Below are 218,662 nucleotides of genomic sequence, written 5' to 3'. Positions count from 1 at the left end.
TGGCAAATACACGCTGTTCGCCGAAGGCTGCCGTGGTCACATCGGCAAGCAGTTGATCAAGCGCTTCAACCTGGACAGCGAGGCCGACGCCCAGCACTACGGCATCGGCCTGAAGGAAATCTGGGAAATCGACCCGGCCAAGCATCAACCCGGCCTGGTGGTGCACACCGCTGGCTGGCCGCTGGACATCATGGGCACCGAGAACACCGGCGGCTCCTTCCTCTATCACCTGGAAAACAACCAGGTGGTGGTCGGCCTGATTATCGACCTGTCCTACAGCAACACCTTCCTGTCGCCGTTCGACGAGTTCCAGCGCCTCAAGCATCACCCGGTGCTCAAGCAGTACCTGGAAGGCGGCAAGCGCGTCAGCTACGGCGCCCGTGCCATCTGCAAGGGCGGCCTGAATTCGTTGCCGAAAATGGTCTTCAAGGGCGGCGCGCTGATCGGTTGCGACCTCGGCACCCTGAACTTCGCCAAGATCAAGGGCAGCCACACCGCCATGAAATCCGGCATGCTCGCCGCCGAGGCCGTGGCCGATCGCTTGTTCGCCGAGTCCGAAGGCGGTGATGAACTGACCGCCTACGTCGACAATTTCAAGAACAGTTGGCTGTACGAAGAACTGTTCGCCAGCCGCAACTTCGGCGCGGCGATCCACAAGTACGGTGCGATCATCGGCGGTGGTTTCAACTGGCTCGACCAGAACCTCTTCGGCGGCAAAATACCGTTCACCCTGCACGACAACAAGCCGGACTATGCCTGCCTCAAGCTGGCCGCCGATTGCAAGAAAATCGACTACCCGAAACCGGACGGCAAGCTCAGCTTCGACAAACTCAGCTCGGTGTTCATCTCCGGTACCAACCATGAAGAAGAACAACCCTGCCACCTGAAGCTGACCGACCCGAGCATCCCGATCGGCAAGAACCTGCCGTTGTACGACGAACCGGCCCAGCGCTACTGCCCGGCTGGCGTGTACGAAGTGGTGACCAAGGAAGACGGCGAGAAGCGCTTCCAGATCAACGCCCAGAACTGTGTGCACTGCAAGACCTGTGACATCAAGGATCCGGCGCAGAACATCACCTGGGTCTCACCGGAAGGTGCCGGTGGGCCGACTTACCCGAACATGTAAACGCGCAAACCGGAGGTCGATACACTCGGCTCTCCGGCAGGCGGTCAGCGCGTCGATGCAGAGGCAGCCTGGCCTGCTGCAACTGCCTTAAGCTTCTCGAACTGCTTAATGACCGCCAAGCTGTCCGCAATGGCTTCCGCGAATTTGGGACGAGAAGCGATACGCAGGACATAGCGTGTCGTCTTGGGATGATCGATCAGCCACCCGTCGCTATGTGCCAGGTAGAGCGGAAAGCACAGCATAAAGTCGGCGCCGGTGGGTTCGGGCCCCACCACATACCCCTCGTCACCCAGTGCATCCTCAAGCATCTGTAGATATTCAATGGCCCGCTTCTTAGCGTCCAGCCCCACCTTGGGCACTCGCTCTTTCAATCCCGCCGGAAAGGGCATGCAGTGATCCCAGTATATCCGCTGATAAATGGCGAACAGCGATTCGGACCAATACATCCATTGATCAACCAACGCGGCTTCGTTGGTACCGTCCGCATAACTGAAACGGCCCTGGCCGTACTTGCGCAACAAGTAATTGATGATGGCGCCGGACTCGGTTAAAGCAAAACCGTCATCCACAATCAACGGCAATGAGCCCATAGGGCTGATTTTGCGAAATGCCGGTTGATGACGGTCATCGTTATAAAAGCTCATTTCGATCAGATTATAGTCAACCCCCAACTCGGCAAGCAGCCAAGTGATGCGAAAGGTCCGTGTGGTGGGCGCGTGGTAAACGTCGAGCATCTTCTGTTCCCCTGCAAATGAATTAAACCGTGCCTGTATCGACTTGGTCACACACCAGCATCAACGTCGACGCCCGATCGAGGAACTTCAGTTCGTCCTCCACCAGAATAGGGTTGATGTCCGGATCATTGAAAATCCTCGACATCTCCTGAACCGCCAGGGCATCCCTCAAATACATTTCGGTGATGACATCGTACTCACTGGTGATCGGTGAAGTACCAGCGTCTTGGGACTGGTTGCTGGGATTAAGTACGGCCTGCAGGGGATAGTTGCGAACATAGCGTTCCAACAGGTGACCGATGTACTTCTGCGCCAGTTTCACATGGCTGCCTTCGTAATGCTCGCGAAACGCCTGCGGGCTGATGCCGTCCTTGCGCTTGAGCATGAAAATGAGCTTGACCATGACATCTCCGGATTGCGTGAGTTAAACGGGCCGTCGAAACCCGCTGAATAGTCACTTAGGGGAAAGAAAGACCGCCGTTGACGCTGATGACGCTTCCCGACACTTGATCGGAATCGCTGCTGGCAAAATACAGCGCGGTCTTGGCGATGTCGGACGGCACATTCATGCCGAAGGGCGTCTGCGCTTCGATTTTTGCAAAGGCCTTGGACAGGACATGGTCCTTGCCATACAGCTGGGCATAGTTATGGATCGGGGTATCCTTGGTAAGAGTCGTGGCAATGCAGTTCACCCGTATACCCTTGCGTGCCAATTCCTTGCCAACTGCCCGGGTGAAGTACATCAGGCCGGCTGCGGCCGTGCCCACCAGTGTCTCGCTGGGTGTCGGCGTGCGTCCGGCATCGGACGTCACGAACACCACCTTCCCGTAACCCTGTTTTGCCATGGGCTGCACCACCGCATGCAGGCAATTCATCCGGGAGATCAACTGCCCGTTGAGCATTCGCGCATACTCTGTGGTTGGCATCTCTTCGAACAGGTCAGGCTTGCCACCACCGGGGGAGCCGCTTACAACCAGGATATCCAGCCGGCCGAAGCGGGCGACGATACGCTCCACCACGGCCACCATGCTTGCGGGGTCGTTCATGTCGCCCGGTTCCCAGGCGACCTGAAGGCCTTCGGCGGTGAGCCGGGTCACCACCGCCGGCGGTTCTTCTCGCGGTCGGCTGTTGACAATGACCTGGGCGCCCTGGCGGGCAAACTCACTGGAAATCGCTTCGCCTAGCGATTGACTGCCACCGATGACCAACGCCACTTTATCTTTGAGCCGCATCATCTTTCCCCTTTGAATAATCAACCAGAACCGCGTGGCCCGACGGAAGCAGCGCCACCGGATATCAGATGGTCCGTGCAATGATTTCCTTCATGATTTCCGAGGTACCGCCATAGATCCTGGCGACGCGCGCATCGACCCATGCCCTGCTCACGCGGTATTCACTCATGAACCCATAACCGCCGTGCAGTTGCAGGAACTCGTCCAACACCTTGTTTTGCAGTTCCGACCCCAGCAATTTCGCCATGGCTGCCATATCTGACGACAAGGTGTCGGCCATGGACAGTGCCAGGCAATGGTCGACGAAAACCCGGAGCATGGTGATTTGCGCCTTGGCTTCCGCGAGCTTGAATCTCGAGTTCTGGAAATCGAACACTGGTTGGTTGAAAACCTTGCGCTCACGGGTGTAAGCAACGGTTTCGTCAAACATGGCCTCAAGGCATGCCGTCGCTCGAATGGCGATAATCAGGCGTTCCCAGGCCAACTGATGACTCAGGTACTTGAAACCTTCATTTTCTTCGCCTAATCGATTGGCGACGGGGACGCTGACCTGGTCGAAGAATAGCTCGGCCGTGTCCTGGCCTCGAAGGCCGATTTTGGCGAGCTTCTTGCCCTTGCTGAAGCCGACCCGATCACTCTCCACGCACAGCAGCGTCAAGCGTTTATCGTTCGGGTCGAGTTTAGTCGCCGTCACGGCGAGATCGGCGTTGATGCCGTTAGTGATGAAGGTCTTGGCACCGTGCACAACATAGTGGTCGCCTTCACGCTTGGCACTGGTACGCATGGCTCGCAGATCGGAACCCATTCCGGGCTCCGACATGGCGATCACTGCAATCAGTTCTCCGCTGGCCATGGGCGGCAACCAACGTTGTTTCTGCTCTTCGGTGCCATACGTCAGCACATAATGAGCAACGATTTCCGAGTGAGTGGTAAATCCCACGGCGGTGGCATTCACCCTGGCCAGTTCTTCGATCATGACGGCCGAATGCCCACGATCACCACCACCGCCGCCATAGATCTCGGGAATGCCCACGCAAAGCAACCCCTCCTGCCCTGCCCGCCGCCATATTTCACGCGGAACCACCCCCTGCTCTTCCCAGGCATCATGGTGAGGTACGATTTCACGTTCGATAAAGCGCCGCACCTGCTCACGGAAAATATGATGGTCGTCGCGAAAGATAGTACGCATGTCAATTACCTGTTGAGTTCGGCTTGTGCTTCAGTCGGGCTTCAGGGGGTGACCTGAATCACCATGGAGCCTTTCAGGTGCTCACCCAGGTTGTTTTTCCCCACGAGCGTGTAAGCCCGTTCGGTTGTCACCGGGTGCTCCGTTCGTTGCCCTGAAAGATGAAGGACATCACCAGGGCAGCACGGCACGCCGAGGCGCAAGGACAGTCGCGTCAACAACCCATGTGGCTCGCACACGGCTGAATAGCGAAAGGCCAATGCTGCCGACGTGGCAATGTTCATGATGATGTCGGGAAGCCCCTGCTCGCGGGCCAGATCGCGATCATGGTGAACCCGCTCGAAGTCATTGCCGACCAACGCACCGGCGACGATAAGTGTTGTGTCGACATTTATCGCCAGCTCGCCGGGCATGTCTGTGTCGGGTGAACGAGTGACGCGATCCGCCGTCGGCGCTCCTTGCAACGGACGGAAGTAGAAACACCGGATCTTCAACTCGCCGAGATTGTTACCATCCTGGTCGAACCACTCGTGGAACTCAGTGGCGAAGTAGCCCGTACCAAGCGGTGTGTCTTTGCGCGATGAGATCGAATCAAGAGAGACGTGGGTAGTGATGAGATCGCCTACATGTGCCAGTCGGAAGGATTTCAGATCGTAGTTGGTCGCCACGATCGCGCTGTAGCCGGCTTCGGTAAACACCCGGCGCAGTGAACGATTGACCCCGTGCTCATGCTGCTGTAACTCGAGCACTGTCCATAGCTGCAGCATGGCAGGCGGTGCGACGGCTGCGCCGTAGCCACGCTCGATGGCTATTTGTGGCTGGGTGAAGAGCGGGTCGGTGATGCCCATGACGTGGCACCAGTTCCGAATTGCCCAGGCGCTAACCGATGTGCTGGCAGTCACCCGGACCGGATTTACGCTGCTCGCCAGTTTCTCAATGATGAGCGTTTCCTCGGTTACATCGTTCATATGGCGTCCGCTTGAGTAAAGAGTCTGAACTGTCGCTGTGCAGCTGAAAATAAACGTCAGATACCCGCCGCTTTCGGTGGGCGAGTGTTTTCCAGCTGATACCAGGTGGTTGCGGTGATCCCCTCCTCGCGCAGCAGGTATTTCTTGACCCTGCCACTTTGAGTACGCGGCAAGCTGGCGCGGAACTCAATGAATCGCGGCACCGCGAATTTCGGCAGGTTTTCGCCCGCCCAACGCCACAGTTCCTCTTCGCTGAGCAACGCCTCGCTGCGCAGCACCAACGTGATCTTCAACTCATCCTCGGAGACTTCCGACTTGATCGCATGAGCGGCCACTTCGGCGATATCCGGGTGAGCAAGGAAGGCTTGCTCTACCTCGAAGCTGGAAATGTTTTCACCGCCCCGACGAAGACAGTCTTTCTTCCGATCCGCGAAGAAGAAGTAACCCTGTTCGTCGAACGAACCCAGGTCGCCAGTGTGGAACCATAGGTTCTCCGTGCAGGCGGCCGTGGCTTGCGGATTGCGCCAATAGCCGGTGAACATGATGTCGGGCTTGTTGGGGCGTACGACCACTTCACCGACCGTACCGGGCGCACATTCATGACCATGCTCATCCAGAATCCGCACGTCGAACGCCTCGCACTTGCGCCCGGAAGCCCCCTCGGGAATGTTCGGATCGTCCACCACGGTGATCGTCAACAAACAGGCTTCCGTCAAGCCGTAGCCCAGCGGCACGACATATTGCAGCCCGAAGAGCTCCTTCCACTGGGCAATCAACGTACCGGTGAGGGGAACCCCGTAGACGGCGCGTAACCGGCCACGGCAGCGCTCCGATACTTCGGTTCGCCCACCTGCCGGAATCAACGTCAACATCACACTCAGCAGCAAGGCGATGCTTGCCCTGCTCTGCTCGATCTGCTCCCAGAAGCGGGATGCGGAAAAACGTGGCGCCACCGCAGCCGTCGAACCGGTGTAGAGCGCACTCAACACCACACCGAACGCCGCCGCACAGTGGAACAAGGGGCACGGGGACCAATGGACATCGTCTTTGTCCAATTTCAGTGAAGACGCGACTTGCGATGCGAAATGACACGCGTAGTTGTGGGTGATCATGCAGCCCTTGGAGGGCCCGGTCGTGCCAGAGGTGTAGACCAGCATCGCCAGGTCGCCGGGTTGACTGCGCGAATCGTTCGCCAAGGGAGCGTCGGCCCGAGCCTCCTCGAACGGCAGCACACGCAAGCGACCTGCGCCTTCGCCTAAGTTGCCCCTGACCAGCAGCGTCGTGGCCTCGGGCAAACCGGTCTCGATCGACAGGATCCGTTGCGCATAATGCTCTTCTGCAACCAGCAGGTTTGCCCCGGCGTCTGCCAGTTGGTGGCGCAGGAACTCGCCCTTCATATCGACGTTGATGGGTACGAACACAGCGTCGAGCTGGTTGACGGCAAACCAGAGGAAGACGAAATCACTGCTGTTGTCCATCAGCACGCACACACGGTCTCCCGGAGCGACGCCCAACGTGCGCAAGCCACCGGCCAGCCGACCGACCTGATGTCGGGTCTGTGCGAAGGTGAATAGCTCACCACTGAAATCCAGGTAGGTCGAATCTGGCCACTGAGTTGCCGCTTGCGCCAGTAGTGCCGGGAGACTGCGTTGCTCGTGGACGCTCCACGCTGTCATGGTTCACACCTCTTTTATTATTGTTTCTCTTGGTCAGGCTGCCGTACCCGGTACAGCCTGGCCTATTCTGAGGCAGCACAATCCGGTGGTTTGTCTGCAGATGAACCTGAGCCAGCTTGTATCTGAGTTTCGTGCAGGAACCGGATCCTGCTCCGTCCCGCGATCAAACGTGAGACGCGCGCGTCCTGAATTTTCGGCGCGCCAGTACGGACCTGACGAGCTGTGGCCGAGGTTGTTCGCTAAACAGGAAGTGCGACAACGCTGGTATCAATACCAACGCTCCCACCATGTTCCAGAGAAACATGAAGGCCAGCAAAATGCCCATGTCTGCCTGGAACTTGATGGGTGACCAGGCCCAGGTCACCGCACCGGCGGCCAGGGTCACCCCGACCAATGCCACGACCTTTCCGGTGAACTGGAGGGCGTGACGATAGGCCTGTTGCAATGACATGCCAGCGCGTTGATGCATCAATTGCACCGAGAGCAGATACAACGAATAGTCCACGCCGATGCCCACGCCCAATGCGATCACCGGCAGCGTGGACACTTTCAGTCCTATCCCGAGGAACACCATCAACGCCTTGGATAGAATCGAGGTCATCACCAGCGGAATCAGCGCGACGAACACCGCGCGCCAACTGCGAAACGCAATGAAGCACAACAGCGCCACGGCGCCATAAACGGCTGCATACATTTTCAGGATCGACTCACGGACCACGATATTGGTGACTGCCTCGATACCCGCCGAGCCGGCGGCGGGTAATATATGCAAGGTTGGCGTGCCGTGATCCCGGGCAAACCGCTCCACCACCGAAAGTACCTGCTCCAGGGTGTCCGACTTGTGATCGGCCAGGTAGGCGATCACCGGTATCAGCGAACAGGCGGTGTCGGCAACCTCAGGGTTGTCCGCCAACGTCCAGTTCACAGCCCCGCCTACCAGCATCGGGTTGCGCGAAATGGTCAGCCACTTGGGGTTGCCTTCATTAAGCCCGGCGATTGTGCGTCTTACGTTGTCGGCCAATGAGGTCGTGCCCAGCACGCCAGGCACCTGCTGCAGCGCCCAGCTCAACCGCTCCACCTCCTTGAGGGTTTCGTACCGCTCGCAACCACCTGCGGGGGTCTTGACCATCACCACGAACTGGTCACCGGACAATCTGAAGTGGTCATTGATATAGCCGACATCCTGGTTATACCGGGAATCGGCCCGCAGCTCCGGCGCACCGGCATCCAGGTCGCCGATCTTCAGATGGGAGGCACCCCACAGCCCTCCCATGGTCAGCAGGATCGCACCGATCACCGTCCACCGCGCCCAGTTGCGCTGCGTCAGGGCCTCAAGCCCGCGCAACAGCAAACCGTCCTGTTTGGCCTCATACTGCAATGAGCGCCGCGCGGCCCGAGCCCCTACGCCCACGTACGACAGCAACACAGGCAGTAGCAACAGGTTGGTAATGATCAGCACCGCCACGCCGATACTGGCCGTCACGGCAAGATCCTTGATGACCGGCACGTCGATGATCATCAGCACCGCGAAACCGACCGCATCGGCCAGCAAGGCAGTCAGCCCCGCCATGAATAAGCGGCGAAAGGTATAGCGGGCGGCTATATACCGGTGCGTGCCCAGTCCGATGTCTTTCATGATGCCGTTCATTTTTTGCGCCGCATGGCTCACGCCGATCGCAAAAATGAGAAACGGTACCAAGATCGAGTAGGGATCCAGCGCATAGCCCAGCGCGCTGACGATACCCAGTTGCCAGACCACCGAGACCGCCGAACACGCCACGACCAGCAGTGTGCTACGCAAGCAATGCGTGTAGGCCAGGATGATCAGGGCAGTGATCAGGGCCGATACCATGAAGAACAGCATGACCAGGTGCAGGCCATCGATCAGGTCACCAGTCAGCTTGGCGAAGCCAACGATGTGGATCTTCACCGGCGGCCCCTGGCCCACGGTTTCATATTTGGCCCGCAGTTCCTCAAGTCGATGACCAAGGACACCGTAATCCAAGGGCGCTCCGGTGTTGGAATCCGTCGCCAGGATAGGCAGGACGATCATGATGGAGCGTTGATCACTCCCCACGAGGTCGCCGACCAGCCCTGCCGAACGGAGGTTGCGCTTGAGTGCCTCGATACTACCTGCTGACCCGTCGTAGTCATCGGGCATTACTGTTCCACCCCGAAACCCCTCCTCCGTAACTTCGGTCCAGCGCACCGAAGCCATCCAGATCGAGCGCATCCACGACCGATCGACTCCGTTGGTCAGGAAAAGGTCATCATTGATCTTCCGGGTGAGCGCCAGGAACTCGGGGTTATAGATATCGCCGCCCGGGTTCTCTACCACCAGGCGTACGGTATTTCCCAGGCTTGCCAGGTTGTCGCGGTTGGCAAAGTAATTCTGGATGTACGGATGGGAAGTAGGTATGACCTTATCGAAATTCGCATTGATACTGACATGGCGTATCTGCCAGGCCAGGCCAGCAGTCACGATGATACACAGCACAATAAACAGCATTCGGTGGTTGAATACGATGCGCTCCAGGAGATTGCCCGTGCGCTTGTCAAAGTCTGCGACATTGCCAATGACCAGCATGTCCTCAGCCGCCGCGTTAGCCGAATTCATAACGTATTCCTATTCTGACTACATGAGGGACTCAATACGCACACCCAGTGCGCCGACCAACGCGACACTGTCCGGCCCGGCCTGCACCACGGAAAAATAGGGCATTGGCTTGAGCAGCCGCTGGAGCTTGAAAGTGGCGCCCTGGGTACGACTGACCAGAACCTCGCCGGCCAGCGTCACCAGTACAATGCGCCCGTCCGACATTTCGGTTCCCCCTGCGATCGCGCCTTGTGCGCCCGTATCGACCGAAGTCCAGGTCCGTCCGTCATCGATGCTTCTCACTGCGCGGCCTCGCATGCCAAAAGCCAACAAGGTGCCGCGACCACCGACGATGCCAAAGTAGCTGCCCTTATAAGGCGTATCCACTGACTTGAAGCGTTGCGCAGCACTGTCCCAATAGCGCACCAGGCCGCGCTCGCCCACCAGCCAGACTTTTTTCTGCGCAACCGTCAGGCCATACAGGTGCAAGCCTTCGGGGTTTTCCGTGAGGGTGTTGATTGGTTGCCACTGCTTACCGCCATCGACGGTGCGCAATGCAAGATTGAAAGGCCCGACAGCGAAACCTTCGTCTTCATTGAGGAAGGCGATATCGAAAAAGGGCTTGGCAGCGCCGTCCGCGATGAAGCGCTCAAGTTCGCTCCTAGTACGCGTAAGGTCGGCATCCGTTGATTTGGCGAGCCGATCGAGTTGCCCACGCAGAATGTCCAGCACCTGGTTTCCGTCAAGCTGGCGCACCCAGGTTCGACCTGCGTCTTCACTGTGCAGAATCACCCCGTCGTGCCCCACCGCCCACACCTTGCGCTCGCCGAAAAAGCGCACGGCAACCAAGTCGGTACTCAACGGCGACGGTGCTTGGGTCCAGTCCTGTCCTCGGTCGTCGGACACTAGGATGTGACCGAACGGACCGACCGCAACCAATGTCCGATCGTTGCCAGCGACCGCCATCAGACGTGAATGGACGATCTTGTCCGATGGCGCAGCCGGCTGTGAAAGCGGGTCTATGAAGGCGCCGGCATTGGCATTCAGGATATATGTGGCCATGGCGCACAAGGCGACCACCCAGCCAGCCCCTCGATGCATGGTGATGTCCTTTTTGATTATGAAAGGGGGATGCGGGGATGCGCCCCCGCATCCTTGGAACATCAGTAGCCACCTGGTCTCAGGATAAAGTTCGTGAGGGTGTCACTGTTGAACTGGCTGCTGCTCAGCGGCTTGTCCATTGACCAGCTCTTGGACACCAATGGGAACACATACAACCGCGTGCTCAGGTCGAATGTCGGAAATGAGCTGCCGCCGATCACGACTTTCTTGACGTAGTCGGGCCAGAGGGGCGCCCACTCCACTTGATAGAGCTTGTCGTTGTGGTCGTAGGTGTCTTGGATGCCGCCGATCCAACTGTCCTCGTCAAAGAAGAAGTCGCGCCTTTTCAAGACGTGGCGCTTGTCTTCTTTCAACGTTGCCTGGACGTGCCAGACGCGATGCAGCTCCCAGCGTACGCACTCAGGATTGGGGTGGTTGGGCATGAACAGCCCTTTGGGCTCGCACTTTTCCGAGGTGGGGTTCATCAGCGAATAGATGTTGTAGGGGATGTACATTTCCTGTTTGCCAACCAGTTTCCAGTCCCAGCGCTCCATTGAGCCACTGAACATGTTCAGCTGATCGTAGAGCTGCGCACCGCCCTGCGCGGCGATCGGCGTATCGGCGGCAAGGTCGGGGGCCAGACGGGTACGACGGGTCGCCGGCTGGTAGGACCAGGATTTGCGTTGTCCATCCAGGTTGTCGATGATCATGGTGGCCTGCCCGGCAATGCGGGTGGGGCCTGAATACTCGGTACGCAACCCCCATTCGCGAGTAGGAACGGGTACATCCGGATCGTAGAGGCCGCTGTCCTCGTACGCGAGCATCTGGTTGGTGATTACCACTTCACCGCTCGGTTTGACGTAGTAACTGGACGTCGCCATGACCCGCGCGGCCCCCAGGTAGGCAGCCTTTTTGTTCCACATTGCTTCAATCCCGTTTTTGGGGACCGGGAACGGGAAGCCACCGCGGCATCCTTTGGATACATCCAAGGTCATGCCATCAGCTTCGATGGCACATCGGCTGGTGTTCTTTGCGCTATTGGCCAGCACGCTCTCGGGATAGCTCACCGAACGTCGGGTCGGGTAGACCGCAATGCGAAACGTCGGGTATTTGCGAAGCATCTCCTGTGTACCCGGTGACAGTTTGTCGGCGTATTCGGCCATGTTCTTGGCATCGATCCAGAACTGCACCTTGTCATCCTTGTACGGGTCGGGGCGAATGCCCGATGCGTAATCGACCTTGGGCGGATTTTCCACGCCTCCCGTGTAGGCCGGAATGGTGCCGGCGGCATTCCCCGCCATTTCCGCTCCCCATGCAGTCAGCGCGGGATTGAAGGGTGCCTGGAAGCTGGCAGCCTGGGCAGCGGTCGCGGTAAAGGCACTCGCAAGCAGCAGAAAAAAAAGCGGTCGTGACCTGTTCATCTCTAACCTCGTTTCTATTGTTTTTATACAACGGACCCAAACTCGGCCAAGCGGCGTTACTCGAAGGTGTTCTTGTAGGTAAATACCAGCCATCCCCTGTCTTGCAGTTGCTGGCCGTTGGAAGCAGAGATAAGACCGTTCGCCCCAGTCTCATGGGTGGCCAGGTAGTCGTTATAGGCGATGCTGAAATCCTGCTGTTGGTTGTAGGTGAAGGTGACACCCATGCTGTAGCTTCCCGCGTGCTCGTTACCGCCGCCCAATACTGCGCTATTGCCTTTTATCCCGGCGTTGTAGCTCGCCTTGGTGGTGATATCCCAACCGGGCCAGACGCCGGTCCAGGTCGGGCTGAATTGCAAGAAGGTCTGCCATGCATCGCGGGTGACACATCCGGTATCCGCTGATCGGCCGTTCTCGCAACGATTGAAGTACTGCTCGCCGGAAGTGACTTTATCCCAGCGGCTATACGCCAGTTCACCGGTCAGGTTGGCGCTGTCCCAGATCGAATTGGGACCCATCGCGTAGATGGCATTGAGCAATACGTGATTACTGTCGCCACGGGCGCCTTCCTTCGCACCGTCAGTGATCGTGCTGTTGAAGGCGGTGTTCTGACGGTGGACGAGTTCCAGTCCGGTGCTGACGCCACCAATGTTTTTCGACAGGCTGATACCCATCAACTTGGCTTTGTCCGGATAAATCGCATGATACTGACGGTTCGCCAGGTCAAGGCTCACCGTCGGCGTACGCTCGGTGAACTCCCGGTAATAGGTCCCGATGGTTCCATCGAACCAGGTAGGTCGCCAGCGCGTGCCCACACCCCAGTCGCCGCCATCGTTGGGCTTTTTCACACCCCCATTGGCCAGGAATAAACCCGGCGCCAGGGAAAAGCGATCAGGCCCCTCAAGAATGAAGTCGGTACCGCCCAGATAGGTGCCGCCCTCCGCGACGCGGGTGGGCTTCCATTCGTAGAAGTATTGCGCAAGGAGGGTGAGCTCCGACGTGAGCTGGAACTTGCCGGAAATCTGTCCGATCGGCAACGCCAACTCCTTGGCGTCAGCACCGGGATTGACCAGTCCCTTGTAACCGTCGCTGGGAGCCTGGGCGTAAGACACACTGTGTGCGGACAGGGCGATCGCTTCACCCCACAGGTCGGCAAGCCGGCCAACCTTGACCGAGCTTTCCACGGGGCCGATCTGGAAGTTGTCAAACACGTAGGCGTCCAGTATCTCGCCGGACAAGCCCTCGCCATAGCGCCGGGTGTAACCCGAATACCGATTGTTTTCGTAACTGCCTCGGTCGGAAAGACCGTCGCCGGTGTTCACGCGGTCGTTGAATGCAAAGTCTTTCCAGGCGGCGCCGCTCAAGCGGAATCCGAATCGGCGTTGGTAACTGAAATCAATTTCGGTTAACAAGTCGAGACGGTTGGTTACCATCTCGCCACGATCGTAGGCGTTATCGCCTTCGTCGGTGTTGGGGCTGCGGGCGATAGACGAATCGCGCCCCTCGGCCCTCCAACCGGCGGCATAGCGCAATGTGTTACCGACTGTCAGCACCATGTCGGGGTTGCCGACATCCAGCTGAATGGCTTGCGCGCCTTCGCAGATACAGAGAAATGCACCGCCCAGGAAGGCTGCATACTGCAATTGAGCCGCTCTGTTGGCGGACCTCTTTTTAATTGCAACCACAGAGGAATCGTTCATCGTCGTCGCACTCTTATTGTTGTTATCAGACTTTAGTTCGCGCCTTCGCCATCACGTCATGGTTCATTGACGCTGGGCCCAGCTTCGCACCATTGCGACGCAGCTATTATCTCGTCCTGCAGCGCACATAGCCTATGGCAGCTAGACCACCTTGCGGCCACTCGCCCGGATCCGGTCGCGTTAACGCTCGTGGAGCTCTACGGCCTGGATGCGCACAGCGGAAGGGGCCTGGCTCATCCGGTCAACCAGTTCCGCGCAACGCCTTGCGTAGTCCCCCATGGCTTTTTCCTTGATTGGTCCATAGCCTCGGATTTCGTCGGCTGCGGCAACCAGTGTCATGGCGGTGCTCAGGTTGGCAGCGGTCAACTGTTCGACTGTGCGTAGCACCAGCGCCTGGTAGTCAACGATCAGTTGTCTTTCCTGGTGACGCTCTCGGGTATAGCCAAAAGGATCCAAAGGGGTTCCGCGAAGGACCTTGCCGTGCCTCAGCAGGCGAAACAATGGGAGCACCCAGGCACCGAACTCACGCTTGCGCGGGCGACCGTTGGCGTCACGCCCCGGCAGCATCGGCGGAGCCAAGTGGAATTTGACTTTGAAATCGCCGGTGAACTGTTCGCGCAGACGCTTCCAGAAAACAGGGTCGGCATGCAGGCGCGCCACCTCGTATTCGTCCTTGTAGGCCATCAGTCGCGACAGGGTACGTGCCACTTGCAGCACCAGCGCCTCGCTGCCGGCAATCCGTTTGGCTGCCACCCGCCGCTCGACGCTACGCACCACTTGCACAAACCGTTCGGCGTAAGCAGCGTTCTGGTAATCGGTCAACAGGCGCACGCGCCGATCCATCAGTTGCGCGAGCTGGCCGCCTGTCTCCAGGTGTACAGTCACGTGCTCCTCGTGCAGGATTTGAGGCGCATGGGCGGCCAGTCGTCCGAGGGCAAACGTACGCAGGTTGCCTTTGACGAAGGTACCGTTCAGAACGATCGCCTTTTCCAACGAACCGACACTGACCGGCAGCAGACCGCGTTGCGCGGCAAACCCCAGCATCAGTAGATTGGTGGCGATGCTATCCCCCGTCAGCGCGGTCGCCAGCTTGCTGGCGGCGATGCACGATAAACCCGAATCATCCCCCAAGGCCATTTCCACCGCCTTGAGCATCCCGGCCTCATCCATCACCAGGTCCCGGTTCGTCTGGAAGGCGCCCGTGGGTGTCACATCGGTATTGGCAATAACATGCGTGACACCGGGGCGAACGGTTTTGAGCACATCCGCACTGCTGGTAACAATCAGGTCGCAACCGAGGATCAAGTCGGTCATGCCGATCCCCAGGCGTGAGGTGAATATCGTGCTGGGGTCCGGACCAATGCGGATGTGGCTGGTTACCGCTCCCCCTTTCTGCGCCATGCCGGTCATGTCGAGAATGGTGCACCCCTTGCCTTCCAGGTGTGCTGCCATGCCTAACAAGGCGCCGACCGTAAGTACCCCGGTACCGCCGATACCGGCCACCAGCATATTGTGACCATATGCATCGATGCCGATGGTAGCCGGCTCCGGTAGCGCATTGATGAATGCGTCGAGCCGTTCATCATCCGATCCGGCCCTACTCGCGATCCGGGCGCCACTGACGGTCACGAACGAAGGGCAAAAGCCTTTGATGCAACTGAAATCCTTGTTGCAGGTCGACTGATCGATGGTGCGCTTGCGTCCCAACTCGGTTTCCAGTGGCTGAATGCTGACGCAATTGGACTGGGTCGAACAGTCGCCACACCCCTCGCAAACCTCCTGGTTGATAAAGACACGTTTGTCTGGATCCGGGTAGAGGCCACGTTTGCGCCGCCGCCGTTTTTCGGTGGCACAGGTCTGTTCGTAGACGATAGCCGAGACCCCTTTGGTCTCCCGCAACCGCCGTTGCAATGCATCGAGTTCGTCACGGTGGTGTACCGTCACACTCGCCGGCAGATTCGCGCCGCGGTACTTTTCCACCTCGTCACTGACCAGCAATACCGGCTTGACCCCTTCGGCGACCAACTGGTTGAGCATGTCGATCGGGCTCAGGTGGGCCTCCACCGGTTGGCCACCGGTCATCGCCACGGCATCGTTGTACAACAACTTGTAGGTCATATTCGCATTGGCGGCCACCGCCGCGCGGATTGCGAGAATGCCGGAATGGGAATAAGTCCCGTCGCCCATGTTCTGGAAGACATGAGGCATTTCCACCAACGGCCCGACCGATACCCATTGCATGCCGTCGCCGCCCATGGGCATCGGTTGCATGGTGTTACGCTCCGGCATGACATAGGCCGCCAGGCCATGACAGCCTACGGCGCTGAGTGCGGTGCTGCCCTGCGGGATACGAGTACTGGTGTTGTGCGGACAACCGGAGCAATAAAACGCCGGCCTGTACTGGCTAGAACCCAGCGTGCGGGCACGCGCCTCGGTCTGCGCCAGCACGGCGCACCGTGAAGTGATAGACGGGTCTTCCATGCCCAACTGCTGCAGCGAAGCCACAAGCGCTTTGCGCACAAGCGCGGCGTTCAGTTCGCCGACCTGGGGCAGCAGTGGCGCACCCTGCCGATCATGTTTGCCGATGATAGTCGGTCGCAGGTGTTCGTCGATGGGGTAGAAATAGCGGGCGATCTGATCTTCCATCAGAGCCCGCTTCTCCTCGACGACCAACAGCAATTCGCTGCCTTTTCCAAACGCAAGCACACCTTCGGGTTCCAGCGGCCAGATCATCGCGGGTTTGTAAAGTCGAATGCCCAGCGCGCGGCAGCGCGCCTCGTCCAATCCCAGGTCGGAAAGCGCCTGGCGCACATCCAGGTAAACCTTGCCGGCAGCGACGATGCCCAGGCGTCGCGCAGGGGCATCGATCATTACCCGGTCCAGTCGATTGGCCCGTACGAACGCCTGTGCAGCCGGCAACCGTCGGTTCACCAGTACATCTTCCTGGACGAGCGGCGTCTGTTTGGGAATCAGGTTCAACCCCTGATCCGGCAGTTCGATATCGGTGGGAAAAATGAATGGGCGCAACGGATCCGGCAGTTCCAGCGAGGCAGATAAATCCAGCGTGTCGGTCACGCATTTGAGCCCCACGTACAGACCGCTGTAGCGTGATAGCGCCCAACCGAAAATCCCGTACTCCAGGATTTCTGCAATGGTCGATGGGTAGAGAACCGGTAAAAACGCGGCCACCAGGGTGTGTTCGGACTGGTGCGCGCTGGCCGAGGATTTGCCGCCATGGTCATCGCCAGCAATCGCCAGGAAACCGCCATGGGTCGCCGCCCCTTCGAGGTTGCCCAACTTGAGCGACTCACAGGCACGGTCTACACCCAAGCCTTTGCCATACCACAGGCCAAAAACACCCTGATATGACGATTTGCCGAACCATTCCAACTCTTGCGTACCGCGGATCGCTGTTGCGGCCAGCTCTTCGTTCAGGCCTGGCTGGAACGTGATGTGGTGTTCGTCCAACAAGCCTTGGGCAGCCCACAGGGCTGCATCGTAGACACCCAATGGAGAGCCGCGATAGCCGGAAATATAACCGGCCGTCTGCAACCCGTGGTACTGGTCTCGCCGGGCCTGATCGATGGGCAGGCGCACAAGCGCCTGGTTCGACGACATGAAGACCCGGCCAGTCTGCCGAATGTATTTGTCGTCAAGAGAAACGGTGGTTTTAGTCATCAGGAATCGGCTCTCTGACCGGCACGAAACGCGAACCTGTCGGTGTGCAGCGAGGTGGATGCGCGAATATGCACACCGCGCTCCTTTCCTGGCACAGGACATCCGCATCCAGGCGCCAAGCACATTGGCGGCGCCCCGTCGGAAGGCGTTCACACGGTTTTTATAAAAGTTATGTCGGCGCCATGGGTGTGTCGCAGATCATCTAAACTGTAATCATCCCGATGCCTGCCAGTAGTCTCACACTGACCTGCAACTTGTTCTGCGCTGAAGTGTTGTTCCAGGCCGGCACGCTTATACCGGCGGGCTCAGGCGTACCACGTAGTCGTTCCATTGCACCTCCTGAGTCTCACCCCAGCCCTCACCGGCCCATTGAGGCGAGGTCCAGCGTGTCAGGCCGCAGTGGCAAAGCGCGTTCTGCCAGCTGTGCCAGGGGTTGCTCGCAAGCACTTCCCCATGGAATTGGTATTGGCCACCATCCTCGGTCGTACACTGAATCATGTGGCGCACCGGACGCAGTTGATCGTCGGCGCGCTGGGTGAGCTTGGAGACGGCGGTGACCTTCAGGGTTTTACCGTGATCGAAGATCCAGGCGTCAGTGACGAGCAGGTCGTCACTCAGCGTATACAGACCTTCCCAGTTGGGATGCCGCTTCGGGTCATCGAACGCACCAATGGTGAAGGAGAAATCCTCAGAAAAAGCGCCGTTCATCCAGGTGTAAGGCGGCAGCAAGTAACCGTCCTCATGGCGCTGCTCGCCCCAGGAGCGATCCCGAATGCTCAAGTTGTCGAACGGATAATCCCTGCCTTGGTACCTGACCGCTCCGCGCGAACGCATCACTTGCTCGAAATGCCGGTTGTTCGAGCGCATCACCGCGGGCTGCACCGCCTCCTGGACCATATCCAGGTTGAAATCGCGGGCAGCGTTCGCATAGCGGATGCGCATTTTTTGCATCGGTCGCTCGAATTCGATTTTCAAGCCATTGGCCGTCTCGATATTGCCCTGCTCATCGAAAATGCTGTCAGGCATATAGACCTGGAAGTCATAGACTTCTGCGGCCAGGTGGTCGCGCTTGTGGCCAAAGTGCGCAAAGATTCCGGCGGTACACAATCCCAGGTGAGGATGCATCCAGATATGGATGAAGCCATGCAGGTTGGATGTCGCCTCGTAGAATCCCCAATACCAGGTTTCCGTAGTGGTGAAGTGTTTATCCTCGAGGGCGCGCCCATGATAGAAATCGTCCTGGTCGGTCGCGGTACCGAAGCCATGGCCGTCGGACATCCAGGCAATTCTTTTCTCAGACATGGCGATCACCTGCCGCGGTATTGGCGTCGACGATCGCGTCGAGGATGCCGATTTCGAATTTGGGGAGATAGAGATTTCCCGCCACGCACAACGCCAGATTGCGCACGCCGGGCATCAACAATGAATTGAGCGAGCCTTGACAGGCGATGGCATTACGCACTTCCTTCCAGACATTGAAATAGCGTGCTGCCCTGGCGTCATAGCTCATGCCGGAACGCTGCTCGTATTGCTCGATGAACCATGGCCAGAGATCGAGCTGTTCGATGAACGGCTTGACGTAGCGCAGGTCCTCGACCGGATCACTGATGTGGCTGAATTCCCAGTCCAGCAGGGCGACCAGTTTGTCGTCCGCCATCAGCATATTATGGAAGCCCACGTCGCCATGGACTCGGCAAGCCGGGCGCCCCTCGAGGTCCGACAGGTGCGATTGCAACCAGGACAATCCACAGGCGATGCCCGGATGGGCATGCCGTTCGCGATCCCGGACGCGTTGACGCAGCTCGTCGATTTCAGCACGCAAGAGGTCGCGAATATCTCGATCCGTCTGAAGTGTTTCGCGGTGCAGCATCACCAGGCTGTCGAGAATACTGTCGGCCCAGCGTTGCCGGGAGGCCGGGTCCATGGGAACCGTCAAGTGTGCTGATTGTCCCGCCACGTAATCCACCAGCATGTAGGCGGTGCCTAGGTTTTCGGCGTTCGCTTGAAGGTGCAGCGGTGTGGGCACGGGCAAGCCCAGCCTCGCGACTTCCCGCAATACTTGAAACTCGTTGACCACGCTTGACCCCGTCGGCAAACCTACGCCGTCCTTGCGCAGCACTTCACGGCGTTCGCCCGTGGCATCGCTCAAGTCCAGGATGAAGGTTTCCTTGGAGTAGCCACCCATCAACTGGCGCATGTCGGTCACTTGCACATCGGTATAACGCGTATTAGCCTTCAAGTCGCGCTGGACAGCCTGGGGCGTGATCTTTTCGTCCTCGCAGGCTTCGGACACTTGTCCATCCCCTCTTCCGCCTTGATAGGTCGCGTTCGTACCGTGGGATATAGCCGGGTCGAAAAGCTCGTGGTAACGAACCAGGAATTCACGCAAGCGACTGGCGATGATGTGCTCTTGGCCGGCGTCCAAGGGGTGACGGGCCAACCCTTCCATGGCCGACGTCAGGGAGGCGCCAATGGACGCCTGCCATTGTTCGTCCCGATGTACGGCCTTGGCGCAGTCCACAGTTCCCGGGTACTCGGACAACTCGCTTGCGAGTTGCCGTTCGAGCACACGGATGGGCAACAAGGCCTCGTCCGAACAGCACCCGCGCGCAAGCTCATAGCCCAGCGCGGTCCCGGCCATGAGTGCTTCGGTCAAGAGGTCGCCGCCCAAGATACCCGACGCCAGCAATTTCTCGACGAATGCCGCGGTCGAGCTGAGTGTCTTGATGGTTATTTCGTCCACGCCAACCCCTCGCAGTACGCTTCAGATGATGTTCGGGCCGAGTCTAATTCGTGCCCTGCTCCCCCTTTGTCTGGGCTGGCAATCGTGCTGATCCCGCTGTGCTCAGGAATCCGGTGAGCAGTGCGGTTGCTCAAACCGGAAGCGAGATTGATCCCTGGATGTACATCAATGGCGATCCCCCGCCCGGCTCGGTTCTACTGAGCCAATACGCATGCATGCGCTTTTAAACACCGATCACCGGCAGGAGAGTGTCATGAAACGTATTGAAATCGCTTTGCCCGCAAGCCTGGATAACCTCAAACTCGTGGAGCGCCCTATCAGGCGTCCCGGCGCCGGAGAAGTGTTGGTGAAAGTTCAGGCCAACTCGCTGAATTTCCATGATGCGCTGGTGGTTCGCGGTATCCTGACGAGCACCGCGGGACGGGTTCCATTGTCTGATGGTGCCGGTGAAGTAGTGGAAACCGGGGCGGATGTCAGTGAGTTCAAGGCCGGCGATCGGGTCACCGGCACATTCTTTGCCAATTGGGCTGAAGGCCCCGCGACCCTGGAGCGGATCGCGCAGATGCGTGGCGAGCACGTTGATGGGTTTGCCAGCGAGTACGTCACGCTACCGGCCAGCCAGTTCACCCATACTCCGGCCTCATTGACCGACACTCAGGCCGCCACGTTGCCCTGCGCGGCGCTGACGGCCTGGCGGGCCTTGAAGGTCGCAGGCCCGGTTCAGCCGGGGGAAACAGTATTGGTCAAGGGCAGCGGCGGTGTTTCGATTTTCGCCTTGCAATTCGCACGACTGCTCGGCGCCCAGGTGATTGTGCTGACATCTTCAGCGGAAAAAGCCGAGAAGCTGCGTCACCTCGGCGCCAGCCACGTCATCAACTACCGTGAAGTCCCTGCCTGGGACAATCTCGTCCGGCAATTGAGCAATGGCGTAGGGGTAGATCATGTCGTGGACGTGGTGGGAGGAGACCTGACGCAGACGCTCAAGGCCATGCGAGTCAACGCTCATCTGTCATTGATCGGTGGTCTCAGTCGCCAGCCAATCCAGTTTCCTACCTTTGCGGCGGTGACCGGCAATATCCGGATGTCGGCCATTACAGTGGGAAGCCGTGAGCACCAGGTGGAAATGATGCGAATAATCGAACAGACCCAACTGCAGCCAGTGCTGGACCGTCACTTCGAGTTGCCGGCGCTGGGGGACGCCTTTCGCTACATGGAAACCCAGCTGCATTTTGGCAAGATCGTCATCACCCGCTAGGCGGTAGGCGCTGTTGCGGCTGCCCTGGCCTGCGAACCGGCGCCCAGGCGCCGAAACAGCCCCGGCTGGCACTAATGCTCAATCGCCTCGACCTCGATATGGTCGCCCGTTTCCCGCGTGGCAAAACATTTCAGTGGTGCGCAACCGAGCCGTACGTTCAAGCATTGCCCGGTGTGCAGATCGAAACGCACGCCGTGCAGAGGGCAGCGAATGCTGCCCTCTGCAATAAGCCCGGAATCCAGGCGGGATCCTGCATGGGTACAGCGGTTCTGCACCGCCAGGACCTGCCCCTGTAATCGGCACAACAGGATCGAGTGACCGCGCACCTCCACTACAACTTTACCGCCTTCTGGCAAGGCACTGCGTGCAACGGTTTTCTCAAAGTCCATCGTTTCACTCTATGAAACTGCTCGGTAGCCAGGCAGTGGTGGTCAGTCGTTGATTTTCAGGCCAAGGCGTTGATCGTAGATTTCGTGGAATCGACGAATCTTCGCTTCCTGGTAGTTGGACAGGGTCATATAGGCCGCGTGGGCGGCAGCCGCCTTGAATCCTCGCTGCACAGCGTTCATGTTGGACATGTCCTGGTCCACGATATGTCCGGTGGTGCCCAGCGCGGGATGGTCTTCAGCTTTTTCACCAAAATCGATCACGATCGGCTCGGGCACAGGCGGTCGTACACCGTCCTTGGGAATGGGCAGCAGCATCCGGTACTCCATCACCGACTTGTCCGGATCGCGCCCATACGGGGTGAACTTGTACCACCATGGCAACCCCTCGCCCCACCAGGGGTGGTAATTGGGGAACATGAAGTATTTGGCCATGTCCAGGAAATAACTGATGGGCTGGGCCGACCAATCCTTGCCGGTGTTGGCCTCCAGACGGATCTGCTGCTGTTCGGCCGCGTAGCGCCGGGCATCTTCGGCAGTAAGCCCGCGCTCCGGCGGCGGCAACGGCAAATCATAGGCACTGCAGTAGAGAACCAGGCCTTCGCGCGGGCTTACCTTATCGCTCAGGTAGCTGTCAGTGGTCATTCCGGGCGTGCACAGGCGACTGATGTAGCCTTTGCCCTGCTCCCATATATCGACTTGGGTCATCGCCGAACCGAACATGGGCATCCCGTCTGCATGGGTTTCCACCACGTGGTAGCCCTCCATGAAGGCCTCCTGGGCGGCTTTCCAGTTGCAATTGACGTGCAGCAGGATCCTCATCGCGGTGTAGCGCTCCCCAATGGGGTAGTCCTTGAAATGGTCAACCAACACGCCCAGGGACGCTTGCAACGGTTCTGCATCAGGGTCCGGGTTGATGAAAACGTTACCGCCCCAGGTGTCGACTCGAACCGGGATCAGGCTGTTGTGATCGGCATCGACATTTGGAAACTCCTGCTCGAACGGCACCCACGCCAGTCGCCCCTCCAAGTCATAGACCCAACCGTGGAAAGGACAACGAAAGTTATCGGCATTTTCTTTCCCCGAACACATCTGACGCCCACGATGGCGGCAACTGTTGTGGAAAGCACGGAACTCATCAGGCTTGGAACGAACAATAATGTAAGAACTGTCGACTATGTCGTAAGTCAGGCGATCACCGACATTGGGAATGTCTTCTTCGCGGCAGGCAATCTGCCATTCTTTCTTCCATATATGTTCGACTTCAAGATCGACATAGGCAGCGTCGAGATACCGGTCATAGGGAATAAGCCGCGGTGGCGGATCATAATGACCGATATCGTGAAGTGGTGTGCGATGCGGTTGTGCGTCGGAAGCAAGAATGTCCTGAAGTGTGGGTGGATCGATCCTGCTGCCCGGCATCGGCTTGCCGTAGTCCTTCCAATGACTGTTCTCTGTTGTCACGTAACACCTCCCTCAAAGGCCGGTACAGGGCTATTACCCTGATCGATTGGTTTAGTGATCTCGATGGCTTGATACGCCTTACATTAGAGGGAGCAGGCAAATCTGCAATGTTCTTCCATCCATGCCGAGGTACAGACAAACCCTTTTGCCCGCACAGATAAGAGCCTTCAACTTCCTCTCCTGCGCCCTGAAAACGGACGCCTTGTGACCGAGCAGACTGACGCCACACAGAACAAGATTATTGCGGGTACGGACAAGTCCCTGTCTGGCGCAGAAATGGCGACGGTATATGCTCGAACTGTTGCTGATCACAAAATGCAAGAACAACCAATCGGCCCTAATAAGAACAAACAAGAGAACTATCTCATGCGCCCGCACATTGCATTATTTGCGTGTTTGATTATTTCATTGACTGGTTGCAAAGATAACACCCAAGTTAAAGCACCCGTGCCGCTCTACCCTTACTATTGCTCTCTTTCCTCCGACGTCAATTGTATGCCGCCCCCCCAAGTAACGATGGCCGATATTTTTCGCTAGGCGCCAAGGCCAGTTTATCGGACACGGCTGCCCGCCCGCGGCTGAAATCAGTCTTCAGGGAAAACGACATTGCTGAACCAATACCTCAAGCATGTGCAGGAGCGTGCGGCTGATCATCTTCCGCACTGCCCTCTGAATGCCGAGCAGACCGCTGCCGCCGAGCTCAAGCATACCCTCCTGGTGTTCGATGCTTTTCACGACGTGGTGAAGGCCAGGGCCGGCAATGCGGCGGCTCACTCCGTTTTACACAGTTGGGCCGATGCGCAGTGGTTCACCCGCTGCGCGCCCATCGCTCGGCAGTACACCCTGGCGGTGCTCAAAGTCTGCAACCACCTGAGTTTCGACCAAATGGCCAACTACCATGCTTCGACCGCCCCTAGCCAGATTGACGCCATCGGTTTGGTGACCGAAGGAGCTCTACACCGTGAGTAGCTTTTTTACGGACGCGGGCCAGGCACTGCGACTCGAGGGAAAAGTCGCGCTGATAATCGGCGGCTCCAGCGGCATCGGCAATGGCATTGCGCGGCGATTTCGCCAACAGGGCGCCACCGTTCATGTCACTGGGACCCGCGCCGATGCACACGCCTACGCCGACGACGGTTCAGCCTTGACTGGCCTGCATTACTCTCAGTTGGACGTCAGCGATGCATCCGCCCTACAAGCCTGGGAACCGGGAATCGAGACCCTGGACATCCTGGTGATGGCCCAGGGCGCCGTGGTCTACCGTCGACAGGAGTTTGAGCCCTCGACCTTCAATCACGTGGTGAATGTCAATTTGCTGAGTGTGATGCAACTGGCCACGCGGTTTTACCCGCTGCTCACGGAACGGCAGGGTTCGATGATCTTCATCGGCTCTATCGGTGCGTTCAAGTCAGTCGTCGGCAACCCCGCCTATGCGGCCTCGAAAGCCGGCCTGCTGGGCCTGACGCGTACCCTGGGCGACGCCTGGGGACGCGAAGGGGTGAGGGTCAATGCCATTGCCCCGGGGATGATCGCCACGAAGATGACCGAGGTTACCACGAGCCATCCCGAGCGCCTGAAAAACGCCCTGGAGACCATCTCGCTTGGGCGTCTCGGCCAACCAGCGGACGTCGCCAACCTGGCACTGTTCCTCGTCTCCCCCCTTGCCAGCTACATCACCGGGCAAACCCTGGTTGTCGATGGTGGGCGCAGCCTCTGATCGGCCCCGGGATGTGCTTTTTCCATTCACTTTAGAGGAGCTGTATCCATGCAAGACTTTTCCAATAAATCCGCACTGGTCACCGGTGCAGGCAGCGGCATCGGTCGAGGTATCGCGCTGGCCTTTGCCCGCGCCGGTGCGCGGGTCGCCGTGTCGGATGTCGACGTCGTCGGCGGCGAGCAAACCGTACGGATGATTCAGGATTTCGGGGGTGCGGGCCATTTCTACCCTTGCGACGTTTCTCGCGCAGGTGACGTAAGTGCCTTGGTCGCAGCCGTGGTGAAGGATGCCGGTTCGCTGGATTTCGCCGTGAACAATGCCGCGGTCGGCATGGAGACGGACGCATTGCCGGACGTACCTGAAGCGGTATTCGACCGGATCATGGCAGTGAATGTAAAAGGTGTGTTCCTGTGCCTTCAGCAGCAAATAAAACAGATGGCCCAACAGGGCCGGGGCGCCATCGTCAACATCGCCTCGGTCAATGCCTACCGCCCGCAAAATCGACAATCCGTCTATACCGCCAGCAAGCATGCCGTGCTGGGGCTGACTCGCAATGCCGCCATTGATGCTGCCTCCATCGGCGTGCGCATCAATGCGATTGCCCCGGGAGCCATTGACACCCCCATGCTTGAGGCGGCTCTGCGCAATGCGCCTGCCGGACGCGACCAGATCATCGACAAGATGAGCCTCGTTGGCCGGCTGGGCCTGCCCGAGGATGTCGCAAAGGCGGCACTGTGGCTGTGTTCGGATGACGCGTCGTTTACCTACGGACATACGCTAGCCGTTGATGGCGGATACCTGGTGCGCTGAGGCGCGACACCTCCTTGCATGGCAAAAGTGCCTCCAGAGGGAGGCACTGGCTTTGTCTGGAAAGAAGGCAGGGCATCATCCTTAGAAGACGTTTTTCCATTCACGCAACGCCGCGAACACCGCCACTTCCTCGTGCAACCGATGTCCCTGGAACGCTTCAGCGGCGCCGACTACGGCGACGTGGCGAGCCCTCAGGAAAGGATTGGTCAGCAGCTCCAGGCCGATAGTGCTTGGCACGGTAGGCTGATCCTGCGCACGAAGGGCCTGGACTTCGTTCCAACGATCTTTCAACAATTGATTATCGGGTTCGACGGCGAGCGCGAAGCGCAGATTGGCTTCAGTGTACTCATGGGCGCAATACACCTGCGTTGTGTGCGGCAACATGGCCAGTCGGTTGAGTGAATGCCACATCTGCTCGGGAGTACCTTCGAAGATCCGCCCACAGCCGCCGGCGAACAAGGTATCACCGCAGAACAGCGCATTCCCCGTGCGGTAGGCGATATGGCCAAGGGTATGACCGCCCACATCAATGACATCGAACGTGGCATCCAGTGCTTCGACATGCACGTGGTCGCCCTGTGTAACCGGACGGTCCACACAATCGATCGCCTCGGCCGCAGGCCCGTAGACTGGCACTGATTGCCACCCCAGGAGGTCAGCCACACCGCCAACATGGTCCTGATGATGGTGCGTGATGAGGATTGCCGCCAACTTGCCTTGCCGGGCTTCGATGGCGGCCCTTACCGGAGCCGCCACCCCGGGGTCGACAACGATGAAGTCAGTCCCCTTGCGCAACAACCAGATGTAATTATCCGCGAATGCGCGAACGCCGAAGATTTCATCCAACATGGTGAAGTACCTGAAAAGTGCTTAATCCTGGAGGGCCTGAAGCAGTTCCGGGATCGCCGTGAAGAGATCGGCTTCCAGCCCGTAGTCCGCGATGGCGAAGATCGGCGCATCCGCGTCCTTGTTGATCGCAACGATCACCTTGCTGTCTTTCATGCCCGCCAAGTGTTGGATGGCGCCGCTGATCCCGCAGGCAATGTAGAGATCGGGGGCGACGATCTTGCCGGTCTGCCCCACCTGCAGGTCATTAGGCGCATAGCCCGAATCCACGGCGGCGCGGCTCGCCCCGAGCGCGGCACCAAGCTTTTCGGCGAGCGGCAGGAGCGTTGACTGAAACTTGTCGGCCGAGCCAAGCGCACGTCCGCCCGACACGATGATCCTGGCCGCCGCGAGTTCAGGCCGATCACTTTTGCTCACTTCCCGGTTCACAAAGCTCGACATGCCGCTATCGGCGACACTGACCACGTTGTCGATCGCGGCATTGCCTCCGCTATCGGCGCCGGCAGCAAAACTGGTTGAACGCACCGTCAGCACCTTGATTGGATCACCGCTCTTGATCGTCGCTATCGCGTTACCGGCATAGATCGGACGCTCGAAAGTGTCCGGCGCAACCACTGCAGTGATCTCGCTGATCTGTGCCACATCCAGTCGGGCGGCTACCCGGGGAGCAATGCTTTTGCCGTTGGACGTCGCCGCAAACAGAATATGGGTATAGTTACCTGCCTGGGCCAATACCTGAGCGGCGGTGTTCTCGGCCAGTTGTTCCGCGAGGTGGGGCGCGTCGGCGAACAACACCTTGCTCACGCCTGCCACCTGCGCCGCATGTTCGGCGACTTGTCTGGCCTGGTGACCGCTCACCAGGATATGCACCTCATCGCTGCATGCCCGAGCAGCGGTGACGGCGTTCAAGGTCAACGCATTGAGGTGGGTATTATCGTGTTCGGCAACAATCAGTGCTGTCATGGTCAGATCACCTTGGCTTCATGCTTCAGTTTGGCGACAAGCGTTGCGACATCCGGGACTTTAACCCCCGCAGGACGCACCGGTGGTTCCGACACTTTCAATGTGCGCAGTCGCGGGGTGATGTCAATGTTCAACTCAGCCGGGGTCAGTATCTGTATGGGCTTCTTCTTGGCCTTCATGATGTTCGGCAAGGTGACGTAACGTGGTTCGTTCAGCCGCAGGTCTGCGGTGATAATGGCTGGCAAAGCCAGGCGCAGTGTTTCCAGCCCACCGTCCACTTCGCGGGTCACCAGTAACTGCTCACCGTCAACTGCCAGTTTGGAGGCGTAGGTCCCCTGAGGCCTGTCCAGCAGCGCGGCAAGCATCTGGCCTGTCTGGTTGCAGTCATCGTCAATCGCCTGCTTGCCGAGGATCACCAGGTCGGGCTGCTCGATATCGACCAGCGCCTTGAGCAACTTGGCCACCGCCAGTGGCTGGAGCTCTTCGCTGCTTTCGATCAGCACGGCCCGATCGGCACCCAGCGCCAGGGCGGTGCGCAAGGTTTCCTGGCTCAACGTGGTGCCGCAGGAAACAGCGATGACTTCACTGGCCTTGCCCTGCTCTTTCAGGCGAACGGCCTCCTCCATGGCAATTTCATCGAATGGGTTTATCGCCATTTTGACGTTGTCCAAGTCCATGCCACTGCCATCGGCCTTTGGCCGGACCTTGATATTGAAATCTACGACGCGCTTGATAGGCACTAGGATCTTCAAGGGTTTCTCCTGTCATTCTTGTTGTCTGGACGCCCTGCCGTTTTTGGTCCGGTCGCCGCTGACAGACATCATGGGGCTCGGTGGGCTCAAGCAAAACGCCCCGGAGCGTACAGGCTCATTCGATTGCGGACGCAGGCAAGGCCACGTCAAGTCGCGAGTTTCGCCAGCCCGTTCTGAACGAGTCTGAGCGCGGAAGCATGATGTCTCTCACCAATTTCCCGCGGCGCCCGCCCGGCACAGGAGCGGGCGTGACTGGCCTCCAGCATCACCGCCAGCTTGTAATTGGCCAAGGCGATGTACCAATCGATCCGGCTGAGGTCGCGTCGGCTGCCTGCTGCATAGTGGTCCAACAGCTGTTGTGCCGTGGGGAAGCCATCCCAGGGTGAGACCTGAATCGTCCCGGCACCGTGCCCAGTTTCATCCGGCCAGGTCGCAACCAGCCAGCCGAGATCCAGCAGCGGGTCGCCCAGGGTCGCCAGCTCCCAGTCGATAACGGCGGCGAGTTCTGAGCAGTCATGACGAAACATCACGTTCGCAAGATGGAAATCACCGTGCAGGACGCCAGGTTCGAAGACCAGCGGCCGTTGGTTTTCCAGAACCCGGCCCAGCTCATCGAGGCCGATGAGCCCCTGGGGCCCCTGCCAGGCGGCGCTGGATGGGCAGGCCTCGAGATGCGCCCGCCAACGCGGCACCTGGCGCTCGAGAAATGTCAGCGGTTTGCCGAAGCCATCAAGACCGACCTGCTCGGGTACAATCTCGCCCAAGGCAAGCAGCGCATCGACCATCGCAAAGCCCATTCTGCGGCGCCAATCGACGTTCTCGGCGTATTCGCGCGGCAGTGGTTTTCCCGAGGGGTTGAACCCTTCGACCGGCTCCATCAAGTAGAAGGCAGAGCCGATCACCACGGTATCACCGCACGAGGCGATCAGCCCCGGATGCGGCACACGGCTGCCAGCCAATGCACCGAGCACCCGGGCCTCACGAAGGATGGTCTTGTCCCCGTCGGGGCGCGGATACAACGGAGGTCGACGCAAGACAAAACTGCGGTTACCGCGTTGAAAGCGCACGATGAGGTTTTGCGTGCCGCCGGCCAACCGTTCGAAGCCCCGCAATGGCCCGCTTTCAAGCCCATGCTCGTCCATCCACGCACTCAGGCGCCGAGGGTGCGCGGCGGCCAGCCAGTCGAAATCTGGCACTGCTTGGCCGGTCATAGCTGCGCCTTGAACTTTTCCCGGGCGGCAGCTTGCGCCGTGGGTCGGTGATAGGCCGGAAACAGCGCTGTACTGGGCGAATAGTCACGCAAAACTTGCTTGGCTACTGTCACTTTGTGCACTTCGGTCGGACCATCGGCCAGGCCCATCTGAAAGGCCCGGTTAACCAAGTTGGCGAACGGCATTTCATTGCTGGCGCCAATCGAGCCGTGGATATGCAGCGCGCGTGCGGCGATGTCATGCAGCACCTTGGGCATGGCCGCTTTGACTGCGCTGATGTCTTTGCGAACCTTCCGGTAGTCCTGGTATTTGTCGATGCGCCAGGCGGTGCGCATGACCAGCAGGCGAAACTGCTCCAGCTCGATCCACGAATCCGCGATGCGTTCCTGGATCATCTGTTTTTCGGCCAGCAGCGAGCCCTGGGTGGTACGCGACAGAGCACGCTCGCACAGCGCGTCCAGAGCCTTGCCGGCCTGGCCGATAACGCGCATGGCATGATGGACACGCCCGCCCCCCAGGCGCACCTGGGCGACCGCAAATGCTTGCCCTACGCCACCGAGGACACTGCTTTCGTCCAACCTTACCTTGTCGAACGAGACGTAGGCATGGGTCTGCTCGCCATCGCCGCAACCGACGTTACGCAGGATACGCACACCCGGCGTGGAGGCCGGCACGATGAACATCGTCGCCCCCTGATAGACCGTGACATCCGGATCGGTGATCGCCATGACGATGTAGAAATCGGCATACCGGGCATTGGATGCGAACCACTTTTCACCTGTCAGGACCCATTGATCGCCGTCGCGCTGTGCAAGCGTCTTGAACTGCTTTGGATCGGCTCCCCCCTGGGGTTCTGTCATGGCAAAGCAGGACACGATGTCATTGGCCAGCAGCGGGGCCAGGTAACGGGACTTCTGCTCGACGGTGCCATAGTGGGCGAGGATTTCACTGTTACCCGAATCGGGCGCCTGCGCACCGAACACGACAGGTGCGAACTCCGAACGCCCCAGGATTTCATTCATCAGGGCCAACTTGACCTGGCCGAAACCCTGACCTCCCAACTCAGGGCCCAAATGGCAGGCCCACAAGCCTCTTGCCTTGACGATACACTGCAGAGGCCGCACCAGCGTCTGGAAGCCTGGTGCATGGATGTCCCAGGGACTGCCCAGCACATGATCGAGTGGCTCGACTTCCTCACTTACGAACTGATCGATCCATTCGAGTTCCAGAGCGAAGTCCGGATCGGTTTCAAAATCCCACGCCATGCTTCGATACTCCTCTACAGGTTGAATGGACCGATCCGTCAAGTCAGGCGCGTCAATACAGCAGAATGGAATGCCGATACCTGTTCACCGGCAATGATCTTGCGTGGCCAATGCGGATCGCCCAGCAGCGCACGCCCGACACCGACCAAGTCGAACTCGCCATTGTCCAGGCGTTGCATCACTCGCTCCAGATTGTCCACCGCACTGATATCGCTCTTACCGTCATACATGCCCTTGTTGATGCCGACACCACCCACGGTCATGGCGCATTTCCCCGTGACTTTCTTCGCCCAGCCAGCGAGATTCAACGTTGATCCCTCATAGGCGGGTTTGTCGAAATAGCGCACGCTGGCGTCGAACACATCCACGCCCGCATCCGCCAGCGGGCCCAGCAGTTCCTCCAGCGCTTGCGGCGTGGTTGCCAAACGCGCCCGAAAGTCCTGCTGCTTCCAATCGGAAAAGCGGAAGAAAATCGGCAGGTCCGGGCCGACTTCCATCCTGATCCGCCGTATGATCTCGACGGCGAACCGGGTCCGCGCGGCGCGGCTGCCTCCCCAGCGATCCTGTCTGCGATTGGTCTTGTCCCAGAGGAAGGTGTCGATCAGATAGCCGTGCGCGCCGTGGATCGCAATGCCGTCGAAACCGGCCAGCATCGCGCCTTTCGCCGAGCGCACGTAGCCGTCGATGACCTGCTCGATCTCGGCTTCGGTCATAGGCAACCCAATTCGGACATCGATCGGAATCTTGTCCTCGGCAAGAGCCGTCAACTGGCCCGGCTCACCCCAGATCCCCGACGGACTGCTGACCGGCGCCTCGGGAAACGGGCCGGTGCCTGGCAAGCGCAGCACGCCCTGGTGCCACAACTGCGGCACGATCTTGCCGCCAGCCGCATGCACTGCCTGAACCACCTCGCCCCATCCCTGCAACACTTTTGCGCCGTGCAGCACCGGAATATTGTCCTCACCAAGCCCGGCATCGCCCAGGGCCGACGGATGATCGACGCCAACGGCTTCGGTGATGATCAGACCGCAACCGCCTTGGGCGCGGCGCGCATAGTAGTCGCGGACCTCGGCGGTCGGGGCCCCACCTGGGCAGAAGCCACGCGTCATGGGGGACATCACGATTCGATTGGGGATCGAACATCCACGTACCTGTAACGGTTGCAAAAGACCTTGATGGTTCATGACGTTATGGATTCCGTTGTTGACAATGGAGCATCTCAAGCCTTCGGCTGGGTTACCGCGCTTCTGGCCAGAAACGCCGTAACCGCCTCTGCATGCTCCGGGGTGGTGTGTGACAACGCTTGCGCGGCAGCCGAACATTCGAGAATGGCCGACAGGCTCGCAGTGCGGCCCTCGCGCAACAGGCGCTTGGTCATCCTGACGGCATGGGGCGCGTTCGACGCGATACGCTTGGCCAGCTCGCGGGTGGTTTCCATCAAAGCCTCAGGCTCGACCACTTGCGATACGAGGCCGCAGGCGAGCGCTTCATAGGCGTTGATCAAATCACCGGTGAAGGCCATTTCGCAGGCCTTGGCAAACCCGACCACTCGTGGCAGCAACCAGGCTCCGCCATCGCCTGGCACGATGCCCAGCTTGACGAAACTCTCGGCAAACCTGGCCTTGGTCGAAGCGATCCGGATGTCGCACATGCACGCCAGGTCGCAGCCGGCACCGATTGCCGGGCCGTTGACAGCCGCCAGCACTGGGATCTCCAGGCGTTCGAACAAAAGTGGCAGGCGTTGTATGCCATTACGGTAGTTGTATCGGGTGCGCACAGCCGATTGATCGACAAGGCCTGCGCCCTGGCGCATGGAGTGGATATTTCCGCCGGTGGAAAATGCCGAACCCGTGCCGGTCAGGATCACCACGCGGGCCGACCAGTCAGCGTCAGCCTCTTCCAAGGCATTGCACAGGGCATCGATCATGTCCGATTCGGAGATCGGATTGCGTTGCTCGGGGCGGTTGAGGGTCAACGTAACGATCCCCTCATCGACCTCACGCAGCAGAATGTCAGTCATCGAATTGTCCATCTGATCGTGTCCCCTAAATGCCTTTCCAGACAGGTTTGCGCTTCTCGGCGAAGGCCGTGGCGCCTTCTTTCGCGTCGTGAGACTTGAAGACCGGCAGGGTAAATTCATCCTGGCGCACGAACAGTTCGGTACTGGGCCAATCCTGGGAGTCCACCAGGACCTGCTTGCTGACTGCCACGGCCATCGGGCCGTTGGCGGCGATCGTCGCCGCCAACTCCAGCGCCGCGCCCATCACCTGCCCTGCCGGCACCACCCGGTTGATCAAGCCGTGGGCCAGCAACGCCTGGGCGCTGACCGATGCGCCGGTCAGCACCATTTCCATCGCGAGCCGATGAGGCAGTTGCCGTGGCAGCCGAACCAGGCCACCGGCGTTGGCCACCAAGCCGCGCTTGACTTCCGGTAACCCGAACTGCGAAACCTCGGAGGCAACGATCAAGTCGCAAGCCAGCGCCAGCTCAAAACCACCGGCCAGAGCCATGCCTTCGACAGCAGCTATCAATGGCTTGCGCACCCTGGCATTGGTCAGCCCCGCGAAACCACGGCCGAAAGGCTTGACGTTTTCCCCCTTGAGGAACGCCTTGAGGTCCATGCCCGCACAGAAAAAGCCGCCCGCACCGGTCAGAATCGAGACCTGGATGTCATGGCGTGCATCGATTTGATCGACCGCCTCGGCGATGGCCTGGGCGACGGCGCCGTTAACCGCATTCCTCGCTTCAGGGCGGTTGATGGTGATTGTTGCAATACCTTCACTTACGTCGAATAGAACGTCTGGCATGGGTTGCCCTCCTCAGCGCGGCGGCATGCGAATCGCACCATCCAGGCGGATGGTTTCACCGTTGAGCATCGGGTTCTCGATGATATGGGCGGCGAGCAAGGCGAACTCGGCGGGCTGCCCCAGCCTGGATGGATGAGGCACGGCGGCGGCCAGTCCCTCTCGGACTTGCGCAGAGACACGTGCCAGGATGGGTGTATCGAAGATGCCTGGGGCGATGGTGCAAACCCGGATCTTGCGGCTTGCCAGGTCCCGGGCGGCAACGATCGTCATGCCGACAATGCCGGCTTTCGCCGAGGCATAGGGGATCTGGCCAATCTGCCCCTCGTAGGCGGCCACGGACGAGGTCAGCACGATGGCGCCTCGTTCACCGTCGGCCTCGTCGTGCCTGGCCATTTCCGCGGCGGCCAGGCGCAGGACGTTGAAGGTCCCGATCAGGTTGACCCGCACCACGGCTTCATATTGCTCCAGCGACCCCGGTTCGCCGTCCTTGTCGACGACGCGCACCGGACCGCCACGACCTGCGCAATGCACCGTGGCACGCAACGGCGCAAGCGCCGACGCGGTCTTGAAGACCTGCAGCATCTGCGCTTCATCGGTGACATCCGCTGGCACGAACGCACAATCGGCCCCCAGTGCCCTGGCCACCGCCTCGCCATCGGAACTCGGCAGGTCGGCGATCACCACCTTGGCCCCCTGCGCCAACAGTTTTTCAGCCGTTGCGCGGCCCAGGCCCGATGCACCGCCAGTCACGACCGCGGCCATTCCTCGAATATTCATCAGCAGTCCTCAGAGTCGTTCGATAATCGTGGTGTTGGCCAGGCCGCCGGCCTCGCACATGGTCTGCAACCCATAGCGGCCGCCTGTCTGCTCCAGGGCGTGCAGCATGGTGGTCATCAGGCGACCACCCGAGGCCCCGAGAGGGTGGCCGAGCGCGATTGCACCGCCTCTGGGATTGACCCTGCGCGGGTCAACCTTGAATTCGCGCAGCCATGCCAGCGGAACACTGGCGAAGGCCTCGTTGACTTCGAAGTGATCGATGTCCTGTGCACGCAAGCCGGCCTTTTCCAAGGCGCGGCGAGTTGAGGTGATCGGCGCCGTCAGCATCATCAACGGGTCATCGCCAATCACATCGAACGACACAAAACGTGCCCGGGGCTTTAGGCCCAGCCGTTGGGCGGTCTGTTCGCTCATCAGCAGCAATGCCGAGGCACCGTCTGCCAGTTGCGATGAGTTGCCAGCGGTCACACTCCAGTTGATCTGCGGATAGCGGCCCCTCACCCCTTCGTCGACGAACGAAGGCTGCAGCGCGGCCAGCCGTTCGAAAGTGGTATCGGCACGGATGGTTTCGTCGAGGCCAAGCAATGTTGCATTGCCCGAGGTGACCGGGATGATTTCTGTATCGAACGCACCGCTGCGTTGGGCCGCCGACGCCCGATGGTGGGACTCCACGGAAAACACGTCGAGTTCTTCCCGGGAAATCCCCCATTTCGCGGCAATGCGCTCGGCAGCAATCCCTTGAGTAGTCAAACCGTCCGGGTAGCGCCCGTAGACCATCGAACCCAGTGGATCCTGATCGATGCGGGCGGAAAACATCGGTACCCGGCTCATCGATTCGACTCCCCCCGCAACGACGATGTCATAAGCTCCAGCGGCGATCCCCTGGGCGGCAAAGTGCACCGCCTGCTGGCTGGAGCCGCAACGCCTGTCGACGACTGTGGCCGGGACCTGCTCGGCCAGCCCCGCCCCCAGCCAGGCAAGGCGTCCAGGCGAACCGGACTGTTCGCCGACCTGGCTGACACAGCCGATGATCACGTCGTCCACTGTGGCCGAGTCCAGCTGATTGCGCGCAACCAGCGTCTTGAACAGCTGCCCGAGCAGATCGGTGGGATGAAGCCCTGTTAACGCTCCTCCAGTCTTGCCACGCCCGGTCGGGGTGCGAATGGCATCGACGATTACCGCTGTCTTGATGGTCATGTCTGGTTTTTTCTTGTTGGTTCAGGAAGTCCAAGTATCTGCCGGGGCCAATCCTGGCGGTTATCTGCTGCTGCACTGGGTATTGCCGCGGCCCCTCAGCAATAAAACCCAAGGCGCCTTCACACCACGGGCTTTGCGTGCCAGGCCGCGGCCAGCATGTGGCGTGCGGCCTGGTCCTTGCGCTGAGCGGCGCTACCACCCAATGCGTCATTGAGCCGCGCGCGCTTGAGAAACAAATGGCAGGGCTGCTCCCAGGTGAAGCCGATGCCACCGTGCAACTGCACCGACTCTTCACTGACACGACGGTAGACAGCACCGGCCAGAAGCCGACAGCTCGCGGCCTGGGTACGCCAGCTCGCAAGCTCGTCATCCCCCTCACAACTCGCATCGACCAATGCACGTGCCACTTCAATGTCCGTGGCAAGGTCCGCACATCGGTGCTTCAACGCTTGGAATGAAGCAATCGAACGCCCGAACTGTGTTCGCGTATGCATGTACGCCAGCGTTTCCCCCAATATTTGCTCGCTGCCGCCGATGGCATCACAGGCCAGGGCCAGATCGAAGTGCGCGGCCGCACGCAACATCGCGTCTTTGGCCGCCGGGCCCTGCAGAATCAATGCGTCGCCCGAAAGCTCCACCTGATCAAAAGAGACTTCGAATACCTGCGCCCGTGTCAGGTCCCAAGACTTGCGCGCCACCAGCGAGATGCCTGGGTGGTCTATCGACACCAGAGCCAGCGCAGGCTGCGCTTGTGCGATGGGAATCAGTAAATGCGTGGCCTGCCCGGCGCCCAGCAATTCGTGCACCGAGCCATTGAGCAAGAGGCTGGCGCCATGTACCGACACGTCGATTGCCATTCGCCCGTTGCCCACTGACAACGCCAGTTTCTGGCCGAAGATGATCTCCTCGATCAGTTCCGAGACCGCAGGGCTCGTGGCTGACTGCGACAGCAACTCCAGGCCGATCGCCGCTGCCATGACGCAGGGCCCGGCCAGCGCGCGCCCCAGTTCGCCATACAACGTGGCCAAGGCGTTAAAAGGTTGCTGCAGCCCGCCATACTGCTCCGGCACGCACAGCCCCAGCCAACCCAGCTCGGCGCTGACTTTCAGCAGGGCCGCCTCGTTAAGCGCTGCCCAGGCCGGATCCTTCAACAACCGATTGCGATCCTGACGTGCGAACAGCACTTTGCGTGCGGCGTCGCTCAAGGCTTCCCGTTCGATTAAATCGTCCACATCCAATCCTCTCTGATCGCGCGATACGTCACGCATACTTTTCCCTGGGCATGCCAAGTACCCGCTCGGAAATGATGTTGCGTTGAATCTCATTGCTGCCCCCGGCAATCGTCCACATGAAGGAGTTCATGTAATCGAACGACCAGTTGCCGGTTTCGTGGCCCCCGCCCAGGGTGAAAGGTTGCTGGTAGAGGGCGGCAAGTTCGCTGCGTTGTCCCAGGGCCGTGAACTCCCTGAGCACCTGGGCGTAGAACAGCTTGACCATCGATGCTGTGCCGCCGACGTCCTTGCCGGCGACGAGGCGGGCCATCATGTTTTTCACCATAGCGCTGAGTGCATCGATCTTGACAAACACATCCACAGCTTCGCGCCGGAATTGGTCATCCTGCACCTGTCCTTCGCCATCAGCGCCCATGGCCTGCAGCAAACGCCAGCGCGAGCGCGAAAGGCGCTCCGACAACTCCAGGATGGTCAGGCCGCGCTCGGAGTTGAGCGTCGTCTGCGCGATGCGCCAGCCCTCGCCTTCCTCGCCCAACCTGTTGGTCACGGGGATACGCACATTGGTCAGGAAGATCTCGGCAAACTCTTCGTCCCCCGTGATCTGCCGGATGGGGCGCACCTCCACTCCCGGCGAACGCATGTCCATCAGCAGGAAGGTGATACCCGCCTGCTTGGGACCGGAAGCATCGGTTCGTACCAGAAGCAGGCAGTAATCGGCGTGCTGGCCCAGGGTCGACCAGACCTTCTGCCCATCGACAACATAGTGATCGCCATCACGCACGGCCCGGGTCTTGAGCGACGCCAGGTCAGAGCCGGCATTGGGCTCGGAAAAGCCCTGGCACCAGATTTCACCGGCCAGAATCGCAGGCAGATGGCGGTGTCTCTGCTCAGGCGTACCCCACTCCATCAGGGTCATGGCCGCGTGGTACAGCGAGATGAAGTACAGGATCAGGCGCGGTGCATCGGCACGGGCCAGCTCTTCGACGATCACGACCTGCTCCGCGAGGCTGCGCCCGCCCCCTTGCCAACCAGCCTGCCAGTGCGACGTCGCCAGGCCGGCCACCACCAGGGACTTCATCCATTGGCGCTGGAACTGCAGGAAGTCATCGCTTTGCACATCTGTCATTCGCTCACGCCAATTAGCGGGAATGTTGTCTTCCAGCCATGCGCGAGTATCAGCGCGTAGTTGCTCCAACTGCCGTGCGTCATCAGTCATGGAATTCTCCAAGCGATTGAAAAGTGGGGTTCAGCGCAGACCCAGGCCCCGGGAGATGATGCCGCGCAGGATTTCGCGGGTACCGCCTCGCAATGAATACGAAGGGGCGTTCATGACGGACTGGGACAGCACCTCGAACAGACGGTTATCCGCCCTGGGACCTGCTCGATCGTGTATGAACAGCGAGCGTGCGATCTCAGGTATCTCTTGCTCCAGTACCGCACCGAGGTCTTTGACGATAGAGGCCTGGAGCTGCGGGTCCTGCCCTTCCTGGAGCATCGAGGTCACGCTCCTGGACAAATGCCGCAGTGTCACGATGTGGCTGGCAAGACGACCGACGGCGAGTGCCTGTGCATCATCCGCAGCCCCGCGTAATGAGCGCACGAGCTCCACCAGCACTCGAAAGGACGACAGGTAGCGTTCCGGCCCGCTGCGTTCGAAGGCCAACTCACTGGTGACCTGGGCCCAACCTTGGCCCTGGGTGCCGATCAGTGCGTCGTCGGCCAAAAAAACGTCCTCGAAGACGACTTCGTTGAAGTGGTGCCGGCCGGCCATGTCCATGATCGGGTTTATCTTGATACCCGGGGTTTTCAGGTCCACCAGCAACTGACTCGTTCCGCTTTGACGATCGGCACGAGCGCCGTCGGTGCGGCAGAACAGCACCATGTAATGCGCCTCATGGGCGTAGGTCGTCCATAGCTTGGTGCCATTGACCCGCCATCCGCCCTCGACCGGTACGGCTCGCGTCTCTACCGCCGCGAGGTCCGAGCCGGAGTTGGGTTCGCTCATCCCAATGCTGGTAAAGCATTCGCCTCGGGCCATGCGTGGCAACAATGTGCGCTTTTGTGCTTCGGTGCCGAACTTGAGCAACAACGGTCCCGTCTGCCGATCGGCGAACCAGTGCGCGGCCACCGGTGCGCCGGCGGCCAATAGTTCCTCAAGCACTACGTAGCGCTCAAACGCCGTGCGCTCATGACCGCCATATATCTTCGGCCACGTCATGCCGATCCAGCCACGGGCGCCGAGTTTTGCACTGAAGTCGGCATCGAACCCACTCCAGGACTCACCTCGTTGCAGGGCCGACCAATGGGCGCCGTGCTCGCTGATGAAGTCGCGCACTTGCTGACGGAGCGACTCGAGCGAATCGCCCCTGTCCAACTCCGTGAAATTGAATTGGGGAGTCATGGTGAGTCTCTCAGAGGGACGAAAGAATGGGCCACAGATCATCGGCGTCGGCGCTGGCCTGAATCAGGTATTGGCCGATCCGACGGTTCCAGTAGGCTTCGCTTGCGCCCTGGTCGCGGCAGGTCCAGAGCAATTTGGTGAAGAAGTGCAGGCGATGCTCGGCTGTGAATCCGATGGCGCCATGAATCTGATGGGCCAATCCGCAGGCAACGCTGGCGGCCTCGCCAGCGCGGGACTTGGCCATCGCAATCGGAATGAGAGACCGGCCATCGACCAGTGCACGCACTACCCGGTCGGCGGCAGCAGCGGCGGCGCAGGTATGACTGGCCAGCAGCGCCAGGTTCTGCTGGATCACCTGGAATTTGCCGATCGGCTTGCCAAACTGGCTACGCTCGCTGGCGTACTGCACCGTCATTTCCAGCACACGCTCCAAGGCCCCTGAAATCAGCAGCACCCGGGTAGCGGCTTCATCGGCGATGTAGGTATCGAGCCCATGCGGCGCCGGTTTCACGGCTGCATCAGACAGGGTGCAATTGACGATCAAACGATCATCAGGGGCTCCGGCGAGATTGAGGCCGATCTCAACCCGCCATGCGCCTTGCGGCAGTTCAATCAGGTACAGCCCGTCAGGTTGCCCACAGGGCACTGCGATCCTTTCGGCGTGGCGCCCCCAGGGTACGTTCGGACACTCACCCGACAATCGCCAGCCGCCAGGTTGTCTGGCCAGTTGCAACGGCTTGGCGTCATGCGTCAGCGCCAGTACCGACACCCCGGAGCCGACTGTGAACCCCGCTTCGCCGAGCCTGAAGTTGGCGAGCATGGTTTCTGCCAACGGCAGCGGCAAGGCAAACCTGCCAGCCAGTTGCAGCAGTCGTAACGACTCTGCAGGGTCCATCCCAAAGCCGCCCGCCTCTTCGCTGAGCAGCGCCATGGGCAGGCCCAGTTCCTCGATGGCCTGCCAGTGCGATGCCAACCATTCGCCCTGTTCGGCCCTGCGTAGATATTCGTCGGTGCACAGGTCTTCGAACAGGCGAGTCACCGAGTGCGATAAAACGTTGTCTGTTTGGTTCATAGTGTCAACTCATCGGCCAGCATGGCGCCCCGTCGCCTCCTTGGCGACGTCGGTCGCACGTTGAAAAAACTGGGAGAGGCTACGGCGGCAAGCGTTCAAGGGACTGTATAGGGCCGGACGGCAACGGCATTGCCCTTGCCCGCACCCACTCTTATCCATCCTCCCGCGGTGACAGGTTGCTAAAACATCACTTCGCGGTTGATCAGGCGCGCAGGGTCCATGGCCGCGCGCATGCGGCGCATGACTTCCTTTTCACCGGAGGACTTCTGCTCCTTCATGAAGGCTTTCTTGAATTGGCCAATGCCATGTTCTGCGGTAATCGCTCCACCAAACCGGGGCAATGCGGCATACACCAACTGTTCGATATGATGGGCGACTTCATGGGTATGGGGGCCGACCGTGATTCCCAAATGAATGTTGTTGTCGCCCAGATGCCCAAACGTGACAAACCTGGCTTCGGGATAGGGCGTACACAACGCTTCACGCACGGCGCTCAGATAGGCTTCGACGCATGGAATTTCCACGCTGACGTCGAACGCGATGAAAGGCGACATCTCACGCACGATGGCTTCAGTACCTTCGCGCACCCGCCAGAAATCCTGACACTGCTTTTCCGAGGCAGCGACCACCGCGTCGACCATCAGCTCGCTGGCCAGGGCCTCTTCGAGAAATTCATTGAAAATCATCCGGTCGGCCGTTTCGTTGTAGCCCAGGCCTTCGATCAATATGTAATAGGGCTGCCCAGGGGCGACTGGCCCCTTGTTCAGCGCATCGGGCGCCACCAACGAGTAGAAATCGCTCCACATCACCTCAAACGCGCTGAGTATGGGCAAGCGACGCGCCCGTGCCAGCAGCGCCACCACCTTGTCGAAGCTGGCGACGGAAACAAAGGCCACGTAATGTGTGGATGGCAACGGCACCAGCTTGACGACTGCGCGACTGACAACGCCGAAGGTGCCCTCAGAGCCGATGAACAGATGCTTGAGATCGTAGCCGGTGTTGTTCTTCAGCAGGCGCCCCAGGCTCGACACCAGCGTGCCATCGGCCAGTACGGCCTCGATCCCCAAGATGTTCTGCCGGGTCATGCCCCAGCGAATGACCCGGTTGCCACCCGCATTGGTCGCGATGGTCCCGCCCAACGTGGCAGTCCCCTTGGAACCCAGGTCGATGGGATAGAAGAGACCTTGCGCCTGCACCGCGTTCTGCAACGCTTCAATGGTGACGCCGGCCTGCACCACCGCTGTTTGGCTCGAGACACAGATGTCTTCGATTTTATTCATGCGCTCAAGCGAAATGACCACATCATCCGGCTCACTGTAGGCACCTCCCGCGACCCCCGTCCTGCCGCCTTGTACGACCATGGGCTGATTGAACCGCGCGCACAGACTGATCACCCTCGCCAGCTGCTCGATGTCGGCGGGGCGAATGATCATGCCGGCCAGGGTGGGCGTCATGCAGAGCGGGTCGCAGGATCGCGATGAGACATCGGTTCCCGTCAACACCCCTGAAGGGCCGGTCACCGCCACAATCTGTTTATAGAGTTCGCTGTCCAGGAGGGGAGATGCTGTCATGTCGTCATCAGCCATGCAGGGTCTGGATGAGCTCGATGGAGTAGCCATCGGGATCTTTGACAAAGGCCAATGCCGGTGCGCCAGGGACCATTATTTTCGGCGCCGTGCTGACCGCGCCACCATGAGCTTCCAATTTTTGGCACATGGCATGGATATCCGGCACGCCGATAGCGAGGTGGCCAAAGCCACTACCATGGGTGTAGTCGTCGGGCTGGTCCCAGTTGTGAGTCAACTCGATCGCCGGACCGCTGGCGAAATCGGTGTATGACAGAAAGACCAGGGAGAAGCGTCCCTGCTCGCTGTCGAAGCGGCTGATCGGTGCCATACCGAGGCCTTCGCAATAGAAATCAAGGGACCTGGTCAGGTCGCGCACCCTGATCATCGAATGCAGCAGACGAGGCTGGGTAGCGTTCGCCCCCCATACCCAAAGGCTGCCATCCACCGTTTTATCCGCCGCCTGAGGCGCTTTAACAGTCGTGCGCTCGTCGCTCATCTGAAACTCCACATAGGTGTCCGGGCAGGACCGCGAAGCGCGGTCGAATGACAGCGAATCTATCAAGCTCCCTTGCCCCGGCTTGTCCATTCCAGCACTGAAAGTACCCTGCACGCTCGCGCAGTCATTCGGATTTCAGGGTGGGTATGGCGTTGTCTTTATCATCAACTGTCGCCTGAGCCGATAAACGTCTACTTTCCAGGCTGACCGCTGCGTATACTCAATTCAATAAACCTGCCGGAGGAAATCACCCATGGGCCTGGACCCAATCAAGGACTATCCGCAAACACAGCAGAACGTAGCCGCGCCACGGCTCTCGATTCGCGAAGAGCAGAAATTGCGGACGCGCGACCGCTTGCTCGATGCCGCATTCGAAGTCTTCAGTGCAGTGGGTTATCGCGCCGCGACCATTGATGAAATCATGAAGCGTGCCGGTGCCAATCGTGCGACCTTCTATCTCCACTTTTCGGACAAGCTTGATATCGCCGCAGGGATTGGGCGCCGGTCCTCCATGGCGGTATCGGATCGGTTCCGTCAGCTGGATAAAATGGTCGAGCCGAGCAAGGCCGATATCCGGGTTTGGCTGGAAAACGACTTGAACCATCGACGCAGCGAAAAGGTAATGGTCGATATCATTCATGAAGCCAGTTCCGCAGACCCACGCTTCGGTCAGGAATACCTGGACTACTTTGTCCGCATCGCCGAGCGGGTCATGGTCAATACGGTCGCACGCTGGCCGGAAGACCAACGGCCGATGGCCAGAATGAAGATCGTCTGCCTGTTCGTCATGCTGCATCGCCTGGAGTTTCACTTACTGTGCCAAGAGCTGGATTTCGGCACTTACGACCCGATCGACGCGCTTGCCAACCTGCTCTGGAATGAGCTGTTCGCCCCCCTCCCCCCACAGTAGTGTGCTGCTACCGGGTGCTACTCCCCGGTCTGTTCTTCAGGCATGCACTGGCCCGTCGAAACCGGGTGCGCCTACAGACAAGTAGCCGCAAGGGCCGGTGATAACGTCAAATCGCCCGGTACCCTGTCACCGCTCCTGCGGGAGCACCCAACGACAAGCAGACTGGAGCACGTTCTCGTGGAGTCGGCAGTTTTCTGCCACTTCCATCGTTCCTCATTGAAACGGAGCTGCTCATGCCAGACAAAACCTATACGACGCTCACACTCCAGCTTGGAGAGCCCCTGGCCCATCTTCGACTCAACCGGCCTGCGCTGTTGAACCGGTTCGACGAAATCGCCCATGTCGAATTCATCCAGGCATTGAATGCGGTCGCGAATGACAAGACAGCCCGTGTCCTCATTCTTTCGGCTGAAGGCAAGGTGTTTTCGGCGGGAGGCGATTTCGATGAGATTATTGCAGCGGCGAACTCAAGCGAGATCCGCAGCAAGATGACTTGGCTGGCCAGGACCCTGTTCAACGCACTGACGGATCTGCCTGTTCCGGTTATCGCCGCCGTCCAGGGTGCAGCGGCAGGCCTGGGCACCACGATCATGAGCCTTTGCGATGTGGTAGTCGCCTCCCGGACGGCCAGGATTTCCGACCCCCACGTGTCCATCGGGCTGGTCGCTGGCGACGGTGGCATCATTGGCTGGACACAGTCGGTAGGTATCAACCGGGCCAAGCGCTATCTGTTGACAGGCGAAGCCATTACCGCTGAACAAGCCTATCAGATGGGATTGGTGACCGATCTGACCGACTCACCCGATGGGGTTTTACCCCGCGCCCGGGAAATCGGCGAACTCATCGCCCATCTCCCCGTGGCTGGCGTTGAAGGCACCAAACGCGCCTTTGCGCGGTTGACTCACGAGAAAGCCAACCTTGTGCTTGAGCTTGGCCTTGCCTATGAAATGGAAAGCATGACCCGCCCGGACGTCCAAAATACCATCAACCAATTGCGGCGCTAACATCTGCGGCTTTCACGACCACAGCACTGCGCGTTGCTCATGAAGGCTGATCAGCACAGATAACGCGGCGACTCACCCTCGACATGTCCCAGAGGTCGGGTCGCGCGCTTACCCTCCGACTGCCGGAATTCACGTGGCGAACAGCCCCAGTAGCTTCTGAACAAGCGGCTGAAGTGAGCGGCGGTCTTGAACCCGTTCATATAGGCGATTTCAGAGATGGTGTAATGGCGAGTATCCAGCGCCAACAGCCATTCGCCTGTTTGCTTCAGCCGCTCCTCCCATAGCAGATCCGAGAATGACGTTCCTTTGAGTTTCAACAGGTGACAGAGATAACGGGGGGAGATGCCGCAGCCACGGGCAACGGCGGACGCGGATATGTCCGGGTTCGCCAGGTGCAGGGAAATGTACGCCAGTATCTCCTCATGTCGCTTCTCACTGATGTGCTTGCGCGCTTCCAATGGCACGCCGGCTCCCTGGACCACGCATTGCGCTTCAGTCAGCAAGGTTTCGATCAGCAAGTCGACCACATGACGCTCCAGCTCCCGACCCTGGCCACTCAGCATGGAGAACAAGGTTGGCATGGCGAGGCGCCATTCGGCGGGCGTGCAAAGCCGGTTCTTCAATGGAATACCGTTGGGAAAGTGACGGTGCACCAGATCAAGCGGGAGCAGGATGGAATAGTACTCCGACAAGGTCATGTCGTTCGCCAGGCTCTCCCAGCGAAATGGCACGTTGCTGCGACTGATTGCAAATTGTCCAGGACCGACCTTCATGGTTACGCCACATTGAGACAGGGAAAACTCCCCTGACTTGACGTAACGGAGCATGACGAGGTTTTCCTTGTTGTCACTGATGTGATTCCAGGATCGCCAGAATGCGTACCGGCGCCGGGACGACAGAAGCGTCACGGGGCAAGGAGAAGTAATACCACGGCGAGCCACCAAGTCGAATTTACGATCACTGGCCAGGCTTTCGATATCGCAATCGTAGTACTCGTACTTGAGCGGTTCGATCCAATTGGCATGTTGCAGGAGGAACGGCTTGGTCCAGGCAAACTCTCGGTCACTTGGAAGGCTATTGGCAGGCAGGCGTTGGGCGGCGACGGCTGATACGGTGTTCATGCATGCGTCCCTCTTTTCTTATTTTTTTGATAGGCGTTGCCAAAGAATCCACGTGACTTGTTATTCGACACGTGTTGTCCAAAATCTAGCGGACATGCCTGGACACGTCAAGTGTCGCCGCAATGCCGAAGCATCGGGCGACAGACGTTCATCGATCTCGGGGAAAAAGGAAGGCGTAAGCCCCAGCGAAGCGCTGTCAGGCCATCGAAAAAGAAGCCGCAGTCAGGTCAGTGCAAGACGCCCCATGGCAACTGCTGTATGTGGCGCATAAGGCAAGCCAAGTGTTGGCTTGCCTCTCCACTCAGGCCGTGACGGCCTCGGATATCAGCTTGGTGTCCCAATAGATCGGCCTGATGCTGCAGATACGACCGTCCTTGAACTGCGTGACCTCGCTGACTGGCATGGACACGGCAACGCCCCGCGCCTTGGAGCGACCTGAAAACTGCAGCAACCCTATCGCATAGCTGTCACCTGCAGTAACGGCAATGACGTTGATCTTCAGTTCATCCCAGTAACTGACCACTTGGCCGAACAAAGACTGTAGTTGGTCGATACCATGATAGACCCCGCCATAGGGCAGTCCCTCTGCTTCGTGGACCACCAGGTCGGCGGCGACCACACGTTCAACCGCAGCCCAATCATTGGTAAAGATCGCGTCGTAGAACGCACGCAGGGTTGAAGCGTTAGCGATATTTTCATCCTGGCTCACAAGTTCATTCCTCTTGCTATTAGTCGTCACGCGGATGTGAATGGCAGCCCACGGGCCGACAGCTGTGCCCGTCAAGACAGCATAAAGGCGGCTTGTCGAACCGCTTGTCCCGGGCCGAATCCGGCCTTGCCCTCTCCTGCATTGATGGGGCCGCCAAAGGTCGGTTGTCAGGCAGACAACAGTTGGCAAGGGACACTCGACGACCTTCGAACAAGCTGCGCCGTGACGCAGCCCATCAAGCGCTGGCGGCCACTCTCGATCCACTTGGGGCCGCCAATGCGCGAGCCATTTCGTTGGCCGCCACATAGCCGAACACCATGGCCGGTCCGATTGTTCCGCCAGCGCCAGGGTAAGCATTGCCGAATGGAGAACCCGAGGCGTTCCCTGCCGCATACAGTCCCGGAATCGGACGCCCTTGGGCGTCCAGAACGCGCGCCCGATCATCCGCTTTCAAGCCACCCTTGGTACCAAGATCTCCCAGGTCGATCGCCACGGCGTAGAACGGTGGCAGCCCGATGTGGCCCAGGCAAGGATTGGGTTTGACCCTGGCGTCACCGAAGGTGCGGTCATAATCGGTGTTGCCGCGACCGAACTCGGGATCCACTCCAGAGCGGGCGTATTCGTTCATACGCTGGACCGTGGACTCGAGCCTGGCCGGCTCCAGGCCGATCTTCACGGCCAACTCAGCGACGGTCGGCGCCTTGTAGATGTAATGGTCCCACTCATCCGGGCCGATACTACGGTCTGGCATGATCGGTGAGGGCATATAACCTCCAGCCGGGAATTTACGCCGGAACGTCGCATCAAAGACCAGCCAGCACGGTGCATTCTTGCCGGTCTTGAGATGGTCCTGAATCATGGCGTTACCGAAACGGTCATAACCACAGGCCTCGTTCACGAACCGGTCCCCCTCGCGATTCACGCAAACGCTATGGGGGCGGCCCACGTCAAAGGTTGCTTGGTGGATCTCGTGGAAATTCGAAACCCCCGGCATGGGCCTGGACATTGTCGGCACCCACCAACCGTTTTCCATGAATTCGACGTCAGCACCGACCTCCAGGCCCGCCAGCAGTAGCTCTCCACGGTTAGCCTCTTCGGGCGTGCTACTCCAGCGCCGATCGCCAGCCACGGTGAAGTATCGGTCGCGCAATGCCTGGTTCCATTCGAATCCGCCCGCGCAAACGACCACCCCCCGAGAGGCACGGATGAGACGAGTGTGCCCTAACCGCTCGACCTCTACTCCACAAACCCTGCCGTCTTCCATCAACAGCTTCTTGACAGCCGCGCCCAGGCGCAACTCGACTCCACGCTTGCGCAGTAGTTCGCGCATCGGTGCGATCAGCGCGCCGCCGAGGCTGAGCAAACGGTCGCGGCGCGTCAACCGCCGCGTACCCCAGTCTTTCCAGTAGCGGCCTACCACACGGGCCAAGGTTGCGATCCAGCCTGGTGCTTTTGCAGCGATGCCGAAAGCTTCATTGAAGTCCATCGTATAGCGATTCAGCAGCTTGAATCGGGTGAACTGCTCACGGATCAAATGGAATTCCTCTTCCAACCTTCGACCGTCGTACATCGGACAAACCAATGAGCGATCCGCGCGAGCGCCGGGGTATTCGGCAAAGTAGTCTGACCAGGGCATCACCTGTAAATCGATGCCGACAGAACGCAGGAAAGCGACCATTTCGGGTCCTTGGTCGACAAAGCTTTCGAGGCGGTCGCGACGAACGTCGCCCTCGATGACGGCATTCAGATAACGCAGGGTCTCTTCACGGCTGTCATCGGTACCCAGGCCATGATTGGGAATCCAGAGCACACCGCCCGAAGTGGCCGACGTGCCGCCGAACTTATGTGCCTTCTCCAGGATCAGCACCGACATCCCCAAGCAGGATGCCCGCAAGGCGGCCGCCATGCCGGCGGCGCCAGAGCCCACTACGACAACATCATACGTTTCATTCATTTGCGCTTCGCGCCCCGTGCTTGCCGATTGAGGACCGTCCGTGCGAAGCACATGCATGAGTCGCTGCCTACAGCGAAACAACGTCATTGCGCCTGCACTGTTTTTACGAGTGTAAGCAGCTTGTCCGCACCGAGATTGTCTGACGCCGAGCTTGAACTTGTATTACGCCGCACGCTGGTGGGAAAACGCTCGCCATTGCGTCTCCTCCATGGCAATACGTCCGCAGGCCCTGTGATACAGGCCCGTATCGCGTGGCGGCAATGCCACGTCCCCCGATCATTGCGCAGGAGTGGAGCATGTCCATCTACACACACGTTGCAATTGGCACCAACAACCTTGAGCAGTCACGTCGTTTCTATGATGCCGTATTGGGCGCACTGGGTCTGAAGCGGCTCGGTGACATGCCCAGTTCATCTTTTTATGGTGCTGAAGTACCTGAACTCATGATCACTGCACCTATCGATGGCAAGCCTGCCAGCGCTGGCAACGGCATCACCATCAGTTTTGCATCGGCCTCCCGCGCCGCCGTCGATGCCTTTCATGCCGCAGCACTTTCAAATGGTGGGACCTGCGCCGGAAAACCTGGCCCGCGCCCCGTCGCGCCGACAGCCTACGGTGCCTATGTACGCGATCCTGATGGAAACAAACTCGCGACCTATTGCTACGCGGCGCAGTGATACGCGCGCACCTTCGAGTGTCCCTGGGCGATGACCGCCCAGGCCTGAACGCCAATAACAGACACAGGGGAACCCATACATGAAAGCCTGGATGCTCAATACCCAGACAGGAACCGCGGACCTGGACCTGACCGACGCAAACATCCCGTCCATCGCAGAAAATGAAGTGCTGGTCCGCATGACTGCTCCAGGGGTAGTGCCCTTTGACAACGCCGTGATCAACGATGAAAACGAAGACAATTTCCCCGCCGCAGTCCTACCGATACAACCCGGCAACCAGGGCGCCGGCAGGGTCGCCAATGAAGGGACCACCGGGTTCAAGAAAGGCGAACGGGTAATGTTCGGCGCTTTCGTCTATGGGTTCATGCGCCCCGGCAGTTGGGCAGAATACGTGGCCGTCGACGCCGCACACCTGACCCGTATTCCGGACAGCGTATCGGATGCCGAAGCCGCCCAGGCCGTGGTGGCTTACCCGACGGCTTATATGGCTCTCAAGGAGGCGGGAATGGCGCCCGGCAAGACCGTACTTGCCACCGGTATCGGCGGTTCGGTGGGCAATGCCGCCTATCAATTGGCAAAGGCCATGGGCGCGAGCAAAGTCTTTTCCTCGACCAGTTCCTCGGAAAAGGCCGCGCGCGCAGCCGAACATGGCTTTGACAATGTCATCGACATGTCGCAGCAGAGCCTGGCTGAAGGCGTCCTGGCAGGTACGGATGGAGAAGGCGTCGACATCGTCATCGATTCGTTGGGTGGGCAAGTCATTGCCGAAGCGATCAAATGCATGAAGCGCTATGGCAAAACCATCACCCTGGGTTTTGCCGCCGGTCGCCAGTCCAAGGTTGCCCTCGCCGACCTGATTCTGGTGCGCGGCAGTATCCAGGGATTCGGCGTGTACACCAGCTCTGCCGCTGAATGGCAGGAAGCCTGGGAAGTTTTCCGTGGGTTCTGCGACGAGGGGAAAATCAAGGTCCTGTTCGACAAGAGCTTCCCTTTCGATCAGGCACCCCAAGCCCTGCGCTACATGGCGACCCAGCGCCCGTTCGGCGCCGTTGCGCTGGCTATCTGAAGCCATGCACCGCTTCGAAAGCGCGGACGGACTTGCCCTGGCGGCGAGCATAGGTGGAAACCCTGCGCATCCTCCCGTCGTCCTGTTGCACGGCGGGGGGCAGACCCGTCACAGCTGGAACAATGTGTTCGACGCGCTGGTAGCGGCCAGGCACTACGTCATCTCACTCGACGCACGGGGACATGGCGAAAGTGATTGGGACCCGCGCGGGGATTACTCATTGGATGCCATGGTCGCGGACTTGCGTGCGATTCTGCACCACATACCGTCCGCGCCGATCCTGGTAGGCGCCTCGATGGGGGGAATGACGGCGCTCGCGGCGGCCGGAGAAGCCAGTACTTCGATCGCTCGGGCTCTGGTGCTGGTGGATGTTACGCCGCGCATCAACGCAGAAGGCGCCAGGCAGATATCCGCGTTCATGCGGGGCAATGCACAAGGCTTCGATAGCCTTGATGCAGCTGCCGAAGCCGTTGCCCATTACTTGCCTCACCGGCCGCGCCAGGCCGACAGTTCTGGCCTTGCGCGCAATTTGCGTAAACGCGGCGACCGCTGGTTCTGGCACTGGGATCCGCTCCTGGTCTCCGGCAACAACCATGCCCAGGCACCCACCCAGGCCCGGCTGGAAGCGGCGACCCGTGCACTGACGATCCCCATGCTGTTGATTCGAGGGGGACAAGAGCAACATCGTCACCGAGGAAGAAGCCAAGCACTTCATCACTCTTGCTCCCGCCGCCGAGTATTTGAATGTGCAAGGCGCCGGGCACATGGTGGTCGGTGACCGCAACGATGCATTCAATTCGGGCATCCTGGATTTCATCAAGCGCGTGCAGCGCAGATGACCATTAATCAAAGCCTAGATGGCGTGGTGGAAAAATGACTTCTGGTCCTCTTCAAGGTTTGAAAGTTGTGGAGTTCGCCGGCATCGGTCCCGGCCCTTTTTGTGCCATGGTGCTCTCCGACATGGGAGCACAAGTCGTGCGCATCGATCGTGACACCGGCACGCCTGGGAACCAGGCGGTGCATGTCGATGGACGCGGGCGTCGCGCCATTTCGGCGAACCTGAAAGACAGCCGCTCGATTTCCTCGTGCCTGGCCATCTGTGACCAGGCCGACATCGTGATCGAAGGTTACCGACCGGGGGTGATGGAACGCCTTGGCCTTGGTCCGCAGGTGATGCTGGCACGCAACCCGCGCCTGGTGTATGGCCGGATGACCGGGTGGGGCCAGTACGGTCCCTATGCGCAACGCGCCGGCCATGACATCAACTACATCGCCATTACCGGCGCGTTGGCGGGTATCGGTACGCAGGACAAGCCTGTTCCTCCGCTGAACCTGGTGGGAGACTATGGTGGCGGGGCCATGATGCTGGCTGCAGGCCTCCTCGCTGCGGTGATGAATGCACGAAGTAGTGGCCAGGGACAAGTGGTGGATGCCTCTATCTCGGACGGGACGTGCTACCTCACGTCTGTTTTCTACAAGCTCCGTGCAATGGGGAGATGGCAGGAGGAGCGCGCCACCAACCTGCTGGATGGCGGAGCACCTTTCTACGACACCTACCGTTGCGCTGACGGGAAGTTCGTCGCGATTGGGGCGATCGAGCCGCAGTTCTATGCGTTGTTGCTTGAGAAGACCGGGCTGCTCGATGCCCTGCCCCAGCCGCAGATGGACCGCGCATCATGGCCCGAAATGAAAGCGGTATTCGAGCATACGTTCGCCAGCAAAACCCGCGACGAATGGGTTGCGATCATGGGCAACGCCGACACTTGTTTCGCCCCGGTGCTCGATGCGGCGGAAGCGGCGCTCGACCCGCATAACGTTGCCCGCGAAGCGTTCATCGAGATAGACGGCGTGCATCAGCCTGCGCCGGCACCGCGCTTCTCACGAACGCCGGGGGCCGTGCAGGGTTCCTTGCGCGGCGAGGCATCGCGTACGACCTTGATCGACTGGGGAGTCGACGTGGGTGATATCGATTACCTGCTGAGCCAGGGAGCATCAGGCACGCACGGTTGATCGCCGATAAGGCCGGCACCTGGTCTGCACATGGACGGGACTGGGTGCCAGTATTGGCTGTTACCGCCCTTGGAACAGCGCCTGGCGCTTTTCCCGAAACGCTGCCACACCTTCGGCGAAATCCTCCGTCGAACCGGCAATGCGCTGGCTGCGACGCTCGGCTACCAGGGCCTCGGTCAGCGAATGATCCAACGCATAGCGCACGCCCTGACGAATGAGCGCGTACGCCTTGGTCGGCCCTGCCGCCAGACGTTGCGCCAGCGCGGCCGACTCGCTGGCGAGCAGTTCGTCATCCACCACTTGATAGATCATTCCCCATGCTTCGGCTTTCTGCGCACTGATGCGCTCGCCCAGCATCATCATCGCTTGGGCTCGCGCACGTCCCATCAACCGCGGCAGCAACCAGGTGCTACCGGCATCGGGAACCAGGCCGATATTGATGAACGCCTGGAGAAAATAGGCCGAACGGCTCGCCAGGACGATGTCCCCGGCCAACGCAAGCGCGCAGCCGGCACCGACCGCTGGCCCGTTGACCACGCTGATGACGGGCACAGGCAGCGCCATCAGTGTTTCCAGAATGGGGTTGTAGAAGTGCTCGACCTTGTAACCCAGGTCACCATTGCCGTCACCCGCCGCCAGGTCGGCCCCCGCTGAAAATGCCCGGCCCATACCGGTCAACACCAATACACGGGCGCTGCCGCGATCCCTGAGGTCATCCAGCGCGTGGACGATATCCTGAAGTGTCTGGGTCCGTAGCGCATTCAAAGCGTCCGGCCGGTTCAGCGTGAGGTTCATCACGCCATTGCTTTCTTCCACGAGAATATCTTGATAAACCTTCATGAGGCTGGCTCCGCGGTCAATCGTTCTTGAAAACACCGGTGATGCGCAGCAATGTCGCGAGTTGCTGATGCTCCTTGGTCAAGGTCACACACATGGTCATCAGCCCCAGTTGTGGCTTGGAGGCGGAGGGGCGAACCATCTCCAGCAACATCGTGCATTGCAAGGGCTCATCGGCGTAGGTCGGCGCCGCCCATTCGATACGGTCTACGCCGGCACCGGCCAGCCCCTGTACCTGTGTGGATTTCCAGAAATCGCCGATCAACTTCTGCAGGAGCATGATGCTCAGCCAACCGCTCGCCGAGGTACGCTCGAACAATGGGTTCGCGCGGGCGCTTTCATCGTCCAGGTGAAAGGGTTGTGGGTCGTATTTCGACGCAAAGGCCAGCATTTCCTCCAGGCTCAACGCATGCGTACCTAGATCGAAGCGATCCCCCACCTTCAGATCCCGAAAACGCAGCTTGCTGTAGTTTTCCATAGGCACCGGTCACCCTCTGATGGGACGAAATTGTGGAAGTTGCAATCCGTCGCGTGCCTCGAAGGTCACTTCAACGGCCATACCGATCTCGACGTCACCGGTTGCCACATCAACGATGTTACTCATCATCACCGGCCCTTCATCCAGTGCCACCAACGCCAGGACATACGGCACTCGATCAGCCACCGACGCATAGGGAGCGACATGCACGACGGTCATGGCCGATACCTGGCCGATACCGCTCGCACGTATCCAGCCAAGGTCAGCGGACCAGCATGCCGAGCACCAGGAACTGACGAACCGAAAAAGATGACCACAGCAGTTACATCGCCGAAGCCTCAACTCGCCAAGCGCCGTGCCCTCCCAGAAGAGCTGGTTAACGGGAGTGACTTCGGGTATCGGTCCGGCAGTCATCGCGAACGCCCCAGGATTAAAGTTGCGTGCTCGTACATCATCCCTCCGTAGCAATGAACGAGCGCCGTGCGGGCGCGATCCAGTTGGTTGGCCCCTGCCTGAGACATGATCTGCCTGACGCCTTCCACCAGTACCGACATGCCCGAGGCCTCACCGGTATGACCGAACGATAACAACCCGCCGTTGGTATTGACTGGCAACGATCCGCCCGGATCCATGGCACCACTGCGCACAAATGCAGCGCTATGCCCATGTGGTGTGAACCCCAGGTTCTCGAGCAGGAGCAGTGGCGTAAACGAAAAAGCGTCGTACAGCATCGCCATGTCCATGTCCGAAGGGCTCAATCCCGCACTGCGGAACGCGCTTGCACCGGTACGGGTAGCCAATGTCTGTACCAGACGCTCGCCGGCCGAACTGATCGAGCCATGACTGTGAGCCTCGCCATAACCAAGCAAATAGGCGGGTTGACGGGCTAACTGCCGCGCCTTTTCATCGGTGGTGACCAGCACTGCCCCGCCTCCATCGCAAGGAACCGAGCAATCCAGGTAGTGGAACGGTGTAGAGATCATGCGCGAGTTCAATACGTCGTCGACGGTTATCGCCCCCTTGGCATGCATGAAAGCACGGGGATTGCGAATGGCCCACTGACGTGCCGAAACCGCGACACGGGCGAGATCCGCCGAAGTAACCCCGCGCTCGGCCATGAAGCGCGAGGCAATCAGGGCGTACAACGCCGGGATAAACGGCCCGTAACCGATCTCGAAATCCGGTTCGCTGATCATCCGGGCCATGACTTCGGCGCCGCCTGCGCCCGGCTTGGTGAACTTGCCCGCACCGATACACAGTACGCAGTCTGCGAGTCCGTCACGGATCGCACTGGCAGCGCGACCGACCATAATGGCAAAACTTGCGCCGCCGGCGTTGAGGGTTTCGGCGAAACCGGGCGTAATCCCCAGTTCTGAGCCGAGCTTCTCGTGGGTGTAGATATCGATCTCGTTGACACCCTGTCCGGACGGCACCGCCAGCAGTCCGTTTACATCGCCGGGACGCAATCCCCACTGCGACAACGCGGCGAAGGCCACTTGACGGTACAGGTTATGGGGGCTGACCTCTGGAAACCGGGTCGGGGGTACCTCATAGCTCGCTGCGATGGCAACACCCGCGACCATGGGCGATCTCCTTACTTGTTGGCAAACCACGCAAGTGGGATAGGGTCAATAGCACTTGGGTAAGCCCAACGCCTTCTCCGCGATAAAGCTGAGCACTATCTGATTGTTGACAGGCGCCACCGTGTTGTTCTGGGCCGCGATATAGAACGGCAGGATATCCTGGCTGACATCCACGCCCGCCCCTCCGAAAGTGGTCATCGCAATTTCCGCCGCCATCTTGAACGCTTCGGAAGAGAGGATCTTCACCATGTTCACGTCCAGCCCGACGGACTCCCCACGGTCATGCTTATCGCAGGCCTGATACATCATCAATCGCGCCGCTTCGACGTAGGTTTTAGCCCGCGCCATAGGGTGCGCGATCGATTGATAGGAACCGATAGGGACACCGAAAGGTGCTCGAACCTTGGCGTACTCCGCGGCGCGCTTGAGTACGTAGTCCGCCTGGCCGACATTCATCGCGGCGACCAACAGGCGCTCTGAATTCAATGAGCTGAACAAGATGCTCAGACCCTTGCCCTCCTCTCCGACCAACGAGTCCGCGGGCAACACAACATTGTCGAAATAGGTCTGGTATTGCTGCTCTGGCAAGTACATGCCGATATTCATGGGTGTGGCAGAGATGCCTGGCAAGGTGGTGTCGACAATGAACACCGAGATACCGTGGGTGCGATCTTCAGAATCCAGCGGCGAAGTCCTGGCAACCAACAGGCAGTGGCTGGACTCGAGGAATGCTGTCTGGTATGTCTTGCCGCCATTCAAGAGGAACGTCCCGTCCGGTTGGCGAATCGCGGTGGTTTTAATCTTGAATGTGTTGGTCCCTGAGTCCGGCTCGGTGATGCCAAAACTGAAGAACTCCTCCCCCGTGGCAGTAGGCGGCAGGTAACGTTCTTTTTGAGCCTGGGTGGCATAGTGCATGATCGGTTCGCGAGACATGAAGTTCGTCACCGCAATCGGCAGTAGCAACGCTTCCCGATGCAGCAGGTCGAGAGCCAGGACGATGTCCTTCAAGGAACCACCCGCCCCCCCGAACTCTTCAGGCAACCCCATCGACAGCAAGCCTGTATCCACCCACATATCCCAGAGCTTTTGCGGAAACTCGTTCTTTCTCCCACATTCCGCCACATAGGCGCGGTCTACCCGCTTGATAATGGCATCGCAAATTTCTCTTACAGCGGCCTGGGACTCGGACATGGAATACCTCTTCAAAATTGAGCGTCAAACACCTTGTAAGCTCCTGATGCTTGTACGGGTTCGCTGATGGCATTTCCGGTAGGCGGAAAAGAGCAGCGACCGTGGGTGTCATGTCCAGGCATGCTCACCGAGCATCAAGTGTCTCGAAACAATGGTGACTGGACTCAGTCTGCGCCCTCAGGTCCATCAGCCGTTGTCCGTGATGGAAATGATTTTTATCTGGACACCAGACTCACGGATGACGGACACCCAGCCTCGGATGCGCGCGTGCATCGGGCGTTCCAACGTGGAAGTTGTCGACGTGACGTTGTGCTTCCGCCTGATCGTTAGGTCAAAGATAGGAGCGTGAAGCCAACGTCGGTCGCGCGACCTTTGAACAACGGCGGTTGGCAACTTGTGATTTGTTTGAGGGATAGTGACAACCTCATTCCCTGTGGGAGTGAGCTTGTCCAGATTCATTAGGTCAGATCAAACGCGAGTGGGCCCCTTTTTCTGCGCCTGGCTTTTCAAGCTGAGAGGGCTCTGGCGGGAAGTTTTCTCGTTGGCCGTGATCAAAGGCTGGAGTTCACACTTCCGCTGGCCTGGAGCGCTCGACCGATATTCTTCGCTGCTGCCATCGTCAATGACAGCGCTCGGCGTTCGAGTTCTTCAATGGAGCATCGCACTGCTGGCGCTGCGATACTGATTGCCCCAACAGGGTAGCCGTCGATATCCAGCACCGGAACGGCCAGGATTCGAAGGCCTTCGGCGAACAGCGAATCAGTGATCAAGTAGCCGTCCTTTCGAATTTGCTCCAATACCTCGGAAAGCGGCTTGGCGAGCGTCTTGCTGATGAAGGGCGTGGCTGAGGAACGCGCCTCGATACGCGCCACTTCTTGCTCGGACAGAAATGCCAGGATCGATTGACCAATCGCTGTCTGACAAGCCGGGACGGTCGTCCCGATACGAATATCCACTCCAAGCCGCGTAATGCCCGCCCTTACACGCTCCAGATACAGCACGTCTGCGCCCTGCAGAACGGCGAAACTGGCCGCTTCACTGGTTTCGCTGACGAGCCCCCTCAACACAGGACGGACCAGACTGCGCAGGTCTGTGTGGGCAATTGCATGAAAGCCTAAATTGAGGATCTTGAGTGTTAAGGAAAATCGCTTGCTTTCGGGTATTCGTGAGACGTACCCGAGATCGACCAGCGTATTCAGCATGCGGTAGGTGGTACCTGGATCGAGATCGGCCTTTTCAGCGATCTGGCTCAACGTGAGCTCATCGCTTTCCGCAGTGAAGGCTTCCAGAACGCGGAATCCCTTGGCCAGTGACTGAACAGTGCTGCGTTGATTTTTATCTTCGTCAGCGGCGTTCGAGGTTTGGTTTTTTACTGGGATGCGTGGAGCCATGCTCGATTTCTACCTGATGTGATTTTGTTTTTCGGAATGCGAAAAAAATATCAAAGGAGGATAGCACTCGAAGATGGTTTGTCCCACCTCGGATTCAGGCTGCCTGAAGGAAGGCATGAAAAAACAATAATGACGAACGGGCCCCAAAAAAAGGTTGGGCTCTGAAGAACAGTGGTGGTACTGTATTTGAAAAGAAGAAAAAATTTTCGCAATCCGAAAAATAAAAAGGTGCGAATAGAAATGAAACCCACTGTTCAGCAATATGCCCGCTCCGCCAGTGCCGGATTCCATGATCAAGGCGCTCGTGTTGAAGCCGGTCTCTCTGTGATCCGCTCATGGGGCGCGCCCGTTGCGATAGGTTCGTATCCTCGGCCCACTCTCATTTGTGCTCAATTCAACAACGCGGCCCCCTTTGATGAAGCGCGTTACTTCGATCATGCCGATATTGTGCACTGGGAGCTTTTAACGCCCCCCTTGAGTCACCCTTTCAATTCATCATTTAAAGAACTTTCCGGCCATTTCCACTGCCGGCGTGGTTTCGTCTATCAAGTGGGCGTTTCCGAAAAACTGATGATCTAGTAATAAACATTGGGCTGGCGCTGACCAGCTCAAACGGCTACGCCATTGCACTGTGTTCCTCACTGCGAGCTTCGTTCGCCCCGAATAACGCAAACAATAATAAAAGGAAGAGCCATGTTGATGCAGAAAGTTGAAACTGAGCCCTCGCCAGAGAAGATAAATAGCCAGGCGAATATTAGTGCTCGCTTAGAACGGCTTCCCATTACCAGGCAAGTGTTTTGGGCCAGGAATATTATCGGCGCCGCAACATTTTTTGATGGTTACACAGTCATTGCCATCGCCTATGCAATGCCGGTTCTGGCCAAGGAGTGGAGTCTTAGCGGCACGCAGATCGGCATGATCCTTTCTGCCGGTTATTTGGGACAGTTGTTCGGTGCTTTGATATTTGGATGGCTGGCCGAAAGAATCGGTCGCATGAAGGTCCTGACGTTCACCATTTTGCTGTTTGTTTCGATGGACGTGGCCTGCCTGTTTGCATCCAGTGCCGCAATGATGATCGCTTTCAGGTTCATACAGGGCATCGGTACGGGAGGTGAAGTACCGGTGGCGAGCGCATATATCAATGAGCTGATTGGATCTAAGAAACGAGGGCGATTCTTTCTTTTGTATGAAGTCATGTTTCTGCTGGGCCTGGTAGGGGCCGGGATTATTGGCTACTTCCTCGTACCGATATACGGCTGGAAAACGATGTTCGCGGTAGGCTTGGTCCCTGCGATACTGTTGATCCCGCTTCGTTTCTTCCTGTTTGAATCGCCGCGCTGGCTGGCGTCCAAGGGACGTCTGGACGAAGCTGACCGGATTGTCACTCGCCTCGAACACAGCGCTGTTAAAGCCGGCAAGACGCTGCAACCTGCAGTCGAAGTCCCACAAATGCATGGGATAAATAACAAAGGCGGCTGGAGAGAGCTTTTCAAAGGCATCTATTTCAAGCGCTCACTCGTTATTTGGGCAATGTGGTTTGGCTCCTATATGGTCGCTAACGGACTTATTACCTGGTTGCCGACGCTCTATCGTCAACATTTTCATCTGCCACTCGAAACCAGCCTGGCCTATGGCTTCATGACCTCAGCCGCAGGTGTTGTCGCCGCCGTGGTATGTGCGTTGCTGATTGATAAAGTGGGCCGACGTCGCTGGTATACGGGCGCCTTGTTCCTCGCCGCCATACCGCTGACAATATTGGCAACGACAGGTGCAACTGCGCCGATCAAAATATTGGTACTGGCAGGACTGGGATATGCATTGGTCCAGACAGTGACGTTCTCGCTCTATCTTTATTCGGCGGAACTTTATCCTACTCGACTAAGAGCCTTAGGTACGGGTGTAGGCAGTGCTTGGCTAAGATTGGGTTCAGCACTGGGACCGATCATTGTAGGCTATACGGTTTCTGGCTTGGGTGTTCAATATGTGTTCGGTATCTTTGCGGTCGTCTTATTGATGACCGCCGTGATCACTGCTTCTTTCGCCATTGAAACCAAAGGCCGAATTCTGGAGGACCTTTCGCCATAATCTTCCACGCTAAATAGTTTAATCGACGGTATCCGACTCAGTAGTAAACCCAAAACACATCAGAGTGTGTTTTGCGCCCGCGCATGCGTTAGTTGCGAAACTTAACTAAACCAGAGGTAATGAAATGAGCACTAAAAACACTATTGACCTTAAAGGCCTCGTTCCTGCTCCTGTCACGCCGTTCACTCGTGATGGCGAGGTTGATTACGCAGCTATTCAGAAACTGGGGGCCTGGCTTGGCAGCTTTGAAGGTGTAAAAGGGCTGGTTGTTCTGGGCCACGCAGGTGAAGGCACCTTCCTGACCCAGGCAGAACAAGGGCGCGTCATCCAGGCTTTCAAGGAGTCGGTAGGCGGCCGTCTGCCAATCATCGCCGGCATCACGGGCGAAGGTACTCATGTTGCCGCTGAAGAGGCCAAGCGCGCCGTCGCCAACGGTGCTGCTGCCGGCCTGGTTTATCCTTCCCACGGCTGGCTGCGTTTCGGTTATCAGAAAGGCGCGGCTCAGGACCGCTATAAAGCGATCTATGAAGAAAGCGGTATGCCATTGATCCTGTTCCAGTACCCAGACGTGACCAAGGCGACCTACGACCTGGAAACTCAACTGGAAATTGCCCAGCAGCCTGGCGTGTTTGCCATGAAGAACGGTGTTCGCAACATGCGTCGTTGGGACACCGAAATCCCGGTCATCCGTCGTGAGGTTCCCGATCTGCAAATCCTGACCTGCCATGACGAATACTTGCTGCACACCATGTTTGACGTGGACGGCGCACTGGTCGGCTACGGCAGCCTGACTCCAGAGCCGCTGATCGAGCTGATCGCCGCCGGCAAGCGTCGCGACTACCCCGCTGCTCGTGCCATTCACGACAAGCTGCTGCCGGTCACTCGTAATGTCTACCACCGTGGTTCCCACATGGAGGGCACCGTGGCCCTGAAGCATGGCCTGGTTGCCCGTGGCATCCTGGATCATGCCACCGTCCGTTCCCCGCTACTGCCACTGGCCGAGGGTGCCGACAGGGAAATCGCTGACGCGCTGCGCAGCGCTGGCCTGATCTGATCCTGAGCCAAGCCGGCACCGTGCTTTGAAGGGGCCGGCTTTCAGGTGAAGTACATACCAAGGGTTTGTTCATCATGCCCTTGGTAACACTCGATTCGCATATTTCTCCACCTACGCTCGACGATCCGTTTTCCCGGGACAGCGGCATTTCGCCCGCTCGACTCGTGATGACAGCCCGACATTGCCCTTCAATAAAAACAACAGGGGACAGGTCTTGAACATTCACACTAATCGCGCAACTCGTGTGCTTTTCATTCCAGCGCTAGTTTTACCTTTCAATGCATTGGCTCAGGGTTTGCTGGATGACACTACCGCCACTCTGAACTTCAGAAACTTTTTTTTCGAGCGAAACTTCACTGCGCCAGATGTTGCGCAAAGCCAAGCCCGTGAGTGGACGCAAGGTTTCATCTTCGACCTCAAATCCGGCTTTACCCAGGGGACTATGGGGTTTGGGGTTGACGTGCTTGGGAAATATGCAGTGAAGCTTGATGGTGGCGCAGGAAGGTATGGCGCGCTGCTGCTGCCAAAGGATGCTGATGGTGATCCGGCGGGAAGTTTCGGGAGACTTGGCGTTGCGGCTAAAGCGAAGCTCTCGAATACGGAGTTAAAGGTCGGCGAATGGATGCCCAACTTTCCCATTGTCACCGTGGATGATTTCCGCGCATTGCCACAGACATTTCGTGGTGCCCAGATTGCCTCGCAAGAGATCAGAAACTGGTCTTTTTATGCAGGTGAGTTGAGCAAAACCAGCTTGCGCAACGACTCTTCCATGGAAGACCTTTCGTTTGGATCGGCTCGATCAGACGCCTTCGATTTTCTCGGTGCCGACTACCGTTCTACCTCCAAAAATACAACCGTCAGACTTTGGTCTGGCGAGTTGAAAGACATCTATGAACAGCACTACCTCGGACTGAACCAAAAATGGCCTCTGACTGAAAGGGTATCGGTTAACGCCAATCTAGGCTTTTTCTGGGGCAAAGACTCAGGAAGTGCGAAGGCAGGTCAATTGGATAACCGCACCGCTTCAGCTCTGTTGAGCCTCAACATCGCTGAGCATGCGATAAGCCTGGGGCTGCAAAATGTCTCGGGGGAAACCGGTTGGATGCGCATCGGCGGGACCGGCGGAATCTATCTGGCCAACAACACCTTCAATCATGCGTTCGACAACCCCCGTGAACGTTCCTGGCAAGTGCGCTATGACCTCAATTTCGTAGGCTACGGCGTTCCCGGTTTGAACTTCATGACGCGTTACGTTCATGGTGACAACGTGGAACTGAAAAATGTCGATGATGGTTCAGAGTGGGTACGAGAATCCGAGCTCGGCTATGTGGTTCAAAGCGGAACTCTCAAGTCTTTATCTGTTCGTTGGCGAAATTCCAGCGTTAGGCGAAATTACAATGCCAGTGATTACGATGAAAACCGCTTGATACTCAGCTACCCGTTAAACATTCTCTGAAAGGTAAGTCTCCGCGCATGACGGAACCTTGACTGGACAGCACTTTCGGCAGCACGGACGGCAGCACCCGTTTGGTGGGCTCGTCCGGCAGCGATGTGTTGAAAGGCTTGGATAGCGATGAAATCTGGCGTGGCTGGTGACGAGCTGCAAGGCAATCTCGGCCGCGACTTGCTCTCCGGCGGTGCGGGAAACGACGTATTACGCTATGCCAACGTAATAGACAGCTTTCGCACCGATGACAGCAGTGGCAGTGTCCGCATACTCGATTTCAATCCTGCCGGGGATCGCATCGACCTGTTGCGCGGCGCTGTGTGCTTACCGTATCTGGTACAGCACAGCAGCCCCTGGCTTGGGCTCGAAAGCCGGCACGGTGCGCTGCTCAAGTGGCATACCCTTGGCGTCCCAAACCAAGGTGTCCGATGGATACTCGTCCTTGCGGGTCATGGCGTCGATCTGCTTGGCGATCACCTCCGAGCTTGCAGGCACCTCGGGGTTCCATTCGAATACGCCAACTCGACCGTAGAATACAGCCGGCGCGTCGACATCGAGACGACGATCGGGACACATCACCAAGCCACGATCAAGCATGACCCGCAACGCGCCAACAGGCACCGCCTTCACCGTGGGCGTGGTGCGCTCGGTACTGTGGCCTGGGCAGACATTGGCCGAGCGAGTCACCATGTCCTCGACCACTTGACGGTCGGATTGGGCCTGCGCCGAAAAGGCAACGGCAGACAAGGCGAGCACGACAAGATTTGACTTCCAGAGCACGCGAAACCTCCTATGGCAAAAAATACTCCAACGTTTCAGACCGCCCCCATGTAAGAACCGTCCGGTGCCAAGGGGCACTCTTGAAGACTACCAAGACATTAGTTTGTTCCACTTGCTGATTGATAACCCTAGCGCTGAACCCAGTTCGGCACTGCTTGGATTCCCAACGCACCCTGGTGTCAAATCTTCCGGCGGTACCGCCCCTCTATGGCTAAAGGCCTATATCAAATCGACCTAAAGAGTGCTTTTCTGGTCAATAAAACCTCCTGTGAAACAGGCGCCTTCTCAGAAGCGCTCTCTCAAAACAACTTTTCGTAGCAGCGCACTGGCAAATGGGCGCATTGAGCAATACCCTGCCCGTACCGACCCAACGTTACGAGCTGAAACATGTCAGGGATTGCCATATTTGAAAGCCCACGTTGGCTACGAGATCTTCTCCGTTTCTTGCCGCTGAAGAGCCAATTCGTCCTGTCAGGCAACATCCGCGACCTGCAGGCCAGTGAAGTGGCGCCCGGCACGGTGACTGCGCAGAGCTTCAACCAAACCCTCTGTAATGCCCTGCTCGATGCCGGCTACACCCAGGTCATCGTCTGGGATCCCGTGTCCGGTTTCCGGGCAATCGACAAACCCGGCTCCGCCCCTGAAGCCGGCCAGACGTTGCTTCAGGAACTTGGTCTGACTCCGGTAAATGGCACAGCACCCGCAGGTATCGATCTGCTGGGCGCCACCCTGCCACGGCTGGTGGGTCGTGCTGGCGAACCTATCGCGCTGATCATCGATTTCGCCTCACGCCTGGTGGTTCGCAACGACTCCCTCAGCGCGGCTGAACACCAGCTTTTCACCCAGGCCTTGGTGCAATCCCATCAGGCTCGCAGCCGTCCGGCCACAGAGTTGCGCAAACCGTTCTTCAACACCCTGCTATGGCTGGTGGAAAAAGAAGGCGACTTGCCCGACTGGTTGCTGGTCGACAACCCGCGCCTGCGCCACATTCCCGTGTCCAAACCCGATCAATTGTCCCGCCGTGCATTGGCACCGGCACTGCTCAAAGGGCTCAGTGGCAGCCAGGGTGCCAGCGAAATGGTCATGCATCAGGCTGTGGAAGCGTTCGTCCAGAACACCGAGGGATTGCTGCTGCTCGATCTCAGCGCCATTGCGCAACTGGCGCGGGTCGAGGGTGTAGCCATGGAGCATATTGCCGATGCGGTGCGCCGCTATAAGATCGGTGTCACCGAGGACCCGTGGCTGAAGATCGACCGTCAGCGTATCCGGCATGCGGACGCGCTCGTCCACCAGCGGGTCAAAGGCCAGGAGCATGCGGTGACGCACATGCTCGACATCGTCAAGCGTGCGATGACAGGCGTCGGCGCCAGTCGCAAGGGCAACCGTCCACGGGGCGTAGCCTTTCTCGCGGGGCCGACCGGCGTGGGCAAGACCGAACTTGCCAAAACGATTACCAGCCTGCTGTTCGGCGACGAAAGTGCATACATTCGCTTCGACATGTCGGAGTTCAGCGCCGAACATGCCGATCAACGCCTTATCGGCGCACCGCCTGGCTACGTCGGCTATGACGTCGGCGGTGAGCTGACCAATGCTATCCGCGAGAAGCCTTTCAGCGTGGTGCTATTCGATGAAATCGAAAAAGCCCACCCACGTATTCTCGACAAGTTCCTGCAGATCCTCGACGACGGAGTGCTGACGTCAGGCCGCGGCGATCGGGTGTACTTTTCGGAGGCCCTTATCGTGTTCACTTCCAACCTGGGGATCTATCGCCAGGGCGACAATGGCGAACGCGTTGCCAACGTCCTGCCGGGCGAAGCCTTCGAGCAAGTCCAGAACAAGGTACACAGCGAGATCGACCGGTATTTCAAGCTTGTGCTCAACCGACCGGAAATCCTCAATCGAATTGGCGAGAACATCATCGTCTTCGACTTCATTCGCGAAGGCGTTGCAGTGCAGATCTTCGAACAGATGGTCAACGCCACCTTCGACGATCTGCAGGGACAGAACCTGTTTATCGAATTGGCCCCCCAGGCACGCCAGACACTGCACAACCTCTGTCTGCAGGATCTGTCCAACGGTGGCCGGGGCATCCGTAACCAGTTAGAGGCACGCCTGCTCAATCCCCTGTCGCGGGCGCTGTTCGATCAGGACGCGCAACCGGGCGAGCACTTCACGATCACCGAGTTGGACATCACCGGACTGAAGATGGAACGTCGCTGAACATGGACCTTAGCCTGTCACGGATGCATTTTCCGGTCACAACCCTCGGCCCGGGGCGGCGTATTGGTATCTGGTTCCAGGGTTGCAGCATCCGCTGTTCAGGCTGCATTTCTGCCGATACCTGGGGGCCAGGGCACCGACGATTGTCGCTTGAGCAACTGATTGAACAGATAACCCCCTGGCTGCACGAGGCCGAAGGAATCACCATTTCCGGAGGGGAACCGTTCGACCAGCTCGACGCCCTGCGATCGCTGCTCGAAGGCCTGCGTCGGCTCAGCGAGCTCGACATCCTGGTCTACAGTGGCTACTCCCTGGAGCAACTCGACGAGCCGTTGCTACAGACCAAGGGCTTGATAGATGCCTTGATCAGCGATCCCTATATCGAAGCACTCAGTCAGACCATGGCCTTGCGCGGCAGCGATAACCAACGCCTGAGCCTGCTCACGCCACTGGGCCGGGCACGCCTGGGTCAGTACGAACGCCTGCTCGAACCCACCGACAAGGCGCTCGACTTGATGTTTGACGAAAATGGCAGCGTCTGGATGGCCGGCATCCCACGACGTGACGACCTATTGCGCTTACGCGATCTGCTGCATGAACAAGGCCATCATTTACAGATCAGCGCACACGCGTCGCGACGCCGCTGAGTGGAGCACACCTCATGATACGTTTCTGCCCCAACTGCAAAACCGAACGCGCCCTCCAGGAAATGTTCTGCGAAGGGCTCATTCAGGAACGACCCTGCGGCTGGGACCTCGCTGGCGAACCCATTCATGCCGCCGGTTGGCGGCCGCAAGCGGTCGTCACTGAGGAGCCCCTCCCGCAGGTCAGCCCGACTCAGGGGAATGCCCCTGATCTGCTCTGTGAAAATGGTCACCCGATGGTCGATGGCGACCTGATGTGCCTTGAGTGTGGCAGCTCACCTGCGCAAGCAACGTCCTACGACGCCCAGCCAGACAGCAGCGAACCAGAGGCCCCCACCCAGACCCTGATCGATGGTTGGCGCCTGATCCGTCAGATCAGCAGCACCGACGGTGTGCGAGAACGATACCTCGCCGAGCACGAGGAAACCGCACAACAGGCGGTCCTGACCCTGTATCGACCCGGCGCCGAACCGGACCCGGCAATCTATGATGTGATCCGTCGACTGCCACGCGAACACGTACCCGAAATCATTGCCACCGGCCGCTGGGATGACCGTGCCTATGAGGTCATTGAAGAACTCACCGGCGGGACCCTGGCAGAACTTGGCAGCGTAATTCGCGACAGCGCCAGCGTGCACCATGTGGTCAACGAACTGGGCCTCGCGCTGCATGCTTTCAACGAGGCTGGCCTGCGCCATCGTGACCTGCGCCCAGCCAGCCTGCTGGTACGTTCTCGCGAACCGCTGGACCTGGTCATCAGCGGCTTCGGCTCGGCACGCCTGTCCGAGTTCGACCTGGACATCGTGTCGCCATTGGAAACCAGCCGCTACATGGCGCCCGAAGCCATCGCGGGCGGCGTTGCGGCTGCCTCGGACTGGTGGAGCCTGGGCATGATCCTGCTCGAGCAACTGACCCAGGGCGCCTGCTTCGACGGCATCAATGCCAATGCATTTCTTATTCACGTGCTGGCCAACGGAGTACCGATCCCCGACGACCTCGACCCGCGCCTGAACCTGCTGTTGCGAGGACTGCTGGCACGTGACCGTCATCAGCGCTGGCAATGGCCGCAGGTCGAAGGCTGGCTCAACGGTGTTGCGGTCGAGGCTCCAGCCTCTTCAGTCCAGCAAACGGACGATGGTGAAGGCGCTACCCTACTGCTGGGCGATCGCCGCTTCCACAAGCCCGGCGTATTCGCCCTGGCGGCAGCCCAGGCGGATAACTGGCAACAGGCTCTGGACCATTTGCTGCGCGGTGTGATCGTGACCTGGGCCGAGCAGGTCAGTCTCGCCCCTTCCCTGGTCGCCGGCTTGCGTCAGGTCGTTCAGCACGAAGGGATTGAGGACGACTTCCGTCTAATGCTGGCGTTGAAAATCCTCAATCCGGAAATCCCGTTGATTCATCGTGGCGACATCGTCACACCGGGATGGCTACTGGAGCACCCACTGGAAGGCTATCGCCTGATCAGCGGGTCGGTCCCAGACCTGCTTGAGCAATTGCAGACCGATAATTGGCTGTCGCGTCTCAAATCCCGCGCCGAAAACGTACGTCAGCGTGCCCTGCACCAGCACATCGAATTGGTCGAAGAGCAACTGCGGATATTCCTGCTATCGACCTCGCGAGCCAAGCTGTCCACGCAATGGCAAGAGCGCCAACGCCTGTTTCCAGACACCGACCATCCGGGACTGAGCTCTCTGTCGGAGCGCCGGGTGATCGCCGAAGAAGACCTGATCGTGCTGCTCAGCGCGGCGATCAGTCAGTTTCGTTCGGGGGCCTCGATCGTAGAGGACGCCGCCGAGCTGGCCAGGGCTGCCGATGTCGGTTGGTTCGACTCCGAAGCGGCGACCCAACTGCTGTTGCATTCGCGACTTGAGCTGTACCGAAGTGTCGATGAGCGCATCCAAGGCTTCGCCCGTTGTGGCGTGCCGGTAGTGGACGAGTGGGCCGAGCAGTTCCGTCTGGAGCGACGTATGCCGTTGGCCCAGGCACTGGTGTTGCTGGCCATTCCGTCCAGTCATTGGCTGGAACCACAGAAACAGCAGTACGTCTCACAGATCCTCGACTTCTTCGAGAAGAAGGTGGTGACCGCAGTGATGCGCGGGCCACTGGTGCGTATGAGCATCGGCAAGACCACCGCACGGGTCGACATCAGTGAACTGAACAGCGAGCGCAGTCCGGCTGCGGCTTTGCTCGATCACCTGCTGCAACGTAATGCCCGGGCAGTGAACCTCGACCCAGAGAGTTTTCAGCTCAACGGCCAGCTGGAATCGCGTCTGCACGCCCTGTACCGACAAAGCGCGCTGTACAAACGCGACACCGGCATCGACGGCCTGTACCTGGGCTTCCCTTTCCTGCTCAATCGCGACCCTCGTGGCACCACGCGTACGCGGATTATCCCGCTGTTGCTGTGGCCGGTGAAATTACTGCTGGAGCTGGGTTCTCGTGGCCACGCCGCCTTGGCGTTCGACAGTGAGCGTGAGGAAGTGCGGCTCAATCCCGCGCTGGAAAGCGTGCTCGGCACCGAAACCTGCAAACGCTGGCGCAAGACCGCCGATGAACTGCTGGGTCGCTCGTCAATTCGTGCGGCGGATGTGATGGACGCCTTCGGCATGCTCGCCACCATTCGCTCACGCGCCCTTGGCAACCTGCCCGCCAGCACCGTGGAGATCGCGCCTTACCAAGACGAACTGGACTGCGCGGCGGTGCTGTTTCACGTGACCTTCATGGGGCAAGCCATCGGTGAAGACCTGCGCCAACTGAAAACCCTGTCTCCCGCCGGTACCGGCCTGGAAACGGCGTTGCGCCTCAAGGCTGCCGACGAAACCGGGCACGAGGCATCGCCAGGCGAGCTCCAACGCTACTTCACCGTGGCCAGCGATCCTTCCCAGGAAGCGGCCGTGATCCAGGCCCGACAAAGCCCGGGACTGCTGGTCGAGGGACCGCCCGGAACCGGCAAGAGCCAGACCATCGTCAACATGGTCGCCGACGCCATCGGCCGCCAGCGCAGCTTGCTCATCGTCTGCCAGAAGCATGCGGCGCTTGAAGTGGTGTACAAACGCCTGGTCGCCGAAGGCCTTGGCCAGCGCATCGTCATGCTCAATGACGTCAACCGTGACCGAGAGCCCGTCATCCGCGGTATTCGAGAACAACTGGAAAGCCTGTTCACGAACGGCAGCCAGGCGCAGGGCTGGCAGCGCCAGCGCGAACAGGTTGCGGCTCGCATCGAGGCCCTGGAGGGGGAGCTCGACCGCTTCCACCAGAGCCTGCATCGCCTGGATGAAAGTACCGGCCTCAGTTATCGCAGGCTGCTTGGCGAACTGATCGAACTGGAGTCCGGCCCAGCGCCGCTTGAGTTTCCGGCCTTGCGCCAACGCCTGGCATCCCTCGACCTCGCCAGCCTGACCCGCCTGGAAGAAAGCTGCGCACCGCTGGTACGCCTGTGGTTGCCTGCACGCTACGAAGGCAGTCCATTGGCCCAGTTGCAGTCATTCGCCGCCGACCGGGCCACCTTGCAGACCTTCACCGACAATCTGCACAGTTTCACGCAGGCCGAAAACAACCGTCAGGCCACGTTGCAAGCACACCCCGCCAGCTTCGAGATCGACGACCCCACGCCGTACCGCAGCTGGATGACGACCCATGTCGCGACCCTGCTCGGCCTGAAGCAAGAGCAACGTCTGCGTCTTGCGCGCTGGCTGCCGCTGTTCCGTAGCCGCGAAGAGGGCCAGCTCCCAAGGGGCGAGTCGATTCTCGGTGAACTGCAGCAACTGGATCAGCAACTCGGCCAACTGGATCAGGACCACTACGCCACCGCCTTGTCACCGGCACTCTGTCTGCTCGACAACAAAGCCCTCAGGCATTTGGATCAGGACTGTACCAAGGTCATCGCCAACCGGTCTTGGTTAGCGAACATCAACCCGCTGCATCTGCTGCGGCGCAAGCGACTGCACACCTTCCTTCAAGGCCAAGGAGAAAGCCTCGTTATTGAAGCGCTGCCAACTCTGCAGGCAGCCATTCGCCTGGAAAGCCAGTGGCGACCTTTGCGCGCCGAGTTGAGTACGCTACATCAGGCATTGGAACTGGAGACGGTGGACAGGCAAGCCTGCCTGGAATTGGCCAGTCTCGTGAAGAGCGACATCTACCACCTGCTGGAAATCCAGGCACTGGCGATGGCCTTGGCGCAATCGCCTCGCGCCCGACAGGCGGATGAAGCTGCCCTCGCTGGCGACAAACAGCACCTCGAGGCGCTGCTCAGCGATCTGGATGCTTCGCTCATGCGCCATGGCGTACGCCAATCCAGCCTCGAACAACTCAAGATACTCAGCGACTGGCTGGGGGATGATTTGGTGCGACAACTGCAGCACGCCGTCGAACACAACTTGAGCAATCAACTGAGCCTTGATCGTCTGCATGAGGCACTGCCATTCCTGGCCGCCTACCAGACATTCCGTGGGCGCGCCGGTCAGTTGACGACAGCCGACCTGGAGTTGCTCGCACTGCTGCGCCAACGCCAGGGAGAGTTGGACAACATTGCGCCCGAGCGACTTGAAGCCGAAGTGCGGCGCCTGCTCAACCGCGAAGCACGATTGGGTTGGAAACATCACGTCGAGCAAGCCAATCCCGAACTGCTGTTCAGCCAGGACGAAGCCCGCGCCAAAGTCGCCAGCCTCGCACAAGCCGATGCACAGATGCGACTGCTCAATCGCGAGCTGCTGGCCAAAGGCATCAACCTTGATCACCTGGGTAATCGCAAGCAATGGGAGGATGTCACTCGCTTGACTGGCAAACGCTCGCGGCGCCTGCGTGAATTCATCGAACTGGGCAGTAGCCTTGGGCTTATGAGCCTGCGCCCGGTGTGGCTGATGAACCCGGACGTCGCCAGCCGCGTGCTGCCGCTCAAAGCAGGCCTGTTCGATACCGTCATCTACGACGAAGCCTCGCAGATGCCGGTTGAGTTCGCCCTGCCGACCCTGTTCCGCGGTCAGATCACTGTTGTAAGCGGCGATGAGAAGCAAATGCCGCCGACAGCTTTCTTTTCCAGTCGTATCGAAAGCGACGAAGCCGAAGTGTTCGACGGCGACGAACCTGATGAAGACGCGGATGAGGAACAGCGCGAAGCGTTCGAAGACACTTGGAACCGTCGTGAGATCAAGGATTGCCCCGACCTGCTGCAACTGGCGCGCAACGCCCTGCCCAGCACCACATTACAGATCCACTACCGTTCGGCCTACCGTGAACTGATCGGCTTTTCCAACGCCTCATTCTATGGCAATCGCCTGAACGTTCCGGTCCGCCACCCGCAGGCGAACATCCAGCGCATTAAGCCGCTGGAGCTGATCCAGGTCGGTGGGCTGTATCAGAACCAGAGTAACGCCCAGGAAGCCGAACGGGTCGTCGAGTACCTGAGCGAATTGTGGCAGGAGCCCTACGACCAGCGCCCTTCGGTGGGTGTCGTCACCTTCAACCGCAAGCAGGCCGACCTCATCGAGGAGCACTTGGAGCAGCGTGCAGAACAAGATGAACGGTTCCGTGCCGCCTACGCCCAGGAGCGCGAGCGCAGCGAAGACGGCGAGGATATGTCAGTGTTCGTCAAGAACGTGGAGAACGTGCAGGGGGATGAACGCGACATCATCGTCTTCTCCTCCACCTTCGGTCGCAACAGCCAAGGCACATTCCGCCGTAGTTTCGGCGTACTGGGGCAGACGGGGGGCGAACGACGCCTGAACGTGGCGGTGACCCGCGCGCGGCGCAAGGTGGTGATGATCACGTCGATGCCAATCGCCGATATCTCCGACATGCTCAACACGCACCGCTCCCCCAACAGCCCGCGAGACTATCTGCAAGGCTATCTGGAATATGCTCGCGCGCTCTCCTCGGGCGAGTTCAGCAACAGCACCAAGTTGCTGGAGCGCCTGCAGACAGACCGCAGCAGCCAGCGTCGTGAGCAAGGTCAGCAAAGTGATGGTTTTGTCAGGCTGGTCGGTGAATTCATTCACTCCCTGGGATGGCGGGCGGCTCCCGCCAGTGAAGGCGACGCTTTCGGGCTCGATTTTGCCATTGAGAATCCAGGTACGGGCCTCTATGCCATCGGCATCGAGTGCGATGCGCCTTGCCACAATTTGCTGGAACGTGCCCGCGCCCGGGAAATCTGGCGCCCGTCCGTGCTGCATCGCGCCATCCCGCACATCCATCGTGTGTCATCGCAAGCCTGGTATCACAACGGCGATAGCGAGCGATCGAGGCTGCGCGAAGCAATCGAAAACGCCATGAAGGTCGAGCAGCCACTGCAACCCAATCCTGTTTCAGTTGATACGGAAATCTGCCCATGAGTGGTCCCAAGGTCGTTCGCATTGTCACTCGCGAAGAAATCATCGCCATCTGTGAAGGCCACCTGCAACGTCTGGAGCGCGCCGTGGAGCGCTGGCAGACACAAGCTACAAGGCTTGGCGAACTCAGCGAACAGGAACGCTCCGCCGCCCTGGAGCGACACGCCCGCCTTCGCGCTCTGCTGGCAGAAGACCGATTGGCGGAACTGCAGAAGGCCGTGCCAGTGGAGATCGAGCACCTGCGCTGTGACTTGGAGGACCGCGAAGAACGCGCGATCATTCGCGCAGCCGAGCGACGCCAACGCGACCGACGCGTCCAGGAAAACGCAGAAACCCTGCTTAACGCTTTGCAAGCCAACCCCGAAAGCTGCAATCAGGCCTTGCTGGAGTCCCTCTCACGATTGGCCAGCGGTGCCAATCGGGAAGATGCCGAACGTCTGCTGGCCGAAGGTTTCACCCACTTGACCAAGACAACTGAGAAGGCAGCGCTGAGCGATACCCAACGCGCCCTGGCGCAGCAACTCAAGGTCGACGAGCCCGAGGTTTCCCTGCGCGACTGGATTGCGGCCCGGGAACCGGATGCAACGCGCGACGTACGGCTGCTACGCATTGACCGCCACATCGTGGAGCTGCAACTGCTGCAAGGCGCTGAGCGTGCCGCGCCGTTCCTCCTGGCACTGGAAAGAGCTGAAACGCAAACCGATGCCAAGCGGCGCAACCTGCTGCTCGACAGCCTGGTACTCGACCTCGCTGCGTCCACCCGAAACTTGCGACACCAACGCGAGTGTCTCGAACAACTGCAGGATCTGGCCAGCGAAGTCAAAACCTACACAGGCATCGAACACGCGACGTTGCTCGGTCATATTGGCGCTTGTACAACCGACACCGAACTCTCGATAACGACCGGACTGATCGAGCAGTGCAAAACGCTCATCGCTTCCCACTTACAGGACCAAGCCGCCCTCGCCCGCCGCGAAGCCGTGCTCGACGGCTTGGCCAGCCTCGGCTACGAAGTGCGCGAAGGCATGGCGACCGCCTGGGCAGAAGACGGCAAGGTCGTGCTGCGCAAAGCCGCTACCCCCGGCTACGGAGTGGAAGTGGGTGGCAAAGCCGACAATGGCCGTCTGCAGGTTCGCGCCATAGCCCTCAGCAGCGATCGCGACAAGACGCGGGATCGCGACATTGAAACCATCTGGTGCGGCGAATTCCAGCGGCTGCAGGCCTTATTGAAAGACAAGGGCAGCGAGTTACTCATCGAGCGGGCGCTTTCGGTAGGTGAAGTCCCACTTAAGGAAACGAATATTTCCGAGCCAGGTGCAGAAACAATTGCTGCTCAGCAAAAGACACTTCATCAATGAACCGCTAACTCCATCCCACGCAAGCTGTTGCCAATATGCTCTGTCGCCTGGGGCTCGGAGCCGCGACGAGCTTGCATCGGGTCTTTTAGCCACCACCTTAAGGTGCTGTTGCAACACTTGCCCCCCGGTATTCGGTAGATTTCGCGCCCATAGGGGACTGCGATGGTTAAGTGGTACGAAATCCTCGATACAGCCCGGGAGTTGGCTGCTGATCTTTTTGAACAGCCTCGGCGCAGAGGTCGGCCGAGGGCCGATGATGCTCAATGGCGTGCCCTGGGTAATACACCTTCAAATTTTACGACGGGAAACCCTTGAGCATTTTTACCTAAAATTGTGGACATTTCCTATGCGGTAAGCACCTAGCACTCTTTGAGCATCATCAACACTCTTCAAGAACCCTCCCCCTCCTCTAGCTTCAAGTTCAGGTCTCCCTGCAATATGCCGAAGCTGTTTTTGACTGATTTTTCCAGCCACCTCAGGGAGTCTTCAGGTGTAAGAGTTCCTTTTGCACCAACAAATAAAGCATTTAATTATTTTCAGCTGCCTGACCGGATCCCAATCATTAGGTTTTAGTTGATGCTTACTCCACCATTAAGTGGCTAGGCCACCGGCGCGCGTTCTCCCTTCCCTCGCTGGTGCCCGATCGCCTGGCGCCCGACGCGGCGCAGGACGGACCTAGCGCTGCGCGGCCAGCGCCACGGCATCGGCGCCGGCCGGGAAATGCAGCCGCTCGGATACGTCGTTGGCCGCTTGCCAGATCGCCTGGGCGACGTCGCTCGCCGTTGTCACCGCCGCCGGTTGGCCAAGGCTCGAGAACACCTCCTGAGCGAAAGGCGCGTAGGCGTCCGGAATCAGGCCCTGCATACGTTGCTGCCCGTTGGCGGTGAACTGGGTAGACGGACCGTAGCCGGGCGCCACCAGCTTGACCCGTACACCGAACGCCTGCAGTTCGTGGCGCAGCGACGCGGTGAAGCCCTGTACCGCGGTCTTGCTCGCTGTGTACGCGGCCACCAACGGGAACGGCGCGAGCGTGGCGCTGGAGGTCACGTTGACGATGACGCCCGCGCCGCGCTGGCGGAACCGGGGAATCGCGGCCTGACACATCGCCATGACGCCGAAGGTATTGGTCTCGAACACCTCGCGCACAGTCGCCATAGGCGTGGCCTCGAACGCGCCGAACAGTCCGATGCCGGCATTGTTGACCAGCGCGTCGATGGGGCCGGCGGCCTCCAGCGCCAGAGCGATGCTGTCGGGCTGCGTCACGTCTAGCGCCAGTATGCGCAGGCCGGGCGAGGCCGGCAGCAGCGCCGGTTGCGGCTGGCGCATGGTGGCGACGACGTTCCAGCCCTGGGCCAGGAAATGGCGCGCGGTTTCCAGGCCGTAGCCGGAGGAGCAGCCAGTGATTAGGACGGTCTTCATTTCGTTCTCCAGGGGTGAGTGGGCTCGGGAAGAAACGATAGTCCGGTCGTCTCGGATGATCGATAATGCAGAATCCGTTTTGTTTTAGCGAAAATCCGAAATGCACGATCCGCTCTCCGACGTCGTCCGCTTGCTCCACCCGCAGGCGGTTTTCGCCAACATCATCAGCGGCAAGGGCAACTGGGCGGTGCGCTATGCCGAGTACGGGCAGCCGGGGTTCTGCATCGTCCTAGAAGGCAGCGCCTTGCTTGCGGTGGACGGGCACGCGCCAATCACGATAAACGCCGGCGATTTCGTGCTGCTGCCGACCACTCCGCCATTTACCCTCTCCAGCTTCCTGCCAGCGCCGCCGGTGTTCATCGATCCGAAGCTCGTCCCTGGGGGGCAAGGCGAACGGCGTCATGGCGAGCAGGACGGCACGCCGGACATGCGCGCGCTGGGTGGGGCCTTCCTGTTCGACACGGACCACGCCGCGCTGCTGGTCACGCTGCTGCCCACCGTGGTCCACGTGCGCGGCGTCGGCCGCCTGATGCACCTGGTGCAGATGATTGGCGAGGAGTACCACGACAGGAAACCGGGCAGCGACTACATGCTGTCCCGGCTGGTCGAGATGCTGCTGGTCGAGGCCATGCGCTGCACGGCGACGGGAAGCGCGCTGCCCGGCCTGCTGCGTGGCCTGGACGACGAACGGCTGGCGCTGGCGCTCACAAGGATCCATGCGCGCATTGATCACGCCTGGACGGTGGGCGAACTCGCCCGGGCGGCCGCGCTTTCGCGCTCGACGTTCTTCGACCGCTTCACCCGCACGGTCGGCGTGCCGCCCATGGAATACCTGCTGGCTTGGCGCATGCAGGTGGCGAAGGATCTGCTGCGGCGCGACAGATTGCACGTGGCCGACGTGGCGCAACGCGTCGGCTATGGCTCCACCAGCAGCTTTAGCGTCGCCTTCAGCCGCCACGTGGGCGAGCCGCCCAGCCACTATGCCAGGCGCTGACGCATGTACTGATGATGCGGGCTCAGCCTCGTGACCACGTCACCTGCGAGCGGCCCGAAGCGACCGAGTGCGATCCGGCGATGCTCGCCCATGACGCATTCCAGACAGTCATCAACACCATGATGCTGGTGATATCCACTTGGTAGGGCCTCGACTCGTTTTATCGAAAATCCACACGCATAACTGTCGCTGCTAGCAATGCAATCCCTGCCCCATCGTCCGAAAAACCCGATCCAAGGCCTCCACTGCCGCTTTCGTCAAAAGACGCACGTCGTCAGTCGGATACGGCAGCTCAACCAACATCCCGTTGGCATACTTCGCCTCCTCCGGGTTGAACATGCCCGTACGGATGCTGATCCGAACCTTCTTGCAAAGCGACTTCTGCGCCCTGAGCTTTTCTTGATGCCCATCGCGTCCAGGTGCAGTTTCATCCTGCGACCGCCCCTCAAACCGTGGACACCGAAGCGTTGCGGCGCTACTGCGACCGCTATCGGATGCAGCCGGTTATCCCGCTGCGCACGATGAAGCACAAACCCAAGCCAGGATCACCTAGACTGTTTGATCGCCCCAAATACTGACAGCGCAACATTATTGAGCGCATGTTCGGCTGGCTAAAGGAGAACCGCCGCATCGTCAAGCGCTTCGACAAGCTCGCGAAAAGTTATGCGGCGATGGTCTCACTGGCTTGCGCCATGCGGTGCTTGAGACAGTATTTTTCGTACAGTGCCTAACGGCTTCATCTGTTCCATGGAATGGGGACCCAAGAGTAAGAGCCCTATCCGAAAAAGCTAAAGTTCACGTCGTCCGTAGAGGAACCTCGCCTGCGCATGGTTCCCCCGTGGGCACGTTGCGCCAGTCGAGCTGCTCAGGTCCACCATGTTGGAATAGCTGGATCGCGTTCATTGACGTTCCTTTAGAAGACCGGGCGCACCCTTCAATTTTGTAGAGCTGGTCATTCCGCCGTTCATATCGTTGCACTCCGTGGATATTTGATCTACCGTAGATGAATATTCCACGCTTTTCGGTGTTCGTCATGCCCGTCATCACAGAAATCGTAACGCTGCCTTCACCTGCGCCCGGAAGCCAGCATCAACTAATCAAGCATCGATTCACAGGCGGGAGCGGCGGGCGTAGCGCCTATGTTCAGGCCGGCCTGCACGCCGACGAACATCCCGGATTGCTGGTGGTGCAGCATTTGTTACAGCGCTTGCAGAGGTTGGAACAAGAGCAGCGCATTCTTGGGGATATTGTGATTTGCCCTTTCGCAAACCCTGTCGGATTAGGACAAAACGTATTCGGTTATGTGACCGGGCGCTTTAATCTGGCTAACGGGGAAAACTTCAACCGCAACTTCCCAGATGCCACCCAGGCACTAGCGGAAATCGTTTCGCCACTCACCGGGCAGCGTTCTGACAGAGAACAACTCAAGGACCTGCTCGGTCAATCGCTAAGCAGCCTTGCGTTACGGGAATGCGTGGCAAGCGGCAAGCGAGCCCTGCTCCAAGAAGCGTTCAAACACGATCTGGTGCTTGACCTGCACTGCGACACCGCTGCCGTGATGCACCTCTATTGCATCAACGACCAACGCAAACGTGCCGTCGAGCTTGCGGCGTGCATGAACATCGGGACAGTGTTCCTAGAGGATGAAGCGGGCGGCCAGCCGTTCGACGAAGCGTACAACAAGCCTTGGGGAATGCTCGTCGAAAATGGCTTGGCCTCTCCAGAGCAGAGGGGCTTTGCGGCGAGCATCGAGTTGCGCGGACAGGCGGATGTCGATGACGAGCTGGCCCGGGAAGACGCCGAAGGCATCTTGCGCTTCCTGGCTCTCGACGGCCTGTTGGCGATGGAGGTGCCAGAGCCGGACGTGCATCGGGTAGAGGTGTATCCGCTGGAGGGCGCATCGCATTTACAAGCAAACGGCAACGGCCTGCTCGTGTGGAAAAAACGTCTTGGCGAAGCTGTGAGCCGCGATGAGCTGATCGCCGAAATTGTGCCGCTTGATGCGCCCTTGGGCACACCGCGAATTGCGGTGAATAGCGATGTCGATGGCGTCGTGATTGTGCAACCTCTTTTCAAGCTGGTCCGCGCAGGACAGCGCGTTGCCTTGCTCGCCAGCAAGACCCCCCTTCCGCACCGTCAACCAGGCAAGCTGCTGCAGCACTTCTAATCAAATACTCAATCAGGACGTCTCATGGCAATCGACAATCAAACCTTCGCCGAGCTGTTCGGCGCCATCCAGCAGGCCCACACGGAGCTACGTCCTGGGGTTGCCGTAACTCCGCTGACCTATAGCCCGCGTCTGTCAGCCTTGAGCGGAGTCGAGCTGTACCTCAAGTGTGAGCACCTGCAACACACGGGCTCGTTCAAATTCCGCGGTGCCAGCAATAAGGTCCGTTTGCTGACCCAACAGCAGCGCCAGCAAGGCGTAATCACCGCGTCTTCCGGCAATCATGGCCAAGGTGTGGCACTGGCGGGCAAGGCCGCCGGTGTGTCAGTCACAGTGTATGCAACCACCACGGCTTCGGCGTTGAAGCTGGATGCGATCCGCGCCCTGGGTGCCGATGTCGTCACCCTCGATACCGATCCGCTGAGTGTCGAACTGGAAGCCGCGCGCCAGGCGGAGCGTCAGGGCACGTTGTTCGTCTCGCCGTATAACGACCTGCAAATCATCGCGGGCCAAGGCACGATCGGCATGGAAATTCACGAACAGTTGCCGGAAGTCGATGCCGTGTTTGTAGCGGTCGGTGGCGGCGGTATGGTGTCGGGCATCGGCACGGCGCTCAAGCACCTGAGCCCGAAGGCCGAGATCGTTGGCTGCTGGCCGGAAAACGCCCCGACGATGGAACGTTCCCTGGCCGCCGGCGAAATCATCGAAATGGATGAACTGGACACGCTCTCCGATGGCACGGCAGGCGGCATTGAGCCTGGCAGCATCACCTTCCCCCTGTGCCAGCGCGTCATCGATCGCACAGTGCTGGTCAGTGAAGACGACATTCGCGCCGCCCTGAAAGCGGTTGCGCGCTATGAGCGCTGGATTATCGAAGGCGCAGCCGGAGTCGCACTTGCCGGGGCTCTGAAACTAGCTGGCGATTATCAAGGCAAACGGATCGCCGTGGTCCTGTGCGGCCGCAACATCCTTCTCGAAAAATTCGTCGGAGCCATCCAGTGAACGTTTATAGCCAACAACAGATCATCAGCGCATTGAACCTGACCGAGGCGGCCCAACAGGTCGCGCAAGGGTTCGTCGCTTTTTCAAAGGGCAAGGTCAAAGTCCCACCGGTACAGAATTTCGTTTTCCCGCAAGCCAACGGCGATTGCTGTATCAAATCGGCCTGGGTCGAGGGTGAAGACACTTTCACGGTGAAGATTTCCACCGGCTTCTATGACAACCCTTCCAAAGGGCTGGAAAGCAACGATGGTCTGATGCTGGTGCTGTCCGCTCAGACCGGGCAGCCTCTGGCGTTGTTACAGGACGGTGGCTGGCTCACCTGCATCCGCACCGCCCTCGCCGGGCAGATCGCCGCGAAAGCATTGGCGCCATCGAACATTCAGGCAATCGGCATCGTCGGCACCGGCATGCAGGCGCGCATGCAACTGGAGCAGTTGACGGCCGTCACCGATTGCCGCGACGTCATCGTCTGGGGGCGCAGGCAATCTGAACTGGATGCCTATCGCGACTTTGCAGAGGCCTTGGGGTTTCGTGTGGAAACGACGCTGAACGCTCAGCAGCTCGCGCTCAAAGCCAATCTGATCGTCACCACTACACCTTCTCGTGAGCCACTGCTCAAGAGCGAGTGGATTCGCCCAGGGACACATATCACCGCCGTGGGTGCGGATACTTTGGGCAAACAGGAGCTGGATCCGGCATTGGTTGGCCGCGCTGATGTCATCGTCGTGGACTCGATCGCACAGTGCAGCCAGTACGGAGAAATTTCTCATGCGCTTAAAGCCGGGCTGATCGACAAGGAACAGCTGCTGGAGCTCGGCCAGGTGTTGGCGGGTGACGTAAGCGGGCGCACCAACGATCAGCAAATCACCATCGTCGATCTCACCGGTGTCGCGGTACAGGATGCACAGATATCCCGCTGCGCACTGGAGTCCTGCGCCCAAGCGTGAGGGCCTGACTTTCAATCGCTTTACTGCCACTGCAACAGGCGTTCCGGCTCGGGTCGGGACGCTCATCGACCTTCTTTAACTGGCGACTTGCCGGAGATCTGGATCATGACTGTAAAGCCGTTGTTGCGTTGGACTACCCTCTCACTCGTTTGTGCATTTTTCGCTCCGGCGACATTCGCCCAGGACACCCTCAGGATCGGTATCGAAGCGGCGTATCCTCCTTTCGCTTCGAAAGCCGCCGATGGCCAGATCGTCGGCTTCGATTACGACATCGGCAACGCGCTTTGCAAGCAGATGGAGGTCAAGTGCGAATGGGTCGAGCAGGAGTTCGATGGCCTGATTCCCTCGCTGAAAGTGCGCAAGATCGACGCGATTCTGTCCTCGATGACCATCACTGAAGACCGCAAGAAATCGGTGGATTTCACTGACAAGTATTACCAGAGCGCAAGTCGCATCGCGATGAAGAAAGGCTTTGCCCTGAGCAGCAACTTCAGCGAACTGAAGGGCAAGCGCATTGGCGTGCAGCGATCCAGCACCCATGACCGCTTCGCCACTGAAGTGCTGGTGCCCACAGGCGCAGAAGTTGTGCGTTATGCCACGCTGAACGAGGCGTATCTCGATCTGTTGGCAGGTCGTCTGGATGCGGTACAGGGCGATGACGTCGCTGTGCAGTTGGGCTTTCTCGATACCGACAATGGCAAGGGCTACGCCTTTGTAGGGGAGCCATTGCGCGATCCGAAATACTTCGGTGATGGCGTGGGCATTGCTGTGCGCAAAAATGATCAGAACCTGGTAAGCCGTTTTAATAGCGCGATTACCGCGCTCAGGGTTAGTGGCGAGTATCAGAAGATTGATCAGAAGTACTTCAGCTTCGATATCTATGGGCAGTGATCGGCGCTGAGGGATGGGAGCGGACTTGTTCGCTCCCATCCCTCAGCCTCTCGATCAGGCGTCCCGGAACGCTTTTACGTATTTGTAGACGGTTGCGCGCCCCATGTTCAGGACGTTGGCAACATAATCGTGGGCGCTTCTACCGTCGAAAGCCCCTTCGTGAAACAGGGCCTCGATCAGGTCGCGTTTATGGGCCCGAGTCAGGCTGTTGAGCGCCAGGTGTCGCTCCTGCAGCCAGCGGTGCAGGAATGTGTTGATACGCTCTTGCCAGTCGTCACGAAACAGCGCTTCGGGCTGGGTGACCATTCGACTGGCCTGGAAGAACAGATTCAGCGCATCCCGCGCCTGCTCCAGTACTGAATAGTTGAGGTTGATACACAACGCCACTTCGGGCTTACCTTGACCGTCCAGCAGGACACTGGTGATAGACCTTACGCGCTGGCCATCCCAATTGAGCTTTTCGTAAGGGCCCAAGCTCAATTGCTGGCTCAGATCGCCACCGACCTCTTCCAACGCCGAGTCGTCGCCGATCTTACGCTTGGAGATATTGTTGGCGATGTGCACGACCGTTTGCGTCGCCAAATCGTGCAGCACCACCTCTGCATGTGGAAACAGCAAAGTGGCCATGCTGTCGGCGATGGTCTTGTAGTTGATCAGGCGGCTGGCGAAGGCGTCGCGCGTTGGGCTCATGTCGGGTCCGATTGTCAGAATGCGTACCATCATAAACGAATCATAGGTAAAAACCGGAGTGAGTGGATGTGGACTTATTGGCGTGATGACTTCGCCGAATACGGCGCCTGGTCAGGCGATGACACACCGGTGTCTGGCATGCATTTCCATGATGAGCATCAACTCACCTTCGTGATCGGCGGATATCGATTCTTTCGCATCGGTGGCGAGCGCATCCATGTTCCGGCGGGTTCCTGCCTGTACATCCCCGCAGGCTGTCCTCACGCCAGCCTGTCGGAAGTGCAGTCTGGGACACGTTGCCTGAATCTCGCCGTTGATGTCCTTCGGCCTGATGGGCGGCCCGATGCAGGCACAGGGTCACTTGCAGATGATGATGCGCATCCTGCGCTACAAACAGAACCCGCAAGCCGCCGCAGACGCACCGCGCTGGAGGATCGAATCTGGCCTGAAAGTCGCAGTGGAACGTGCATTCGACCCACAGGTGGTCGAAGCCTTACGCGCCAAAGGTCACGACATAGACGTCGAAGAACCTAACGGCGTATTCGCCTTTGGCGGCGCGCAGATTATCCAGCGCACCACTCATGGTTATGTGGGTGGCACTGATCCCCGGAAGGATGGTCTGGTAGCCGCGTACTGACAGTCCGAAGATCCTACGCGTAACTTAGTTGCGCGTAGGATCATTCTCTAAAAACCGCTAACTCTCATCCCGCCGCAAGCTATTGAGTGTGGATGCGTAGCAGAGGCCTCACGCAAGCTCTATATAGTCCAACCCTCGATCTCTACGGCGAGAGATTTGGTGTACGGTTGCTCATCCAGCATCATGCTCAGGGTATGTCCATGACTCCGAGCAGAACCCCTTTCTACAGGAAGGCTCTCGAACCTCAACCTTGGAAGCTGAGGCTCGGCAATAGCTAGATCAGATTGAGTTCCTGGCCCGTGCGGTTCACTGCCCGGAGAGTTTTCTCTACTAACTCATCAAGCTCAGAATGGTTAGCGATCAAAGCAGGCGCCATGATCATCCGACCCAAGGTTGAGCGGATAATCAAACCCTCTTCAAAACCGACAGTCCGGCAGTGCCAGGCGATATCGTTCTCCGCTTCAAACCGTTTGCGAGATGATTTTTCTTCAGCAAATTGCAGAGCAGCAACCATTCCCACCCCTTGCACGTCGCCAATCAGCGGATGATTGTTGAATGCCTCACGCAAGATTTTCTGAAGGTACGGGCCCGTGTCGTTTTTAACTTGGGTGACAATCCCTTCATTGCGCAAAGCCAGGATGTTCGCTATAGCAACAGCAGCGGCCACGGGATGGCCAGAATAAGTCAGGCCACTTGCGAAAACACCGCCTTTTTCGACCAGCACCTCCGCTATCTTTTTGCTCAGAACCAGGCCCCCCATCGGGATGTATCCGCTGGTCAGTCCCTTAGCGATAGAGAGGGTGTCCGGTTCAAAGCCAAAATGTTCGTGAGCAAACCATTCGCCTGTACGACCAAAACCACCGATTACTTCGTCTGCGCAAAGAAGGACATCATATTTGCGGCAGATCCGCTGGATCTCGGACCAATAACTCGCCGGAGGAAAAATCATGCCGCCTGCGCCTTGGAATGGTTCAGCAACGAAGGCCGCTACCTTTTCTGCCCCGAGTTCAAGGATCTTCGTTTCAAGCTCAGCCGCTGCTTTCAGGCCAAAGGCCTGCTCGTCGAGTTCGCCGCCTTGGGCGTACCAGTAGGGTTCACCAATATGAGCGAAGCCTGGGAGCATGCCACCCATCTCGTGCATGAAACCCATGCCCCCTAGGGCTGTGCTGCCCAGAGTGGAGCCGTGATATCCATTCCAACGTCCGATCATGATGCTTTTTTCGGGCTTGTCCAGGATCTGCCAGTAACGGCGCACTGTGCGAATCAGTACCTCGTTTGCCTCGGAGCCGGAGTTTGTATAAATCGCGTGACTGTAGCGGTTTGGCAGGAGACTAAAGAGCAGCTCGGACAGCTCATTCACTCTAGGGTGAGTGGTTTGGAAAAACAGGTTGTAGTATGGCAGCTCTTGAAGCTGACGATGGGCAACGTCTGCGAGATCCTTACGCCCGTAACCCAGGTTCGTACACCACAGGCCAGACATGCCGTCAAGGTACCGTTTTCCCTCGGTGTCCCACAGATGCAAACGATCTCCACGTTCGATTACCAGTGCGCCTTTATCGTTTAGCACCTTCTGGTCTAGAAAGGCATGGATATGGTGTGCGGCATCCAGCTTCTGATAGTCGCTTGTAGTGCGTATCGGTTTGGTCATTTCATTTCTCCTGGCGCTGCTTAGCGCAATTGAAACCACGTGGTTTTCAACTGGGTATATTTCTCAAAAGAATGCAGAGATAGATCGCGCCCGAAGCCCGACTGTTTGAATCCACCGAAGGGTATCGTCACGTCCAACGCATCAACGGTGTTTACCGATACGGTCCCCGCACGAAGTCTTTTAGCTACACGGTGGGCGCGGTTCAGATTGTCCGTCCAAACTGAGGCGGCCAGCCCATAAACGCTCGAATTCGCAATCTCCACTGCCTCATCTTCCGTGTCGAACGGTATGACCGCGAGCACAGGGCCAAAGACCTCTTCGGTGGCTAAGGTCATAGACGGATTCACGTCTGTGAAAATAGTCGGCTCAATGAAGTTGCTGGAATTGTTGATTTCAACGCTTTGCCCTCCACAAACAAGTGTTGCACCCTGGGCCTTCGCGATTTCGATGTGTTCGAGGATGTTGCTTGTTTGCTTTGCGTCGACAATTGCACCAGCGGGGCTTGTGGGGTCCAGCGGGTCACCGGGCATCCAAAGGGCAGCCTTAGCTTTCAGCAGCGCGACGAATTTATCGTGGATACTCCGCTCCACCAACAATCGAGAGTTTGCAGAACAGATTTCCCCTTGGTTGAAGAAGATGCCAAAGGCAGCTTTCTCGGCGGCGAGCTCAAGATCTTCGCAATCAGCAAAGACGAGATTGGCGCTCTTACCACCGCACTCCAGCCATACTTGCTTCAGGTTGGACTGTGACGAGTACGCCATGAACTTTTTTCCCACTTGTGAGGAGCCGGTGAAAACCAGGCAATCAATATCGTTATGTAGCCCAACCAACCGTCCAGTGGTTTCTCCTAAACCAGGAACTACGTTGAACACACCAGAGGGCACGCCCGCTTCCGTTGCCAATTCAGCCAGTCGAATGGCGGAGAATGGTGATTGTTCCGCAGGTTTCAATACGACAGAGTTACCAGCAGCCAATGCCGGCGCAATCTTCCACGACGCCATGTCCAGCGGGAAATTCCATGGCACTACCGCACCGATCACGCCCAGTGGTTCGCGGGTGATCGTAGCCAATACATTAGGCGCCGAAGGTGCGGTTTCGCCGTACAGCTTGTCTAGGCTTTCCGCATACCAGCGAAAGACATTTGTCGAACCTGGAACATCGATGTTCATAGCGTCAGAAATGGGTTTGCCCATGCAGCTTGACTCGAGAAGCGCGAGCTCTTCTCTGTGCTCAATAATCAGATCAGCCAATCGCAACAGCACCTGCTTCCGTTCAACCGGACTGCAAGAAGACCATACACCTGAGTTGAATGCTGCTCGGGCGCCTTCGACTGCTTGATTGACTTCCACCTCCCCACAATTGATGACGTGAGCAAGCGTCTGTCCGGTAGCAGGATTTATGCTTTCAAATGTATTGGGCGAAACTGTGCCTTGCCCTCCAATCCATGCGTGACTGGCGAATTTTTGGCTATGGACCAATGTTTTCCAATATTCCTTTGAAGACATAACAGGAGCCTCGTCGTTTTGTTTGATTGTGACCATTAAGCAAGGATGGTGGAATTAGTAAATTTATCGATCGAGGCTATATAAAAGCTTCCTTGTGTACATCTCTTGTAGTTCGACAGCCTGCGATGCAACTGGGCATGTTAAATACTTCAGTGTTAGATATACTTTTTCCTAATGGCCTAACGACTAGCTAGCCTTTCATCCGAGCGCATTCCATCAAGCCGTTTGGCCAACAGGTCGTCACAAGCGTTCAGCCGTTGCTTGGTGCTAAGTCCATCTGGCTTGTGGCCTTGTCCCATGCTTACTGAGCCGCGGATCACTGTGGAGACTTCCACTAGGTCATGGTCATCATCGCTTCTGCTCTACAAGGGCGATTAACGAGTGCAGCACTTGGATAGAACCGAGGCTCCTAAACCTCAAAAAGCGGTTATCAGTTTTTAGCCTCTAAATTGGAACCTGCAGCAGTGCTTTTCTTTTTAGAGGAAAGTGTCAGACCTGAGTGGCCAACCGCTTCCAGTCCAGCACAAATGGCCTCAAACGTAGCGCGCATCTGGACGGCATGACCCACCAAGTCAGGCTCAGGTTGAGTGACAAGGCGGGCAAATGCCATATTGCTAAGATCACTGATAATGCGCAGCGCCACGTCAATGCTCACCTCTGGTTTGAACAGGCCTGCACGCTGGTAATATTGCAAAATCAGCTTGACCTCAGACAGCAAGACTTCATTCCAAATGTTGAAAATGTACTGCAGCTCTCCAGCTAAAAGGGCTGGCGCAATTTCAGCCCACAATTTAGGTGGAAATGCTTCCAGCTGGAGTACAGCGACCTCTGTATCAATTTCGCAAAGCGCGTTCAGCAAACTACTGGCTTTTTCAGCACGAAGCCTTAGGCGCTGGATTGCTACCGCATCCGGCGCTTTGAGAAGCTCAAGCAAAATCTCCTGCTTGCCCCCAAAGTAGTTCACTACGGTAGGCGCGGACACGCCGGCCCGAATGGCGATCTGGTCAAGCGTCGCTGCTGAAAATCCGACCTCACTGAATACGGCTAGCGCGGCGTCGGCAATCACCTGCCGACGTTGCGCCTTCTGTCGCTCTCTCAACCCCGTCATGACTGTCCTCTCTTCAGATGATCGTAGATTAGGGTGGTTTTATTTTTTATTCAAATTATTTTCTTTACAAAAATATTTTTTGATGGCAAAAATCAATCCACGGCCCCCGCTACGGAGATGGGTGAGCCTCGCAGAGGCCGATTCAGGCCTCATAGCTCCGGGAGGTTCACCTCCCAAGACAAACAGCTACGCCGAGCTACATCTGATCAGGACGATCTCGAACTCGGAGCTTCCTCACTGCCCTGTTGAACAAAAAAATCAAATACACAGGAGCCACAAATGCATAGGTTCGCACGTACCTACGGCCTCACTTGTCTATCGTATGGCGTTGGCCTGACGCTTTCTGGAACCGCCTTTGCCGGTTACCAAATCCAAGAAGGCGATTTCAAGGCTGATTTCACCCTATCCGCACTGGCGGCCTCGGTTTCTTCAAAAAACGCCAACTTTGGTGCTGGCGCATTCGATATCCGGTCAGGCAAACCGACCGGGCAAAACCATTCCTGGCAAGAGTTCTCGGTAAAGCCAAGCGTAACAATGGAATATAGCGTCAACCCAGACACCACTCTATTGGCCGGAGGTTCCATCGTTGCAGCTACCACACAAGGTGGGGCTGACCCAGGGGGCTACACCCGCAACGGCGCCAACAACACTGCCCTAGAGGAGTTATATGGTGGCGTGCAAGTCGGAGATTGGAAGCTGACCGTTGGTAACCAAAACTTCGCTGTAGGGAACATGTTCCTTATTGGTGATGGGAATGTGGATGCATTTGGTGACGGCGCCTACTACAGCGCGCCCAGAACGGCCTACCGAGACTCTGTCGTTCTCAACTGGACAGGTAGCCATGTCAGTGCTCAGGCTTTTTCTCTTCGCACAGACGGACATGCGGGTGACTTTAGGCTCCAAGGTCTAAACGCTGACTGGCAATTGCCAAACGTCGTGCTAGGAGCACTGGCTTACAAAGTCGACACAATGGAGTCGGAGCTTTCCGCCCTCTCGTCACAACGAAATGGTCAAAACGTTTACAACTTACGCGCGCTCAAAGGCAGTATTCCTGGCCTTCCTGGCCTGGTCTATAACGCAGAGTATGCATTGGAGAAAGGCAGCGGAGACGGAATCAAATACGACGCCAAAGCTTGGTACGGATCGTTGGACTATACGTTTTCCATGCCGTCTGCGCCCTCGATTGGATATCGCTATGCGTATTTTTCAGGCGATGACGATCCGGGCGATAACACCAAGCGAAGCTTTGACCCTAGCACGAAGGGATACACTGACTGGGGGCAATGGTTGATTGGGGAAGTTGTCGGCAACTATGTGCTGTACAACAGTAACGCAAAGGTCAGTACTCTCCGCGGCAGAATGAAGCTCAACGAAGTTTTTTCGGTTGGAGCCCAACACCATCACTTTGAGCTGGCGGAAAGTAATTACTTTGGCACGCCAGTGACAAATAAAAACTTTGCAAATGAGACAGGTCTGTACTTGGAATGGACCCCCACTCCTTCCATCTATTCTTTCGTTTCTTTCAATTGGGTGCAGCCGTTGTCCGGTGCGAAGCAAGCATTGGGTGATGAAACCTTCAGCGCACTTGAATTCTGGGTTGCGTATAAATACTGATCAGACCATCCCTCCAACGCCAAAACCAAACAGGTGCATCATGCACAACCATCACGCCTCCAATGTAAACCGTGATCGACTGCTACTCATATGGATTGCAACCATTGCAATCATTGTTCTTGGTATTCTTCCGATGTTCATTGGGTCGCTTGCGGCGATACGCAATCTAGATCTTTCCGAACAGGGCTGGATTATTTCCGCGGAAAGCTATGGCATGCTGCTCGGCACCGTAGTTTGTGCCTCGCTAGCCAAGCGTATTAAACCTGCCATTCTTTTCATATGCGCTGGATTAATTGCACTCATTTTTAACACAGTATCCGCCCAGCTTGCTAACTTCCAGGTAGTCCTGGCTTCAAGATTTATGGCGGGATGCGGTGCGGGACTGGCATTCAGCTTGGCTATCTACTATCTAGGATTGATCAAAGGTCAAGAGCGCTCATATGGCATAACGCTAGCGCTGCAAACATTGGTCTTTTGCGGGTACGCCATTTTGTACCCAGTCATCGTTGAGTACTACAGTGCAAAAACTGCTATTTACTCTATCGGGATATGGTTTGTCATGATCACTGTCGCTGGCGCTTTTTTAAGCCAGTATCTTTTTCGCCTCCAACAGAGTGTTTCGTCTTCAACATTATCAGGACAAGGTACGCAATTTGATGGCGGCGTTGCCATGTTGGGTATGTTCCTTTTAGAGGTGGCTATATTTTCCCTGTGGGGATACGTTGGTAACATTGGTATGGCTCAAGGGATTTCCGAGGTGGACATTGGCTGGGCATTTGGTATTGGTCTATTAGGAGGTTTGCCTGGAGCCGGTTTCGCCGCCTTAGCTGGCAATACTTGGGGCAGGAAGCCTTTCATTCTAATCGGCTGTATTTTAATCGCCGTCCCGACCGTAATTTTAGCTACGTCAAGTTTCACTACAAACGGACTGATGGCTTCGCTGTTTGTAATGAACGTAGGATGGATGCTTGCGCTTTCGTATTACATGGCGCACATCGCCGCAAACGATCCAAACTATATCTACGTTAGGTATATGGGCGTCACTCAATGCCTAGCGGTTGCTCTGGCCCCGACACTAATCGCCAGCGTCATAGTAGGAGACAGCCTCGCGCCAGTGTTCGTGATCTCTGCGACCTGTTCTGCTGTGGCCGGGATCATTGTCTACCTGATAAAAGCGCATCCGCCTCGCATCTCAACTGAACTTACGTCAAAAGTCTGAAAGGAGTAACCATGTCAACTCTCTACTACAACGCAAAAATCTGGACGGTTAATAAGAATCAGCCTAGGGCTGAGGCGATGCTGGTAAATGATGGAAAAATCTTGGCTATCGGGGACGTGACCGAGATCAATGCCTTAGCAAATGCTCAAACTGTAAATGTCGACCTCAAGGGTAAGACAATCATTCCTGGACTGCACGATGCCCATAGCCATTTGATCTGGGCGGCGGCACGCAGACTGGGGTTTCAGTGCCAACTGGACGACCCACAGACCCTAGATGAGCTTGCCTCACAGCTCCGGGCTTATTGGACAAAAAACTCACATCGTAAATGGATTACGGCTAGCGTTTACAATCCATTAGTCTTGACCACTGAAATCCTGACGTTGGAATGGCTGGATAATGTCCTCCCCGGTGTACCTATCGTGCTACACGATTTTTCCTACCACAATGCGATGGCGAATAGCGCCGCTCTCGCCGCCGCCGGATTGCATAAAAATTCCCCTCCAATTCCCGGTGGCGTTATTGGGCGGGATGAGGATACCGGGGAACTGAACGGAATTCTCCGTGAGCAAGCTTGGGGGGTTGTACACCGCGCAGCTCCTCAAAGTTCTCTTGAAGAGAACGTAGAAGCTCTTAAAGTGGCGGCGTTGGTTTGTAATGAGCATGGAATCACGTCGGTTCAGGAGGCTTCAGCAAACGAAGCGTTTTTGAAAGCAGCGAAAGCTTTGGATTCTCGTGGACAGCTCACTCTGAACCTAACATGTCACATACCATGGGGCTCGGAAATGCTTGCGGGCTGCAATAAGGCCGGCCAGGATGCAGTGATTGCGAATCGCGCTATGTATGCAAGCCCAAGGGTTGACGTGAACGCTATCAAGGTTTTACTTGATGGGACCTCCATGGCACCCGTTTTCAGCCATGTACCGCTTGATCCGGTGACTGACCAACCGATCACATACAACCTCTTATTAGATCCAGATGAACTGAGCGAACGGATTGCGGACTGGACTGCTGAGGGTCTTATTGTTAAGTCCCATTGCACTGGGTACGGTTCTGCCCGAATTGGACTCGATAACTACGAACGCGCATCGCATGTACCTCGAGCCCCAGGCCAATACCACGACATCGCTCATGCCCACTATATTTCTGAGCGGGATCGCAAGCGCTTCGCAGATCTAGGCGTTGTGGCCGAAATGTCTCCGGCGATCTGGCATATTCCGCAGTATCAAGAAGCATTGGGTAGGGCTTACGATTTTCGCACCCTGTACGAGAACGGTGCTTTGATGACGATCGGCACGGACTGGCTATTACCTCCTACTCCAACGTTATTCCCGGCGCTTGCAGGGGTATTGGAGCATGGAGATGAAAGCGTTTCTCTTGAACTCGGAGTGGAAATGTTAACCATAAATGGCGCCATTGCTGTCGGTCGATCAGATCAACGGGGCTCTTTGGAGATTGGTAAAGAGGCGACATTCATTGTGTTGGACACGCCTATATTCGAGGCCTCTCCCGCCGAAATAGCGGAGACGAAAGTACTCAAAACTTTCATCTGTGGGGAAGAAGTCTACTCACGGGAATCGGCGTAAATTAGGAGAATATGGTGACCAACCTGACCACCCATGACCGTATACCGGTCACACTTCTGACCGGTTTCCTTGGCAGCGGTAAAACGACATTGCTCCGCGAGCTTCTCGCCGACACACGCATGGCGCGCACCGCCGTCATCATCAACGAAATCGGTGAGGTTGGGTTGGATCACCTACTGGTCGGAACGCTCGACGACGATGCCGTACTCCTTAAAAGCGGATGTGTGTGCTGTACTATGAAATCTGAGTTTGGGGACACCCTCAAGTCACTGTTTAACCGACGTGAAAGCGGAGTGTTACCAAACTTTAATCGTGTGATTGTCGAAACGACGGGGTTGGCAGATCCTGTTCCACTGGTGAAGCTGTTGCTTGGTGATGAAGGCCTCGTTTCAAGATTTAGACTTCAGGCTGTAGTGACCACGGTGGATTGCCAGATAGGTGCGCTGGAGCATCGGCCTCGGGTAGAGCGAGACAGACAAATAGGTATCGCCGATCACCTGGTACTGACAAAAACAGATCTGGTGAGTACCGATACCCTTGTAGGTATTACTAAAAAGCTGCGCGACTTGTACCCAGATAAACCCATTACAAATGGTCGCGTTCAACAGGATATTTTTTCGTTACTGCTTGAGAACCAACAGCAGCCATTGGCAAAAGAGATGCTTCTAAGGCTTAGACCTACGCATTTCCAACCATCTTTATCGGTGAGTACTTCGACGCACAATCACAAAGGGGTGCATACTTTCTGCTTAAGTGCCGACGAGCCGATCAAGTGGGCCGTCGCCATCTCTTTTCTAAGGTGGCTGGCCCGGACGTACAGCCACAAGCTGTTAAGAATGAAGGGGATTTTGAACATAATGGAATCGGATAAGCCCATCATCGTACAAGGGGTGGAGCATTATCTCTTCCCCGAAACCAGCTTGGAGGCATGGCCCGGGAACTTGCGGTCTACCCAGCTCATTATTATTGGAGATGGACTGCCAGAACGAGACGTGAGGGAGAAGTTTAGCGCTATGGTATTGGAGACCAAGTAATCGTGTTTGAAAAGTGATGATTTCGTCGGTTTGAATCTGATGGATTTGATTATCGTTAAAATCCAAGAGGGGCGCTCTCGATATCCACCCCCTGTTTGCCTGGCCTTTTCAAGCCTCACCCTGCCAATGTTGACATTTTCCACGCCCGGATTGAAGACATTGGACGGGGCCAGCTTCTGATAGAACGCCTTTAGATCGGCCTTCGCTGGATGGCCAACGTTATGCTCTGCCGGGTATTAAGCGCCACGTTCATCCGGCAGTGCGTACATCGCATGTTCCACGGCTGGGCAATCATGGCCCTTACACACAATGTAATCTTGAGGGAAGACGTGACAGAAGAAATGTCCGTAATACAGCTTCAGGATCAATTGCTGCTCGATGGATGCCGGCAGCCTCTTAAGCCAGTCCACATGCCAACCGAAAGCGTAGCACAGTTCGGCAGCATCGCCGATGCTCTTTGCCAGAGGGTCTAACTCCGCCTTTATCGCCCATGAACGGAATCGATTTCCGGTAAAACTGTGAGGTAGAGTAATGGAAGTCTCGGTGTCAGGCTTTCACAGTTATTGAAGTGCCAAGAGGACGCCATACTCGCCTTGAGGTTCGTGCAATTCATCATGCAAGTCGCATACTTATGGACCTCTACGCATGGTTAAGGCACCTCATAGTCGGGCGTATGATTTGGCACATATGCCGGCCCAAAATGAGGACTAACAAGTCAACTAAACCGCTCAACAAATCAAGTTCAGGCCTTCAAGGAAGGCTCACGGTACGAAAACCAATATGATTAGTTCCCATGGTTCGATCCTGAGCGTGTCGCGCACTCGGACGGTAGCGTTTGCAGTACGAGGGTGAACAAAGAAAAGATCCCCCTTTGATTGTACCCAGCAGAAGCGTTCGCGCTTGGACGCTGAGTGAATCCTCAAGATCAATTTCTGGATGAGGCTCTTCCTCGATGGAGTGATAAGGCGTCCAGTCATCCATTACCCACTCCCAAACATTACCCACCATATCAAAAAGATGGTAGGCATTCTGAGGAAAACAGCCAACAGGCGCTGTCGCGATGAAACCATCAGTGGCGGTATTCAAAAAAGGAAATACGCCGGTCCAGGTATTCGCCATCTCCTTCCCGTCCAAATGAAGACTCTTGCCCCAGGGGTAGGTTGTACTGCTCGCACCTTTAGCCGCGTACTCAAATTGAGCTTCGGTCGGTAATGCACGGTTCATCCACTTCGCGTAAGCCTGAGCATCTTCAAAGGCTATTTGTACGACGGGATGATTATCCATATTGTCGATGGAGCTGCCTGGACCACTAGGGTGTTGCCAATCCGCTCCTCCTATGAAATGCCACCACTGAAGATTGCTGACCTGCAGATCGCGAGGGGGTTCGAACACTGTTGATCCAGGACGGTACATCTGATCGGGCAAGCCGGGAAATACTTTAGGGTCTAACCCCCGCTCAGCCAGTGTCTTGTATCCCGTCGCCTCAACGAACGCTCGGAATTGCGCATTCGTTACTTCATGCCGATCAATCCAAAACCCATCCACCGTAACTTTCCGCTCTTGCGCTTCTTCCGGATAGTGCGTATTGGAACCCATAGTAAAGGTGCCCCCCGGCACCCATACCTGCTCTATAGGTACATCCTTGGGCGGTAAGCCTGAATATTGCTTGCAAGATGATACGTCACCCAAAGATGAATAAACAGGTTCGGCACTGACATCATCAATGGTAACCATCACGCTCAATAATGCCCCGGCTATCAGAGCACGCCTGTAGTCATTCATTTTCATAACTCATCAATGGGGCCTCTTCACGTGGGAGGCCCTCTGTATCAATAGTCACGACGTGGGTAGGTTGTATCACGCCCCGTACTGATGACATTGTTCTGCCGCACATACTGCGCCCACTCAGTCAGCAGCTCATTCAACTTGTCTGGGTGCTTACTGGAAAGATCGTGCAACTCACCGCGGTCGGTCGCCAGGTCGTACAGCGCCCAAGTACCCTTGCCATCATCAAAGGAGTAAACGATTTTCCAGTTACCCTTGCGGATAGCATTACGCCCCATCAATTCAATACCGACGGTATAGGTGGAATCATGCACTGCATGGCTTTTACCTTGGAGCATGGATAAAGCACTCGCCCCCTTCATCGGCTCAACGGTTTTGCCTTGGTATTGCGTACCGGGATGTTTGATACCTGCCACATCAAGTATCGTTGGCATGACGTCCATGGCAGTCACCACGGCGTCGGTGCGTTGAGGGTTGTCATTGAATGGAAGACGCATGAACGATGCAGAACGAACACCCCCTTCATTGGTATAGGCCTTGAACATTCTGAATGGTTGGGCGCTGACTTGCCCCCAGGCGGGTCCCTCATAAGCGAAAGAGTTTGGACGTCCAATGTTGTTTAACGAGACGTCAAAGTGTTTGGGGATCCATTGATCATTTTCAACATCCTTACTCCAATCATTACCTTCTGGTCCATTATCGGACAAGAACACGATCAAGGTGTTGTCATAAAGCCCTTTGTCCTTGAGGTGATTGATAAGTCTGCCGATCTCATGGTCAAAAGCATCGACCATTGCTGCGTAGGCTTCCATTGTCCGTGCCGAGTATTCTTTCTCTTCGACACTGAGTGCAGACCATGGCTTTACCCCCTTGGGCATCGGAACCGGTGTAGCTTTTGCGTCGACCAGGCCAAGAGATTTGAGTTTTTCGATTCTGCGTGCCGCGGTCACTTCGTAACCTTGGTCATAACGTCCCCGATATTTCTGCAGATAGGCGTCGGGAGCCTGGGAAGGTAAATGCGCGGCGGTGTAGGCCGCATAGGCAAAGAAGGGCTTTTTTTCTCCCAGGCCAGCATCGACGTACTCAATCAACTTGTTCGTAAAGTTGGTCGATGAGTAAAAGTCCGCTGGCAACTCTACCTTGATGTCATTCTCCCTGTAGACGGGTTCCGGGGCGTCTGACGCTATTTGCATAGGTGCCGTTTGCTTAAAATGAGCGGCCCCACCCCCCATAAGGACATATGACTTATCGAATCCACGCTGCTGTGGACGCAGTCCATCAGCGCCACCCAAGTGCCATTTTCCGACCATGAAGGTCTGGTAGCCAGCATCCTTCATCAACTCTGGCAGGGCCGCTACGCGCTGGTTTAGATAACCCTCGTAGCCAGGCTTGCCCATTTGCTCAGGTGTCAGGTGAGGCGTCATCATTTCCGCCATATTACCGACACCTGCGAGATGATTGTCGGTCCCCGACATCAACATGGAGCGGGTCGGCGAACAGGTGGGGGCAACGTAAAGCGATTGAAGCAAAGTACTGTGCTTACTCAGTTCATCCAGATTCGGGGTGTCAATTTCCCCGCCAAATGCTCCTAGATCTGAATACCCCAAGTCATCGGCAACAATTAACAAAATGTTGGGTTTCGCTGAGGCTGCGAAGGCCTGGGGGGCAAGACAGGCCACAACGAGCAAGGCAGTAGAGGCGAGCCAGTTCAAGTTTTTTTTCATTTCTTCAGAACCTTTTCTGTCATTTTTTAGAAGTGAAAAGCCACGACTAACTGGCTGTAGACGTTAAGATTATCGTTCCCCAGTTGGGAGCCGCCTTGTTCTGCACTTTTCTTAGGTTTATAGAGCCCCACCAAGGGACTGATAACCCAGTTCTCTCCCACCGACCAATCCAGGTATGCATCCACTTCACTGGCGTCCAGGTCGCCTTGTCTTTTGTCCAGACTTCTAAACGAGTAAGCCAATGCGCCCAAGGTCAGATTGGCGGTCGGATGCAATTGGAGTTCCGCCATATGAATGCCAGCATTTCGCTGAAATGGTCCTGAGTAGTTAGAGGCGACTTCGCCTTGAAACCAAGTGCCGTAACCACGACTGTAACCACTGAAGAGGGGGTCGTAGTCTTCGGAGTAACGACTGTAGCGATAGCCCAAGCGAGGCGTCCATGGTAACTGGGAGAAGGTCCACGCGCCTTCCGCGTACCAGGCATGTTCCTGCCCCTGTGACTTGTCCTCATGGGCATATTCGAACGATAAAAACAGATCTTTGATACCGAAGTCACCTTGCCCACGAAGGCTGACAACTTCAAGGCCATCCCTCTGGGCGCTGAAACTGTTCGCCAAGCTTTCGTCAACCCCCAAACCCTTTATATAAGTGAGGCCGAACGTAGCATGCTCATCTCCCCTTTCCAGTACAGCAATCCCGAGTTCTGGTTTGGCTTTGATCTCATTATCCGATTTCAGCCAAATCAAATCGCCACGCCATAGATCCTGCGCCCCAAGGTGCAGCTTCACCGTATTATGAAAAGCATTGCGCGGGGTGAGGTAATAGGCGCCACCTCTATCCAATTGACCATCGGCGATATTGTTGCCGACACTTAAGCCATCCCCGTTGATGATGAATCCATCACCTATCTGAATTTTCTGGCTGCCCACAGATAGATCGACAAAATCTTTTCCCCAGTCATGCATCAGATTACCCGAGCGCCAGCCGATATAGGCCCGATCGATTGATGCTCGTCGCTCGGAGCCGTCCGTGTATCCCGCAGCATCGCCACCATCCCAGGTACCGCTAGCCACCCAAGTGGTTTCTCCGTAGAGCGAACTGTCATATAACCCAGGCAATAACGTCTGGCCTTTAAACCCAGCCCTGAGTACCCCTTCTTGCCAACCGGCGGCACCAGACTTGATAGGACCGCCCTGATTATAGGATTCACTGCTGTGAAACGCCCCGTAGATCGCCTGTACCGTGAAGTCAAGCTTCGAGTTGTCGTCTTTATAAATCGTTGCAGCCGAAGCACTGTGATTCACTACAGCCAACGCTAATCCGAGGAAAATATTAACAGCGCCGAACTGAACCTTGAAGGAGCGAACCTTCTGTTCATCCGGCTTCTTGTAAGTCAAGGTGATCCGGCTTTTCGAAGACATACTTCACCATTTTAATTATTGGAGGCAGGAAGGTAAGTTCACGACGCCGAGCGTTTTTTTAAGTGTGCTCGCTTGGAGGTGATCGTATGCCCGGATCGGGAAGCATGGCTTGTCTCTGCGTGACAGCAAAATTAGCTGTCGCTGCCATGACTCACTCGGAAAACAGCCTAAAACCAGCACCGCTGTCTGTGCTGGATTTGTGCCGATTGAGCCGGGTGATATGGACAAAATGGCACTTAACATTTCCGTCGAGAGACTTAATACTTCCTATCAGAAAGGGCATCGAAACATCTGAAAACCGCCTAGACAACTAAACACAGGCGGCGGCGCCCCCCATAATCAATGTAAGCGCTCCATGCCCCCTCTTTTTTAAAGGTAGGAATCTCCGGCTATCTTGGAGCTTGCGGCGTGCAGTTCCACGGCAGCAAGGCCTCGAAGTCTTCTACGCTAGAGGCTTGTGGCAGACGCTCAAGGGTATAGCGCGGCCACGCATAAGGCTCTTGACCGTTGGCTTCAGCCGTTTCCAAGGCATAGTCGGATCCTCGCGAAATAGAAGATCGCGCTCTTGGCGCCGCTGGTCACCAGCACTTGCTGGGCGGTGTAGGTCAGGGCGTTTTCCCGCGTCGGACTACTTGTTAATCCAATCTGCCTTTGCCTGCACCGCGTTCATCGCGTTTGCAGTTGACCGTAAAGCCAAGGAAATGAACTCATCTTTCAGGCTCATGGCATCTCTCGTGCTCCAGAAAATGATGAGTTCTCGGCAAGCTCGTCTAACCGAGAAGTGTCAACCATGTCCCCGTACACCTGTTGGCTATGTCCCCGCTCTATTCGCGGTTCCGCAGTCGGCAGCCGCGGAGCGGAATAGTCAGAGCCAGCGGCGAACCTCGGCCTTGTAGCGGCGGTAGTCGTCGCCGAACTTCGCTTCGAGATAGCGCTCCTCGCGGGCGATCACCTGCCTCTGGATCGCGATTAGCACCAACGGGAGCAAGGCGAAGGCGATCGGCCCGTCAAAGCCAATCGCAAGGCCGGCATAGATAAGCGCCATGCCGAGATACATGGGATTGCGCGTCCACCGATAGGGACCGGTCGTTGCGATGAGGGTCGTTGGCTGCGACGGCGGAATGTTGGTGCCCAGCCGCCGGAACAGCCCTGTCGCTGCGAGCATCATCGCCGCGCCGGCAACGAACAGCAGCGCGCCCGTCGCGACCAGCAACCGCCAGTCGATGTCGAAAGAGCGCAGGGTAATGAACCGGTCCGCCGCCAGCCCCAACAGCAGCGCTCCCAGATAGAGTAAGGGTGGAGGGAAGCGCACACCCGCGTTGTGCGGCTCGACGGTCATACTCATCTCCAATTTGTGCTCTCAAGCCAGCATCGAGCGCTGGGCGAAGATACTCGTCAGCGCGCTTTGCCATATCTCCGGGGTCAGGCCGTGCAGAAGCCGGGGACGGCGACCTTCTGGAACAGGTGCGGGCTGGCCACAACGGATGACGGATATGCTGGAAGTTTCGCGAGGAACGCGGGATCAGTGAAGGCGGCGCGGACCGCCTCGGTGGATTCCCACACCACATAGTTCAGGTAAGTCGGGCTATCGCCGATCGCTCGATGCAGTTGCATGGAAATGAAGCCCGGTTGCTTCGTTATGATCTCGGCAGCTGCCTTGAAAGCGTCCAGGAAGCCCGCTTCATCGGCGGGATCGACGACCATGAAGAGGTTGATAAGCACGAGAGGCGCGGCCGCGATACCGAGTTGGCGGTCGAACGGAAATTTCTCGTCTAGAGGTTTGAATGGTTTTATGGCGGACATGGTGGCGCTCCTGTCTATTGTGAAATTGAAACTGGGGTGATCGATGCTGCCTGCTCTCAAGTCAGCATCGACTGCTGAGCGGAGATTCCGGCCGTTGCGCCCTGCCATGATGCCGTAGTGACCGAGGGCATTCCGGGGGTGGCGAGATCGCCGGCGGCATAGATGCCGGGTATGCTGGTTTCGCGGCGCTCGTCGACCTTGAGGACGATGCCGAGAGGCGTATCGACCGTGGCGAGTCCCAATGAGTCATGAAGGCTTGCGGATGGCTTAGTGGGCGGATGCGCGAACAGAATGTCGACTGCGACATCGGGGCCGGTATCGAGCTTGACGGTGGCGCTATGGCCCCCGTGACGGGCGATCTCGGTGATCCGGCCATCAACGACAGGTATGTTGCGGTGGGCCAGATCGGCCCGGAGATCGGGTGCAATGTCGTGACCATCGGCGAAGACCGTCAACCTGTCGGTCCAATCCTGATACAGCTTGACCTGAATGTGCGACTGCGGGCGGAACCAGACGAGGCCCCAATGCTGGCCGGCGACCTCAAAGCCGTCGCAATAGGGGCACGGGATGATGGATGTACCCCAGCCTTCGGCAAAGCCCGGAACAGCAGGCATCTGGTCGGCGACGCCATAGCTCAGGATCAGGCGGCGCGCCCTGAGGGTTTCGCCCTCTCCCGTGAGGACGGAGAAATCATCGATGGCGCCGGAGACGCTCTCGGCCTGGGCATTGACCAGTTGGATCGTGGGATAGCGCGCCAGCTGCTGCCGCGCCTCGGCCAGGATGTCCGATGGAGGCTTGTGATCGTGGCCAAGCACGCCATGCGAGCGACCGGCGAAGCGATTGCGTGGCAGGCCGGTATCGAGAACGGTAACCTTTCGGCGGGCACGGCCGAGCTGCAGAGCTGCAGCAAGACCGGCAAAACTGCCGCCGATGATGATGACGTCATTCATGGTGATGGGCTCCGCGCTGTGTATGAATTGATTTGCCGCCTTAAGATACTTTGGAGTACCCTAATTTACGAATTAGAATACTGTCAAGTACTGGATCTTTTATGACCGAAAACAGCCAGGCCCGGCGCGGCCGACCGGCCAACGAGGCGCTTGGCCAAACGATCATCGACGTCGCAGGCGAACTCTTTGTGGAATTGGGTTTTCAAGCGACCACCATGGACAAGGTGGCCCAACGGGCGAAGATATCCAAGCTGAGCATCTATCGGCACTTCGAAAACAAGGAGGCGCTGTTCAGCGCGGCCATTGCGGCCCACTGCCAGCAGTTGGCACCAAAGGCCCTTTTTGCAGGCGTCGACGGTTCGGCCGAAGATCAGCTCACGGCGGTGGGAACAACCCTGCTTCGCACGCTGTTGAGTCCGGACGTGCGCAGTGTCGAAGCCATGATCATGGCCGACAAAACGAATCAAAAGTCGTTAAGCAAGCCCCAATACGAAGCCGGCCCCGCCTATATCATCGCGCAAATAGAAACCCTGCTGCGTCAGCTGCACGCGAAGGCGGTTCTGAACGTTCCCGACCCTCGCCAGTCCGCCCGCTTGTTTGCCGCGCTTTTCAAAGGATCCGATCTTCTGATCATCGCGCGCTTCGATGAAGCGAGAGCGGAGGACGACAACGAAATAGAATCCTATTGCCGGTCGGCTGTCGCCATGTTCATCGCCGCACACACGACGGTGCCATCCCGACGATATGCTATCGGGTCCGGAGCATCGATCGGTACCGCAGCCAAAGCTGAAACGTTGTCATGTCGATAACTAAAATGCCGTCAGGATGATCTGCTACAAAATTCGAGCCGCGCCAGGCGCTCCGATAAACTTAACGAAACGCTGGGCGATTCAGTCTGTGTTGGCCGAAAACTGGCGTGTCGCCAGTCTACATTGCAGAGGCCGTCGGCCGTACGACCAGCTCGTTGACGTCGACGCTATCAGGCTGCTCAAGTGCGTAGCGGATCGCCCGAGCGATCGCATCAGGAGACATTCCCTGCGGAATCGAGACCTTGAGCATTGCGGCGATATCGGGATCGGTGACGTCGTGACCCAGTTCGGTTGCGGTAGGTCCGGGCGAGATGAGTGTCGTACGAATCATATCGTGCTCCTGCCTCAACCCTTCGGTAATTGCACGCACTGCATGCTTGGTCGCGGAATAGACGGAAGACGACGGCATCACAATGCGCGCCGCAATGGAGGCAATATTGATGACATGCCCATTCTTTTGCGCGATGAAGTCGGGCAGCACTGCGGCGATGCCGTTGAGGACGCCGTGGATGTTCACGTCGATCATCCGCTTCCACTCGTCCCTCTTGAGCGCGGCGAGCATCGATAGCGGCATGACGCCAGCATTGTTGACCAGCGCGTCGATCCGACCGAACCGCTCCTTCGCCGCACCGGCGAACGCATCGAATGCGCAGCCGTCGGTTACGTCGAGCTCGCGCCACGCAACATTCTCACCGAGCTCGTCCGCCAATGCCTCCAGGCGCGTGCCGCGACGTGCGCCAATGAACAGCCGCGCGCCTGCAGCCGCCAGCTCCCGCGTGGTCGCCTCGCCGATGCCGCTCGATGCGCCAGTAATTAGCACCACTTTGTCGATTTTGGAGGTCATGAACCGATCCTTTTCGCCTTAAAAATGAGGCACTCAGGATGTTACTTGGGTCGCAACATGCGGTAGTGCGATCCTACAAATAGTTTGCACGATCCTCTAAGATTGGATGCGGCGCCAGCCTGGCGTGAACTCGACTCAAGAAGGCCTTCATGGACAGGATCAACGAACTCGCGAGTGCAATCGACCGCCACGCCCCCGGATCGGGCCTCTGTGTCACCGCCATACCCCGCTTATCACTGGTCCATGTAGATCGGCCTAGCATGCCGACGCCGGTGGTTTATGAGGCTGGGCTTTGCCTGATCGCCCAAGGGGCGAACCGCGTTTCGATGGGCGAGCGCAGCATGGTCTACGACGCCGCGAACTACTTACTGGTCTCAGTCGACATGCCCCTCCTATGCCACGTCATCGATGCGAGCCCAGACAAACCCTACCTTTGCTGCAAGATCGGGTTCGATCCCGTACTACTTGCAGAGCTGTTGATGACGGAGGGCCGCACTTCCCCTCGCACCGATCTACCGATACTTGGAGTACACCCCAGCGATCCGGACCTTATCGATGCTGTCTGCAGATTTGTTCGACTCCTCGACCGGCCCGAGACAATCGGCGCTCTGGCGCCCCTCATAGAGCGAGAGATCCTTTATAGGCTCCTTACTGGCCCACATGGTCCGATGCTGCGCCACGTCGCAACAGCCGGCAGCCACCTCAACCAGGTAAGCCGCGCCATCGGCGTAATCCGCCGGCAGTTCGACGGCCAAATCCGCATCGAGGACATTGCAGCCGAGGCGGGCATGAGCCCCTCCTCACTCCACGCGCACTTCAAGGGCATCACAGGCCTGACGCCGCTCGAGTACCAGAAGCAGTTGCGATTGCAAGAGGCGCGCCGCCTGATGCTGGTAGGGAACGCGACGGCAGGCGCAGCGGGGTTTGCGGTTGGATATGAAAGCCCGTCGCAGTTCAGTCGTGAATATCGGCGCCTGTTCGGCGCTCCACCCAGGCAGGACATCGAACGGTTGCATGCCGCGCCAGCGACGGCCGTGTCTCTTTAGAACCGTTGCGTGCCAACGATCTACCGAAGGGGAAACAGCTTGTCCTCGCCGAGCGCCAATAGCGCAAGATTGAACAGATGACCTCGAAATCTGAACCGAACGCTAGAAGATGAGCCGCGTTTCGGTATCGAAACCGTACTGACCCTGCAACTCAAGGTCGAGAGTGATCTGGAGCCTTCCTGGCGGCTCTATTCTGACCGGGCGAGCCAGCAGGGCATTGAGCGAAACCTGGCCTGGAAGGATCGAGCACGCATCTCCCCCGCTCGCATCGCAAGCTATGCCAACACCAACCTGTCGTGGAGCCGTAACTCCATCCTCAACCGATTGACCGAAGAGCGGCCTGCGCTCGGTGGTGCCTTGGCAGAGGCCGCACGAGACGCTCGGAATGGTTTCGGTGTACAAGCAGGAGCTCAGCTTCAGCGGCCTCTGGAAATTGTGACGCAGACCGCCAACTATCTCGGCGTACCCGTTGGTGCAGCCGCCCAAGCATTGTTGGATGCCCATGCAGTCTCGATCGGTGATGGCGCCATTGCCCTGCACAACGACCAGGGAATTCCTCTACGATCGCTCGGCACCGGATCGTCTCGCTTGCTGGTAGCGGGCCTTCAACGCCAGGTCGCACAGGCAGCCTCCATAGCATTGGTGGATGAGGTGGAGTACGGCCTGGAACCCCATTGTTTGATTCGTGCTATTACCCGGCCATCGGCGCTTCCTTCGAACACCAGGTTGCCGGCAGTGCTCAAGGTGCCGCCGTTGAAGATCGTCACATAGGGCACTTCCCAGGCCGGCTATTGCTTGACCGGGTCCCAGGCGATCAGCTTGCCAGACCAGCCCTTGGCCATTTCCAGCAGTCCGTCAGCGTTTTCCGGCATCATCCCGGTGCGCAGGCCCAACTGATACATGCTCTTGAATGGGTTGCGCTTCGGCGCCTCGGGGATGTGTTCGTAATAGGCGGACATGATGTGTGCCGGGATGTGCGGTGTAGTCCCAGGCATCTCCCGGCGTGGTCTGGTAATGCCAGACGTATTCTCCCGTGTCGGCGTTGACCGCGACGATCGAGGACAGAAACAGGTTGTCACCCTTGGCCTGACTGCGCCATTTCGGGTCCCACAACGAACCATTGCCAACGCCGATGTACAACAGGTTCAAGTCAGGATCGAAGGCAAAAGAGTCCCAGGCGGTGCCGCCGCCACCCTGCTCGACGAACGCGTCGCCGTGCCAGGTCTTGGCGGCGATGGCCATGGCCTTGTCTTCCGGCGGCAGCTTGGGATCGCCCGGTACTGTATAGAAGCGCCAGGCCTGCTTGCCGGTTTCTGCGTCGTAGGCGGTGACGTAGCCACGCACGCCGAATGCGGCGCCGCCGTTGCCAATCACCACCTTGCCGTTGACCACCCGAGGGGCACCCGTGATGGTGTAGCTGCGCGAGTGATCGGCCCGGGTGTCCACCGACCAGGCGCGCTGGCCGGTCCTCGCATCAATGGCTTCCAGGCGACCGTCCAGCACGCCCACGTAGACCTTGCCCCTCCACACCGCGACGCCGCGATTGACCGCATCACAACACGCTTCGCCCGCGCGGTTACGGTCGGACTGCGGGTCATACTTCCAGATCAGCCTGCCATTGCGCGCATCCAGGGCGTAGACCACTGAAAACGGACCGGTGGTGTACATCACTCCGTCGACCACGATGGGTGTAGCCTCGACACCACGGTCCAGATCCAGCTTATAGCTCCACGCCAAGCCAAGCTGGCTGACGTTTCGGTCGCTGATCTTGTTAAGCGGGCTGTAGCGTTGCTCATCGTAGGTACGACCGGTGCTCATCCAGTTACCGGGTTCCTGATTGGCGGCAATAATCCGCTTGCCATCGACATTGGCCGGCATGTCCAGCGCCCAGGCCGGCATGACGCTCAGGGCTAACGCGACGAACAGGCTCTTGAGCTGAGCGCCAAAGGGCGCGGTTCGAGGGGCGGGAGGCACGGCGAGACCAAACTGTGTCATGGGGACTCCTGATTCTTATTAGTAGCGAAGCCATTGCGCTGCGCAGAAGGACAAGAGCAACCCCTGTGCCAGCCTTCGCCAAAGACCTGTAAGCCGCGCCATACAAGGCTTGCAAGCAGAATCGAAGACTGCGCCAACCTGCGACAGGTGTCGCATCTACGGAGCATTTGTGCCGCAGCTGACACACTTCTGTTTGACCTGCCTCGGCATGTCTCACCATGGTCTTGGCGCGCTTACCTGCCCACATCTTTCAAGCACACAGGCAAGTCGATCTGTCGTGGACTCCAGCGTTAACCCTGGAGCGACCTGGCTATAAGGCGAAATAGAGCCTGGCTGCAGTGATTAGGCACGTGGTTTTCCGCCCAGCACCAATGCAACGCCCCCCAGCACAGCGACAGATGCCAAGACGATCCTTTCGCTCAGAGCTTCCCCCAGAAAAACGATGCCAGCCAGCGAAGCCAGAATGGGCACGCTCAGTTGCACCGTCGCTGCTTGAAACGCCGCAAGATGACACACCGCGACATACCAGACCGCGTAGCCGAAACCTGACGCAAGCGCGCCGGAAAGAACCGCATAAAGTATCCCCTGCGGATCCCAACGCAGTTCTGAGAGAAACGGCAAGCTTGCAATCAATACCAGGGGAATCGAGCGCAAGAAATTGCCGGTTGTGGTTGCCAGCGGATCGGCGACAGTTTTGCCAAGCAGTGAGTAGATCCCCCATGCCACCCCCGATAACAGCATCGTGAATGCGCTAACGGGATCAGGTGCGGCTGCACCTGGAAGCAGCAGGCTGACCAAGCCAACAATCGCCAGCACAAACCCAACGATTGCCAGCGCGTGCATCCGCTCGCCTTTGAACAAGCCGTACAGAACCATGCTCAATTGAACCGCGCCAAACAACAGCAGCGCCCCCGTCCCGGTCTCCAAATGACGGTATGCGAAGGAAAAAGCAAAGACGTAAACGAACAAGGCTGCGGCGCCCTTCCAACTGCCTTTGATCGTGTTTGAGGACCGTCTCAAGGCACACATCAGCCATAACACCAAGGCCCCGCTGGCCAACCGGACAACGCTGAAACTCGCGGCATCGATGGCGGTGTGTTTAAGCGCCAGGCGGCACAGCAGCGAATTTGCGGCAAAGGCGAGCATGGCGAAACAGGTCATCGCGATCAATCTCGCCGATGCTGACGAGTTGGACACCCGAGTTAAGTGTTTGCTCATTGTCATGGTCGATCCCAATGCCTAGGCAGGCTCTCAGAACGCTCGACGCCACCGCGCCATTAAAAATACCTTAGATGCCTCTGTACCGATCGGTCAATACAACTATCATCCTGCGACCATGGGATGAGCGTCTCCCGTCTGTATCCTTCAGCGAGGACGCATGGGTATGATTGACGCTAAACCGGTTGGAACTGACTTATGGGAAAAAAGAACGCCGTCGTCGCTGCCGAACCTGCTGAAACAAGCACCAAGGAACGGATCCTGAAAATCGCTGCACAGTTGTTTTCGACGCGCGGGTTTCACGCGACCGGCATGGCTGAGTTGGAGAAAGCCACTGGCCTGGCTCGAGGCGCGCTGTATTACCACATCGGCAACAAGGAAGAATTGCTGTTCGAAATCACCAGCCGGTACCTGCGAGTGCTGATCGCAGAAGGCACGCCTCTGTGCGAGAGCGATTTGGCTGCGGAAGATAAATTTCGCCATCTCTCGGCCATCGTGATGCGCACGATTGTCACCCACCTGGCCGAAATGACGGTGTGTTTCCGCGAAGTGTATTCGGTCATTGGCGAGCGCCAGACCGAGTTGCTCGACCTGCACCGGCAATATGAAAAACTCTGGTCGCAGATCCTCAAGGCTGGCGTGAGCGAGGGGACCTTCCGCACATCCGACTCGTTGGCCGTGAAGGCTATCCTTGGTATTCATCACTACAGCTACTTGTGGATCAAGCCCGGAGGCCCTCGCTCCCCGGAATCCATCGCGACGTTTTTCTGTGACACCCTCCTGCCCGGACTGAAGGTTGAGCCGCGCCCCGCTTGACTGTCATCAGCGGCGCTTCAGATGCGCCGCCTCCCTGGACCTCCTCCGCATTTACGTTCCCTCGCCATGGTTGCCCTTGCGACTGGACCAGGCGCGCTTTTCGTTCTAGGCTGACCATAGACCGACCGATCGGTCTGTAGATGTACTGTTGGGTCGTTCCGACAAGAACAAGAGGGAAAAACAATGACAAAAAAGTCCAAGATCCCCGCCAAGCAAGACATGCCTCAAACAGCTTTGGCTCGCAGGGATTTCCTGATTAAAAGCGGGGCCATTATCGGTACTGCTGCGTTTGCTCTGGGTGACAGCGACCTGGTCAACGCGCAGACGACCAACATCGCTCCGCCTGATCCGAGCCAGCCCCTTGAAGTCCCACAATGGACCCGCAGTCTTGGCGCTCCCACGGCAAACCCTTATGGCAAACCTTCAACGTTCGAAACCAAAGCGGTCAGGATTCTATATCCCGGCCTGAAGGACACGATGTCCGCCTACAGCACCTCGCCACTTCAGGAGTTGGACGGCATCATCACCCCGAACGGCCTGTTTTATGAGCGCCACCACGCGGGCGTCCCACAAATCGATCCGGCGCAACATCGGCTAGTGATTCACGGCCTCACCGAAACAGCCTTGATCTTTACCATGGACGAGATACGCCAATTCCCCGCCGTTTCTCGAGTGCACTTCATGGAGTGTTCGGGCAACCCATCGTTTCTACCACCCTGGGGCAAAACCGCAGCCGAAGTCAGCGGCCTGGTGAGTTGCGCTGAATGGACAGGCGTTACCTTGAAAACCCTGCTGGATGAAGCCGGGCTTAAGCCTCAAGCCAAGTGGATCATCGCCGAAGGGGCCGATGGTGCGGCAATGACACGCAGTATTCCCATCGAGAAATGCCTCGACGATGTGATGGTTGTCTACAGCCAGAACGGCGAGCGCCTGAGGCCGGAACAGGGCTACCCGCTTCGCCTATTTGTCCCCGGGTACGAGGGCAATACCCACATCAAATGGCTGCGCCGACTTCACGTCACCGACGCGCCCGCCTACAGCCGGGAAGAAACCGCCAAATACACCGACTTGATGGCGGACGGCAAGGCTCGGAAGTTTTCCTTTGTCATGGAGTGCAAATCGCTGGTGACCTACCCTTCCGGCACCCAGAAACTGACGCGCAAGGGCCTGCATGAGATGCGTGGCATTGCCTGGAGCGGCCACGGCAAAATCACCCGGGTCGATGTTTCCGTCGATGGCGGCAATAACTGGACACAAGCCAGGTTACAGGAGCCCATTCTGACCAAGGCCCTGACCGTCTTCAGGGCGCCTTTCGAATGGAACGGCCAGGAATTGATGATCATGAGCCGCGCCATCGACGAGACCGGATATGTTCAGCCAATGCTGGAACAGTTGATCGATGAACGTGGCAAGGTCTCTTTCTACCACAACAATTCGGTGCAACCGTGGCGCGTGTCCAGCACTGGGGAGGTGACCAATGGAAGGGCTTAAAGGTGGTTCGTTATTCATCGGTTTGCTTTGCGCCTTTGCGCTGACTCATGCCTCGGCACAGTCCCGATACGGTTTGGGCACCAAGGCTACCGAAGCGCAGATCGCTAGCTGGAACATCGATGTAGCACCCGACGGCAAGGGCTTGCCTCCAGGACGCGCAACGGTGGCGGACGGGGAAAAGGTCTACATAAACAGTTGCGTCAGCTGTCATGGCGTGAAGCTCGAAGGTGGCATCGGCCCTGCGTTGGCGGGAGGCGAAGGAACGCTGACGACTGACAAACCGCTCAAGACAGTCGGCAGCTATTGGCCTTATGCAACGACGCTTTTCGACTACATCCGCAGAGCCATGCCCTTCCAGGCGCCACAGTCATTGTCCAACGATCAGGTCTATGCTGTCACCGGCTATATCCTGCACATGAACAAGCTGCTGGACGCCAACGCGACCGTGGAGGCGGCGACCTTGGCGAGTGTAAAGATGCCGAATCGAGACGGTTTTTATACCGATGACAGACCGGACAGCAAGGCTGTTGCGTGTATGTCGGACTGTTTAAAAGCCCACTGACGAAAAAATGTAGAATCCGCTCGCCGGAAAACCGTTCCCTCCTCTACGAGCTTTGCTGATGAAGCTGGCCAGCCGCGAAAAATCGATGATTGCCTGGGTGCTGTATTTCAGCGTCCTGTTCGCGTCGTTGCTGTGCGCGATGGGCCATGGAAAAATGGCCGGTTTGCGATTGAGCGGTCTGGACGGCGGACTGTTTTGCTCTACAGACGGCGGCGCGGTACTCGAAAGCCCGCACGACGTGCCCGCCCCTTCACTGCCCGTCGAAGCTGATTGCGTCATTGCCAGCCTGTTCGGCGCGATCCTGCTGGCAGCTTTTTTCGGGCTGCTCGCCCTGCTTGCCGGCGAGCCAGCAAGGCCCTTGCCCGAACAACTGACCCGCTGCTTACCCAGGATCAAGGCGGCCGTTATGGCGGGAAGTATTAATGGCGGGCATGCCAACTCCTTGTCTGGCTCGGTCCGCCCGCAAGCCGGGAGTTGGAAAAGAAAATGAGTAAAACGAGCCTGGGTTGCCCCTTCGCGCGGACCGCGGGCGCAGCGAACGCCTAAGACCAGACTCTAGCGTTAAGCGCTGAGTGAGGCAACGCTCGCCCACAAAAAACTCTGTTGGTGCGTATGGGGGACAAGGGTAAGTGAACGGGTATTACACCTTGCCAGCGGATACCCACTTGTGCGGCAGCAGCTCGGCCAGAGCGCTGGTCTTCTGCGTCGGCAGCCGTGTCAGCACAACAACATCAATACACCATCACCAAAAACACATCCTCGCCGATTTTTGTGCCAAGGGTATCCGTCAGGCCAAGTCATCGTAAGCGTCCCGTAATCACACCTTGCCGCATTGCGCCTAGAGGACGCTACGCACCGTCCAGTAGGCGTTTGACGAGCATCGATACGGCTTGAACCGGCGAAGTCAGGGCCGTGTCTATCGTAAACGGCGCTTCAGCCCACGCTTCATATTCGTGATCCAACACAGATTGCCAGGTGGGTGGAGTCAGCCCCGAAATATCACCCAGCCTTGTATCTACACGGCGCTGATGTTCATTTTTGTCCGAGCAAATCACTTCAATATTCATCAAGCGAACACCAGCCCTTGAGGCGATTTCGCTCCAGGCCAATCGGCTTTCGATCACTGGATTTACACAGTCAACGATGACGGTACGTCCTAGATCAAGATTACTCAGCGCAAGTTCATTAGCGACCATGTAACCACTACGCCCTACATCTTGAGAAAGTGCACCGGAGTTTCGTATCGCTTGCTCAATAGTATCGATCCGCAGGTAGAGAGCGCCTATCGTATCGACCAGCCCTTTGGCAATAGTGGTTTTTCCGGTACCAGGAAGACCGCTGAATACGATAAGCATTATCTGTCCTTTACTGTGAGTTAACTCAACACTGACCTTGGCCAGTTATGCGGCAGTAGCTACCCATTCTCACTCGCCCGCTGCTCATTCGGCCCCATAGGGCTCGAACTTCTTGTAATGAGGTGTAATTGTCTCTATTTATCGCTCAGCATAGGATGATCCCAAGAAGGAGCGGTCCGACGTTTAGCACAGCGCATCAAACGTTTAGGCATTTTACAGGCAAAAAAAAGCCACTCATCTGAGTGGCTTTTTTCTTAATCTTGGAGCGGGAAACGAGACTCGAACTCGCGACCCCGACCTTGGCAAGGTCGTGCTCTACCAACTGAGCTATTCCCGCGTCTTGGTGTGGCGCATTCTATAGGTTCAGATTACGCCGTCAACCCTTTGATTCAAAAAAGTTTTATTTCGGCTCTACATCCGTCCGCAGATGCGGCCAGGCGGCGCGCAGGTATTGCACCATCGACCACAGCGTCAGGCCGGCGGAAATCAGCAGCAATGCGTAACCCAACAGCACCCAGAAGCTGAAATCCGACGGGTTGGCCAGCAGGATCACCAGCGCGAGCATCTGCGCGGCGGTTTTCCATTTGCCGAGGTTCGACACGGCGACCTGGGCGCGGGCGCCCAGTTCGGCCATCCATTCCCGGAGTGCCGAGACGACGATTTCGCGACCAATGATCACCGCCGCCGGCAAGGTCAGCCAGAGGTTGCCGTGTTCCTGCACCAGCAGCACCAGGGCCACCGCGACCATCAGCTTGTCGGCCACCGGATCGAGGAACGCGCCAAAGGGCGTGCTCTGCTCCAGGCGTCGGGCCAGGTAGCCATCCAGCCAGTCCGTCGCGGCGGCGAAGGCAAAGACCGAGGCCGAGGCCACGTAGCTCCAGTGGTACGGCAAATAGAACAGCAATATGAAGATCGGGATGAGCAGGACGCGTAGAACGGTAATCAGGTTTGGGATATTCATCGGCACAACTGGCTACGAGGTTGACGGGCATTCTACTCGCTATGCAAGTTTGCATAAATCGACTCTGCGAGCTTTTTACTGATACCGGGTGCTTTGGCTATCTCCTCGATGCTGGCACGAGACAGTTCCTGCAATCCACCAAAATGTTTCAACAAGTCGCGACGGCGCGTCGGGCCGACGCCTGCCACACCTTCAAGTGTAGACGTGCGGCGCGTCTTGCCACGGCGGGCACGGTGTCCGGTGATGGCGAAACGGTGGGCTTCGTCGCGAATCTGTTGGATCAGGTGCAGCGCTGGCGAATCGCCCTTGAGGGTGAATTCATGGGCGGCATCGTTCAGGTACAAGGTCTCGAAACCGGCCTTGCGCGTCGCGCCCTTGGCCACGCCGAGCAGGATCAGGTCGGGAACCATCAGCTCATTGAGCACATCACGGGCCATGGACAACTGGCCTTTGCCGCCGTCCACCAGGAGGATATCCGGCAACTTGCCCTCCCCGTCCTTCAGCTTGCCGAAGCGCCGCATCAACGCCTGATGCATCGCCGCATAGTCATCGCCCGGCGTGACGCCTTCGATGTTGTAACGGCGGTAGTCGGACTTGATCGGGCCTTCCGGACCGAACACCACGCAGGAGGCCACGGTCGCCTCGCCGCTTGAGTGGCTGATGTCGTAGCACTCCAGACGCTGCGGCGGCTCATCCAGGTTGAGGACATCGGCCAGGGCATCGAACCGCGCCGCCACGTGCTGACGATTGGCCAGGCGCGCGCCCAGGGCCTGTTCGGCGTTGGTCACGGCCAACTGCTGCCAACGGGCACGGGTGCCGCGAACGCGGTGGCTGATGGTCAGTTCACGACCGCGGAGCTTGTCGATGGCTTCGATCAGGGCCGGGAAGTCTTCATGGACCACGTTGACGATCAACTCGGCCGGCAAGTCCCGTTCCGGACTGCTGATGTAGTACTGGCCCAGAAACGCCGCCATGACCTCGGCCACGTCTTCCTCGATACCCACTTGGGGAAAGAAGTTCTTGCTGCCCAGCACCCGACCGCCGCGCACGCTGATCAAATGCACGCAGGCGCCGCCCGGGTTGATGAACGCCGCGACCACATCGACATCGCCGCTGCCGCCTTCCATGCTCTGCTGGTCCTGTACACGGCGCAGCAGACCGATCTGGTCGCGCAACTCGGCGGCCCGTTCGAATTCAAGGTTGACCGCCGCGTCTTCCATCGCCGCTGACAGCTCGTCGGTCAACGCGTTGCTGCGACCTTCCAGGAACATCACCGAGTGACGCACGTCCTCGGCGTAGACCTGGGGCTCGACAAACCCCACGCAAGGCGCCTTGCAGCGTTTGATCTGGTACTGCAGGCAGGGCCGGGTGCGGTTCTTGTAGTAGCTGTCTTCACATTGGCGAACGAAGAAGGTCTTCTGCAGCAGGCTGAGGCTTTCACGAATCGCCCCGGCACTGGGATAAGGGCCGAAATACCTGCCCTTGGCCTTCTTGGCCCCCCGATGAATGCTCAAGCGGGGAAACGCCCCGTCGGACAGAAACACGTAGGGGTAGGATTTGTCGTCGCGCAGCAGGATGTTGTACGGCGGGCGCCACTCCTTGATCAGCGTCTGCTCGAGCAGCAGGGCCTCGGTTTCATTGGCGGTGATCGTCGTTTCGATTTGCGCGATGCGCCCCACCAGGGCAGAGGTCTTCGGGGCCAGGCCGGTCTTGCGAAAGTAGCTGGCCAGGCGCTTCTTGAGGTTCTTGGCCTTGCCGACATAAAGCAGGCGCGCCTCGCTGTCGAACATGCGGTACACGCCGGGGCGACCGCTGCAGGTGGAGAGGAACGCGCTGGGATCAAACAATTCAGTCATTTTCAGGCGCTGGCATCGACCATGCCGTGGCGCACCGCCAACAGTGTCAATTCGACGTCACTGCTGATCGAAAGCTTCTCGAAGATACGGTAACGGTAGGTGTTGACGGTCTTGGGGGACAGGCACAGCTTGTCGGAGATGATCTGTACCTTCTGGCAACCGACAATCATCAGGGCAATCTGGATTTCCCGTTCCGACAGCGCATCGAAAGGCGAATCGTTGGTCGGCTGGAATGACTTGATCGCCAACTGCTGGGCGATCTGCGGGCTGATGTAGCGTTGCCCGGCAAAAACCAGACGAATGGCCTGGACCATTTCGTTCAAGCCAGCGCCCTTGGTGAGGTAGCCCGCCGCGCCCGCTTGCAACAGCCGGGTGGGGAATGGGTCCTCTTCACAGACGGTTACCGCGACCACCTTGATGTCCGGATGACTGCGCAGCAGCTTGCGCGTCGCTTCAAGGCCGCCGATGCCAGGCATCTTGACGTCCATCAACACCACGTCGGGTTTCAATTCACGCGCCTTGATCAGCGCCTCTTCACCGGATTCAGCCTGACCAACTACCTGCAGGTCGTCGATGTCAGCCAGCATTCGTGTAATGCCCGTACGGACGAGATCATGGTCATCGACCACTAACACCCTAATCAAGCAGACACCTCACGATTTGGTCTTATTTGGGTTGCACAACACCTTAGCAAAAAAGCATCCCGCAGACCTAGCGCAAAGGGACAGATAAAAGTTACAGCACATCTTTATCGGCGCGACATCCGAGGCGTCAAGCACCGGCGTCTCGCTGCATCCTCAGGAAACACTCGTCCTCGCCCACGACACGCAGGCCCATGCGTTCGTACAACGCCCTGGCGGGATTGTCCTTGAACACCGTCAGGCGCAGCGCCGGGCGACGTTCCAGCGCCACCAGGTCCCAAACCTGTCCGATCGTCCAGGTACCGGCGCCCTGCCCGCGGAACGCCTCGTTTATCTGCAACTCACGGATATACAACGCCCGGGCATCACGGCTGAGGCTGACAAAGCCCAGCGCCTGGCCTTCACGACTGATTATCCAGTTCTGGCGAATGATCCAGGCCAGGTCGAACGCTTCGTCCTGCCAGAGCAAATCATGCCTGAGGTAATAGGCAAGCATGTTGTCGCAGGTCAGTTGCCGGGCGAAGTCGATATCCCCGTTCGTTGCAGCACGCCACTCGAAACTCATGAAGACCTCATTGAAGCACTGTCACCGGCACGACTTGCCCGGCCCAGCCGTTGACGTCGCGGCGGGCAATCACCAACAGTTCGCCCGTCCCCTGCGCCTCCGCGAGCAGCGAACTGTCCGGGCCCCAGATGGCACTGCGGCCAGCCGACTCCCAGCCTCCGGTAGCGCCGCCATGATTAGCCATCAGCACGGTCATGGCATGCTGCCGGGCATAACCTTGCAACAACGCCGTATCGGGCACGTAGCCACCCTCGGTGATCAACACCCCTGCTGCATAGAGCGTAGCGCCCTGCCCGGCTGCCGCAGCAGCATGCCTGGCGTGGGAAAAATCGGCACACACCGCCAGGGCGATGCGATCCTGCCCCACTGTCAGCATCGAGCCACCATGGCCCGGGGCAAAGGCGACTTCTTCCCCTGGGTGCAGATGCTGCTTGCTATACACCCCAAGGGAGCCGTCAGCACCGAGGACCAACGCGCCGATCACCACCGGAGCGTCGGCCGACAACCGAATGGGCATACCCACCACGGCCGTCATGCCGAGCGCTTGCGCCAGGTCACGCAGCGGTTGCAGCACGGCGTCCTCCGGCAGGATCGCCAGATCCGCCGCCAGGCTGCGTTCGTAGCCGGTGAGCGACAGTTCAGGGAATACCAGCAACTGCACCCCCTGCTCAGCGGCAGCCTGCATGAAACGCTGATGACACGCGAGGTTGGCGCGAAGGTCTCCGGCGACGGAAATCGACTGGGCGGCGGCGAAGACTGGAGCGGTCATGGATCATCCCTGGGAGACGGTGCAAACCTGAAGTTTGTCATAAAGCCCAGCGGACTCAAGCCAGGGCGAACAATTGCATGCCCCCGATAGAATTTTCTGATTGAACCGCCGCCCTGCCCTCTAGTAAGCTCAGGGCCATTCATCGGAGACAGACCATGTTCAACGCCCTCTCACCGCTTGACACCGCCAGCGCCCCGCGCTCGGTTGCGGCTGCCCGGGCGAACAGCGTTCAAACTCCGGTCAGCTTTTATTTTGGGTATTGGTTTAGCCACTGGCGCGCCTGATACCCAACCGGCGCCCACTTTAAAACGGGTCGCCTTCCAGAGTTTTCCAAACCCCCGGTCGGCCTCCCGACCGGGGGTTTTGTTTTTCCGGCCCCACACATTTGCAGCACCAGACAACTTGAGGATTGAGCCATGAACTACGCCACTTATTACCGTTACGACAGTTTTTCCGCCTGGCGATTTACCAGCCACCGCTCGGGACAGCCTGCCGCCTCCGATCGGTCACCTACCGGTGGCAAGCCTCAATTGCGGGCCCATACGGCCAATTGTCGAACACCCCACTAGGACCGGCGCGGGAACGAACCCGCTGCCCGTCCAGGAAGCCAGATCATGAATTCGTCCGTCTCTGCTTTGCCGCTGTCCACGCTCAACCCTGCCAACGAAGCCCTGACCCTGCGTCTGCCGAGTTCGTTGCAACTCAAGCATCAATTGCCGCTCAGCACCGCGTTGAGCCACCAAGTGAGCGCCCATCGCCAGGCCATCCGCGCGATCCTCAACGGCGAAGATGCCCGCCTGCTGGTCATCGTCGGCCCCTGCTCGATCCATGACCCCGAATCCGCCCTCGAATACGCCGCCAACCTGGCCCGCGTGGCCCACGAAGTGAGCGACAGCATGCTGTTGGTCATGCGCGCCTACGTGGAAAAGCCCCGCACGACTGTGGGTTGGAAAGGCCTGGCCTACGATCCCGGCCTGGATGGTAGCGACGACATGGCCACCGGATTGACCTTGTCCCGGGAGTTGATGCGCGAAATGCTGCAACTGGGCCTGCCCGTCGCCACCGAACTGCTGCAACCCATGGCCGCCAGTTACTTCGATGACCTGCTCAGTTGGGTCGCCATTGGCGCTCGTACCACCGAATCGCAGATCCACCGGGAGATGGCCAGCGGGCTGGGCATGCCGGTGGGGTTCAAGAACGGCACGGACGGCGGGGTCGGCATCGCCTGCGACGCCATGCGCTCCGCCGCCCACCCCCATCGGCATTTCGGCGTCGACAGCCAGGGCCATCCGGCGATCATCCAGACGCCAGGCAACCCCGACACCCACCTGGTGCTGCGCGGCGGCCATCGCGGACCGAACTATGACCGCCAGAGCGTCACGCAGATACACAGCGACCTGACCCGCCTCAAGATACCAGCGCGGATCATGGTGGACTGCAGCCACGCCAACAGCGGCAAGGACCCGCTGCGTCAGCCGCAGGTGTTCAATGACGTGCTGGAACAACGGCTGCAAGGGAACCGCTCCCTGATCGGCATGATGCTCGAAAGCCACCTGTTCGAAGGCTGCCAGCCGCTGGGCCCGTCGATGCGCTACGGCGTCTCGGTCACCGATGGCTGCCTGGGCTGGGAGTCCACCGAGCAGCTGTTGCGCGAGGCTCATCGCCGGTTGCAATTGCCCGCCTGAGATCCCGAACCCACCTGCCCCTGGAACCAGGGGCAGGTGGAGCTCTTTGTGGGAGCGAGCTCGCTCGCGATGGCGTCAGTTCAGCCAGCCTTGGTGTTGCCTGAGACACTGTCATCGCGAGCAAGCTCGCTCCCACAAGGATTGCGCGGGACTAGCCTCAACCTGACGCCCTGGAACGCACCCGGACCGTCACCCACTCGGAGCGCTGGCTGACGTCATCCAGGCGCTCGACCTGATAGAACACGCTCACCGACCTGTCGCGCTGATCCTGCCAGTAACTTGCCGGGATCACGAACATGAGCGGTTTACCTGCCGTGGCCTCGGTGATTTCGCGCTCAAGCACATAAGCGGAGTTGCCATTGCACTGCAACCAGACCAGCTCGCCCGCCTCAAGCCCGGGATCATCGATGACAATCGTCACCCCCTCTTGCAGATCGTCGACCTCCAGCCAGCCATCGTTCATCTCCCGAATCTGAAGGACCTTCAACGCAGGGCGCTGCAGCGGACCGATGTGCAACGACAAGGGCTCAGCCCGACGCACCGAGTGTCCACGCCTGACAACATAGGTCAGGGCCAGGTCGTGTCCGGAATGGGGCGCGATCAGCGCATGATCGATCCAGAGCGATACCTCACGCCCCACCGCATGGGCTTCTATGTCCAGCACATCGCGCCACAGCGCTTTGAAATCCTTGCTGGCCGTCAGGATCAGCCGATCGCCGACCGCCATCCTGGCGTAGGGCCGAATGCTCACCCATGTGCCTTCAGGCACCCGACTCGGATCGAGGCTGCCCCTCACCGCATCGTTGGCAATGGCAGGCAGCAGTTGCGGCGATGCATCGCCGATCTCCAGTTGCAGGTGTTCCGAAAACAGTGTGGCCGGCAACCGCTTGCCCGTCACCTGGTAGGAGATCTCCAGCGAGCCGCCGTCCAACTCGGCGATATGCGGTTCGCGAACGACGAACACGACGTCCCGCCCCACTTGCCGTTCCGTGACGAACCCGGCCACTTCATGCCGGTAGGGTTCGCCATCGTTGTTGAGGCCGTGCCAACGCAGCAACACCTCATCCCCGCAGGTCATCATGGGATAAGGCTTGACGGTCACCACGGCGCTGCGCCAGGCGGGGTTGATCACCCCGTCCCTGGCCGCTGCCAGGACCGGGGGCGGCAGCCTTGTTGCTGGGGTCGAACGGGATCGTTGAAGCGATGGATAGGTGATCATGTACAGGCTCCAGTCCTTGGATGAAGGCACCGTTTGAATAACGACGCCCGGCGGAGCCATTAAAACCCGCTCGCGCCAAACCCACAGCCAGACAAGACGACAGCGCGAGTGGTCCTTGGCGCTCGAACCTGTAGCTGCAAACGACAGCGGTTATAGGAGACCTCCTACACCCTCAAGTACCGCTGGGTTACTTCCCACTCTTCCCACTTTTTTTATTCCGGTTTCCCTGGATCAGGGCGGTTTCTTCCTACACCGCACAGGATGAGCCTGCATTAGAGTGAAGTCGCAAACTCAAGGTGAACCTCCTCGAAAAAGGTACGAACATGCAACGGAATGCAACCACTCAATTTCCCATCCTGCTGGTCCATGGGTTGTTCGGGTTTGACAAGATCGGCGGCTTCGAACTTTTCCATGGCATCAAACAGGCCCTACGCGCAGGCGGTGCCCGGGTGTTCATCCCGCACTTGTCGGCCACCCATTCCAACGAAGCCAGGGGCGAACAACTGCTGGTTCAGATCGATCGGGTTCTGGCCGGCACCGGCGCCACCCGGGTCAATCTGATCGGCCACAGCCAGGGTGCGCTGGCCGCCCGGTATGCCGCCGCCCTGGCACCCGACAGGGTGGCCTCGGTCACCTCGGTCAGCGGCCCCAACCATGGTTCCGAACTGGCCGACTTCCTGCGCAAGGCCCTCACGCCCGGACGGCTGCCAGGGCACGTGGCAAGGGGCGTCGCCACGCTCTTCGCCGATTTCATCTCGCTGCTGGACGGCCAGGCGCAGCTATCGCCGGCCGCTGTCGCCGCGCTGCCGGCGCTGACCACCGAGGGCGTGGGGGCCTTTAATGACAAGTATCCCCAGGGCCTGCCGAAGCACTGGGGCGGGAACGGTCCGGACCGGGTCAACGGCGTGCGCTACTACTCATGGAGCGGCACGTTGCCAGAGGCGACGGATAAAGAACGGGAGCCTTTGCAGGTTTTCTGCCGCGCCTTTTCCGAATACTTCATCACCGAAGCCGGGCAGAACGACGGCCTGGTCGGGCGCTTCAGTTCGCACCTGGGCAAGGTCATTCGCTCCGACTATCCCATGGACCACCTGGAGGCGATCAGCCCGGGAGGCGGCAAGGCCTGCAAGGGGACAGACCCCGCAGAGCTTTACCTGCGCCACGCCGAGCGCCTGCGCAAAGCCGGCCTTTGATCGCCAGGCCCAAGGTTTTGACGCAATTTTGACAACACCCCGTCAATGAATCCGGTAGGCTCCACACCTTTAAATACATCGAAAGGAATTTGCCCCATGGCCAAAGCCACTGCCCGCCACATCCTGGTTGCCACCGAAGACAAGTGCAACGAACTCAAGGCCCAGATCGAAGCCGGTGCCGACTTCGCCGAAGTGGCCAAGGCCAACTCCTCCTGCCCGTCCAGCCGTCAGGGCGGCGACCTGGGTTCGTTCGGCCCGGGCCAGATGGTCAAGGAATTCGACACCGTGGTGTTCAGCGCACCGATCAATACCGTCCAAGGCCCGGTCAAGACCCAGTTCGGCTACCACCTGCTGGAAGTCACCAGCCGCCAGGACTGATCCCGGTTTATCGGCATAACGGCCCGCCCTTCGGTGGGCCGTTGTGTTTAGGTCTCGCGGGACTGGCGATTCAGGCGCCGCTCGCGTACAAATCGTGTCATCGATCACCCGGCTCTAAGGCTGACAATGCGACTGGCGTTCCCTTCACTGCTATTGATTGCCGTGGTCCTGCTGACAGGCGCCGCCGGCGTCGATGCAGCACCGCAACATGCCCTGACCGTCTATGGCGAACCCGCCAAATATGCTGAAGGCTTCGGCCACTTCGCCTACGCCAACCCCCAGGCCCCAAAAGGTGGGACCATGCGCCGCTCGGCCGTGGAAATTGGCCACTTCGACCACATCCTGCCCTACATCGACAAAGGCATCGGCGTCAGCCAGATCGACGGGATGCTCTACTCGCCCCTGGCCCAGCGCTCGCTGGATGAACCCTATACCGTCTATGGCCTGGTGGCGCAGAAGATGGAGCGTGCCGACGATGGCCTGTCCCTGCGCTTCTACCTCAACCCCAAGGCCCGCTTCGCCGATGGCAAGCCCATCACCGCCCAGGACGTGCGCTACAGCTTCGAGCTGTTGATGACCCAAGGCAGCCTGCGTTATCGCACCCAGTTCGCGGCGGTCAAGGACGTCGTGGTCGAGGACGAGCGCACCGTGCGCTTCAACTTCAAGAACAACGAAAGCCGCACCCTGCCCCTGGACATCGCCACCCTGCCGGTCTTACCCGAACATTGGTGGAAGACGCGCGACTTCGCCAACGGCGGCGGCTACGAGGCGCCACTGGGCAGTGGCCCCTACCGGGTGAGCAAAGTCGATTCCGGGCGCAGCATCACGTTCGAGCGCAATGCCGATTGGTGGGGCAAGGATTTGCCGGTCAGTCGTGGGCTCTACAATTTCGACCATTTCAGCATCGAGTATTTTGGCGACACTGACGTCGCCCGCCAGGTGCTGCGCGGCGGCGCCTATGACTACAATCGCGAATTCTCCGCCACCGGCTATGCCATCGGCTACGACGGCCCGGCCCTGCAGGACGGCCGCCTGCAAAAGGCCCACCTGGCCAAAGAGGCGCCCCAGACCGCACAGGGCTTTGTCTTCAACCTGCAAAAACCGCAGTTCCAGGACCGCCGCGTGCGCCAGGCCCTGGCCATGCTCTGGGATTTCGAATGGAGCAACCGCCAGATGATGCGCAACGTCTATGTGCGTCAGCAGAGTTACTTCTCCAACACTGACCTCGCCGCCCGAAAACTGCCCGACGCCGGCGAGCTGGCGATCCTGGAGCCGTTGCGCGGGCAGATTCCCGACGAAGTCTTCACCCAGGTCTTCCAGGCTCCGAAAACCGATGGCAGCGGCGTGATCCGCGACAAACAATTGCAAGCCCTGGCCTTGTTGGAACAGGCCGGCTGGAAACCCGACGGCGACCGCCTGGTGAATGCCGAGGGCGAACCGCTGAGCTTTACCTTCCTGAACAGCCAGAACGGTATCGACCGCCTGCTGCTGCCCTACAAACGTACCCTGGCGCAAATCGGCATCGACATGAGCATTCGCCGCATCGACGCCTCCCAGTACGTCAATCGCCTGATGAGTCGCGACTACGACATGATCATCACCGGCTACCCCGTCAGCACCTCGCCGGGCATGGAACTCTACAACTACTTCGGTTCGGCGGCCGCCAACGATCCGGGGGCCAACAACTACATGGCCCTGAAGGACCCGGCGGTGGACGCGCTGATCGACGGCCTGGTCAAGGCCAGCACCCAAGCCGACATGCTGCGCCATGCCCACGCCCTGGACCGGGTGCTGCAATGGAATTACTACTGGATCCCCAACTATTACCCGCCGGGCAGCTCGACGGTGTGGTGGAACCGCTTCGGCATGCCCAAGGTTCAGGCCAGCAATGACGAAGCCATCGAAAGCTGGTGGGAAGTGAGCGCCACACCGTTGACCAACGAGCAGATGCGCGCCGAACGCATCAGGCGCGGCACACCCGGAGGGCCGCATTGATGTGGGCTTATATCGCGCGGCGCCTGCTGCTGATCATTCCCACGCTGGTGATTATCCTGCTGGTGAACTTCGTCATCGTGCAAGCCGCACCCGGCGGGCCGGTGGAACAGGCCATCGCCCACCTGCAAGGCATCGGCGGCACCAACGTCGGTGGTTCGGGCAGTGAGATGAGCGGCCGTTCCCGCGCCAGTCGCGGCCTGGACCCGCAACTGATCAAGGACATCGAGAAACAATACGGCTTCGATAAACCGGCCCACGAGCGCCTGTGGCTGATGCTCAGCAGCTATGCACGCCTCGACTTCGGCAAGAGCTTCTTCCGCGGTGCCACGGTCACCGACCTGATCCTGGAAAAGATGCCGGTGACCATCTCCCTCGGGCTCTGGGCGACCTTGATCACCTACCTGGTGTCAATTCCCCTGGGCATTCGCAAGGCCGTGCGCCACGGTTCGGCATTCGACGTGTGGAGCAGCACCGCGATCATCATTGGCTACGCCATGCCGGCATTCCTCTTCGCGATGTTCCTGATCGTGGTGTTCGCCGGCGGCACCTCGCTGAACTGGTTTCCGGTGCGCGGGCTGGTGTCGGACAACTTCGAGTCGCTGTCGACGCTGGGCAAGATCGCCGATTATTTCTGGCACCTGGTGCTGCCGGTCACCTCGCTGGTGATCGGCGGTTTCGCCACCCTGACGATCCTGACCAAGAACTCGTTCCTCAATGAAATCACCCGCCAGTACGTGGTCACGGCGCGGGCCAAGGGCATGAGCGAACGGCGGGTGCTCTACGGTCACGTGTTCCGCAATGCGATGCTGCTGGTGGTCTCCGGTATTCCCCAGGCGTTCATCAGCGTGTTCTTTGCCGGCTCCTTGCTGATCGAGGTGATCTTTTCCCTCGACGGGCTGGGCCGCATGAGCTACGAGGCCGCGGTGTCCCGGGATTATCCGGTGGTGTTCGGCTCGCTGTTCATCTTCACGCTGTTCGGCCTGCTGATCAAACTCGTCGGCGACCTCTGCTACACCCTGGTGGACCCGCGCATCGACTTCGCCGCGAGGAACGCCTGATGTTCAAGCTTTCCCCCTTGGGCCGCCGACGCTTCGAGCGTTTCAGGAAAAACCGCCGGGGCTGGTGGTCGTTGTGGCTGTTCATCGGCCTGTTCATCCTGAGCCTGGGCGGCGAGTTGATCGCCAATGACAAGCCGCTGGTGGTGAGCTACCAGGGCTCGCTGTATTTCCCGGTATTCAAGCGCCACACCGAGCAGGAATTTGGTGGGCAACTGCCGTTCCAGGCCGACTACCGCAGCAGCTACGTGCAGAACCTGATCCACAAGGACGGCGGCTGGCTGTGGTTTCCACCGATCCCGTTCAGCGACGACACCCCCAACTATGACCTCAACCAGCCGGCCCCGAGCCCTCCCTCGACGGTGAACTGGCTGGGCACCGATGACCAGTCCCGGGACGTGCTGGCCCGGGTGATCTTCGGCGCGCGGGTGTCGATCCTGTTCGCCCTGGCCCTGACCGCCATCAGTGCGCTGATCGGCATCGCCGCCGGTGCGTTGCAGGGGTATTACGGCGGCTGGGTGGACCTGCTCGGGCAACGCCTGCTGGAAGTCTGGTCCGGGCTGCCGGTGCTCTACCTGTTGATCATCCTGTCCGGCTTCGTCGAGCCGAATTTCTGGTGGCTGCTGGGGATCATGGCGCTGTTTTCCTGGCTGGCCCTGGTGGATGTGGTCCGCGCCGAGTTCCTGCGCGGGCGCAACCTGGAGTACGTCAAGGCGGCCAGGGCCCTGGGGCTCAGTGATCGCAAGGTGATCGTGCGGCATATCCTGCCCAACGCGATGAACGCCACCCTGAGCTACCTGCCCTTCATCCTCACCGGGGCGATCTCCACCCTCACCGCCCTGGATTTCCTCGGTTTCGGCATGCCGGCCGGTAGCGCCTCCCTGGGCGAGTTGATCGCCCAGGGCAAACAGAACCTGCAAGCGCCATGGCTGGGGCTGACGGCGTTCTTCACGCTGGCCCTGATTCTTTCCCTGCTGGTGTTTATCGGCGAAGCGTTGCGAGACGCGTTCGACCCACGCTCTTGAAAACAACCATGAAGCGGAATCTTGAGATGAGCGACAACCTGATCGAAATCCGCGACCTGAGCGTGGCCTTCAACGACCAGACGGTGGTGCGCAACCTGTGCCTGGACATCCGCCCCGGCGAATGCCTGGCCTTGGTGGGCGAGTCGGGTTCCGGCAAGTCGGTGACGGCCCATTCGATCCTGCAATTGCTGCCCGAAACCGGCACCCGCACCACCGGCAGCATTCGCTATCGCGGCCAGGAACTGCTGGGCGCCGACGCCAAGACCCTGCGGGAGTTGCGCGGCAACCGCATCGCCATGATCTTCCAGGAGCCGATGACCTCGCTGAATCCGCTGCACAGCGTCGAGAAGCAGATCGGTGAAACCCTGATGCTGCACCGGGGCCTGGGCGGCAAGGCGGCGCGCCAGCGCATTCTGGAGCTGCTGGCCCTGGTGGGCATTCAGAAACCCGCCGAGCGACTCAAGGCCTACCCCCATCAACTGTCCGGCGGCCAGCGGCAACGGGTGATGATCGCCATGGCCCTGGCCTGCGAGCCGGAGCTGTTGATCGCCGACGAGCCGACCACCGCGCTGGACGTGACCGTGCAACGCAAGATCCTGCTGTTGCTCAAGTCCTTGCAGCAACGGCTCGGCATGTCTTTGTTGCTGATCAGTCACGACCTGAACCTGGTGCGCAGCATCGCCCAACGGGTGTGTGTGATGAAGGCCGGGGAAATCGTCGAGCAGGCGCCGTGCGAAACCCTGTTCAGCGCACCGAAACATCCCTACAGCTGCGTGCTGCTGCACGCCGAACCGGAAGGCGAGGCCCTGCCCCGGGACGAGCGCGAAGACGTGTTGCAGGTGCGGGACCTGCGCGTGAGCTTTGCCCTGGGCGGCGGGTTGTTCCGGCGCAAGGAATATTTGCGCGCCGTGGACGGTATCAGCCTGAGTGTCCAGCGCGGCAAGACCCTGGGCATCGTCGGCGAATCCGGTTCCGGCAAGTCCACCCTCGGCCAGGCGATTCTGCGGCTGATCGAATCCGAAGGCAGCATCCACTTCCAGGGCCAGGCCCTCGAACAGTTATCCCACAAGGCATTGCGGCCATGGCGCAGGAAGATGCAGGTGGTGTTCCAGGACCCGTTCGGCAGCCTCAGCCCGCGAATGTCGGTGCAGCAGATCATCAGCGAAGGCCTCGAAGTCCACAGCCCGTCCAGCCCCGAGGAATGTGAAGCACGGGTGATCCAGGCGCTCGAGGAGGTCGGCCTCGATCCGCAGAGCCGCCACCGCTATCCCCATGAGTTTTCCGGCGGCCAGCGCCAACGCATCGCCATCGCCCGGGCCTTGGTGCTCAAGCCGGCGCTGATTCTGTTGGACGAACCGACCTCGGCTTTGGACCGCACCGTGCAGAAACAAGTGGTCGCGCTGCTGCGCCAGCTCCAGGAAAAGCACGGCCTGACCTACCTGTTCATCAGCCATGACCTGGCGGTGGTCCGCGCCCTGGCCCACGACATGATCGTGATCAAGGATGGCAAGGTGGTCGAGCAAGGCGCCAGTCACGACGTGTTCGATTCACCCCAGCATCCCTATACCAAAGAGCTGTTGGCGGCGGCACTTCCCAGGTAAAGGCCGCCGCGACTCCAGCGCTCAACTGTCGCGGCGCTGATCCAGCGCTTGGGCAAATTCGCCAATGGCCTCCACGACCTGCTGCGCCCCTCGGTGGATGTCGAGGATAACGGTGCCCGCCTGGTTCGCCAGCTTCACGCCCTGCTCCGCCTTGAGGGTGCTGGACTGCATGCTGGTCACCGCTTGCCTGGCGAGGTCGCGGTTCTTGCCGACGACTTCGGTGATGGCCACCGTGGCCTGGCTCGTGCGCCGTGCCAGGTTGCGCACTTCATCGGCGACCACGGCGAACCCCCGCCCCTGTTCCCCGGCGCGCGCCGCTTCGATGGCCGCATTGAGCGCGAGCAGGTTGGTCTGTTCGGCGATCCCCCGGATGGCATCGACGATGCTGCCGATTTCCTCGGACTGGGCGCTCAGCGCACTGATTCCCGTGGCCACCCTCTGGAGTTCATCGGCGATGCTTTGCACCACGGTGACCGTTTCCTGGACAACCGCCGTGCCAAGCCGGGTGTGCTCGTCGGTCTGCCGGGACGTCTCGAAGGCCAGCCGCGCCGCGTTGGATTCGCTCTGGCGCTGCTCGACCTCGCGGGTGTGATCGGTGGCGAACTTGACCACCCCATACAATCTTCCCTGGGCGTCGTAGAGCGGATTGTAGGTTGCCTGCAACCAGACCGTGACGCCTTGCTTGTCGATGCGCTGGAACAGGCCGGTCACATACTCCCCCCGATTCAATCCAGCCCAGAACCCGCGATACGCGTCGCTCTGGACCTCACTGGGCTTGCAGAACAGGCGGTGGTGCTGACCGCAAACCTCCTCCAGGCGATAGCCCATCACCTTGAGGAAATTCGCATTGGCATTCACCACCTGACCATTGAGGTCGAACTCGATGACCGCCATGGAGCGGTCGATCGCGTGCCTGAAGCTGGACTCGGTCTGGCTCCGAAGGACACGCTCACTGATGTCCCGGGCCACTTCAATGACGCGTTGCAGCTTTCCCTCCTGGTCCAGCACCGGGATGTAACGGGCCTCCACCCACAACCAATGCCCGTCGCGGGCCAAGTGCAAGAACTGTGCATCGACACTCAGGCCTTGCCCCACCTGTTGCCACACAGCGGCATATTCCCGACTGCGCGCGTAGGCAGGCTCGCAGAACATCTGGTGATGCTTGCCCTGAATGTCCTCGAGGGAATAGCCCAGCGTCTTCAAGAACAACGCATTGGCGCCGAGCACCTGCCCCGTCGGATCGAGTTCGATAATCGCCATTGCCTGATGGAAAGCGGCTCGCTCGGTCTCGAGAATAGCCCGCCTGGCCTGGATCGGGTGCAAGGTTTCCTGATGCTTGCGGGTGCGAATGAACATGGATACCACTCCGGAAACGTAAGTGCTTGGCCGTAGCCAACTGAAGGCACGGTGCCCTGTTTGCTAGAGAGGAACCATTAAGCCACTATCTTTCCATAAATTGTACAATTTTATTTATTTGTACAATAAACTGCGAAACCGGAATATTCATCCAACGGCTTAATGCCAACCGATTTTCCAGCGCTTGTCATCGCGCAACTCTGACCAGTCGAACAGCTCCACGCGCCCGCTGTGCACCGCCTGAAGTTCAACCTTTACAGGAGCTCCCGCCTCGTCACAGATCAATTCGGTGACCAGAAAATGCTTTTCCCGATTGACTGGCATGCAGGCCGTCCATTTGGAGAGCTTCAACTTACGGGGATTGAATGCGTTCACTTGTTCTCCAAAAAAAGCAGGAAACCCGAGCAGGATCATGTACAAAAATATCCAGTCGTACAAGTTAACCCCGAAAATAGCGGAGGTGCTTCGATCCTGGGACTTCCCCCGGCATAATGCGGCTCTTGGCACCCGCCCATGGCTGCCGGCAAATCCCTCCTCTCTGGAAATGCCCGATGAATCCCACCGAAAGCCTCAAGGATTACAAGCGCGTGCGCACGCTGGCGATCCGTTCGTTATTCGAGATCATCGAGCAGTCCAGCGAAGGCACGGTGATTGTCGATCGTGACGCGAATATCGTCTGGATGAACGAACGCTACGCCCGCCGCTTCGGCCTGAACTCGGCGCAAGAAGCGATTGGCCGGGCGTGCGAGAGCGTGATTCCCGGCAGCCTGTTGCGCGAAGTGGTGCGCACCGGGCGCCCGATCCTGCTGGACATGCAGGACACGCCCAAGGAGCCGCTGGTGGTGATGCGCCTGCCGATCCACGACAGCGCGGGCGCGGTGATCGGCGCCATCGGCTTTGCCTTGTTCGATGAACTGCGCAGCCTGTCGCCGATGCTCAAGCGCTACCTGAGCATGCAGGAAGAACTGGCCTCCACCCGCTCATTGCTACGGGCGCGGCAAACCAAGTACAACTTCGCCCATTTCATTGGCACCAGCAGCGCCGGCCTTGAGGTCAAGCGCCGTGCCCGACGCAGCGCCAGCGCCGATTCGCCGGTGCTGCTGCTCGGCGAAACCGGCACCGGCAAGGAACTGCTGGCCCAGGCCATCCACAGCGCTTCGCCGCGGGCGCACAAGGCGTTCGTCAGCATCAACAGCGCGGCGATTCCTGAATCGCTGCTGGAGGCCGAGTTCTTCGGCACCGCCCCGGGGGCCTTTACCGGGGCCGACCGCAAGGGCCGTGCCGGCAAACTGCAGATTGCCCAGGGCGGCACGCTGTTCCTCGACGAGATCGGCGACATGCCGCTGCCGCTGCAAAGCAAACTGCTGCGGGTGCTCCAGGAAAAAGAGTACGAACCGGTGGGCTCCAACGAGGTGCTGCAAAGCGACGTGCGAATCATCGCCGCCACCTCCATGGACCTGGAAGCGGCGATCAAGCGCGGAGAGTTCCGCGCCGACCTGTATTACCGCCTCAACGTGCTGCCGATCCGGGTCCCGCCCTTGCGCGAACGCCTGGATGACCTGCCAGCCCTGGGCGAAGCGATCCTGGAAGAGTTGCGCAGCCAGCACGAACTGAACCCCGCCGCCCTCGACCTGCTGCGGCAACACGCCTGGCCGGGCAACATCCGCGAGCTGCGCAATGTGCTGGAACGGGCTGCGCTGCTCAGCGATGACCTGGTACTCACGGCAGCGGACATCCGCGCGGCCATCGGCACCTTCATGCCGGTAACGCGCCCAGCGGACGTGAGCTTCGAGCCCCTGCCCCAGGAAACCTTCAGCCAGGCCCGGGCGCGCTTCGACCGACAATTGATCGAAACCACCCTCGCGCAATGCGGCGGCAAGGTGGTGGAAGCGGCCGAGCGGTTGGGGCTGGGGAGGTCGACGTTGTACAAGAAGATGGTGGCGTTGGGGATTGCCGAGTCTCAATAAAGAGACTTAATTCTCAAAATATAGACTTCCTGTTTTGGAGCGCTTTGCGCTCATCGCGAGCAAGCTCGCTCCCACAGGTTATGGGGTTCTCTTGAACTACGCGCCCAACTGTGGGAGCGAGCTTGCTCGCGATAAGGCCAGCCCACCCCATAAAAATCTCCAAACAGAGACAAAACCCTTGCTTCTCCCCCACCAAATCAAACAATTTCCTTACATTTCAGCCAGTTACACACCTGGCACAAAACTCGCTAAAGCCCCTCCATAGCGTCACCACAACAATAACAATCCAGGAGACACACCATGAGTGTGATCATTGCCTTGGCAGCCCTCGCGCTGCTGATGGTCGCCGCCTACCGTGGCTACAGCGTTATCCTCTTTGCCCCCATCGCCGCCCTCGGTGCCGTCCTGCTCACCGACCCTTCCGCCGTTGCCCCCGCATTCACCGGGGTGTTCATGGAGAAAATGGTCGGTTTCATCAAACTGTATTTCCCGGTGTTCCTGCTCGGCGCGGTGTTCGGCAAGCTGATCGAGCTGTCGGGGTTCTCTCGCTCCATCGTCGCCGCGGCGATTCGCTTGCTGGGAACGCGCCAGGCCATGCTGGTGATCGTGCTGGTCTGCGCCTTGCTGACCTATGGCGGCGTGTCGCTGTTTGTCGTGGTGTTCGCGGTGTACCCGTTCGCCGCCGAGATGTTCCGCCAGAGCAATATCCCCAAGCGCCTGATCCCGGCCACCATCGCCCTCGGTGCGTTCTCCTTCACCATGGACGCCCTGCCCGGCACGCCGCAGATCCAGAACATCATCCCCAGCACCTTCTTCAACACCACCGCCTGGGCCGCACCGTGGCTGGGGGTGATCGGTACGCTCTTCGTGTTCAGCCTCGGCGTGCTGTTTTTGCAACGCCAGCGCAACAAGGCCCAGCGTGCGGGCGAAGGCTACGGCACCGAGCTGCGCAACGAGCCGGAAACCGCTGAAGACATCAAGCTGCCGAACCCGTGGATCGCCGTTTCGCCACTGCTGGCGGTGGGCATCATGAACCTGCTGTTCACCCAGTGGATTCCACAGTGGTATGGCAAGACCCACAGCCTGGCGCTGCCGGGCATGGCGACACCGGTGACCAGCGACATCGCCAAGCTCACCGCGATCTGGGCGGTGCAAGCGGCGTTGCTGGTGGGCATCATCATGGTCTTGCTGTTCGGCTTCCGGGCCATTCGCAGCAAACTGGCCGAAGGCAGCAAGAGCGCCGTGGGCGGTGCGTTGCTGGCGGCGATGAATACTGCTTCGGAATACGGCTTCGGCTCGGTCATCGCGTCCTTGCCGGGCTTCCTGGTGCTGGCCGACTGGCTCAAGAACATTCCCAACCCGCTGGTCAACGAAGCGGTGACGGTCACGCTGCTGGCGGGCATCACCGGCTCCGCCTCGGGTGGCATGAGCATCGCCTTGGCGGCGATGTCCGAAAGCTTCATCAACGCCGCCCACGCCGCCAACATTCCCCTGGAAGTACTGCACCGGGTGGCCGCCATGGCCAGCGGCGGCATGGACACCCTGCCCCACAACGGCGCGGTGATTACCCTGCTGGCGGTGACGGGGTTGACCCACCGCGAAGCCTACAAAGACATTTTCTGCATTACGCTGATCAAGACCCTCGCGGTGTTCTTCGTGATCGCTGTGTTCTACGCCACTGGCATTGTGTGAGGTTCCCATGACAACTGCTCTTTCGGGCAAGACCGCCCTGGTCACCGGTTCTACCAGCGGCATCGGCCTGGGCATCGCCCTGAGCCTGGCCAAGGCCGGCGCCAACCTGATCCTCAACGGCTTCGGCGATGCCTCGGCGGTGATCGCCGAGGTCAAACAGTTCGGCGGCAAGGTCGGTCATCATCCGGCCGATGTCAGCGACCCGGCGCAAATCGCCGACATGCTCGCCTACGCCGAGCGCGAGTTCGGCGGCGTGGACATCCTGGTGAACAACGCCGGGATCCAGCACGTGGCCGCCGTGGAAGATTTCCCGGTGGAGCGCTGGGACTCGATCATTGCCATCAACCTGTCCTCGGTGTTCCACGCCATCCGCCTGAGCCTGCCGGGCATGCGGGCCAAGGGCTGGGGCCGGATCGTCAACATCGCCTCGGTGCATGGCCAGGTCGGCTCGGTGGGCAAGGCGGCGTATGTCGCGGCCAAGCATGGGGTGATCGGCCTGACCAAGGTGGTCGGCCTGGAGACCGCCACCAGCAACGTGACCTGCAACGCCATCTGCCCGGGCTGGGTGCTGACGCCACTGGTGCAAAAACAGATCGACGACCGCATTGCCGCCGGCGTTGACCCGCAACAGGCGCAGCATGATCTGTTGGCCGAGAAACAACCGTCCCTGGAGTTCGTCACTCCGCCGCAACTGGGGGAACTGGTGCTGTTCCTGTGCAGCGAAGCCGGCAGCCAGGTGCGGGGCGCGGCGTGGAATATCGATGGTGGGTGGTTGGCTCAGTAAGGTCCTGCGACTCCTTGTGACGAGGAGATTTATCCCCGCTGGGGCATACCCTGTAGGCGCTGGCGAAGCCTGCGATCTTTCAATCTTTCGCTCGAGACTCAACGGGCAGTGGAAAGATCGCAGCCTCGTTGCACTCGTCAGCTCCTACACCCCAACGGGGATAAATCCCCTCGCCACAGGATTGGGTCGCTCTATAGTGTGTACATAAGAAAACAAGAGGCCCCCCATGTCCGACCTCCTCTGGCAACCCAGCCCCGAACGCATCGCCCAGTCGCGCATGAATGCCTTTCGCCAGTTCGTCAACACGCGGCATCACCTGCAACTGAACGACTACCCCGCCCTGCACGCCTGGAGCATCGACCAGCGCGAGGCCTTCTGGCAGGCCATCGTCGACTTCTTCGAGATCCACTTTCACCACGCTCCCAACGCGGTACTGGTGGAGGGTGCGCAAATGCCCAGCGCCCAGTGGTTCCCTGGCGCCACGCTGAACTTCGCCGAGCACCTGCTGCGCCGCCGCGATGACGCCGTCGCGGTGGTGGCGCTGAGCGAGAATGGCGAACAGGAACAACTGACCTGGGCCGAACTCGCCGCCCATGTCGCCGGCCTGCAGAAAAGCCTGCAAGCCGCTGGCGTCACCCGGGGCGATCGGGTCGCCGCCTGCATGCCCAACACCTGGCAGACGTTGGTGGGCATGCTCGCCAGCACCAGCCTGGGCGCCATCTGGTCATGCTCTTCACCGGACTTCGGCACCCAGGGCGTCATCGACCGGTTCGGCCAGATCGAGCCCAAGGTGCTGATCACCTGCGCCGGTTATCGCTACGCCGGCAAGGTCATCGACCAGCGGGCCAAGGTCAATGAAATCCTCGAACGGCTGCCGTCGCTGCAACACCTGATCGTGTTGCCTTATGCCCAGCCTGGCGCCCGCCCCGAGGACTTCGAGACCCCGGCCGCGGTCGCGTTGTGGAACGACTTCTATCAACACGGTGGCGAACCGGAATTCGTCAGCGTGCCGTTCGACCACCCGCTGTACATCCTGTACTCCAGCGGCACCACCGGCGTGCCGAAGTGCATCGTCCACGGCACCGGTGGCGTGCTGCTGCAACACGTCAAGGAACATGGCCTGCACGTCGACCTCGGCCCCGAGGATCGGCTGTTCTACTACACGACCTGCGGCTGGATGATGTGGAACTGGCTGGTGTCGGCCCTCGCCGTGGGTAGCGCGGTGGTGCTCTACGATGGCTCGCCGTTCCACCCCGGCCCCGAGCGCTTGCTGGACCTGATCGACCAGCAGCGCATCAGCGTCTTCGGCACCAGCCCCAAATTCCTCGCCGCCCTGGAAAGCGAAGGCCTCAAGCCCCGGCGGACGCACCGCCTGGACAGCCTGAAGACCCTCCTGTCCACCGGTTCGGCGCTGGCTCCCCATAGCTACGACTACGTGTACCGGGACATCAAGCCCGACGTCTGCCTGGCCTCGATGTCCGGCGGTACCGACATTGTGTCCTGTTTCGTCAACGGCAACCCACTGTCGCCAGTGCGCCGGGGCGAAATGCAGGGCAAGAGCCTGGGCATGGCCGTGCAGGTCTGGAACGAGGCCGGCAATCCGGTCATCGGTGAAAAAGGCGAGCTCGTGTGCACCCGGCATTTCCCGGCGATGCCCATTGGCTTATGGAACGACCCTCGGCAGGAAAAACTTCGCGCATCCTATTTCGCCCAGTTCCCCGGGGTGTGGGCCCAAGGCGACTACGCCGAAGAACTGCCCCACGGCGGCCTGTTGATCCATGGGCGCTCCGACGCCGTGCTCAACCCTGGCGGCGTGCGCATCGGCACGGCGGAAATCTATCGGCAGGTGGAAAAGGTCGAGCAGGTGCTGGACAGCGTCGCCATCGGCCAGCAATGGCAGGGCGATGTCCGGGTGGTGCTGTTCGTGCGCCTGCGCGATGGCGTGACGCTGGATGACGCCTTGGAACAGCGGATTCGCCAGGTCATCCGGACCCACACCACACCACGGCATGTGCCGGCGAAGATCCTCGCGGTCAGTGATATTCCGCGCACCATCAGCGGCAAGGTGGTGGAGTTGGCGGTGCGCAACGTGGTGCATGGCGAGGCGGTGAAGAACACCGATGCCCTGGCCAACCCCGAGGCGTTGGAGCAGTTTCGGGATCGGCCGGAGCTTGCGAGCTGACCGTCAGGGCCTCATCGCGAGCAAGCTCGCTCCCACAGTGGATCTCCGGTGACTGGCAGACCCCATGTGGGAGCGAGCTTGCTCGCGATGAACGATAACCCGATCAATCCATAAGCCCCCACTCGCCCGCCGCCGGATCGGCCGGTGGCGCCACCGCCCCCGACTCGGTATGCAGCTTCAAACGCAACCGCAGGTTGTTCGCCGAATCGGCATTTTTCAGCGCCTCCTCCTCATCGATGGCGCCTTCGACCACCAGGTTGAACAGGGCCTGGTCAAAGGTTTGCATGCCCATTTCCTCTGACTTTTCCATGATGCCCTTGAGCTCGCCAAGTTCGTTGCGCCGGATCAGGTCGGCCACCGTGGGCGAACCCAGCATGACCTCCACCGCCGCCCGCCGCTGGCCGGTGCGGGTGCGCACCAGGCGTTGGGAAACGAACGCCTTGAGGTTGTTGCCCAGGTCGTTCAACAACTGCGGCCGGCGCTCTTCCGGGAAGAAATTGATCACCCGGTCCAGGGCCTGGTTGGCGTTATGGGCATGCAAGGTCGAAATCACCAAGTGCCCGGTGTCGGCAAACGCCAGGGCATGCTCCATGGTTTCCCGATCGCGGATTTCGCCGATCAGCACTACGTCCGGTGCCTGGCGCAAAGTGTTTTTCAGGGCCGCATGAAAACTGCGGGTGTCGACACCGACTTCCCGTTGGTTGATGATGGATTTCTTGTGCCGATGGATATACTCCACCGGGTCCTCGATGGTGATGATGTGACCGCTGCTGTTGCGATTGCGGTAATCGATCAGCGCCGCCAGGGAAGTCGACTTGCCCGAACTTGTCGCGCCGACGAACAGCATCAACCCCTGTTTCTGCATGATGCTGTCCAACAGCACCCGGGGCAGTTTCAGGTCTTCGAAGCGCGGGATGTCCAGCTTGACGTTGCGGATCACCATGGACACGTCATTGCGCTGCTTGAAGACATTGACCCGGAACCGCCCGACACCGGCCAGGGAGATCGCCAGGTTCATTTCCAGTTCCCGATCGAACTCAAGGCGCTGTTCGGCGTCCATCAAAGACTCGGCGAGCCGGGCAATGTCGCCGACCTTGAAGGCCTCGTTACCCAAGGGCTTGAGCACGCCCTCGAAACGCGCGCACGGCGGCGCCCCCGTAGACATGTAAAGGTCGGAACCATTCTGGCTCGCCAGGATTCGCAACAACGGATCGATTTCCATGGACTGAAACTTCCGCGAGACATCAATGAAACAAATTGAGCCGAACATGAAACGCTTCAGACCCGCCCGCACTTACTTTCCTCAAAGGATAGTAGACGCCGTGGTACAGACACGACAGCCAGGGATCGCGTGATGAACGCGACACCCGCCGGCAGCGATGCCCAGCGCCTGGTCAGCCAGGTGGACTGGGCCCAGACCCCATTGGGCACTGCCCGGAACTGGCCCCAGAGCCTGCGCACCGCCGTGGACATCATGCTCCATTCGCCAATGCCGATGGCCTTGCTGTGGGGCGCGCAGCTGACCCACCTCTACAACGACGCCTTCGGTCGACTGACCGGTGACAAGCACCCCCGGGCGTTCGGCCAGCCGACCCATGCAGCATGGCCCGAACTCAAAGGGACGACCGAAGGGATTTACCACCGCGTATTGCAAGGCCAGACGCACACCTGCCGCGATCAGCGCTGGCGCGTGCCCTTCGCCGGTCGCCTCTGCGATGTCTGGCTGGACCTGACCTACAGCCCGGTGCATGACGAAAGCGGCAGCGTCGCCGGCATCCTGGTCACCGCCATCGAGACCAGCGAACGCCGCCGCCTGGCCATGGAATTCGAACGGCGCTCCGAGGCCAGCCTCAAGGCCCAGCACGAAAGCGAAGAGCGCCTGCAACTGGCCCTGGCCGCCGCCGACGCGCTGGGCACCTGGGATTGGGACATCAGCGAAGACCGCTTCATCGCCGACGCGCATTTCGCCCTGCTGCATGGCGTCGACCCGAACCTGTCGCGCCAGTTGCCCATCAGCGCCTACCTCGAAGGCGTGCATCCCGAGGACCGGGCGATGGTTGCCCGCAGCATCAAGCACTGCATCACCCATGGCACCGAATACGCCGAAGAGTACCGGCTGTTGCAGCCCAACGATGAATTACGCTGGGTGTACGTGCGCGGCCGTTGCTACAAGGACCGCCACGGCCGGCCCAAGCGTTTTCTGGGCGCGGCCCTGGACCTGACCGAACGCAAGCGCACCGAGCAAGCCCTGCGCCAGAGCCAGACCGAGCTGCAGCTGATCATCAACGCCATGCCGATCCTCATCAGCTACGTGGACCGCGAAGAGCGCTTCCGGCTGAACAACAGCGCCTACCTGGACTGGTACGGCCTGACCCCGCAAGAGCTCTACGGCAAGACCATCCGCGAAGTGCTCGGCGAAGAGGCCTATGCCGCCCGCGCCCAACAGGTCGCCGATGCCCTGGCCGGCAAACCGTGCAGCTTCACCTTGCAGATGGACCATCGCGACGGTCGCCCGCGCCATGCACTGATCAACTACTTGCCTCGCCACGGGACGGACGGGGCGGTGAACGGTTTCTACATCTTCGTGATCGACGAGACCGAGAGCCGGAAAACCGAGGAAGCCCTGCGCAACCTCAACGAAACGCTGGAGGAGCGGGTCATCGCCCGGACCCGGCAACTGGCCGAAGCCAACCACCGCCTGCAAAGCGAGATGTTCGAACGCGAGCGCGCCGAAGAAGCCCTGCGCCATGCGCAGAAAATGGAGGCCGTGGGCCAACTCACCGGCGGCATTGCCCATGACTTCAACAACATGCTCACCGGCATCCTCGGCAGCCTCGACCTGATGCAACGCTACATCGCCGCCGGCCGCACCGCCGAGATCGGGCGCTTCACCGAAGCGGCGGTGTCCTCGGCCAACCGCGCCGCGGCCCTGACCCATCGGCTGCTGGCGTTTTCCCGCCGCCAGTCCCTGGACCGCAAGCCGCTGGACGCCAACGAGCTGGTGCGCTCGCTCGAAGACCTGCTGAGCCGGACCACCGGCGATCACATCGTGCTACGACTGCAACTGACCCACGAACTGTGGCCGGTCAGCACCGATGCCAGCCAGTTGGAAAACGCTCTGCTCAACCTGGTGATCAACGCCCGCGATGCCATGCCCGACGGCGGCGAATTGATCGTCGAAACCGCCAACGTCTATCTGGACGGCACTGACATCAACACCCTCGAACCGGTCAAGGCCGGCGACTACGTGATGATCGCGGTCAGCGACAACGGCAGCGGCATGACCCCCGCCGTGCTGGCCAAGGCCTTCGACCCGTTCTTCACCACCAAGCCCATCGGCCAGGGCACCGGCCTGGGCTTGTCGATGATCTACGGGTTTGCCCAACAGTCGGGGGGACACCTCAACCTGGACAGCGTGCCAGGCCAGGGCACGCGCGTGCAGTTGTACCTGCCGCGCCTGCACGTCGCGCCGGCCCAACAACCCGCCACGGCGGAGACGGTCGACGTACCGCCGGCCATCGCCGGGGAAACCGTGTTGCTGGTGGAAGATGAACCGGCGGTGCGCATGCTGGTGCTCGACCTGTTGAAGACCTTGGGCTACACCGCCCTGGAGGCCCAGGACGCTATGACGGCCCTGCCTCTGCTGGAATCGGAGCAACGCATCGACCTGTTGGTGACCGACGTCGGGCTGCCGGGCATGAATGGCCGGCAACTGGCGGAAATCGGCCGCCAGCACCGCCCGGGGCTGAAAGTGCTGTTCATGACCGGTTACGCGCAGAAAGCCGCCGAGCGCCAGGGGTTCCTCGACCAGGGCATGGACATGGTCGCCAAGCCCTTCACCCTCGATCTGCTGGCCAACAAGATTCGGACGATGATCAACCATGACAGCTGACTTGAGGCATAATCGCCGCCCCGTCGCACCGTTCAGGTCACCGCTGCAATGAAAGCCCAAGCCCGCCATATCCTGGTGAAAACCGCCGAAGAAGCCGAACAGCTCAAGCAACGCATCGCCAAGGGCGAAGCCTTCGATGTGCTGGCCAAGAAATACTCCACCTGCCCCTCGGGCAAACGCGGCGGCGACCTGGGCGAAGTGCGGCCAGGGCAGATGGTCGGTGCGATCGATGCGGTGATTTTCAAGAAGCCCTTGCGGGTGGTGCATGGGCCGATCAAGAGCAAGTTCGGCTATCACCTGGTGCAGGTGTTCTACCGGGATTGAAACTGAGCCTGGCGCTTGTGGGAGCGAGCTTGCTCGCGATGGCGGCGACACAGTCAATATCTCTGCAAGCTGACCCACCGCTATCGCGAGCAAGCTCGCTCCCACAGGTGTTGTGCCCACTTATTATTTTGGCATCAACGCCCCCGGCACCTGAATCACCCGGCTCGCCAACAGATGCCCCGCCTCGGCCGCCTCCGCTGGAGTGCCACCTAGCAAGCGGCTCGCCAGGTACGCGGCACTGAATGAATCTCCCGCCGCCGTGGTGTCCACCACACGCTCGACCCGTTGGGCGGGAATCTCATAAGACTCGCCATCGCAACGAATCAGGCAGGCCTCGGCACCACGCTTGAGCACCACTTCCGGCGTACCGAACTGCCCATAGGCGGCGAACATCGCGTCAGTGTCCGCATAGCCGAACAGTGCCTGCTCGTCTTCCACCGTCAGCAGGGCCAATTCCACGTGGGGCAATACGCTGCGATACGCCGCCCGCGCCGCCTCGATCGAGGCCCAGAGTCTCGGCCGGTAATTATTGTCGAACACCACCTGGGCCCCACGGCGACGGGCCTCGACCAGGGTTTCGATGAGCCTGGCGCGCCCCTGCTCGCCGAGCACCGCCAGGGTCACGCCACTGAAATACAGCACATCGTAATCCGGCAATGCCGCCAGGATCGGTGCGGCGGCCGGGGTGGTAAAACACTCGCGCACCGCCGCCTCGTTGCGCCAGTAGAGAAATCGCCGCTCGCCCGCCGCATCGGTCTGGATGCAATACAGACCCGGCAGGCGTCCAGGCAAGCGCTGGACCCGTTGCAGACCGATGTTTTCTTCGGCCCAGCGCTCACACATGGCATCGCTGAAACTGTCGTCGCCCAGGGCGGTGACGTAGTCCACCGCGCCCCTGTCGCCCAAGGCGCGGGACAGGTACACAGCGGTGTTCAGGGTATCGCCGCCGAAGCTTTGCAGCAGGCTGCCGTCGGCGCGTTGTTGCAGTTCGATCATGCATTCGCCGATCAGGGCGATGCGGGGTTTGGCGTGGTTCATGGGTGATCCTGATGGTTCGGTGATGTCTGGCAGGCCGCTATCGCGAGCAAGCTCGCTCCCACAGTGGATTGCTGTGAATGCAAACTCTGTGAGCGTCTCGATCCCCCTGTGGGAGCGAGCTTGCTCGCGATAGCCACGACTCGATCTCAAGCCTTAGAAGCAAGTCTCCATGCTCTCGACCACCCGCAACTGCTCATCCACCAGGCACCCCACCCGCCACTTGTCGAACGTCAGGCACGGGTGTGAAGTGCCAAACGAAATGATGTCGCCCACACGCAACTCAATCCCTGCCGCCACACTCATGAACGCATGTTGGTCCATCACCGCCGTCACCTTGCAGCCACTCACGTCGTCCCCCACCACCGAATCCGATCCGGGCGTGTAGCGCTTGAGCGGCACCGGTAATCCGGCGTCGTAGGCTACGTCGCGCTTGCCCAGGGCGATCACCGCGAAGCCCGGCTCTGGCAGCGATTGCACATGAGCCCAGACTTCCAGGGCCGGACGCAGGCCTTCGTGCAGGTCGCTGCGGCGCTCCAGCACGCAGCACTGGGCTTCCTTGTAGATGCCATGGTCATGGGCCACGTAACTGCCGGGACGCAGCACGCTGAGGAAACGCCCGTGGGCATTCTGGGCTTCGAAGGATTCGGCGATCAGGTCGTACCAGGCCGAACCCGAGGCGGTGATGATCGGTTTGTCGATGGCGAAAGCACCGTTGTCCTGCAGCTGCACCGCCAGCCGTACCAACGATGCCGCGAATGCGCGGATGCCACTGATGGCGTGGTCGCCATGGATCACCCCTTCGTAGCCTTCGATACCGGTCAACGCCAGCGCCGGTTGACTGCGAATGGCCTCGGCCAGGGCCAACACCTCAGCCTCGGTCCGGCAGCCACACCGACCACCGACCACGCCGTACTCGATCATCACGTTCAGCTTCATACCGCGTGCGGCGAAGAACGCCCCCAGGTCCGCGACGTTGTCCGGATGATCGACCATGCAATGGAATTCGAACGCCGGGTCAGCCAGCAGATCGGCGATCAGCGCCATATTTGGCGTGCCCACCAGTTGGTTGGCCATCAGCACTCGACGAACGCCGTGGGCGTAAGCGGCACGGGTCTGCACAGCGGTGGCGAGGGTCAGGCCCCAGGCACCGGCATCGAGCTGGCGTCGAAACAGCGCCGGGGTCATGCTGGTCTTGCCGTGGGGCGCCAGCTCGGCACCACTGTCGGTGACGAACGCTTGCATCCAGCGAATGTTGTGCTCCAGCGCCGCGCGGTGCAGCACCAACGCCGGCAGGCTGACGTCCTTGAGCAGATGAGCGCCGACGATGGCCGCACCCTTCTCTACGCCAGCATTGGGAATGACAGAAGACATGTTCGTACTCCTCGCACGCGGCCGCTCGCAGCCGCGATTATCTATTCATTGATGCGCCGGGCCAGGTTGTTGGCGCTTTCGATCAGCACCCGACGGTAGTCGGCGTAATTGTTCTTGGCGTCGGCCCGTGGGGCGACGATGCACAGGGTGGCGATGGCCACGCCGCCGGGGTCTTTGACCGGGGCGGCGAAGCAGTGGGTGAAGGTGTCGGCGACGCTGTCGAAGGAGAAGAACCCATCGAGGCCGGCCTGGCGGATTTCCTTGAGGAATTGCTCCAGGGGCAAGCGTTCGCCGTCCGGCAAAATGAAGTCGTCGGGGTCGATCAGGTCGACGATCTGTTGGTCACTCAAATGCGCCAGCAGCAGGCGCCCGGACGCCGTCCACGGGATCGGCGCGTTTTCACCGATGTCCGATGAAATGCGGAAATGCCGCTCGCCTTCCTTCATCAGCGCGACGGTGTATTTGCGCCCGTTGAGCAGGCACATCTGCGCCGTTTCGCGGGTCTGGCGCACGATCTCCTGCAAGGCCTGGTCAGCCTCGCGGCTCAGGTCGAAATGCCGCAGGTGCGCCTGCCCGAGGAAATACAACTGGCGGCCCAGGTAGACGTGACCGTCCTTGCCCACCGGCTCGAGGATGCGGCGCTCCAGCAGCGACGCCACCAGTTCATAGACCGTGGACTTGGGGCTGCCGATGCCGCTGGCAATATCGTTCGGGCGCAGCGGCTGGCCGATTTCCTTGAGGAAATCGAGGATATCGAACGCCCGATCCAGTCCCCGGGCCCGGCGTTTGATGGTGTCTTCGGTCATTTATTGCGTTCCCGTTCATTGGTCGTAGGAGCTGTCGAGTGTAACGAGGCTGCGATCTTTCCCCAGTCAATTGAGTCTTGAGCGAAAGCCCGGCAGATCAAGATCAAAAGATCGCAGCCTTCGGCAGCTCCTACAACGGTTCAGGCCTTTTTCTTGTACGCGATGCAATCGATCTCGACCTTGCAATCAACCATCATGCTCGCCTGCACGCAGGCCCTGGCCGGGGCGTGTTCAGGGCTGAAATATTCGCCGAACACCTTGTTGAAGCTCCAGAAATCCCGCGGGTCTTCCAGCCACACACCGCAGCGCACCACGTCCTTGAGCTCATAACCAGCCTCTTCGAGAATGGCGACCAGGTTCTTCATGGTCTGGTGGGTCTGCTCGACGATCCCGCCGACAATGATCTCGCCGTTCACCGCCGGCACCTGGCCGGACACGTGCAGCCAGCCATCGGCCTCCACGGCGCGGGCGAATGGCCGTGGCTGGCCGCCGCCTGCGGTGCTGCCGGTGCCGTAGCGCGTAATGCTCATGGGTGTTTCTCCTTGCTTGGATAGATTAACGATTCGACTGAATTAAAAGCGGGTGTTCTTGAGGAACTCCGCCAACCGCGGCGACTGCGGCCGCTCGAACAATTCTTTCGGTGGCCCTTGCTCTTCGATGCGGCCCTGGTTCATGAAGACGATCTTGTCGGAGACCTCGAAGGCAAAGCGCATTTCGTGGGTCACCAGCAGCATGGTCATACCGTCTTCGGCCAGGCCCTTGATCACGTTCAGCACCTCGCCGACCAGCTCCGGGTCCAGGGCCGACGTCACTTCGTCGAACAGCATCAGGCTGGGGTTCATGGCAATCGCTCGGGCAATCGCCACGCGCTGCTGCTGGCCACCGGACAACTGGCCGGGAAAGTGATCGCGCCGCTCCAGCAGGCCGACCCGCTCCAGCCATTTCTCGGCCAGGGCCACCGATTCGTCCTTGGGCAGTTTTTTCACCTTGATCAGGCCCAGGGTGACGTTCTGCAATGCGGTCAGGTGCGGGAACAGGTTGAATTGCTGGAAGGCCATGCCGGTCATCGCACGGTGCCGGGCGATGACCTTCTCGGGGTGGCGCACACGCTTGCCATCGATGTCGTCGTAGCCGATGGATTCGCCGTCGAGCACAATCTGCCCGCCCTGGAATTCTTCCAGCATGTTGACGCAGCGCAACAGCGTGGTCTTGCCCGAACCGCTGGAGCCGATCAGCGTGACCACGTTGCCGCGCTGCATGCTCAGGTCCACGCCCTTGAGCACTTCCAATGGGCCGTATTGTTTGCGCAGGCCGCGAATGTCCAGCAACGGTTGAGTATTGGAAGGAGTCGAAATATCAGTCATGGCAAGGCCACCCGCTTTTCAATGTGCCGCCCGAGCAATTCGATGGCGTAATTGATGATGAAAAAGAGAAACCCGGCGAACAGGTAAAACTCCAGGGTCATGAAGGTCCGGGCGATGATCTGCTGGGTGCTGAGCAACAGTTCGGCGACGCCGATCACCGACAACAGGGTCGAGGCCTTGACGATCTCGGTGGAGGAATTGACCCAGGTCGGCAGGATCTGCCGCAACGCCTGAGGCAACAGCACATAGCCCAGCGACTGGTAGAACGTCAGGCCGATGGCCTGGCTCGCCTCCATCTGCCCACGGGGCAGCGCCTGCAAGGCGCCGCGCACGATCTCGGCCACATGGGAACCGCAGAACAGCGTCAGGCCCAGGACACCGGCCTGGAATGCGCCGATCTGCCAGCCCAGGGCCGGAGCCATGTAGAAGCAGGCCAGCACCAGCACGAACACCGGCGTGCCGCGGATCAGGTCGACGTAGAAGCGAAACGGCGCGCGCATCCAGGTCCGGCCATAGGTCAGCACCAGGCCGGCGACCAGGCCGATCAGCGTGCCCAACACAATCGCCAACAGCGAACACTGCACACTGGTCAGGAAACCGGCCCACAGGGTGTCCCGGGCGACCCATAACTCATGCAACCAACTGGGTGATTCGTACATGGGAGACTCCTAACGGCGGATCGCAAGGCGCTGCTCGAAATACCGCAGCACCATGGCAATGAGGTAACAGGCCGCGACATACAGGGCCGTGGTCACCAGCCAGGTTTCGATCACCCGGTAGCTCTCCACGTTGATCTTGCGGGCGTAATAGGTCAGCTCCGGCACGGCGATCGCCGCCGCCAGGGAGGTGTCCTTGAACAGCGAAATGAAGTTGTTCGACAAGGCCGGCAACACGTTGCGCAGCATCACCGGCACGGTGATGTAGGCCTTCACCTGCCACTCGCCCAGGCCGATGGCCAGCCCCGCTTCCCGCTGCCCCTTGTGAATGCTCAACAGTCCGCCGCGGAACACTTCGGTCAAGTAAGCCCCGGCGTACAACGAGAGGGTGATGACGAACGACGGCAGCTTATCCAGGCGAATGCCCAGGCTCGGCAAGGCGAAGTAGATCAACAGGATCAGCACCAGGATTGGCGTATTGCGGATCACCGTGACATACACCGACGCCAGCACCCGCAGGACCCGGTGCTTGCTCAGCAGCGCGAACGCCATGGCCAGGCCGATCACGCAACCGATGGCGATCGACACCAGTGCCAGGGAAAGCCCCAGGCCCAGCCCCGCCAGCAAGGTGTCGAAATCGCGCCAGACGGCGGCAAAGTTCAACTGATAATTCATGGTTGGCAGTACCTTCGACGAAGCGCCCACAAGGGGCGCCCCGGGCTCACAGGGTCATTTGAATTCAACGGGGAAACCAATCGCCGGCGACGGCAGCTCGACGCCGAACCACTGCTTGAACGACGCCGCATAGGTTGGAAATTCCACGCCGGTCATGGCTTCATGCAAGGTGGTGTTGACGAAGTTCAGCCAGTCCTGGTCGCCGCGCTTGACCGCACAGGCGTAGGTTTGCGGGCTCCAGGCATAGGTCGGGCTGCGGTAGCGCCCAGGGTTCTGCACCATCAGGTACTTGACCGAGGATTGGTCGGTGGCGGCGGCATCGGCGCGGCCGGAGTTCACCGCCTGGTACATCAGGTCGACACTGTCGTACTGGTCGACCTTGGCCTTGGGCAGCGCCTGGTGCACCAATTCTTCGGCGTAGACGTTCTGCAGCACCGCCACGGTGACGTCATCGCCCGCGGCCTTGAGGTCTTCGATTTCCTTGTACTTGCTGTTGGCCGGCAGCAGCAGGCCGACGCCTTCGCGGTAGTACGGCAGCGTGAACGCCACTTGCTGGGCACGACTGGCGGTGACGGTGATGAACTGGCAGCTCATGTCGACCTTGTCGGTCAGCAGGTTGGGGATCCGCGCATCGGACGACTGCACCACGAACTCGACCTTCTCCGGGTCATTGAACAGGCCCTTGGCGACCATGCGCGCGATATCGATATCAAAGCCCTGCAACTTGCCATCCGCTCCCTGGAAGTGCCACGGTGCATTGGTACTGCCCGTGCCCACGATCAATTTCCCCCGCTGCAGCACGCTGTCCAGCTTGCTGTCGGCCGCCTGGGCGACACCCATGGCAGCCGTCGTGGCCGCGAAGAGAAAAACACACGCTTTGAACAAGGAAGGTCGGCGTTGCATGGCAAGCACTCCAGAATGATTTTATTCCGCTATACCGGAACATGGTATGTAACAACGGAATAGACAGCAGAAAGTGTGCCACAGGCTTGATGCCCATGGGTGAGGAAAATGGAAAGTTAAGGAAATCAGAGGGATGGGAAAAACAGACCTGCGGACGCTGGCGCTCGCATGTGAATGCTGTTGCTACCGTTAGCTACGACGCACGGGTAATAAGGCCCCAAACCGGGTACCCGCGCACCGAAACGGAGCCACTCTGGAGTTGTAAATGGCTATCTGTGGGAGCGAGCTTGCTCGCGATAGATATGGATCAGTCAATGTTGATGTTGAATGACCTGACGCTATCGCGAGCAAGCTCGCTCCCACCATTGTTCGGCGGTGTGCCTGGTCTATTTGCGCTTGTAGCTCTTGCTGCCGCCAGGCGTGAGGCAATAGACCCCGCCCCGGGGACCGACGCAGTAATTGCCACTGCCGCATTGGCAACCGTCGGCGGACTTGAGCAGCGACTGCGGCCGCGCCTCGTTCCGAAGCCCCAGCACAGCGGAACAGGACTTCTTCGAAGCACTGATCGAGCCGTCATTGCACAGGAAGGTATCGCCGTCACATCCGGCAATACCGCCCTTGCGGCCGGAACACGGTTGATTGGCGGCAAGGGCCGAAGTGACCAGGGCCAACAACAGGATCGCGACACAGGTGCGAAGTAAAGCGGACGTTCCGTGATAGCGTTTCATGACAGCTTCCTGGCTGATAGATGGCCCTATGCTAGCACCTGATCATCTGCTGCGCCTAACGCCCGCAAAACCTCACCCTGGACAACATCCGCAAATCCCCCTCGTGGTAATAGTCATCACTCCAGCTGTCATCCACCGACAGTGGCTTGACCTGTTTGAGGGCGAGTTTTTTCGCGAAGTAGCGAAAGCGGTAATGCTCATAGAAACGTAGCAATTCCAGCCCGTAGCGGTCGGCCAGGTCGGTGTTGCCCTGGATGATCAGGTAGTTCTCGTCGTTGCCGCTGCTGGCGGCGGCGCTGAGGTTGTGGCTGCCGCTGAGGATGGTCGGCGTGTCACTGGTGAAGTCGGTGACGATGGCTTTGGTGTGCACCAGTAGATTGCCTTTCTGGCCTTTCATGTTTTCCCGCAACCAGCCCTCCAGACCGGTGTTGAGCAACGCGGTGGCGGCGAATTCGGCGGTGCGGTCGGCATGGAAGCCGGTGATGCGGCTCTTGGTGTTTTGCAGGCCGTAACGCAGCACGTCGTCATTGGGTTGGCCGAGCACGGCATCGAGAATCCGGTCGGGCAACACAAAGGCGGTGACGAACAACAGGTCCTTTCGCGCCCCTTTGATGATGTCGACAAAGCGGTCCAGGTCGCCCTCTCCGGCGCGCGGCGAAAACCCAGCGAACAACGCTTCTTGCGGGGCCATGGCATTGTTCAAGGTCAGCCACTGGCGAGTGGTATCGACGTCCTGGGGCGTTGCCCAGATTTGCTCGAATACCTGGAGATAGCGGCTGCTGATCCGAGGGTCGTCCAGCACATGCACGACGTTGGCCTGGCGGTAGACACCGTTGGCGGTGAAGTTGGTGCTGCCGCACAGCACGGCTTCAGGTTGCAATGAGCCGCTGGCCCCCACCTTGCTCAGAACAATGAACTTGTTATGGAAAATGTTGTGGGTGATCCGCCCACGTTTGTTGGCCGCCGGCATGTTCTCGAGGCTGGCTTCGTTGCGCGCCGTGGTGTCGTCTCCTGGCTCGGCGTGATACAGCACCCGCACCTGGGCGCCGCGAGCGTGAGCGGCAGTCACCGCGTCGACGATCACCGGCAATTCGTATTCATAGATGGCGACGTCCAAGGCCCAGCGGGCATCCAGCGCCCGGTCGATGAAACCGGTCAAGCGCCCCAGCAAGCCGTTTTCCAACCAGCGACGTGGTGCGTCGGGCCAATCATCGATGGACAGGTGCTTGTTGGCATCGATCAGTGCGTCCACTTCGGGAAACTTGCGCTGGAACGCCTGGCTGGCGGCCACGGCACGGTTGAAGATGACCCGCTGGTCGGCCGGGTGCCCGTCGTCGCTGGTGACGGTGACGGCCAGGGATTCGCCCAATTGCGGTGAATCGGGGCTGCCATAGGCCAGGTGCACGCGATAGTGGATCGTCACGCCGGGGTTGACGGCGTAGTCGGCCCAACGAAATTTCTGCAGGGGTGCCTTGTCGCTGGGGGTGGCGTGGAACTGGGGAAAGGTGTGGGTCTTGTCGGGGAACGTCAGGCTGTTGAACAGGAACAGCCAGGGCTTGTCCCCCTGCTGTTTCTCGATGGCAAAACCCAGCAAACCCTTGCGCCGGGGTTCGGCCAGGTCCATGGCGAGCAGCACGCCGTTGGTGCCGGCATAGGCCTTGACCCGAAAATCGTCCTGGGCATTGGTGACGAGTACACGCATGGTTCACTCCTGTGAGGGGCTGCTTGAGCATAGTGCAGTGATGCGGGTCAGGTGGGCAGGTCATCGGAACCGAGGGGATGCCATCGCGAGCAAGCTCGCTCCCACAGGGGACCGGGGTGTTCATCACCCATGTATTCACAAAACAGTGTCGGAGCGAGCTTGCTCGCGATGGGGCCCTGACAGTCACAGAACCTTTCAATCAGCCTCATCGATATGCCGATACTCAGCCTGCAACTGCCCCGCCAACTGCCGGGCCCGGCCCAGGCGGATCGGGCCGCGCTCGATGTCGATCAACAGGCACGGGCAATCCAGGGAGGGCAGTGGCAGTCCCTCCTTGACTCGTCCGTCGGTCATCACCAACACCCGCTGTTGCTCCGCCGGGAAGCGCTTGCGCCGGGCCGTCAACCAGCGTCCGGCCTCGTTCAGCGCCGCCAGCAACGGTGTACCGCCGCCGGCACCCAAGCCATCGAGCCAGTCGCGCAGGCCCACCGAGGCCTTGAGCCCTTGCACCTGCCAGTTCGGTTGCGTACCGCTGGCCGTCAACAGCGCCAGGCGGGCCCGCTGCCGGTAGGCGTCGTCGAACAGTTGCGCCAACAAGCCTTTGCCGTCACTCAAGGCCCGATGCCGACGGGTCGAGGCCGAGGCATCGACGATGACCAGCCACAACTCATGGGGCGAGCGCTGGCGGCTGTGAAAACGCAGGTCCTCCTGCAGGCGTGGACGACCATTGAGCAGCGTCCCCGGCCAGTTCACCGCACCACTGGCCGCGGCTTTGCTCCGACCCTGGCGTCCCTGCTCCAACTGTCCTGCACGGGGCCCGGCATTCGCCCCCGCCGTTGAACGAGGGCGAATGCCTAGGGCTTTTTTGGCCAGCTCGGCACGTCACGTCGAGCACCGGTCGGCAGTGCCCGGGCCGGCAGGTCGCCCCACTGGCCTTGGCCTTCGTTGGGCTTGGCCGTTTCATTCGCAGCCGTTTGCGGCGCCTGGGACGACGCCGGTGCCGAATGCCCGCGCCGCCGATGCCGCAGGGCAAATTCGGCGACCGCATCGATGTCCTCATCGGCAATCGCAGCAGCGCCACGCCAGGCCGCATGGGCCCGGGCCGCCCGCAGCCAGACCAGGTCAGCGCGCAAGCCATCGACCCCGGCGGCAAAGCAGCGCTCGGTGATCTGCGCCAGCGCCGCATCATCCAAGGCGATCCCGGCCAACCGATTGCGCGCCTGTTGGCAGCGTTCACGCAACTGCTGCTGGGCCGTCTCCCACTCCGCGCAGAACGCCAGCGGGTCACTGTCGAAATCCAATCGCCGGCGAATGATCTGGCCACGCTCAGCCGGTGCGGTGTGACCGTCGAGGGCGACGTTCAGGCCGAAACGGTCGAGCAATTGCGGCCGCAGCTCGCCCTCTTCCGGGTTCATGGTGCCGATCAGCACAAAGCGCGCCGGATGCCGGTGGGAAATGCCGTCGCGCTCGATCAGGTTGGTGCCACTGGCGGCCACATCCAGCAGCAGGTCCACCAGGTGATCGGGCAGCAGGTTCACTTCATCGACATACAGCACGCCACCGTCGGCCTTGGCCAGCACGCCAGGAGAAAACTGCGCGCGCCCCTCCCCCAGGGCCACATCCAGATCGAGGGTGCCCACCAGCCGCTCTTCGGTGGCACCGAGGGGCAAGGTGACGAACTGACCGCTGGCCAGCAGGTCCGCCAGGCCCCGGGCCAAGGTGGACTTGGCCATGCCCCTCGGACCTTCGATCAGCACACCGCCGATTTTCGGATCGATCGCGGCCAGGCACAGGGCCAGTTTCAGGTCATCGGCGCCGACCACGGCGGAGAGCGGGAAATGGGGTTGGGTCATGGTGAATGTCTCATGAATGTGCGAGGTTCCTGTTGTCCTCATTTCAGCCATCCTCCTCAATGTCCAACAACAAATTCTCCAGGGCTTCGCGATAGTCGCCCGGCGCCTGCCACATCCCCCGCTGCTGCGCTTCGAGCAGGCGCTCGGTCATGTCCCGCAGGGCGTCGGGGTTGTGCTGGCGGACGAAGTCCCGGGTGTCCGGATCGAGCAGGTAGGCATCGGCCAGCAAAGCGTACTGGTGATCGTCGATCAGCTGTGTGGTGGCGTCGAAGGCGAACAGGTTGTCCACCGTCGCCGCCAGTTCGAACGCGCCTTTATAGCCGTGCCGCTTCACGCCGTCGATCCACTTCGGATTGGCCGCGCGGGAACGGATGACGCGGTTGAGTTCTTCCTTCAGGGTACGAATCCTGGGCAAGTCCGGCTGGCTGTGATCGCCATGATAGCTGGCCGCGGCCTGCCCGCTGAGGGTCTCCACCGCCGCCAGCATGCCGCCCTGGAATTGGTAGTAATCATTGGAATCGAGCAGGTCGTGCTCGCGGTTGTCCTGGTTCTGCAACACCGCTTGCACCTGGCTCAGACGCCGAGAGAACGGCTCCCGGGCGGCGGTGCCTTCATCGCTGCCGCCGTAAGCGTAGCCGCCCCAGTTCAGGTACACCTCGGCCAAATCCTCGCGGCTTTGCCACAAACGACCGTCGATCGCACCCTGCACACCCGCGCCATAGGCACCGGGCTTGGCACCGAAGATCCGCCAGCCGGCCTGGCGTGCCGCCGCTTCCGGCTCCAGGCCCGACGCCAACAAGGCTTCGCGTTCGCCACGGACCTTGGCCGCCAGAGGGTTCATGTCGTCCGGTTCATCGAGGGCGGCGACGGCCTGCACCGCTGCATCGAACAGCCGGATCAGGTTGGCAAAGGCGTCCCGGAAGAACCCGGACACCCGCAGCGTGACATCGACTCGCGGCCGGTCCAGCAGGCTCAGCGGCAGGATCTCGAAGTCATCGACCCGCTGGCTGCCGGTGGCCCACACCGGACGCACGCCCATCAAGGCCATGGCCTGGGCGATGTCGTCGCCGCCAGTGCGCATGGTGGCGGTGCCCCACACCGACAGGCCGAGCTGGCGCAGGTGATCGCCGTGGTCCTGCAAGTGCCGCTCGAGGATCAGGTTCGCCGACTGGAAACCGATGCGCCACGCCGTGGTGGTGGGCAGGTTGCGCACGTCCACGGAGAAGAAATTGCGCCCGGTGGGCAACACGTCGAGGCGTCCGCGACTCGGCGCGCCGCTGGGGCCGGCCGGCACGAAGCGCCCGCTCAAGGCATCGAGCAGGCCACGGATTTCCGCCGGCCCGCAGGCGTCCAGGCGCGGGGCCACGACGGCTCGCAGGTTTTCAATGATGCTGCCCACCCCCTCCCAGCCCGGCGCGTCGAGCTGCTCGACCGTGCCGTCCAACGCCTGCTCGATCAACTGCGCGGCGAACAGCTCCAGGCGCTCGCGGGTATCGCCGGCGGTGCGCCAGGGCTCGGTGCTGATCCGGCGCAATGCCTCGGGACAGTCGCCCGTCCAAGGCTCGGCCAAGGCGCAATCCAGCGGATCGAAGCCCAGCCCGAACGCCTTGGCCAGCGCCCGCAGCAGGCTCGACTGCGCGCCTTTGCCATCGCCCCGGGGAATGCGCAGCAACGCCAGCAACGTGTCGATACGCAGCCGCCCACTGGGCGACTCACCAAAAATGTGCAAACCGTCACGGATCTGCGACTCCTTCAAGTCGCACAGGTACGTGTCCAGGCGTGGCAGCCAGATCGCGGCGTCAGCGTCACTGTCGAGGCCGGCATCCAGTTGCAGCTCGCGGTCGATGTGGGTCTCGCGCACCAGGTTGAGAATGTCCCGTTGCAGTTCCCGGGCACGACGCGGATCGAGCAATTGCGCCTCGTAGTATTCGTCGGCCAGCAGCTCGAGGTTACGCAGCGGTCCGTAGGTTTCGGCCCGGGTCAGCGGCGGCATCAAGTGGTCGATGATCACCGCCTGGGTGCGACGCTTGGCCTGGGCGCCCTCACCCGGGTCGTTGACGATGAACGGATAGATATTCGGCAGTGGTCCCAACAGCACGTCCGGCCAGCAATTTTCCGAGAGCCCGACACCTTTGCCCGGCAGCCATTCGAGGTTGCCGTGCTTGCCGACGTGGATCACCCCGTGGACGCCGTAGGTGTGGCGCAACCAGAAATAAAACGCCAGATAACCGTGGGGCGGCACCAGGTCCGGGTCGTGGTACACCGCGCTCGGGTCGACCTGATAACCCCGGGCCGGCTGGATGCCGACGAAGGTCAGGCCCAGGCGCAGGCCGGCGACCATCAGGCGGCCGTCGCGGAACATCGGGTCCTGCTCGGGCGAGCCCCAGCGCGCCAGCACCGCTTGGCGATTGGCCTCGGGCAGCGCGTCGAACAGGGCCAGGTAGGCATCCAGGGCCAGGCTCTGGTGGCATGGCCGCAGGTCGAGGCTGTCCAGGTCGTTGCTGACGCCGCCGAGCAATTGCCGGATCAACGCAGTGCCGCTCGCTGACAGTTCGGCCGGCAGTGGATAGCCCTCGGCCTGCAAGGCCCGCAGGATATTCAAGGCCGCCGCCGGCGTATCCAGGCCGACGCCATTGCCGATGCGTCCGTCCCGGGTCGGGTAGTTGGCGAGGATCAGCGCCACACGCTTCTGCCCATTGGGCAGGCGCGCCAAGGTGGTCCAACGTCGGGCCAGCTCGGCGACAAAATCCATGCGTTCGGGTACGGCGCGGTAGCAGACCACGTCGCTCTGGCTGCGCTCACTGCGCCAGGCGAGGTCCTTGAAACTGATGGGGCGGCTGATGATCCGGCCATCCAGCTCCGGCAAGGCAATGTGCATCGCCAAGTCTCGCGGGCCCAGGCCCTGCTCGCTGGCGCGCCAGCCCGGTTCGTTGTCCTGGGCGCAAATGGCCTGGATCACCGGGATGTTGCGACGGAACGGTCGCAGGTGCGGCGCTTCCGGGCTGGACTGGGCGAAGCCGGTGGTATTGAGGATCACCCCCGCTTCCACTTCATCCAACCAGTCCTCCACCCGCGCCAGGCAACCGGGCTCCTTGAGGCTGGCCACGGCAATCGGCAATGGGTTGAGCCCCGCCGCTTGCAGGCGCTGGCAGAACACGTCGATGAATGCAGTGTTCGCCGCTTGCAAGTGGGAACGATAAAACAGCACCGCCGCCACCGGTTGCCCGGCGTTCCACTCGGCTTGCCAATCGCCGAGGCTGGCGCTGGTTTTTTCCGGGTGGTAGATCGCCGTGCGCGGCAGGGTCTGCGGCTCGGCCCACGGATAATCGCGGCCGAACCATTGACTGCCGAGGTAGTGAAACAGGTCCAGGGCATTGCCCAGGCCGCCCTGGCGCAAGAACTGCCAGAGCCGGTCGCGGTCCTCGACGGCCACGTTGCTCAGGTCACTGAGCTCCGGGTCCGGTCGATCATCCCCCGGCACCAGGATCAGCTTCACCCCGCGCCCGGCCAGGTCCATCAGGCGCTCGATGCCGTAGCGCCAATAGCCAATGCCGCCGTGCAGCGACAGCAGGATCACCTTGGCGTGGCGCAGCACGTCTTCGAAATACAGATCCACCGAGGCGTGGTTCTGCACCTGCATCGGATTGGCGAGGCGAAACTCCGGATAATCGCCCGGCAGCTGCTTCGCCGCTTCGGCCAGCAGCGCCAGGCTGGAGTCGCCGCTGCACAGGATCACCAGCTCGGCGGGGGTTTGCCCCAGGTCGGCAATGTTGTCATCCGACACGAAACCGCCGGGCTGGGTCCTGAGCAGGTGCATGGCTTAGGCGCTGAGGGCGGCGCGCAACTGCGCTTCGAGCAGCGCAGCATCCAGCGCTTGGCCGATCAGCACCAGACGGGTGACCCGCGCTTCCTCGGCGCCCCACTGGCGGTCGAAATGCTTGTCGAAACGCGTGCCAACGCCTTGGATCAGCAGGCGCATCGGCTTGTTCGGGATCGCCGCGAAACCCTTGACCCGTAGTACGCCGTGCTGGACCACCAGTTGCGTCAACGCGTCCAGCAACAGGCTTTCGTCGGCCTGGGGCAGCTCGATGGAGATGGAGTCGAAGGCGTCGTGATCGTGGTCGTCATCGTCGCCATCGTGGTGATGGTCGTGATGGCTGTGGCGGCCGTCGATGTGTTCTTCGGAACCGGCGCCCAGACCGATCAACACGTCCAGCGGCAGGCGACCGTTGCTGGCTTCGATGACCTTGACCGCCGGCGGCAGCTCTTCGGCGACTTCCAGGCGAACCTTGGCCAGGTCTTCAGGGCTGATCAGGTCGGCTTTGTTGAGGATCACCAGGTCGGCGCTGGCCAACTGATCGGCGAACAGCTCGTGCAACGGCGATTCGTGGTCCAGGTTCGGGTCGAGTTTGCGCTGGGCATCGACATGGTCGGGGAAGGCGGCGAAGGTGCCGGCGGCCACGGCGGGGCTGTCGACCACGGTAATCACCGCATCGACCGTGCAGGCGCTGCGGATTTCCGGCCATTGGAAAGCCTGGACCAGCGGCTTGGGCAAGGCCAGGCCGGAGGTTTCGATCAGGATATGGTCGAGGTCGCCGCGCCGGGCCACCAGCTCGCGCATCACCGGGAAGAACTCTTCCTGCACCGTGCAGCACAGGCAGCCGTTGGCCAGTTCGTAGACGCGGCCGTTGGCTTCTTCTTCGGTACAACCGATGGCGCACTGCTTGAGGATCTCGCCGTCGATGCCCAGTTCGCCGAACTCGTTGACGATCACGGCGATGCGCCGGCCCTGTGCGTTGTCGAGCATGTGCCGCAGCAAGGTGGTCTTACCCGAACCGAGAAAGCCGGTGACGATGGTGACGGGGAGTTTGGCCAGTGTTTTCATCGGATGCCCTTTGGCAAGGTGGCGGGCAAACGGGACGACAACCGCGGGCACAGGTGTGCACGGAAGATTTCGCCACCGGATCACCCCGCCCGGTTGTAGTGAGAATCTGTCTCGAGGCAGGTCTCCTGGCTGACGGCGGGCCAGTCTTGCGACTGGCAATGGCTGCGCCTTCCCGTGCGCCTTTGGTAAAAGGGCATGCACAGTGGCCTTGCAGAAATCTCACCGTTCACAGTTGCGGGGGCAGCCGCGGCTTGGACCGCGTTCCCTTCTTAGCCTCGGCACAGGCCGAAGAACCTCGAAGGCGCAAGGCTACGCAGGGTGTGGGGGCGGGTCAATCTCCGCAAGGAAGTTCTGCGGTGTTCTTGCCGCCGCCATCGCGAGCGAGCTCGCTCCCACATGGTTCCCGTAGCCCCCTGTGGGAGCGAGCTTGCTCGCGATGGGCTGCGTAGCGGCCCCCTGTGCATTGACGGCCCCGCCCCACCCATGCTCTCCTGTGTGCCTAGTTACGGGTGCCCTTCACAGGGTGAAACGGGAAACCGGTGAATCGTGTGCTTTACTCCAAAGCCACGTCAGTCCGGTGCTGCCCCCGCAACGGTAAGCGAGCGAAGCGTCTGAACCACTGTGTCCCCGGACATGGGAAGGTGACGCTTGCAGGCCAGGCACGCGCCCGGCCCCTCGCGAGCCCGGAGACCGGCCCATGACTCAAAGCATCAACAAACCCGCGGTGGGCGGGCGCTGTTCGAACCTTGGCGGTCTTTCGCCCGGGGTCTCATTGCGCTCGCATCCCCACGGAACAAAAACAGAGGGAAGCGCCATGTCGACCATCAGCAGCACCGCCCGCACCGCCAGCAGCACCACCACCCTGAGCCAACGCCTGAGCGCCGCGATCCTGGCTTCGATCCTGGGCGCGGGGCTGGTCTATTTCGCCGGTTTCTCCCACATCGAGGCAGTGCACAACGCCGCCCACGATACCCGCCACAGCGCTGCCTTCCCCTGCCACTGAGAACTGACGACATGATCAAGCGTATCGCGCAGACCGCCGGTTTCAGCGGTTTGCTGGCCGCCCTGCTGCTGACCCTGTTGCAGAGTTTCTGGGTATCGCCGCTGATTCTCCAGGCGGAAACCTTCGAGAAGGCCCCGGCGACCGAGGTCCATGAGCACACCGACGGTGCGGCCCACACCCATGATGCCGAGGCCTGGGAACCGGAAGACGGCTGGCAGCGCGTGCTGTCCACCACCGGCGGTAACCTGGTGGTCGCCATGGGTTTTGCCCTGATGCTGGCGGGCCTGTACACTTTGCGCGCACCGACTCGCACCTCCCAGGGCCTGCTCTGGGGCCTGGCCGGTTATGCCACTTTCGTCCTGGCACCCACCCTCGGCCTGCCCCCGGAATTGCCCGGCACCGCAGCGGCCGACCTGGCCCAGCGGCAGATGTGGTGGATCGGCACCGCGGCCTCGACGGCGGTGGGCATTGCCCTGATCGTGTTCGGCCGGCATTGGCTGCTCAAGCTGCTGGGCGTGGCGACGTTGCTGGTACCCCACGTCATCGGTGCGCCACAGCCCGAAGTCCACTCGATGCTGGCGCCCGAAGCGCTGGAAAGCCAGTTCAAGATCGCCTCGCAGGTGACCAACGTCGCCTTCTGGTTGGCCCTGGGCCTGATCAGCGCCTGGCTGTTTCGCCGTGACGGTCAAGCCCACCACGACGCATGAACACTGGGGCGATGCTGGTGATCGGCCTCGGTTGCCAGCGCGGTTGCCCGGCCAGCACGCTGCGGGCCTTGCTCGAACAGACGTTGTCGGCCCACGAAATCGCACTTCACCAGGTACGGGCCCTGGCCAGCATCGACCTCAAGCGTGACGAGCCCGGGCTGCTGGAACTGGCCGGGCAACTGGCACTGCCGCTGACCTGCTTCAGTGCCGAACAGTTGGCCGGTTACGAGCGGCGGCTCAGTCATCGTTCCGAGATCACCTTCGAGCGAACCGGTTGCTACGGCATCGCCGAAAGCGCCGCCCTGGCCTTGGCCGATCAATTGGGCACGACGCCCGCAACGCTGCTGATTCCCCGTCAAACAGGCCCCATGAGCACGTTGGCATTGGCGGTCGTGGCGTAAATCCCGATAATCGTCGTTCAGGATCATGAGCGATCTTCATCTGGGCGACGCTCACCCACCTTTCACAGGAGCCGGTCATGACCGTGTACTTCATCGGCGCCGGCCCCGGCGACCCGGACCTCATCACGGTCAAAGGCCAGCGACTGATCCGCCAGTGCGCGGTGATCATCTACGCCGGCTCGCTGGTGCCGACCGCCGTCCTCGAAGGCCATTGTGCCGAACAGGTGATCAACAGCGCCGAGTTGCACCTGGAACAGATCATCGAATTGATCAGCGGCGCCCATCTCAAGGGCCAGGACGTGGCCCGGGTGCACTCCGGCGACCCGAGCCTGTACGGCGCCATCGGCGAACAGATTCGTTGCCTGCGGGAACTGGACATCCCTTTCGAAATCATCCCGGGCGTGACCGCGACCTCAGCCTGCGCCGCCCTGCTGGGTGCCGAACTGACCTTGCCGGACATCTCCCAGAGCCTGATCCTCACCCGTTACGCCGATAAATCCCCGATGCCTGCTGGGGAAGAACTGGGCAACCTGGCACAGCACGGGGCGACCATGGCGATTCACCTGGGGGTCAATCACCTGGAAAAGATCGTCGACGAACTGCTGCCCCACTACGGCGCGGATTGCCCGATTGCGGTGATCCACCGGGCGACGTGGCCGGATCAGGATTGGGTGCTGGGGACGCTGGCAGATATTGCCAAGAAGGTGCAGGCCAAGGGTTTCCGCCGAACGGCGCTGATCCTGGTGGGGCGTGTGCTGGGCAATGACGTGTTCAGCGAATCGTCGCTGTACCGCGCCGGACATGCGCATCTCTACCGGCCCTGATGCAATCCGATCCCCTGTGGGAGCGAGCTTGCTCACGATAACGACGGCACATTCAACATCATCGCAGGCTGACCCACCGCTATCGCGAGCAAGCTCGCTCCCACAGGGCGGTGGGTACAGGCTGACGACTGAAACGGATGTGGCGAGGGGAGCAAGCTCCCTCGCCACACACTATCCGCAGCGAACACCTATCAGTAGTAGGCGTTTTCTTTCTGCGTATGGTCGGTCACGTCGCGCACGCCCTTGAGCTCTGGAATGCGCTCGAGCAAGGTGCGCTCGATGCCTTCCTTCAAGGTCACGTCAGCCTGGCCGCAGCCCTGGCAGCCGCCGCCGAACTGGAGCACGGCGATGCCGTCTTCCACCACGTCGATCAGCGAAACCTGGCCGCCGTGGCTGGCCAGCCCCGGGTTGATTTCGGTTTGCAGGTAGTAATTGATGCGCTCGTTGACCGGGCTGTCGGCATTGACCATCGGCACCTTGGCGTTCGGTGCCTTGATAGTCAGCTGGCCGCCCATGCGGTCGGTGGCGTAATCGACCACCGCATCGTCCAGGAAGGCTTCGCTGAACGAATCGATGTACGCGGTAAAGCTCTTGAGCCCCAACGCGGTGTCTTCGGGTTTTTCTTCTCCCGGCTTGCAGTAGGCAATGCACGTCTCTGCGTACTGGGTGCCGGGCTGGGTGATGAAGATGCGGATCCCAATCCCCGGGGTGTTCTGCTTGGACAGCAGGTCGGCCAGGTAATCGTGGGCGGCATCGGTAATGGTAATGGCGGTCATGGAAACTCCTCGCAGGCTTGACGGCAGTTTACGCCAATCATCGCGCCGGACAAAGTCCTAGTATTTTTGTCAGGAAAGCGTCCGACGGCAGGGGGTTTGCCGCCGGACAGGCCGATCAGAGGTTCTGGTAGCGATTCATGTCCAGCACACCGCTTTCCACCGGCTCCGTTTCCTGGATGTACTGGCTCAGGTCATGGAAGTAATACCAGAACTGCGGGTGACTGCGGCGAATCCCCCAGCGCTCGACAATCCGCTCGAACGCCGGCTCATCCTGGGCACGTTCCATGGCCTCGACGAATGCCGGCACTTGCCCGGCCGGAATGTTGAACATGAAGTTCGGATAGCTGCTGAGCACGCCCGGGTAGACCGTCAGCGTGTCCAGCCCCGGCTGGTAGCGCGTCTCCTCGCCCAGCAGGAACGCCACGTTGCTGTGGGCCCGGTTGCGCAGCAGGCTGTAGACCTCACGGTGGCCGCTGGCGGTTTCGATGCGCAACAGGGTCGCTTCCGGCAGTTGGTCGATCACCTTGAGCCCCGCCGCTGGGCGCGACACCAGCCGACTGAGGGCCTGCTCGGCGTTTTGCAGCGTCGGGTCGATGTTCGGGCGTGAGCAGTAGGCACCGTCGCAGCGGTTGATCGGATCGGGGTGCGCGTTCAGCTCGCCATAACGGGCCAGCAGTTGCCGGGCGAAATCACCCTTGGGGTCGCGTTCGTCAAGCTTGAGGGCGGTCGGCTTGTCATTGTCGATGGCCTCATAATCGAGCCACATCTTGAATTTGCCACCGGCCTGGTACCAGTCGTCGAGGTAACCTTCCCGGGAGTCGGCCGGCATCAGGCGCAGGAAGTTCTGCTCCGCACCGTTGCGGATCAAATCGAAATACAGCCGGGTCTGGGCCTGGTGGGAGACGTTGCCGAACACGTCGAAATTCACCGCCAACTGGTAATAGGTACGCTCCAGCAAGGGGAAGTCGAACAGCCACATCGTCTGCGGCACCTCCCCGATCAGCCCCTTGGTGACCGACGCGCTGTCGAAATGCCGGAAAATGCTCAACAGCGCGTTGTCGTTGCCGGCCCACAGCGTCGACCAGCTCGGAGCCGGCAGCTCGGCATAGTTGTCGCGGCGCAAGGCCTCGTACTCGTTGCGCTTGTCACGGTAATCGAGCCACAGGCCGAGGACGCTGCCCACGTCGTCGTTCTGCCCCGGCATCGCCAGCAGCGGTGTGGCCTGGCCGCGGTAGTTCGGGTCGGTGATGTACAGGTCGTGTTCGGGGGCCTGGAACAGCGCCCAGAAATTGTCGCGGATCACGTCCGTGGCGATCTGGCCCCGGCACACCGGCCCGCGAATGAACGTCCGCACGAAATACTCGGCGTTATCGAGCATGAATTGGTAGCGGGCCTGGGCCGGGATCGCTTCGAAGGTGGAAAACGGGTTGGCCCGGCGCTCCGGACCGTAGCCCGGCAACGCGGTGACCTGCCACTTGCCGCTGTAGAACAGGCTCTTGATCCGCGCCATCTTCGCCGCGCTCAAGCCGTAGGTGATGTGGGTCTTGTGCACGATCACCCCTTGCACCGGCCAGAGCCGATAATAGACGCGGGTGCCGGGATCGTCGTTCGGACGGCGGGTGTTGATCAGGTCAATGGGCTGGCCGGTGGGCGTACGCGAACGCACCCATTGGAAGAAATGCCCCGGCTCGCCGTCCTTGAAATAGATATGCGCCAGGAACCAGTGTTCGAACAACCAGCGGCCCACCAGGCTTTCCCGGGCGCCGGGGGCGTTGAGCAGGTTTTCCCACTGCACCACTTGCAAGGCTTCCGCGGCGCTCGGGGCCAAGGCCTGCTGGTCGATCGGGGCGCCAGCAGCCAGCCAGCGCTGCAGGGTCTGGTATTGCTGGTCGGTCAGGCCAGTGACTGCCAGCGGCATGCCTTCGCGGGGATGCGCAGCGGCGTATTCGTCGAACTGCCCCGGCACCGGGCAGGTGTTGTCACGGTTGAGCCCAAGCACGATGTCTTCCGGCAATTTGGCGTTGGGCTGCAATGGCGTACGGTGCCCCAGTTCCAGCATCCGCGCCATCAACGCCGCCTGGCTGCCTTGGGCGTCGAGCACCGAATAGAAGCCTTTGCGCTGCCAGGCGCGCTGGCCGGAGGCATCGTAGAACAAGCGCGTCGGCTCGGCCGCCTGGCGTCGCTCGCCGTCATACACCGAGAGCTTGCTCGCGCCCCGGGCCACGCCTTCGCCACTGCCCAGGTTCAATTGGCAGGCGGAGTCGTAGCAGGCATGACACGCCACGCATTTTTCCGTGAAGATCGGCTGAATATCGCGGGTGTAGGACAGCGCTGGGACGGGATCCCTGGCCACTGCATTGAAAGACAACAGCAGCAACAGACTGCCGAAGAAGACGCGGTACGGCATGTCTCGGGTCCTGAAGGAGAATCCGGCGATTCTACCGGGCCAGCATCGCCTTGCAAACATGAGCGATATTCATGCAAAAGCCCCTCATGATCAAATCCTGCGCAGGTTTGCTATCATCCCGACCTTCGTAATGGTCTTTTTTTCCAGGTAGTCCTATGTCCGATCGCAGCGCTCGCCTTTATCTTCTCCAGCAAGCCCTCAAGGAACGAATCCTGATCCTCGACGGCGGCATGGGCACGATGATCCAGAGCTACAAGCTGGAAGAACAGGACTACCGCGGCAAGCGTTTTGCCGACTGGCCGAGCGACGTCAAGGGCAACAACGATTTGCTGGTGCTCAGCCGTCCCGACGTGATCGGAGCCATCGAAAAAGCCTACCTGGATGCCGGCGCCGATATCCTGGAAACCAACACCTTCAACGCCACCCAGGTGTCCCAGGCCGACTACGGCATGCAGGGCCTGGCCTACGAGCTGAACCTGGAAGGCGCGCGCCTGGCCCGCCAGGTGGCCGACGCCAAGACCCTGGAGACCCCGGACAAGCCGCGCTTCGTCGCCGGCGTGCTCGGCCCGACCAGCCGCACCTGCTCGCTGTCGCCGGACGTGAACAACCCCGGCTACCGCAACGTGACCTTCGACGAACTGGTGGAGAACTACACCGAAGCCACCAAGGGCCTGATCGAAGGCGGCGCCGACCTGATCCTGATCGAGACCATCTTCGACACATTGAACGCCAAGGCGGCGATCTTCGCCGTACAAGGGGTCTACGAAGAACTGGGCGTCGAACTGCCGATCATGATCTCCGGCACCATCACCGACGCCTCCGGCCGCACCCTCTCCGGCCAGACCACCGAAGCTTTCTGGAACTCGGTGGCCCACGCCAAGCCGATCTCCGTGGGCCTGAACTGCGCCCTCGGCGCCAGCGAACTGCGCCCGTACCTGGAAGAGCTGTCGAACAAGGCCAGCACCCACGTATCGGCCCACCCCAACGCCGGCCTGCCCAACGAGTTCGGCGAATACGACGAACTGCCGGCCGAGACGGCCAAGGTCATCGAAGAGTTTGCCCAGAGCGGCTTCCTGAACATTGTCGGCGGTTGCTGCGGCACCACTCCGGCGCACATCGAAGCCATCGCCAAGGCCGTGGCCGGCTACGCGCCGCGGCAGATTCCAGAGATCCCGCGGGCTTGCCGCCTGTCGGGCCTGGAACCGTTCACCATCGATCGCAGCTCCTTGTTCGTCAACGTCGGCGAGCGGACCAACATCACCGGCTCCGCCAAGTTCGCCCGGTTGATCCGCGAGGACAACTACACCGAAGCGCTGGAAGTGGCCCTGCAGCAGGTCGAGGCCGGCGCCCAGGTGATCGACATCAACATGGACGAGGGCATGCTCGATTCGAAGAAGGCCATGGTGACCTTCCTCAACCTGATTGCCGGCGAACCGGACATTTCCCGCGTGCCGATCATGATCGACTCCTCCAAGTGGGAAGTGATCGAAGCCGGCCTCAAGTGCATCCAGGGCAAGGGCATCGTCAACTCCATCAGCATGAAGGAAGGCGTCGAGCAGTTCATCCACCACGCCAAGCTGTGCAAGCGCTACGGCGCCGCCGTGGTGGTGATGGCCTTCGACGAAGCCGGCCAGGCCGACACCGAGGCGCGCAAGAAGGAAATCTGCAAGCGCTCCTACGACATCCTGGTCAATGAAGTCGGCTTCCCGCCGGAAGACATCATCTTCGACCCGAACATCTTCGCCGTCGCCACCGGTATCGAAGAGCACAACAACTATGCCGTGGACTTCATCAACGCCTGTGCCTACATCCGCGACGAACTGCCGTACGCGCTGACCTCCGGCGGCGTGTCCAACGTGTCGTTCTCGTTCCGTGGCAACAACCCGGTGCGCGAGGCGATCCACTCGGTGTTCCTGCTGTATGCGATCCGCGCGGGCCTGACCATGGGCATCGTCAACGCCGGCCAACTGGAGATCTACGACCAGATCCCGGCGGAACTGCGTGACGCCGTGGAAGACGTGATCCTCAACCGCACCCCCGAAGGCACCGACGCCCTGCTCGCCATCGCCGACAAGTACAAGGGCGACGGCAGCGTCAAGGAAGCGGAAACCGAGGAATGGCGCGGCTGGGAAGTGAACAAGCGCCTGGAGCATGCGCTGGTCAAGGGCATCACCACCCACATTGTCGAAGACACCGAAGAGTCGCGACTGTCGTTCGCCCGTCCGATCGAGGTCATTGAAGGCCCGCTGATGGCCGGCATGAACATCGTCGGCGACCTGTTTGGTGCCGGCAAAATGTTCCTGCCCCAAGTGGTCAAGTCCGCCCGCGTGATGAAGCAGGCCGTGGCCCACCTGATTCCGTTCATCGAGGCGGAAAAAGGCGACAAGCCGGAGGCCAAGGGCAAGATCCTGATGGCCACGGTCAAGGGCGACGTCCATGACATTGGCAAGAACATTGTCGGCGTGGTGCTCGGTTGCAACGGTTATGACATCGTCGACCTGGGCGTGATGGTGCCGGCGGAGAAGATCCTGCAGGTGGCCAAGGAGCAGAAATGCGACATCATCGGCCTGTCCGGCCTGATCACCCCGTCCCTGGATGAGATGGTGCATGTGGCGCGGGAGATGCAGCGCCAGGACTTCCATCTGCCGCTGATGATCGGTGGCGCCACCACCTCCAAGGCCCACACGGCGGTGAAGATCGAGCCCAAGTACAGCAACGACGCGGTGATCTACGTCACCGACGCCTCCCGCGCCGTGGGCGTGGCGACCCAGTTGCTGTCCAAGGAGCTCAAGCCGGCGTTCGTCGAGAAAACCCGCCAGGACTACATCGAGGTACGCGAGCGCACGGCCAACCGCAGCGCCCGCACCGAGCGCCTGAGCTACCCCGCCGCCGTGGCCAAGAAGCCACAGTTCGACTGGAGCAGCTACCAGCCGGTCAAGCCGACCTTCACCGGCGCCAAGGTGCTGGATAACATCGACCTGAACGTCCTGGCCGAATACATCGACTGGACACCGTTCTTCATCTCCTGGGACCTGGCCGGCAAATACCCGCGCATCCTCACCGATGAAGTGGTCGGCGAAGCCGCCACCGCGCTGTACGCCGATGCCCGGGCGATGCTGCGCAAGCTGATCGACGAGAAACTCATCAGCGCCCGCGCCGTGTTCGGCTTCTGGCCGGCCAACCAGGTGCATGACGACGATCTGGAAGTCTACGGCGACGATGGCAAGCCACTGGCGCGCCTGCACCACTTGCGCCAGCAGATCATCAAGACCGACGGCAAGCCGAACTTTTCCCTGGCCGACTTCGTCGCGCCCAAGGACAGCGGCGTGACCGACTACGTCGGTGGCTTCATCACCACCGCCGGCATCGGCGCCGAAGAAGTCGCCAAGGCCTATCAGGAGGCCGGCGACGACTACAACTCGATCATGGTCAAGGCCCTGGCCGACCGCCTGGCCGAAGCCTGCGCCGAATGGCTGCACCAGCAGGTGCGCAAGGAGTATTGGGGTTATGCCCGGGACGAGAGCCTGGACAACGAGGCGCTGATCAAGGAGCAATACACCGGCATCCGCCCTGCCCCCGGCTACCCGGCCTGCCCGGATCACACCGAGAAGGCCACCTTGTTCCGCCTGCTCGACCCCGAAGCCAGCGAACTGAAGGCCGGCCGCAGTGGCGTGTTCCTCACCGAACACTACGCCATGTTCCCGGCGGCAGCGGTCAGCGGCTGGTACTTCGCCCATCCCCAGGCGCAGTACTTCGCCGTGGGCAAGATCGACAAGGATCAGGTGCAGAGTTACACCGCGCGCAAGGGTCAGGACTTGAGTGTGACGGAGCGTTGGCTGGCGCCGAACCTGGGTTACGACAACTAGGCGCCCTTAAAAGATCGCAGGCTTCGCCAGCGCCTATGGGGTTTTGTGTGTTCCCGCAGGCGCTGGCGAAGCCTGCGATCTTTTTTTGTCTATGCTTGTCCCACACACATGGCAGACGAGGGATTTATGGACGATCCAGTCGACAACAAGCCGCCGACCCTGTTGCAGATGATGCACAGCGTGCTGGCCGCCGCTTTCGGCGTACAGAGTGGCAAGAACCGCGCCCGGGATTTCACCCACGGCAAGCCGAGTCACTTCGTGATACTGGGGATCGCGTTCACGGTCATTTTCGCGTTGACGCTGTTCGGCATCGTCAAGCTGGTGGTGCATCTGGCGGGGTTGTAACGCTCTCCGATACAACACATGCCCCTGTGGGAGCGAGCTCGCTCGCGATGGCGGTGTACCAGTCGACATCTAATCCGACTGAACCACCGCTATCGCGAGCGAGCTCGCTCCCACAGGTTTTTCATCGCCAGGGATAAACCGTTTACTGGTGACTGACCCAGAACACTGCGGTGCCCACCACCAGGATAATCAGGAACAAAATGGCCCAGGCATCAACGGTACTGTCGCTTTTCCTTGCTTTGGTCGGATTGCTCATTGCATCGCCTCTTGTCGGTTTTGTAGGTGATTGCATAGGGACTCGACCACAGTTAAGACGATGATTGCCCGTACGACAAATGTGGGTTAGGCAATAATCAATCTCATTAGTCGATTTGGTTCTTTACATATACTCAAACATCACTTTTGCGCATAACTCAAAACAGGTATCTTGCACCGGCTCCTTTAGGAGTGCGCGGCCGTGCGCGCAGAATTGCCGAGGCAGAACCCGATTCCAGCGAGCCAACATGCAGCTGTTTCTGATCGGCCCAAGCCTGAGACCGAGACTTATATGTACGTATATGACGAGTACGATCAGCGAATCATCGAGGACCGCGTCAAGCAGTTCCGTGATCAGACCCGACGCTATCTGGCAGGCGAGCTGAGCGAAGAAGAATTCCGCCCTCTGCGCTTGCAGAATGGCCTGTATATCCAGCGCTTCGCCCCGATGCTGCGCGTGGCTGTGCCTTATGGCCAGCTGACTTCGCGCCAGGTGCGCAAGCTGGCGCAAATTGCCCGTGACTACGACAAGGGCTATGCCCACATCAGTACCCGGCAGAACGTCCAGTACAACTGGCCTGCCCTGGAAGATGTGCCGGAGATCCTGGCCGAGCTGGCCACCGTGCAGATGCACGCGATCCAGACCAGCGGCAACTGCCTGCGCAACGTTACCACCGACCAGTTCGCCGGTGTCGCGGCCGACGAGTTGATCGACCCGCGGCCGTGGTGCGAAATCGTTCGCCAGTGGACGACGTTCCACCCGGAATTCGCCTACCTGCCGCGCAAGTTCAAGATCGCCATCAACGGTTCGAGTTCGGACCGTGCGGCCATCGAAGTCCACGACATCGGCCTGGAGACGGTCTACAACGCAGCCGGCGAGCTGGGCTTCCGTGTGCTCGTGGGCGGCGGCCTGGGGCGTACCCCAGTGGTCGGCGCGTTCATCAACGAGTTCCTGCCGTGGCAGGACCTGCTGAGCTACCTCGACGCCATCCTGCGGGTGTACAACCGCTACGGTCGTCGTGACAACAAGTACAAGGCGCGGATCAAGATCCTGGTCAAGGCCCTGACACCTGAAGTGTTCGCCGAGAAGGTCGAAGCCGAGATGGCTCACCTGCGTGGCGGCCAGACCACCCTGACCGAAGCCGAAGTCCACCGTGTGGCCAAGCATTTCGTCGATCCGGACTACAAGGCCCTGAGCAATCAGGACGCCGAGCTGGCAGCCCTCGACAAGGAACACCCGGGCTTCGCCCGCTGGCGCACCCGCAACACCCTGGCCCACAAGAAGCCGGGTTATGTCGCGGTGACCCTGTCCCTGAAACCCACCGGCGTCGCACCGGGCGACATCACCGACAAGCAACTGGACGCCGTGGCCGACCTGGCCGAGCGCTACAGCTTCGGCCAGCTGCGCACCTCCCACGAGCAGAACATCATCCTGGCGGACGTTGAACAGAGCCAGTTGTTCACCCTGTGGGGCGAGCTGCGCGAACAAGGTTTCGCCACCCCGAACATCGGCCTGTTGACCGACATCATCTGCTGCCCGGGCGGCGACTTCTGCTCCCTGGCCAACGCCAAGTCGATTCCTATCGCCGAATCGATCCAGCGTCGTTTCGATGACCTGGACTACCTGTTCGACATCGGCGAACTGGACCTGAACATTTCCGGCTGCATGAACGCCTGTGGTCACCACCACGTCGGCCACATCGGCATCCTGGGCGTGGACAAGAAAGGCGAAGAGTTCTACCAGGTGTCACTGGGCGGCAGCGGCAGCCGCGACGCCAGCCTGGGCAAGATCCTCGGCCCCTCCTTTGCCCAGGAAGACATGCCCGATGTGATCGAGAAGCTGATCGACGTCTACGTTGAACAACGTACCCCAGACGAGCGCTTCATCGACACTTACCAGCGTATTGGCATCGACCTCTTCAAGGAACGCGTCTATGCAGCGAATCATTAAGAACAACGAGGTCATCGACGAAACCTGGCACCTGTTGCCCAAGGACGCGACCCTCGATGGCATCTCCAACTGCGACGACCTGATCGTGCCACTGGCCCTGTGGCGCGATCATGCCCACGCCCTCAAGGCTCGCGACGGCGGCCTGGGTGTGTGGCTGGACGCCGACGAGGAAGCGGAAGAAATTGGCGAAGACGCCAACCAGTTGCAGGTCATCGCCCTGAACTTCCCGGCCTTCACCGACGGGCGCAGCTACTCCAACGCCCGCCTGCTGCGTGACCGTTATGGCTTCAAGGGTGAATTGCGGGCGATTGGCGACGTACTGCGCGACCAGTTGTTCTACATGCGCCGCTGCGGTTTCGACGCCTTTGCCTTGCGCGCCGACAAAGACCCCTATGAGGCCCTCGAAAGCCTCAAGGACTTCTCGGTGACCTACCAGGCTGCCACTGACGAGCCGCTGCCACTGTTCCGCCGTCGCTGAAACGGCCCCATGAAAAAGCCCTGATCCGGGTGTGCCGGTTCAGGGCTTTTTTTGTTTTCGGGGTCTTGAATCCACCTCACTCCCACAAAGGGATAACTGTGAACCGAAGCTTCAGCCCGCCTCAGAACCACTGTGGGAGCGAGCTTGCTCGCGATAGCGCTGGGTCAGCTTGCATCCATGCTGGATGTGCCGTCGCTATCGCGAGCAAGCTCGCTCCCACAGGGGGTAGGCATTATCTCTGCAATTACCAGAACCGCTGCTGGGTCAGGCGGCTCCACCAACTGAGCAGCACCCGATCCACCGAACCACTGGCCGCCATGCCAATGCGTTCCTGCAGGCTTTTGCGTTCGGCGTAGTGCAGGTGGTACAGCTCGGCACCCTTGGCCCGTTCGGCCAGGTACTCGTCGCTGGTTTTCAACTCGTCCACCAGTTGCTTGCCCAGCGCCGCGACACCCAGCCAGACCTCACCCGTCGCCACTTCATCGATGGCCAGTTGCGGGCGATAGTTGGACACGAAGTTCTTGAACAGTTCATGGGTGATGTCCAGGTCTTCCTGGAATTTCTCCCGGCCCTTCTCGGTATTTTCGCCAAACACCGTCAACGTGCGTTTGTATTCGCCGGCCGTCAACACTTCGAAATCGATGTCATGTTTCTTCAGCAGCCGGTTCACGTTGGGCAATTGCGCGACGACGCCGATGGAGCCGAGGATCGCGAAGGGAGCGCTGATGATCTTCTCGCCGATGCACGCCATCATGTAGCCGCCGCTGGCCGCCACCTTGTCGATGCAGACGGTCAGCGGCACGCCGGCCTGACGGATCCGCGCCAGTTGCGACGAGGCCAGCCCATAGCTGTGGACCATGCCGCCGCCACTTTCCAGGCGCAGCACCACTTCATCCTTCGGCGTCGCCAGGGTCAGCAGCGCGGTGATTTCATGACGCAGGCTCTCGGTGGCCGAGGCCTTGATGTCACCGTCGAAGTCCAGCACGAACACCCGGGGCTTGGCCGCCGGCTTGTCCTTGTTTTTCTTCCCGGCCTTTTCTGCCTTGCCTTCGGCCTTGCGCAAGGCCTTGAGCTGATCCTTGTCCAGCAACGTCTGTTCCAGGCGCTCGCGCAACCCCTTGTAGAAGTCGTTGAGTTTGCTCACCTGCAACTGGCCGGCCGACTTGCGCCGCCCCTTGCTGCGCAGCGCAGCAAAACTGGCCAGCACCACCAGGATGGCGATCACCAGCGTCACGGTCTTGGCCAGGAAACCGGCGTACTCGATGAAAAACTCCACAGCAACTCCTTAAATGCGATGCGCCACTGAACGCAGGCGCGTGACAGTCCCAGCATACCCATGCGCCTGCGCCGCGACCAGCCAAGAAACCTATGGTTACCTTGACGCGAGCCAGGCAGGGCAAGGCTGCAACGGGCATTTCAAACAAGCGTATGTTTTTTCATTGACAGCTCACCGCCATCCCCATAACCTCGCCAAACCTTCAACGTACCGGGATGACGCGGACGTGGGCAGTATCTATCTGATTCGACATGGCCAGGCCTCCTTTGGTGCGGACGACTACGATGTCCTCTCGCCCAATGGCGTACGCCAGGCGCAAGTGCTCGGCGACCACCTCGCCCAGCTCGGTGTCGTATTCGACCGCTGCCTCTCGGGTGACCTGCGGCGCCAACAGGATACCGCCGTCGGTGCGCTGGGCCAGATGTCCGCCGCCGGCATGCCGGTCCCCGAATTGGAAATCGACGCGGCGTTCAACGAGTTCGATGCCGACGCGGTCATTCGCGCCCTGTTGCCGGACATGCTCCCCCAGGAACCCGAGGCGTTGCATATCCTGCGCAACGCCGCGCAGAACCGCGCCGAATTCCAGCGTATCTTCGTGCTGATCGTCGAGCGCTGGCTGAGCGGCCAGTATGACCCGCCCGGTCTCGAAAGCTGGCTGGGTTTCGTCGAGCGGGTCCAGGCGGGCCTGCAGCGCATCCTGGAGCAAGCCGACAACACCCACAAGATCGCCGTGTTCACCTCCGGCGGCACCATCACCGCCCTGCTCCACCTGATCACCCGGATTCCGGCCCGACAGGCCTTCGAACTGAACTGGCAAATCGTCAACACCTCGCTCAACCACCTGAAATTCAGGGGCCGCGAGGTGGCCCTGGCTTCCTTCAACAGCCATGCCCACCTGCAGCTGTTGAAGGCCCCGGACCTCATCACCTTTCGCTGAGTCCGGATTACTGTAGACCCTTGCTGTACCACCCAAATAAGGATCGAAACCATGACCACCGTAGCCGACGCCGTACAAGCCATGAAAGCCAAGTTCAACCCAGCCGCCGCTGCCGGCCTGGACCTGGTATTCGGTTTCCGCATCGATGACTCCAAGCATTTCTCGCTGATCGTCAAGGACAGCACCTGCGAACTGCAGGAAGGTGAAAACCCGGACGCCCAGGTGACCCTGGTGATGGACGGCGAAACCCTGCAAGGCATCGTCGACGGCAGCACCGACGGCATGCAAGCGTTCATGGGCGGCAAGCTGCGCGCCGAAGGCGACATGATGCTGGCCATGAAACTGTCCGAGCTGTTCCCAGCCTGAGATTGAGTTCGCACCTCTCGCGAGCCTTTTGATTGCCAACGAATCCCGCCCCCATGGCGGGATTCGTGTTTTTGCCCCTCCTTGATTTCCCACCGCACACAATCTTGACCCCTGTCAGTTCCCGCTCGTCCTCCAACCGCTAACGTAGCGCTTCCATCAAGGCCAGGGACGGCTCATCGGGAGTCTGTGCCTGCGCATCTCAAGGAAGAGAGACTTATGCCCCCACTGAAGATCGTTCTGCTGTCCAGCGCATTCAACGGCCTGACCCAACGCGCCTGGCTGGACCTGCGCGAGGCCGGTTATCGTCCCAGCGTGGTGCTGTTCACCCATGCGGCCTCGGTCTGCCGGCAAATCGAAGAAAGCGGCGCTGACCTGGTGATCTGTCCGTTTCTCAAGGACCGCGTACCCGAGCAGTTGTGGCGCAACCCACGGCGCCCGGTGGTGATCATCCATCCGGGGATTGTCGGCGATCGCGGTGCCAGTGCCCTGGACTGGGCAATCACCCGGCAAGCCGAACGCTGGGGTGTCACCGCATTGCAGGCGGTGGAGGAAATGGATGCCGGACCGGTGTGGGCCACGTGCGAATTCGACCTGCCCAAAGGCCTGCGCAAATCGGAGCTGTATAACGGCCCGGTCAGCGACGCGGCCATTCGTTGCATCCGCGAGGTCGTGGAAAAATACCGGGGCGGTTTCGTCCCGGTGCCACTGGACTATGCCCGCCATGATGTGATCGGACGCCTGCAACCGAACATGACCCAGGACGATCGCAGCTTCAGCTGGCATGACAGCAGCGGTTTCATCAAGCGTTGCATCGACGCCGCGGACGGTCAGCCCGGTGTGCTCGCAAGCCTGGCCGGCGAACAGTTTTACCTGTACGACGCTCATCCGGACCTTCGCCACGGCCGGCCCGGCGAGCTGTTGGCCGTGCGTGACGATGCGGTGCTGGTGGCGACGGGGGATGCCAGCCTGTGGATCGGCGCACTGCGCCGTAAACCGCAGCCGGACGAACAGACCTTCAAGCGCCCGGCGCGCCATGTACTGTCGAACCGTCTCGAAGGCATCCCGGTGCTCGACAGCTCCCTGGCCCGGCAGCCGTTCAGCGACGAGCCCTATCAACCCATTCGTTACCGCGAATGCGGCCATGTCGGGGAGCTGACGTTCGAGTTCTATAACGGGGCGATGAGCACTGAGCAATGCCAGCGCCTGGTGGCGGCATTGCGCTGGGCCAAGTCCCGGGACACTCAGGTGCTGTTGATCCGTGGTGGGCGCGGCAGCTTTTCCAACGGCGTGCACCTGAACGTGATCCAGGCCGCCGCCGAGCCGGGCCTGGAAGCCTGGGCCAACATACAAGCCATCGACGACGTCTGCCTGGAGTTGTTCAGTGCCCGGCAACTGGTGGTCAGCGGCCTGACGGGGAACGCCGGAGCCGGCGGTGTGATGCTGGCCCTGGCCGCCGATATCGTGCTGGCACGCCGTGAAATCGTGCTCAACCCGCACTACGCGACCATGGGCCTGTACGGCTCTGAATACTGGACCTACAGCCTGCCCCGCGCGGTCGGTCCGGACATGGCTTGGAAACTCACCCAGGACTGCCTGCCCATCAGCGCCTTGCAGGCGTTGCGCTACGGCATGGTCCAGGAGATCGGCCCCCGCTGCCCCGACGAGTTCGGCCTGTGGCTGCTGCAGCGAGCCAATCGCGCGCTGCTCGATCCAACCTATGAAAGCATCCGGGTGCGCAAGGCCGAACGGAGCCTGTCGGCGATCCAGGCGTGTCGCGATGACGAACTCGCACAGATGCGCCGCGACATGGTGGAGGATCGCCACGGCTTCGCCGACAAGTGCCGTCGTTTTGTGTTCAAGCACAAGGCCTGCGGTACGCCCGAACGCCTGGTTGCACCTTGGGCGCGGACAAGACAGGCCGAAGCCGTCCAGTAATTCCCGGTATCGGGGGAGGCTTGGCAGCTCTTACAATGCCCGCCTCCCCCGCATCGGCCTGAACATGGACATCGACCTCGCCCGCACTTTCCTGGAAATCGTCCGCCACGGCAGCCTCGCCGCGGCGGCCGACAAGCTGCACGTGACCCAGACGGCGATCACCGCCCGGGTCCAGAAGCTCGAAAGCCAGCTCGGCTGCGCGTTGTTCGTGCGCAACCGTGCCGGCGCGCGCTTGACCGCCGACGGCGAGGCCTTTGTGGTCTACGCCAACCAGTTGGTGCAAACCTGGGAAGCGGCCCGCCGGGACCTGCCGCTGCCCGACGGCTATCGCAACGTCCTGCACCTGGGAGGCGAGGTCAGCCTGTGCAACCCCTTGATGCTCGCCTGGGCCGGAGCACTGCGCCAGAAGATCCCCGGTCACGCCCTGCGCATGGACATCCGCGACGGCGAGAAGCTGCTGCAACAGTTGGAACTGGGCCTGCTGGATGCGGCGCTGGTCTATCAGCCCGAATACTGGCCGCGCCTGCAGGTAGAACAACTGCTGGAAGAAAAACTCATCCTGGTGCGCCTGGCCGACCGCCCCGAACCCTACGTGTATATCGACTGGAGCGCGGACTTCCGGCGCCAACACGACACCGCGCTGCCAGACAAGGCCAAGGCCGCCGTGACCTTCAACCTCGGCCCCCTGGCCCTGCAATACATCCTGGAAAACGGCGGCAGCGGTTACTTCCGCACGCGGGTGGTGCAGAGCTACCTGGACAGTGGAATCCTGGAACGGGTGCCCAAGGCACCGGAGTTCAATTACCCGACCTACCTGGTCTACTCCCGCGATCGGGACTCAGCGGCGTTGCAGCAGGCATTCGACGTGCTGCGAGAGATCGTCAAGACCGGCAGCGACTGGTCGCAGCGCTGGGATCCATTGACCTGACAGCTGCTCAGGCGAGACGTGCCCGGGGTGAGGACCTGACATGGCCAGGGATAGCTCCCGCTTTTCAGGCGCTGGCGAAGCCGGCGATCTTTTGACCTTTCTTTTGCGACTCAATCGCCAGTGGAAAGATCGCAGCCTCGTTGCACTCGGCAGCTCCTACAGTCGCAACCCGGCGGGAGCACTCTCTGGACACAAAAGCCCTTGAAGGATCGGGTTCTATGACTCGCTCTGCAGGTGATCCACGATTTCGTCCTTGATCAGCAATCGCTTTTTCTTGAGCGTCTCCAAGACTTCATCGGGCAGCGCGGCGGAGGACGGCTTCTCGGCATCGACCACCTCGGCATCAAGTTGGGCGTATTTTTGAAGTAACGAGTCGAGCCTTGGATTCTCGCTGCGTTTTTGCTGGATTTGATCTTTTGTGTAATTGAGATCCTGGCACAAATCGTGGGACACCGGCATGGAACACCTCCTTTGATGGATCGGTGGCAGACGCCCTTGCAGCGCCCGTCGATGATCAGGATGGCCTCTTGAACGGGGTTCTGTCGACCGCCAATCCGACCAGCGGTGACCGTTCGTCGTCCCGGATCGCTTGGCGATCAAACCTTTGCCTGGGCACAACCCTCCATTGATCAGAGACGACAAGAATCGCTCGTTCAACCTGTATGGAGACTTACTCATGGACAAATTCACCCTGCGCCAACTCGGCCTGGCAGTCGCCCTGAGCACCAGCATGGGCATGGCCTGGGCCGCGACTTCCAACGACTTCGTCGACGAAGCGGCGGCCGGTGGCATCGCGGAAATCGAAACCAGCAAACTGGCCTTGGAAAAAAGCCAATCGGCGGACATCAAGGCGTTCGCCAACAAGATGATCACCGACCACACCAAGGCCAACGAAGAGCTGAAGGCGCTGGCGAAAAAACATGACATCGAAGTGCCCGACGACACCACGTTGATGAAGAAAGCCAAGGCGAAGATTCTCGAGGTGCGCGATGAGTCCTTTGATGCGGCCTTCGCCAACAACCAGGTCAAGGCCCACGAAGAAACCATCGCCCTGTTCAAGAAAGAAGCCGAGACCGTTACCGACGACAAGAAAGCTGGCAACACCGAACTCAAGGCGTTCGCCCAGAAGATGCTGCCGGACCTGCAACACCACTTGGATGAAGCCAAGAAACTTCAGGCGGCCCACCCAAGCAAGTAACGCTAAACCCGCTACTTGAGCCGCCATAGGGCTCGCTCAAGGAAAAACGGCGCTTCTCCCAAGACTGGAAGGCGCCGTTTTCGAACCCCGGACTTCTATCAGGCCTCAAGCCCCTTGCGCGCAACCGCAGCACCCGCCTGCAACGCCCTTCCCACCTGTTCTTCGAAATCCCCCCCGCTCATCACCTGCAAGGCGGCGGCCGTGACACCTCGGTAGGCCACCAAGGCGTCGATCGTCTGCCGGGCATCACGGCTCGCCAGCAACTGGCTGCTGTTGACCACGACACTTTTCGCGGCCAACTGAGCGATGTCGCCAGGTATGCCGGCCAGCATCGCCTGGCGGGCCAGCGCCGTCATCAACAAGGCCGGAAAGGCCGGGCCAGTGCCCGAGAGCGCGGAGAGGTAGTCAATGTAATCTTCTTTTTCGACCTCAACCGCAGTGCCCACGCATTCGAACAGCTGTTGCACGAGGCTTTTCAGCGGCGGCGCTATCGCGCCCAACCCATACCAAGGCGTAAAGGACTGCCCGATTTCCACCGCCGCGTTGGGCATCGCCCGCACGAGCGCTGAAGCGGAAGTCTGCGCTGCAATCGCCTGCGCGGTGATCCCGGCCATCAGGGAGATTACCGTCTTACCCGTCGCATTGATGCCCAGGCTGGCGAAATGCTCGGGGCGAACGGCGATGATCACCACGTCGCTGCGATCCACCAGGTCCTGGTTGTCCGTGACCAGGCAAGCACCTTGTTGAGCCAGCGGGTGGTTGCCCGAGCGATTGGAAATGATCAGGTTGCCCGTCGGCACCAGCCCCCTCGCCAGGACTGCCTTGGCAATCGCGCCGCCCAACCAGCCGGTGCCGCCAATGATGCCAACGGTCTCATTGATCATCGCCGTGACCTTCGAACGTGTCGGTCAGGGGCACAAAGACCCCGGGCTCTTTTTCGGCATAACCGAACTTCCCATAGAAACGATCCAGCTCACGCTGCTTGGGGACTTTGCCGGTGAAGATGCTCACGTAATGCGGGATGCGCTGGAAGCGCACGGTAATCAGCTCACTCGTATTCATGGTGATATAGCCGATCTGAGTCAGATAAATCGTTCGGGCCCGGGTATCAGCTCCCTGGCTGTCATAACCAAAACGCTTGAACATGTTCGCCAGGGCGTTCATGCGCTGCTCGTCCACCACAGCCACCTCTTGGGCCACCTCAGCGGACTGAAGCGCCCAGCTGCGCACGGCGAACTCGAATTGCGAATCGAACAATTGCGGGTTGAGCCAGCACTCGAACACATTCAGGATCGCTTCGGAAATGCTTTCGGCATAGCTTTCACTTTGCCGGATCAGCCCCCCCGTGTTGGTCTCCCGCCAACGCGACAGCAATGCAGCCAGCAGTTGCTCACGGTCCTCGAAAAACCAGTAGAAGCTGGTGCGCGACAACCCCAGGCGCTTGGCCAGTGGCATGACTCGGACCGCATCGATGCCCGACTCTTTCAGGGCCTCGTAGGCCGCTTCCAGCCACCCCTCCGGCGAGCCGCGCCAACCTGCGTCCTGGGCCTTGCTACGGGCCTTCCCTACCTGCGGCATCGTGCGCCTCCTTCTTCAAATACGAGATAGAAATGTACCCTGACGATCCCTTAATGTACACATGAGTACATTTTATTGACCCGGCCGTCTCGAGAACTTAAAGTCCAGCATCATGGAGATCCAACCACCGTTTCCATCAAACAAGCCGGGGCCAGGCATGAAACAACCTGTCCGTGAGGCGCGCCGGGTTGTATCTCCAAAAGGCAAGGACTCTAAAACAACAACGAGCCGCCATTATGATTTTTGCTGAACGCCGCTGAAAGAACTTCGCCATCCGGCCAAAGAATGCCGGAACGACTGCCTTCGTCACCCCTTCATCTGATCTTCTATGGCGTGAGTCATCAGGCACAGCGTTGGAACACACCTATGCAACCCAGCGATATCGATAAAAAGGTCAAGGGCTATCGGCGGTTGATACCGTCGATGACGGCGTTGCTGGAATTCGAAGCCGTGGCGCGGCTGGCCAGTTTCACCCTGGCCGCCCAAGAGCTGGGCGTGACGCAGGCCGCCGTCAGCAAGCAGATCCGGTTGTTGGAAGATACCCTGCAGACCAAGCTGTTCCACCGCCTTCATCGGTCGATCAAGCTGACGCACGAAGGCTATGTCCTGCATCTGGTCGTCGCGGAGTCCATTCATCGCATGGCCAGTGTCTTCGACAAAATTGCCGAGGGCATTGGTGAGCAGGAGGTCACCATCGCCTGCACGGAAGCGTTTTCTCACTTGAGAATACTCCCCCGGCTGATTGCACTGCGCACCCTGCAACCGAAGTTGAAGTTGCGCTTGCTGACGCAACAGGTCTCGCCCGGTTCATACCGGGATGACGTCGACCTGGCCATCCGTTTCGGCAATGGCAAATGGGAGGATGGCAGTTCGGTTTTCCTGTTCGATGAAGAAGTCTTTCCCGTTTGCGCGCCGGCCTGGCTCGCCGCCAACGCAGCCCCTTCATCCGTTACCGATTTCCTGGACACGGCGCTGATTGATTCGGACTCCACCCTGGAAGGCTGGATGACCTGGAACCGTTGGTGCCGGGAACTGGGCGATATGCGCCCCAAGCTCAACTATTCCTTTCGCTGCAGCTCCTACAACGATGCGATCGAGGCGGCTATTCAAGGCCACGGCATTGCACTGGGGTGGAGTCGGCTGATCGCGCACCGGCTCAACAGTGGTGAACTGATCAGAATTACGCCCTACGTGGTCAAGCCAAAAGACGCTTATTACCTGGTTATTCCGAGCGGTCGGAAACCTGAGCCCATCACCCAGGCCCTGATCGACTGGCTGCGCGATGACAGCCATCTAAACCATTGATTAAATAGAAGTTAAAGACCACTTTTACGCATAACGCAAAGTTATGCAAGCGTGAAAATAAAGCGCGTTGACGGTCTTACCCCACCTTTCCAAACTGTACTCGCCGCCTGATCAACTTTGCGTTTGAGCGAGACCCATCATGACAATTAATACCGTGAAGACCCACCGTGAACTTCTGACCGACCGCACGCCGGGCCATGGTATGCCGGGCGGTTTGTTCGGTCGCCAGGATATTTTTGAAACCGATGTCGATATCTTCTTCACCCGGCATTGGATTCTGGTGGGGGTCACCAGCGACGTCCCCGAACCCGGGGATGTCTCCACCCTCGACATCGGCAAATCCTCCATCCTCCTGATGCGCGACGATGATGAGCATGTGCAGGCCTTTCGCAACGTTTGCCGGCACCGCGGGGCGCGCTTGAAACAGGCCGGCAAGTCAACGGTGGGCATGCTGGTCTGCCCCTATCACCAGTGGACCTACGACCTGGACGGTAGCCTGAAACATGCGGCACACATGGGCCAGGACTTCGACCCGACCTGTAAAAGCCTGATTCCGGTGCACACTCGGGTGGTCGGCACCCATGTCTTCGTCTGCCTGGGCGACGAACCGCCCGAAGACATCCCGTACCTTGACCAGGTCATGACACCGCGTTTCGCCCAATATGACCTCGCCCATTCCAAGATCGCCCATGAATCGGAAATCATCGAGAACGGCAATTGGAAACTGGTGATCGAGAACAATCGCGAGTGTTATCACTGCGCCGCCACCCACCCGGAATTGACCGCCTCTTTCCTGCCCGAAGATTTCGGTTTCTGCACCGACGGGCTAGGGGAGGATTCACTCCAGGCGCTGGCGGAGTATCACCGCCGCAATGCCGAGACCAAGGCCAACTGGGAGCGCGAAGGTTATATCTGCGATGCCATCGAACACCTGGGCGAAGACGCCGTGACCCCATTCCGCTCGCAGCGCCTGGCCATTGCCGGCAACGGCGAATCCCAGACCCTGGACACCCGCGTGGCGTGCACCCGGCTGTTTGGCGAGCTCACGCGCCGCGACTTGGGCGACGTGCATCTTTGGACGCACAACTCGTGGACCCACATCATGAGCGACCATGCCGTGGTCTCCTACATCATCCCGCTGGCGCCCGATAAGACCCTGGTGCGCACCAAATGGCTGGTCCATGCCGATGCCGTCGAAGGCGTCGATTACCAAGTGGATAAGCTGACTGAAGTCTGGGTCGCGACCAACCTGCAGGACGCCAGCCTCGTCGGCATCACCCACAGCGGCACCCAGGATCCTGCCTACACGCCCGGGCCGTTCTCGGCCTTCACCGAAACCTATGTCGACCAGTTCTCTCGCTGGTACGCGGCGCGTCTGGCCGCCCATGGCGTGTGAGCAATGATCATGACGACTTACGAAAACCCGACGCGCCCTGGACATGCCAGCGTGGTCCAGCGTTTTACCGACCCGACCACCTGGGGCACGTTCGGCGCGCAATGGCACAGCGGTGAACAGAAAACCCTGCAGTGCTGCGCTGTGCGCCAGGAAACCCATGACGTCAAAACCTTCATTTTTCGCTGTGCGGACTTCAGCGCCCTGAGCTTCGAGCCCGGTCAATTCATCACGATCTCTCCGGTCATTGGCGGGCAGACCATTGCCCGCTGCTACACCCTGTCGTCCGCCCCGACCCGGCCGTTTGCGTTTTCCATTACCGTCAAGCGCGTACCCGGGGGCGCGGTGTCGAACTGGCTGCATGACCACCTCAAGCCCGGCGACAGCCTGAAGGCCTGCGGCCCGGCGGGCAGCTTCACACCGGTCGGCCATCCGGCGACCAAGTGGTTGTACCTCTCCGCCGGTTCCGGCGTAACGCCGCTGATGTCGATGACCCGGGCCGCCTGCGACATGGCCGGCAACCTCGACATCGTGTTCGTGCACAGCGCCCGCACGCCCGCCGACATCATCTTCCACGGGGAACTGACGCGCATGCAGGCCGCCATGCCGGGGTTGCGGGTCATCAGTGTCTGCGAAGGTCTCGGCGACACCACTCAATGGCAGCAACCGATAGGCCGGCTCGACTTGTCGTTGTTGAGTCAGCACGTGCCGGACTACAAGGAACGGGAGATCTTCACCTGCGGTCCCCAGGGTTACATGGAAGCGGTCAAGTCGCTGCTCAGGGAAGCGGCGTTCGATTTCGCCCACTACCACCAGGAAAGCTTCGACATCGCCGCACTGAATGAAGAACCGTCGATCGAGCAGGCCGCTTCGCTCTATCAACAGGACCTCTTCACCGTGACCCTGTCGCGATCGGGCAAGACGTTCAGCATGCCGGCCAATCAGACCGTGCTGGCTGCCGCCAGGAAAGCCGGCGCGATCGTGCCCTCCTCCTGCAGCCAGGGTATTTGTGGCACCTGCAAGACGGCCCTGCTCCAAGGCACGGTGGACATGCATCACAACGGCGGTATCAGGCAGCGGGAAATCGACAAAGGCCTGCGCTTGCTGTGCTGCAGCAAACCCACTTCCGATCTGGTCCTTGATCTTTAGCCTTGCCTCGAGCATCAGCCATTTCCGCCAGTGCCTGATGGCGCCTCTGGCGGAAACGGTCGACGCCTGATGAGCCAGGCGACCTAGCCGACTTTTACATTCATGGTGATGCGCGCCGTGAAGACTTTCACGCCGCCCTCATCGAAGATCTCGACCGGGACAATCTTGTCCCCCGAGGTCTGCCAATCGATGTCGCTGCCGTCGGCAATAGCGTGGATGGACGTCTTGGCCTTGGCCAGGTATTCGACGGTCATGCCTTTGGGAATCCAACGAGCTCCGCCAGGGATGGACACCTCGGTCATCATGCCGCCCGCCAGTTCTGCCGCGTTGCACAACGCGATCGCGTGAACGGACGCCAGGTGATTGGTGATTTCCTTGCGGAACGGCACCTTCACCTCACTGCGGCCGGGTGCCAACAGCGAAATTTCCGGGTTGATGGTGCTGAAGTAGGGTGCCATCTGGCAGGCCATATTGCTGAAAGCGGACGGACCAACGCTTTGGTACATGCTGAGAGTCTGGCTCATGGGGTATCTCTGGTCAGGTGGGCTGGAGACATGAACAGAACATCACTCTTTTACAGAATATCGCTCTGTTACAGAACAATATTCTGTAAATGACCGCCCTGTCAATCGCTCGTGCCGAGCCTGCGTTTCAATTACCATGGCCACTTTTTGCCTGGGCCGAAAAATGGAACCTGTCGATCTCCTCGAGCGCTGCTACCCAGGGCGTCGTGCCGAGTCCAAGCGGCACATCCTTCGATGTGCCCTGGCGCTCTTCAACCAACAGGGCATAGAAGCGACCACCATCGATATCATCCGTACCGAAAGCCAGATGAGCGTGGGGGCCATTTATCACCATTTCGAAAACAAGGAAGGCTTGGTCGCGGCGTTGTACATGACCGCCTTGGACGATCAGGCACGGCTGCGGGACAGCTACCTTGGCGCTGTCACCTCGACCCAGGAGTGGGTGCATGCCCTGGTGTTCAGCTACGTCGACTGGGTGGTCAGCCAACCCGATTGGGCGCGGTTCCAGTACCAGGCGCGCTTTGCGGTCGCGCGCAGCGGCTTCAACGAACGGCTCGCCGAGGCAAATCTGGCCAGGAACGCCGAGCTCAAGAAATGGTTCAGCGACCCGGCCCACCAGCAGGATCTGCAAGACCTGCCTTTCGAGCTGATCCCGTCACTGATCATCGGTTCGGCGGAGAGCTACTGCCGCGCCTGGCTCTCGGCCCGCGTCAAACGCAGCCCTGAAGACTACCGGCAGCAATTGGCCGAGGCCGCCTGGCGCGCCGTTGGCATTCACCCCAGTGCCTCGTCGTGAGCGCCTGATCCATCCGAACGGATTCTCTGCACAGGTTCGCCGCCCCTGTTACGCACGGTCGTCATGGCTGATGGCCGGAACTGGTCGAAGCGAACCTGCTATCTTGAAGACAGACCTGAGTAGTTGCGATCCCATACGTATCCAGGTTTGTACAAGGAGTGATGAAGTTGGAAGCAGTGGAACTGCTCGCTATGGATGAATGGGCCACATCATCTCTGCGTGGCGAGTGTGATGTGATCATCGTCAATTACAACGCTGGCGAGCTTTTGCTGGCGTGTGTAGGGTCGGCGTTTGCCGCCGGCGCTTCCCGAGTGATCGTGGTGGATAACGACTCCCACGATGACAGCCTGACGCTACTGGAGCGAACCCACGCGGCCGGCGACTCGCTTCACATCGTACGCAATGCCGCCAACCTCGGCTTCGCCGTGGCGTGCAACCAAGGTGCCCGCCTGTCAGCGGCGCCCAACCTGTTTTTCCTGAACCCGGACAGCGAGCTTGACCCCAATGCCATAGGCCGCTTGTTGCTGGCACTGCGCAGCGCGCCGGACGTCGGCATGGTCGGAGGGTTCCTGTGCAACCCGGACGGCAGTGAACAAGCCGGTGGACGCAGGGTATTCCCCACGCCCAGGCGCGCCTTCATGCGGGCTTTCGGACTTTCGCGGCTCTCGGGACTTTTCCCATCGCTGTTGTCCGACTTTTTATTGCACAAGGAACCGCTACCCGGTACCCCCATTGTCGTTGAGGCCATCTCCGGGGCGTGCATGCTGGTCAAGCGCGAAGCGATCGAGAGTGTCGGGTTATGGGACGAAGACTATTTCCTTCATTGCGAGGACCTGGACTGGTGCATGCGTTTCCATCAGGCCGGCTGGCGCGTGCTGTTCGTACCAGATGCCCGGGTGATGCATGTATTCGGTGGTTGCAGCCGTCATCGTCCCTATTTCGTCGAATGGCACAAACACCTGGGATTCCTGCGTTTCTATCGCAAGTTCTTTCGCCGCAAGTACCCTACCGTCCTGTGGATCAGCGTGGTGATCGGGGTCTGGTTTCGATTCGGCCTGGTGATCCTTCGCCACGCCACCACCCGGTTCAGGAATGCATGGAACCTACGATGAGAACGTCCAATTGCGGATAGGAATATTGGGCGGCTCCAGCCTACTGGGCGAGCGCGCCCTGCCATTGCTGGCACAAGCCGGCCACCTGACAAGCGCCTTCACTCGAAGCCTGCCCAAGGTGCCCTGCCCCGGTGTGACCTGGCGAAAGGCGGACGACTGGCACGGATTGGCGCTGGACACGTTCCTGTCATTCGCCCCCCTCTGGGTGCTGCCCGACTACCTGGAACGCCTTGCCAGCACTCACGTCAAACGCGTTGTCGTGCTCTCCTCCACGAGCCGCTTCGCCAAGCACGCATCGCCTGACGCTCGGGAGCGGGACGTGGCGCAACGCTTGAGACGTGCGGAAGAACAACTCGAGCAGTGGGCGATCGAACGACAAATCGAGTGGGTGATCCTGCGGCCGACCCTGATCTATGGCTTTGGCCGCGACAAGAACATTTCGCAAATCGCGCGTTTCATTCAGCGCTTCGGATTTTTCCCGCTGATCGGTGGCGGTACCGGGTTGCGTCAGCCAGTGCATGGGGATGACGTGATCCAGGCATGCCTGTCCGCCGTGAGCGCGCCTGGCCTGCCCAGTGGCGGCTACAACCTCTCGGGGGGAGAAGCCTTGCCTTATCACACGATGGTCAGGCGCATATTCCAGGCCATGGGACGCCCGGAGCGAACGCTGCCTCTCCCCGCCAAGGCACTCAGCGCGGGCGTTTCGATTTTGCGCTGCCTGCCACGTTACCGACATCTTTCAAGCGCGCTGGTGGGTCGGATGAACCAGGACCTGGTGTTCGACCATTCGCACGCCAGTGACTGGCTTGGTTTTGCTCCCCGGGCGTTTCATCTGAGGGGTGAAGATTTGCCTGGGCGCTGAAACAGCTTTGGCATTGTTGCGACGATGCTGGATGTGTCGGTGTCGACGCCATCGCGAGCAAGCTCGCTCCCACAGGGTTCTGCGGCGTGCATGCATGTTGTGGCTGCCGATCATCCATGTGGGAGCGAGCTTGCTCGCGATGGCGGTGTTACCGTCAAGGTGATGGCCTTATCGCGACCCAGCCTTCTCCCCCGTCTCCCCGCCAGGCTCGTCACGATGAACGTGGGCCTGCCACGCCCCCCATTTGCTTTCGAAGTACGCCTGATTTTTGTCCCAGAGAGCCTGATACTCGCCACTGGCGATCAGCTTCCTGAACGACGCCTGCCCATAATGATGGATAAACGCGTCCTCGGCGCAGACCGTCCGGTAGCCGGCCGCCTGCACGCGACGGCTGTAGTCGTCGTCCTCGAACATCCCGATCCCGAAGGCTTCATCCAGATAACCCACCTCTTCGAGGATGCTCCGACGAAAGGCGACACAAAACATCGCCAGCATCGAGATATCGAACGCCTGCCCCTTGCGGGCTTCGGTGTAGCGGTCTGCAAACGCTTGCATCTGTTGAATGTCGGTGTAGGAAACCGCGATTTTCGCTTCGTTGCCTACCGCATTCGTGACCGGCCCGACCAGGCCGATACTCGGGTCTCTCAAATGCCTGACCAGCGGGTCCAGCCAGCCGCCCGGCACCACCGTGTCGTTGTTGAGCAGCAGCAACACGTCGCCGTCGGCTTCTCGCAAGCCCTGGTTGTTCGCGGCGGCAAAACCCCGATTGTCGGGGTTGCGAATGATCTTCGCGGTCGGCACCTCTTGCCGCAGGCGCTCAAGATATTCACCCGTACCATCGTCCGAGCCATTGTCGACAACAATCAGTTGGTAATGGGGCCAGGTGGTATTACGCAGAACGCTGTTGACACATTGAATCGTCAGATTGAGGTTGTTGTACGTCACGAGCACGATGGAGACTTTCTCGTACAGCCCGACGATAGCAAGCTGCATGCTATCGAATCGATCCTTCCAGTCGTTCGCTCGGGCGAGCTCCACACGCCGCTTGTACAGGGCCAGGTCGCGCTCGGCCAAGGCACGCTCGATCTGCTCGATGAACTCATCGACCCCAGTGGCGAAGTACAACAGGTCCTTGTAAATATTCATCTCCGCCAGGGGCGTGGAGATCACCGGTTTGCCTGCGCTGATGTACTCGTAGAACTTCACCGGATCGACCGCATGCGTCACGTTGTAGAGCCTGAAGGGAATCAGGCAGGCATCGAAATGATCCAGGTAAAGCGGCATCTGCGAGTACGGCTTGTGGCCCAGCAACTGCACGTTGGGCTTGTGCTCCAGGCCCGCCAGATCCTCGACGAAAATGTCCCCCACCAGGATGAAGTTCCACGTTGGCCGCCGGTCCGCCAACGCCGCCAGCAAGGGATAATCGAGCCATTGCGCCAGGGCGCCGTAGTAGCCGATCACCGGGCCGGCAAGCCCGCTCAGCACGTCGTTGGTAAAACAGTGCTGCCGGAAAAAAGCGAAATCCACCGCGTTTCGCACCAGCACGCAGCGTGGGTTATGGGCGCACCACTTCTGGTAAAGCAACGCGGCGGAAACGGTCACCAGGTCCGCCTGGGCGACCAGGGTCTTTTCCTCGCTCAGCAGCTGTTCGCCAATGTTCGGAAAGCCATCCCAGTCATCCATGCAGTCATAGAGAATGCGCCAGCCATGCAGGGTGCGCAGGCTGAGTGCCACTGGGCTCCAGTAAGCGATATGCACCACCGAGAGGGCGGTTCTGATCTGCATGTCGGCGACCAATGCAGCCAGGGCACGCAGCAAAGCCTGATGATTTTCAGGCGTCACTATTTTTTCGTAATACGCCTCTTGCGCCTCGCGCTGCAGCACCACTTCAAAGACGTTGGGCGCCACCGATGTCAATCCATAGAGCCGTCCCTGTTCCGGCACACGGGCGGGGACGATATAGAACACCCGATAACCATTGCTCGCAAACTGGCTCATCAACTGCTGCGGTCGCTGGAAGCGTGCGGCCCAATCGATGTTGGCGAAGCAGAGAATATCCAGGCGTCCCTTCGTGGCGAAATCAGCGTCCACCTCAACGTTCGGCAACGGCTCCGGTGCTGCCGGGTAGACGATTGCAGCGGCCGTGTCGGGGAGTTCCTGGGCGGCGGCAAACCCATAACGCATCCATCGGAACAGCGAGCGCAGGGGGCGGGTGAAACGCCACGAACGGGTGTTTTGCAGGAAGTCGACTTTCGCCAAGGCAACATCGCGCTCGTTGATAGCCGCGTCTCTTTGGGCCAAGGCGGCGTCGCGGTCGATCAAGGCGCTGTCGAGCTTAAGCACGTGGGTACCCATGCAGCGGCGTGCTGTCACCTGGCGGCCACATGGAGCTGAGGGAACCGGGCCGATAGAACGTTGCCGTCAGGCTGCGGCGGGAAGATTGGCAGCCGCTCACCACGGGGGTGACGGCGTGCCAGGAGTTATCCGAGCGCACCAGGACCGCCGAATTGCCCACCAGTGGCTCGATCTCGGCCGCTACGGCGCTGGGATCGTTGCGGTGCAGGATGGTCAGGCAACCGCCGTCGTTGCGGTCCCAGGACTCATTGAAATACAGGATATGGGTGACCAGTTTATCCGGAAGGTCCGGATGGGCCCCCAGGCTCGCACCGGGGCCGTAATGAAAGACGTTGACCTCCATCGGCACGCTGCGCAGGTCGATCCCGGTCAGTTCCGACATGGCCTCTCGATAGCCGGCCGAGCCGAGGTCCTGCGCCAGCCTCAACCATGCCTCGCTCAGTTCTTCAGGGAACGCGATCGTATGGGTGCCCATGCTCACCAGGGCACGCGCCTCATAGTCATAATTTTTCTCACCGCCGTAACCACTCACCGTCTTGAAATGATCGTGAGGAAACGACGCCGCCAACGCGGCGGCATCCTCGGGCGAATACAGACTGCCGATTTCAGCCCAGGTATAGGGATGGGCCTTTAGCGCCGCTGGCGTGAGACGAGAGAGATCTAGCATTGTCTGTTCTTGTTCGCTGTCAGGTTTCTGATGCCACGGGCAATGGAACGCAGTGGCGCGGTCATTCGGAATGAATTGGAGTTCTGCAACTCAAGCATCCTGGCGTCACTGAGGGCCAGTTGCTGGCTGAGCTGGACAATCCGTTGCTGCTGGGCAAGCTCCTGCGCTGCAAGGTTCTGTGCCGGTTCGATGATACCCGGCTCCGGCACGACGGGGCTTGCCGGACATTCAGCCGGCAATGGGTCGCGCCCCTGGGCTGCGGCTTCGAGCAGATTGGGCAGATGCTGTAGAAAAGCGCCCAAGACCGGCCGGGACGACGTTTTGCCCTGGCGAATGATCGCCGCAACCCGGTCCCAATGCTCGACCAACTGATCCGCCGCCGCACGCGCCGCGGGCGATGGGCGGGTCTTGCCCACCCGCGCGAGAAACCATTGCGGATCGACCGTCGTTACGTCCGGCAATGCGTGGAGTGTGTCGAACCCAGCCAACGCCGTGTATTTGCCCGTGGTCAGGTCCGCCGAGCAGAACACCGGGACGCCAAACGCCAGGGCGGTGATTGCCAGGTGGTAACTATGGCCGATCACCGCTTGGGCCTGGCTGAGAATTTCCGCCATGAGCAACGGTTCCGGCCAGGACGACAAGGTGACGGCCCCAGGCAAGCGCCCGGCAATGACCGACGGATCGTCCCCCAGGACAGGGCCAATCGGCAGCACCAGGAACTGATAGCCCTTGAACGCTTCGGCGTAGTCTTCGAACAGTTTTACAAAGGACTCCACCACGTGAATGGCGTGGATCACGATGTAGGGGCCGGTGAGCCCGGCCTGCTCGCGCAGGCGAATGAACTCGGCCGAGGGTTGCTGTTCATCGATCAGGCGGGGCAAGCCAAACGCGGTATCGGGCAGCACTTCGATCTCGGCCTGTGGAGTCAGCGCACCGAGGGTATCGCGCGACAGTGCATCACGGACGCGCACGTACTGGCTTTGCTCAAGGGCCATCGTCAATAACGGCCTGGCCCAGTCGGGAATACCGTTGCAATGCATCCCGGGGGCATTCCACATGACCGGGACCGCGTGCTGCTGCGCGATGAGCGCAGGCGTCAGCCAATAACCGGTCGGGTGATGGATATCGGCGGTTGTCGGGCCATAGCCGTGGGCAACCACTTTATCGAAGCGGATCAGGAAACCGCCGCCGATCAAGACCCCATCCAGGCTCGCCGCTACATGGGGCAGCTCTGTCAGCGACGTCACCGCATAGGGCCATTGGGGTCGGCTTTTCCCGTGATAGGAAAACCGATGCAGATTGACTGACCCCAAGCGCCGGGTCAGTTCAGCCTCGGCGATGATCGGAAACAGCAGATCGCCATAGTTCTCTACGTCGAAGGTGCCGAATATAGCGACCTGCCACGTGCGCTCGACCGGGTGTTCCGTCAAGACCTTCGCCCCTTGAGTCCCGCTGGCCTTGGCAAGCGACTCGACCGGTCGAGCATCGATCCTCTGCAACCCCAGGTCAACCATGCCCAGAAAATCCTTGTGGTTCGGCAACATGTCGAACGCCAGGGGCGCGACCTGCTTCTCGATCAACTGCGAAGTGTCTTCCGTGGCGCCGTGCAACAGCTTGAGCGTGACATGGTAGCGCCCCTCGGCGAGGTGGGCCGGGAAGCGCACCGTGATCGCCGCGCGCCGCCAGCCATTTTCGACCGGGCCGGGTTGCAGTGCGAAGTTGCCTCCACCGATCACCAGCAGCCTGGCTTCCTGGATGGTGAAGCTGATATTGGGTTGAGTGATCGACTCATGCAGCAACGCCTCGACGCGAATCTCGATATCGTCGCCATACAGGTAGCTGGAGGAAAGCTGTTGGGTGTTGGTGAAGCAGGCGGCGCTGATGTGCCCCTCTTCGGTCCCGAAGGCCATCCCCTCCTGCCCGCCCATGAAGGACTTGCGCGTCACCGGTGTGACCCCGCCACTGGCCCAGCGTCGCTGCTCGTCACGCATGTCGAGCAAATGCAGCTCGGCCATTTCATCGGGCGAGCCGCTGGCCACGACCCGGCCTGCGCGCAGATAGATGACCCGGTGGCAAAAGCGCTTGACCATGCTCATGTCATGGGAGACGAACAGCAGCGTGGTGCCTTTGGCAGCCAGTTCTTCCAGCCGATTCAGGCATTTGAACTGAAAGGAGGCATCGCCGACGGAAAGCGCCTCATCGACGATCAGGATTTCAGGCTCGACACAGACCGAAACGGCGAAGGCCAGCCGTACCAGCATCCCGCTGGAATAAATCTTGGTAGGCTGGTCGATGAAGTCGCCGATATTGGCGAAGGCGATGATGTCATCGAAACGAACGTCGATTTCCGCACGACTCAAGCCCAGCACCGCCGCATTCACATAGACGTTTTCCCGGCCGGTGAACTCCGGATTGAAACCAGACCCCAGCTCGAGCAACGCCGCAATCCGGCCATGGCCCTGGACACTGCCGCGGGTCGGCATCAACGTTCCGCAGATCAGTTGCAACAAGGTGGATTTGCCACTGCCATTACGGCCGATGATACCGACGGTCTCCCCCCTTGCGATGGTCAGGCAAACATCGTCCAGGGCCCAGAACTCGCGATAGAAACGCTTCTTGCCGCGCACCAGCATCTGCAATAGACGGTCTTTGGGCGCATCGTAGATCTGATAACACTTGCTCAGGTTTTCGGCGCGGATGGCCACTTCAAACGACATCGACAAAACCCTTTCATGAATCACGGCCATTATTGCGGTGCCACTGAAATCCGTCCTTCGTTGGGCGCTGCGGATGAGTTAAGCACAGATGGGATAAAAAACTTCTAATCAATCTACACTGGGCCTACTCCATGAGCATGCGACTCGAGGAGCATCCGCTATTGCCTTGAGGATCAAGCACCGATGCAGTCGTTCAGCACGTCCCCTGTCGCCATGATCAAGAGTGTCCTGATCAATCGAATCCTGATCTACGTGTTGATCCGCAGAGAAGTCATTGGTCGCTACAAAGGCTCGATGCTCGGTATTCTATGGTCGTTCTTCACGCCGGTTTTCATGCTGGTGGTCTACACATTCGTGTTCAGTGTCGTTTTCAAGGCCCGCTGGTCTGGCGGCGGTGAATCCAAGAGCGAATTCGCCTTGGTGCTGTTCGCGGGCCTGCTGGTCTTCAACCTGTTTTCCGAATGCGTGAACCGTGCGCCGGGCCTGGTGCTGGCCAATACCAACTACGTCAAGAAAATCGTATTTCCACTGGAAACCCTGCCCCTGGTGTCGCTCGGCGCAGCGCTGTTCCACATGGCGGTCAGCGTCCTGGCCTGGCTGATGTTCTATATCGCCCTGTTCGGAACCCCACCGATCACTGCCCTGCTGCTGCCATTGGTGCTGTTTCCATTGGTGTTGCTGACGCTGGGCATCTCCTGGTTTCTCGCCTCGATAAGCGTCTACCTGCGCGATATCGGCCAGTTCATCGGCGTCATCATCACGGCGATGCTGTTTCTCTCGCCGATTTTCTATCCGCTCTCGACGCTTCCGCAAAGCTATCAGGCCGCCTTGCAGGCAAATCCCCTGACACTGCCGGTGGAAATGGTTCGCGATGTCCTGTTCTGGGGCCGGCCGCCGCACTGGGAGCACCTGGCGGCTTATTCGGCAGTTTCAGTGCTGATTGCCTGCGCCGGTTTCGCCTGGTTCCAGAGGACACGCAAAGGCTTCGCCGACGTCATATGACGTTTGTCGCGTGGCACCCCGTCCAGCAACCGCTATGCTGATTCATTGCACGGCTGGGGGCCTGGCTGATGATTGAAGCCAACATCGATCCTGAAAGACCGAGTGTGCGTTGTCGTATTGACCAAAGGACCCGAAAACCGCATGGACCAGATCAACCGTCTTGTTGATTGCATTGACCAACTGACCCGCTCGACACAATCCAAATCCATTGAGGCCTTGCAGTTGGTCAAGGAAATCGAAAATCGAGATCGGCTCATCAAACAACTGAACCTGGGATCACAAGCGCTTCGCACTCGCCTGTCTCTTCAAGAAGGCAAGGCCGGGCGTCTGCGCGAGCAACTGCGGCTGGCCGAGCAGCGCCTGAAAGACACCGAGGCCTTGCTCCAGACAAAAGAAAGCGAGGCGGTGGCGCTTTCCGATTGGGCGGTGGATTTGCGCGCCCAACTGGCGGCGAAACAGACTGAGCTGTTCAAGCTTTCGGACTGGGGCAACGCCATTGAACGCGCACCGCTGCGTTATTCGATACGCAAGCGGCTGTATCAGTTATCGCGCTGGGTCTACGCCCGGTTGCCACTTTCCGCACACCGCAAAAGCAAACTGGCGCGTCGGCTTAGAAGCTGGTTGAAACCCGGCAAGGCAACGCCAGGCGAATCAGCGGCACCCGCTGGCCTCGTCCCGCTGCAACCTCTGCCACCGCCCGTGAACCTTGCCGTGCCGTCGAGTGACGGGCAGCCCATGATCCTGATGTTCGGCGTGATTGACTGGCACTTCCGTATCCAGCGTCCACAAAACCTGGCCAAGGAGTTGGCCCGGGCCGGGCAAACGACCTTTTATGTCTCGAACCACTTTATCGACGATGATGCCCCCGGCTTCGAAGCAGAGCCTTTGGAAGGCTCCCAACGGCTGTTCCAGATCCGGTTCAAGGTACGCGGCGCACCGGCCATTTATCATGCCCCGCCGTCAGCGGCCGCGATCGGCCAGTTGTGCCAAGGCCTGGCCATGCTCCTGCAATCGGCGAACGTCGGTGCCGTGGATTGCATCGTCCAGCACGCCTACTGGTTCCCGCTGGCAAGGCGTGTCCCCAACGCCACGCTGGTCTATGACTGCATGGATCATCACGAAGGCTTCGGCAACGTTGCCCAGGAATTGCTCGACCTTGAAATCGCCTTGATGCGCAGGGCCGACCTGCTGGTGGCGACCTCCGACTGGATCGAACAGCACGGCAAGCGGGAAAATCGCAACGTTGAGGTGATCCGCAACGCCTGCGAGTTCGGTTTCTTCAGCCAACGTCCCGACAAGGTCTATCGGGACCCTGCCAACAGACAGATCATCGGCTACTACGGCGTCATTGCCGAATGGTTCGATCTGGATCTGGTCAAGCGCGTCGCCCAGTCGTTCCCGCAGCACCTGATCCTGTTGATCGGCAGCGATACCGTCCAGGCGAAAAAATACTTCAAGGCCTGCTCGAATGTGGTCCTGGAAGGCGAAGTGCCCTATGCCGCCCTGCCCTACTATCTCTACGCCATGGACGTTTGCCTGCTTCCGTTCAAGGTCATGCCGTTGACCCTCGCCACCAACCCGGTCAAGGTCTATGAATACCTGAGCGCGGGAAAACCGGTGGTGTCGGTGAAACTGCCGGAATTGAGCCAGTTCGGCGAGCTGGTCCGGGCGGTTGAAGAGCCGATCGGGTTCATCTCGGCCATACGCGATGTCCTGGACGCGTTGCCAGAGGCCAGCACTGCGCCAAAGGCACGTCAATCGTTCGCCCGGGGCCAGACCTGGCAGCACCGGGCCGCCAGCCTGCGCGAGGCCATCGCGACGTTGCCCCTGCCCAAGGTCAGCGTCGTGGTGTTGACCTATAACAACCTCGAACTGACCAAAGCCTGCCTCGACAGCCTGTTGACCCAGAGCCAGTACCCGAACCTTGAAATCATCGTCGTCGACAACCACTCCAGCGACCAGACCCCGGCCTACCTCAGCACCTGGGCCGACGGCCATCCCGACCGGATCGTCATCCTCAACCCGGACAACAGGGGCTTCGCTGCCGGCAACAACCTGGGTCTCGCCGCCGCCAGTGGCGATTATCTGGTCATCCTGAACAACGATACGGTGGTCACCGCCGGTTGGATCAAAGGCCTGATCCGCCACCTGCAGGACCACAAGGAGATCGGCATCATCGGCCCGATCACCAACAACATCGGCAATGAGGCCAAAGTCGGCACCCGCTACGAGCGGTTGGAAGACATGCCCGCCGAAGCCGCGCAAATGACCCGGGCCCGCATGGGCGAGTGGTTCGAAATCAACACCCTGGCGTTTTTCTGCGTGATGTTCCCGCGCTCGACCTACGAGCAAATCGGTGGCCTGTGCGAAGAGTACGGCCTGGGGTTCTTCGAGGATGACGATTACTGCCGCCGCGTACAGCGGCGTGGCATGCGCGCAGCCTGTGCCGAAGACGTCTTCGTTCACCACCACCTGTCCGCCTCGTTCAATACCTTGGGTGCCCGGAAAAAACAGGCACTTTTCGAAAAGAACCGGGCGATCTACGAGAGCAAGTGGGGAGCCTGGGTTCCGCACACGTACCGAGACGTATAAGCAGCCCCTTTGCATGCGCAGCAGATGAATTTGTGGCGAGGGGATTTATCCCCGCTGGGCTGCGAAGCAGCCCTGAATCCAGCCACCGCAGCGTGCCAGGTTGGTTGCATTCAGCCTTTTTGGGGCTGCTTCGCAGCCCAAGCGGGGATAAATCCCCTCGCCACAATGAATCGAACAAGCATCCAGTGAACAGCGTTGTCCCTTTAGCCGAGACGATATTTTGCCCAGATTCAGCCTGAAGTACGCCGTGGTGTTGTTGGTTTTACTGGCGAGTGCGGTGGTCGGCGTATACGGTTTTTCGACGCTTGAACTGGCGTCCATGAACAGCGGCACCCGGACGATATTGCTGTCGATGGCAGCCCTGGCCGCCCTCACCGTCTTCACGCGCAAGCCACCGATCGTGCTTTGCCTGGGTTTGCTGGCGTGCCTGGCCATTGCCTGCGCGCAGATTTGGCCGGTGATAGTCGTAGCGGCGTTCGCGCTGTCTGCCACCGTGCTCGGCAGGTGGGGGCTCAGGCAAGCAGCTTCGGCCGACTGGAGCGTCCACCTGCTGGTGGGAGCCGGTGCGTTCGGTACGCTGACAGGCCTGGCGGCCTACTGGCCGATCAACTACCCCGGGCTGTATGGCGCGCTGCTGTTGTTGCCGCTTGCATTGGGTCACAGACACGTCACGTCGATAGGCCGTGAACTGCTGCGACACATCCACGCCACCCGATCAGCGCAAACACCGCTGCAAACGGCGCTCGACGTTCTGATCTGCAGCTTCGCCTGTCTTTACGTGTTGGTCGCCTTCATGCCAGAGGTCGGGCACGACGCATTGGCCATGCACCTCTTCGTCCCGTCACACCTGGCCCAGCGGCATCAATGGTCGTTCGATGCCAGCACGTATGTGTGGGCGGTCATGCCCATGCTGGCCGACTGGATCTATAGCATCGTCTATATGCTGGGCGGCGAAACGGCGGCGCGCCTGAGCAACAGCGCATTCACCCTGCTGCTGGCGTGGCAGATCCGCAACATGACCCTCTGGGCCGGAGGCTCTGCCACAAGTGCCCGTTGGGCAAGCCTGATCTTTGTGTCGACGCCCCTCGCCTTCGCTGAAAGCAGCAGCCTGCACATCGAGTCGGCGTGGACCGCCTTCATGATGGCCGGAACACTGGCGATCCTGAAGGTCTCACGTTTCACGCCGGATCCCACGGAGCGCCTGTCGCAACTGCTGCTGGCCGGCATCCTGCTGGGCTTCGCCATGGCGACCAAGGCGGTGACCCTGAGCGTCCTGCCAGTCCTGTTGGTGATGTTGCTGGTGCAGTACAAGGCCTGGGCTGTCCCAGGCATCGTCAAGACGCTCCTGCTCGGCAGTGCCGGGCTGATGCTGGCCGGTGCCACCCCTTACGTCTCTGCCGGGTACTTGACCGGTAATCCGGTGTTTCCGTTTTTCAATGCCATTTTCCATTCGCCACTGTGGCCGAACATCAATTTCGAACCGCCAGCCGCTTTCGGCACAGGGGTGACCTGGGACACCCTCTATCGAATGGTCTTCAAGTCGCCTCAGTTCATCGAGGGGCGCGTCGGCGCGGCAGGCTTTCAATGGCTGTTGCTGCCCACGGCCGCCATCGCCGTGCTGTTGAGCGGCAACAAAAAAGCCCTGTGCATCCTCCTGGTGGGCGCCGGCGCGATGTTCATGACGTTCCACTCAACGGCCTACCTGCGTTATGTGTTCCCCTCCTTCGCGCTGTTCTCAGTGATCCTGGCCCTGCCCTTTTCCGACCCCAGGTTCTTCCCGCGCAGCCTCGCCATCGTCGCCGGGGCGGTGCTGGTCCTGACCAATACCCGTTTCATCCAGGCCGCGACTTACTATGGCGACATCAAACCCTCCGCGCTATTGAGCCAGGCCGGTCGGGACGCCTACCTGTTGGAACGCCTGCCCATCCGAAACATGATCGACACCGTCAACGCCTTGAATAGCGGGAACCAACCCGTGGCGGTCTTTGCATCGCCCCTGATGGCGGGTTTGCATGGCGATGCCCTTTATGCGTCGTGGTACAACCTGAAGTGGAAAAACGAATTCGACACGGCGACCTCGCCCTCGGAGCTTACCCAGCGCTTGCGCCGGCACCAGGTGAACTGGCTGGTGATCGACCTCAAGTTCCTTCCCCAGGTGCAACTCGATCGGCTGCTCACGGTGTCCACGTCGTATGCCAGACTGGGTGACCTGGACCTGCGCAAACTCAATGTCACGCACGAAGAACACCTGCGCGACCCGCAGCTGTCCAGCCTGGAGGGCTGGAGCCTGACGTCACCCTCGACCTATGACGCGTCGCGCCAGATCCTGACCGTCAACGTCAAGACACCGGCCACACAGCGGGTCGAAGTGACGCCGGGGCTGACGTACATCAACAGCGTGTCCGCACGTTGCGCAACGACGACCACCGCCGGAAGAATCCAGGCCAATTGGATGGACGACCAAGGCGACTTCATTACCACCAGCATCGAGACCTTTGACTGCACCACGCAATGGGAGACCCATGAGATGAGCGTCGTTGCCCCCGCGAATGCCACGTCCGTGATCATTTATGCGTCCGGGCACACCGACATCCCCCTGGAATTCAAGTCACTTTCATTCAGGCAATAGCGGGCGATATCGATGAACTCAAAAACAGCGCTTTTCACGGACGAACAACGCGTCGCCGTCGTCATCCCCAGCTATCGGGTCACCGCGCACATCGGCGGGGTCATCGAGGCCATAGGGCCGGAGGTCTGGCGCATCTACGTCATCGACGACGCCTGCCCGGACGGTTCCGGCGGGCATGTCCTGGCTTCCTGTAACGACCCCCGGGTCAAGGTGTTGCCCCATGAGGTCAACCAAGGCGTGGGCGGCGCGGTCATGACCGGCTACCGAGCAGCCCTCGCCGACGGTGCGAGTATCATCGTCAAAGTCGACGGGGACGGCCAGATGGACCCGACCCTGATCCCGCTGTTCATCGAACCGATCCTGGCCAGAGAAGCGGACTACACCAAGGGCAATCGGTTTTTCGACCTGGAAGAAGTCCAATCGATGCCGCGGCTGCGCCTGTTCGGCAACGCGGTACTGTCATTGATGGCCAAACTGTCGACCGGTTACTGGGATCTGTTCGACCCCACCAACGGCTACACGGCGATTCACCGTGACGTCGCCAGGTTGTTACCCCTGGACAAGGTCAGCCAGCGCTACTTTTTCGAGACCGACATCCTGTTCCGCCTGAACACCGTGCGCGCCGTGGTGGTAGATATTCCGATGGAGGCCCGATACGGCGACGAAGTCAGTCACCTCAAGATCTCGAAGATCATTGGCGAATTCCTGTTCAAGCACCTGCGCAATTTCACCAAGCGCGTGCTCTACAACTATTATCTTCGCGACATGTCCCTGGCTTCGATCGAACTGCCGATCGGGATTGTCATGTTCTTGTTCGGCGTCTTCTTCGGCAGTTATCACTGGTATGAATCGGCGCAGAATGGCATCGCGACACCCGCCGGCACGGTGATGCTCAGTGCACTGCCCATGCTCATGGGTTTGCAGCTGATCATGGCGTTCCTCGGTTACGACATCGCCTCGGTGCCCAGCCGGCCACGGCAGTCCAGGCGTGCTATAGCAACGTCATTGCGGGAAGAAAACTCATTAAAGCGCTGAGAGATTTTTTATCGGACCCGTCGCTCAAGGCATTGGATGTCGATGGCAGCGAACGCCTCGAACTTCACGGCCAAATGCTTGAACGCAAGCGAATGCTCCGGGAAGTCTTCGTGGAGTTTCACAACGCGTTTCATCGCCTGGCAGACCGTCACTTCAAGGTCGAAGGCCTTGAGGTGGAGTTGGGGGCGGGCATCGCGCCCATGCGCCATTCATACCCGGAAGTACTGGCCACGGACATTGTCGCCACCGAACAACTGGACATGGCCCTCGATGCCGAGGCAATGAGCCTGGACGATCACTCGGTCAGGGCCTTTTACGGCCAGAACTGCTTTCACCATTTCCCTCACCCCGATCGGTTTTTCACGGAACTGGAAAGAACGCTCAAGATCGGCGGCGGGGCCATTTTGATCGAGCCCTTCCACGGCCCCTTTGCCGCTTTTCTCTATAAACGCCTGTTCAAGTCCGAAGGCTTCGACATGCACTTCCCATCCTGGGAAACACCGTCGAGCGGCCCCATGAACGGCGCCAACCAGGCTCTGAGCTACATCATCTTCGTTCGCGACAGACAGGCGTTCGAGAGCAAGTACCCAGGCCTGGAAATCGTCCATCAGGAAATCTGCGGCAATTATCTGCGTTACCTGGTTTCCGGCGGCTTGAACTTTCGCCAGTTACTGCCTGACGCGTTGATCCCCGTGCTCAAAGTCGTTGAAAAGCTGCTGCAGCCGTTGAGGCGGGTATTGGCCCTGCATCACATCGTGGTCGTCAGGAGGACGTCTTGATCTTTATTCGGTATGGCGCCATCCAACTGGTGGCCTATGCGTTGGACATGGGCGTCTTTTTGCTGTTGATCGCGCTATTCGAGGAACAACCCGTGCTGGCCAACATGGCCGGTAAAGGCGTCGCCGGTGTGTTCGCGTTCTTTTTGCATCGCCACTTCACGTTCCAGTCGAGCCATGGCAGCAGCAAGGCTCAAGCGGTGCGCTATTTCTCGTTGCTCGCCATCAATATCCCGGTCGCGTCGGCGCTGTTCAGCGCGGGGCTGTCTATCGTCGACAGCCCTGCTCCGGTGAAATTTGTCTGCGACGTGGCCTGCGTGGCCATGACCTACTGGATCAGCAAACTGTTCGTGTTTCATTCCACTCCGCATCCGCCGGTTCCCGCTGACCGTGCCGAAGGCACATGACGATGAAGCTATTGATCACCGGCGCGACAGGCTACATCGGACAACGGGTATCCACCCTCGCGGCGGCAAGGGGACATGAGGTCATTTACGCGACGCGCCAGCCGGGTCCGGCCTCCTCTGCCTGGCTGCCTTATGACCTGCGGGGCCCGGCCCCCGCGTGCCCGGCCGGCATTCAGGCGCTGATCCATTTGGCCGCCGACACCTCGACGGGTACCAACGCCGGCGCGGACGACGAAGTCAACGCGGCCCAAGCGCTGATCCAGTGCGCCCAACAAGGCTCGGCCAGGTTCATCTTCATCTCCAGTCAAACCGCCGAGGCCATGGCTCCGAGCATTTATGGCCGGACCAAGTGGCGTATCGAACAGCACGTGCTGGCCGCCGGAGGCACCGTGATCCGCCCCGGCCAAGTCTACGGCGGCCCCGAACGTGGCCTCTTCGGTTTGTTGTCAGGGCTGGTTCGTCGAAGCCCGTTCATTCCGATCCTCATGCCCGCGCCTTGCGTGCAACCCATCCATGTCGACGACCTCGCGGCCTCGATACTGGCCGTTGCCGAGCGCGACGACCTGCATGCCGAGGTCCTCAACCTGGGCGCCGTGCGGCCGATTGCCTTTGGCCACTTCCTGAGGTCGATCGCGACGCACCGGGTCCGTGCCACTCGCCTGCCAATCCCCCTGCCAGTGCCATTGCTCAGGTTATTGCGCTGGTCGCTCGGGCGATCCTTGAGCACGAAACTGGGCCTGGAGCGGATTTTCTCCCTTATCCACCTGCCGCCCATGGCCAGCGAGCGTTCCCTGCAAAAACTCGGCACCCAACTGCGTCCCCTTGCCCACGGCATGCATCGCTCCGGCCATGGGCAACGTCGAGGCCTTCTCCAGGAAGCCGCAGTACTCTTGCACTACCTGCTCAAAAGCCCGCCGCACAGCAGCCTGGTCAGTCGCTATGCCCGGGCACTGGAGCGTGCGGGAAAAACCCGCCCCGTCATTCATTCGCCCTTGATGATGGGCTGGCCGATACTCCTGACGCTCCTGGACACCCCCAGCGTCCTGCGCAAGCCCGACGGCCAGGAGCTGGCCTGGCGCCTGCAGGTTGCACTCGCTATCGCCGAAGCCAGTCCCCAGGGCGCCCAGGTGTTTCTCGGCGTCCAACAGTCGCGCAGCCCTGTCGCCACGTTGGTTGCGTTGGGACTCACCGCAGTCAAAGCATCGGTGTGGCAGCTAGCGGCGCTGGCGTGCCGTTCCTTTGCCCGTCAGCTGTTGCTTGGAAGTGAAGCCCGCCGTGAAACCTGAATTCGATGTGATCATTGTCGGCAGTGGCCCGGCCGGGACTTCGGCGGCCTATCCGCTGGTCAAGGCGGGCCTGAAAGTCCTCATGGTCGATGCCCAGGCCAATACCGGCTCATCGGAGCCGCCAACCCGCCCATTCCTCGACGCCAGGAGCAACGACGCGCAGCAGTGGAAATGGATGATCGGCGAAAACTTCCACGCCTTGAACCAACCGGACGTGGTATCGCCCAAACTGAAGACACCGACCCATGCCCATGTCTTCGAAGGGTTCAGCGCCGGCAATCGCATCGAGACCGACAATTTCATCGGCATCGGCTCGCTGGCAACCGGAGGCCTGTCCAATGCCTGGGGTTGCGGCGTGGCAAGGCTCGGTGCCAGCGACTTTGCCGGGCTGCCCATCGACTATTCCGAGATGCAGGCGTCCTACGAAACGGTCGCCCGCCGGATCGGCATCAGTGGCCGGGGCGACGACGATCTTTCAAGCTATTTCGGCCTCGATGAGTGGGCGCAACCGCCGCTGCCACTGGACGCCCTGCATCAACGCCTGCTCGATCACTACGCCCGGCGTCGTGGGGCGTTTCCCGACCTGGGGTTCCGCCTTGGCCGCTCCCGGGTCGCCGTCTTGAGCCAGGCCCTGGACGAGCGCAAGGCCTGCGACCTGTCGGGAAACTGCTTGTGGGGTTGTCATAACCAGGCCTTGTACAATGCATCGCAAGAACTGCAAAAACTCAAGCAATACCCGGGATTCCAGCACGTCCAGGACTTCCTGGTGGACGAGCTGCAGAAACAGGACGGTTCATGGACGATCATCGACCCTCGCTCCGCCTGTTGCTGGCGCGGCACCCGCCTGTTGCTGGCGGCGGGCACCCTGGCCTCGACCCGGCTCGCCCTCAAGGGCCTGAACCATTCGGCCCCGATACCGCTGCTGTCATCGCCGACGGCTGCCTTCCTGCTGTGGCTGCCGAAAATGCTCGGGACCCCAAGGGCGCCGGCATTGGGTCTGGGCCAGTTATCGTTTGCCCTGGCGCTGGCATCCGATGCCACGGCGTTCGGTTCGACGTTCAGCACCACAGGTTTGCCCATGACCGAATTTGTCAGCCGGATCCCCCTGAGCAAACGCTACAGCATCGAACTGCTGAAAAACCTGCTCAGCGCATGCGTCGTCGGGAATCTCTTCCTCCCCGGGCACCTGTCTCACAACACGGCGGTGTTGCGCCCCGACGGCTCGTTGAGCATCCACGGCCACGAGCATCCAGAGCTCCAGGGGCTCATGAAGGCCGCCGAGGCAAAGCTGCGCCGGATCTATTGGAAAATGGGCGCGATCTTGATGCCCATGAGCTTCACCGTCGGCAGGCCGGGGGCGGATATCCATTATGCGGGCACCCTGCCCATGCACTCGACGCCCAGGATCGGGCAGACTGATAGCCTTGGCGAAGTCGCGGGCCTTGGCGGCGTGCACATTGTCGACGGTGCCTGCCTGCCCAGTCTTACCGAGAAATCCCACACGCTGACCCTCATGGCCAACGCGGACCGGATATCACGCTCGCTTGCCACCACGATAGGAAATCAAAAGGCATGACTCGCAAGGTACTTTGCATCGTTGGTACGCGTCCGGAAGCCATCAAGATGGCCCCCGTGATCAAGGCGCTCCAGGCCGAAAAGAACATCGATTGCTGGGTGCTCGCCACCGCCCAGCACCGAGGCCTGCTGGATCAGGTGCTGGAGGGGTTCGCAATCACCGCCGACCTGGACCTGGACCTCATGCGCCCCAACCAGTCATTGACGGCGCTGACCTCACGCTTGCTGCTTGAACTCGACGGCGTACTGCAAGCCGAGAAACCGGACGTCGTACTGGCTCAAGGCGATACGACCACGGTCATGTGCGCTGCATTGGCGTGTTTCTACCTGCGGATTCCCTTTGGCCATGTCGAAGCGGGCCTGCGTACCGGAGACCTGTGCAACCCGTTCCCCGAGGAAGCCAACCGGGTGATCGCCGGCAAACTGGCTCGCTGGCATTTCGCGCCGACCCAGCACGCCGTGGACAACTTGCTGCGCGAGGGTGTCGCCGCCAGGGATGTCACCCTGACCGGTAATACCGTGATCGATGCCTTGCTGATGACCGCGGCACAGGACTCAGCCTTGGCTATCCCACTGGACGCCAGTAAACGCCTGGTGTTGGCGACCTGCCATCGGCGGGAAAACTTCGGCGAACCGTTCCAGAATATCTGCCAGGCCCTCAAGGACCTGGCCGAGCGCAACCCAGGCATCCAGATCCTCTACCCCGTCCATCCCAACCCAAACGTCAAGGATGTCGCGCACCGATTGCTCGGCCAGACGCCGAACATCCTCCTCTGCGCACCGCTGGATTACGCGCCGTTTATCGCGGCAATGAAGCGCTCGTACCTGATCATCAGTGACTCCGGCGGCGTGCAGGAAGAAGCCCCGGCCCTGGGCAAACCCGTGCTGGTATTGCGGGAGGAAACCGAGCGCCCGGAGGCTGTCGAGCTCGGCGTGGTCAAGCTGGTGGGCGCCAACCGGGACACCATCGTCGAACAGGCACAACGTCTGCTCGATGACCCACAGGCTTACCAGGGCATGGCGCGCGGGGCTTCCCCCTATGGTGACGGCAAGGCCGCAGCGCGGATCGTCGACGCTCTCAGGCAGTACTTCCAGTCATGCGCATGATCTACCTGTCCCCGGTACCATGGGCCAGCTTCAGCCAGCGCCCCCATCACTTCGTCAACTGGTATCACCAGCAGACCGGAGCGCCGGTCTTCTGGATCGATCCCTACCCGACACGCTTACCGACGCTGACTGACTTCAGGCGCAAGCCGCCTGTTGTCGATCGGCAAAGCGTCAGCGTTCCACCCTGGTTGCGGGTCTGCAAACCCCGGAGCTTACCCATCGAGCCCCTGCGAGGCTCGGCCGTGCTGCTCAAGCGACTGTGGCGCAACCTGTTCAAAGAGGCCGTGGCATTTTCCGCGCAAGGGCCCTGCATGATCTGTGTGGGAAAGCCTTCCGAGCTGGCCTTGCAACTGCTGGCGCTGATCCCGCAAAGCCCTGCCATCTACGATGCCATGGATGATTTCCCGGCCTTTTATCGGGGCCTGTCACGCGGTTCCATGGAACGTCGCCAGGCGCGGCTCATTCGACGGGTGGACACAGTGCTTGCGTCCTCCAGCCCGCTTCGCGACAAACTACTGGGCATGACCGACCAGGTTGAGCTGGCCCTCAATGCCTGTGACATGCACGGACTGGCGTCGGTCGAGAACCTGGACCTCGGAGCCAAGCAACAGGTGCTGGGTTATGTCGGCACGCTGGGTCGTTGGTTCGACTGGGACCTGGTCATAGCACTGGCAAAGGCCAATCCCGGAAACCGGATCCGGCTGATCGGCCCCGTCTTCACACCCGCGCCGTGCGTATTGCCTGCCAACATCGAGTTGCTCCCCGAGTGCTCCCACGCCAGTGCAATCGCGGCCATGGCAAGGTTTTCGGTGGGTTTGATCCCATTCAAGCTCAATCGCCTGACCGCCTCGGTCGACCCGATCAAATACTACGAATACCGTGCCCTGGGCCTGCCCGTCATCTCCACCCGCTTCGGTGAAATGGCCCTGCGCGGCCAGGAACCGGGCGTCTGGATCGTGGATGAAGACAGCGATTTGCGCAAAACCGCCGTCGAAGCACTCGCCAGCCCAAGCGACCGCTCGACGGTCCATCAATTTCGTCAGGCGCACCTCTGGGCCCAGCGTTTTTCTGCGATCAATCTCAAAAACGGCCAATAACGGCCGATACCCAGGATAAGACCCCGCCACTGGGGCGCAGGACAGAACGGTAGGTCAGTCATGACAGAGATTTATTTGCTGATAGCGCACGGCACGGACCAGGGCGAAGCTTACGTGCTGGGCTGGTTCGACGACCGGAGCAAAGCCCGGGAAGTGGCCGAGCAGAAAGAATGGGAAGCGTACCGCGCCAGCCTGAAGGAGAAACACCCATGGTCCGGCCACAAGCCGCTGGCACCGGACCAGACGGACTACCGCCGCTACTGGATCAAGACCATTTCCAAATTCGAACATGTGCCAGTGCCAAGGTCCTTTGCGGTCCATTGATCATCACGAATCAATATTCGACGAAACGAGCGCTATCGGTGGCGGTCTAGACGATTAAGCCCATCCGATTGAGAGCGTTCTTATGTTGAAATTCCTTGGCGGCACCGTAGGTATCATCTTCCTGATTGGCCTGATCGTGGTGATTGCGCTGTTCAAGTTCATTTTTTGAGCGTGGCTGCGGGGATCTTTGGTTTGGTGGTCCCTATTTTCAGGCGTAAAAAAGCCCAATCTTTGCAGATTGGGCTACGTCATTGTGGCCAACGGGTTCGCTTGATTCATGATGACATCCATTCAGGAATGTCCCGCATGGCGTGTAGAACTCGCCATACGTCAATGTGTTCGTTGCACTCCACGTAGAACACCAGATAGGGATAACGTTTCAGCGGCCAGCAGAGTAATCCGGGGACACCCAGCTCATGGGCGTACCTGGACATACCCGATGCCGGATGGCGGCTGATGTGCATATAGGCGTTTTCCAAGGCGTCGATGAAATTGAGTGCCGCCTGCTCTGCCTGCTCGCCTAGGTAATAGTTGATGGCGTCCTCTACATCCTGGCTGGCAAGAGCTCGCGCAATGACGGGTTTCGCCTTCATCCCCTCCCCTTGCGCACCTTGGCCCGAAGGGATTCGAAGTAGTCGCCATTCACAGGAGCAGTGGGAGCAGACTCCGCCCCGGCCAGTATCAAGCCACGCAGGTGCTGCCGATCCTGATCCTTGCGAATCAGCTCCCGCACATATTCGCTACTGGTGCTGTAGCCTCTCTGGCTAACCTGATCATCTATGAATGATTTGAGAGCGTCCGGCAGGGAGATGTTCATGGTACTCATGACTTTGCCTGTTTTTTTGACAAAATTTGCCAAAGTATACACTCTTGGGCCAGCCTCGCCAGGGGTCGAACTCAGGTGAAACTTGTCGTCTTTGGCCAACCATGAAACGTGCAGATCGCAATGACATGACAGACATAGAGACTGCTATTGCTGACTGGGAACCGCTGAACCTTGAATGGCATCAAGGCTTCGCATTCATGGACGGTGTGCTGCTGGGCGATGGGCAAGTGCCTGATGTGTACATCATGCTCAACCCTCAAGTCACACGACCCAGCGAGTTGGCACAATGTGCCAGCGCTGGGCACTATCCGCCCTCGCCCTTGCTGGCCGGTCAGCCGGTTTGGCGGCATCGACGCAACCCTTGGGTGTTGCGCGAAGCCCTGCGTGATTACTACCTGCTTCCGGCCTACCGGGAGCGCCACGGCTACCACGCGCTGCAGCCCCTGCCGTTTCGGTTCGACAAAGGCCTGGAAAGCCTCGGTCACCAGTACTGGCGTGACGCAACCGGTGCCTATTGGTTCGGCGAGTACGCGATCACCCAAATCCACGAGGCGCGACCCGACAGGCTGGCCCTGCGGGCCTCGTCCCCAGCCTCGGTGACTTCAGCGTCCGCCCTGTTCTGCGACGGCGTGCATCTCTTTTTGCAGGGGCACATTATCGCCAGCGCCACGGCGCGGGTGCGGTATTGCAACCACCCGTCCTATCGAGTGATCGACGATCAAGTCTATAGGGGCTTCAAGCCCCTGCACCAGAAGAACGGCACGCCGCTGCCGGTCGCCAACCCGGACGACTTCCAGATGCTCGCCCAACGCTGGGGAACCGATGGGCAGTCGATCATCGTGCAAGCGCAGCAAGGCTCGAGCATTGCCTATGAATACTTCTACCGCATCGACAATGCCGACCTGGCGACCTTCACCGTGCTTAACGAACGCTACGCCAAGGACAAGCAACGCGCCTATTACCTGACCGGAAAAACCATTCGCTACGTGGGCGACTTCCACCTGCTCCAGTGCTGGCAGCCGGCGTTCGATGCGTGCGGTCGCGTGGTCAGCGCCAGCGAATACGAGGATGAGTATTTTGCCGTGGACGACCAGTACGTCTACGCCGCCGGGACCGGCCTGCGCGATGCCCATGGCCCGAGTTTTCGTCACTTGGGGTTCGATTACTACCGGGATCACCAACACGTCTACAAGCGCCAGAAACGCCTCGATGTCGACGTGGAGAGCTTCGTTGTGACCCAGCCCTGTCGTAGTGACCAGGATTACTCGCCCGTGCTGGCAGGTGACAAGCACGGCCCGCTGGGCTCTGGCGGCATCATCGATGCGGCCATGCAAGCGGCGTGGGCGCCTTACTTCGAAGCCCATCCACAGTTGGAAGGTTATTGGTGGCACCGCTTGCAGACACGGCTTGAAGCCGCGCAAACGCACACGGAAACGCTGCCGCTACAGGCCATCGGTCTCGGTTTTGAGCTCGGCGACCAGGTGTATTTCCATGGACGCGTGATCAACGGGCTGGACGCTGCGAGTTTCCAATTGCTGGACACGCATCTGTGCGGGGATGCCCAGGGCTTGTATCTGATCCCGTTTCATAACGCGCAAACGGAAGTGCCCGAACGGTTTTCCCAAGAACCCGCGGAGCAATTCCGCTCACTTGGCTCGCCCTACCTGACAGACGGCAAATCCGTGTTCTGCCACCGGATTTTTTACCATCCCCCGGAACCGATTCGTAAGGCACAAGCGGCCTCTTTCGAGTCCTGTGGGCACGGCTGGGCCAAGGACCAGGACACGGTGTATTACTACGGTGAGGCGAAGAAACGGCTACATCCGTCGGATACCCGCATGCTCGGCACCTATGCCGTCAGTCCTGCGCTGATCTTCTCGCAAGGTAAGCCGCTGGACGTGGCGTTCGTTCCTGATGAAGTGCGCGTGCCCCATCCCGACTTCCTGCAACTGGGCACGCGCAAGTTGTTCTGTCATCGACGCCTGTTGAGCGCCAAGCGGATCGACCTGGCCACCCTCGAATTTCTGAGTGACCGTTATGCCCGTGACAAGCATCGGTTCTACCATTACGACGGCTATGGGGCGCTGAGCGAGGTCGATGAAGCGCAGTATCGGGAATCGCTTGGTCTGCCGGCATGACAGATGGTATCGACCGTAACCTTTTCCAGTGTTCACACGTTTGCTTTATCAGATCCCGCTAAACCAGTTATAGCCCTGATCTTCCCAATACCCGCCTGGATTATCATTGCTGACGAAAATCTCAACGATATGCTTGGGGTTTTTGAAGCCCAGCTTGGTCGGTACTCGAACCCGTAGTGGATAGCCATACTCCGGCGGCAAGGCGACTTCGCCGTAATCCAGTGCCAGAAGCGTTTGCGGATGCAATGCAGTCGCCATGTCCAGGCTGGAGTAATAACGGTCAGCACACTTGAAGCCGACAAAGTTAGCCGTGGTGTCGGCCCCAATGTGTTCCAGGAAGGTTTTCAGCGGCACGCCACCCCACTGTCCGATGGCGCTCCAGCCTTCAACACAGATCAGGCGCGTAATGTCAGTGCGCTGCGGCAGTTTGCGCAAGCCTTCGAGCGTCCACGGCGCCTTGTCCCGTACCCGTCCGGAGACGGCCAGCGAATAATCGGACAGGTCCACCTCCGGTATATCGTCCTGACCGTAGAATGCATTGAAGGGAAATGGCGTGGTCATTTGCGCCTTGGTGAAGGTCGGCGCCAGTTTCTGACCGCTGAACAGCCAGGCCTGAACCCGGTCGTTCCATCGCGACATCGCCCACAGCACCTTATCGACCTGATCGCCGTCCTGCAGGTTACAACCGCTCAGCATCGCCATCGCACCGACGGTCAAGCCACCCCGGAGAAAGTTCCGGCGCTGGATATTTTCCAGCTGAAGCTGCTGTGCGGGCTCAAGCTTGATGCGCTGAATCGCGCGCTTTTTGGGCTCAATCATGGTCGGTTTTTCCGCTTTCAATGGGCCGTACGCCACCCGTGATCATGGGCAACAAGGTTTTCGGCACCAGCATCACCAAGGTCAGATGCACAATCACGAACGCGCCAATCACCGCCATCGCCGCGAAATGCACGTACCGGGCAATGTCGTAGCCGCCCAGGAGCGCGACCAGCTCTTGCAGTTGGATGGGCTTCCAGATCGCCAGCCCCGAGACGACGACCAGTACCCCTGCCGCCAGCACCATCCAATACATCAGGCGCTGAACCGCGTTGTAAACGCCCTGCTCGTGCACCAGTCGAAAACGCAGTGCATCGGTCAAATCATGTTTTAGCGCTGGGAGGCTGATCGGCAACCAATCACGTTTGAAATGGCGGCTGATCAACCCGTACAGCACATAGACAAGGCCGTTGATGAACAGCAGCCACATAAACGCAAAGTGCCAGGCCAGTGAGCCGCCAAGCCATCCGCCCACCGTCAACGCCACCGGAAACTTGAAGGCGAACAACGGAGAGGCGTTGTAAATCGCCCAACCGCTCATGAACATGCAGGTCATGCCGATGGCGTTGAGCCAATGGGTGAGGCGGACGGGCCAGGGATGGATTGATTCTTTACTCATGTTTTTCCCACTCAGAAACCATCCGTGCGCTGGAGCGATGCCGGACGGCGTCGCTCCAACCTGTTCAGGTGATTACATCGGTGGCTGGAATCCATCCTTACCGACGGCAATACCGCGTGCGGTTGTGCCGCCCTCGGCCGGGAACACGACAATTTTCGCGCCTTTGACCAACTCACTGGCTTTGCCTGGTTCCACGTAGGCGATGGGTACATCTTCCGGCACGACGAGTTGCTTCTCGCCGCACTTGTAATTGACGGTCAGCGTACGGCCATTGGCTTTGGACAATTTGCCCACGGTGCCGTTGGTCATGGTGCCTGTGCTGCCATCCGCATTTTGCCAGCCATAGTGACCTTCGCCGCTGCCCTTGAGGCTGGACTCGAATACGGTGACTTCCAGTGCCTTCAGCGAACCGTCGGCCTGTGGAATGGCGGCAGAGCCAACGAAGCTGTCGGCTTTGATCGAATCGATATCCGTCTTTGATACCCGGTTGATACCGGTCTTGTCAGTCAGGCCTATGGTCTGCTGGGCGCCGGAGCGGGTGGTGAAGGTCAGCGTGTTGTTGCTGACACTTTCGACGGTGCCCCGCAGCGGCTTGATCACCGGCATATCGGCCGCAGTGGCCATGACAGCGGCACTGAGCATCAGCAAACCGAAGGTGGTGGACAGAGCAGTCTTGAGCTTCATTGCGACAATTCCTCACGGGTTTAAGTGCCGCTATCCTCGCCCCCGGATCGGGACCTCACGATGACCGCCGAATGACATTTCTGTCATTCGCAACGACGCCTTTACGAATGACAGAAATGTAACCGACTCAACCTTCTCAGCTGGTTACACTGCAATCCTGAGATGCCGATACCGCGGGTTGAATCCCGTTATAAAAGAGATCCGAGCCCCCCTGACGATGCATATTCTGCTGATCGAAGACGACACCAAAACCGGCGAGTACCTGAAAAAGGGACTTGGCGAGTCCGGCTATAACGTCGACTGGACCCAGCACGGCGCCGATGGCTTGCACATGGCACTGCAAACGTCCTACGACCTGATCGTGCTGGATGTGATGTTGCCGGCATCGACGGATTTCAAATCATCGAGCTATTGCGCGCCAAGCAAGATGTGCCGGTGCTGTTTCTCACCGCTCGCGACCAGTTGCATGACCGCATTCGCGGCTTGGAACTGGGCGCCGACGACTATCTGGTCAAACCGTTTTCCTTCACCGAGTTGCTGTTGCGCATTCGCACCATCCTGCGCCGTGGCGTGGTGCGCGAAGCCGATCATTTCCACATCGCCGACCTGGAGCTGGACCTGGTGCGTCGCCGCGTCACGCGCCAGCAGCAAGTGATTGTGTTGACCAACAAGGAGTTCGCCCTGCTGCATCTGTTTCTGCGCCGCGAAGGCGATGTTCTGTCCCGGGCGCAAATTGCTTCGGAAGTCTGGGACATGAATTTCGACAGCGATACCAACGTCGTGGACGTGGCCGTCAAACGCCTGCGCAGCAAGGTCGACCAGCCCTACCCGATCAAACTGATCCATACCATTCGCGGTATCGGCTATGTGTGCGAGGTGAGGCCATGCGGACCCGACGCCAACCATCCCTGACCCTGCGCTCGACCCTGGCGTTCTCGCTGGTGGCCATGCTCGCCGTGGCCGGGGCCGGGTTTTATCTGTACCAGTCGATGAAAGCCTCGGTACTGATCTACAGCGATCACGCGGTCATGGGCCGTCTGGATCACTTCCGTAAACTGCTGCATTACGAACTGGCCATCGAGAAGCTGCGTGACAGCCCGCAGATTTTCAAGAACATGCTCGACAGCGAAGACGATATTTTTATCATCGAGGAGCCCGGCCAGCAGCCGGTGATCCTGGTCAATCCGCTGAACGTCACGCTGCCCGATCTGCCTGTGATCGGCCAAGAGGCGAAGCTGAGCGTCAACGACCTGCGCAGCGGCGTGACCGACTCTGGAGTACCGCTGCGCGCCGCTTCCGTACAAACCACCTCGGGCGGGCGCGACGTTCGCCTGACTGCCGCGCACATCATGGGCAAGGAAATGGCCATGCTCGCGGCGTTTCGCGAACGCATTTACCTGGCCGTGACCCTGGCCTTTCTGCTCACGGCGGTGCTCGGTTATGTGCTGCTGCGACGCGGTCTGCGCCCGTTGCGCAAAATGGCCGCCCATGCCGCAAACATAACGCCTGAGCGACTCGACAGCCGGATGGACAGTGCCGACACACCGGTTGAACTGCAACAACTGAGTGACGCCTACAACGCGATGCTCGACCGCCTTGCCAAGGGTTATCAGCGACTGACGCAGTTCTCCGCCGACCTGGCTCACGAAATACGCACGCCGGTGGGTTCGTTGATGGGGCACTGCCAGGTCGCCCTGCGCCAGCCCCGTAGCGAGGACGACTACCAGGCGCTTATCGCCTCGAACCTTGAAGAACTGGAGCGTATTTCCCGGATCGTCGAAAGCATCCTGTTCCTCGCTCGCGCCGACGAAGCGCAATCGCCGGTCGAGCGCCAACCACTGTCGCTACATGACGAATCACAGCGCATCGCGGGTTATTTCGAAGGCCTGGCCGAAGAGCGGCAGATGTCCATCAAGATTATGGGCGATGGCACCGTGCACGCCGATCCTTTGCTGCTGCGCCGAGCACTGAGCAATCTGGTCGCCAACGCGATTCGCTACGCCGACGAAGGCAGTGAAATTCTGCTGCGCATCGTTGCAGTCGACGGCGGGTGCCGAATTGAAGTGGAGAATCAGGGCCCCGTGCTAAGCGACGAAACCCTGAGCAAACTGTTCGACCGTTTTTACCGCGGCGATGCGTCCCGTCACCAACGCTCCGACTCATACGGCCTCGGCCTCGCCATCGTCATGGCGATCATGCAATTGCATGGCGGTAAGGTGAGTGTCGAACAGCCCAAGCCCGGAACCATCCTTTTTTCGCTTTTATTCCCCACTGCCTGAGTGACACAACCGGACATCGCTTAGATTTGTGAGAGGCCACCGTCGACCATCAGTTCTACGCCGTTGACATAACTGGCGTCAGCGCAGGCAAGGAACAGTGCGGACGACGCTATTTGTTCCGGCTGGGCCATGTAGCCCAGCGGCACGATTTGCCCTACGTGATTTCTGAGGGCTTCGATCTGGCTCTCATCCATCTTCAGTCCGTTGTCCATCAATGGCGTCCGGGTAAAGCCAGGGCTGAGCACGTTCGCGCGTATTTTTCGGCCTTTGAGTTCATTGGCCCAAGTACGTGCAAATGAACGCACCGCAGCCTTCGACGCATTGTAAAGACTCAGGCCTTCCATCCCGTTGCTGGAGCAAATGGAAGCGGTCAGCACGATTGACGAGCCATCCTTCATCAACGGCAACAGCGTCTGCACAGTGAAAAATACGCCCTTAACGTTAATATCGAACATCGTGTAGTAAGCGGCTTCAGTCGTTTCGCCCACGGGATTTTTTTCGCAGATACCGGCATTGGCAAACACCACATCGAGTTGACCGTCCCGGCCTTCGACCAGTGCCTTGAGCGAATCCAGATCGGTCTGCCGAGCGACATCGGACACCACTGCCACGGCATTCTCGCCCAGTGCGCTAACCGCGGCGTCCAACGTCGCCGCCGAGCGTCCAGTGATATAGACGCGTTTGGCCCCCTCGGCTAACAGCGCCTGGGCAATCGCAAAGCCGATTCCAGTCGAGCCGCCCGTGACGACCGCTACTTGATTGATAAATTTACCCGTCATGTGTTGACTCCTAAGTGAAGCATTTATGGTGAGATGAGCAGTTGGCAACTGCGCGGCGCTGGCGTCAGTCACGGTTCGGGGCTGATCGAAACGCCGAAAGGAGCAGCCGCTTTTGTTGAACGAGGCATCGAGGCATAAACGGACAGCAGCGCTGAAACGACCAGGCAAGCAGCGATGCCCAGCAGGGTGGCAATGAATCCGGTGGCAAGGGAGGAAGGACTTTGCGCAGGAGCGGCCAGTGCGTAAAACACCCCACCGAGTACCGCCACCCCAAGCGCGGCGCTGATCTGCAAGGCCGAATTGACTACCCCGGAGATCATTCCCGATCCGCCGGGTGGCGCACGATCTATCACGGTTCGAATAAGGGTCGGCAGCGCCCAGCCCTGGCCAAACCCGAGCAAGCCCACCGCCAGGATCACCAACGCCAATTGAGGGCTCTGCCCTGTCGGCGCCGCTGCGACCGCCGCGCTCAGGATCAGACACCCCAGTACCTCGAGCATCATGCCCATGGCGGGTACAAAACGGCCGAACAAGCGGATGGCAAAGGGCGTTGTCAAAGGACCGATCAGAAAGCCCACGCCGAACGGGATGAACATCATCCCCGAGGCCAATGGCGTTGCACCCAGCGCGTCCTGTAGATAAATCGAAAACGTCAGGAAGAATGCCGATACCACGTAGAAGAACAGTACGCCCGTCAGTCCGGCCACCAAGCCGCGTGCTCGACTGAGTTGCGGACTGACCAAGGGCGTGCCGCCCCGACGCTCCAGCGCGATCTCGTAGCGCCAAAAGACAGCAGCGGCTATCGGCGAGCCGAGCAGCAACAGACACAGCCACCATGGCCAACCGGCTTCCCGGCCTTCAATCAACGGTACCACCAGCAACCCGACCGTCAGCGCACACAGCAGTACGCCAATGCGATCCAGCGGCACCGGAACTTGGCTCCGGGTATCGGGAAGCAGCCGTATTCCGCCCATAAACACAGCGGTGATGATGGGCAGATTGATCAAGAAAACTGCACGCCACTGCAGGTCCCAGACATTCATCGATATCAGCCAGCCCCCCAGTGCCTGGGCGACAACCGCCGCGAAGCCGATCGTTGCGCCATACACCGCTAAGGCACGCGAACGTTCATGCTCCGGGAACAGGCTGTGGATGGACGCCAGTCCCTGCGGTGCCATCGCCGCAGCGCTCAAACCTTGCAACACTCGTCCGCCGATCAACACCGTCGGCGAGTTGGCCAGGCCACACATCAGGGAGGCAATGCCGAAGCCGGCCATGCCCGCGAAGAACACCCGGCGGCGGCCAAACAGATCACCCAGCCGACCGCCCGTGATCAGGAAGACGGCGTAAGTGGCGGCATAACCCGAAATGACCCATTCGACCTGCGCCGGTGTAATCGCCAGGCCGCTACGAATGGACGGCAACGCCACATTGACGATGAAAAAATCCAGCGGCGGAAGAAAGGCGCCGACAAGAAGAACAGCGAAAGCAAACCATCGGCGCGATTCGGCTGCTGGGGCGCGATCCAGTTTGGATGTCATTGGGCAACTCCAGAAAGATACGACTAGCGCAGGCTGGCTTCATGTTCACTCAGGTGCGCTGCCTGACAGATGAAACGGCAAGCCTCAGGGTTTGTTGCCGTCATTGAGGGTCTATTGTCGAAGTCAACGACTGGCGGCGGCACTGCCAGGGATGCACATTCCTCGTGCATTTTTGTAAGGCCGCCACCCGTTATGCGGCGCCCTCAGGCTGGGGCAAAAGCCGACTTGAAATGTTCGCTTCCAGCGATAGGCATATGCGGTATCTTCCGTCCGCGCTGTTCCGCCATGGGGTTGCAACGGGACGGCCATTGCTGCATCTTCGCCGTTCATTTTTGTTGGGGGTGAGCCCATGGACTGGAACGACTTGCGCGTCTTTCTGGCGATTGTCCGCACCGGCTCGCTGGGCGCTGCCGCGAAGCAACTGGGCGTTAGCCATCCCACCGTAGGACGGCGGCTTCACGTCCTTGAGCAGCACAGCGGGCAGGTTTTTTTCCGCCGCACCGGGCAAGGTCTGGTGTTGACGGACAGCGGTGAGAAAATTCTGGGGCTGGCCGAGGAAATGGAGCGAAGCGCCCTTTCCATTGAGCGGCACCTGGCGGGCGACAGCGATCAACCTGAAGGACTGTTGCGAATTTCATCGGCGGACTGGTTCGCCTGCTATGTGCTCGCCCCTGTACTCGACGAAATGTCGCGACGGTACCCGTTGATCGTTCCAGAGGTGATCCCCGGACATCGCCTGTTCGATCTGACTCGCCGCGATGCGGATATCGCCTTTCGCATCGTGCCGTTCACCGAACCTGATATCGTTCAACGTCGACTGACGACACTCAGCTACGGACTGTACGTCGCCGCGCACTCGCCCTTCTCCCCCTCTGAAGAGGGAGAAGGCCTGGGGTTGATCCTCATGAACACAGCGCAAGCTCACTACCCCGACGTGCTTTGGCTACAGCAGATGTTTCCCCGCGCCAGAACCGTGTTCACCAGCAGCAGCCGTACCGTTCAGGCGCAAATGTGCGCCCGCGGATTGGGTGTGGCGGTCTTGCCACGGGTGCTTGGCGATCAGTTGACCGCCCTGAGATGGGTAGACGTCGGCAGTGAACCACCAGGACGTGATATCTGGATGGGTTATCACCACGACATGAAGCAGATGGACAGGCTCCGCGCCCTGGCGGATCTCGCGGGTGAAATGATTGGTACGTAGGGCCTCGCTTTGCGAGGGTCAGTCCCGATAAGTAAGTAGATATCTGGAATGACGCGGCTGGTCTGTATTGGTTGCGTGCGTTGATAGGTATCACCGAGGCAGGTTTTCACACATCCGTGGGGAGCAACCACATTGGAATTGAGACAGCTGCGCTATTTCGTAAAAATCATCGAGCTTGGCAGCCTGGGGCGTGCGGCACTTGAACTGGACGTAGGCGTGTCAGCCCTCAGTCAGCAAATCTCCAAGCTGGAAAGCGAACTGTGCACCCGCCTCCTGAACCGAACCTCCACCGGCGTCACGCCCACTAGCGCCGGATTTGCGTTTTTACACCATGCCCAATTGACGCTACGCCAGGCGGAAAACGCCATCATGGCCGCCCATCGCGGGCGAATGAGCGGTTATGTCAGCGTTGGCTTACCGCCGACTACCGCAACGGTGCTCGCGTTGCCATTGATCAACGCAATGCGTGCGCGTTATCCGGACATACAACTGCATTTGGTGGAAATGCTTTCCGGCCACTTGGCGGCACAGCTCAACGCACGGCAGATTGACTTGGCCATCCTCTTCCAGCTCGAAGGAGGTAAACGTTGGAGCGTGACGCCGCTGCTGGATGAAAAGCTGTTTGTCATTGCCTCGCCCAGCCTCCCTCAAGCGCCTTCTGGTGACAGCGTGCAGTTAGCCGACCTCGGCGGCCTGCCGCTGGTCATGCCCAGTGCGCAACATGGATTGCGCTCGGCATTGATGAGCGCGTTCGAGCGGGTCGGGCTAACACCCAATGTCATTATGGAAGTCGACGGTCTCGCTGTTTTGATGAACGCCGTTCGGGCCGGTCATGCGGCAACGATACAACCGGGGGCGGCCGCTGCATTGAAAGACGGGTCCGGACTTTCACTGGTCAGGATTGCCGATCCCCATGTGGGCCGGCGTAATCTTCTGGCGACGCTGGCTGACGATGAACTCTCTCCGGCAGCGCTGGCAACGCGGTTAGTCATCGTCGATGTTGCGCGACAGTTGGTCGTCGACAAACAGTGGCCTGGAGCTACGTGGATAGAAGGGGTAGACGCGTAATCCTCCTTCAACCCAGACATCTCCTGACGACACGGCCTTTAGAAAAACTAAACACCCCGCATCAAAAGCAGTCTTTCGGCCACTCCCTCCCCACCCTATCGTTCTCCCCACTCGCAAGGAGCACTTCGTTCCCGCTTCCTTGCAAATCGAGGAGCGATAATGATCGATGTCTTAATCATAGGGGGTGGCAACGCTGCCTTGTGCGCCGCTCTGATGGCGCGAGAAGCGGGCGCCAGCGTGATGCTACTGGAAGCCTCTCCGAAAATCTGGCGCGGGGGCAACTCCCAACACACCCGTAACCTGCGGTGCATGCACGACGAACCGCAGGACGTGCTGATCGATACCTATCCGGAAGAAGAATACTGGCAAGACCTGTTGAAGGTTACCGGTGGCCTCACGGATGAAAAGCTTGCACGCATTGTAATTCGGGCATCGTCTTCTTGCCGCGATTGGATGCGTTCACACGGCGTGCATTTTCAGCCATCGCTGTCCGGCGCGCTGCACGTGGCGCGGACCAATGCATTTTTCATGGGCGGCGGCAAAGCGCTGGTCAATGCGTATTTCCGCAGCGCCGAGCGCCTGGGTGTAAAAGTTCGATACAACACGCAAGTGACCGACATCGAGTTGGATGAGGGGAAATTCGTCGCCGCCCATGTGGGCGAACATGAGGTCGATGGTCAGCGTTTCGCCGCAGAACGCATTGAAGCCCGGGCCTGCGTGTTGGCGGCCGGCGGCTTCGAATCCAACCGTGAATGGCTCCGCGAAGCCTGGGGTCAGAACGAACGCGGTGAATGGCCATCGGATAATTTCCTGATCCGGGGCACCCGATTCAACACCGGCATTTTGCTACGCCGCATGCTCGACCTGGGCGCAGATGTGATCGGCGATCCGACGCAAGCACACATGGTCGCGATTGATGCCCGCGCGCCATTCTACGACGGCGGCATCTGCACCCGAATCGACTGCGTATCGCTGGGTGTGGTGGTCAATCGTGATGGCGAACGCTTCTACGACGAAGGTGAGGATTTCTGGCCAAAACGTTATGCGATCTGGGGGCGTCTGGTGGCCGGGCAACCCGGTCAGCAGGCGTATTCGATCATCGATCAACAAGCCATTGGCCGCTTCATGCCGCCGGTTTTTCCCGGAACCACCGCCAATACCCTGCAAGACCTTGCCCGTCTGTTGAAGCTGCCTCAAGAAAAATTCGTCAAGACTGTCGAGGACTACAACAGCGCCTGCCACGTTGGCACGTTCGATCACACGGCGTTGGACGACTGCCACACCCAAGGACTGACGCCCGCCAAAACCCATTGGGCGCGGCCATTGGTGAAACCACCTTTCTACGCGTACCCGCTTAAACCGGGTGTCACATTCACCTATCTCGGACTCGCTACCGACGAAACCGCTGCCGTGCATTTCAACGGCAAAGCGAGCCCCAACCTGTTCGTCGCGGGGGAAATGATGGCCGGCAATGTTCTGGGTAAGGGCTACACCGCAGGCATCGGCATGGCCATCGGTACCGCGTTTGGCCGCATCGCCGGTGCGCAGGCGGCCGCTTCGGTGGGCTTTGGCATTTCATCTGCAAACACGGAGCCTCGACATGCAACTGTTTGATCCCCAAGCGCCGGACGGGCTGATCCCGGTGTTGAATCTTGACGAAAGTGAAGTCCAGCGGCAGATGACCATCTGCAATGCCTGTCGTTATTGCGAAGGCTTTTGCGCGGTATTTCCGGCGATGACCCGGCGCTTGGAATTCACTCAGGCCGACATCCATTACCTGGCGAACTTGTGCCATAACTGCGGCGCGTGCCTGCACGCCTGTCAGTACGCCGCCCCACACGAATTCGACGTCAACATACCCCAAGCCATGGCCAAAGTGCGCCTGGATACTTACGCCGAATACGCCTGGCCGCAAGCGCTGGGCAAGTTGTATCAGCGCAACGGCCTGACCCTGGCGCTGGCTTCCGGTGGGGGACTGGCGTTGTTTTTATGCCTGACCCTGATGCTCATGGGCAACCTGTTCACGGCCATTTCCGGAGGTGACTTCTACAAGATTTTCCCGCATAACACCCTGGCGCTGATGTTTGGCTCAGTGTTCGGCTTTGCGGTACTCGCCCTGACCATGGGTGTACGGCGCTTCTGGCGCAACGTTTCACCGGTCGCAGCGCCACTGCCGTTGAAAACGTCCGCGGCATTGGAGGCTACGGCCAACATCGCGAAGCTCAAATACCTGGACGGCGGTCATGGCGAAGGCTGCAATAACGCCGACGATCAATTCACCTTGTGGCGCCGCCGATTCCACCACCTCACCTTCTACGGCTTCATGCTGTGCTTCGCCGCCACCGGTGTCGCCACGCTCTTTCACTATCTGCTGAAGTGGTCGGCGCCTTATCCGATCTTCAGCTTGCCGGTGATGTTGGGTATTGCCGGTGGTATCGGCCTGCTGATCGGCCCGGCGGGTCTTCTTTGGCTGAACCTGCGTCGCAACCCTGCGCACGGCGATGAGAACCAAAAACCCATGGATCGCGGTTTCATCGCGCTGCTGTTTCTGGTCAGCGCAAGCGGCCTGGCGCTGCTGGCTTTTCGTGAAACCAGTGCCTTGGGCTTCATGCTGGCGATTCATCTCGGCCTGGTCATGGCGTTTTTCTTGACCATGCCCTACAGCAAATTCGCCCATGGCATATTCCGCAGCGCAGCGCTGCTCAAACACGCCATAGAGAAGCGTCAACCCAACCCGATCAATGCTGGCAGCGACTGACAACGGCAACAACCCGAGCCAAGGGGTCTATAAATAAAAAAGGGTCGCGAGATAAAATCTCGCAACCCTTTGAATTATATGGTCGGGACGGAGTGATTCGAACACTCGACCCCTAGCACCCCATCTCCTTTTTCATACTTCCTTGAAAGATCCCAAAATTTTACTCTGGACTTTTCCAAGCCAGTATTTACTTGGGCTCTAGACCTTGGATCTATTACATCGAAAGCCATTACCGCCTTTTTAAGGCGATCAGCCAACCTCCTGTGTATTGCGCAAAAAACGCTCAAGCACATTTTTGGTGATCATCTCGGTGTAGATGTCTGCCTGCATGAGCCCATGTACCCATTCGCATGTGGCGGCAGTAAAGACCTCACCTCGACCTTTGTGAAAGTGCACCACCATGCCGGCCCCGCGGCTATGCAAATCGATGCTGGCGTCGTTAAGGTCAGGCGCCAGGATGGAAGCACGAAACCGGGCATCGCCATCGCCGAGCATGAATGAATAGGCGTCCTCGGCGCGGCCATGCTCGGCATTGGTCGCCCAGCCCATTGCCAGGATTTGCAATCCGCAGGGCGCACCGTCTGTGCAGAGCGGTTCTGGAAGGCCGTCGACGAACGTGTATTCCAGGCCATCCACCTCATAACCAAAGATGTTGGCTTCGTCTCCGAACATGTCCGCGTAACCCAGGCCCGTCCCCATGAACGCCCAGTGCTTAGGCCTGAAAACTGTGTACCCGCGTGGGTTGCGCGGTGCCATTCCCCCAAAGCTGCCGTATATCCCGCGCAGAGCATTCACCCCGAACGTCGTTGCCCCGGGGTGATTTACCCTCGGATCTTCCCAAGCCCCCGTTAGCCGATGAGGCTCGGTAGCGGCCACAGGATCGAGCGCACCGGCATCGTACTTGTAGGCCACTTGCCGCCGGCCACCGTCTTCCAAGCGGATCTGCCACATAAAATTGCCAGCAAAGCGCGCGACCTTGCCACCCTCCTCGACAAAGGCGTCGACATGGTCGCGCATTTCCCGCGTCCAGTACTCGTCGTGCCCGGCGAAGACGGCGCAGGCGTAGCCCTCAAGCGCGTGCTGGTCATGATGCAAATCGTCCTGGGTCAGGATATGCACTGTATAACCTTGCCGCTCGGCCCAAACCACAAAAGGTCTCTCGTAAGAAGCCCACCCCGCCAGCGCGTAGTACTTGGCGTAACCGTTGAGGCTGGCCCATTCGATAAACTCATAGCGCGACGGCCCTGGCTTGCGGGGCCGGGTCGCGTTGACGCAACGGGGCGCATCCTCCGGCAGCCACACCTGCCCTCGCGCCCAAGGGCGCTGCGCCGACAGCAACGGTGATCGACCACGCGGCGTGCCGGGGTGGATGCCAAAGTAATGATTGGCACCGCCCCAGTCGTTATAAGCGGCCCACGTCGATGTGGCTGCGACGAGCGCCAAGGCATCGGCACGCTTGCGCAGCGCCTTAACGATGAACAGATGATGCCCAAGGACGCTGTCGTCGCCGCCCCGTACTTCCACTATATAGGCACCCTGCTCGGCATCCGCCGGGATTGTCCATTGCATGAAGGCAGGCCATTGGCAGCCCTGCTCATAGGCACGCTCGGGAATGGGGTGGAATCGAGCATCAAGGTTTTCGGTGGTATGCAGCGTGCGGGCGATGGCGCCATCACGGTAGATCCGGAGTCTCACTTGCGGGCGGTTCGACGACAGATACAGGCAAACCGAATCACCCGGGCTATAGGCGCGGCGATCGGAGTAGCACCAGGCGGCCGCCGGGCCCGACTCGGAAGGGACTTCGACCCAGGTCTCGCGTGCGGCCTGACGTGGCCCCGACGTCTGGCTGACGGTCACGTTGGCGCCCGGTCGTTCGCCTCGTGCAGCGGCGTTTATGAGGTCTATGGAACTCATAGAGTCGCACTCCTTTGTTCGGCCGACTCTACGGCTCGACCAGCCAATGTATGTACGCTGACTCGAACGCCAGGCGCCTCGATGTGCGCAAGGTCCATGCCCGCCGTTTCGTCGATAAGGAACCCTGCCAGGACAGTGACTATGCCCAACCCGATGACATAGCTGACGTAGAAGTAGCCAAGGTCGGCGCCGCTAAGATAGTTGTGTAGATAAGGGGCGGTGCCGCCAAAGATCGCCACTGAAACCGATGAGACAAAACCGACGCCCTGAGCCCGCGCCTGGGTCGGCACCTGCTCGGACAGCACTGCAGGGAAAATCGCCGCGATCAACGACCAGGCGCCGAGCCCCAGCACCTGTGCCAGGAACAGCGTGTAGGGTTCAGTGGTCACCATTATCGAGATGGGATAGGTCAGCACGATCACACCCAGGCCCCAGGCGATGACCATGGGCCGGCGTCCTACCCGATCGGACAACATTCCGCAGACCGGCAACCAGCACACGCAGAGGATCTGCGCGAGAAGGCTGGCCACATAGGCACCCGTGGCGTCCATACCCTGGGCAATCGCCGTCGAAGCGCCGAACGTGACCCACGCGTAGTAAGTGACATTGGCGGCCGCTGCAAGCATGACGATGTTACGCGCGACGCGTAGCATCTCCCCTGTGGACAGCTTGCGCGGCGGCCGCGCTTGCCCCTGCTGCTCTACGAACACATGAGATTCCTGCGCACTACGGCGTAAAAACAGCGCATAAATACCAAGTACTCCACCAATGGCGAAACCGATCCTCCAGCCGTAGTCACCCATGGCCTGCGCGCCCAGCAGCCAGGTCAGCAACGCCGCCACGGCCGTTGCTGCCATCACTCCCAGCGTCACCCCCACATAAACGGAACTCGACCATAAGCCACGGTGCTTGCTTGGGGCGATCTCTGCGACATAGGTGTAGGACACCCCTGTCTCACCGCCATGGGCGAGCCCCTGCACCAGGCGGAAAAACAGCAGCGCGACCGAGGCATTCAGGCCGATGCTCTGGTAATCAGGGATAAGCGCGATGCCAAGGCTGCTGATCGCAAGCAGCAGCATGGTGATCACCATGATGGTCCGCCGCCCCAGTCGGTCGCTCAGTCGGCCAAACAACCATCCGCCCACAGGGCGAGCGACAAAGCCAACCGCAAACACGGCAAGGGTCGAGAGCATCGCCGAGCGCGCATCGGTCTTGTCGAACAGATTGCTTGCCAGATACACCGAAAAAGTTGCGTACAAGGTCCAGTCAAACCATTCGAGCGCATTGCCGATACCTGCCGCGCGCAACGATTTGAGGCGTCCTTGGTGAGACGTCGTATTGTTCATGGTGTATCTCCTGAATACGGACGGGATCGAAGCGGTTTGAGAAACCGGATCAAAGGTGCAACGCCGGCTTGGGCTGGCGAATACAATGCGCAGATGGGATTCGGATACGCAGTGCAATCAGCAACGCGGCCA

Annotated in this window: 180 protein-coding genes, 1 tRNA gene, 14 pseudogenes and 2 riboswitches (1 of these 197 cut by a window edge); of the genes and pseudogenes, 90 read left to right on the top strand and 105 right to left on the bottom strand. The window is 59.8% G+C overall.

Annotated elements, in window-relative coordinates; all coding sequences use genetic code 11:
- A partial coding sequence (locus tag BLU85_RS06560; RefSeq protein ID WP_092290004.1) for an electron transfer flavoprotein-ubiquinone oxidoreductase occupies window positions 1–1,126 on the top strand: 1,126 nt, incomplete at its 5' end.
- A 44-nt stretch (window positions 1,127–1,170) separates the two neighbouring features.
- Here BLU85_RS06560 and BLU85_RS06555 read toward each other — a convergent pair.
- From BLU85_RS06555 to BLU85_RS06495, 13 genes are all read right to left on the bottom strand, one after another.
- Window positions 1,171–1,860, bottom strand: a complete 690-nt coding sequence (locus tag BLU85_RS06555; protein WP_092198571.1) for a glutathione S-transferase family protein — start codon at window positions 1,858–1,860, stop codon at window positions 1,171–1,173.
- 22 nt (window positions 1,861–1,882) lie between these two features.
- A complete protein-coding gene (locus BLU85_RS06550; RefSeq protein ID WP_092198574.1) occupies window positions 1,883–2,263 on the bottom strand; it encodes an EthD domain-containing protein in 381 nt (126 codons plus the stop codon).
- 55 nt (window positions 2,264–2,318) lie between these two features.
- Complete coding sequence (locus tag BLU85_RS06545) at window positions 2,319–3,095, bottom strand: SDR family NAD(P)-dependent oxidoreductase (protein WP_092198577.1); 777 nt, start codon at window positions 3,093–3,095, stop codon at window positions 2,319–2,321.
- A 61-nt stretch (window positions 3,096–3,156) separates the two neighbouring features.
- Window positions 3,157–4,281 (bottom strand): acyl-CoA dehydrogenase family protein, encoded by a 1,125-nt coding sequence (locus BLU85_RS06540; RefSeq protein ID WP_092198580.1) that lies wholly within the window; start codon window positions 4,279–4,281, stop codon window positions 3,157–3,159.
- A 41-nt stretch (window positions 4,282–4,322) separates the two neighbouring features.
- The gene (locus BLU85_RS06535; RefSeq protein ID WP_092198583.1) at window positions 4,323–5,246 is read right to left on the bottom strand and encodes an FAS1-like dehydratase domain-containing protein; all 924 of its coding nucleotides are present in this window, start codon (window positions 5,244–5,246) and stop codon (window positions 4,323–4,325) included.
- Window positions 5,247–5,302: 56 nt separating this feature from the next.
- Window positions 5,303–6,922, bottom strand: coding sequence for an AMP-binding protein (locus tag BLU85_RS06530; RefSeq protein WP_092198586.1), 1,620 nt, complete (start codon window positions 6,920–6,922; stop codon window positions 5,303–5,305).
- A 163-nt stretch (window positions 6,923–7,085) separates the two neighbouring features.
- Entirely contained in the window at window positions 7,086–9,539 is a 2,454-nt protein-coding gene (locus BLU85_RS06525; RefSeq protein ID WP_218190005.1) for an efflux RND transporter permease subunit, read from the bottom strand.
- Window positions 9,540–9,557: 18 nt separating this feature from the next.
- Entirely contained in the window at window positions 9,558–10,619 is a 1,062-nt protein-coding gene (locus tag BLU85_RS06520; protein ID WP_170847563.1) for a WD40/YVTN/BNR-like repeat-containing protein, read from the bottom strand.
- A gap of 62 nt (window positions 10,620–10,681) precedes the next feature.
- Window positions 10,682–12,133 (bottom strand): DUF1329 domain-containing protein, encoded by a 1,452-nt coding sequence (locus tag BLU85_RS06515; protein ID WP_092198592.1) that lies wholly within the window; start codon window positions 12,131–12,133, stop codon window positions 10,682–10,684.
- On the bottom strand, window positions 12,097–13,737 hold the full coding sequence (locus BLU85_RS06510; RefSeq protein WP_092198595.1) for a DUF1302 domain-containing protein: 1,641 nt from the start codon (window positions 13,735–13,737) through the stop codon (window positions 12,097–12,099). The genes BLU85_RS06515 and BLU85_RS06510 overlap by 37 nt, the downstream gene beginning before the upstream one ends.
- A 180-nt stretch (window positions 13,738–13,917) precedes the next feature.
- Window positions 13,918–17,415: an indolepyruvate ferredoxin oxidoreductase family protein gene (locus BLU85_RS06505; RefSeq protein ID WP_092198598.1), complete on the bottom strand. Its 3,498-nt coding sequence runs from the start codon at window positions 17,413–17,415 to the stop codon at window positions 13,918–13,920.
- Window positions 17,416–17,706: 291 nt separating this feature from the next.
- Entirely contained in the window at window positions 17,707–18,717 is a 1,011-nt protein-coding gene (locus BLU85_RS06500; RefSeq protein WP_175497011.1) for a DUF7064 domain-containing protein, read from the bottom strand.
- Window positions 18,710–20,158 (bottom strand): phosphotransferase family protein, encoded by a 1,449-nt coding sequence (locus BLU85_RS06495; protein WP_092198604.1) that lies wholly within the window; start codon window positions 20,156–20,158, stop codon window positions 18,710–18,712. The genes BLU85_RS06500 and BLU85_RS06495 overlap by 8 nt, the downstream gene beginning before the upstream one ends.
- Before the next feature lie 253 nt (window positions 20,159–20,411).
- Here BLU85_RS06495 and BLU85_RS06490 point away from each other — a divergent pair, with 253 nt between their 5' ends.
- On the top strand, window positions 20,412–21,413 hold the full coding sequence (locus tag BLU85_RS06490; RefSeq protein WP_092198607.1) for a zinc-dependent alcohol dehydrogenase family protein: 1,002 nt from the start codon (window positions 20,412–20,414) through the stop codon (window positions 21,411–21,413).
- Between the two features lie 71 nt (window positions 21,414–21,484).
- Here BLU85_RS06490 and BLU85_RS06485 read toward each other — a convergent pair whose 3' ends face one another.
- Window positions 21,485–21,802, bottom strand: coding sequence for a Rieske (2Fe-2S) protein (locus BLU85_RS06485; RefSeq protein ID WP_092198611.1), 318 nt, complete (start codon window positions 21,800–21,802; stop codon window positions 21,485–21,487).
- A gap of 42 nt (window positions 21,803–21,844) precedes the next feature.
- A complete protein-coding gene (locus tag BLU85_RS06480; protein ID WP_139207898.1) occupies window positions 21,845–23,263 on the bottom strand; it encodes an aromatic ring-hydroxylating oxygenase subunit alpha in 1,419 nt (472 codons plus the stop codon).
- A 204-nt stretch (window positions 23,264–23,467) separates the two neighbouring features.
- Here BLU85_RS06480 and BLU85_RS30295 point away from each other — a divergent pair, with 204 nt between their 5' ends.
- The 4 genes from BLU85_RS30295 (at window position 23,468) to BLU85_RS06460 (ending at window position 25,790) form a co-directional block, all read left to right on the top strand.
- Window positions 23,468–23,800 carry a hypothetical protein gene (locus tag BLU85_RS30295; RefSeq protein WP_139207900.1) on the top strand — a complete coding sequence of 111 codons (333 nt, stop codon included), beginning with the start codon at window positions 23,468–23,470 and terminating at the stop codon, window positions 23,798–23,800.
- 69 nt (window positions 23,801–23,869) lie between these two features.
- Window positions 23,870–24,232: a hypothetical protein gene (locus tag BLU85_RS31650; protein ID WP_092198620.1), complete on the top strand. Its 363-nt coding sequence runs from the start codon at window positions 23,870–23,872 to the stop codon at window positions 24,230–24,232.
- Window positions 24,225–24,980, top strand: coding sequence for an SDR family NAD(P)-dependent oxidoreductase (locus BLU85_RS06465; RefSeq protein ID WP_256572834.1), 756 nt, complete (start codon window positions 24,225–24,227; stop codon window positions 24,978–24,980). The genes BLU85_RS31650 and BLU85_RS06465 overlap by 8 nt, the downstream gene beginning before the upstream one ends.
- A gap of 48 nt (window positions 24,981–25,028) precedes the next feature.
- Window positions 25,029–25,790, top strand: a complete 762-nt coding sequence (locus tag BLU85_RS06460) for a glucose 1-dehydrogenase (RefSeq protein WP_092198623.1) — start codon at window positions 25,029–25,031, stop codon at window positions 25,788–25,790.
- A gap of 81 nt (window positions 25,791–25,871) precedes the next feature.
- On the opposite strand, the gene gloB is transcribed toward BLU85_RS06460, so the two are convergent.
- From gloB to gloA, 16 genes are all read right to left on the bottom strand, one after another.
- Complete coding sequence (gloB, locus tag BLU85_RS06455) at window positions 25,872–26,636, bottom strand: hydroxyacylglutathione hydrolase (protein ID WP_218190007.1); 765 nt, start codon at window positions 26,634–26,636, stop codon at window positions 25,872–25,874.
- 24 nt (window positions 26,637–26,660) lie between these two features.
- Window positions 26,661–27,599 (bottom strand): electron transfer flavoprotein subunit alpha/FixB family protein, encoded by a 939-nt coding sequence (locus BLU85_RS06450; protein ID WP_092198629.1) that lies wholly within the window; start codon window positions 27,597–27,599, stop codon window positions 26,661–26,663.
- A gap of 2 nt (window positions 27,600–27,601) precedes the next feature.
- Entirely contained in the window at window positions 27,602–28,351 is a 750-nt protein-coding gene (locus tag BLU85_RS06445) for an electron transfer flavoprotein subunit beta/FixA family protein (RefSeq protein ID WP_092198632.1), read from the bottom strand.
- A gap of 146 nt (window positions 28,352–28,497) precedes the next feature.
- Window positions 28,498–29,562 carry a phosphotransferase family protein gene (locus BLU85_RS06440; RefSeq protein WP_092198635.1) on the bottom strand — a complete coding sequence of 355 codons (1,065 nt, stop codon included), beginning with the start codon at window positions 29,560–29,562 and terminating at the stop codon, window positions 28,498–28,500.
- Entirely contained in the window at window positions 29,559–30,827 is a 1,269-nt protein-coding gene (locus BLU85_RS06435; RefSeq protein WP_092198638.1) for an acyl-CoA dehydrogenase family protein, read from the bottom strand. The genes BLU85_RS06440 and BLU85_RS06435 overlap by 4 nt, the downstream gene beginning before the upstream one ends.
- Window positions 30,828–30,865: 38 nt before the next feature.
- Window positions 30,866–32,011, bottom strand: a complete 1,146-nt coding sequence (locus BLU85_RS06430; RefSeq protein WP_092198641.1) for an NADH:flavin oxidoreductase — start codon at window positions 32,009–32,011, stop codon at window positions 30,866–30,868.
- 35 nt (window positions 32,012–32,046) lie between these two features.
- A complete protein-coding gene (locus BLU85_RS06425) occupies window positions 32,047–32,847 on the bottom strand; it encodes a crotonase/enoyl-CoA hydratase family protein (protein ID WP_092199251.1) in 801 nt (266 codons plus the stop codon).
- Window positions 32,848–32,872: 25 nt separating this feature from the next.
- The gene (locus BLU85_RS06420) at window positions 32,873–33,634 is read right to left on the bottom strand and encodes a crotonase/enoyl-CoA hydratase family protein (RefSeq protein ID WP_092198644.1); all 762 of its coding nucleotides are present in this window, start codon (window positions 33,632–33,634) and stop codon (window positions 32,873–32,875) included.
- Between the two features lie 12 nt (window positions 33,635–33,646).
- Window positions 33,647–34,411 (bottom strand): SDR family NAD(P)-dependent oxidoreductase, encoded by a 765-nt coding sequence (locus BLU85_RS06415; protein ID WP_092198647.1) that lies wholly within the window; start codon window positions 34,409–34,411, stop codon window positions 33,647–33,649.
- Window positions 34,412–34,420: 9 nt separating this feature from the next.
- Window positions 34,421–35,602 (bottom strand): thiolase family protein, encoded by a 1,182-nt coding sequence (locus BLU85_RS06410; RefSeq protein ID WP_092199254.1) that lies wholly within the window; start codon window positions 35,600–35,602, stop codon window positions 34,421–34,423.
- 125 nt (window positions 35,603–35,727) lie between these two features.
- Window positions 35,728–36,876 (bottom strand): acyl-CoA dehydrogenase family protein, encoded by a 1,149-nt coding sequence (locus tag BLU85_RS06405; protein ID WP_170847564.1) that lies wholly within the window; start codon window positions 36,874–36,876, stop codon window positions 35,728–35,730.
- Window positions 36,869–38,056, bottom strand: a complete 1,188-nt coding sequence (locus BLU85_RS06400) for an acyl-CoA dehydrogenase family protein (RefSeq protein ID WP_092198653.1) — start codon at window positions 38,054–38,056, stop codon at window positions 36,869–36,871. Before BLU85_RS06400 ends, BLU85_RS06405 begins: the two co-directional genes overlap by 8 nt.
- A 30-nt stretch (window positions 38,057–38,086) precedes the next feature.
- Window positions 38,087–39,241 (bottom strand): acyl-CoA dehydrogenase family protein, encoded by a 1,155-nt coding sequence (locus BLU85_RS06395; protein ID WP_092198656.1) that lies wholly within the window; start codon window positions 39,239–39,241, stop codon window positions 38,087–38,089.
- 10 nt (window positions 39,242–39,251) lie between these two features.
- Entirely contained in the window at window positions 39,252–40,313 is a 1,062-nt protein-coding gene (locus BLU85_RS06390) for an acyl-CoA dehydrogenase family protein (RefSeq protein ID WP_092198659.1), read from the bottom strand.
- 179 nt (window positions 40,314–40,492) lie between these two features.
- Window positions 40,493–41,884: an FAD-binding oxidoreductase gene (locus BLU85_RS06385; RefSeq protein WP_092199257.1), complete on the bottom strand. Its 1,392-nt coding sequence runs from the start codon at window positions 41,882–41,884 to the stop codon at window positions 40,493–40,495.
- A gap of 7 nt (window positions 41,885–41,891) precedes the next feature.
- Window positions 41,892–42,377, bottom strand: coding sequence for a lactoylglutathione lyase (gloA, locus tag BLU85_RS06380; protein WP_092199260.1), 486 nt, complete (start codon window positions 42,375–42,377; stop codon window positions 41,892–41,894).
- A gap of 253 nt (window positions 42,378–42,630) precedes the next feature.
- On the opposite strand from gloA, the gene BLU85_RS06375 reads away from it, so the two are divergent.
- Both BLU85_RS06375 and BLU85_RS06370 read left to right on the top strand, forming a co-directional pair.
- Window positions 42,631–43,287 (top strand): TetR/AcrR family transcriptional regulator, encoded by a 657-nt coding sequence (locus BLU85_RS06375; protein WP_092198662.1) that lies wholly within the window; start codon window positions 42,631–42,633, stop codon window positions 43,285–43,287.
- A 233-nt stretch (window positions 43,288–43,520) separates the two neighbouring features.
- Window positions 43,521–44,291 carry an enoyl-CoA hydratase/isomerase family protein gene (locus BLU85_RS06370; protein ID WP_092198665.1) on the top strand — a complete coding sequence of 257 codons (771 nt, stop codon included), beginning with the start codon at window positions 43,521–43,523 and terminating at the stop codon, window positions 44,289–44,291.
- Window positions 44,292–44,341: 50 nt separating this feature from the next.
- Here the strand turns inward: BLU85_RS06370 and BLU85_RS06365 are convergent, their stop codons facing one another.
- From BLU85_RS06365 to BLU85_RS06355, 3 genes are all read right to left on the bottom strand, one after another.
- Window positions 44,342–45,412: a helix-turn-helix transcriptional regulator gene (locus BLU85_RS06365; protein WP_092198668.1), complete on the bottom strand. Its 1,071-nt coding sequence runs from the start codon at window positions 45,410–45,412 to the stop codon at window positions 44,342–44,344.
- A gap of 301 nt (window positions 45,413–45,713) precedes the next feature.
- Window positions 45,714–46,121, bottom strand: a complete 408-nt coding sequence (locus BLU85_RS31095; protein ID WP_170847565.1) for a nuclear transport factor 2 family protein — start codon at window positions 46,119–46,121, stop codon at window positions 45,714–45,716.
- Window positions 46,122–46,356: 235 nt separating this feature from the next.
- Entirely contained in the window at window positions 46,357–48,075 is a 1,719-nt protein-coding gene (locus tag BLU85_RS06355) for an FAD-dependent oxidoreductase (protein ID WP_092199263.1), read from the bottom strand.
- A gap of 296 nt (window positions 48,076–48,371) precedes the next feature.
- Between BLU85_RS06355 and BLU85_RS06350 the strand changes: the two genes are divergently transcribed.
- The 4 genes from BLU85_RS06350 to BLU85_RS06335 all read left to right on the top strand — a co-directional run bounded on the left by BLU85_RS06350 (window position 48,372) and on the right by BLU85_RS06335 (window position 51,828).
- Window positions 48,372–48,752: a VOC family protein gene (locus tag BLU85_RS06350; protein ID WP_092198674.1), complete on the top strand. Its 381-nt coding sequence runs from the start codon at window positions 48,372–48,374 to the stop codon at window positions 48,750–48,752.
- Between the two features lie 79 nt (window positions 48,753–48,831).
- Window positions 48,832–49,818, top strand: coding sequence for a quinone oxidoreductase family protein (locus tag BLU85_RS06345; RefSeq protein WP_092198677.1), 987 nt, complete (start codon window positions 48,832–48,834; stop codon window positions 49,816–49,818).
- 4 nt (window positions 49,819–49,822) lie between these two features.
- Window positions 49,823–50,596, top strand: a complete 774-nt coding sequence (locus tag BLU85_RS06340; RefSeq protein ID WP_218190004.1) for an alpha/beta fold hydrolase — start codon at window positions 49,823–49,825, stop codon at window positions 50,594–50,596.
- Between the two features lie 95 nt (window positions 50,597–50,691).
- Window positions 50,692–51,828: a CaiB/BaiF CoA transferase family protein gene (locus BLU85_RS06335; protein WP_092198680.1), complete on the top strand. Its 1,137-nt coding sequence runs from the start codon at window positions 50,692–50,694 to the stop codon at window positions 51,826–51,828.
- 60 nt (window positions 51,829–51,888) lie between these two features.
- Here the strand turns inward: BLU85_RS06335 and BLU85_RS06330 are convergent, their stop codons facing one another.
- The 6 genes from BLU85_RS06330 to BLU85_RS06300 all read right to left on the bottom strand — a co-directional run bounded on the left by BLU85_RS06330 (window position 51,889) and on the right by BLU85_RS06300 (window position 57,308).
- Window positions 51,889–52,668, bottom strand: a complete 780-nt coding sequence (locus BLU85_RS06330) for an enoyl-CoA hydratase-related protein (RefSeq protein ID WP_092198683.1) — start codon at window positions 52,666–52,668, stop codon at window positions 51,889–51,891.
- Window positions 52,669–52,684: 16 nt separating this feature from the next.
- Window positions 52,685–53,143 (bottom strand): hotdog family protein, encoded by a 459-nt coding sequence (locus BLU85_RS06325; RefSeq protein WP_092198686.1) that lies wholly within the window; start codon window positions 53,141–53,143, stop codon window positions 52,685–52,687.
- 9 nt (window positions 53,144–53,152) lie between these two features.
- On the bottom strand, window positions 53,153–53,557 hold the full coding sequence (locus BLU85_RS06320) for a Zn-ribbon domain-containing OB-fold protein (RefSeq protein WP_092198689.1): 405 nt from the start codon (window positions 53,555–53,557) through the stop codon (window positions 53,153–53,155).
- Window positions 53,554–54,726, bottom strand: a complete 1,173-nt coding sequence (locus BLU85_RS06315) for a thiolase family protein (protein ID WP_092198692.1) — start codon at window positions 54,724–54,726, stop codon at window positions 53,554–53,556. Before BLU85_RS06315 ends, BLU85_RS06320 begins: the two co-directional genes overlap by 4 nt.
- 45 nt (window positions 54,727–54,771) lie before the next feature.
- A complete protein-coding gene (locus tag BLU85_RS06310) occupies window positions 54,772–55,917 on the bottom strand; it encodes an acyl-CoA dehydrogenase family protein (protein ID WP_092198695.1) in 1,146 nt (381 codons plus the stop codon).
- A gap of 551 nt (window positions 55,918–56,468) precedes the next feature.
- The gene (locus BLU85_RS06300; RefSeq protein WP_092198701.1) at window positions 56,469–57,308 is read right to left on the bottom strand and encodes an IclR family transcriptional regulator; all 840 of its coding nucleotides are present in this window, start codon (window positions 57,306–57,308) and stop codon (window positions 56,469–56,471) included.
- Between the two features lie 240 nt (window positions 57,309–57,548).
- Here BLU85_RS06300 and BLU85_RS30290 point away from each other — a divergent pair, with 240 nt between their 5' ends.
- The 4 genes from BLU85_RS30290 (at window position 57,549) to BLU85_RS06285 (ending at window position 61,903) form a co-directional block, all read left to right on the top strand.
- Window positions 57,549–57,887: a hypothetical protein gene (locus BLU85_RS30290; protein WP_139207902.1), complete on the top strand. Its 339-nt coding sequence runs from the start codon at window positions 57,549–57,551 to the stop codon at window positions 57,885–57,887.
- Window positions 57,888–58,001: 114 nt separating this feature from the next.
- Entirely contained in the window at window positions 58,002–59,393 is a 1,392-nt protein-coding gene (locus BLU85_RS06295; RefSeq protein WP_092198704.1) for an MFS transporter, read from the top strand.
- 124 nt (window positions 59,394–59,517) lie between these two features.
- Entirely contained in the window at window positions 59,518–60,447 is a 930-nt protein-coding gene (locus BLU85_RS06290; RefSeq protein WP_092198707.1) for a dihydrodipicolinate synthase family protein, read from the top strand.
- 214 nt (window positions 60,448–60,661) lie between these two features.
- On the top strand, window positions 60,662–61,903 hold the full coding sequence (locus BLU85_RS06285) for an OprD family porin (RefSeq protein ID WP_092199266.1): 1,242 nt from the start codon (window positions 60,662–60,664) through the stop codon (window positions 61,901–61,903).
- 315 nt (window positions 61,904–62,218) lie between these two features.
- On the opposite strand, the gene BLU85_RS06275 is transcribed toward BLU85_RS06285, so the two are convergent.
- Window positions 62,219–62,674 carry a hypothetical protein gene (locus BLU85_RS06275; RefSeq protein WP_092198710.1) on the bottom strand — a complete coding sequence of 152 codons (456 nt, stop codon included), beginning with the start codon at window positions 62,672–62,674 and terminating at the stop codon, window positions 62,219–62,221.
- A gap of 387 nt (window positions 62,675–63,061) precedes the next feature.
- Between BLU85_RS06275 and BLU85_RS06270 the strand changes: the two genes are divergently transcribed.
- Genes BLU85_RS06270 through BLU85_RS06255 form a run of 4 tightly spaced genes read left to right on the top strand, consistent with a single transcriptional unit; the run spans window position 63,062 to window position 73,219 of the window.
- Window positions 63,062–64,894, top strand: a complete 1,833-nt coding sequence (locus BLU85_RS06270; RefSeq protein WP_092198713.1) for an AAA family ATPase — start codon at window positions 63,062–63,064, stop codon at window positions 64,892–64,894.
- Between the two features lie 2 nt (window positions 64,895–64,896).
- Window positions 64,897–65,541: a 4Fe-4S single cluster domain-containing protein gene (locus BLU85_RS06265; RefSeq protein WP_092198716.1), complete on the top strand. Its 645-nt coding sequence runs from the start codon at window positions 64,897–64,899 to the stop codon at window positions 65,539–65,541.
- A gap of 14 nt (window positions 65,542–65,555) precedes the next feature.
- The gene (locus tag BLU85_RS06260; protein WP_092198719.1) at window positions 65,556–71,864 is read left to right on the top strand and encodes an AAA domain-containing protein; all 6,309 of its coding nucleotides are present in this window, start codon (window positions 65,556–65,558) and stop codon (window positions 71,862–71,864) included.
- Entirely contained in the window at window positions 71,861–73,219 is a 1,359-nt protein-coding gene (locus BLU85_RS06255; RefSeq protein ID WP_256572835.1) for a coiled-coil domain-containing protein, read from the top strand. Before BLU85_RS06260 ends, BLU85_RS06255 begins: the two co-directional genes overlap by 4 nt.
- A gap of 675 nt (window positions 73,220–73,894) precedes the next feature.
- Here BLU85_RS06255 and BLU85_RS06245 read toward each other — a convergent pair.
- Complete coding sequence (locus BLU85_RS06245; RefSeq protein WP_092198722.1) at window positions 73,895–74,638, bottom strand: SDR family oxidoreductase; 744 nt, start codon at window positions 74,636–74,638, stop codon at window positions 73,895–73,897.
- A 100-nt stretch (window positions 74,639–74,738) separates the two neighbouring features.
- Here BLU85_RS06245 and BLU85_RS06240 point away from each other — a divergent pair, with 100 nt between their 5' ends.
- Window positions 74,739–75,632 (top strand): AraC family transcriptional regulator, encoded by an 894-nt coding sequence (locus BLU85_RS06240; RefSeq protein ID WP_092198725.1) that lies wholly within the window; start codon window positions 74,739–74,741, stop codon window positions 75,630–75,632.
- A gap of 219 nt (window positions 75,633–75,851) precedes the next feature.
- Here the strand turns inward: BLU85_RS06240 and BLU85_RS06235 are convergent.
- Window positions 75,852–76,034 (bottom strand): annotated as a pseudogene (locus BLU85_RS06235) (DNA polymerase V subunit UmuC); the annotation flags it as partial.
- 53 nt (window positions 76,035–76,087) lie between these two features.
- Between BLU85_RS06235 and BLU85_RS06230 the strand changes: the two are divergent.
- The 5 genes and pseudogenes from BLU85_RS06230 to BLU85_RS06210 form a co-directional block, all read left to right on the top strand.
- A pseudogene (locus BLU85_RS06230) lies at window positions 76,088–76,363 on the top strand (transposase); the annotation flags it as partial.
- Between the two features lie 272 nt (window positions 76,364–76,635).
- Window positions 76,636–77,799, top strand: coding sequence for a succinylglutamate desuccinylase/aspartoacylase family protein (locus tag BLU85_RS06225; protein WP_256572836.1), 1,164 nt, complete (start codon window positions 76,636–76,638; stop codon window positions 77,797–77,799).
- Between the two features lie 24 nt (window positions 77,800–77,823).
- Window positions 77,824–78,801, top strand: a complete 978-nt coding sequence (locus tag BLU85_RS06220; RefSeq protein WP_092198728.1) for a threonine/serine dehydratase — start codon at window positions 77,824–77,826, stop codon at window positions 78,799–78,801.
- A complete protein-coding gene (locus BLU85_RS06215; RefSeq protein ID WP_092198731.1) occupies window positions 78,798–79,748 on the top strand; it encodes an ornithine cyclodeaminase family protein in 951 nt (316 codons plus the stop codon). The genes BLU85_RS06220 and BLU85_RS06215 overlap by 4 nt, the downstream gene beginning before the upstream one ends.
- A gap of 105 nt (window positions 79,749–79,853) precedes the next feature.
- The gene (locus BLU85_RS06210; RefSeq protein ID WP_092198734.1) at window positions 79,854–80,639 is read left to right on the top strand and encodes an ABC transporter substrate-binding protein; all 786 of its coding nucleotides are present in this window, start codon (window positions 79,854–79,856) and stop codon (window positions 80,637–80,639) included.
- Between the two features lie 54 nt (window positions 80,640–80,693).
- Here BLU85_RS06210 and BLU85_RS06205 read toward each other — a convergent pair whose 3' ends face one another.
- The gene (locus BLU85_RS06205; RefSeq protein ID WP_092199275.1) at window positions 80,694–81,329 is read right to left on the bottom strand and encodes a helix-turn-helix transcriptional regulator; all 636 of its coding nucleotides are present in this window, start codon (window positions 81,327–81,329) and stop codon (window positions 80,694–80,696) included.
- Here BLU85_RS06205 and BLU85_RS31645 point away from each other — a divergent pair.
- From BLU85_RS31645 to BLU85_RS31220, 3 pseudogenes are all read left to right on the top strand, one after another.
- Window positions 81,243–81,536: pseudogene (locus tag BLU85_RS31645) on the top strand (hypothetical protein); the annotation flags it as partial. The gene BLU85_RS06205 and the pseudogene BLU85_RS31645 sit on opposite strands and share 87 nt — an antisense overlap.
- Window positions 81,537–81,636: 100 nt before the next feature.
- Window positions 81,637–81,966 (top strand): annotated as a pseudogene (locus BLU85_RS06195) (gamma-glutamyltransferase); the annotation flags it as partial.
- A 66-nt stretch (window positions 81,967–82,032) separates the two neighbouring features.
- Window positions 82,033–82,208, top strand: a pseudogene (locus tag BLU85_RS31220) (LysR family transcriptional regulator); the annotation flags it as partial.
- Window positions 82,209–82,240: 32 nt separating this feature from the next.
- Here BLU85_RS31220 and BLU85_RS06190 read toward each other — a convergent pair.
- The 3 genes from BLU85_RS06190 to BLU85_RS06180 form a co-directional block, all read right to left on the bottom strand.
- Window positions 82,241–83,614, bottom strand: coding sequence for an aspartate aminotransferase family protein (locus BLU85_RS06190; RefSeq protein WP_092198737.1), 1,374 nt, complete (start codon window positions 83,612–83,614; stop codon window positions 82,241–82,243).
- A 20-nt stretch (window positions 83,615–83,634) separates the two neighbouring features.
- Entirely contained in the window at window positions 83,635–85,119 is a 1,485-nt protein-coding gene (locus BLU85_RS06185; protein ID WP_092199278.1) for an aldehyde dehydrogenase, read from the bottom strand.
- A 430-nt stretch (window positions 85,120–85,549) separates the two neighbouring features.
- The gene (locus tag BLU85_RS06180) at window positions 85,550–86,227 is read right to left on the bottom strand and encodes a TetR/AcrR family transcriptional regulator (protein WP_092198740.1); all 678 of its coding nucleotides are present in this window, start codon (window positions 86,225–86,227) and stop codon (window positions 85,550–85,552) included.
- Between the two features lie 279 nt (window positions 86,228–86,506).
- Between BLU85_RS06180 and BLU85_RS06175 the strand changes: the two genes are divergently transcribed.
- Genes BLU85_RS06175 through BLU85_RS06160 form a run of 4 tightly spaced genes read left to right on the top strand, consistent with a single transcriptional unit; the run spans window position 86,507 to window position 91,680 of the window.
- Complete coding sequence (locus BLU85_RS06175) at window positions 86,507–87,841, top strand: alginate export family protein (protein ID WP_092198743.1); 1,335 nt, start codon at window positions 86,507–86,509, stop codon at window positions 87,839–87,841.
- A gap of 40 nt (window positions 87,842–87,881) precedes the next feature.
- On the top strand, window positions 87,882–89,060 hold the full coding sequence (locus BLU85_RS06170) for an MFS transporter (protein ID WP_092198747.1): 1,179 nt from the start codon (window positions 87,882–87,884) through the stop codon (window positions 89,058–89,060).
- An 11-nt stretch (window positions 89,061–89,071) separates the two neighbouring features.
- Complete coding sequence (locus BLU85_RS06165; protein WP_092198750.1) at window positions 89,072–90,646, top strand: amidohydrolase; 1,575 nt, start codon at window positions 89,072–89,074, stop codon at window positions 90,644–90,646.
- Between the two features lie 14 nt (window positions 90,647–90,660).
- Complete coding sequence (locus BLU85_RS06160) at window positions 90,661–91,680, top strand: CobW family GTP-binding protein (protein WP_170847566.1); 1,020 nt, start codon at window positions 90,661–90,663, stop codon at window positions 91,678–91,680.
- Between the two features lie 146 nt (window positions 91,681–91,826).
- On the opposite strand, the pseudogene BLU85_RS31315 reads toward BLU85_RS06160, so the two are convergent.
- From BLU85_RS31315 to BLU85_RS06120, 8 genes and pseudogenes are all read right to left on the bottom strand, one after another.
- Window positions 91,827–92,090, bottom strand: a pseudogene (locus BLU85_RS31315) (D-lactate dehydrogenase); the annotation flags it as partial.
- A gap of 340 nt (window positions 92,091–92,430) precedes the next feature.
- Window positions 92,431–93,468, bottom strand: a complete 1,038-nt coding sequence (locus BLU85_RS06150; protein WP_256572837.1) for a formylglycine-generating enzyme family protein — start codon at window positions 93,466–93,468, stop codon at window positions 92,431–92,433.
- A gap of 41 nt (window positions 93,469–93,509) precedes the next feature.
- A complete protein-coding gene (locus tag BLU85_RS06145; RefSeq protein ID WP_092198756.1) occupies window positions 93,510–95,189 on the bottom strand; it encodes an arylsulfatase in 1,680 nt (559 codons plus the stop codon).
- 26 nt (window positions 95,190–95,215) lie between these two features.
- Window positions 95,216–96,586 (bottom strand): alginate export family protein, encoded by a 1,371-nt coding sequence (locus tag BLU85_RS06140; RefSeq protein WP_256572838.1) that lies wholly within the window; start codon window positions 96,584–96,586, stop codon window positions 95,216–95,218.
- Between the two features lie 413 nt (window positions 96,587–96,999).
- Window positions 97,000–97,137, bottom strand: a pseudogene (locus BLU85_RS06135) (transposase domain-containing protein); the annotation flags it as partial.
- A 338-nt stretch (window positions 97,138–97,475) separates the two neighbouring features.
- On the bottom strand, window positions 97,476–97,949 hold the full coding sequence (locus BLU85_RS06130) for a methyltransferase family protein (protein ID WP_092198759.1): 474 nt from the start codon (window positions 97,947–97,949) through the stop codon (window positions 97,476–97,478).
- A gap of 83 nt (window positions 97,950–98,032) precedes the next feature.
- On the bottom strand, window positions 98,033–98,413 hold the full coding sequence (locus BLU85_RS06125) for an antibiotic biosynthesis monooxygenase family protein (RefSeq protein WP_063321874.1): 381 nt from the start codon (window positions 98,411–98,413) through the stop codon (window positions 98,033–98,035).
- Between the two features lie 56 nt (window positions 98,414–98,469).
- Window positions 98,470–99,363 (bottom strand): NAD(P)/FAD-dependent oxidoreductase, encoded by an 894-nt coding sequence (locus BLU85_RS06120; RefSeq protein ID WP_092198762.1) that lies wholly within the window; start codon window positions 99,361–99,363, stop codon window positions 98,470–98,472.
- Between the two features lie 101 nt (window positions 99,364–99,464).
- Between BLU85_RS06120 and BLU85_RS06115 the strand changes: the two are divergent.
- Window positions 99,465–100,085: pseudogene (locus BLU85_RS06115) on the top strand (TetR/AcrR family transcriptional regulator); the annotation flags it as partial.
- A 205-nt stretch (window positions 100,086–100,290) separates the two neighbouring features.
- On the opposite strand, the gene BLU85_RS06110 reads toward BLU85_RS06115, so the two are convergent.
- Window positions 100,291–101,016 (bottom strand): SDR family oxidoreductase, encoded by a 726-nt coding sequence (locus BLU85_RS06110; RefSeq protein ID WP_063321876.1) that lies wholly within the window; start codon window positions 101,014–101,016, stop codon window positions 100,291–100,293.
- Window positions 101,017–101,165: 149 nt separating this feature from the next.
- On the opposite strand from BLU85_RS06110, the gene BLU85_RS06105 reads away from it, so the two are divergent.
- Window positions 101,166–102,062 (top strand): AraC family transcriptional regulator, encoded by an 897-nt coding sequence (locus BLU85_RS06105; protein ID WP_063321877.1) that lies wholly within the window; start codon window positions 101,166–101,168, stop codon window positions 102,060–102,062.
- 102 nt (window positions 102,063–102,164) lie between these two features.
- A pseudogene (locus tag BLU85_RS31640) lies at window positions 102,165–102,749 on the top strand (ATP-dependent endonuclease); the annotation flags it as partial.
- Window positions 102,750–102,917: 168 nt separating this feature from the next.
- On the opposite strand, the gene BLU85_RS06095 reads toward BLU85_RS31640, so the two are convergent.
- Complete coding sequence (locus BLU85_RS06095) at window positions 102,918–104,057, bottom strand: outer membrane protein assembly factor BamB family protein (protein WP_371914228.1); 1,140 nt, start codon at window positions 104,055–104,057, stop codon at window positions 102,918–102,920.
- 342 nt (window positions 104,058–104,399) lie between these two features.
- The gene (locus BLU85_RS06090) at window positions 104,400–105,275 is read right to left on the bottom strand and encodes a DMT family transporter (protein ID WP_063325117.1); all 876 of its coding nucleotides are present in this window, start codon (window positions 105,273–105,275) and stop codon (window positions 104,400–104,402) included.
- 198 nt (window positions 105,276–105,473) lie between these two features.
- Between BLU85_RS06090 and BLU85_RS06085 the strand changes: the two genes are divergently transcribed.
- The 4 genes from BLU85_RS06085 (at window position 105,474) to BLU85_RS06070 (ending at window position 108,634) form a co-directional block, all read left to right on the top strand.
- Window positions 105,474–106,091, top strand: a complete 618-nt coding sequence (locus BLU85_RS06085; protein WP_092198765.1) for a TetR/AcrR family transcriptional regulator — start codon at window positions 105,474–105,476, stop codon at window positions 106,089–106,091.
- A 183-nt stretch (window positions 106,092–106,274) separates the two neighbouring features.
- Window positions 106,275–107,582, top strand: a complete 1,308-nt coding sequence (gene soxC / locus BLU85_RS06080; protein WP_256572839.1) for a sulfite dehydrogenase — start codon at window positions 106,275–106,277, stop codon at window positions 107,580–107,582.
- Window positions 107,569–108,144, top strand: a complete 576-nt coding sequence (locus BLU85_RS06075) for a c-type cytochrome (RefSeq protein WP_092198768.1) — start codon at window positions 107,569–107,571, stop codon at window positions 108,142–108,144. The genes soxC and BLU85_RS06075 overlap by 14 nt, the downstream gene beginning before the upstream one ends.
- A gap of 58 nt (window positions 108,145–108,202) precedes the next feature.
- Entirely contained in the window at window positions 108,203–108,634 is a 432-nt protein-coding gene (locus BLU85_RS06070; protein ID WP_092198771.1) for a DUF2946 family protein, read from the top strand.
- A 358-nt stretch (window positions 108,635–108,992) separates the two neighbouring features.
- On the opposite strand, the gene BLU85_RS06065 is transcribed toward BLU85_RS06070, so the two are convergent.
- From BLU85_RS06065 to BLU85_RS06035, 7 genes are all read right to left on the bottom strand, one after another.
- On the bottom strand, window positions 108,993–109,499 hold the full coding sequence (locus BLU85_RS06065; protein WP_092198774.1) for a P-loop nucleotide/nucleoside kinase family protein: 507 nt from the start codon (window positions 109,497–109,499) through the stop codon (window positions 108,993–108,995).
- 261 nt (window positions 109,500–109,760) lie between these two features.
- Window positions 109,761–109,836: transfer RNA gene (locus tag BLU85_RS06060), tRNA-Gly, on the bottom strand.
- A 63-nt stretch (window positions 109,837–109,899) separates the two neighbouring features.
- On the bottom strand, window positions 109,900–110,460 hold the full coding sequence (pgsA, locus tag BLU85_RS06055; RefSeq protein WP_092198777.1) for a CDP-diacylglycerol--glycerol-3-phosphate 3-phosphatidyltransferase: 561 nt from the start codon (window positions 110,458–110,460) through the stop codon (window positions 109,900–109,902).
- Between the two features lie 32 nt (window positions 110,461–110,492).
- A complete protein-coding gene (uvrC, locus tag BLU85_RS06050) occupies window positions 110,493–112,316 on the bottom strand; it encodes an excinuclease ABC subunit UvrC (RefSeq protein ID WP_092170234.1) in 1,824 nt (607 codons plus the stop codon).
- A 2-nt stretch (window positions 112,317–112,318) separates the two neighbouring features.
- On the bottom strand, window positions 112,319–112,960 hold the full coding sequence (gene uvrY / locus BLU85_RS06045) for a response regulator transcription factor GacA (RefSeq protein WP_092198780.1): 642 nt from the start codon (window positions 112,958–112,960) through the stop codon (window positions 112,319–112,321).
- Window positions 112,961–113,087: 127 nt separating this feature from the next.
- The gene (locus tag BLU85_RS06040; protein WP_092198783.1) at window positions 113,088–113,522 is read right to left on the bottom strand and encodes a GNAT family N-acetyltransferase; all 435 of its coding nucleotides are present in this window, start codon (window positions 113,520–113,522) and stop codon (window positions 113,088–113,090) included.
- A gap of 7 nt (window positions 113,523–113,529) precedes the next feature.
- Window positions 113,530–114,291: a carbon-nitrogen hydrolase family protein gene (locus tag BLU85_RS06035; protein ID WP_092198787.1), complete on the bottom strand. Its 762-nt coding sequence runs from the start codon at window positions 114,289–114,291 to the stop codon at window positions 113,530–113,532.
- A gap of 614 nt (window positions 114,292–114,905) precedes the next feature.
- Here BLU85_RS06035 and BLU85_RS06030 point away from each other — a divergent pair.
- Window positions 114,906–115,976: a 3-deoxy-7-phosphoheptulonate synthase gene (locus BLU85_RS06030; protein ID WP_092198790.1), complete on the top strand. Its 1,071-nt coding sequence runs from the start codon at window positions 114,906–114,908 to the stop codon at window positions 115,974–115,976.
- A 157-nt stretch (window positions 115,977–116,133) separates the two neighbouring features.
- Here the strand turns inward: BLU85_RS06030 and BLU85_RS06025 are convergent, their stop codons facing one another.
- On the bottom strand, window positions 116,134–117,195 hold the full coding sequence (locus BLU85_RS06025; RefSeq protein ID WP_256572840.1) for a hypothetical protein: 1,062 nt from the start codon (window positions 117,193–117,195) through the stop codon (window positions 116,134–116,136).
- Between the two features lie 323 nt (window positions 117,196–117,518).
- On the opposite strand from BLU85_RS06025, the gene BLU85_RS06020 reads away from it, so the two are divergent.
- The 6 genes from BLU85_RS06020 to BLU85_RS05995 all read left to right on the top strand — a co-directional run bounded on the left by BLU85_RS06020 (window position 117,519) and on the right by BLU85_RS05995 (window position 124,442).
- Entirely contained in the window at window positions 117,519–118,388 is an 870-nt protein-coding gene (locus BLU85_RS06020; RefSeq protein ID WP_092199292.1) for a lipase family alpha/beta hydrolase, read from the top strand.
- Window positions 118,389–118,484: 96 nt separating this feature from the next.
- A complete protein-coding gene (locus tag BLU85_RS06015; RefSeq protein ID WP_060738094.1) occupies window positions 118,485–118,766 on the top strand; it encodes a peptidylprolyl isomerase in 282 nt (93 codons plus the stop codon).
- Window positions 118,767–118,892: 126 nt separating this feature from the next.
- Window positions 118,893–120,761: an extracellular solute-binding protein gene (locus BLU85_RS06010; protein WP_092198793.1), complete on the top strand. Its 1,869-nt coding sequence runs from the start codon at window positions 118,893–118,895 to the stop codon at window positions 120,759–120,761.
- Window positions 120,761–121,819: a microcin C ABC transporter permease YejB gene (locus BLU85_RS06005; protein WP_092198796.1), complete on the top strand. Its 1,059-nt coding sequence runs from the start codon at window positions 120,761–120,763 to the stop codon at window positions 121,817–121,819. The genes BLU85_RS06010 and BLU85_RS06005 overlap by 1 nt, the downstream gene beginning before the upstream one ends.
- Complete coding sequence (locus BLU85_RS06000) at window positions 121,819–122,841, top strand: ABC transporter permease (protein WP_092198799.1); 1,023 nt, start codon at window positions 121,819–121,821, stop codon at window positions 122,839–122,841. Before BLU85_RS06005 ends, BLU85_RS06000 begins: the two co-directional genes overlap by 1 nt.
- A 26-nt stretch (window positions 122,842–122,867) precedes the next feature.
- On the top strand, window positions 122,868–124,442 hold the full coding sequence (locus BLU85_RS05995; RefSeq protein ID WP_092198802.1) for an ABC transporter ATP-binding protein: 1,575 nt from the start codon (window positions 122,868–122,870) through the stop codon (window positions 124,440–124,442).
- A 21-nt stretch (window positions 124,443–124,463) separates the two neighbouring features.
- Here the strand turns inward: BLU85_RS05995 and BLU85_RS31635 are convergent.
- The 3 genes and pseudogenes from BLU85_RS31635 to BLU85_RS05985 form a co-directional block, all read right to left on the bottom strand.
- Window positions 124,464–124,910: pseudogene (locus BLU85_RS31635) on the bottom strand (methyl-accepting chemotaxis protein); the annotation flags it as partial.
- Window positions 124,911–125,018: 108 nt separating this feature from the next.
- A pseudogene (locus BLU85_RS31630) lies at window positions 125,019–125,798 on the bottom strand (PAS domain-containing protein); the annotation flags it as partial.
- 159 nt (window positions 125,799–125,957) lie between these two features.
- Window positions 125,958–126,173 carry a TIGR02450 family Trp-rich protein gene (locus BLU85_RS05985; RefSeq protein ID WP_092199295.1) on the bottom strand — a complete coding sequence of 72 codons (216 nt, stop codon included), beginning with the start codon at window positions 126,171–126,173 and terminating at the stop codon, window positions 125,958–125,960.
- Window positions 126,174–126,349: 176 nt separating this feature from the next.
- Here BLU85_RS05985 and BLU85_RS05980 point away from each other — a divergent pair, with 176 nt between their 5' ends.
- The 4 genes from BLU85_RS05980 to BLU85_RS05960 all read left to right on the top strand — a co-directional run bounded on the left by BLU85_RS05980 (window position 126,350) and on the right by BLU85_RS05960 (window position 132,423).
- Window positions 126,350–127,765, top strand: coding sequence for a sigma-54 interaction domain-containing protein (locus BLU85_RS05980; protein ID WP_092198809.1), 1,416 nt, complete (start codon window positions 126,350–126,352; stop codon window positions 127,763–127,765).
- A gap of 300 nt (window positions 127,766–128,065) precedes the next feature.
- Window positions 128,066–129,457: a GntP family permease gene (locus BLU85_RS05970; RefSeq protein WP_092198815.1), complete on the top strand. Its 1,392-nt coding sequence runs from the start codon at window positions 128,066–128,068 to the stop codon at window positions 129,455–129,457.
- 7 nt (window positions 129,458–129,464) lie between these two features.
- A complete protein-coding gene (locus BLU85_RS05965; RefSeq protein ID WP_092198818.1) occupies window positions 129,465–130,241 on the top strand; it encodes a 3-hydroxybutyrate dehydrogenase in 777 nt (258 codons plus the stop codon).
- A 226-nt stretch (window positions 130,242–130,467) separates the two neighbouring features.
- On the top strand, window positions 130,468–132,423 hold the full coding sequence (locus tag BLU85_RS05960) for an acetoacetate--CoA ligase (RefSeq protein WP_092198821.1): 1,956 nt from the start codon (window positions 130,468–130,470) through the stop codon (window positions 132,421–132,423).
- A 103-nt stretch (window positions 132,424–132,526) separates the two neighbouring features.
- On the opposite strand, the gene BLU85_RS05955 is transcribed toward BLU85_RS05960, so the two are convergent.
- A complete protein-coding gene (locus BLU85_RS05955; RefSeq protein WP_092199298.1) occupies window positions 132,527–133,645 on the bottom strand; it encodes a PilT/PilU family type 4a pilus ATPase in 1,119 nt (372 codons plus the stop codon).
- A 132-nt stretch (window positions 133,646–133,777) separates the two neighbouring features.
- Here BLU85_RS05955 and BLU85_RS05950 point away from each other — a divergent pair, with 132 nt between their 5' ends.
- Together BLU85_RS05950 and BLU85_RS05945 are read left to right on the top strand one after the other, a co-directional pair.
- On the top strand, window positions 133,778–136,315 hold the full coding sequence (locus tag BLU85_RS05950) for a hybrid sensor histidine kinase/response regulator (RefSeq protein WP_092198825.1): 2,538 nt from the start codon (window positions 133,778–133,780) through the stop codon (window positions 136,313–136,315).
- Window positions 136,316–136,363: 48 nt separating this feature from the next.
- Entirely contained in the window at window positions 136,364–136,639 is a 276-nt protein-coding gene (locus tag BLU85_RS05945) for a peptidylprolyl isomerase (RefSeq protein WP_019690952.1), read from the top strand.
- A gap of 123 nt (window positions 136,640–136,762) precedes the next feature.
- On the opposite strand, the gene BLU85_RS05940 is transcribed toward BLU85_RS05945, so the two are convergent.
- The 14 genes from BLU85_RS05940 to cobW form a co-directional block, all read right to left on the bottom strand.
- Window positions 136,763–137,677, bottom strand: coding sequence for a sugar kinase (locus BLU85_RS05940; protein WP_092198828.1), 915 nt, complete (start codon window positions 137,675–137,677; stop codon window positions 136,763–136,765).
- A 153-nt stretch (window positions 137,678–137,830) separates the two neighbouring features.
- On the bottom strand, window positions 137,831–139,048 hold the full coding sequence (locus tag BLU85_RS05935) for an amino acid deaminase (protein ID WP_092198831.1): 1,218 nt from the start codon (window positions 139,046–139,048) through the stop codon (window positions 137,831–137,833).
- 41 nt (window positions 139,049–139,089) lie between these two features.
- Entirely contained in the window at window positions 139,090–139,854 is a 765-nt protein-coding gene (locus tag BLU85_RS05930) for an IclR family transcriptional regulator (protein ID WP_058543922.1), read from the bottom strand.
- A gap of 140 nt (window positions 139,855–139,994) precedes the next feature.
- Window positions 139,995–140,384 carry a RidA family protein gene (locus BLU85_RS05925; protein WP_092198834.1) on the bottom strand — a complete coding sequence of 130 codons (390 nt, stop codon included), beginning with the start codon at window positions 140,382–140,384 and terminating at the stop codon, window positions 139,995–139,997.
- A gap of 42 nt (window positions 140,385–140,426) precedes the next feature.
- Window positions 140,427–141,218 carry an amino acid ABC transporter ATP-binding protein gene (locus BLU85_RS05920; protein WP_092198837.1) on the bottom strand — a complete coding sequence of 264 codons (792 nt, stop codon included), beginning with the start codon at window positions 141,216–141,218 and terminating at the stop codon, window positions 140,427–140,429.
- Window positions 141,215–141,877 carry an amino acid ABC transporter permease gene (locus BLU85_RS05915; protein WP_028236639.1) on the bottom strand — a complete coding sequence of 221 codons (663 nt, stop codon included), beginning with the start codon at window positions 141,875–141,877 and terminating at the stop codon, window positions 141,215–141,217. The genes BLU85_RS05920 and BLU85_RS05915 overlap by 4 nt, the downstream gene beginning before the upstream one ends.
- Before the next feature lie 9 nt (window positions 141,878–141,886).
- Window positions 141,887–142,549, bottom strand: a complete 663-nt coding sequence (locus BLU85_RS05910) for an amino acid ABC transporter permease (protein WP_092198840.1) — start codon at window positions 142,547–142,549, stop codon at window positions 141,887–141,889.
- Between the two features lie 54 nt (window positions 142,550–142,603).
- Window positions 142,604–143,452, bottom strand: a complete 849-nt coding sequence (locus BLU85_RS05905) for a transporter substrate-binding domain-containing protein (RefSeq protein WP_092198842.1) — start codon at window positions 143,450–143,452, stop codon at window positions 142,604–142,606.
- 386 nt (window positions 143,453–143,838) lie between these two features.
- Window positions 143,839–144,180, bottom strand: a complete 342-nt coding sequence (locus BLU85_RS05900) for a YdcA family protein (protein WP_092198845.1) — start codon at window positions 144,178–144,180, stop codon at window positions 143,839–143,841.
- A gap of 55 nt (window positions 144,181–144,235) precedes the next feature.
- Complete coding sequence (locus tag BLU85_RS05895; protein ID WP_092198848.1) at window positions 144,236–145,882, bottom strand: phospholipase D-like domain-containing protein; 1,647 nt, start codon at window positions 145,880–145,882, stop codon at window positions 144,236–144,238.
- A gap of 195 nt (window positions 145,883–146,077) precedes the next feature.
- Entirely contained in the window at window positions 146,078–146,683 is a 606-nt protein-coding gene (locus tag BLU85_RS05890) for a vWA domain-containing protein (protein WP_256572841.1), read from the bottom strand.
- Window positions 146,684–146,736: 53 nt separating this feature from the next.
- On the bottom strand, window positions 146,737–147,735 hold the full coding sequence (locus BLU85_RS05885) for a magnesium chelatase ATPase subunit I (RefSeq protein ID WP_092198851.1): 999 nt from the start codon (window positions 147,733–147,735) through the stop codon (window positions 146,737–146,739).
- Window positions 147,736–147,778: 43 nt separating this feature from the next.
- On the bottom strand, window positions 147,779–151,552 hold the full coding sequence (gene cobN / locus BLU85_RS05880; protein ID WP_092198854.1) for a cobaltochelatase subunit CobN: 3,774 nt from the start codon (window positions 151,550–151,552) through the stop codon (window positions 147,779–147,781).
- 3 nt (window positions 151,553–151,555) lie between these two features.
- Complete coding sequence (cobW, locus tag BLU85_RS05875) at window positions 151,556–152,620, bottom strand: cobalamin biosynthesis protein CobW (protein ID WP_092198857.1); 1,065 nt, start codon at window positions 152,618–152,620, stop codon at window positions 151,556–151,558.
- A 97-nt stretch (window positions 152,621–152,717) separates the two neighbouring features.
- Window positions 152,718–152,933: riboswitch (cobalamin riboswitch) on the bottom strand.
- Window positions 152,934–153,110: 177 nt separating this feature from the next.
- Window positions 153,111–153,334: riboswitch (cobalamin riboswitch) on the top strand.
- Between the two features lie 100 nt (window positions 153,335–153,434).
- Between cobW and BLU85_RS05870 the strand changes: the two genes are divergently transcribed.
- The 4 genes from BLU85_RS05870 (at window position 153,435) to cobM (ending at window position 155,555) form a co-directional block, all read left to right on the top strand.
- Window positions 153,435–153,623, top strand: a complete 189-nt coding sequence (locus tag BLU85_RS05870; protein ID WP_014338677.1) for a CbtB domain-containing protein — start codon at window positions 153,435–153,437, stop codon at window positions 153,621–153,623.
- Window positions 153,624–153,634: 11 nt separating this feature from the next.
- Complete coding sequence (locus BLU85_RS05865) at window positions 153,635–154,330, top strand: CbtA family protein (RefSeq protein ID WP_092198860.1); 696 nt, start codon at window positions 153,635–153,637, stop codon at window positions 154,328–154,330.
- Complete coding sequence (locus BLU85_RS05860) at window positions 154,327–154,731, top strand: cobalamin biosynthesis protein (RefSeq protein WP_092198863.1); 405 nt, start codon at window positions 154,327–154,329, stop codon at window positions 154,729–154,731. Before BLU85_RS05865 ends, BLU85_RS05860 begins: the two co-directional genes overlap by 4 nt.
- A gap of 77 nt (window positions 154,732–154,808) precedes the next feature.
- On the top strand, window positions 154,809–155,555 hold the full coding sequence (gene cobM / locus BLU85_RS05855; RefSeq protein ID WP_092198866.1) for a precorrin-4 C(11)-methyltransferase: 747 nt from the start codon (window positions 154,809–154,811) through the stop codon (window positions 155,553–155,555).
- Window positions 155,556–155,746: 191 nt separating this feature from the next.
- Here the strand turns inward: cobM and nfuA are convergent, their stop codons facing one another.
- The gene (nfuA, locus tag BLU85_RS05850; protein ID WP_003182850.1) at window positions 155,747–156,331 is read right to left on the bottom strand and encodes a Fe-S biogenesis protein NfuA; all 585 of its coding nucleotides are present in this window, start codon (window positions 156,329–156,331) and stop codon (window positions 155,747–155,749) included.
- Window positions 156,332–156,446: 115 nt separating this feature from the next.
- On the bottom strand, window positions 156,447–158,738 hold the full coding sequence (locus BLU85_RS05845; protein WP_092198869.1) for a fatty acid cis/trans isomerase: 2,292 nt from the start codon (window positions 158,736–158,738) through the stop codon (window positions 156,447–156,449).
- 155 nt (window positions 158,739–158,893) lie between these two features.
- Here BLU85_RS05845 and metH point away from each other — a divergent pair, with 155 nt between their 5' ends.
- The 4 genes from metH to BLU85_RS05825 all read left to right on the top strand — a co-directional run bounded on the left by metH (window position 158,894) and on the right by BLU85_RS05825 (window position 165,633).
- Window positions 158,894–162,604, top strand: a complete 3,711-nt coding sequence (gene metH, locus BLU85_RS05840) for a methionine synthase (RefSeq protein WP_092198872.1) — start codon at window positions 158,894–158,896, stop codon at window positions 162,602–162,604.
- Window positions 162,605–162,730: 126 nt separating this feature from the next.
- On the top strand, window positions 162,731–162,949 hold the full coding sequence (locus tag BLU85_RS05835; RefSeq protein WP_024781254.1) for a DUF2970 domain-containing protein: 219 nt from the start codon (window positions 162,731–162,733) through the stop codon (window positions 162,947–162,949).
- Between the two features lie 547 nt (window positions 162,950–163,496).
- Complete coding sequence (locus tag BLU85_RS05830) at window positions 163,497–165,155, top strand: nitrite/sulfite reductase (protein WP_092198875.1); 1,659 nt, start codon at window positions 163,497–163,499, stop codon at window positions 165,153–165,155.
- The gene (locus BLU85_RS05825; RefSeq protein ID WP_058543993.1) at window positions 165,139–165,633 is read left to right on the top strand and encodes a DUF934 domain-containing protein; all 495 of its coding nucleotides are present in this window, start codon (window positions 165,139–165,141) and stop codon (window positions 165,631–165,633) included. Before BLU85_RS05830 ends, BLU85_RS05825 begins: the two co-directional genes overlap by 17 nt.
- Window positions 165,634–165,877: 244 nt before the next feature.
- Here the strand turns inward: BLU85_RS05825 and sohB are convergent, their stop codons facing one another.
- The gene (gene sohB / locus BLU85_RS05815; RefSeq protein WP_092198880.1) at window positions 165,878–166,909 is read right to left on the bottom strand and encodes a protease SohB; all 1,032 of its coding nucleotides are present in this window, start codon (window positions 166,907–166,909) and stop codon (window positions 165,878–165,880) included.
- Between the two features lie 226 nt (window positions 166,910–167,135).
- Here sohB and BLU85_RS05810 point away from each other — a divergent pair, with 226 nt between their 5' ends.
- The 4 genes from BLU85_RS05810 to BLU85_RS05795 all read left to right on the top strand — a co-directional run bounded on the left by BLU85_RS05810 (window position 167,136) and on the right by BLU85_RS05795 (window position 171,075).
- On the top strand, window positions 167,136–167,846 hold the full coding sequence (locus BLU85_RS05810; protein ID WP_092198883.1) for a histidine phosphatase family protein: 711 nt from the start codon (window positions 167,136–167,138) through the stop codon (window positions 167,844–167,846).
- A gap of 51 nt (window positions 167,847–167,897) precedes the next feature.
- A complete protein-coding gene (locus BLU85_RS05805; protein ID WP_092198885.1) occupies window positions 167,898–168,212 on the top strand; it encodes an SCP2 sterol-binding domain-containing protein in 315 nt (104 codons plus the stop codon).
- 216 nt (window positions 168,213–168,428) lie between these two features.
- Entirely contained in the window at window positions 168,429–170,147 is a 1,719-nt protein-coding gene (locus tag BLU85_RS05800; RefSeq protein WP_092198888.1) for a hydrogenase maturation protein, read from the top strand.
- A 64-nt stretch (window positions 170,148–170,211) separates the two neighbouring features.
- The gene (locus tag BLU85_RS05795) at window positions 170,212–171,075 is read left to right on the top strand and encodes a LysR family transcriptional regulator (RefSeq protein WP_092198890.1); all 864 of its coding nucleotides are present in this window, start codon (window positions 170,212–170,214) and stop codon (window positions 171,073–171,075) included.
- Between the two features lie 216 nt (window positions 171,076–171,291).
- On the opposite strand, the gene BLU85_RS05790 is transcribed toward BLU85_RS05795, so the two are convergent.
- Window positions 171,292–171,534 carry an HP1242/YdcH family protein gene (locus BLU85_RS05790; RefSeq protein ID WP_092198893.1) on the bottom strand — a complete coding sequence of 81 codons (243 nt, stop codon included), beginning with the start codon at window positions 171,532–171,534 and terminating at the stop codon, window positions 171,292–171,294.
- A gap of 217 nt (window positions 171,535–171,751) precedes the next feature.
- Between BLU85_RS05790 and BLU85_RS05785 the strand changes: the two genes are divergently transcribed.
- Window positions 171,752–172,273, top strand: a complete 522-nt coding sequence (locus BLU85_RS05785) for a DUF4142 domain-containing protein (RefSeq protein WP_092198896.1) — start codon at window positions 171,752–171,754, stop codon at window positions 172,271–172,273.
- 98 nt (window positions 172,274–172,371) lie between these two features.
- On the opposite strand, the gene BLU85_RS05780 is transcribed toward BLU85_RS05785, so the two are convergent.
- Both BLU85_RS05780 and BLU85_RS05775 read right to left on the bottom strand, forming a co-directional pair.
- The gene (locus BLU85_RS05780; RefSeq protein ID WP_092198899.1) at window positions 172,372–173,157 is read right to left on the bottom strand and encodes a pyrroline-5-carboxylate reductase family protein; all 786 of its coding nucleotides are present in this window, start codon (window positions 173,155–173,157) and stop codon (window positions 172,372–172,374) included.
- Window positions 173,147–173,851, bottom strand: coding sequence for a TetR/AcrR family transcriptional regulator (locus BLU85_RS05775; RefSeq protein WP_092198901.1), 705 nt, complete (start codon window positions 173,849–173,851; stop codon window positions 173,147–173,149). The genes BLU85_RS05780 and BLU85_RS05775 overlap by 11 nt, the downstream gene beginning before the upstream one ends.
- A gap of 366 nt (window positions 173,852–174,217) precedes the next feature.
- Here BLU85_RS05775 and BLU85_RS05770 point away from each other — a divergent pair, with 366 nt between their 5' ends.
- From BLU85_RS05770 to BLU85_RS05760, 3 genes are all read left to right on the top strand, one after another.
- Window positions 174,218–175,156: a LysR substrate-binding domain-containing protein gene (locus BLU85_RS05770; RefSeq protein WP_092198904.1), complete on the top strand. Its 939-nt coding sequence runs from the start codon at window positions 174,218–174,220 to the stop codon at window positions 175,154–175,156.
- A gap of 139 nt (window positions 175,157–175,295) precedes the next feature.
- Window positions 175,296–176,552, top strand: coding sequence for an aromatic ring-hydroxylating oxygenase subunit alpha (locus BLU85_RS05765; protein WP_092198907.1), 1,257 nt, complete (start codon window positions 175,296–175,298; stop codon window positions 176,550–176,552).
- Between the two features lie 9 nt (window positions 176,553–176,561).
- Window positions 176,562–177,698: an FAD-binding oxidoreductase gene (locus tag BLU85_RS05760; protein WP_092199304.1), complete on the top strand. Its 1,137-nt coding sequence runs from the start codon at window positions 176,562–176,564 to the stop codon at window positions 177,696–177,698.
- Window positions 177,699–177,781: 83 nt separating this feature from the next.
- Here BLU85_RS05760 and BLU85_RS05755 read toward each other — a convergent pair whose 3' ends face one another.
- Window positions 177,782–178,222 carry a hotdog fold domain-containing protein gene (locus tag BLU85_RS05755; RefSeq protein WP_092198910.1) on the bottom strand — a complete coding sequence of 147 codons (441 nt, stop codon included), beginning with the start codon at window positions 178,220–178,222 and terminating at the stop codon, window positions 177,782–177,784.
- 163 nt (window positions 178,223–178,385) lie between these two features.
- Here BLU85_RS05755 and BLU85_RS05750 point away from each other — a divergent pair, with 163 nt between their 5' ends.
- The 3 genes from BLU85_RS05750 to BLU85_RS05740 all read left to right on the top strand — a co-directional run bounded on the left by BLU85_RS05750 (window position 178,386) and on the right by BLU85_RS05740 (window position 180,992).
- A complete protein-coding gene (locus BLU85_RS05750) occupies window positions 178,386–179,018 on the top strand; it encodes a TetR/AcrR family transcriptional regulator (RefSeq protein WP_092198913.1) in 633 nt (210 codons plus the stop codon).
- Between the two features lie 161 nt (window positions 179,019–179,179).
- Complete coding sequence (locus BLU85_RS05745; protein ID WP_256326598.1) at window positions 179,180–180,130, top strand: glycosyltransferase family 2 protein; 951 nt, start codon at window positions 179,180–179,182, stop codon at window positions 180,128–180,130.
- A complete protein-coding gene (locus BLU85_RS05740; protein ID WP_092198916.1) occupies window positions 180,111–180,992 on the top strand; it encodes an NAD-dependent epimerase/dehydratase family protein in 882 nt (293 codons plus the stop codon). The genes BLU85_RS05745 and BLU85_RS05740 overlap by 20 nt, the downstream gene beginning before the upstream one ends.
- A 168-nt stretch (window positions 180,993–181,160) precedes the next feature.
- Here BLU85_RS05740 and BLU85_RS05735 read toward each other — a convergent pair whose 3' ends face one another.
- The 4 genes and pseudogenes from BLU85_RS05735 to BLU85_RS31300 all read right to left on the bottom strand — a co-directional run.
- The gene (locus BLU85_RS05735; protein WP_092199310.1) at window positions 181,161–183,335 is read right to left on the bottom strand and encodes a glycosyltransferase; all 2,175 of its coding nucleotides are present in this window, start codon (window positions 183,333–183,335) and stop codon (window positions 181,161–181,163) included.
- On the bottom strand, window positions 183,328–184,014 hold the full coding sequence (locus BLU85_RS05730; protein WP_170847567.1) for a 2OG-Fe(II) oxygenase: 687 nt from the start codon (window positions 184,012–184,014) through the stop codon (window positions 183,328–183,330). Before BLU85_RS05730 ends, BLU85_RS05735 begins: the two co-directional genes overlap by 8 nt.
- Window positions 184,008–185,369, bottom strand: a pseudogene (locus BLU85_RS31305) (polysaccharide pyruvyl transferase family protein); the annotation flags it as partial. The pseudogene BLU85_RS31305 and the gene BLU85_RS05730, both read right to left, overlap by 7 nt.
- Window positions 185,370–185,477: 108 nt before the next feature.
- Window positions 185,478–186,731 (bottom strand): annotated as a pseudogene (locus BLU85_RS31300) (ABC transporter ATP-binding protein); the annotation flags it as partial.
- 183 nt (window positions 186,732–186,914) lie between these two features.
- On the opposite strand from BLU85_RS31300, the gene BLU85_RS05720 reads away from it, so the two are divergent.
- From BLU85_RS05720 to BLU85_RS05670, 11 genes are all read left to right on the top strand, one after another.
- Complete coding sequence (locus tag BLU85_RS05720) at window positions 186,915–187,733, top strand: ABC transporter permease (RefSeq protein WP_092198919.1); 819 nt, start codon at window positions 186,915–186,917, stop codon at window positions 187,731–187,733.
- Window positions 187,734–187,874: 141 nt separating this feature from the next.
- Complete coding sequence (locus BLU85_RS05715) at window positions 187,875–190,325, top strand: glycosyltransferase (protein WP_092198922.1); 2,451 nt, start codon at window positions 187,875–187,877, stop codon at window positions 190,323–190,325.
- A gap of 220 nt (window positions 190,326–190,545) precedes the next feature.
- Window positions 190,546–192,954: a phospholipid carrier-dependent glycosyltransferase gene (locus BLU85_RS05710; protein ID WP_256572843.1), complete on the top strand. Its 2,409-nt coding sequence runs from the start codon at window positions 190,546–190,548 to the stop codon at window positions 192,952–192,954.
- Between the two features lie 12 nt (window positions 192,955–192,966).
- Entirely contained in the window at window positions 192,967–193,989 is a 1,023-nt protein-coding gene (locus BLU85_RS05705) for a glycosyltransferase family 2 protein (protein WP_092198928.1), read from the top strand.
- Window positions 193,990–194,099: 110 nt separating this feature from the next.
- Complete coding sequence (locus tag BLU85_RS05700) at window positions 194,100–194,768, top strand: class I SAM-dependent methyltransferase (RefSeq protein ID WP_256572844.1); 669 nt, start codon at window positions 194,100–194,102, stop codon at window positions 194,766–194,768.
- Window positions 194,765–195,172 (top strand): GtrA family protein, encoded by a 408-nt coding sequence (locus BLU85_RS05695; RefSeq protein WP_092198934.1) that lies wholly within the window; start codon window positions 194,765–194,767, stop codon window positions 195,170–195,172. Before BLU85_RS05700 ends, BLU85_RS05695 begins: the two co-directional genes overlap by 4 nt.
- Window positions 195,173–195,174: 2 nt before the next feature.
- Window positions 195,175–196,458: an NAD-dependent epimerase/dehydratase family protein gene (locus BLU85_RS05690; RefSeq protein WP_092198936.1), complete on the top strand. Its 1,284-nt coding sequence runs from the start codon at window positions 195,175–195,177 to the stop codon at window positions 196,456–196,458.
- Window positions 196,448–198,034 (top strand): FAD-dependent oxidoreductase, encoded by a 1,587-nt coding sequence (locus tag BLU85_RS05685; protein ID WP_092198939.1) that lies wholly within the window; start codon window positions 196,448–196,450, stop codon window positions 198,032–198,034. The genes BLU85_RS05690 and BLU85_RS05685 overlap by 11 nt, the downstream gene beginning before the upstream one ends.
- Window positions 198,031–199,140, top strand: a complete 1,110-nt coding sequence (gene wecB / locus BLU85_RS05680) for a non-hydrolyzing UDP-N-acetylglucosamine 2-epimerase (RefSeq protein ID WP_092198942.1) — start codon at window positions 198,031–198,033, stop codon at window positions 199,138–199,140. Before BLU85_RS05685 ends, wecB begins: the two co-directional genes overlap by 4 nt.
- Window positions 199,131–200,237 carry a glycosyltransferase family protein gene (locus BLU85_RS05675; protein ID WP_092198945.1) on the top strand — a complete coding sequence of 369 codons (1,107 nt, stop codon included), beginning with the start codon at window positions 199,131–199,133 and terminating at the stop codon, window positions 200,235–200,237. Before wecB ends, BLU85_RS05675 begins: the two co-directional genes overlap by 10 nt.
- Window positions 200,238–200,297: 60 nt before the next feature.
- Window positions 200,298–200,561, top strand: coding sequence for a hypothetical protein (locus BLU85_RS05670; protein WP_072339727.1), 264 nt, complete (start codon window positions 200,298–200,300; stop codon window positions 200,559–200,561).
- Window positions 200,562–200,836: 275 nt separating this feature from the next.
- Here BLU85_RS05670 and BLU85_RS05665 read toward each other — a convergent pair whose 3' ends face one another.
- Together BLU85_RS05665 and BLU85_RS05660 are read right to left on the bottom strand one after the other, a co-directional pair.
- A complete protein-coding gene (locus BLU85_RS05665) occupies window positions 200,837–201,154 on the bottom strand; it encodes a type II toxin-antitoxin system RelE/ParE family toxin (protein WP_092198948.1) in 318 nt (105 codons plus the stop codon).
- Window positions 201,151–201,387 carry a type II toxin-antitoxin system ParD family antitoxin gene (locus BLU85_RS05660; RefSeq protein WP_072405200.1) on the bottom strand — a complete coding sequence of 79 codons (237 nt, stop codon included), beginning with the start codon at window positions 201,385–201,387 and terminating at the stop codon, window positions 201,151–201,153. The genes BLU85_RS05665 and BLU85_RS05660 overlap by 4 nt, the downstream gene beginning before the upstream one ends.
- A gap of 125 nt (window positions 201,388–201,512) precedes the next feature.
- Here BLU85_RS05660 and BLU85_RS05655 point away from each other — a divergent pair, with 125 nt between their 5' ends.
- Window positions 201,513–203,525 (top strand): DKNYY domain-containing protein, encoded by a 2,013-nt coding sequence (locus BLU85_RS05655; protein ID WP_092198951.1) that lies wholly within the window; start codon window positions 201,513–201,515, stop codon window positions 203,523–203,525.
- A 48-nt stretch (window positions 203,526–203,573) separates the two neighbouring features.
- Here the strand turns inward: BLU85_RS05655 and BLU85_RS05650 are convergent, their stop codons facing one another.
- The 3 genes from BLU85_RS05650 to BLU85_RS05640 all read right to left on the bottom strand — a co-directional run bounded on the left by BLU85_RS05650 (window position 203,574) and on the right by BLU85_RS05640 (window position 205,644).
- Complete coding sequence (locus tag BLU85_RS05650) at window positions 203,574–204,344, bottom strand: molybdopterin-dependent oxidoreductase (protein WP_092198954.1); 771 nt, start codon at window positions 204,342–204,344, stop codon at window positions 203,574–203,576.
- Entirely contained in the window at window positions 204,337–204,960 is a 624-nt protein-coding gene (locus tag BLU85_RS05645; RefSeq protein ID WP_092198957.1) for a cytochrome b/b6 domain-containing protein, read from the bottom strand. Before BLU85_RS05645 ends, BLU85_RS05650 begins: the two co-directional genes overlap by 8 nt.
- 72 nt (window positions 204,961–205,032) lie before the next feature.
- Window positions 205,033–205,644: a hypothetical protein gene (locus BLU85_RS05640; protein WP_092198960.1), complete on the bottom strand. Its 612-nt coding sequence runs from the start codon at window positions 205,642–205,644 to the stop codon at window positions 205,033–205,035.
- A gap of 217 nt (window positions 205,645–205,861) precedes the next feature.
- Here BLU85_RS05640 and BLU85_RS05635 point away from each other — a divergent pair.
- Both BLU85_RS05635 and BLU85_RS05630 read left to right on the top strand, forming a co-directional pair.
- Window positions 205,862–206,556: pseudogene (locus tag BLU85_RS05635) on the top strand (heavy metal response regulator transcription factor).
- On the top strand, window positions 206,529–207,923 hold the full coding sequence (locus tag BLU85_RS05630) for a heavy metal sensor histidine kinase (RefSeq protein WP_092198963.1): 1,395 nt from the start codon (window positions 206,529–206,531) through the stop codon (window positions 207,921–207,923). The pseudogene BLU85_RS05635 and the gene BLU85_RS05630 overlap by 28 nt, the downstream one beginning before the upstream one ends.
- Window positions 207,924–207,943: 20 nt before the next feature.
- Here BLU85_RS05630 and BLU85_RS05625 read toward each other — a convergent pair whose 3' ends face one another.
- A complete protein-coding gene (locus BLU85_RS05625) occupies window positions 207,944–208,702 on the bottom strand; it encodes an SDR family NAD(P)-dependent oxidoreductase (RefSeq protein ID WP_092198966.1) in 759 nt (252 codons plus the stop codon).
- A gap of 68 nt (window positions 208,703–208,770) precedes the next feature.
- Window positions 208,771–210,243: an MFS transporter gene (locus BLU85_RS05620; protein WP_092198969.1), complete on the bottom strand. Its 1,473-nt coding sequence runs from the start codon at window positions 210,241–210,243 to the stop codon at window positions 208,771–208,773.
- 349 nt (window positions 210,244–210,592) lie between these two features.
- On the opposite strand from BLU85_RS05620, the gene BLU85_RS05615 reads away from it, so the two are divergent.
- From BLU85_RS05615 to tcuB, 4 genes are all read left to right on the top strand, one after another.
- A complete protein-coding gene (locus BLU85_RS05615) occupies window positions 210,593–211,444 on the top strand; it encodes a LysR family transcriptional regulator (protein WP_092198972.1) in 852 nt (283 codons plus the stop codon).
- 132 nt (window positions 211,445–211,576) lie between these two features.
- A complete protein-coding gene (locus BLU85_RS05610; RefSeq protein ID WP_092198975.1) occupies window positions 211,577–212,512 on the top strand; it encodes a LysR family transcriptional regulator in 936 nt (311 codons plus the stop codon).
- A 159-nt stretch (window positions 212,513–212,671) separates the two neighbouring features.
- Window positions 212,672–214,126 carry an FAD-dependent tricarballylate dehydrogenase TcuA gene (tcuA, locus tag BLU85_RS05605; RefSeq protein ID WP_092198978.1) on the top strand — a complete coding sequence of 485 codons (1,455 nt, stop codon included), beginning with the start codon at window positions 212,672–212,674 and terminating at the stop codon, window positions 214,124–214,126.
- Entirely contained in the window at window positions 214,113–215,270 is a 1,158-nt protein-coding gene (gene tcuB, locus BLU85_RS05600) for a tricarballylate utilization 4Fe-4S protein TcuB (RefSeq protein ID WP_092198980.1), read from the top strand. Before tcuA ends, tcuB begins: the two co-directional genes overlap by 14 nt.
- 249 nt (window positions 215,271–215,519) lie before the next feature.
- On the opposite strand, the gene BLU85_RS05595 is transcribed toward tcuB, so the two are convergent.
- The 3 genes in view from BLU85_RS05595 to BLU85_RS05585 are tightly spaced (at most 49 nt apart) and all read right to left on the bottom strand, a layout consistent with a single transcriptional unit that may run on beyond the window.
- Window positions 215,520–217,184, bottom strand: coding sequence for a N,N-dimethylformamidase beta subunit family domain-containing protein (locus BLU85_RS05595; RefSeq protein ID WP_092198983.1), 1,665 nt, complete (start codon window positions 217,182–217,184; stop codon window positions 215,520–215,522).
- Window positions 217,181–218,530, bottom strand: a complete 1,350-nt coding sequence (locus BLU85_RS05590) for an MFS transporter (protein WP_092198986.1) — start codon at window positions 218,528–218,530, stop codon at window positions 217,181–217,183. The genes BLU85_RS05595 and BLU85_RS05590 overlap by 4 nt, the downstream gene beginning before the upstream one ends.
- 49 nt (window positions 218,531–218,579) lie before the next feature.
- Window positions 218,580–218,662: the 3' end of an MFS transporter gene (locus BLU85_RS05585; protein ID WP_092198989.1), read on the bottom strand. It continues 1,168 nt past the right edge of the window; the window shows 83 of its 1,251 coding nt (coding positions 1,169–1,251); its start codon lies beyond the right edge, outside the window; it ends in the stop codon at window positions 218,580–218,582.

It is taken from the genome of Pseudomonas sp. NFACC14, assembly GCF_900106885.1.
GTDB classification, from domain to species: domain Bacteria; phylum Pseudomonadota; class Gammaproteobacteria; order Pseudomonadales; family Pseudomonadaceae; genus Aquipseudomonas; species Aquipseudomonas fluorescens_AA.
This window is presented reverse-complemented; position numbering and strand designations above follow the sequence as displayed.

What these genes read in the sequence shown, in the direction of transcription:
- BLU85_RS06555 (WP_092198571.1), bottom strand. Translation starts at nt 1,860, where the DNA reads ATGCTCGACGTTTACCACGCGCCCACCACACGGACCTTTCGCATCACT.
- BLU85_RS06550 (WP_092198574.1), bottom strand. Translation starts at nt 2,263, where the DNA reads ATGGTCAAGCTCATTTTCATGCTCAAGCGCAAGGACGGCATCAGCCCG.
- BLU85_RS06545 (WP_092198577.1), bottom strand. Translation starts at nt 3,095, where the DNA reads ATGATGCGGCTCAAAGATAAAGTGGCGTTGGTCATCGGTGGCAGTCAA.
- BLU85_RS06540 (WP_092198580.1), bottom strand. Translation starts at nt 4,281, where the DNA reads ATGCGTACTATCTTTCGCGACGACCATCATATTTTCCGTGAGCAGGTG.
- BLU85_RS06535 (WP_092198583.1), bottom strand. Translation starts at nt 5,246, where the DNA reads ATGAACGATGTAACCGAGGAAACGCTCATCATTGAGAAACTGGCGAGC.
- BLU85_RS06530 (WP_092198586.1), bottom strand. Translation starts at nt 6,922, where the DNA reads ATGACAGCGTGGAGCGTCCACGAGCAACGCAGTCTCCCGGCACTACTG.
- BLU85_RS06525 (WP_218190005.1), bottom strand. Translation starts at nt 9,539, where the DNA reads ATGAATTCGGCTAACGCGGCGGCTGAGGACATGCTGGTCATTGGCAAT.
- BLU85_RS06520 (WP_170847563.1), bottom strand. Translation starts at nt 10,619, where the DNA reads ATGCATCGAGGGGCTGGCTGGGTGGTCGCCTTGTGCGCCATGGCCACA.
- BLU85_RS06515 (WP_092198592.1), bottom strand. Translation starts at nt 12,133, where the DNA reads ATGGCTGGTATTTACCTACAAGAACACCTTCGAGTAACGCCGCTTGGC.
- BLU85_RS06510 (WP_092198595.1), bottom strand. Translation starts at nt 13,737, where the DNA reads ATGAACGATTCCTCTGTGGTTGCAATTAAAAAGAGGTCCGCCAACAGA.
- BLU85_RS06505 (WP_092198598.1), bottom strand. Translation starts at nt 17,415, where the DNA reads ATGACTAAAACCACCGTTTCTCTTGACGACAAATACATTCGGCAGACT.
- BLU85_RS06500 (WP_175497011.1), bottom strand. Translation starts at nt 18,717, where the DNA reads ATGTCTGAGAAAAGAATTGCCTGGATGTCCGACGGCCATGGCTTCGGT.
- BLU85_RS06490 (WP_092198607.1), top strand. Translation starts at nt 20,412, where the DNA reads ATGAAACGTATTGAAATCGCTTTGCCCGCAAGCCTGGATAACCTCAAA.
- BLU85_RS06485 (WP_092198611.1), bottom strand. Translation starts at nt 21,802, where the DNA reads ATGGACTTTGAGAAAACCGTTGCACGCAGTGCCTTGCCAGAAGGCGGT.
- BLU85_RS06460 (WP_092198623.1), top strand. Translation starts at nt 25,029, where the DNA reads ATGCAAGACTTTTCCAATAAATCCGCACTGGTCACCGGTGCAGGCAGC.
- BLU85_RS06450 (WP_092198629.1), bottom strand. Translation starts at nt 27,599, where the DNA reads ATGACAGCACTGATTGTTGCCGAACACGATAATACCCACCTCAATGCG.
- BLU85_RS06440 (WP_092198635.1), bottom strand. Translation starts at nt 29,562, where the DNA reads ATGACCGGCCAAGCAGTGCCAGATTTCGACTGGCTGGCCGCCGCGCAC.
- BLU85_RS06435 (WP_092198638.1), bottom strand. Translation starts at nt 30,827, where the DNA reads ATGGCGTGGGATTTTGAAACCGATCCGGACTTCGCTCTGGAACTCGAA.
- BLU85_RS06430 (WP_092198641.1), bottom strand. Translation starts at nt 32,011, where the DNA reads ATGAACCATCAAGGTCTTTTGCAACCGTTACAGGTACGTGGATGTTCG.
- BLU85_RS06425 (WP_092199251.1), bottom strand. Translation starts at nt 32,847, where the DNA reads ATGACTGACATTCTGCTGCGTGAGGTCGATGAGGGGATCGTTACGTTG.
- BLU85_RS06420 (WP_092198644.1), bottom strand. Translation starts at nt 33,634, where the DNA reads ATGCCAGACGTTCTATTCGACGTAAGTGAAGGTATTGCAACAATCACC.
- BLU85_RS06415 (WP_092198647.1), bottom strand. Translation starts at nt 34,411, where the DNA reads ATGAATATTCGAGGAATGGCCGCGGTCGTGACTGGCGGTGCATCGGGC.
- BLU85_RS06405 (WP_170847564.1), bottom strand. Translation starts at nt 36,876, where the DNA reads ATGCGTGACGTATCGCGCGATCAGAGAGGATTGGATGTGGACGATTTA.
- BLU85_RS06400 (WP_092198653.1), bottom strand. Translation starts at nt 38,056, where the DNA reads ATGACTGATGACGCACGGCAGTTGGAGCAACTACGCGCTGATACTCGC.
- BLU85_RS06395 (WP_092198656.1), bottom strand. Translation starts at nt 39,241, where the DNA reads ATGACTCCCCAATTCAATTTCACGGAGTTGGACAGGGGCGATTCGCTC.
- BLU85_RS06390 (WP_092198659.1), bottom strand. Translation starts at nt 40,313, where the DNA reads ATGAACCAAACAGACAACGTTTTATCGCACTCGGTGACTCGCCTGTTC.
- BLU85_RS06385 (WP_092199257.1), bottom strand. Translation starts at nt 41,884, where the DNA reads ATGACAGCATCTCCCCTCCTGGACAGCGAACTCTATAAACAGATTGTG.
- gloA (WP_092199260.1), bottom strand. Translation starts at nt 42,377, where the DNA reads ATGAGCGACGAGCGCACGACTGTTAAAGCGCCTCAGGCGGCGGATAAA.
- BLU85_RS06375 (WP_092198662.1), top strand. Translation starts at nt 42,631, where the DNA reads ATGGGCCTGGACCCAATCAAGGACTATCCGCAAACACAGCAGAACGTA.
- BLU85_RS06370 (WP_092198665.1), top strand. Translation starts at nt 43,521, where the DNA reads ATGCCAGACAAAACCTATACGACGCTCACACTCCAGCTTGGAGAGCCC.
- BLU85_RS06365 (WP_092198668.1), bottom strand. Translation starts at nt 45,412, where the DNA reads ATGAACACCGTATCAGCCGTCGCCGCCCAACGCCTGCCTGCCAATAGC.
- BLU85_RS06355 (WP_092199263.1), bottom strand. Translation starts at nt 48,075, where the DNA reads ATGAATGAAACGTATGATGTTGTCGTAGTGGGCTCTGGCGCCGCCGGC.
- BLU85_RS06350 (WP_092198674.1), top strand. Translation starts at nt 48,372, where the DNA reads ATGTCCATCTACACACACGTTGCAATTGGCACCAACAACCTTGAGCAG.
- BLU85_RS06345 (WP_092198677.1), top strand. Translation starts at nt 48,832, where the DNA reads ATGAAAGCCTGGATGCTCAATACCCAGACAGGAACCGCGGACCTGGAC.
- BLU85_RS06340 (WP_218190004.1), top strand. Translation starts at nt 49,823, where the DNA reads ATGCACCGCTTCGAAAGCGCGGACGGACTTGCCCTGGCGGCGAGCATA.
- BLU85_RS06335 (WP_092198680.1), top strand. Translation starts at nt 50,692, where the DNA reads ATGACTTCTGGTCCTCTTCAAGGTTTGAAAGTTGTGGAGTTCGCCGGC.
- BLU85_RS06330 (WP_092198683.1), bottom strand. Translation starts at nt 52,668, where the DNA reads ATGAAGGTTTATCAAGATATTCTCGTGGAAGAAAGCAATGGCGTGATG.
- BLU85_RS06325 (WP_092198686.1), bottom strand. Translation starts at nt 53,143, where the DNA reads ATGGAAAACTACAGCAAGCTGCGTTTTCGGGATCTGAAGGTGGGGGAT.
- BLU85_RS06320 (WP_092198689.1), bottom strand. Translation starts at nt 53,557, where the DNA reads ATGACTGCCGGACCGATACCCGAAGTCACTCCCGTTAACCAGCTCTTC.
- BLU85_RS06315 (WP_092198692.1), bottom strand. Translation starts at nt 54,726, where the DNA reads ATGGTCGCGGGTGTTGCCATCGCAGCGAGCTATGAGGTACCCCCGACC.
- BLU85_RS06310 (WP_092198695.1), bottom strand. Translation starts at nt 55,917, where the DNA reads ATGTCCGAGTCCCAGGCCGCTGTAAGAGAAATTTGCGATGCCATTATC.
- BLU85_RS06300 (WP_092198701.1), bottom strand. Translation starts at nt 57,308, where the DNA reads ATGGCTCCACGCATCCCAGTAAAAAACCAAACCTCGAACGCCGCTGAC.
- BLU85_RS30290 (WP_139207902.1), top strand. Translation starts at nt 57,549, where the DNA reads ATGAAACCCACTGTTCAGCAATATGCCCGCTCCGCCAGTGCCGGATTC.
- BLU85_RS06295 (WP_092198704.1), top strand. Translation starts at nt 58,002, where the DNA reads ATGTTGATGCAGAAAGTTGAAACTGAGCCCTCGCCAGAGAAGATAAAT.
- BLU85_RS06290 (WP_092198707.1), top strand. Translation starts at nt 59,518, where the DNA reads ATGAGCACTAAAAACACTATTGACCTTAAAGGCCTCGTTCCTGCTCCT.
- BLU85_RS06270 (WP_092198713.1), top strand. Translation starts at nt 63,062, where the DNA reads ATGTCAGGGATTGCCATATTTGAAAGCCCACGTTGGCTACGAGATCTT.
- BLU85_RS06265 (WP_092198716.1), top strand. Translation starts at nt 64,897, where the DNA reads ATGGACCTTAGCCTGTCACGGATGCATTTTCCGGTCACAACCCTCGGC.
- BLU85_RS06260 (WP_092198719.1), top strand. Translation starts at nt 65,556, where the DNA reads ATGATACGTTTCTGCCCCAACTGCAAAACCGAACGCGCCCTCCAGGAA.
- BLU85_RS06255 (WP_256572835.1), top strand. Translation starts at nt 71,861, where the DNA reads ATGAGTGGTCCCAAGGTCGTTCGCATTGTCACTCGCGAAGAAATCATC.
- BLU85_RS06245 (WP_092198722.1), bottom strand. Translation starts at nt 74,638, where the DNA reads ATGAAGACCGTCCTAATCACTGGCTGCTCCTCCGGCTACGGCCTGGAA.
- BLU85_RS06240 (WP_092198725.1), top strand. Translation starts at nt 74,739, where the DNA reads ATGCACGATCCGCTCTCCGACGTCGTCCGCTTGCTCCACCCGCAGGCG.
- BLU85_RS06225 (WP_256572836.1), top strand. Translation starts at nt 76,636, where the DNA reads ATGAATATTCCACGCTTTTCGGTGTTCGTCATGCCCGTCATCACAGAA.
- BLU85_RS06220 (WP_092198728.1), top strand. Translation starts at nt 77,824, where the DNA reads ATGGCAATCGACAATCAAACCTTCGCCGAGCTGTTCGGCGCCATCCAG.
- BLU85_RS06210 (WP_092198734.1), top strand. Translation starts at nt 79,854, where the DNA reads ATGACTGTAAAGCCGTTGTTGCGTTGGACTACCCTCTCACTCGTTTGT.
- BLU85_RS06205 (WP_092199275.1), bottom strand. Translation starts at nt 81,329, where the DNA reads ATGAGCCCAACGCGCGACGCCTTCGCCAGCCGCCTGATCAACTACAAG.
- BLU85_RS06190 (WP_092198737.1), bottom strand. Translation starts at nt 83,614, where the DNA reads ATGACCAAACCGATACGCACTACAAGCGACTATCAGAAGCTGGATGCC.
- BLU85_RS06185 (WP_092199278.1), bottom strand. Translation starts at nt 85,119, where the DNA reads ATGTCTTCAAAGGAATATTGGAAAACATTGGTCCATAGCCAAAAATTC.
- BLU85_RS06180 (WP_092198740.1), bottom strand. Translation starts at nt 86,227, where the DNA reads ATGACGGGGTTGAGAGAGCGACAGAAGGCGCAACGTCGGCAGGTGATT.
- BLU85_RS06175 (WP_092198743.1), top strand. Translation starts at nt 86,507, where the DNA reads ATGCATAGGTTCGCACGTACCTACGGCCTCACTTGTCTATCGTATGGC.
- BLU85_RS06170 (WP_092198747.1), top strand. Translation starts at nt 87,882, where the DNA reads ATGCACAACCATCACGCCTCCAATGTAAACCGTGATCGACTGCTACTC.
- BLU85_RS06165 (WP_092198750.1), top strand. Translation starts at nt 89,072, where the DNA reads ATGTCAACTCTCTACTACAACGCAAAAATCTGGACGGTTAATAAGAAT.
- BLU85_RS06150 (WP_256572837.1), bottom strand. Translation starts at nt 93,468, where the DNA reads ATGAAAATGAATGACTACAGGCGTGCTCTGATAGCCGGGGCATTATTG.
- BLU85_RS06145 (WP_092198756.1), bottom strand. Translation starts at nt 95,189, where the DNA reads ATGAAAAAAAACTTGAACTGGCTCGCCTCTACTGCCTTGCTCGTTGTG.
- BLU85_RS06130 (WP_092198759.1), bottom strand. Translation starts at nt 97,949, where the DNA reads ATGACCGTCGAGCCGCACAACGCGGGTGTGCGCTTCCCTCCACCCTTA.
- BLU85_RS06125 (WP_063321874.1), bottom strand. Translation starts at nt 98,413, where the DNA reads ATGTCCGCCATAAAACCATTCAAACCTCTAGACGAGAAATTTCCGTTC.
- BLU85_RS06120 (WP_092198762.1), bottom strand. Translation starts at nt 99,363, where the DNA reads ATGAATGACGTCATCATCATCGGCGGCAGTTTTGCCGGTCTTGCTGCA.
- BLU85_RS06110 (WP_063321876.1), bottom strand. Translation starts at nt 101,016, where the DNA reads ATGACCTCCAAAATCGACAAAGTGGTGCTAATTACTGGCGCATCGAGC.
- BLU85_RS06105 (WP_063321877.1), top strand. Translation starts at nt 101,166, where the DNA reads ATGGACAGGATCAACGAACTCGCGAGTGCAATCGACCGCCACGCCCCC.
- BLU85_RS06095 (WP_371914228.1), bottom strand. Translation starts at nt 104,057, where the DNA reads ATGACACAGTTTGGTCTCGCCGTGCCTCCCGCCCCTCGAACCGCGCCC.
- BLU85_RS06090 (WP_063325117.1), bottom strand. Translation starts at nt 105,275, where the DNA reads ATGAGCAAACACTTAACTCGGGTGTCCAACTCGTCAGCATCGGCGAGA.
- BLU85_RS06085 (WP_092198765.1), top strand. Translation starts at nt 105,474, where the DNA reads ATGGGAAAAAAGAACGCCGTCGTCGCTGCCGAACCTGCTGAAACAAGC.
- soxC (WP_256572839.1), top strand. Translation starts at nt 106,275, where the DNA reads ATGACAAAAAAGTCCAAGATCCCCGCCAAGCAAGACATGCCTCAAACA.
- BLU85_RS06075 (WP_092198768.1), top strand. Translation starts at nt 107,569, where the DNA reads ATGGAAGGGCTTAAAGGTGGTTCGTTATTCATCGGTTTGCTTTGCGCC.
- BLU85_RS06070 (WP_092198771.1), top strand. Translation starts at nt 108,203, where the DNA reads ATGAAGCTGGCCAGCCGCGAAAAATCGATGATTGCCTGGGTGCTGTAT.
- BLU85_RS06065 (WP_092198774.1), bottom strand. Translation starts at nt 109,499, where the DNA reads ATGCTTATCGTATTCAGCGGTCTTCCTGGTACCGGAAAAACCACTATT.
- pgsA (WP_092198777.1), bottom strand. Translation starts at nt 110,460, where the DNA reads ATGAATATCCCAAACCTGATTACCGTTCTACGCGTCCTGCTCATCCCG.
- uvrC (WP_092170234.1), bottom strand. Translation starts at nt 112,316, where the DNA reads ATGACTGAATTGTTTGATCCCAGCGCGTTCCTCTCCACCTGCAGCGGT.
- BLU85_RS06040 (WP_092198783.1), bottom strand. Translation starts at nt 113,522, where the DNA reads ATGAGTTTCGAGTGGCGTGCTGCAACGAACGGGGATATCGACTTCGCC.
- BLU85_RS06035 (WP_092198787.1), bottom strand. Translation starts at nt 114,291, where the DNA reads ATGACCGCTCCAGTCTTCGCCGCCGCCCAGTCGATTTCCGTCGCCGGA.
- BLU85_RS06030 (WP_092198790.1), top strand. Translation starts at nt 114,906, where the DNA reads ATGAATTCGTCCGTCTCTGCTTTGCCGCTGTCCACGCTCAACCCTGCC.
- BLU85_RS06025 (WP_256572840.1), bottom strand. Translation starts at nt 117,195, where the DNA reads ATGATCACCTATCCATCGCTTCAACGATCCCGTTCGACCCCAGCAACA.
- BLU85_RS06020 (WP_092199292.1), top strand. Translation starts at nt 117,519, where the DNA reads ATGCAACGGAATGCAACCACTCAATTTCCCATCCTGCTGGTCCATGGG.
- BLU85_RS06015 (WP_060738094.1), top strand. Translation starts at nt 118,485, where the DNA reads ATGGCCAAAGCCACTGCCCGCCACATCCTGGTTGCCACCGAAGACAAG.
- BLU85_RS06010 (WP_092198793.1), top strand. Translation starts at nt 118,893, where the DNA reads ATGCGACTGGCGTTCCCTTCACTGCTATTGATTGCCGTGGTCCTGCTG.
- BLU85_RS06005 (WP_092198796.1), top strand. Translation starts at nt 120,761, where the DNA reads ATGTGGGCTTATATCGCGCGGCGCCTGCTGCTGATCATTCCCACGCTG.
- BLU85_RS06000 (WP_092198799.1), top strand. Translation starts at nt 121,819, where the DNA reads ATGTTCAAGCTTTCCCCCTTGGGCCGCCGACGCTTCGAGCGTTTCAGG.
- BLU85_RS05995 (WP_092198802.1), top strand. Translation starts at nt 122,868, where the DNA reads ATGAGCGACAACCTGATCGAAATCCGCGACCTGAGCGTGGCCTTCAAC.
- BLU85_RS05980 (WP_092198809.1), top strand. Translation starts at nt 126,350, where the DNA reads ATGAATCCCACCGAAAGCCTCAAGGATTACAAGCGCGTGCGCACGCTG.
- BLU85_RS05970 (WP_092198815.1), top strand. Translation starts at nt 128,066, where the DNA reads ATGAGTGTGATCATTGCCTTGGCAGCCCTCGCGCTGCTGATGGTCGCC.
- BLU85_RS05965 (WP_092198818.1), top strand. Translation starts at nt 129,465, where the DNA reads ATGACAACTGCTCTTTCGGGCAAGACCGCCCTGGTCACCGGTTCTACC.
- BLU85_RS05960 (WP_092198821.1), top strand. Translation starts at nt 130,468, where the DNA reads ATGTCCGACCTCCTCTGGCAACCCAGCCCCGAACGCATCGCCCAGTCG.
- BLU85_RS05955 (WP_092199298.1), bottom strand. Translation starts at nt 133,645, where the DNA reads ATGGAAATCGATCCGTTGTTGCGAATCCTGGCGAGCCAGAATGGTTCC.
- BLU85_RS05950 (WP_092198825.1), top strand. Translation starts at nt 133,778, where the DNA reads ATGAACGCGACACCCGCCGGCAGCGATGCCCAGCGCCTGGTCAGCCAG.
- BLU85_RS05945 (WP_019690952.1), top strand. Translation starts at nt 136,364, where the DNA reads ATGAAAGCCCAAGCCCGCCATATCCTGGTGAAAACCGCCGAAGAAGCC.
- BLU85_RS05940 (WP_092198828.1), bottom strand. Translation starts at nt 137,677, where the DNA reads ATGAACCACGCCAAACCCCGCATCGCCCTGATCGGCGAATGCATGATC.
- BLU85_RS05935 (WP_092198831.1), bottom strand. Translation starts at nt 139,048, where the DNA reads ATGTCTTCTGTCATTCCCAATGCTGGCGTAGAGAAGGGTGCGGCCATC.
- BLU85_RS05930 (WP_058543922.1), bottom strand. Translation starts at nt 139,854, where the DNA reads ATGACCGAAGACACCATCAAACGCCGGGCCCGGGGACTGGATCGGGCG.
- BLU85_RS05925 (WP_092198834.1), bottom strand. Translation starts at nt 140,384, where the DNA reads ATGAGCATTACGCGCTACGGCACCGGCAGCACCGCAGGCGGCGGCCAG.
- BLU85_RS05920 (WP_092198837.1), bottom strand. Translation starts at nt 141,218, where the DNA reads ATGACTGATATTTCGACTCCTTCCAATACTCAACCGTTGCTGGACATT.
- BLU85_RS05915 (WP_028236639.1), bottom strand. Translation starts at nt 141,877, where the DNA reads ATGTACGAATCACCCAGTTGGTTGCATGAGTTATGGGTCGCCCGGGAC.
- BLU85_RS05910 (WP_092198840.1), bottom strand. Translation starts at nt 142,549, where the DNA reads ATGAATTATCAGTTGAACTTTGCCGCCGTCTGGCGCGATTTCGACACC.
- BLU85_RS05905 (WP_092198842.1), bottom strand. Translation starts at nt 143,452, where the DNA reads ATGCAACGCCGACCTTCCTTGTTCAAAGCGTGTGTTTTTCTCTTCGCG.
- BLU85_RS05900 (WP_092198845.1), bottom strand. Translation starts at nt 144,180, where the DNA reads ATGAAACGCTATCACGGAACGTCCGCTTTACTTCGCACCTGTGTCGCG.
- BLU85_RS05895 (WP_092198848.1), bottom strand. Translation starts at nt 145,882, where the DNA reads ATGCGTGTACTCGTCACCAATGCCCAGGACGATTTTCGGGTCAAGGCC.
- BLU85_RS05885 (WP_092198851.1), bottom strand. Translation starts at nt 147,735, where the DNA reads ATGACCCAACCCCATTTCCCGCTCTCCGCCGTGGTCGGCGCCGATGAC.
- cobN (WP_092198854.1), bottom strand. Translation starts at nt 151,552, where the DNA reads ATGCACCTGCTCAGGACCCAGCCCGGCGGTTTCGTGTCGGATGACAAC.
- cobW (WP_092198857.1), bottom strand. Translation starts at nt 152,620, where the DNA reads ATGAAAACACTGGCCAAACTCCCCGTCACCATCGTCACCGGCTTTCTC.
- BLU85_RS05870 (WP_014338677.1), top strand. Translation starts at nt 153,435, where the DNA reads ATGTCGACCATCAGCAGCACCGCCCGCACCGCCAGCAGCACCACCACC.
- BLU85_RS05865 (WP_092198860.1), top strand. Translation starts at nt 153,635, where the DNA reads ATGATCAAGCGTATCGCGCAGACCGCCGGTTTCAGCGGTTTGCTGGCC.
- BLU85_RS05860 (WP_092198863.1), top strand. Translation starts at nt 154,327, where the DNA reads ATGAACACTGGGGCGATGCTGGTGATCGGCCTCGGTTGCCAGCGCGGT.
- cobM (WP_092198866.1), top strand. Translation starts at nt 154,809, where the DNA reads ATGACCGTGTACTTCATCGGCGCCGGCCCCGGCGACCCGGACCTCATC.
- nfuA (WP_003182850.1), bottom strand. Translation starts at nt 156,331, where the DNA reads ATGACCGCCATTACCATTACCGATGCCGCCCACGATTACCTGGCCGAC.
- BLU85_RS05845 (WP_092198869.1), bottom strand. Translation starts at nt 158,738, where the DNA reads ATGCCGTACCGCGTCTTCTTCGGCAGTCTGTTGCTGCTGTTGTCTTTC.
- metH (WP_092198872.1), top strand. Translation starts at nt 158,894, where the DNA reads ATGTCCGATCGCAGCGCTCGCCTTTATCTTCTCCAGCAAGCCCTCAAG.
- BLU85_RS05835 (WP_024781254.1), top strand. Translation starts at nt 162,731, where the DNA reads ATGGACGATCCAGTCGACAACAAGCCGCCGACCCTGTTGCAGATGATG.
- BLU85_RS05830 (WP_092198875.1), top strand. Translation starts at nt 163,497, where the DNA reads ATGTACGTATATGACGAGTACGATCAGCGAATCATCGAGGACCGCGTC.
- BLU85_RS05825 (WP_058543993.1), top strand. Translation starts at nt 165,139, where the DNA reads ATGCAGCGAATCATTAAGAACAACGAGGTCATCGACGAAACCTGGCAC.
- BLU85_RS05805 (WP_092198885.1), top strand. Translation starts at nt 167,898, where the DNA reads ATGACCACCGTAGCCGACGCCGTACAAGCCATGAAAGCCAAGTTCAAC.
- BLU85_RS05800 (WP_092198888.1), top strand. Translation starts at nt 168,429, where the DNA reads ATGCCCCCACTGAAGATCGTTCTGCTGTCCAGCGCATTCAACGGCCTG.
- BLU85_RS05795 (WP_092198890.1), top strand. Translation starts at nt 170,212, where the DNA reads ATGGACATCGACCTCGCCCGCACTTTCCTGGAAATCGTCCGCCACGGC.
- BLU85_RS05790 (WP_092198893.1), bottom strand. Translation starts at nt 171,534, where the DNA reads ATGCCGGTGTCCCACGATTTGTGCCAGGATCTCAATTACACAAAAGAT.
- BLU85_RS05785 (WP_092198896.1), top strand. Translation starts at nt 171,752, where the DNA reads ATGGACAAATTCACCCTGCGCCAACTCGGCCTGGCAGTCGCCCTGAGC.
- BLU85_RS05780 (WP_092198899.1), bottom strand. Translation starts at nt 173,157, where the DNA reads ATGATCAATGAGACCGTTGGCATCATTGGCGGCACCGGCTGGTTGGGC.
- BLU85_RS05775 (WP_092198901.1), bottom strand. Translation starts at nt 173,851, where the DNA reads ATGCCGCAGGTAGGGAAGGCCCGTAGCAAGGCCCAGGACGCAGGTTGG.
- BLU85_RS05770 (WP_092198904.1), top strand. Translation starts at nt 174,218, where the DNA reads ATGCAACCCAGCGATATCGATAAAAAGGTCAAGGGCTATCGGCGGTTG.
- BLU85_RS05765 (WP_092198907.1), top strand. Translation starts at nt 175,296, where the DNA reads ATGACAATTAATACCGTGAAGACCCACCGTGAACTTCTGACCGACCGC.
- BLU85_RS05760 (WP_092199304.1), top strand. Translation starts at nt 176,562, where the DNA reads ATGACGACTTACGAAAACCCGACGCGCCCTGGACATGCCAGCGTGGTC.
- BLU85_RS05755 (WP_092198910.1), bottom strand. Translation starts at nt 178,222, where the DNA reads ATGAGCCAGACTCTCAGCATGTACCAAAGCGTTGGTCCGTCCGCTTTC.
- BLU85_RS05750 (WP_092198913.1), top strand. Translation starts at nt 178,386, where the DNA reads ATGGAACCTGTCGATCTCCTCGAGCGCTGCTACCCAGGGCGTCGTGCC.
- BLU85_RS05745 (WP_256326598.1), top strand. Translation starts at nt 179,180, where the DNA reads ATGAAGTTGGAAGCAGTGGAACTGCTCGCTATGGATGAATGGGCCACA.
- BLU85_RS05740 (WP_092198916.1), top strand. Translation starts at nt 180,111, where the DNA reads ATGCATGGAACCTACGATGAGAACGTCCAATTGCGGATAGGAATATTG.
- BLU85_RS05730 (WP_170847567.1), bottom strand. Translation starts at nt 184,014, where the DNA reads ATGCTAGATCTCTCTCGTCTCACGCCAGCGGCGCTAAAGGCCCATCCC.
- BLU85_RS05720 (WP_092198919.1), top strand. Translation starts at nt 186,915, where the DNA reads ATGCAGTCGTTCAGCACGTCCCCTGTCGCCATGATCAAGAGTGTCCTG.
- BLU85_RS05715 (WP_092198922.1), top strand. Translation starts at nt 187,875, where the DNA reads ATGGACCAGATCAACCGTCTTGTTGATTGCATTGACCAACTGACCCGC.
- BLU85_RS05705 (WP_092198928.1), top strand. Translation starts at nt 192,967, where the DNA reads ATGAACTCAAAAACAGCGCTTTTCACGGACGAACAACGCGTCGCCGTC.
- BLU85_RS05690 (WP_092198936.1), top strand. Translation starts at nt 195,175, where the DNA reads ATGAAGCTATTGATCACCGGCGCGACAGGCTACATCGGACAACGGGTA.
- wecB (WP_092198942.1), top strand. Translation starts at nt 198,031, where the DNA reads ATGACTCGCAAGGTACTTTGCATCGTTGGTACGCGTCCGGAAGCCATC.
- BLU85_RS05675 (WP_092198945.1), top strand. Translation starts at nt 199,131, where the DNA reads ATGCGCATGATCTACCTGTCCCCGGTACCATGGGCCAGCTTCAGCCAG.
- BLU85_RS05670 (WP_072339727.1), top strand. Translation starts at nt 200,298, where the DNA reads ATGACAGAGATTTATTTGCTGATAGCGCACGGCACGGACCAGGGCGAA.
- BLU85_RS05665 (WP_092198948.1), bottom strand. Translation starts at nt 201,154, where the DNA reads ATGAAGGCGAAACCCGTCATTGCGCGAGCTCTTGCCAGCCAGGATGTA.
- BLU85_RS05660 (WP_072405200.1), bottom strand. Translation starts at nt 201,387, where the DNA reads ATGAGTACCATGAACATCTCCCTGCCGGACGCTCTCAAATCATTCATA.
- BLU85_RS05655 (WP_092198951.1), top strand. Translation starts at nt 201,513, where the DNA reads ATGACAGACATAGAGACTGCTATTGCTGACTGGGAACCGCTGAACCTT.
- BLU85_RS05650 (WP_092198954.1), bottom strand. Translation starts at nt 204,344, where the DNA reads ATGATTGAGCCCAAAAAGCGCGCGATTCAGCGCATCAAGCTTGAGCCC.
- BLU85_RS05645 (WP_092198957.1), bottom strand. Translation starts at nt 204,960, where the DNA reads ATGAGTAAAGAATCAATCCATCCCTGGCCCGTCCGCCTCACCCATTGG.
- BLU85_RS05640 (WP_092198960.1), bottom strand. Translation starts at nt 205,644, where the DNA reads ATGAAGCTCAAGACTGCTCTGTCCACCACCTTCGGTTTGCTGATGCTC.
- BLU85_RS05630 (WP_092198963.1), top strand. Translation starts at nt 206,529, where the DNA reads ATGCGGACCCGACGCCAACCATCCCTGACCCTGCGCTCGACCCTGGCG.
- BLU85_RS05625 (WP_092198966.1), bottom strand. Translation starts at nt 208,702, where the DNA reads ATGACGGGTAAATTTATCAATCAAGTAGCGGTCGTCACGGGCGGCTCG.
- BLU85_RS05620 (WP_092198969.1), bottom strand. Translation starts at nt 210,243, where the DNA reads ATGACATCCAAACTGGATCGCGCCCCAGCAGCCGAATCGCGCCGATGG.
- BLU85_RS05615 (WP_092198972.1), top strand. Translation starts at nt 210,593, where the DNA reads ATGGACTGGAACGACTTGCGCGTCTTTCTGGCGATTGTCCGCACCGGC.
- tcuA (WP_092198978.1), top strand. Translation starts at nt 212,672, where the DNA reads ATGATCGATGTCTTAATCATAGGGGGTGGCAACGCTGCCTTGTGCGCC.
- tcuB (WP_092198980.1), top strand. Translation starts at nt 214,113, where the DNA reads ATGCAACTGTTTGATCCCCAAGCGCCGGACGGGCTGATCCCGGTGTTG.
- BLU85_RS05595 (WP_092198983.1), bottom strand. Translation starts at nt 217,184, where the DNA reads ATGAGTTCCATAGACCTCATAAACGCCGCTGCACGAGGCGAACGACCG.
- BLU85_RS05590 (WP_092198986.1), bottom strand. Translation starts at nt 218,530, where the DNA reads ATGAACAATACGACGTCTCACCAAGGACGCCTCAAATCGTTGCGCGCG.